The organism is Pseudomonas fluorescens group sp. PF-69, from assembly GCF_054481235.1.
In genome coordinates this window covers 4,528,559-4,756,571 of sequence record NZ_JBTMNC010000001.1, presented here as the reverse complement: position 1 = coordinate 4,756,571, position 228,013 = coordinate 4,528,559, and the positions used below count along the sequence as shown (strand labels likewise).

Genomic DNA, 228,013 nt, shown 5'->3' with positions numbered 1-228,013 from the left:
CTAACAACCAAATTACTGAGAGCGCTGATGGCGCCGCCCGCAGCCATCATCAGATAGCCCCAGCTGGCATCGTCGCCCCATTTCCACGCAAACCAGGCATCTGTCAGGCATATACCTGAAAAAATCAGGCCACTGGCCATTTGCGCAAGTAGGCGCCCGGTGAACTCCTTCGCTAGATGTTCTGCTAAATGGCCGAAAAATTTCTTAGCAGCCTCAACGGGCATATTGAATAGAACTATTCGCCCAGCCGCTAAAACAGACTGTGTACTGGCAAGTTTTACCGTCAACATCTCCAGCGCTAAAGCTAGATCAAGGCCAGCTCCGGCCGCTGAAAGAACTAGTCGAAACACCCCCTTTTCCCGCCTCACTTGCTCCGCCGCCTGCCACTCCACCCTCACATTCCAAACCTCCAACATCAAAACCCCCGCCGCAAACGGCAACGAGCCCAGCACGCGATGAACCCGGCTGTTAGCCGACGCGACATGCTCATCCACGCCCCGCTGCAACGGACTTTTCACGTACGCATCGCCCGTCGCCCGCGCTTCCACATCGGCTTTGTAAACCGCGTTGATCCGCTGATTCAGTACGCTGAGATTGTTCGCCGTCGGATGCTTCAGCGGGATCGCCAGCAGTGTGTGATGGGTTTCGCGAAGGGCGTACGGGGTGTCGAGTACGTCGTCGTGCGCCTTCAGCGGTCGGCCCTGGGCATCCAGATACTGACCCATCACCCGGTGTGGCCGCTGATCGCCGGACGGCACATCGGTCAGGCCAAAAACGTAGTAATGCTGCGGGTCGGCGTCACGCCGCTGGATGAAGTGCGCGTCACCAAAGGTCTTGGGCATCAGGCTGCGCAACAGCCCCACGCCGAGGCCGTGCAGATAGGTGCTGGCGGGCATGGCCTGGCCGGTGTGTAGCCCGGGCCGTTTGTTCACCGCGCTGCTGGCGGTTTCCAGAGCGCCCGCGAGGTTTTCGTAGATGCCGATCAGGCTGCCGGCGGCCGCTTTCGATTGGCCGGTGAGGGTGCTGTTCAGGCTGCCGCTGGCCAGCAGGTCTTTGAGCAAGTGGCCGTCGAGGTGGTCGACCTGCGGGTAATAGGGCCCCGGGTGGCTTTCGAATGTGGCGAGGTCATCGGCGCGTAAATGACCATCGCCCTCGTTGAGGGTTGTCTGGGTGGGTGGCACATAGGGCGCGGCCAGCGCCGCTTCATCGACGGCGGGCCAGAGCATCAGGTGCAGCGGGTGCGCCGGGTCGTGGGCGATGTCGTTGAGCAGGGTCTGGCCGATGCTGGCCCGTGGGCTGTAGAGGCTCACACCGGTCAGCGCGTTGGTGACGTCGCCGTTGCTGGCCAGGGGATCGAGTTGCGCGGGCACCGTGGCCAGGGCTGCGAACGTCTGGCTCACGGCAAACAGCGCGGCGAGGTAGTCAAAGCCGTCCTGGCTCAAATGATCGGCCAGGGTTTGCTGCGTGACCGGTTGCTGCAGGCACTCGGCCAGCAGCGCCTGCGCCATGTTCAGTTGTTGCCAGATCAAGGCGCGCTCGGCGCTGGCGGTGAAACGGTTGATGTCGCGGCGCCCGGCCTCCTTCACTTTGTCGAAACAGGCGTGCAGTGGGTTCTTCTGGCCGCCGAGGGTGGCCGGCACGATCAGTTGCTGGACCATCACCGCGCTGGCGTGATGGGGATAAAGGCTGGCGCGCTCGGCATACAGCGCCAGCAATTGCTGTTGCTGGCGGATCTGCGACAGCAGGTGCCGCAAACGGTAGCGCGGGTCCTCCAGCAGCACGCCGCACACGCGCCGTTGGCGGGCGGCCTCCAGCACATCGACGACGGTGGGCTGGGGTTGCCACAGATCCGCTTCATCGTCTGGCGGGGTCTTTCCTTGCAAGCGCTGCAACAGCGTGGAGAGGCAGTCGGCCCAGGCGCTGCTTTCGAAAGTGGCAGGCACATCAGGTGTGGCGCCCTGCTCCCACTGAGCCAGGCAGCGCCTGGCTTCGAATTTGCGTTGCGCGGCAAATTGCCCGGACAGGTCGCACAGGTAACGTCCCGGATGCTCCAGCCCATATTCGAACCCGCTCTGGCGTGCCCGTTGCGGGGCGATCAGGCTGAGCGGAAAGGCGCGTTCGGCCAGGTTGCGCCAGGTGACGCTGGCTTTCGTCGCACTGTCGGACGCCTGGGCATCCCACGCATTGAAGCGACCGAAAGCCTCGAGCATCGCCTGGCCATCGGGCTGCGGGTCGAAAAGCCGTTCGAACGTCTGACTGTCGCACGGCAACGCGGGGCTCTGGCAACGCCGGGCGCGTAACACCGGGTCCTCCTCCAGGCGCTTGACGCGGGCAGCACTGAGCTGGATCTCGCTGAAACACAGCTGCACCGCGTCGACCGGTTGCCGGTTCCAGGTGGCGGGCAGCCAGATGTCGCTGAGTGCGACACCCCTGGCCAGGCGGTAGTCGTCGCACAGATCCTGGCCTTCGCGAAACATCGGCACGTCAATGTCGTGGTAAGTCGTGCATTCGCCGTCCTGCCGCACTTCCAGTTCACGCCACAGGCGCCCGCGGTAAAACACATAGACAAAGCCGCTGCGGCACAGGACCGGCGTGCCGAGGTCGTGACGGCTGCGCGTACCGGGCAGCGCGACGAAAGGCACGACGGGGACGATCTGGTTCCACTGCGCGTCCAGTTGACGCGGGGTAATCCGTACGTCCTCCAGCAACGGCAGGCGAATGGGCGCCCCATGGGTCGTGGCAATTTCCAGCCACAACTGATGCTCGTACCGGGCGTACCAGTTCCACACGAACAGCTCGCAGTGGACGCTGAATAAACGCTCCGTTTCGCGATCCACCTCATCGGTCAGGGCCGGCAGCGGTTCAACGCCGGACCGGTCGAAGAGTACCAGGCGCTGGTCTTTGGAATGGCCGGTGCCGATCACCTGGACGATCAGCCTGTCGGGCTCGCAGCAAGGGCCGGCGGACAATCTTCCCAGGCGCTTCATGATTGGACCTGCGTGCAGTGGGTGCTCAGGTATTCGCTGATGGCGTTGCTGTCGTCGATGCCTTGGGCCAGCGCTTGCTCCATCAATTGATTGACCTGCACAAATGAATGCTGCGGGTGTCGCAGCCACCATTCATGGAGAAATTGCTCATTACCCAGGCGCGTCAGGGCCTCTTCATGGGCGGCACTCAGGGACATGACACGACGCGTGTTTTCAATGGTCCAGCGGGTCGCATGCGGGTTGTTCAGTTGCTGCCAGTCGGCTTCACCGGAAGCTTTGCTGGCCCATGTCCCACCGAACCAACGCAGGCGGCTGATCGGCCCCAGCCACCGGCCGAGGTCTTGCGCCGGGCAGGCCGCAAAGAAATAGCTGGCGACGGTGGGGTCGCTGTAGCGCAGGACGCCTTTACGTTGCTGGTCGAAGTTGACGATCAGAATCTGCCGCAGATGCGCGAGTATCGAGGGGGTGTCGAAGTTACTTTCGATCAGCAGACCGGGCCATTCAGCCGGGGATTGCTCGATCGCCTGATTGAAGGTCGGTTGGTTGCTCAGTCTGACGAGCATGGGACCTTGCTCGGCGAAACTGTTTAATGAGGTGCCGGCATACAGCATATGAGTGTCGGGGTGCGTCGCCAGGCGATACAGCGTTTTCAGTTGCGCCGTCGGGCGCTCCAGCAGAATCCAGGTATTCATGTCCGGTCTCCATAGCCCAGGGCTTTACGGCATTGGCAATCACTCAGCGGGCAGTCCATGGGCGTACCCCCCGCAGGCATCTGGCAGAGTTCAACCAGTGCTTCATCGCCGAGCAATCGTTTGAGTAATGCGGCTGAAACGGCTTCCGGCCGTGGTGGTTCGCTCGCATCGAGCATCACCGGGGTGGCCGCGATGATCGGCTTCGGCACGCCGCCCACCGCAACGGGCACGCTGCTGAAGATCCCGGCCGCATTGATCGTGATCCACACGCCGCCGGCCTGAATCGTGGTGCTGGCGCCACCATCGATGACGATGTTCTGGCAGGCACTGACGTTGACCTGATGCTGAGCGCTCAACCGATGGTTGGCGGCGCGAATGTGGCGGCTGCCCTGTACCGTCAGATGATCGTCCTGCCTGATTTCCGTGCGCCGCTCGCCGTGGGTGATGCGCCGCTCTTCGGCGTGCTGTTCATGACGGGCGTTACCCGCGACCACGACGCTGCGTAGGTTGTCGACTTGAAGCCGCTCGTCGTTCAGCACGTGTTGCCGGTAGTCGCGCTGGGCACGGATGGATATTTCCTCTGCGCCCTTGCGATCTTCTATGCGCAGTTCATTGAAGCCTCTGCCGCCGGGGCTGGTTTGAGTCTTGAAGGTGCTGCGGGTTTTCTGGGCCGGGAGGTCGAGCGCAGGACGATTGGCGCCATTGCTCAAGCAGGCGACGATTAGCGGTTTGTCCGGGTCGCCCTGATAGAAACCGACGACCACCTCCATGCCGACGCGGGGAATCAACACGCTGCCATACCGGTCGTGAGCCCAGTTGCTGGCGACTCTCACCCAGCAACTGGAATGATCGTTGTGGGCGCCGTCGCGGTCCCAGGGAAACTGGACACGAACACGGCCGTATTCGTCGCAATGGATTTCTTCGCCAGGCGGGCCACAGACGACGGCATGCTGATAACCGTTGATCGTGGCTTTAGGGTGGGCAAGCTGGGGTCTGAAAGGCGCGTCCCACGGTGTGGCGAGAAAGGTGTTGCGATAGCCTTGGGACAGTTCGTCGTTCGGCGCACTTATGATCGATGCTTCGAGCGATTGCGGTTGCTTGCCGGTGTGGATGACTTCGGTCAGTAACCACAGATCATTCCATTGCTGGCGAGGGTGGCCGGTCAGCGTCAGGAAATGACCAGTCAGCAGCATCGGCTGATCGCTGCGTCCTGTGGCTTGCCGATAATCGCTGCGGTGTCGTTCAAGTGCTCGTCGAGCGAGGTGGTTGCCGAGTTTGCGGTCGGTGAAACGGCCGGGGAAGCCGTAGTCTTCGAGTCGCAGCGGCGAAGGTTCCTTCGCGCCGCTTTCAAGTTGCAACAAAGGCTTTTCGAAGTCGTAGTCGCGTCGGGTCACGGCCGTGGGTCGGGCCTCCAATGCGAGGGTGAAGGCCTTGATCACCGGTTCATCGGCGACCATTGCGCTGTCTTGCAGGTATGCGGTGGGGCATTGGAGCCTGGGAAACACCGTCTGGTCATCCCCGAACACCACTACATGACCCTCGCGGCTGTGCTCGAAGTGGTAATGCAGGCCTTCTTCTTCGCAGAGGCGCTGCAGGAAATGCAGGCAGCTCTCGCCATATTGGACGCAGTAGTCCCGTGGCTGGTAATCCGTACCGAGGGCAAAGCGATAGGCAGTACTGAGGATGCCGTGGCTTTCCAGTACCTGGGCGATGATCTGCGGCACGCTCAGTTTCTGGAATATCTTCTGGTCGAAACGATGGCCCAGATAGGCAAGACTGGGCATCAGGCAGAGCTGGTACTGGGTCAGGCGCTTGCCTGCGTCGCCCTGGCCGACGCTGTAAACCTGACCATGAACACCGGCGCCCTGGCGGTCAAAGCCAAGGAACGCCATGCGATGCAGAAGGCTTTCCAGATCGAGGCTGGGACGTTCGCTGACCAGTTTCAGATCAAAGCGGAAGGGTTGGCTGATGGCTTCCTTGCCGGTGAACTCAAGGACTTGCAGATCGTGGTTGAGCCCCTCGATATCAAGGATAAAAGAGGCTTGGTCGGCAGGGCTGAACATCACACATCCCTTGTGCTGATTTTGAAGGGCGGGACTGTGAATGAGTGAACGCGGGATTGATGCAGGGCAACTCTGCTTCTGATGTGGGAAAGGTGTTTTTGTTATGTAGGATTTTTAGTTTCCGAAATGCTCAGCCGGCAAGCCAGCGCCTACAGCACCACCGTACCTGTAAACGCTGGCTTGTCAGAAAGGGCCCTCGGGCCCACCGCAACGTCAGCCGTCGACACGCGCCAGAAACACCCGCGTCACCCGCCGCTCTTCGACCTTGAGGACGGTCATGCGCCAGCCCTGCCACTCATGGCTGTCACCGATCATCGGCAGGCGATCCAACAAGCTCACCACCAACCCGGCCAGGGTTTGATAGTCGTCGGTCGGTTGCGCCGCAAATCCGGTGCGTTGCCGCACCCGCGCCAGGTTCAAGGCGCCACTGACCACAAACCCGCCGTTGTCCTCGATCACATCCGGACCTTCGATCTCACTCGCATCGGGCAACTCGCCGGCGATCGATTCCAGAATGTCGGTCATGGTCAGTACACCGACGAAACCCCCGAATTCATTGACCACAAAAGCGATGTGGGTCGATGCCTTGCGCATCTGTTCCAGGGCATTGAGGATCGAATAACTGTCGAGCAAATTGATGGTCTGGCGCGCCAGGTGCGCAAGATCAGGCTCGCTGCCGGCCAGGTATTCCTTCAGCAATTCCTTTTTGTGCACGAAGCCCAACGGCTCATCCACTGCACCGTCACGAATCAACGGCAGACGCGAGTAGGACGAGTGCATCAACTTCGTACGAATGGCCTCGGCATCATCGTCCAGGTCGATATGATCGACGTCGGCGCGCACGGTCATCAGGGTACGGATCGGCCGTTCAGCCAGTTGCAACACGCCGCTGATCATCACCCGCTCGCGACGGTCGAACAGTTCTTCAGTCGGTGCTTCGCCGTTGTCCAACAGGTCGGCAATGTCTTCGCCGACCTCCTCCACGGCCAGTTTGCGACCGCCCAGCAAACGCATCACCGCGTGAGCCGTGCGTTCACGCATCGGTCGCAGGCCCTGCATCGAACGCTTGCGGCGAGCCCGGGCAATCTGGTTGAACACCTCGATCAGGATCGAGAAACCGATGGCCGCGTACAGGTAGCCCTTGGGAATATGGAAGCCCAGCCCCTCGGCGGTCAGCGCAAAACCGATCATCATCAGGAAGCCCAGACACAGCATGATTACCGTCGGGTGCGCGTTGACGAAACGGGTCAGCGGCTTGCTCGCGACGATCATCAGGCCGATGGAAATGATCACCGCGATCATCATCACCGCCAGTTCATCGACCATGCCCACTGCGGTAATCACCGCGTCGAGGGAGAACACGGCATCGAGCACCACGATTTGCGCCACGATCGGCCAGAACAAGGCGTAGGCCGTGTTGGACGAGCGCTGGCCGACATGCCCTTCGAGGCGTTCATGCAGCTCCATGGTGGCCTTGAACAACAGGAACACACCGCCAAACAGCATGATCAGATCACGCCCGGAGAAGCTCTTGTCAAACACCTCGAACAGCGGTTGGGTGAGGGTCACCAGCCAGGAAATGCTGGCGAGCAGACCCAGACGCATCAACAACGCCAAGGACAGACCAATGATTCGCGCACGGTCGCGCTGCTCAGGCGGCAATTTGTCGGCGAGGATCGCGATAAACACCAGGTTGTCGATGCCCAGCACCAGCTCCAGCACAATCAGCGTCAACAAACCCAGCCATGCGGTGGGGTCAGCTATCCATTCCATATAAACGTCTCGATCTCGTCAGTGAATTCAGATTGCCGGGCACGGCAAGGCGCGGCGCAGAGGCCGTGAAACTGCAGGGACAAGGGCGTTTGGGTGCTGGAATAACGAGGGCTTGGCGTGCGTCAAGAACGCGCGTTGGCGCGAAGGGAAAGGGTAACCGGGGGGCTCCGTGAGGGTGTTCATGCAAGTCCTGAATGGAAAAAAGGACTTGGATCGTACAGTTGATCGGGATAATTCCTACAGCCGAAAATCATTTCAAAATCTGTAGAGGCTCTTTTGGAGCGACCCCGCTTTTCTTATCCAATCGATATACCGGAGAACCGCCGGTGATTTCTCAAACCGCCGATGGATCAACGCCAGCCACGACGATGCACTGCAATCCTTGATTGGCCGATACACCACGTTTGGCAGGCTGACATGACCGACCACCGACTCCGGAACCACCGCCACCCCCTGCCCCAGGGACACCAGCGCGATCACCGCCACCAGCCCACCCGGCTGCGCCCCCAGCTTCGGCACAAAATCGCCCTGAGCGGCCACCTGCAAGGTGCCAACGACTTGTTCGGGGAGGATAAAGTTTTCATTCTGCAAGTGCGTCGAATTGATGACCGTCAGGCGGTTGAGCCACGAGTCCGCCGGCAACGCCAGCACAAAACCTTCGTCGCTCAGGCGTACGCCTTCGATGCCATCGGGCAAGGACAGTGGACAGCGGATGTAGCCCAGGTCGAAGCGCCCCTCGAGAATCATGTTCGGCAAACTGGCCATGGGGCTTTCACGCACATTGAGGCTGACATCCGGGTATTGGCCGGCAAAACCCTGCACCTGCTTTTGCAGCAGCCCCGAATACACCGCCGAAGCAACATAACCGAGTTCGATGTGCCCGATGTCGCCACGGCCGGCACGCTGGGCATTGCGCTGGGCCGACTCAAATTGCCGCACCGTGGCTTCGGCCTCGATCACCAGCGCCGCGCCCGCTTCGGTCAGGCTGACGTCCCGTGCCTGGCGCAAAAACAGACGCGCCCCCAGTTCGGCTTCCATGTCCTGGATCTGCCGGGTCAAGGTCGGCGGCGCGATCCCCAATTGCTCGGCGGCACGGGTGAAGTTGCGGTGCCGGGCGACCGCGAGGAAATAGCGGAAATGACGAATGTCCATCGGTGCATTAGCTCAAAGGTAATGAAGTGACGAGGTACGACTAACAAAGGCAGCGTCTGCCAGCGATAAGCTGCACGCAACCTCACAGTAGAGAACCCATGCCATGTCCGTCAAACCCAGGGCGAGCAAGCAACTGACCTTACTTACCGCGTCGGCCGTGTGTTCGCTGATCGTGCTCGACACCAACATCGTCGCCGTTACCTTGCCCAGCATCGCCCGGGATCTGGGGGCCAATTTCGCAGACATCGAATGGGTGGTCAGCGCCTACATGCTGGCCTTTGCCGCCTTGCTGCTACCCGCTGGCAGCCTGGCCGACCGCTTTGGCCGGCAGAAAACCCTGATCTGGGGCCTGGGCATTTTCATTCTCGCGTCCGTCGGTTGCGGCGCGGCGCCAAACGCGTTGTTTCTCGACATCGCCCGGGCCATCAAAGGCGTCGGCGCCGCGTTGTTGCTGACCTCGGCACTCGCTTCGATCGGCCACACCTTCCACGATGAAGTGGAACGGGCCAAAGCCTGGGCGTTCTGGGGTGGCTGCATGGGCGTGGCCATGACTGCGGCGCCGACCCTGGGCGGGTTGATTACCGAATACGTTGGTTGGCGCTGGATTTTCTACCTCAACCTGCCCGTCGGCCTGTTCCTGATGTACATGGTCTGGCGTGCAGTGCCGGAATCCCGTGACGCTCAGGCTGCGCGCCTCGACCCATGGGGCAGCCTCGCCTTCAGCGCGAGCTTGCTGTGCCTGATCTGGGGCCTGATCGAAGCCAGCCGGATCGGCTGGAACAGCCCCCTCACCTACACCCGCCTGTTGGGCGGTGCGCTGTTAATGGGCTTGTTTGTGCTGATCGAGCGCCTGCAGCAGCGGCCGATGATCGACCTGCGACTGTTCAGGCATCCACGCTTCATCGGCGCCCTGCTCGGCATGTTCGCCTACGCCGCGTGCGCCCAAGTGATGATGACCCTGCTGCCGTTTTACCTGCAGAACGGCCTGGGTTTCAGCGCCATCTTCGCCGGGCTGGGCATGTTGCCGTTTGCCGTGACCATGTTGATCTTCCCGCGCCTCGGTGCGCGCCTGGCCGGACGTGTGACCCCGGCGAACATGATGGCCATCGGCCTGACGCTGGTGGGCAGCGGCAACCTGCTCAGCGCCTGGGCGGTCAACAGCGGCGGCTACCTGCCCTTCGCCCTGGCGATCGCCGTGACCGGTGCCGGCGCCGGATTGCTCAATGGCGATACGCAGAAAAACATCATGGCCTGCGTGCCGCGCGAGCGCACCGGCATGGCCTCGGGCATGAGCACCACCATGCGTTTCAGTGCGGTGATGCTGGCCATCGGCGTGTATGGTGCGCTGCTCGCCAGCCACGCCGAACAACAGCTGCACTCGGACCTGTCGACCCTGGGTCCGGCGCTGCTCGGCCAGGCCCAAGAGATCGCCTCGCGGGTGGTGGCCGGTGATATGAGTGCGGCACTGAGCCTGGTGCCTGAGTCGGCTCGCATGAGGGTCGAACCGCTGGCCCGCCAAGCGTTCGTGGCGGGGTTCAGCCTGCTGCTTTGGGTCGCGGGGCTGGCGGGATTATTGGGTGCGCTGGTGGTGGGCACGCTGATGCGCAATCCGATTCCAGCGCAGCGCTCGAACCTGGTGCTTGAATGACACCCCGCGTGCAGGCCTGTCAGGAAGGGTGAGCCGGCCGAATTCATCTTTGAATGGGCGGTCCGCCGATGAGGGAAGCCTGGGCACCGCACATCTCAGCGCGGAAGCAACCCGTCGATATGCCGGTACTCAGCCTGCAACTGCGCCGCCAGGACCCGGCTGCGCCCGAGGCGAATCGGCCCGCGTTCGATGTCGATCACCAGCCCCGGACAATCGAGCGTGGGCAACGTCGGCCAATCCTTCAAGCGGCCATCAGTCACCAGCAGCAACCGTTGCTGCTCCGCCGGGAAGCGCTTGCGCCGTACGCTCAGCCAGTGCCCCGCTTCACTCAACGCCGCCAGCAACGGCGTGCCACCGCCGGCCCCGAGTCCATCGAGCCAGGCGCGCAATCCGCTGGACGCCTTCAACCCCTGCACCTGCCACTTCGGCTGCGTTCCGCTGGCGGTCAGCAAGGCCAGGTGCGCGCGTTGGCGGTAAGCATCGTCGAACAGCTGTGCCAGCAAACCTTTGGCATCACTCAAGGCCTGGTGGCGACGCGTGGATGCCGATGCATCGACGATCACCAGCCATAGCTCATGGGCTGAACGGGTACGCAGGTGGAACAACAAGTCGTCACGCTGACGTGGCCGGCCGTTCAGCAACGTACCGGGCCAGTTGATCGAACCGTCGCGCGCAGCATGACGTTTGCCCTGCTTGCCGTGGTCGAGGCGTCCGGCGCGGGGTCTGGCATTCGCCCCCGCGTCAGAGCGAGGGCGAATGCCTAGGGCTTTTTTGGCCAGCTCGGCACTTCACGACGGGCCCCGACCGGCAGCGCCTGAGCAGGCATTTCGCCCCACTGCCCCTGGCCTTCGCCGGTGTTTGGCTGTTGACCGGCGTGGGACTGTTGCTGTGGGGGTGCCGGTGGCGTTTGCTCACGACGGCGATGGCGCAACGCAAATTCGGCGACCGCATCGATATCTTCGACGGTTATGGCACGCGCCTCGCGCCAGGCGGCATGGGCCCGCGCCGCCCGCAACCAGACCAGATCGGCGCGCAATCCGTCGACCCCGGCGGCAAAACAACGCTCGGTAATCTGCGCCAGGGCGTCATCGTCCAGGGCAATGCTGGCCAACGTGCTGCGTGCCTGCTGGCAACGCTCGCGCAACGCCTGCTGCCGGCGTTCCCACTCGGCGCAGAAGCCGTGCGGATCGGTGTCGAAGTCCAGGCGCCGCCGGATGATTTGCCCGCGCTCGGCCGGCGCGGTATGGCCGCCGAGGGCAACGTTCAAGCCAAATCGATCGAGCAGTTGCGGGCGCAGCTCACCCTCCTCCGGGTTCATGGTGCCGATCAGCACGAACTTCGCCGAATGCCGGTGGGAGATGCCGTCGCGCTCGACCAGGTTGGTGCCGCTGGCCGCCACGTCGAGCAGCAGATCGACGAGGTGATCGGGCAGCAGATTCACTTCATCGACGTAGAGCACGCCACCGTCGGCCTTGGCCAGCACGCCCGGGGAAAATTGCGCGCGACCTTCGCTCAATGCAGCGTCGAGATCGAGCGTGCCCACCAGGCGCTCTTCAGTAGCGCCCAAAGGCAAGGTGACGAATTGACCGCTGGCCAGCAGGTCCGCCAGGCCACGGGCCAGGGTCGACTTGGCCATGCCGCGCGGGCCTTCGATCAACACACCGCCGATCTTCGGGTCGATGGCGGTCAGGCACAGCGCGAGTTTCAAATCGTCGGCGCCGACCACGGCGGAGAGCGGGAAATGGGGGGTGTCGGTCATTGTTCAATCTCGGTCATGGTCGGTGATTTCACAAACACCTCGCTCCCACAGGGTCGGCGGTGTTTTAACTGTCTTCTTCTATGTCCAGCAACAGATTCTCCAGCGCCTCGCGATACGCGCCCGGTTCTTTCCACATGCCCCGCTGCTGTGCTTCGAGCATGCGTTCGGTCATGTCGCGCAAGGCATGGGAATTGTGCTCGCGGACGAAGTCACGGGTATTGGCGTCGAGCAAATAGGCATCCGCCAGCAGCGCGTATTGGTGATCGTCGATCAATCGGGTGGTGGCATCGAAGGCGAACAGGTTGTCGACAGTCGCGGCCATTTCGAACGCGCCTTTGTAGCCGTGACGTTTGACGCCTTCGATCCACTTCGGATTGGCCGCCCGGGAGCGGATAACCCGGCTCAGCTCTTCCTTGAGCGTGCGGATTCTGGGCAGGTCCGGCTGGCTATGGTCGCCGTGATAACTGGCCGCCGTTGCACCACTGAGGTTTTCCACGGCGGCGAGCATGCCACCCTGGAACTGGTAGTAGTCATTGGAGTCGAGCAGATCGTGCTCGCGGTTGTCCTGGTTTTGCAGCACCGCTTGCACCTGGCTCAGGCGCTGGGCGAACTGCTCGCGGGCGGCGGTGCCTTCGTCGGAGCCGCCGTAGGCGTAGCCGCCCCAGTTCAGATACACCTCGGCCAGATCCTCGCGGCTCTGCCACAGGCGACCGTCGATGGCGCCCTGCACGCCCGCGCCATACGCGCCGGGCTTGGCACCGAAGATGCGCCAACCGGCCTGACGTCTGGCCGCGTCTTCATCCAGTCCCGACTTCAACAACGCTTCACGTTCGGCGCGAACCTTGGCCGCCAGGGGGTTGAGGTCGTCCGGCTCGTCCAGTGCGGCGACCGCTTGCACGGCGGCGTCGAACAGGCGGATCAGATTGGCGAAGGCATCGCGGAAAAAGCCCGAGACGCGCAACGTCACGTCGACGCGGGGGCGGTCGAGCAAACTCAGCGGCAGGATTTCAAAATCGTCGACCCGCTGACTGCCGGTCGCCCACACCGGACGCACGCCCATCAGCGCCATGGCCTGGGCGATGTCGTCGCCGCCGGTGCGCATGGTCGCGGTGCCCCACACCGACAGACCGAGCTGACGCAAGTGATCGCCATGGTCTTGCAGGTGACGCTCAAGGATCAGGTTGGCGGACTGGAAACCGATGCGCCATGCCGTGGTGGTTGGCAGGTTGCGCACGTCCACTGAATAGAAGTTGCGCCCGGTCGGCAGCACATCCAGGCGCCCGCGACTCGGTGCGCCGCTGGGACCGGCCGGGACGAAGCGCCCGCTCAGGGCATCGAGCAGGCCGCGCATTTCGGCCGGGCCACAGGCGTCCAAGCGTGGCGCGACCACTTCGCGCAGGTTGTCGAGGATGGCTTGCACCTCAGTCCAGCCGGCCTCTTGTAGGAGCGAGCCTGCTCGCGATGGTGTGTCAGTTGGCGTCAATGTGGCTGATAAACCATCGCGAGCAGGCTCGCTCCCACAGGGGGCATCCAGCGCCTGCGAGATCAGTTGTGTGGCAAACAGTTCCAGGCGTTCGCGGGTGTCGCCGGTAATGCGCCAGGGTTCATCGCTGATCGACAACAACGCATGCGGACGCAGCCCGTTCCACGGCTCGGCCAGCACACAATCGAGCGGATCGAAGCCCAGCTCAAAGGCTTTCGCCAGCGCTCGCAACAAACTCGATTGCGCACCACGCCCATCGCCCCGTGGAATGCGCAGCAGCGCGAGCAAGGTGTCGATGCGCAGGCGCCCGGTCGGTGACTCGCCGAACACGTGCAGGCCATCGCGGATCTGCGACTCTTTCAAATCGCACAGGTAGGTGTCCAGACGCGGCAACCAGATCGCCGCGTCGGCATCGCTGTCGAGTGGCTCGTCCAGTTGCAGTTCGCGGTCGATGTGCGTGTCGCGCACCAGTTGCAGGATGTCGCGCTGCAACTCGCGGGCACGCCGTGGATCGAGCAGTTGCGCTTCGTAGTACTCATCCGCCAACAGTTCGAGATTGCGCAACGGGCCGTAGGTTTCGGCGCGGGTCAGCGGCGGCATCAAGTGATCGATGATCACCGCCTGGGTGCGTCGTTTGGCCTGGGCGCCCTCGCCCGGATCGTTGACGATGAACGGATAGATATTCGGCAACGGCCCGAGCAGCGCGTCCGGCCAGCAATGTTCAGAGAGCCCGACACCTTTGCCCGGCAGCCATTCGAGGTTGCCATGCTTGCCGACGTGGATCACGCCGTGGGCGCCGTAGGTGTTGCGCAGCCAGAAGTAAAACGCCAGATAGCCGTGGGGCGGCACCAGGTCCGGGTCGTGATACACCGCGCTCGGGTCCACCTGATAACCCCGCGCCGGTTGAATGCCGACGAAGGTCAGGCCGAAACGCAACCCGGCAATCATCATCCGTCCGGCGCGGCACATCGGATCGCTCTCGGGTGCACCCCAGCGTTGTAGCACTGCCCGGCGGTTGGCTTCGGGCAGCGCGTTGAACATCTGCAGGTAATCGTCCATTGCCAGGCTTTGCTGGCATGGGCGTTGGTCGAGGGTATCGAGATCGTTGCTGACGCCGCCGAGCAGTTGCTGGATCAACGCGGTGCCGCTGTCCGGCAACTGCGCCGGCAATGGAAAACCTTCGGCCTGCAGTGCACGGAGGATATTCAGTGCCGCCGCCGGCGTATCAAGGCCGACGCCATTGCCGATACGCCCATCGCGGGTCGGGTAATTGGCGAGGATCAGCGCGACGCGTTTTTCGGCATTCGGCAGCCGCGCCAGATCAATCCAGCGCCGCGCCAGTTCGGCGACAAAGTCCATGCGTTCCGGTTGCGCGCGGTAGCAGACCACGTCGGACTGACTGCGCTCACTGCGCCAGGCCAGATCCTTGAAGCTGATCGGCCGGCTGATGATCCGCCCGTCCAGTTCCGGCAGGGCGATATGCATCGCCAGATCACGCGGGCCGAGCCCTTGTTCGCTGGCGCGCCATCCCGGCTCGTTATCCTGGGCGCAAATTGCCTGAATCACCGGGATGTTGCGGCGAAACGGACGCAAATGTGGAGCTTCAGGGCTCGATTGGGCGAAACCGGTGGTGTTGAGAATCACCCCGGCCTCAACCTCATCCAGCCAGTCCTCGACCACCGACAGGCAGCCGGGCTCTTTCAAACTGGCCAGGGCGATGGGCAACGGATTCAACCCCGCAGCCTGCAAACGCTGACAGAAGACATCGATGAAAGCGGTGTTCGCCGCCTGCAAGTGCGAGCGGTAGAACAGCACCGCTGCCACGGGTTGACCGGCCCGCCATTCGGCTTGCCAATCACTCAGTTGCGCGGGGCTTTTGTGCGGGTGGTAGATCGCGGTGCGCGGCAAGACTTGCGGCTCGGACCAGGCGTAGTCACGACCCAGCCAGCGATTGGCCAGGCAGCGAAACAGGTCCAGCGCATTGCCCATGCCACCCTGGCGCAGGAAGTGCCAGAGCCGCTCGCGGTCCTGCGGGGCCACGGTGCTGAGGTCGCTGAGTTCCGGGTCAGGACGGTCGTCACCCGGCACCAGAATCAGCTGCACCCCACGTTGCGAAAGCTCCACCAGCCGCTCCACGCCATAACGCCAATAGGCGATGCCGCCGTGCAGCGAGATCAGAATGACCTTGGCGTGGCGCAGCACTTCGTCGACGTACAGATCAACCGAAGCGTGATTCTGTACCTGCATCGGGTTGGCCAGGCGCACGCTCGGGTAATCGTCGGGCAACTGCTGCGCCGCTTCGGCGAGCAGCGCCAGGCTGGAGTCGCCGCTGCACAGGATCACCAGCTCGGCGGGGGTTTGTCCAAGGTCGGCAATGTTGTCGTCCGACACGAAACCGCCGGGCTGGGTCCTGAGCAGGTGCATGGCTTATACGCTGAGCGCGGCGCGCAATTGGGTTTCGAGCAGCGCGGCGTCCAGCGCCTGGCCGATCAACACCAGACGCGTGGTGCGTTCTTCTTCGCCACCCCACTGGCGGTCGAAGTGCTTGTCGAAACGAGTGCCCACGCCCTGGATCAGCAGGCGCATCGGTTTGTTCGGAATCGCCGCAAAGCCCTTGACCCGCAGGATGCTGTGCTCCACTACCAGTTGCGTCAGCGCGTCCATCAGCAGGCTCTCGTCAGAGGCCGGCAGCTCGATGGAGATAGAGTCAAAAGCGTCGTGATCGTGGTCGTCATGATCGTCATCGTCGTGGTGATGATCGTGATGGCTGTGACGGCTGTCGATGTGTTCTTCGGAACCGGCACCCAGGCCGATCAGCACGTCCAGTGGCAGGCGACCGCTGCTGGCTTCGATGACTTTCACCGCAGGCGGCAGCTCTTCTGCGACTTCCAGGCGTACGCGGGCCAGGTCTTCCGGGCTGATCAGGTCAGCCTTGTTGAGGATCACCAGGTCGGCACTGGACAACTGATCGGCGAACAGCTCGTGCAGCGGCGATTCGTGGTCCAGGTTCGGATCGAGTTTGCGCTGGGCGTCCACCTGATCCGGGAACGCAGCGAAGGTGCCGGCGGCCACGGCCGGGCTATCGACCACGGTGATCACCGCGTCAACGGTGCAGGCACTGCGGATTTCCGGCCACTGGAACGCCTGGACCAGCGGCTTTGGCAGCGCCAGGCCCGAGGTCTCGATGAGGATGTGGTCGAGATCGCCGCGACGGGCGACCAGTTCGCGCATCACCGGGAAGAATTCTTCCTGAACGGTGCAGCACAGGCAGCCGTTGGCCAGTTCGTAGACGCGGCCATTGGCTTCTTCTTCGGTACAGCCGATGGAGCACTGCTTGAGGATTTCACCGTCGATGCCCAGTTCGCCGAACTCGTTGACGATCACCGCGATGCGACGCCCTTGGGCGTTGTCGAGCATGTGCCGCAGCAAGGTGGTTTTGCCCGAGCCGAGGAAGCCGGTAACGATGGTGACGGGGAGTTTGGCCAGTGTTTTCATCGGATGCCCTTTGGCAAGGTGGCGGGCATACGGGACGAGAACCGGCAACGCCTGTGCGCGCCGGAAGCGTTCGCCACCGGATCACCCCGCCCGGTTGTAGTGAGAATCTGTTCGAGGCAGGTCTCCTGGCTGACGGCGTGCCAGTCGCTTGACTGGCGTTGGCTGCGCCTTCCCGCGGGCTCAGGACCTGAGCATGCAGTGGCGTGGCAGCGAACATCACCGTTCACAGTTGCGGGGGCAGCCGCGGCATCGACCGCGTTCCCTTCTTAGCTTCGGCAAACGCCGAAGAACCTCGAAAGCGCAAGGCTACGCATCGTATTGGGGCGGGTCAATGTTCATGCTGAGTTCTACAGCGCCTGCAACGCCGTCATCGCGAGCAGGCTCGCTCCCACCGGGAGCGGGTTTTCCGAGAAAAATGCGGTCAAATGCGAGAGCGAGCCTGTTCGCGATTGAAGCAATGCGGTCCCGAGTTGAGAACACTTGCCAATTGACGCCCCACCTCTGCCCATGCTCTCCTACACGCCTTGTTACGGGTGCCCTTCACAGGGTGAAACGGGAAACCGGTGAATCATGTGCTTTACTCTAAAGCCATGTCAGTCCGGTGCTGCCCCCGCAACGGTAAGCGAGCGAAGCGTCAGATCCACTGTGCCAGTGCGGCATGGGAAGGTGATGCTTGCAGGTTCAGGCGATAGCCCGCACCCCTCGTGAGCCCGGAGACCGGCCCGCAACACAAAGTGAACCTAACTATCACTGAATGACAAACCCGCGGTGGGCGGGCGCTGTTCGAACCTCTGCGCGCTCGCTCGCGCAGGGATTTGCATGCGCTCCCATTCCCCGCTGACAGAACTGAGGGATGCGCCATGTCGATCATCAGCAGTACCGGCCACAGCACCACCACCAGCAGCACCACAACCCTGACTCAACGCCTGACCGCCGCCGTGTGTGCGTCGATCCTCGGCGCGTGCCTGGTGTATTTCGCCGGTTTCTCGCACATCGAAGCCGTTCACAACGCTGCTCACGATACCCGTCACAGCGCTGCCTTCCCGTGCCATTGAGACCTGTCGACATGATCAAGCGTATCGCGCAAACCGCGGGGTTCACGGGGCTGCTGGCCGCCCTGCTGCTGACCCTGCTGCAAAGCTTCTGGGTCGCTCCGCTGATTTTGCAGGCCGAAACCTACGAAAAATCCGAACCCGCTGCTGTTGAAGTCCACGAACACGCCCCTGGCGTCGCCGCCCACACCCACGATGCCGAAGCCTGGGAGCCGGAAAACGGCTGGCAGCGCGTGTTGTCGACCACCGGCGGCAATCTGGTGGTGGCTGTCGGTTTCGCCCTGATGCTCGCCGGCCTGTACACCTTGCGCGCGCCGACCAAAACTTCTCAGGGATTGCTCTGGGGCCTGGCCGGTTACGCGACCTTCGTGCTCGCGCCGACCCTTGGCCTGCCGCCGGAACTGCCAGGCACCGCCGCTGCCGACCTGGCGCAACGGCAGACCTGGTGGATTGGCACCGCCGCTTCAACCGCAGTCGGCATCGCGCTGATCGCGTTCAGCCGTCACTGGCTGATGAAAGTCCTCGGTGCAGCCATCATTGCCGTCCCTCATGTGATTGGCGCGCCGCAGCCGGACGTGCACTCGATGCTGGCACCGCAAGCACTGGAAACCCAATTCAAAATCGCTTCGCAGCTGACCAATGTCGCGTTCTGGCTGGCCCTGGGCCTGATCAGCGCCTGGCTGTTCCGCCGCAAACGCGATGGCCAATACCACGCATGACCGATACCGGCACAGCGCCGACCCTCGTGGTCGGCCTGGGCTGCCAACGGGGCTGCCCCGTCAGCACGTTACGGGCGTTGCTCGATCAGGCGTTGCAAGCGCACCAGATCGAACTGCATCAGATCAAGGCCCTGGCCAGTATCGATTTGAAGCGAGATGAACCGGCCCTTGTCGAACTGGCCGAGCAACTCGCGCTGCCACTGACGTACTTCAGCAGCGAACAGTTGGCCGGCTATGAGCCACAACTCAGCCATCATTCGCAGATCGCCTTCGAACGAACCGGCTGCTACGGCATAGCGGAAAGTGCCGCCCTGGCCCTGGCCGAACAGTTGACCCATTCGCCGGCCAAGCTGCTGATCAAGCGGCAAAAATATGCCCAGGCCACCTTCGCATTGGCCTGCTCGACGTAAAATCCTCGATAATCCGCGCTTTCGATCATGAGCAATCTTCATCTGGTGCCTTGCCCAGCCCTTTTTTCCCACAGGAATCGACGATGACCGTCTACTTCATAGGCGCAGGTCCTGGCGACCCCGAGCTGATCACCGTCAAAGGCCAGCGGCTGATTCGCAGCTGCCCGGTGATCATCTATGCCGGTTCGCTGGTGCCCGCCGCAGTACTGCAAGGGCATTGTGCCGAGCAGGTGGTCAACAGCGCCGAACTGCATCTGGAACAGATTATCGACCTGATCAAGATCGCCGACGCCAAGGGCCAGGACGTGGCTCGCGTGCATTCCGGCGACCCGAGCCTGTATGGCGCCATCGGCGAGCAGATTCGCTACCTGCGCGAACTCGGCATTGCCTTTGAAATCATTCCCGGGGTCACCGCTACGGCCGCCTGCGCAGCGCTTTTGGGTGCGGAACTGACCCTGCCCGATGTCTCACAGAGCGTGATCCTGACCCGATACGCCGACAAAACCGTGATGCCGGCCGGCGAGGAATTGGGCAGCCTGGCGCAGCATGGAGCGACCATGGCGATTCATCTGGGGGTCAATCATCTGGAAAAAATCCTGGCCGAATTGCTGCCGCATTACGGCGCGGATTGCCCGATCGCGGTGATTCACCGGGCGACCTGGCCGGATCAGGACTGGGTGGTGGGGACGCTGGAAGACATTGCCGGGAAGGTTCAGGCCAAGGGTTTTCGGCGCACGGCATTGATTCTGGTGGGACGGGTGCTGGGCAGTGACCATTTCAGCGAGTCGTCGCTGTATCGCGCAGGGCATGCGCATCTCTATCGACCTTGAACCCTGCTGAATCCTGTGCCGAGGGGGCTTGTCGGATCGCCACAGGTTATCGAACACCCATAAAAAACGGCGCTCACGGGCGCCGTTTTTTAATTTCGCAGCGAACGCCTTAGTAGTAGGCGTTTTCTTTCTGCGTGTGGTCAGTCACATCACGAACACCCTTGAGCTCGGGGATGCGCTCGAGCAAGGTGCGCTCGATGCCTTCCTTCAGGGTCACGTCTGCCTGGCCGCAGCCCTGGCAACCACCGCCGAACTGGAGAACGGCGATGCCGTCTTCAACCACGTCGATCAGGCTGACCTGACCACCATGGCTGGCGAGCCCAGGGTTGATTTCGGTTTGCAGGTAATAGTTGATGCGCTCGTTGATCGGGCTGTCGGCGTTGACCATCGGGACTTTGGCGTTTGGCGCCTTGATGGTCAGCTGGCCGCCCATGCGGTCGGTGGCGTAGTCGACAACCGCGTCGTCCAGGAAAGCTTCGCTGAACGAATCGATGTAAGCGGTGAAGCTTTTAAGCCCCAGCGCCGTGTCTTCGGGTTTTTCTTCGCCCGGCTTGCAGTAGGCAATGCAGGTTTCGGCGTACTGGGTGCCAGGCTGGGTGATAAAGACGCGGATGCCAATGCCCGGGGTGTTCTGCTTGGAGAGCAGATCAGCCAGATAGTCGTGGGCGGCGTCGGTGATGGTTATAGCGGTCATGGAAACTCCTCGCAGGCTTGGGCGCAGTTTACGCCAATCATCGCGCCGGACAAAGTCCCAGTATTTTTGTCAGGAAAGAACAGGAGCAGCCTTACCCGGCCATTCGCCGTCAATCCCGACTTTAAACCACCGATAGCTGCAATTGACCACCCAATCGCGGCTTTCCCACGATCCTGATCCGATGGTCGCTACGCAGACCGGGACATCAGGCACCTTGCAAAAATCGATCAAAGATTCTGGTAGCGATTCATGTCCAGTACGCCCTCTTCAACCGGATCGGTCTCATGGATGTAGCGACTCAAGTCATGGAAGTACTGCCAGAACTGCGGATGGCTGCGCCTTACCCCCCAGCGATCGACAATCCTCTCGAAGCTGCCGGCGTCCTTGGCGTTTTCCATGGCGTCGACAAAGGCCGGGACTTGTTCGGCGGGAATGTTGAACATGAAGTTCGGGTAGCTGCTCATGATCCCCGGATAAATGGTGAGCGTGTCGAGCCCTGGCTCATACCGCAGCGACTCGCCAAGCAGGAACGCCACGTTGCTGTGTGCGCGGTTGCGCAGCAGGCTGTAGATCACGCGCTGGCCGCTCGCGGTCTCGACGCGCAGCATGGTCACTTCAGGTAACTGGTCTATGACCTGGAGGCCGGCCGCCGGGCGCGACGTCAGGCGATTCAGGGCTTGTTCGGCACCCTGCAAGTCCAGATCGATGTTGGGTCGCGAGCAGTACGCTCCGTCGCAGCGATTGATCGGGTCCGGGTTGGCGTTGAGCTCGCCATAGCGCGCCAGCAACTGCTTGACGAAATCGCGTTTGGGGTCCTTCGGATCGAGTTTCAGCGCCGTCGGCGTGTCGTTGTCGATCGATTCATAGTCCATCCACATCTTGAATTTGCCACTGCTCTGGTACCAATCGTTCAGGTAACCGTCGCGGGAGTTGGCCGGCATCAGGCGCAGGAAGTTTTGCTCCGCGCCGTTGCGGATCAGGTCGAAATACAAGCGCGTCTGGGCCTGATGCGAGACGTTGCCGAACACGTCGAAGTTCACCGCCAACTGATAGTAAGTGCGCTCCAGCAACGGAAAGTCGAACAGCCAGATGGTTTGCGGTACCTCGCCGATCAGGCCCTTGGTCACCGAGGCGCTGTCGAAATGTCGAAAGATACTCAACAAGGCGTTGTCATTACCTGCCCACAGGCTCGACCAGCTCGGCGGCGGCAGGTCCGCATAGCTGTACCGGCGCAGGGTTTCATACGCGTTGCGCTTGTCGCGGTAGTCATGCCACAGGCTCAGGACACTGCCAACGTCGTCGTTCTGCCCGGGCATCGCCAACAATGGCGTCGCATGGCCGCGGTATATCGGGTCGGTGATGTAGAGGTCATGCTCCGGGGCCTGAAACAGCGCCCAGAAGTTATCGCGAATCACGTCCGTGGCAATCTGGCCCCGGCAGACCGGGCCGCGAATAAAGGTGCGCACGAAATATTCGGCGTTATCGAGCATGAACTGATAACGCGCCTGGGCCGGGATGGCTTCGAAGGTGGTAAACGGATTGGCCCGGCGTTCCGGCCCATAGCCCGGCAGCGCGTTGACCTGCCAGTTGCCGTTGTAGAACAGGGTTTTGATCCGCGCCATCTTCGCCGCGCTCAACGGATAGGTGATGTGGGTCTTGTGCACGATCACGCCCTGCACCGGCCACAGGCGGTAATAGATCTGAGTGCCGGGATCGTCATTGGGCCGGCGGGTGTTGATCAGATCGATCGGCTGGCCGCTCGGCGTGCGCGAACGCACCCACTGGAAGAAATGCCCGGGTTCGCCATCCTTGAAATAGATGTGCGCGAGAAACCAGTGCTCGAACAACCAGCGCCCCACCAGACTTTCTCGCGCACCCGGCGCATTCAGCAGGCTCTCCCACTGCTCCACCTCCAGGGCTTCCTTCTCGCTGGGCGCCAGGCCTTGCTGATCGATGGGCGCGCCGGAGGCCAGCCAGCGTTGCAAGGTCTGATATTGCTGATCGGTCAGACCCGTCACCGCCAACGGCATGCCCTCCTTCGGGTGGGAATCGGCATAGGCATCGAACTCCGCCGGCATGGCGCACGTGTTTTCCCGATTCAGACCCAGGACAATCTCTTCGGGCAGCTTGGCATTGGGCTGCATGGGCGCCTTATGGCCCAACTCGAGCATCCGCGCCATCAGCGCGGCCTGACTGCCCTGAGCGTCGAGCACTGAGTTGAAGCCTTTTTGCTGCCAGGCGCGCTTGCCGAAGGCGTCATAAAACAACCGGGTCGGCGCGGCGGCGTGAGTGCGATTACCGTCATAGACCAGGGATTTGTTCGCACCGCGAGCGGCGCCCTCGCCGCTGCCCAGATTGAGTTGGCAGGGGGAGTCGTAGCAGGCGTGGCAGGCCACACATTTTTCAGTGAAGATCGGCTGAATGTCGCGCGTATAAGAAATACCCGTGGCAACCGTGGGACTTTGCGCGACGGCGCCCCAGCTAAACAGCAACAACGCAATGCTGATGACGACGCGATATGACATGTCCCTGGTCCCGATCTTTAAAAAAACGCCGCGATTCTACCGGTCCGGCGATCACATCATCATGAGCGATATTCACGTTAAATCCGCGCATGCTCCAATAGCGCACAGGTTTGCTATCATCCCGGCCCTTCGTCATGGCCTTACCGAGTAGTCCAAATGTCCGATCGCAGCGTTCGCCTTCAAGCTCTCAAGCACGCCCTCAAAGAGCGCATTCTGATTCTCGATGGCGGTATGGGCACGATGATCCAGAGCTATAAGCTCGAGGAGCAGGATTACCGTGGCAAACGCTTCGCTGACTGGCCGAGCGATGTCAAAGGCAACAACGACCTTCTGGTGCTGACGCGCCCGGATGTGATTGGCGGTATCGAAAAAGCCTACCTGGATGCCGGCGCCGACATTCTCGAAACCAACACCTTCAACGCCACTCAGATTTCTCTGGCCGATTACGGCATGCAGGGCCTGGCGTACGAATTAAACGTAGAAGGTGCACGGTTGGCGCGCAAGGTCGCCGACGCCAAGACCCTGGAAACCCCTGACAAGCCGCGCTTCGTCGCCGGCGTGCTCGGCCCGACCAGCCGCACCTGCTCGCTGTCGCCAGACGTGAACAACCCCGGCTACCGCAACGTGACGTTCGATGAACTGGTGGAGAACTACACCGAGTCCACCAAAGGCCTGATCGAAGGCGGCGCCGACCTGATCCTGATCGAAACCATTTTCGACACCCTCAACGCCAAGGCTGCGATCTTTGCCGTGCAAGGCGTGTTCGAAGAACTGGGCATCGAATTGCCGATCATGATCTCCGGCACCATCACCGACGCCTCCGGTCGCACCCTGTCCGGCCAGACCACCGAGGCCTTCTGGAACTCCGTGGCCCACGCCAAGCCGATTTCCGTCGGTCTGAACTGCGCCCTCGGTGCCAGCGAGCTGCGCCCGTACCTGGAAGAGCTGTCAAACAAGGCCAGCACCCACGTCTCGGCGCACCCGAACGCCGGCCTGCCGAACGAATTCGGCGAGTACGACGAATTGCCGGCGCAAACCGCCAAGGTCATCGAAGAATTTGCCCAAAGCGGCTTCCTGAACATCGTCGGCGGCTGCTGCGGCACCACGCCGGGCCACATCGAAGCCATCGCCAAGGCCGTGGCCGGTTATGCGCCGCGCGAGATTCCGGAAATCCCCAAGGCTTGCCGCCTGTCGGGTCTGGAGCCGTTCACCATCGATCGCAACTCGCTGTTCGTCAACGTCGGCGAGCGCACCAACATCACGGGTTCGGCCAAATTCGCCCGCCTGATCCGCGAAGACAACTACACCGAAGCCCTGGAAGTCGCCCTGCAGCAGGTCGAGGCCGGCGCCCAGGTGATCGACATCAACATGGACGAAGGGATGCTCGATTCGAAGAAGGCCATGGTGACCTTCCTCAATCTGATTGCCGGTGAACCGGACATCTCCCGCGTACCGATCATGATCGACTCCTCCAAGTGGGAAGTGATCGAAGCCGGCCTCAAGTGCATCCAGGGCAAGGGCATCGTCAACTCCATCAGCATGAAGGAAGGTGTCGAGCAGTTCATTCATCACGCCAAACTGTGCAAGCGCTATGGCGCTGCGGTGGTCGTGATGGCCTTCGACGAAGCCGGCCAGGCCGACACCGAAGCGCGCAAGAAAGAAATCTGCAAACGCTCCTATGACATTCTGGTCAACGAAGTCGGCTTCCCGCCGGAAGACATCATCTTTGACCCGAACATCTTCGCCGTGGCCACCGGCATCGAAGAACACAACAACTACGCTGTGGACTTCATCAACGCCTGTGCCTACATCCGCGACGAGCTGCCGTATGCACTGACTTCGGGCGGCGTGTCCAACGTGTCGTTCTCGTTCCGTGGCAACAACCCGGTGCGCGAGGCGATTCACTCGGTGTTCCTGCTGTACGCGATCCGCGCCGGGCTGACCATGGGTATCGTCAACGCCGGCCAGCTGGAGATCTATGACCAGATCCCGGTGGAACTGCGCGACGCCGTGGAAGACGTGATCCTCAACCGCACCCCGGAAGGCACCGACGCCCTCCTCGCCATCGCCGACAAGTACAAGGGCGACGGCAGCGTCAAGGAAGCCGAGACCGAAGAGTGGCGCAACTGGGACGTCAACAAGCGCCTGGAGCATGCACTGGTCAAGGGCATCACCACCCACATCGTTGAAGACACCGAAGAGTCCCGTCAGTCCTTCGCCCGCCCGATCGAAGTGATCGAAGGTCCGCTGATGTCCGGCATGAACATCGTTGGCGACCTGTTCGGCGCCGGCAAAATGTTCCTGCCGCAAGTGGTGAAATCCGCCCGCGTGATGAAACAGGCGGTGGCCCACTTGATCCCGTTCATCGAGCTGGAAAAGGGCGACAAACCGGAAGCCAAGGGCAAGATCCTGATGGCCACGGTGAAAGGCGACGTGCACGACATCGGCAAGAACATCGTGGGTGTGGTGCTGGGTTGCAACGGCTACGACATCGTCGACCTCGGCGTGATGGTACCGGCGGAGAAAATCCTCCAGGTCGCCAAGGACGAAAAGTGCGACATCATCGGCCTGTCCGGCCTGATCACCCCGTCGCTGGATGAAATGGTCCACGTCGCTCGCGAGATGCAGCGCCAGGACTTCCATCTGCCATTGATGATCGGCGGCGCGACCACCTCCAAAGCGCACACGGCAGTGAAGATCGAGCCCAAATACAGCAACGACGCCGTGGTGTACGTCACCGACGCCTCCCGCGCCGTCGGCGTGGCCACGCAGTTGCTGTCCAAGGAACTGAAGGCCGGTTTCGTCGAGAAAACCCGCGAGGAATACATCGAAGTCCGCGAGCGCACCGCCAACCGCAGCGCCCGCACCGAACGCCTGAGCTACGCCGCGTCGATTGCGAAGAAACCGCAGTTCGACTGGAGCACCTACGAGCCGGTCAAGCCAACGTTCACCGGCACCAGGGTGCTGGATAACATCGACCTGAAAGTGCTGGCCGAGTACATCGACTGGACGCCGTTCTTCATCTCCTGGGACCTGGCCGGCAAGTTCCCGCGCATCCTCCAGGACGAAGTGGTCGGTGAAGCCGCCACCGCGCTGTACGCCGATGCCCAGGAAATGCTCGCCAAACTGATCGACGAGAAACTGATCAGCGCCCGTGCGGTGTTCGGTTTCTGGCCGGCCAATCAGGTGCGCGACGATGACATCGAAGTCTATGGCGATGACGGCAAGCCCCTGGCCAAGCTGCATCACCTGCGTCAGCAGATCATCAAGACCGACGGCAAGCCGAACTTCTCCCTGGCCGACTTCGTCGCACCGAAAGACAGCGAAATCACCGACTACGTGGGTGGTTTCATCACCACCGCCGGTATCGGTGCCGAAGAAGTGGCCAAGGCCTATCAGGACGCTGGCGACGACTACAACTCGATCATGGTCAAGGCCCTGGCCGACCGTTTGGCCGAGGCCTGTGCCGAGTGGCTGCACCAGCAGGTGCGAAAAGAACACTGGGGCTATGCCAAGGACGAAACCCTCGACAACGAGGCGTTGATCAAGGAGCAATACACCGGTATCCGCCCTGCCCCGGGCTACCCGGCCTGCCCGGATCACACCGAGAAAGCCACGCTGTTTGCCCTGCTCGACCCCGAGGCCCGCGAAATGCACGCCGGCCGCAGTGGTGTATTCCTCACCGAGCACTACGCGATGTTCCCGGCGGCGGCGGTCAGCGGCTGGTACTTTGCCCACCCGCAAGCGCAGTACTTTGCCGTGGGCAAGATCGACAAGGACCAGGTGCAAAGCTACACGTCGCGTAAAGGTCAGGAGCTGAGTGTGACTGAACGCTGGCTCGCACCGAACCTCGGCTACGACGACTGAAACGCCCATGAAAAAAGCCTCGCGCTGCCGGAAGAATCGGCACCGCGAGGCTTTATGGGCACTATCGTTTAACTGTTGGAAGGACCCGGTTTGGGCTCGGCGACCGACGAGCGCTCAATCGCTTCGACCTCTTTTCGAGACAGCTCGATCAGCTTGCCATTGCGGTTGGCGGCCAGATCAAACAGCTGGCTCATCAGTGCCGCATCGTCAACCGCCTGGCCCTCCTCTGGAGCCATGGCCGCCTCGTCGATTTTCCTCACCGCTTCAGGGTGCGTCTCGCGCAGATAACTCATCCAGTAGTCGCGCTGAATCAGGTCTTCGTAAAAGGCATCGGACCGCTCGGCATTCATGACCGCAGTACGAGCATCCGCCAATTGTTGAGGCGATACGCCCGAGGCGTAGGTCATGTGCTTCGGCTGCCCGGGCAAGTCCAGTCCGTCGCTCCACCCCCGTGTCAGTCCGATTCGATAACCCAGGCGTACCTCTGCCTGGTCCTGGCCGGCATGGATAGCGGCCTTGCTCGCCAGGTCATCGACCTTGTCCAGCCGGAACAGTTGCCTGGACAGGTTCAACAGCGCCCGACCTTTCGCCCCCGCACGCCCGACAGGAATGTCGAGCAAGGCATTGTGGGTGAACACTGTGCTTTCCAGTGCACTGAAGGTCAGGATTCGGCCGTCGACACAGGTGCCATGGGTAGTGGAACTGGCGAACAGCACTTCCCTGAGCTCGGCATTGCTCGCAGCGGCCTCAAGCACAGTCCACACCCGACGGGTCAAGTCCGCGTTCGCCACCTGGAACTCCCGCGTGTCCTGCAAGCGTGAAAGCAAATGAAAGAACGCCGCATTATCCGGCTCGGCCGCGAGCTGATTCCAGATCCGCGTTTTGCCGGGCAGTTCCTCGGGGGCCGCGCTGGACAGCCAGGGTTTGCTTTGCTCAGCGTCGGGCTGCTCATCCGGCAGTTCCTCATCCGACTCGACGCTTTCATCTAATGCCTGGCCTCGGTCAGCCGCGTCCTCGATCATTTCGTCCAGCTCCGAACGGGAAATCCCCAACACCGTGTCATGCACGCCTGCCTCACGGAAGCTCCTGAGTCGCTCGAGACTTTCCGGCAACAGGTTGTAGTTATCGCTCAGGTCGGTGCCGGCGATCAGCGTTTCATGGCTGCCATCCAGCGCTGGCTGAGGAATCGACGTGATGTCGTTGCCACTGAGGTTCAGGATCCCGAGGTGATCGGCGTCGAGCACGCCTTCGGGCCACTCGGTCAAGTTGTTGTTGCGCAGGTCAAGGGTCTCCAGCCACTGAAAATACGAGACATCAAAGGCCTCCAGTTCGTTGTAGCTCAGGTCCAACCGACGCAAGCGCTCCAGATGGCTCAATGACGAAAACAGCGACTCGGTGTCGCGCAACCGGTTGGCGGACACCGACAGGTGTTCAAGCGTGCTCATCGACTGGAGGGGCTCGGGCAACATTTCCAGATCATTACCGTTGAGTTCCAGGGTTTCCAGCTGGGTAAACGCCTTGAGGAAGCCGTTGGAACCCTGCGCGGTCATCCTTACCCCGGTCAGGTTCAGGCTGACCACATGGGGCAACTTCACCGGTAGCTCAGGCAGATCGCCCAATTGCAGGCCATTGAGACTCAGCACAGAGGTGGCACCGCCGTCACCGACCATCAGCCCTTCGCCCCAGCATTCGACAATGCGCAAGGCGGCCAGCCTGCGGCTGCGGGATGAAATCACCCAGCCCGGGCCACGGGATTCCCGGGTGTACAGCCAATCATTCAACTTTCGCCTCAACGCGGCGGATGTCTGCTCCCAACCGTCGATGCGCTGCAGAATCTGCACCTCGTTGGCACCGTTGGCGCGCATCCGCTCGATCATTTGCATGGCCTCATCCTTCGCGAGTGTCGGCCGCAGCCCTTGCAAACGCTGGACAGTATCGCCAACGCCTGCTGCCCCGGTTTTGGGCAATGGCAACAGCTCATCGACTATCGAGAAACCGCTCTCGGATGGCGGAAACGTCATGGGTATCGGCTCCCGGGCGAACCTTTCCAGCGCTCCGCTCGGCAGCCCTTTGGCAATTTCCATTCGCTCCCGGGCGACTTTGAGCGCGGCCTTCGCTTGCTGACTCAACGCTGCGCCTTCGAGGTTGACCGCCAGCAAGCTCTCGCTATGCAAAACCGCTTCCGGCAGCGCAGTGATCTTGCTGTCGCGTAAATCCAGCCACACCAGCTGCGGCAGACTTTGCGCACCGGCCGGCCACTCCTGCAGATCTGTCCCCCGCAAATTCAAGGCCTCGAGCTCCTCCATGGCGCTGACGTCCAGCGTATGCACCGGGTTATCACTCAAGTCCAGGGATCGCAGCGCGTGCAGTCCGTCGAACCCCTGTTGCACCGCAGGATTGACAATGATCCGGTTGCCGGAAAGATCCAGTCGGGTCAACTTCGCCAGATCGCCCGGCGCGACCGGCACGTCGGTCAAGCCACCGCTGCGCAGGTCGAGTCGTCGCAGCTCGCTGAACCCGCGCACGAAGCCACGCACTTGTTCGGCAGTGGCTTGCGCGCCGTTCAGGTACATCGTCTCGACCTGCGGGAATGCACCTTGCGGCAGTTCGGGAAACCCGCTGAGGTCCAGATTCGACAGATCCAGCACCGAAGCCTCGATTGCGGCGCCATAGCGATTGAATGCGCCGTTACGCCAGCAGGCTCTGATCGAAGCCGTTGCCATTGTCCGCTTGACCACCTCATGGACGTCCATACGCGCCTCCATCGACTGCACGATCCAGCTACTGAGTTGTTGATCCAGCAACTGGTATTGCCCACTCATGGCCTCGATCGCCTCGAACCTCGCCTGCGCGTGCGGCCACTGTTGGAGAAACTGGCTGAACAGATCCTCGGGCGACCTGCTGAGGCCTTCACCCAGGCGCCTCAATTCACTCCTGCAATAGCCCCGGACCATCTCGTCCAGGTCCATCAGGTGGTGTGGATGGTTCTTGACGTACTCATACGCGGGCTTGAAGTTTTCGCGAGGGAAATTCGACCAGTCCAGGGACAGCCCGGACCACAGCTTTTCATGCCCCTCTAAGATGCCGTCGGGCAGTGTCCGGATGCCGGTGCCTCGAAGGTTCAGACGTTCAAGATGAGGCAGTTCAAGCACACCGGCAGGCCACTGATCCATGGAAGGCGCCTGCACTTCCAGTATGCGCAGATTGCGGAGCCGAGTGACGTCCAACGCCATCGCAACGCCCCAGGTTGAATACACACTGAGTTCTTCAAGCCTGGTCAGGGTACTCAGTCTCGCCGGCATGTCTGCCGCGTAGGGAGTGGCCGAATACAGGCTCAGCCCCGTGAGTTCCTGTAGCGCGCCCAACGACTCGGGTACATTGCTGAAGCCGTTTCCTGTGGCATTGATCTTGAGGTTTTTCAGCCGGGGGAACCGCCCCGACAGCCCATCTAGAGCGGCATCCGTGACGCACCGCCCGCTTATCTGCAGATCGGTGACGTGTGAAAAATCCGCCGCCAAGGGCGGAAGCGGATCATCGCAAACCAGTTCAAGGGAGCTGAAACGGGGGTGTTGGGCGGCCAATGGTGCGTTGCGCCAGCATTGCTTGATGTTGCGTGCGACGGCGGCCTTGCCCCCCAGCATCGTATGCAGGACGGATTGCTCTGCGCCCCCTGCGACCCATTCATCAAGCGTGGATTGAAGTTGTTCCCACTCACGCGCCCGCGCCTGCAACAGGCTGTATATCTGCGCGTCGGTTTTCCCCGCCCGCAACTGCTCAAGGATGAAGCCATTGGCTTGCTGATCCGTCAGCGCCGGATAAACATCCTGCACCCGCGTCGCCAGTGAAGGATTGACGCCTTGCCCGCGACCGCTGGCGTAGTACCCCAACTGCCGTTCATTGATCCGCACCGGCGGTTTGAAGGCCCGGTTGTGACCGTTGCGCGTTTCCAGCAGACGGGCCAGTTCAGCCCGATTCCCCGTGGCGTAGCGGACGATGGCCGTGCGCAGTTCAGCGCCCTGCGCGACATGCGGCATGCCCAGCGCCTGGCGGGCTTCATCGGGCAAGGCATGCATGATGGAGGCATAAAAGTTGTCGCCCTGGCGGGGGACCCCGTTGAGCTCTTCGCCCCGCTCATCAAACGCCTGGTAGGCCGGCCCTTTCTTGACCAGATACTTGCGACTCACAGCCGTCTGGCTACCGATTCCATCGATGAGCGGCCCGTCAACATCACCGTCGCGGACTTCCAGGCGCACCCCATCGGACCAGCCCGGCAGTTTTTCCAGCGAGCGCAGCGCCAGCCATCGGGTGTCGGCCGATGCCATGTTCTCCAGGTGCAGACCGGAAAAGGCAACACTCACACGCCCCTGTTCCACGTACCAACGGGCTTGCTCCAACATGCTCAAGGGAACACGCCGCGTTGCTTGCCAGCGTGACAGTTCCTCGGCGCTGGCATCCATCAACACGCGTTTCGCAGCGGACTCTCCAAGTCCAGGGCATGCACGCTGCAACTGTGCCACCGGTTCCGCCACCGCATCAGGTGTTCCCGGATCGGCGACGAACAGTTCCAGCGCCTCCGTCCACTCAGGTGGCGGAGGCAAATGATCCAGGTGCATCTTGCGCAACGCATTGTCGTCGACACCGCTGGCGTCAGCGATCTTGAGCAACTGTTCGTCGGTCAGGTCCTGCGTGCTGTGCCCCATGCGCCGCAACAGGGTCAGGCGATCCCAATCGAGGGGACGCTCCAACGTGTGGCGCCAGGCGCCATGACCGTTATGCTCCAGCAGCGGCTGCCAGGCCTGTGCATCGGTTGGGTGCTTGATTCGCCACTGTTTCAGCGTCGTCTCAAAGGTTGTCTCGTAGGTTTTACCCGCCTGACGAATGAAGGTCCGGTCGTTCAGCCGATACAGTCCCTGGGCGTCCGGGCCGGCGTCATGATCCAGCGCGACGTCACATTCATAGGCCTTCAGGTCAGGTCTCCATAAGCGCGTCTTGCCGTCGGCGCGCCGGACTTGTTCCAGATGCTCGATCACAGGCTCCGGCTTCACCGCGGCCAACCGGCCAACGCCTTTGCCCATGCCCGCCATCAGGCCGATCAGCGCCAGGTTTTCCGCGACGTCAATCAGATGCGCCTTGGCCGCAACGCGATCGCCCTCGCTCCACTCGACCACGCCCTCGAACGACTCGTACAGCAGTTGCCCGGCCATCACCGTCAGCATGACCTCGCCCAGCACCGGCACGAACATCGACACCATGTTCAGGCCCAGCATGCCGAGCTGCAGCAGATGATTGAGCTTTTCCGCCCGCGCCTTCGCATCGACATCCGCCGTGGGGACCGCATGACTGCGCGCGTCGGCGATGACTTTGGCGCGGCTTTGTTCGTAGAGATAGGTCCACAGGTCGGTGTTGGCGGACCAGATGCCCGCTACCCCTTCCCGGGTAGTGCCGAAGGGATCGAGGTAAGGGTCTTCGACCGGCTCCCGTTCAAACGGTTGCTCGGGAGGCAACTCCTTGATGCCGACGAACGTTGAAAAGGGCGGAACCACCCGCGCGACTTTCACCCAGATGGAGTGCAACGGATCGGTCGCAGCCCCCGCTGCCTTGCGGGTGAACTGGTTGAAGTAGTACGGACGGTCAGCATAGGCCACGAACTGGCTGAAAAAGCGTTGGTAGGCCGTAGGCTCACTCGCCGGCCGCGTCGCATCCCGGGCCGTGAACTGCTGCTTGAATGCCTCGCGCAACTGCGCGGTACTGCAACGCCTGAGCGGTTGCACGGGGTCGTGGGGGATGTAGACGATGAACTCGCTGGTGTAGCGGTACTGTTCGCTGATACTGAACACGACGCAGCCGGTCATTCTGCGCTTCATCAATATCAGGTCGCGAAACCATACCTGTTTATGGCCCAGCCGAGGGTGGACCTCACCGTTGATGACCGAGAGGATCATTGTGTAGTCGTCGGGTTCGATGTCCTTTTTCAACAAGGCTTGTTCGGCGGCAGCCCTCAATGCCGCTTTCTGGCTGGTGATAAAGCTGCGACGCAGGGAATGTTCGGCTTGCACATCCGTCGGCTGGAAAAACGCTCGCACATGGGTTTGATACTGGGCGCCAATATCCAGGCTGCGGCATAACGACAGGAACTGCCTGACCGTCAGGTTAAGCGCGGCAGCCTGGAATGTGCCGGGGGTGGCTGTCTCGACGACAAACCCCGACTGCTCATGAAACGCGCCCGCTTCGCACTCGGACGCCTCGAAGTTATGCAGCGCCGCTTGCAACAACGATAGCTTCAACACCTCGAAGCTAGACAGTTCGATCTCCAGAACGCCGATGTCCAGAGGTCGCCTCAGACACAACAACGTATTGTGAACGTCAACCTCTACGCCGAGGAGATCCTTCAAAGCCTTGATCAGCAAGGGCTCGGCAAAGGTTTCGATGTCTTGCAGCGGCGACATCGTCTTGTCCAGCACGGTCTGCGCCGCAAAACTGCTTTTATAACTATCCGTCAGCGCCCGTTGTTGCTCGGGGGAGGCACGCAGATACCAGTCGGGTGGCTGTGTGCCGGCGACACTGATCGCGGTCCGTCTGGTCGGTACGGCATCGATCAGCCAGCCAGGCGTCATTTGTTTGAGTAACTCGCTGTGGATGCTGTGTTGCCCTGGCTGCAGCGGTTTAGACGGCGGCGAAGTAGAGGGTAAGGTGGACATGCTGTCGCTCCTGATAAGTGGATCATCAGGACACCATTTCCAACTGGCCCGTCTGCGTTAGATAAATATGGCTTCAACGGCAATATGTAACTGACAGCGTCAATCGCGCAACGGCACGAATCGGCGGATTGGCTATGCTTGGGGGACCTACTCTAAAGCGGGGGGATTTATGGACGATCCAGTCGACAACAAGCCACCGTCGTTCTGGCAGATGCTGCACAGCGTCGTGGCGGCTGCATTCGGGGTGCAAAGCGGAAAAAACCGGGCGCGTGATTTTACCCACGGCAAACCCAGCCATTTCGTAATCCTGGGGGTGCTGTTCACGGCCGTGTTCGCGCTGACGCTGTTCGGCATCGTGAAGCTGGTGCTGGTTCTGGCCGGGCTATGAACGGAATCAGTGCATCAGGGCTTGCAGGCTGAACGGATATCGATAAGACACCGGCTGCCCCTTGGCCGAGAATTTGTGAAAATCCACACCGAATTTTTTTCCGCTGCCCAGCGCCAGCAGTCGCTTGGCCTGTGCCCGATCAATCACCTGCAATAACGAAATCTGCCGGTCGCGACCGCCATAACGGCTGAAGTCGACGCCCTGGTTGTAGTCATGCAGCTGCACCAGGGCCCAACCGCCCAGAGTGAAATGACCGCCCAGCAACACGCTCAGCCGATTGTCCAGCAACGCGTGCAACGCAGCCGGTGAAGTGTTGATGGCGCTAAACAGCGCATCCTTGCCGGGCTTGCCGCCTGCTTCTTCGAAAGCCTGCATGGCGCCAAAACTCATTTCGTCGTTAGCCGACCAGACCAGGGATGTCTGTGGGTAGCGCTTGAACAGAAGCTTGGCCTGTTCATAGGCCCGCGCACGGGTCCAGCCCCCGTAAACCAATTGTCGCAAGCGCACTTCAGGGTGTTCGGCCAACGCCCGTCGCATGCCTTTCTCTCGCAACTGCGCGGACGGAGTGATTTTCAATCCCGAGAAGGCCAACAGGTCAATCGTCTGGCCGGGGGCGACCGGCGGATGCAGGCGAATCAACTCCTTGAGCATCAGGTAGCCGCCCTCCTCATCGTTGGGCACCAGGCTGCCCACCCAATCGGGATACTTGTCAGGGCGTGCGCCGAGCAGCCGCGTCTGGTCCGGGCTCAGGGCGCTATTGACCATGAACAGCTTTACACCGCTGCCCTTTGCCAGACGCAGGATTTCGGGCGCGACACTTTCTTCGTTGACGAAGACCAGATAATCCGGGCGATGGGGTCCAAGCAGGGCTTCGCGCGCTTGCGCGATGACGACTTCGGCGGTCCGGTTGGAATACAGGATGCGCAGGTCGATGTGCAGATCATCGGCCGCAGCCTGCATGAATTGCGAGTAGCTGGTCCAGAAAAGTTCCATGGGCGTCCCCGGATTCAGGAACAGCACAGACTCCGCCCGGGCAAAAGGCCCCACGACCATACCCAGCGCCAGTAATGCACCACATAGAAACTTCAACATTTATCGTCCGAGCCCCCGGAAATCCGCCGCGCATTATAGCCAGCGAACGCCCGCAAAACGGCGTTTATTCCGTTTTTTGTCCGACAATCGTCGGAAGTTGGCCCGGACGGGGTCGTTTATTGATGACTGACCCAATATACCGCTGTGCCGACGACCAGAATGATCAGGAACAGAATCGCCCAGGCATCGACCGTGCTATCACTTTTTGTCGCTTTGGTAGGGTTGCTCATTGCATCGCCTCTTGTCGGTTTTATCGGTGATTGCATAAAGACTCGATCACAGTAAAGACGACGTTTGCCCGCACCACAAACAGGGTCTTTGCTACAACGATCCTCATTAGGCGATTTGGTTCTTTACATATACTCAAACATCACTTTTGCGCATAACTGCAAACTGGTATCTTGCCCCGGCTCCGTACGGAGTGCGCGGCCGTGCGCGCAGAATTGCCGAGGTATCATCGGACTCCAGCAAGCAACAAACGCCGCTGTTTCCGACCGGCCCAAGCCTGAGAACAGGACTTATATGTACGTATACGACGAGTACGATCAGCGGATCATCGAGGACCGCGTCAAGCAGTTCCGTGATCAGACCCGACGCTATCTGGCAGGCGAGCTGAGCGAAGAAGAATTCCGCCCCCTGCGCCTGCAGAACGGGCTTTACATCCAGCGCTTCGCGCCGATGCTGCGTGTTGCGGTGCCTTACGGCCAACTGACTTCGCGCCAGGTGCGAATGATGGCCAGGATTGCCCGTGACTACGACAAGGGCTATGCCCACATCAGCACCCGGCAGAACGTGCAGTTCAACTGGCCGGCGGTGGAAGACATCCCGGACATCCTGGCTGAACTGGCCACCGTGCAGATGCACGCGATCCAGACCAGCGGCAACTGCCTGCGCAACGTCACTACCGACCAGTTTGCCGGCGTCGCTGCCGACGAATTGATCGACCCGCGCCCATGGTGCGAGATCGTCCGCCAGTGGACCACGTTCCACCCGGAATTCGCCTACCTGCCACGCAAATTCAAGATCGCCATCAACGGCTCGACGTCCGACCGTGCCGCCATCGAAGTCCACGACATCGGCCTGGAGCCGGTGCACAACGCCGCTGGCGAACTGGGCTTCCGTGTGCTGGTCGGCGGTGGCCTCGGCCGTACGCCGGTGGTGGGCGCGTTCATCAATGAGTTCCTGCCGTGGCAAGACCTGCTGAGCTACCTCGACGCCATCCTGCGGGTTTACAACCGCTACGGTCGTCGCGACAACAAGTACAAGGCGCGGATCAAGATTCTGGTCAAGGCGCTGACGCCTGAAGTCTTCGCCCAGAAAGTCGATGCGGAAATGGAGCACCTTCGCGGTGGCCAGACCACCTTGACCGAAGCCGAAGTGCATCGCGTTGCCAAACACTTCGTCGACCCGGACTACAGGGCCCTGGACAACCAGAATGCCCAACTGGCCGAGCTCGACCAGCAGCACCCGGGTTTCGCCCGCTGGCGCGCACGCAACACCCAGGCCCACAAGCAGCCGGGCTATGTCTGCGTGACCCTGTCCCTGAAGCCGACCGGCGTGGCACCGGGCGACATCACCGACAAGCAACTCGACGCCGTCGCCGATCTGGCCGAGCGCTACAGCTTCGGCCAACTGCGCACGTCCCACGAGCAGAACATCATTCTGGCCGACGTCGAGCAGGACAAGCTGTTCACCCTGTGGGGCGAATTGCGCGAGCAAGGCTTCGCCACGCCGAACATCGGTTTGCTGACCGACATCATCTGCTGCCCGGGCGGTGATTTCTGCTCCCTGGCCAATGCCAAGTCGATCCCGATCGCCGAATCGATCCAACGTCGTTTCGATGATCTGGACTACCTGTTCGACATCGGTGAGCTGGACCTGAACATCTCCGGTTGCATGAACGCCTGTGGTCATCACCACGTGGGTCACATCGGCATTCTCGGGGTGGACAAGAAAGGCGAAGAGTTCTACCAGGTGTCCCTCGGTGGCAGCGCCAGCCGCGACGCCAGCCTGGGCAAGATCCTCGGCCCGTCGTTCGCCCAGGACGACATGCCGGACGTGATCTCGAAGCTGATCGACGTGTACGTGGAACAGCGTACCGAAGACGAACGCTTCATCGACACCTATCAGCGTATTGGCATCGACCTCTTCAAGGAACGCGTCTATGCAGCGAATCATTAAGAACAACGAGGTCGTCGACGAAACCTGGCACCTGCTGCCCAAGGACTTCAGCATCGACGAGATCACCAACTGCGACGACTACATCGTCCCGTTGGCACTGTGGCGCGAACACAGCCGTATGCTCAAGGCCCGCGATGGCGGCCTGGGCGTATGGCTGGATGCTGATGAAGAAGCCGAAGAGATCGGTGACGACGTGGCGAACTTCAAGGTCATCGCCTTGAACTTCCCGGCCTTCACCGATGGCCGCAACTACTCCAACGCCCGTCTGCTGCGTGACCGTTATGGTTTCAAAGGCGAACTGCGGGCGATTGGCGATGTGTTGCGCGACCAGTTGTTCTATCTGCATCGTTGCGGTTTCGATGCCTTTGCATTGCGTGCCGACAAAGATCCGTATGAAGCGCTGGAAAGCCTCAAGGACTTCTCGGTGACCTATCAGGCCGCCACCGACGAACCGCTGCCGCTGTTCCGTCGCCGTTGATCGTCACGCCTTGAACCCTTTGCGGGGTTCAAGGCGTTTTACTTCCGATTAGCGATTCGGAAAGTTGGCCATTGGTATGGGCCGCCCCAAGGCAACCCAGTCCACATACAGCCGCACCCGGTCCTCCAGAACAGTGAACAGCCTGAACGGATTTTCCGCATCGGGCGTCCTTGCTTCCATGCACTGGCGCAGCCAGCCCCACAGCTCCTCTGAAGCCTCCGCGGCCTGCAGCAGTCGCCATACCCGCGCTTGCAGGATCAGGTAACCCACCTGGAAATCCGCCGTCAGGCTCAAGCCATCGATAACACGCAGAAACGCGTCGCCCACTGGTTTGGCGGCCAGCCGTTGCCAGATCTGCTGCCGCGCAGCCCGCAACACTTCATCACCCTCTTGTAGCCACGGCGTGGCACTGCCATACCCCTCACCCGGCTGGCTTAGCCATAGATTGATGCCGGTCCGCTCACGGTGATGGACCAGACGCAACAGGGAATCTTCATCCGTCAGCGGGTTGTCCCAGAGCCAGACCCGATCCCGGGAGACTGCCTGGTTCAATATCGCCTGGGGAACCCGGCTGATGCGGTTATGACGCAAGTCCAGCGAAGTCATGAATGGCTCATCGACGATGCCGATCGGGCAGTGACTGATGCCGGTATTGCTCAGTTTCAGCACGCGTAGCGCCTTCATCCCCAAAACGACAGGCGCAACGGCCAAAGGGTTATCGCTCAGGTCCAGGCTCTGCAAGCTGGTAAGGTCGCTCAATTGCGCAGCCGTGTGCTCCTTGAACTCCAGAAACGTCGACTTGAGGTTCAGCGAAGTGAGCCGCTTCATTTGCAGGATCGCGGGCGGCAAACGCCCTTCCAGCACGCCATTCGTGTTGGGCAGACGCAGGTCGAGTCGCTCCAGATTCAACGTGCGCAGGTTAGGGAAACTCTCCAGAAACCCGTTGAGACTCTCGCGTTCGACCAGGTGCAGCCCCTGCATCGACAGTTCGACGACTTCATCGAATCGAACGTTCATCACCGGCAAGCGATGGTAGTCCTCAAAGGCCAGATCGAGCCGGTAGCCGACCAATGCCCCGTCGGACATGACTCTACTGGCCTCGGGCGGGCACTTCTGCCAGATGAGCATCAATTCGTTGGCAAGCTCTATCCTGGTTTCACGCTCGTACTCGATCACGTGCTCCAGCATTTCAGCATTGTGCGCCGCCACCTGCTGAGGGGTCATGCCCACGGCACCTTCATCGCCAACGGCAAGAAAATCCAGATCCATGTCATCGAGGTCCGACACGGTCTGTTCGACCCAATGCACCAGATCGGTATGCAGTTGTCGCAATTGCAGGGTAAGGCGCTCCAGCAGCGCCTGAGCCCCGGCACCGGCGCCCGCCAACAGCTCGTCGACCTGGGCATCGGTGAAATCAGGGTAAATATCCCTGACCTGCAAGCGCACGACTTCACGGCTCAGGGACGCTCCCTGGGGCGTATCTGGAAAACCGCCGCCACGAAGTCCAGGGGATTCGAAAGGCAATTTCGAATCCATCCTGCCCAGGCCGAGCATCAATTCAGTACGGCTCAATGTTCGCTCACCCAGGCGCAGGCGCAACTCGCCTGTCGGGTCGGATGCACGCAATGACAGCGCGGTGCGCTCTTCGACGGACAACAGGTCGACCAGCGCAGTGAACAAGTCCGAGCCGTCACGGCCAGGTTTCAACGCCGCAGAAGGCCAATAGCGATCCGCGACCTTGATCAAGCGTCGGCAATCCGGCGCATCAAGCGGGCCGCAGCGATCCAGCAGCCGACCACCCTCAGCTCCTTCCAGCACCTCGATGCGCAAGGATGTCGGCCACCCAGGTAACCGCGCCAGAGAATGCAAGGCCAGGACATCGGATTCGGGGTGGACAATCGAGCGCAAGTACAGACCTTCATAGGCCCGGTTGAGCCTGACATGCTGCTGATACTCACGCGCTTTGTCGTCCAGCCGCCTGAGCACCCTCACCGCTTCGGCAGCATCGACCGGCCCTTCGATCTCCACGCCCGAACGGTCGAGGATTTGCTCCACAACCGCTTTCGGCAAACCGGGGTACTCGAGCTGGAACAAGCGGACCCATTCATGATCCGAGTGCTGGAGTGCCTGATAACGGGAGTTGAATAAACTGGCGCGAGTCGTCGGATCGGCTGTCGCCTCAAGCTCATGGTCAAGCTTGAAGCGGGCAATGGTATCGGCCAGCAGCGGAGTCGGCGGGCGCCCCGTCTGCATCAGACGCAACATGTCATCGTTAACCGTACTCACCCGGGCAATCTGGCCCAGGACCTCGTCGCTGAAAGACGCGAACGGTGCACACACGCCGCGCATGAGTTCCAGGCGAGTCGCAGGTGACGTCAGGGCTGGCGCGGAGACGGGTTGAAGCGTTGTATCGGTCAGTGGCTGGAGGCTCGATTCACTGCTCGGCTCAGATGCGTCGTGAAGAGTTTCGGCCACTCGGCCCTCGACCTTGAGTGCGGCAATCGATCTGGCCAGCGGAAGCGCATTGAGCAAGCCGAAAATCGTGCGTGACACACCTTCCGAACGCTTCTCCGGGGTTTCACCGTTGACGGCCTGGTTGATGCCATAACCGGCGTCGATGATCCCGGCCAGCACCAGTACGCCCTCGCCTCCAGGAATGAACAACGCCAAAGGGCCCAGGCGGTTGATCCACTGTACGAGCGGCTCCACCACCGCGCTCAAGTCGTCCCGATTGACCTGGGCATCATCACGGATGGTGTTGACGCTGGCCATGGCCGCCTGCTTCATGGTCAGCACCAATTCAGCGAACGGGTCAGTGGCCGCGGGTGAACGCTCAATGCCCACATAGTCCTGCGGGTCCCAGAACCCGTCATTGTTGAAAAACCCGGCGTTCTTTTTCAACCAGTGCTCCCCTGGGAACACCGCCATGCCCTCCAGCGCAGTCAACACGCCCGCATGGAAGGTGCCGTCTTGCCGATCATCTTCGGCAAAGTGCATGGCCAACGCCTGCCCTGTCTCGGCCACTTTTCCTTGGGCGACGATCCATTGGCGCAAGTGCTGGATGTCGACGAATTCATGCAGCGGCGAGGAGTTGCCCGGGATGTACAGCAAGACCCCGGAGCGGGTGCGCTGGCGAAAACACCAGAGATCGGTCGAGGTGTAACGGTAGATCGTCAGGCGACCGGCGACGACGGGCGAATGGGCGCGGGTGGCTGCATTCAATTGAGTGATGGTCAGTGCGTCCCAGGTCTGCCGGTCCGGCAAACCGCACGCCATCAGCGCCAGCCCTTGCTGGGTCAAACTGCCTTCCTGGTGTTGCAGGAACGCACTCATGACGAAGGCTGCCTTGGTCGAAGTCCTCAGGTCGCAAGGCGCCGCACCGGCGATCTGCTCATCCGAAGGCCAGGCGTTTTCAAGGTAGGCCTGATAGCGGGTTTTCAGATTCAGCTCCCACACCCACTGTTTGAAGTCCGATGGCCTGAGCGCGACTTGCGTGGTCGGCCCATAGACCTGCGGCACGGTTTGCCGATAGATGCCTTCGTAAGTGTGATGGTTGCCATTGCCGTGGTCAGCAAATTCATCGACGTTCTGGACAATGCGAATGGACGGGCCGACGTCGGGCGGTGTGTAAAGACCGAAAACGGTTTCGGCGAAACGGCCGTCACCGACGGTTTGATAATTGGACAGCAACGCCTGTACCAGCGTTTGAGAGCTCGCGACCTGACCTTGCTCGACCCCGCCCTGCGGCGGATGTCCCCTATAGTGGTAATCCAGTGTTACCAGCCGCGCCGTCTGCGGGTCGATGTTCTCGCCCCATTTTTTCCGGATCAGTTGCGTGCCGAATTGCTCGGGAGATTGCGGCAAGGCGCCGCTCACCAGTGAATTCAGTACTTCGTGCATCGGTCGATCAGTTGTGGCGAGCGCAATGTGAGGGTCACGCGGTTGGTCATTCATGTGCATTCCATGGCAAACATTGGGAACACCAACATAACCCTCCGCCACGCCCTCGAAAGCAGGACGGATCGACTCCTGACCTCGGAGAATTCGCCACGTTCTGGAGGACAACCCTGCTGATTGCCAGGCGAAAAAAAACCGGGGCAAATGCCCCGGTTCGATGCCTGTCGATGTGTTACCAGAAGCGCTGTTGGGTCAAGCGGCTCCACCAGCTCAGCAGAACGCGATCGACCGAACTGCTGGCCGCCATGCCGATACGCTCTTGCAGGCTCTTACGTTCGGCGTAGTGCAGGTGATAAAGCTCGGACTGCTTGGCGCGTTCGGCCAGATACTCGTCACTGGTCTTCAGTTCGTCCACCAGTTGCTTTTCCAATGCCGCGACACCCAGCCAGATTTCACCGGTGGCCACCTCGTCGATAGCCAGTTGCGGGCGGTAGCGCGAGACAAAATTCTTGAACAGTTGATGGGTGATATCCAGGTCTTCCTGGAATTTCTCCCGCCCCTTCTCGGTGTTTTCGCCAAACACGGTCAGGGTGCGTTTGTATTCACCGGCAGTGAGCACTTCGAAGTCGATGTCATGCTTTTTCAGCAGGCGATTGACGTTGGGCAACTGCGCCACCACGCCGATGGAGCCAAGAATCGCGAAGGGTGCGCTGATGATCTTCTGGCCGATGCACGCCATCATGTAGCCACCGCTGGCCGCAACCTTGTCGATGCAGACGGTCAACGGCACGCCCGCTTCACGGATACGCGCCAGTTGCGAGGAAGCCAGGCCATAGCTGTGGACCATGCCACCGCCGCTTTCCAGGCGCAGTACGACTTCATCCTTGGGTGTGGCGAGGGTCAGCAGTGCGGTAATTTCATGACGCAGGCTTTCAGTCGCCGACGCCTTGATGTCGCCATCGAAATCCAGCACGAATACCCGGGGTTTGGCCTCGGTTTTTTTCTTCTGCTTTTTCTCGGTCTTAGCCTGGGACTTGCGCAAGGCCTTGAGCTGGTCCTTGTCGAGCAAGGTCTGCTCCAGGCGCTCGCGCAGGCCTTTGTAGAAATCATTGAGCTTGCTGACTTGCAACTGCCCGGCAGCCTTGCGTCGACCTTTGCTGCGCAGTGCCGCAAAACTGGCCAGGACCACCAGAATGGCGATCACCAGGGTCACGGTCTTGGCCAGAAAACTGGCGTACTCGGTGAAAAACTCCACAGGGACTCCTCAAACGATGCGCGGCATGAACGCGCGCGGATAACTCCAGCATACCCATGCGCCGTCCTTGCGGCCAGCTGTGAAACCTCTGGCAACGGGCGTCTAACGAGCATTTCAAACAAGCGTATGTTTTTTCATTGACAGCTCACCGCCATCCTCATAACCTCGCCGAACCTTCAACGTACCGGGACGACGCGGACGTGGGCAGTATCTATTTGATTCGACATGGCCAGGCCTCCTTTGGTGCAGACGACTATGACGTCCTGTCGCCCACCGGTATTCGCCAGGCGGAAATCCTCGGTCAACACCTGGCAGAACTCGGCATCCGCTTCGATCGATGCCTGTCCGGCGACCTGCGCCGCCAGCAACACACGGCCAACAGTGCGCTGGAACAGTTTGCCGCCGCAGGCCTGCCGGTCCCGATCCTGGAAACCGATTCCGCCTTCAATGAGTTCGACGCCGACGCGGTGATCCGCGCCCTGCTCCCGGCCATGTTGCCGGACGAACCGGAAGCATTGGACATCCTGCGCAATGCCGCGCAAAACCGCGCGGAGTTCCAGCGTATATTCGCCCTGATCATCGAGCGCTGGCTCGCCGGCACTTTTGACACTCCGGGTCTGGAAAGCTGGTCAGGCTTTGTCGAGCGTGTGCAGGCCGGTCTGAACCGGATTCTCGAACAGGCCGACAATAACCAGAAAATCGCCGTGTTCACTTCCGGCGGCACCATCACTGCCCTGCTCCACCTCATCACGCACATGCCTGCAAAGCAGGCTTTTGAACTGAACTGGCAAATCGTCAACACCTCGCTCAACCACCTGAAGTTTCGTGGTCGCGAGGTGGCACTGGCTTCCTTCAACAGTCATGCACACCTGCAACTGCTGAAGGCCCCGGAACTCATCACGTTTCGTTGAGTCCGGACTATTGTGACCCTGGCTGTAATTACCCTGCTCCTATTACCCAAGAAAGGATCGAACCATGACCTCCGTAGCTGATGTCGTACAAGCAATGAAAGCCAAGTTCAACCCAGCCGCCGCTGCCGGTCTGGACCTGGTTTTCGGTTTCCGCATCGACGACACCAAGAACTTCTCGCTGGTTGTCAAAGACAGCACCTGCGAGCTCAAAGAAGGCGAGAACCCGGACGCCCAGGTCACCCTGGTGATGGACGGCGCAACCCTGGAAGGCATCGTCAGCGGCGAAACCGACGGCATGCAAGCGTTCATGGGCGGCAAACTGCGCGCTGAAGGCGACATGATGCTGGCAATGAAACTGTCCGAGCTGTTCCCGAGCTAAGCCTGTCGCTCCCACTCTTCGGGAGCACACCTGATTGCCAACGAATCCCGCCCCTAGTGGCGGGATTCGTCGTTTCCGGGGCAAAGAAACGTTCAGCCATGGAATTGCCGTCTATATTTCTTGTGGCCGCATGCGTCAGACACCGACCGATTGCCCCTCGATCCTTTTGCGCGGAGCACTGCCATGAGCCCACCTGACGACCACCACGGCGTCAATCGCCGAAGTGTACTGCAAGGCCTTTCGGCAGGTGCCATAGGCGCCTGGATCAGCCCGCTGCTTGCAGGGAGTAAAACCATGCCCGACACCCCCGCCGATCTCATTTTGTACAACGGACGCCTGCACACCGTTGACCGCAAGAAACCCCAGGCCAGTGCCGTGGCGATCAAGGACGGGCGCTTCGTGGTGGTCGGCAGCGATGCCCAGGCCATGGCCTTGCAGGGGCCGGCCACGCAAGTCGTCGACCTGCACGGTCGTACGGTCGTGCCCGGCCTCAACGACTCACACTTGCACCTGATCCGTGGCGGTCTCAACTACAACCTCGAACTGCGCTGGGAAGGCGTGCCGTCACTGGTCGATGCCCTGCGCATGCTCAAGGATCAAGCTGACCGCACGCCCACGCCGCAATGGGTACGGGTGGTGGGCGGCTGGAGCGAATTCCAGTTCGCCGAAAAACGCCTGCCGACCCTCGATGAACTGAACAAGGCCGCACCCGATACCCCGGTATTCGTCCTGCATCTGTACGACCGCGCATTGCTCAACCGGGCCGCGCTGAAAGTGGTCGGCTATACCCGCGACACGCCAAACCCTGCGGGCGGCGAAATCCAGCGGGACGCCAACGGCGACCCCACCGGCATGCTGATCGCCCGCCCCAACGCGATGATTCTGTATTCGACCCTGGCCAAGGGTCCGAAGCTGCCGCTGGAATATCAAGTGAACTCCACACGTCAGTTCATGCGCGAACTCAATCGTCTGGGCGTCACCAGTGCGATCGATGCCGGCGGCGGTTATCAGAATTACCCGGACGACTATCAAGTCATCCAGCAACTGGCCAAGGAGCAACAACTCACCGTACGCATCGCCTATAACCTGTTCACCCAAAAGCCCAAGGAAGAGCTGACCGACTTCAAGAACTGGACCAGTACCTCGCACTACGGTCAGGGCGACGATTTCCTGCGGCACAACGGTGCCGGGGAGATGCTGGCGTTCTCCGCCGCCGACTTCGAAGACTTCCTTGAACCTCGCCCCGACCTGCCATCCAGCATGGAACAGGATCTGGAACCCGTGGTTCGACACCTGGTTGAACAACGCTGGCCATTCCGCCTGCACGCCACTTACAACGAATCCATCAGCCGCATGCTCGATGTGTTCGAGAAGGTCAATCGCGACATTCCATTCGCCGGTTTGCCGTGGTTTTTCGACCACGCCGAAACCATCACACCGCGTAACATCGAGCGGGTCAAAGCCCTTGGCGGCGGCATCGCGATTCAGGATCGCATGGCGTTCCAGGGCGAATACTTCGTCGACCGCTATGGTGCCAAAGCGGCTGAACATACGCCGCCGATTGCCCGGATGTTGGCCGAAGGCGTGCCGGTGGGTGCTGGCACCGACGCCACACGGGTATCCAGTTACAACCCGTGGACTTCGCTCTATTGGCTGGTCAGCGGCCGGACTGTCGGTGGGCTGGCACTTCACCCCCAAGGCCTGAGCCGCGACACCGCGCTGGAGCTGTTCACCCATGGCAGCGCCTGGTTCTCGTCTGAACAGGGCAAGAAAGGCCAGATCAAGGTCGGGCAATTGGCGGACCTGATTGCGCTGTCGGCGGACTATTTCCACATCGAGGACGAAGGCATCAAAGGCATCGAAGCGGTGCTGACCATCGTCGACGGCAAGATCGTGTACGGCAGCGTCGAATTCGAGAAGCTCGGGCCGCCACCGATCCCCGTGGTGCCCGAATGGTCACCGCTGGCCAAGGTGCCTGGTCACTGGAAGCCGCTGGCGCCGCTGACGGCACAGGTCCATCAGTGTGTCGGCGCGTGCGCGGTACATGCGCACAGTCACGAACGTGCGCGCCTGTCGAATGCGCCGGTCAGTGACTTCCGTGGGTTCTGGGGAGCGTTTGGCTGTTCGTGTTTTGCGTTTTAAACGACGATCTCGCCAACACCACCAATCCAATTGGTGGGAGCGAGCCTGCTCGCGAAAGCAATGTGTCATTGAACATTGATGTCGGCTGACACGACGCCTTCGCGAGCAGGCTCGCTCCCACAAATTGCGCCTCTTATGGCAGGGATCAGTCCAGGGTATCGGCGGACCACCGAGACTCTTACAATGCGTGCACCTCTCGAACCGACCACACCATGGACATCGATCTCGCCCGCACCTTTCTGGAAATCGTCCGCCACGGCAGCCTTGCCGCAGCGGCCGAGAAGCTCCACGTCACCCAGACCGCGATCACCGCACGGGTACAAAAACTCGAAAGCCAGCTGGGCAGTATCCTGTTCGTGCGCAACCGCGCCGGTGCCCGCCTCACGCCAAACGGCGAAGCCTTCGTGGTGTATGCCAATCAACTGGTGGAAACCTGGGAGGCCGCACGGCGGGACTTGCCGTTGCCCGAGGGTTACCGCGATGTATTGCACATCGGCGGCGAGGTCAGTCTGTGCAACCCGTTGATGCTCAGCTGGGCCGGCGAGTTGCGCGAGAAAATCCCCAGCCACGCCCTGCGCATGGAAATCCGCGACGGCGAAAACCTGTTGCGCCAGTTGGAACTGGGGGTACTGGACGCGGCGCTGGTCTATCAGCCCGAGTACTGGCCGCGGCTTCAGGTCGAGCAGGTGCTGGAGGAAAAGCTCGTCCTTGTGCGCCTGCCCGGTCGTGCCGAACCTTACGTCTACATTGACTGGGGCCAGGACTTCCGGCGCCGGCACGATGCCGCGCTGCCGGAAAAAGCCAAAGCCGCCCTGAGTTTCAATCTCGGCCCGCTGGGCCTGCAATACATTCTGGAAAACGGCGGCAGCGGCTATTTCCGTACCCGTGTCGTGCGCAGTTACCTGGAAAGCGGTGTACTGGAACAAGTCCCGAAAGCACCGGAGTTCAGTTACCCGACCTATCTGGTTTACTCCCGCGACCGCGACTCGCCGACCTTGCAAAGGGCCTTCGACCTGCTGCGCGACGTCATCCAGTCCGATGAAGACTGGTCGCAACGCTGGAACCCGTTGACCTGAATACGCCTTGCACCGGATCGTGGCACTTGTGTCGTCGAGGTTCTCCAGCCAATACGCCGGGATCGTCTACGCTGCTGGAGATAACGATAACGACAGGTGATTGCAGTGAGGCAGACCACCGAAGCATTCCGCAGCCGCTACCGCGCCAACATCCATCCGCGCTACAACCCCTGGCTTCACGGCACCTTCGTGCTGCTGTTCGGCGTGTTCGCCATGGCCGTTTTCTGGAGCACTGTGCACCAGGTGCAACCGACAGAATGGCTGGCGGTGCCTCTGACCTTGTTGTTCTTCAACTTCGGCGTGTACTGCGTGCATCGGCACCTGGGCCATCAGAAAAAAAGTTACGCGCGATTGTTCTATGCCCGCCATAGCGGCGACCATCACAGTTTTTTCGCGCCGGGCCACATGACTTATGACAGCGCCCGTGACTGGCGGGTGATTCTGTTTCCGGCCTGGCTGATCGTGTTGCACACCCTGCTCATCACCCTGCCCCTCTGGTGGCTGCTCATGCAAGTGGACGTCAACGTTGCCGGGCTGGTCGGCGGTTTCCTGGTCCTCGGTTACCTGGCCTATGAAGTGTTCCATGCCTGCGAGCATCTACCGCCGCACAACCCGCTGACGCGCCTGCCTTGGGTCCGCCAGATGCGGCGCCTGCATGAGCTGCATCACCGCCGTGAGTTGATGCAGGAACGTAACTTCAATATCGTTTTTCCATTGATGGATTACCTGTTCGGCACCCTCTACTGGGAGCCGGAGCCGGCAATCCCACAGCCGACGAGCACGCCCATGACCCGCATGCAGCATCAGATCGAGATCGCCGGAACGCCCTTTGCCGTGCTGGCGTACGCCAGCAACGTGAGCCACTGGCCGCAGTGGCATCCATCGTCCCTCAGGATCAACGGACAAAAGGGCCCGCTGCACGCCGGCGCGCGGTTCGAGGAAGACATTCGCGCCGGTGGGCGCGACGGGCATTTGCGTTGGGTCGTCGATGAATACCTGCCTGGCTTGCGCTGGCGTGCCCAGGCGCTCGGCGACCATGGATTGTCGCTGGTACTGACTTACGAATGTGAAGCCGCAGGCGACGGCACGCGGTTTGTGCGCACGCTGGAGTATCAGTTCAGTGGCGTCGCAATGCGCCTTGCCAATCGGTTGTTGCTCAAGCGCCGCATCGATCATGAGTCGGCGGCCTCGATGCTGGCGCTGCGCGAGATGGCGGAAAAACACCTGGCCCTGTCGGAAGTCCGCGCGTGAGTCGCCCGGTCCGGTTTCGCCATGGCTTGCTGCTGGTGGTCATTGTCGTTGCTGGCTTCTTGCTGCTGATGCCAACCAGGGTTAAACCCGTGGCCTGGACGCCAGCTCCCGCGCCATCGCTCACCAGTGGCACCTATGCCGACAATCAGCGCCTCAAGGGCGTGGAGTCTGTTGGCGCCGCGGACATCGATGGCCCCGAAGCATTGCTGCTGGAAGGCGATACGCTGATCACCGGTTTGCAGGACGGCCGGGTGATCCGCACGAGCCTTGACGGCAAGGTCACCAAGGTCCTGGCCGATACCGGTGGCCGGCCCTTGGGCCTGGCGCGCCACCCCAACGGCTTGCTGGTGATCGCTGATGCGGTCAAGGGTTTGCTGTCGCTGGACGCCCAAGGTCGCCTGGTGGCCTTGGCGACAGAGGCCAACGGCCTACCCTTCGGTTTCACCGACGACGTCGCCATCGACAAGCCGGGGCACTATGCCTACTTCAGCGATGCCTCCAGCCGCTTCGGCTACGGCAAGGATGGTGAGGCGATCATCGAACACGGTGGCGATGGTCGCTTGTTGCGGTATGACTTCCAGACCGGCAAAACCTCGGTACTGCTGGACAAGCTGGAATTTGCCAACGGCGTGACGCTCGGACCGGACGATGCCTATGTGCTGGTCAATGAAACCGGTGCCTATCGCATCAGCCGCTACTGGTTGAGCGGCCCCAAAGCAGGCACCCACGATCTGTTCATCGATAACTTGCCAGGCCTGCCCGACAACCTGGCGTTCAATGGTCACGACCGTTTCTGGGTGGCGCTGTACGCACCGCGCAACGCCTTGCTCGACGCCACGGCGGCCCATCCGTTCATACGCAAGGTGATCGCCCGCGCCATGACCGTGCTGCCCAAACCGGTGGAGAAACGCGCCTTCGTCCTCGGGCTCGATGTCGAAGGCAGGGTCATTGCCAACCTGCAGGACAGCAGCAGCGGCAACTACTCACCGATCACGACCGCGCGCGAATATGGCGACTGGCTGTATTTCGGCTCGCTGAAGGCAAAACACATGGTGCGTTTGCCGCTGAGCGCGGCGCTGCAATAACAACGCAATCACATTGCAGCAGCGGGCACGCCCGCTCCCACAGGGATATGAGTCAATCGGAATCCAGGTCAATACCCTCGCGCCTTTTCGGCGGTTTGCCTGCCTCATCATCCGGCACTTCGTCGAGGCCGGGCTCTTCTTCAGGATCGACGGTATTGCGCCCCGGGCTCAAAGGCTCGGGATGGGTGGGGATGGGATCGAACCCACCCTGTTCTTCGCTGGGGAATTTTGGATGAGTCATGGGGGCACCTCGTCTGTCGCCGTAATGACGGTCTCTGATCATTCGAGGTGCCGGTCGTTAGCGCCGTTCCAATTGTTCAGCCACCGGTCGTCGGCGGCTCACGGGATCTTTCAGGACGGCGACTCGAGTTGTTTGACGATCTTGTCCTTGACCATCAGGCGCGTCTCCTTGAGCTTCTTCACTGCGTCATCACTGGACTTGGCCTGTTCTGCCTTGACCACTTCGGCATCGGCCTGCGAATACTTGTTAAGCAGCGAATCCAATAACGGATCCTTGGTGCGTTTGTGCTGGATTTCTTCCTTTGAGCGTTTCAGATCCTGATAAAGGTCGTGTGGCACCGGCATGGAACACCTCCGTTTGTTAATCGGCAGCAAACGCGACTGATTGCGCTCGCCAACTATCAGAATGGCCTTGGTTGACCGGTTCTGTCGACCACCTGTCAGACCGGCGGTGTCCGTTCGTCGTCCTTTGGCCAATGCAATAAAACCTTTTCCCGCCTGCCAGCCTCCACAGCTTAACGATCATCCCGATCACCCATGAAAATTGCGTGGAGATGCACCTATGGACGGATTCAACCTGCGCCACCTCACTCTGGCCGTCGCCTTGAGCACCGGCATGGGCACGGCCTTCGCCGCGACTTCCAACGACTTTGTCGATCACGCCGCCGCAGGTGGCATCGCAGAGATCGAAGCCAGCAAGCTGGCCCTGGAAAAAAGCAGCTCGGCCGACATCAAGGCCTTCGCCAACATGATGATCACCGATCATTCCAAGGCCAATGACGAACTGGCGGCCATTGCGAAAAAGAATGACATCAAGGTGCCGGACAGCACGACACTGACCAACCAGGCCAAGGAAAAAATCCTCGACATGCGCGATGAGTCCTTCGACGCGGCGTATGCCAACAACCAGGTCAAGGCCCACGAACAGACCATCGAGTTGTTCAAGAAAGAGGCCAACACGGTCACCGACGACAAGACCACAGGCGCGGTGGAACTCAAAGGTTTCGCGCAAAAAATGCTGCCGGGGCTGGAAAAACACCTGGATATGGCGAAAAAACTCCAGGCTGCGCCCCCAAGCAAATAGCCTGCTCACACAAAAGGCCGCAGTGAAATTGTAGGAGCGAGCTTGCTCGCGATGGACTTAAGGCCACCGCGTTTATCCAATAAACATGCGTTTTCTTTGACGACCATCGCGAGCAAGCTCGCTCCTACAGTGGTCCACGTTCTCTCGACTGAACAACCTACGCATCAAGCTCGCTCGCCACAGATGACTGATTGCTCGCTCTATCTCTTAAATGAACAGCATTACGCCAGGAGACCAAAAGAACACCGACCATTCACACCGCGCCAAGCACCCGGGCCAAAAACGGCGCAGTCCGGCTCTTCTTGCTCTTGGCGACTTTCTGCGGCGTCCCCGCCACGACCACCTTGCCGCCCTGATCCCCCGCCCCGGGGCCGATATCGATCACCCAGTCACTCTGCGCCACCACGCGCATTTCGTGCTCGACGACAATCACCGTGTGCCCCGCCGTCACCAGGTTGTTCAATTGCTCCAGCAAGCGATCGACGTCCCGTGGGTGCAGTCCGGTGGTGGGTTCGTCGAGCACATAGAGCGTGGCGCCGCGCTGGTTGCGTTGCAGTTCGGTGGCCAGCTTGATGCGCTGGGCTTCGCCGCCGGACAGCTCCGTCGCCGGTTGACCGAGGCGCAAATAGCCCAGGCCGATGTCGCGCAGCACCTCCAGCGAGCGGCGGATAGCCGCTTGCCCGGCGAACACGTCGACCGCCTCATCCACCGTCAATTGCAGGACCTGCGCAATGTTGCGGCCCTGCCAGGTGATCGCCAGCGTCTCAGGGTTGTAGCGGTCACCGTGGCAAGTCGGGCACGGTGCATAGACGCTGGGCATGAACAGCAACTCAACGCTGACAAAACCCTCGCCTTCACAGGTCGGGCAACGGCCCTTGGCAACGTTGAAGGAAAACTGCCCGGCGTCATAACCCGCCGCTTGCGCCTCGGGCGTGGCAGCGTAGAGTTTGCGCACGTTGTCGAACAGCCCGGTGTAGGTCGCCAGGTTGGAGCGCGGTGTGCGACCGATGGGCTTCTGATCGACTTGCACCAGACGCTTGATCGACGCCAGCCCCGCCGTGACCTGGCCACCGCTGACCTGCGGCGTGTCGTCCTCCAGATTCAACTCCTGGGGCTCGCTGTCGGTGGCCGGACGCCCGAGGTGCGCGCCGACCAGTTCCAGCAATGCCTGGCTGACCAGGCTCGACTTGCCCGAACCGGAAACGCCGGTCACCGCGGTGAAACATCCCAATGGAAACTCGACATCGAGGTTGTTCAGGTTGTTGCGGGTAATGCCTTCCAGGCGTAGCCAATCCCCGGCCTTGCGGCTGGTGCGGACCTGACTGGCCTGCTCGGCGAACAGGTAGGCGCGGGTTTGCGATTCGGCCACGTCAGCCAGTCCGGCCGGTGGACCGCTGTACAGCACCCGCCCGCCATGCTCCCCCGCCGCCGGGCCGACGTCGATCAACCAGTCGGCACGCTGCATGGTTTGCAGATCGTGCTCCACCACGAACAAGGTATTGCCGGCGGCCTTCAAGCGTTGCAAGGCGTCGAACAACGCCTCGCCATCCGCCGGATGCAGGCCCGCCGAGGGTTCATCCAGCACGTAGATCACGCCGAACAACTGCGAGCCCAACTGCGTCGCCAGGCGCAGACGCTGCAACTCACCCGAGGACAGCGTCGGCGTGCTGCGCTCCAGCGCCAGGTAACCGAGGCCAAGGTCGGTCAGGGTACTGACCCGTTCCAGCAAATCCTGGGCGATTCGTTGCGCGGCCAGGCGTTTCTCCACCGACAGGTTCGGCGTATGGCGTACATCGGGGGCATTCGCATGGCCGCTGGCGCCGTGGGCCACGCGCTGTTCACGGGCCTCGCGGGTCTGGCTGTGGCTCAGCACCTCGCCCGCTTCATCACCTTCCTCAAGGTAATGCCGGGCCGCCACCGGCTTCAGCACCTCAGCGACTTGCAACAACGGCATCTGTGACAGCGCGCCGATGTCGTAGCCGGCAAAGGTCACCGACAGCGCCTCGCGTTTGAGCCGCTTGCCCTCGCACAACGGGCACGGGCTGCCGAGCATGAACTGCGAGACACGCTTTTTCATCAGCGCACTCTGCGAGTGGGTGAAGGTGTGCAGGATGTAGCGACGCGCGCCGGTGAAGGTGCCCTGGTAACTCGGTTCCATCTTGCGCTTGAGGGCGACCCGGGTTTCTTCCGGAGTGAGGCCGGCATACACCGGCACCGTCGGGGTTTCCTCGGTGAACAGAATCCAGTCGCGTTGCTTTTTCGGCAGGTCACGCCAGGGAATATCGACGTCGTAGCCCATGGTCACCAGAATGTCGCGCAGGTTCTGGCCCTGCCAGGCCAGGGGCCACGAGGCGACGGCGCGCTGGCGGATGGTCAGGCTCGGGTCCGGGACCATCAGCGCCTCGGTGACTTCATACACCCGGCCCAGGCCGTGACATTCCGGGCAGGCACCCTGGGGCGTATTGGGCGAAAAATCTTCGGCGTACAGCATCGGCTGGCCCGGCGGGTAACTGCCGGCGCGGGAATAGAGCATGCGGATCAGGCTCGACAACGTCGTCACGCTGCCCACCGAAGAACGCGTGCTTGGCGTGCCCCGTTGCTGCTGCAGGGCCACGGCCGGCGGCAAGCCTTCGATGGAGTCCACATCCGGGACGCCGACCTGATCGATCAGGCGCCGCGCATAAGGGGCGACGGATTCGAAATAGCGCCGCTGCGCTTCAGCGTAGAGGGTCGAAAACGCCAGCGACGATTTTCCCGAACCGGACACCCCGGTGAACACCACCAGGGCATCGCGGGGAATATCGACATCGACGTTCTTGAGGTTGTGTTCCCGGGCACCGCGTACCTTGACCATGCCGGAGGTTGGAGTGGAGGTGCGGTTCGAGGTCATCAGGTCGCCTTGATTGGATATCTGAAAAATTCAAATTACTGTGAGCTGACTTGCAGTCAATAAAGAGGCGACTGACCTGACGCGATCGCTGCGATGCGGCGACCCGACAAGCCAGCGCCTACAGGTTTTTGGGTCAACGGTTGAGCACCGTACGAATCATGCGGGTCAGCGCGTCGGGGCCGTAGGGCTTGCCCAGCAAATGGGTATCCGGGCTGAGTTGGTGGTTGCGCGAGATAATGTCACGGGTATGCCCCGAGGTGAACAGCACCGTCACGGGCGGATTCTGCACCTTGGCCCACGCCGCGAGATCCGAGCTCTTGATCAGGCCCGGCATGACCACATCGGTGAAAATCAGGTCCACCGCGACGCCTTCCAGCAACATCTGCATGGCGATATCGGCATTGCCGGCCGTCAGCACCTGATAGCCCTCCTCGCGCAACAACTCCACCGTCGACATGCGCACCGCTTCATTGTCCTCGACCACCAGAATCCGCTCGTGCCCGCCCCGTTGCTGCACTTCAGGAGTGCTTGTTTCATTGCCCGCCGTGCGCAGGCTGCGCGGGAAGTACAGCTGCACCCGGGTACCTTCGCCGACGACACTGGACATCTCGATGTGCCCGCCGCTCTGTTTGACGAAACCGAACACCATGCTCAAGCCAAGCCCTGTCCCTTGGCCATCCGGTTTGGTGGTGAAGAACGGTTCGAACGCCTGGGCGAGCACCTGCGGTGGCATGCCCGCACCGGTGTCGGCCACCGATACCCGTACATAGTCGCCGGCGACAATACCCTTGCCTGTGCAAAAGGCGCGATCAAGGCGGATGTTTTCTGCGCTCAGGTCGATGGTCCCCTCACCTTTCATGGCATCACGGGCATTGATGGCCAGGTTGAGAATGGCATTTTCCAGTTGATTGCGATCGACGAACACCTGCCAAAGGTTGGCGGGCGCACGCATTTGCACCTGGAAGGTTTCACCCAACGCACGCTGCAACAGCTCACCTAGGCCATCGAAAATCTGCTCAGGCGTATAAATGGCCGGGGACAAGGGCTGGCGACGGGCAAACGCGAGCAATTGCGAAGACAGTTTTGCCCCGCGTTCGACGGCGGCAATCGACGCCGCCACCCGGCGCTGGACATTGGCGTTATTCGGCTCATGCCGGGCCAGCAAGTGCAGGTTGCCGGCGATCACCTGCAACAGATTGTTGAAGTCGTGGGCCACGCCGCCGGTCAGGCCGCCGATGGCTTCGAGCTTCTGTGATTGGCGCAATTGTTCTTCCGCCGCCAGTCGCGCCTCGACTTCATCGGCCACGCGTTGCTCCAGGTTGCGGGTGAACCTGAGCAAGGACTCTTCGGCGATCTTGCGTTCATGAATGTCGATCAACACCCCGGGGAAACGAAACGGCTCGCCCTGTTCATTGAACTCGCAACAGCCACTGGCGAGTACCCACAGATAGCTGCCATCAGGGCGGATGACCCGATATTCGGCATTGAAGGGTTCGCCCGTCGCCATCGATTGCCGGACCTGTTCCTGCAGCCAACCGAGGTCGTCACGGTGGATATGCGCTTCAGCGATGTCTTGTGGCAGGTTGTCCAGCGGCTGTTCGGCGGGATAGGAAAAGGTGCGGGCGAAACGCTCATCGCCGCTCAGCACATTGCTCTTCACGTCCCAGACAAACGAACCCAGCAAGGCGCCGGCATTCAACGCCAGGCGTACCCGTTCGTTGTCGGCGCGATAGGCATCTTCGGCGGTCTGGCGACGGCGTTCGGAAATCACCCGCTCGGTGGTCTCGACGACCATCGCCATGACCCCGGCGGGCTGGCCGTCATCATCGGCGACCGGGCTGTAATAGAGGTCCATCCACACGTCTTCCGGGATGCCGCTCCTGAGCAGTACCAATTCTTTATTGCGGTAGGACAAGGTACCGCCGGCCAGGCAGGTATCGACGACATGTCGATTGAATTCGGCGACTTCCGGCCAGCCCAGCTCGACCGGAGAACCCAACAGATAAGGATGACGCCCGCCGGCAAACTCCGAATAGGCATCGTTATAGATCATGTAGCCGGGCCGCCCCCAGAGCATCACCATCGGCAGTGGCGAGGCAAGCATCAGCTGCACCGAGCCGCTCAGGCTCTTGGGCCAGGTATCGATGTTGCCCAGCTCGGTCCGGCTCCAGTCGAACGCACGAATGCGCCCGGCCATTTCGCCGCTCCAGCCGGCACACCCGTGGCTATCCTCTAGAAACTGCATCGGTTGGCCTTATCCAGAAAATCACACCCGTTTGTTTCGAGCATCACGGATGCCATTGGTTTCATAGAGGTATAGCTAATTCTCGCGATCCATCTTGAACGACCAAAACCTGTGGCTGGCAAAAAATCCATGTGGGTGCATGAGCAGTTTCAGACCGGATGATTACACCTCGATCAGGTGTTTAAGCGGGTGATAACCGGTTTTCAACGTGGCGGCCACATCCAGTATCGCCTTCTCGATGCCGTTCAAATGCATGCAGGTCAGTTCGATCGCCGCGCTCTGGTTGCCGGCTTCGATGTACTCGATCAACCGCAGGTGTTCGTCATCGCGACAGGCTTCGTGGCTATCGTCATCCAGCGCGGCGGCGTACAGCGAGGCGCGGGAGATCAGTTTCTGGAACCAGTCCAGCAACACCGGGTTGTTCAGGCTGCGGGCCAGTTTGATGTGGAACTCGCCAAGCAAATGGATCAAGCGCTCGTGATCGCCACTTTGATGCGCCTCGTCCTCCAGCAGCAAGTGATCGCGCAAATCCTGGGTCACGGCGGTATCGCGGCGACGGCACAGTTCGCTGACGATGCCGATTTCGATCAGGCGCCGGGTCTCGAACAGCGAACGGATCTCTTCGTCGCTTGGTAACGATACCGACGCACCTTTATTGGGCTCTGTGGTGACCAGGCCATCGGCTTCCAGCTGCTTGAGCGCGGCACGAACCGACGTGCGGCTGACATTGAAAAGTTCGGCCAGCGAGGACTCGCCCAGCTTCATCCCGGGACGCAAGGTGCGCTTACTGATCGCCTCGTAAACCCCTTGGTAGACACGGTCGACCGTGGTTTCCAGTTTCTTTTCCGCCATTCGATCACTCCTTCAGCGCCATGCAATCAGCCCCAGGCGAATGAACAGCCTTTCAAAAGGGGGTTGCACGAGCAGGTTAATCCGGGTATTTCTAAATTGCATCCAGATTTTGCATACAATAATTAGAGGAATGCACCATTATGGGTCGTCCAGTTGCAATCGAAGTGCGTAACGTCTTTAAACGGTATTCCGACGATCCGGGGCTGGCTCCAGCCCTCGACAACGTTTCAGTCGACATTGCCGACAACGAATTCTTCACCCTGCTCGGCCCTTCCGGCTGTGGCAAAACCACCCTGCTGCGCACCATCGCCGGCTTCGAACACGTCAGCGACGGCGAAATTCGCCTCGCGGGCGAACCGGTCAATGACTTGCCGCCGTTCAAGCGCCGGGTCAACACGGTTTTCCAGAGCTACGCGCTGTTTCCGCACATGAGTGTTGCGCAGAATATCGCCTTCGGCCTTGAGATGCAGGGTCTTGATCACAAGCAGATCGCGCAGCGGGTCGACGAAATGCTCGCGCTGGTGCAAATGCAGCACCTGGCCAAGCGCAAACCGGCGGAATTGTCCGGTGGTCAACAGCAACGCGTGGCTCTGGCCCGGGCCCTGGCGCCGAAACCGAAAGTGCTGTTGCTCGACGAACCGCTGTCGGCCCTGGACCTCAAGCTGCGCAAGGAAATGCAGGTCGAACTCAAGCGCGTGCAGAAGGAAGCCGGGATCACCTTCATTTTCGTCACCCACGACCAGGAAGAAGCGCTGACCCTGTCCGATCGTATTGCGGTGATGTCCGCCGGCAAGATCCTGCAGATCGGCACGCCCAATGACATCTACGAACGGCCGCAACATCAGTTTGTCGCGCAGTTCATCGGCGACATCAACTTCCTGCCCGGCCACCTCAAGCGCGGCCAGCAGAACGAAAAACTCTTCGTGCCCAATGGCATGCCGGTGGAAATCCCCTGCCCGGCCCAGGGCTTCGATGGCTCCAGCGTGCAACTGGCGTTCCGTCCGGAGCGTTCGCAACTGGTCGATCCGACGCAACCGCATCACCTGCGCGGGGTGATCGAGGCGGTGTTGTATGTCGGCACCGCGACCCTCTATCAGTGCCGCTTGAACAACGACATCAAGGTCATGCTGCGCGAGAACAACGAAGGCCTGAATCGCGGGCGGGTGGTGGGCGATCGCGTCGCGGTCAACCTGCCGCCCCACGCCTGTTTGCTGATGGAGGCCTGAAATGAGCGTCAGCAGCACTTCTCCCGCCCTCAACCGCGCGCTGTTGCTCAGCCCGGTGGTTCTGACCCTGCTGGCCCTGATCGCCATCCCGCTGGGCATCATGGGCTACATCAGCCTGTTGCCGCGCAACGTGTATGGCGGCGTCGACTGGCAGGCCAACTGGCAACTGCAAAGCTACGTGCAGCTGTTTTTCCAGGAAGGTTTCGACGGCGAACTGGAGCTGAACTGGGTCTACGCCCAAGCGTTGTTGCGCTCGGTGTTCCAGGCCGGTGGCACGACCGTGTTGTGCTTCCTCTTTGGCTTTCCGGTGGCCTTGTGGATGTCGAGCCTGACACCGCGCCGGCGCAACCTGATGGTCTTGCTGATCACCATCCCGTTCTGGACCAACCTGCTGATCCGCAACTACGCCTGGCTGATCATCCTGCGCGAACAGGGCTGGGTCGCCCAAACCCTCAATGCGCTGTTCCCCCAGGCCGGCGGCATCACCCTGCTCTACAACGACTTCGCAGTCAGCGTCGGGCTGGTCTACAGCTTTCTGCCGTTCATGATCCTGCCGATCTACTCGACCCTGGAGAAACTCGACTGGCGCCTGGTGGAAGCCGCCTATGACCTGGGTGCCAATCGCTGGCACGCGCTGAAGCGGATTATTTTGCCGCTGTCGATGCCGGGGGTGATTGCCGGTTCCCTGCTGGTGTTCGTGCCGAGCCTCGGCGCATTCATTACCCCGGCGATTCTCGGCGGCGGCAAGACGCTGATGATCGGCAACCTGATCCAGCAACAGTTCGGCACCGCGCGCAATTGGCCGCTGGGCAGTTCGCTGTCGTTCCTGTTGCTGGGGATCATGATGCTGTCCCTGGTGCTGTACGCCCTCTATAGCCGCAATGCCACCAAGACCCTGCGTCGGGGAGCCCAAGCATGATCGCCCTGCACCTGAAAAAACTGCCCCTGACCCGTGAAGTCAGTCTGTTGATGCTGGCTTATCTGTACCTGCCGATCCTGGTGTTGATTGCCTACAGCTTCAACGCCAACCGCTCGGCGACGGTGTGGACCGAGTTCTCCTTCGCCTGGTATGGGCGGATTCTGGCCAACCCGTCGATCCAGACGGCGGCGCTGAACTCGATCATTGTCGCCAGCATCGCCACGGCCTGCGCCACGGCCATTGCCCTGCTCGCGGCGCTGGCCACCTACCGGCCGTTCTACGGACAGAAAATGGTCGAGGGCGGGATCAACCTGCCGCTGATCCTGCCGGAGATCGTCACGGCGGTCGCCACCTTGCTGCTGTTCATGGCACTGGGGATCAAGCTCGGTTTGCTGACAGTGATCATCGCGCACGTCGGCTTCTGCATTCCCTTCGCGTACCTGCCGATCCGCGCGCGGCTCAATGACCTGGACAAGAGCCTGCTGGAAGCGGCGAACGATCTGTACGCCAACCCGTGGCAGGTGTTTCGCCGGGTGACCTTGCCGCTGCTGTGGCCGGCGGTGTTGTCCGGTTCGGTGCTGGCGTTCGTGGTCAGCCTCGACGATTTCATCATGACCTTCTTCGTCGCCGGGCCGGGTTCGACCACCCTGCCGGTGTACATCTTCTCCGCGATCAAGGCCGGCGTGACGCCGGAGATCAACGCGATTTCGACCCTGATGCTGGTGATTTCCATCGTGCTGGTGGTGCTGGCCTTCTGGCTGGGACAGCGCGGTAAACAACAATGAGCCTGGAGCCTGTTTTTATGAACAAAAAAGTGAAAAGCATGCGTTTCGCCGTTGCCAGTCTGGCCTTGAGTTGCTTCACCGCTTTCAGTGCACACGCCGCCGAGCCCAAGGAACTGTTCTTCTATAACTGGACCGACTACTACCCGGTCGACCTGCTGGCCAAGTTCGAAAAGGAGACCGGGATCAAGGTCACCATGGACGGCTACGACAGCAACGAAACCCTGCTGGCCAAATTGCAGGCCGGGGGCGCGGCGTATGACGTGATCGTGCCGTCGCAGTCGATCATGCGCACCCTGATCAACCAGAACCTGCTGCTGGAAATCGACGCCTCGACCCTGCCCAATTTCCAATACGTGAAGCCGGCATTCCGCGACCCGAGTTTCGACCCCGGCCGCAAATTCTCGGCACCGTACCTGTGGGGCAGCACCGGGTTTTCCTATGACAGTGCGCGGGTGCCGGGCGGCAAACTCGACGACTCGTGGAAAGAGTTCTTCGAACCGCGCAAGGAACTGCAAGGCCAGCTCGCCGCACTCGACACCTCCAGCAGCGTGATCAATGCCGCCAGCCATTACCTGAACGTCGACGAATGCAGCGAAAACCCGCAGGACGCCAAGCGCATCCTCGAACTGCTGCAAAAACAGAAACCGTTCCTGAAGATGTACAGCTCGGACAACACCGTCGACCGCATGGCCTCCGGTGAAGTGATCATGATGCAGAACTGGAACGGCTCCACCGCCCGCGCCACGCTGCAGAAGAGCACCATCAAGTACGTCTACCCGCGCGAAGGCCTGGCGATGTTCCAGGACAACTTCGCCGTGCCGAAAAGCGCCCCGCACCCCGGCAACGCGAAGATCTTCATCGACTGGATGATGAAACCGGAAAACGCTGCCGCCGTGTCCAACGCCATCGCCTATGCCAACGGCATCCAGAGCGACACGTTGATCGACGCCAAATGGCGTGTGATGGACGCCATCAACATGCCCGACGAATTCGCCTCGCGCCTGCGCCCCGAGAAAGAGTGCAGCAACAAGGCGCGAGAACTGCAGGACCGCATCTGGGCGAAGCTCAAGGGCTGATTGCCTGACTTGAGACCGAGTCGCGGCCATCGCGAGCAGGCTCGCTCCCACTGGTGACGCATTCCACATGTGGGAGCGAGCCTGCTCGCGAATAGGCCGGCCCTGACAACATACAACTTGAGGTTTGCAATGAATCAACCCCGCTGGCTGCGCAATGTGCGCCCCTACGGCACCCCCGCCGAAGACCTGCTGATCGAAAACGGCCGGTTCACCCAACGTCGCCCGGCCTCGACCACTGAATTACTCGCCACCGACCTCGATGGCCAAAACCAACTGCTGACCCCGGCCCTGGTGGAAAGCCACGTCCACCTGGACAAAACCCTCTGGGGCCAGCCGTGGCGCCCCAACAGCGCCGGCCCGACCCTCAAGGACTACATCGCCAACGAACGGCGGATCCTGCGTGAAGTCCAAACCCCCATCGCGCAACGGGCCGGAGCCCTGCTGGAAAACTGCATCGCCCGTGGCTCGCTGACCATGCGCTGCCACGTCGACATCGACCCGGAGTTCGGCCTGCGCCACGTCGAAGCCATGCAGCAACTGCAGGAAAAGTACCGCGACCTGATCGACCTGCAACTGGTGGTGTTCCCGCAAACCGGCCTGATCAGCCGCCCCGGCACCGCCGAACTGATGCGCAAAGCCATGGCCCTGGGCGTGGAGAACGTCGGCGGCCTCGACCCCTGCGGCATCGACAACGACCCCATCGCCCAACTCGACTTCGTGTTCAAACTGGCCAGCGAGTTCGACCGTGGCGTGGACATTCACCTGCACGACAAGGGTGAACTGGGACTGTGGCAAATCGCGCTGATCGCCGATTACACCGAACACTTCGGGCGTCAGGGCCGGGTGATGATCAGTCATGCCTACTGCCTCGGCATGCTGCCGTGGAGCCAGGTCAAACCCGTGGCCGAACGCCTCGCGGCGCTGGGTATTTCGTTGATGAGCTCGGCACCGGCCGATTGCGCGGTGCCGCCATTCCTGGCCCTGCGCGAAACCGGGGTGAATGTCTGCCTGGGTTCCGACGGCATTCGCGACGCCTGGTCGCCCATGGGCAACGGCGACATGCTGGAGCGAGCAATGTTGCTGGCATTTCGTTTCGACCTGAACAAGGACGATGAACTGGCGGCGGCGTTCGAAGCGGCGACGGTGAATGGCGCTCGGGCACTGGGCGCTACGGACTATGGACTGGCGCTGGGCGGGCCGGCGGACTTTATATTGATGCCGGTGCAGACCCTGGGTGAAGCCGTGGTTTCGCGGCCGGTTCGCCAGGTTTATCGCGGCGGGCAGTTGATCGCTTCGGGCGGTCGCCTGCTGGACAGTCGTTTGTGAATCGCATCGGGCTTCGAGCCAGTTGCGTGGTCGGCTTCGACGGCACGCAACACGTGCTGTGGCGCGATGGCGAAGTGGTGTTCGAAGGCTCGCGCATTGTGTTTGTCGGGCGCGGTTATCCGGGGCCGGTGGGTCAATGGATCGACTACGGCAATGCGCTGATCGGCCCCGGTTTCATCGATCTGGATGCCTTGGGCGATCTCGACTCGACGGTCCTGACCCTGGACAACGGCGACGAGCGCGACATGGGCCGGATGTGGTCGGCGGACTATCTGGCGCGCGGACCACGGGAGAGCTACAGCCCTGAAGAAGAAGTCTTCAAGTATCGCTACGCCTTCACCCAACTGATCCGCAACGGCATCACCACCGCCATGCCGATCACCTCGATGTACTACCGCCAATGGGCGGAGACCTACGACGAGTTTGCGGCGGTGGCCGGTGTGGCAAGCGAATTGGGACTGCGCACGTATCTCGGCCCTTGCTACATGAGCGGCATGAGTTACTGGCAGGCCGACGGCACGTTGGCGCATCACTGGGATGAAGCCCGGGGCCTGGCCGGACTCGATGCGGCGGAACGGTTTTTCCGGGATTTCGACGGCGCGAACGACGGCCTGATTCGTGGTGCGCTGTTGCCGGACCGCATCCAGACCTGCACGCCGGCGCTGCTGCAACGCACCGCGGCGCTGAGCCGCGAGCTGAACGCACCGATGCGTTTGCATTGTTGCCAGGGGCTCGGCGAAGTGGCGATGGTCGAACAACTGCGAGGCGCGTCACCGCTGGGCTGGTTGCAGCAGCTTGGGCTTTTGAATCCGCGCAGCCTGCTGCCCCACGGCATCTACACCCAGGGCGATGACGACCTGCAGCGGCTGGTGGATGGCGGCGCGAGCCTGGTGCATTGCCCTGTGGTATTTGCCCGGGATGGCGAGGCGCTCAACGCCTTCGGCCGCTATCGGGCCAAGGGCATCAACTTCGCCCTGGGCAGCGACACCTGGCCAGCGGATTTGCTCGACAACATGCGCCAGGGCCTGAACATCGCTCGACTGATGGAGGGCGGCCATTCGCTGACTAGCACATTGGACCTGTACAACGCCGCCACCCTCGGCGGCGCGAAGGCACTGGGGCGTGACGATATCGGTCGCCTGGCGCCGGGGGCCAAGGCCGACATCACCGTGTTCAGCCTGCGCGGCCTGCACCTGGGGCCGCTGTTCGACCCGTTGAAAAACCTGGTGCTGGCCGGACGCGGCGACGACTGCATCGCCAGTTACATCGATGGCCGCTGCGTGATGCAGGACGGCCAGGTCCAGGGTGTCGACTACTCCATCCTGCAACGCCAGGCCCAACAGCAATTCGAAAAACTGATGCGCAGCCACAGCGAGCGGGCCTTTGGCCAACCGGACTGGAAGACCTTGTTCCAACCGGCCATCCCGTTCGCCGACGACTACAGCGCACAGGCGCCACTGAGCGCCATCGATCCACTTCTTTAGAGAATCCTGCCCATGCAAAGCTTCGACTTCAGCACGCTGAGTGCGCGAGACAAATACAAGATTCTGATCGGCAGCGTGGTGCCACGGCCGATTGCCCTGGTCACCACGGTCGACGGTGAAGGCCGGATCAACGCCGCCCCGTTCAGCTTTTTCAATGCACTCTCGGCCGATCCGCCGATCCTCGCCCTGGGCGTGGAAAACTACGGCGACCAGAGCCCCAAGGACACCACGCGCAACATCCAGCTCAACCAGGAATTCACCGTCAACATCGTCAGTGATGCGCTGGTGGAAGCCATGAACGTCTGCGCCGTGCCCTTCGCCCCCGGCTTCGACGAACTCACCGCCGCCGGCCTCACCGCCATTCCCGGCACCACGGTCAAATGCCCACGGATCGGCGAAGCGCCGGTGGCGCTGGAATGTCGCCGGATGATGGCGCTGTCCATCGGCCAGTCGCGGGAAATCATCTTCGGCGAAGTGCTGATGGCCCATGTCCGCGATGAACTGATCGACCCGAAAACCCTGTACATCGATCAACTGGGGCTCGACGCGATCGGGCGGATGGGCGGCCATGGTTATGCGCGCACGCGGGATTACTTCGATCTGCCGACACGCTCGTTGCAGACCTGGACGGAAGCGCCGGGGGGTGGGGAGCGGTTTTGGCCGGAGGCCAAGTAGTACGCTGCGCATATCCCCTGCAGGAGCGAGCTTGTTCGCGAAAAACGTCAACGATAATGCGGGGTGCCTGATGAACTGCGGTGTTCTTGCGCCCATCGCGAGCAAGCTCGCTCCTACAGGGGTGCGTCGTTAGCGGAAATCCCGGCTACGCACGCTGATGCCGTCCAACAGTGGGCTCAGGTCACTCAAGCGCCCGGCAATCAGGTGGCGCACTTCGCCCTCTTTTTCCCAGCGCCCATCGACCTTGAGCAATTGTGAGCCGACCAGCACCTGGCGTTGCCGCTCGGCCAGGTCGCGCCAGACCACCACGTTGACGTTGCCGAACTCGTCTTCCAGGGTGACGAAGGTCACGCCGCTGGCGGTGCCCGGTCGCTGCCGTCCCGTCACCAGGCCGGCGACGCTGACTGGCCGCCCGTGCTCGACCGCCAGCAATTCCTTGGAACTGCGGCAGCGCCGTGCCTTCAACTCACCGCGCAACAACGCCAGCGGATGCGGCCCCAAGGTGGTGCCCAGACTGTTGTAATCGGCCAGCAGGTCCTCGCCCACCGTGGGTTTGGGCAGCGACACAGCGCCCTCCTCCTGACTGGGCAGGCCGGCAAACAGGCCAAGCTGCTTTTGCACCCCCGCCACTTCCCAGCGCGCCCGATGCCGATCACCGGCCAACCCCCGCAGCGCACCGGCATCGGCCAGTAGCTCCTGGGCGCGGGCATCGAGTCGCGCCCGTTCGCCAAGGTCGGCGACGTCGGCAAACGCACCGTTCGAGCGCGCCGCCTCGATACGCCGGGCATCGTCCTCGCGAAAGCCCTTGATCATGCGCAACCCCAGGCGAATCGCCGGTTGCCCGCCGCTGAGCGGTTCCAGGCTGCAATCCCAGTCGCTGGCCCGCACGTCCACCGGGCGGATCTGCAGATGGTGGCGACGCGCGTCCTGCAGAATCTGGTCCGGGCTGTAGAAACCCATGGGCCAACTGTTGATCAGCGCACAGGCAAAGGCTGCCGGCTCGTGGCATTTCAACCAGCAACTGGCATAGGTCAGCAAGGCAAAACTGGCGGCGTGGGATTCGGGAAAACCGTAACTGCCAAAGCCCTTGATCTGCTCGAAAATCTGCGCGGCGAATTCAGCCGTGTAGCCTTTTTTCTTCATGCCGGCGGCCAGCCGATCCTTGTGCGGCTCCAGCCCGCCATGACGTTTCCAGGCCGCCATGGAGCGGCGTAGCTGGTCGGCCTCGCCGGGGCTGTAGTCGGCGGCAACAATGGCGATCTGCATCACCTGTTCCTGAAACAGTGGAACGCCCAGGGTGCGCTTCAACACCTCCCGCAACTCTTCCGAGGGATAGCTTTCGAGTTCTTCCTTGTTTCGCCGGCGCAGGTACGGATGCACCATGCCGCCCTGGATCGGTCCGGGGCGGACGATGGCCACCTCGATCACCAGGTCATAGAACTTGCGCGGCTTGAGCCTGGGCAGCATCGACATTTGTGCCCGGGATTCGATCTGGAACACGCCGATGGTGTCGGCGCGGCCGATCATGTCGTAGGTTGGCGCGTCTTCGGAGGGGATCGTCGCCAGGCTCAGGTCCAGGTTGCGATGACGGCGCAGCAAATCGAAACAGCGACGAATCGCGCTGAGCATGCCCAAGGCCAGGATATCCACCTTGAGCAACCCGACCGCATCGAGATCGTCCTTGTCCCACTGAATGATGGTGCGCTCGGCCATGGCGGCGTTCTCCACCGGCACGAGATGGTCCAGCGGCTGCTCGGAAATCACGAAGCCGCCGGGGTGCTGGGACAGGTGCCGGGGAAACCCGATCAGTTGCCGGGTCAGGCTGAGGACCCTGCGCAACACCGGGCTGTCAGGGTCGAACCCGCCTTCACGCAGGCGCTCCACGGGCGGAGCCTGATCGCTCCAGTGGCCACAGCAGTCGGCCAGGGCGTTGACCTGATCCGGCGGCAACCCCAGCGCCTTGGCCACGTCGCGCACCGCGCCGGCGCCGTGATAGCTGCTGACCACGGCGGTCAGCGCGGCACGCCCCCGGCCATAACGCTGGAACACATACTGCAAGACTTCTTCGCGGCGTTCGTGCTCGAAATCGACGTCGATGTCCGGCGGTTCGTTGCGTTCCTTGGAGAGAAAGCGCTCGAACAGCATGTTCATGCGATCAGGGTCGATCTCGGTGATGCCCAAGGCGAAACACACCGCCGAGTTGGCCGCCGAGCCCCGGCCCTGACACAGAATCTTCTCGCGCCGGGCGAAGGCAACGATGTCCTGCACGGTCAGGAAATAGCTTTCATAACCCAGCTCGGCGATCAGCCCCAGTTCCTTGTCGATCAGGCCGCGCACCTTCTCGCTCGCCCCGCCGGGCCAGCGCTCGCGAATGCCGCGCTCGGTCAACTCGCGCAGCCAGGACGCGGCGCTGTGCCCTTGCGGCACCAGCTCCCGTGGATACTGATAACGCAGCTGGCCGAGGTCGAACGTGCAGCGCCGGGCGATGGCCAGGGTTTCGTCGAGCAAGGCCGCTGGATAGAGATCGCGCAAGACGTCGAGGCTGCGCAGGTGGCGTTCGCCGTTGGGGTGCAGGCGCAACCCGGCATCGGCCACCGGCAGGTGATAGCGGATCGCGGTCATGGTGTCCTGCAAGGCGCGCCGCCCGCGAGCGTGCATGTGTACATCGCCGCTGGCCACCGCAGGAATCTGCAGCTCCCTGGCCAGCGTCAGCAGCGCATCGAGGCGCCGGGCATCGTCCTGACCACGGTGCAACTGCACCGCCAACCACAGCCGTTCAGCGAAAACCTGTTTCAGCCAGTCACCCTGTGCAAAATCATCGACCGTGTCCGGCACCCACAGCGCCAGCAGCCCCGGCAACGGTTCGCTGAAGTCCTCGCGCAACACTTGATACTGGCCTTTTTGCGTACGGCGGCGGGCTCGGGTAATCAGTCGGCATAACGCCTGGTAACCCTCGAGGTTCTCCACCAGCAGCACCAGTTTCGGGCCATTCTCGATGCGCACTTCGCTGCCGATGATCAGGGGCAGCTCCAGGGACTTCGCCGCTTGCCAGGCGCGGACGATGCCGGCCAGGGTGCATTCATCGGTGATCGCCAGGGCCTGATAGCCCTGTTTTTTTGCCCGCTGAAACAACTCAAGGGCACTGGAGGCACCGCGCTGGAAACTGAAGTTCGACAGGCAGTGCAGTTCGGCATACCCGGCGCTCATGCGAACCAGCCCTGCAGCCACAGCGGGCCATCCTCGCCGACCGCACGATAAGCCCAGCCCTGCTGGCCGCTACGGGTTTCGATCAGGTAGTAATCGCGGCGCACGTCGTCGCCGTCCCACCAGCCGGACTCGATGCGTTCCGGGCCCATGAGAATGCGCGTCGAGCCTTCGTGTACCGCCAGCGGTTCGGTCAGCAGCCAGCCTGGCCGTTGCACGCTTGGCAATCCGGCGCAGGGCTGGTGGTCGGCACTGGCTTGCCACGCACACTCCGGACGGTGATCGGCCTGAAAGCGCAAGCCGTGCACCGCGTCGTCCCCCAGCCGAGCGCGCAGGCGTTCGCGCAGTTGTTCCCAGGGCAAGGTTTGCTGTGGGCGATCGTCGAACAGCTCCTGAAACTGCGGAACGAAGCTCGGCAAGTCTTCGGCGCGCAGGCGAAAACCGCGCACCGGCGCCTCGACCTGCACTTGCTCCAGCCGCCCCCGCGCCAGTTCGAAGAGCATCGCCGGATCGCGCTCGGCGCTGAGCAGCCCCACCTTGATCAACGTGTCCGGCAAGCCAGCGTGTTCCAGGTGCAGGTCGAAACGTTGCACGCCGCTGTCGCGCCCGCAGAGAAACGCCGACAGATCGCCGGTCAATCGGCGCAACGGAAACAGCAAGGCCTGATGGGATTGCACATCGAAGTTGAGTTCGATACGCACATCGAAGCGGTCCGGCGGCAGATAAAACGCCAGCGCCAGGCGCCGCAAGCCAAGCAAGGTGTCCAGGTGCTTGAGCACCGGGGCCTCGAAGCGCCGCGCCAGGCTGTGCCGAGGCAACGCCTGCACCTGGCTCAAGGTGCGCAGGCCCATGCGCGACAACGCGGTGGCGACGTTGGCCTCCAGCCCGATGCGGTCGACGGGCAATTGCCCGAGGTGATACTGCAAGGCTTGATCGTCGGGCACCACCAGGCCGTCATGGACGTTGGCCAACATCCGCGCCGCTACCGGGTTGGGCGCGGCGACGATGCGGTGACGGAAACCCAACTCGCCAAGCTCGCTGCGCAAACGCGCCTCGAAGGGCGACCAGCCACCGAACAGTCCCAGGCTGGACTCGATTTCAAACACCAGCGCGCGCGGGTAATGCACGCTGACCTGGGAACTGAAGCGATACGCCCAGGCGGCCAGGAACTGCTGCCAGTGTTCGATTTCAGCCGTGTCGTATTCGGCCGTGGCAAAGCCCTTGCTCAAGGCCTGGGCGGCGCTCATGGACTGGCCGGGACGCAAGCCCAGCGCCCGCGCCGGGCCATTGACCGCCTGCAACACCCGGCGCTGGGCCGGGCCGGTCAGCAACGCCAGCGGCGCTTCGGGGTCGGCGCGCTGACGCAGTACCGCGTCCAGCGCCAATTGCGGGAAAAGAATACAGACCCAGCGCATGGCAACCTCAATGCCCTACGGCAAAGGCAATCGGCGCCGAACGGGCCAGGCCGCCCCGGCACTTGAGCACCCGCAGTTGCGCAGGCTTGGCATTGATGGGGGCATCGATGGCGATGCGCAGGGCCGCTGGCGACGGGTTGATCGCTTCACTGATCGAGCGATAGGCGAACGCCAGGGTCGAGCCGGTTTCCGCCGCCACCTGCAAGCGGCGCAGGGCGCGGTCATCGGCCTTGTGCGGCCAGCACAGCACCGCGCCGCAACTGCCCGAACGCAGGCATTGTTCCGCCGCCCACAGCGCATCGCGTTCGCTGGCCTGGATGATCGACAACTGGCGCAGATCGACACCGGCGCTCTGCCAGGCCTGGGGATACGGCACATGGGGCGGCGCCACCAGCACAATGCGCTCGCCCGCCGCCGACAGCCGCGCCAGTGCCGGCCACACCAGTTGCAACTCGCCCACGCCCTGCCCGGCCAGGAGGATTTCGGTCAGCGCCGCTTCCGGCCAGCCGCCCGTGGGCAACGCCGCATCCAGCGCCGCATGTCCGGTGGGTTGCGGGCTGACGGCGGGCGGCGCAGGCCGGCCCTTCCAGACCTCGCCGCCATTGAACAGCGTATCCAGCGCAACGACGGCACCCATCAGCCTTGCCTCACCAGACCGCAGAACACCCCCTCGATGGCCAGGTCCCGGTCGGCCTCGACGATGATCGGCTGGTAGGCCGGGTTGCGCGGCAACAGGCGAACCCGGTCGCCGACCCGCTCGAAACGCTTGATGGTGACCTCGCCGTCCAGGCGCGCCACGACGATCTGGCCGTTGAGCGCCTCGGGGTTGCGGTGCACGCCCACCAGATCGCCGTCGAGAATGCCGTCCTCGATCATCGAGTCACCGCGGACCCGCAGCATGTAGTCCGGCACCCGGGAGAAAATCGACGGGTCGAGCAGCAGGCGGCTATGGATTTCGGCATCGGCGCCAATGGGCGCACCGGCCGCCACCCGACCGAGCACCGGGATGTCCAGCAGTTCGGGACGCGGTGGCTGCCCGAGCAGGCGAATGCCCCGGGCCTGATGCGGATTGACCTCGATAAACCCGGCTTCGGTGAGCGCCAGCACATGCTTGCGCGCCACGCTGCGGGAGGCGAAACCGAACGCCTCGCTGATCTCGGCGAGGCTCGGGGACTGACCGTGTTCGGCGATGCGCTCGCGGATAAAGGTCAGGATGGCAGTACGGCGGGGAGTGAGAGTCGTCATGGAGTACATTTGTACTCTTTTCGATTTTTTCTTACAAGGACTTCTGTAGGAGCAGCCGACCGACTGCTCTTACAGACCACGTGAAGCCAGAAACCCTGCGATGTAATCGATAAACGCCAGCACTTTGGCCGTGGCCCGCCGATGGCTGGGGTACACCGCCAGAATGTGCGGGCCAAAGCTGTCCGGGTCGATGTCGTAGTCGGCCATCACCTGCACCAGTCGCCCGTCGGCGAGGTACGGCGCGGCGCTCCATAGCGGGGTGTGCAGCAGACCGCGCCCGGCCAGGGCATTGGCCAGCAACAGATCGTAATTGTCGCTGCGCAATCGTGGCGTCTGGGGCTGCGGCAGACTCAGGCGCTGGCCGTCGCGCTCGACCCACCAGAATTCGCGGCTGAGCAATGGGTGGCGATACAACAACCATTCGTGCTGATCAAGGGTTTGCGGGGTGACCGGCAGCCCCTTGCGCGCCAGATATTCCGGGCTGCCACACAACGCCAGGCGATTGCTGCCGACCACCCGGGCGATCAGCCCCGGCAAGTCGTCATGCCCTTCGCGCAACGCCAGGTCGTAGCCGCTTTCGAGCAAATTGACGAACGCATCGCACAGGTCCACTTGCAGGTCGATCTGCGGGTATTGCTCAAGAAAACCGCCCACGACCAGGTCAAGAAAAGCCTGTCCATAAGCCAGCGGTGCGGTGATTTTCAGACTGCCGCGCAAGCCGTGCTGCAACTGCTCGATCTCCTCGCCCGCCTCGTCCAGCCGCTGCAAGACCTGACGCGCGGTTTCCAGGTAAAGACGTCCGGATTCCGTGAGCGAAATCCGCCGGGTGCTGCGCTCGAACAAACGCGCGCCCAGCTCCGTCTCCAGATGGTTGACCGCTTTGGTCAGGGCCGATGGGGTCTTGCCCAGTTGCTCGGCGGCGCGACTGAAACTGCCCAGTTGCGCGGTGACCACGAACATTTTCAGTGCACCCAACTTGTCCATTCTTTTTCCATTCAGGCAAAAACGTTTTTCGTGAGTGAGGCGTTCTGCCGACGGCGGCAAGCCACTAATCTGGCCATCAGACGCAATAACAAGGAAACATTCAATGAAAAGATTCATCCCGAATCTACTGATGGTGGCAATGAGTTTTGCCTCGTTGGAAGCCATGGCGGCGACTGATCTGGTGTTGTTCAACGGCAAGATTTTCACCGCCGACCGCAACCAGCCCAAGGTTCAGGCCCTGGCGGTGCAGAACGGCAAAGTGCTGCAAGTGGGCAGCGATGCGCAGATCAAGGCCTTGATCGACTCAGGGACCCAAGTCATCGACCTGGGTGGCAAGACCCTGATGCCCGGCCTGATCGACAGTCATTCCCACGCGATTTTCGGCGGACTGGAAATGGTCGCGGCCAACATGGAAGACGAGGTGGTCGAGCTCGACGAACTGGAAAAACGCCTGCGTGCCTGGCGTGACGACGGCAAGGCCCGGCATGGCGATGTCCTGACCGTGGCTGGCATGAGCTCCGCTTACTGGGCGCAGTCCGAAGCCCTGGGCAAGACATTCAACAGCGGCGAATGGGCCGACGTGCCCGTGGTGTTTACCGGCAGCGATCACCACACGGCCTGGGCCAACAATGTGATGCTCAAGCGCGCCGGCATCGATGCGACGCTGCTGAAAAACCTGCCGGACGCCGAGAAAGGCACCATCGGCAAACTCGCCGATGGCAGCCCCAACGGATTTCTGGTGGACGCCGGTTGGGACAGGGTGTCCTCGAAAATGCCGTCGCCAAGTGCCGCCGACATGCTCAAGGCAGCGCAAACCGCCGTGAGCTACAACAACAGCCTCGGCATCACGGCGTGGATGGACCCTGCGGCCAACGCCGCGCCTGGCGAACCGCTGTTCGCCCTCAAGCCCACGGAGAAAACCGTGGGCGTGCTGCCGGTGTACAAAGCCCTGTCCGAAAGCGGCGGCATGACCGCCCACGTCGCCGCGTTGCTGGTGGCCAATCCGAAAAGCGTGCCGGCCGATCTCGACACCCTGGACAAGGTCCGCCAGCAGTTCCAGGGCATCCCCAACCTGACGCTGCCGGGCCTGAAGATCTTCGCCGACGGCGTGATCGAGTACCCGGCGCAGAGCGCAGCGATGATCGATCCCTACACCAACTCGCACAAACCGGGCGAACTGCTGATCGATCCCAAGCACTTCGGTGAGCTGGTCAGCGCCATCGATCAACGGGGCTGGCTGGTGCACATCCACGCCATCGGCGACCGCGCGGTACGCGAATCGCTCAATGGCATCGCCCAGGCGCGCAAGGACCGGCAGAGCGGCGTGACCCACTCGATCACGCACTTGCAGATCGTCAATCCGAAAGAGTTCGCCCGCTTCAAACCGCTCGATGTCATCGCTTCGATGCAACTGCTGTGGGCCAGTGCCGACGACTACACCACGGACATGATCAAGCCTTACGTCAGTGCCCTGGCGTTCCGTTACCAATACCCGGCGCACTCCTTGCTCAAGCAAGGCGCAACCATCGCCGGGGCCAGCGACTGGCCGGTGTCTTCGCCCAATCCGTGGAACGCCATGGCCCAGGCCATGACCCGGGTCGGTCCAATGGGCGTGCTCAACGCCGATGAACGCATCGACCGCGAAACCATGTTCTACGCCTATACCCTCAACGCCGCCCGCACCATTGGCCTGGACAAACAGATCGGTTCCTTGACCGCTGGCAAACAGGCCGACTTCATCGTGGTCGACCGCGATGTGTTCAGCGTCGACGAAAAAGCCCTGCACGACACCCAAGTGTTGCAAACCTGGTTCGCCGGTCGTCAGGTCTACGCACCAACCCTCTAAGAAAAACAGCAACCCCTCCGCTGCCCGACTCCGTGTTTCTCAACACGGGGCCAGGCGCAGCCATGCCCGACTTCTGCCTATAACAATCACAATAGCGGGACGTACCCCATGAAAGCTTTCACCCTGTTCGCCCTCGGCTCCTTGAGTCTGCTGCCTTTAAGCAGCCAGGCCGTGCCCTTGAATGATGATTTCTCGTTGCTGCTGGACGTCAACCTGGCCAGCGACTACCGCAGCCGTGGCATATCGCAAACCCAGAACGACCCGGCCCTGCAGGCCGGCGCAACCCTGACCCACAGCAGTGGCCTGTACCTGGGCGCATGGAGTTCCAACGTCGATTTTGGCGGCGGCCTGAAGACCCGACAAGAGATCGACTACTACGCCGGTTGGCTGTGGCAAGCCACCGATGCGGTCAATCTCGACCTTGGTTATCTCAAATACAGTTACCCGAAAGAGAGCCAGTTCAATCAGAGCGAGGTCTACGGCATTCTCAGCGTTTATGGGGTGAAGCTCGGCGCCTATTACTCCAACGATGCGCCGGGCATAGACAGCCAGCAGAACTCGCTCTACACCTACGTCGGTTATGAAACCGAGTTGCCCTATGGCACCGGCCTGAAACTGCGTTACGGCAACATGGACTTCAAGGACCCGACCCTGTATTCGAACTCGGGTGAAGCCGAGGATTCGTACCGCGAATGGGAAGTCCGACTGACCCACGAACTGGCCGGCGTAACGCTGGGCCTGAGCTACGTCGACACCAACCTGTCGAAGAGCCAGTGCGCCAGCAATTGGGGGTTCGATGATGTGTGCAGCGCGACGGTAGTGGCGAGCATCAGCAAGTCTTTCTGACCACCACGGATCCCTGTGTGGGAGCTTGCTCGCGATAAGCGCCGTCCAGTCAATATCAATGGCGACCGTCAGGCCGCCATCGCGAGCAGGCTCGCTCCCACCGTTAGATTCCGGTGGGTTCGGGGGCGAGTTGTGCCAGATAGGGCCAGGGATAGATGCCGCGATCGTGGCCATCGCTGAAGATCAGTTGCAATCCATACCCCTGCGAGTGCAAATCGATAACCCAAACCTGCGCATCAACCCGCGAAATCTTCCAGCGCCGTGACGGCATCAGCAGGCAAGTGCATCGCTGTAACTTCAACACCTGATCCAGCGGTTCGAAAACCGACTGCACCACATAGTGATAGTAAGACCCACCGGGCTTGCCACCGCCAAGGTCTCCGGCCGTCGCTGTCTCGCTAAGGGCCTGATCAATACCCTGAGCTCCTTGCTCTAACAAAACGGACGATAAAAAAAACAAGGCCTACCGTTCGTCGTATTTTTGAAAAAGTCAGCACTTTAAAAAAATAAACGTCATAAAAAAAAGCAAAAAAACGCACATTTAATCCTACGGAAATACCCTACTCGACATAGCAAGATCATTTCTACTTACCGAAAACTAAAACATGGTTTGAAAAAGAAATCTCACAATTCCACGACAGACACTATCCGCACTAAAACCATACCAAATCACTAAGGCTCCGAATCTCTTGCAGGACACTTCCTGAAAGCATGTAGGAATGCCCCTACAACACAAAAAAATCTCACTTGCACCCAACAGAAAAATCAACTAACTCTTGCAACACCACTTAATTTCAAGTGGCAAACACAACGAGCAAAAACAACCTCTACATAAAACAACTCAAATAAAAGGAACCAACTACACATTCTGCAAATTCACTTCACCTTCTATATTTATGCACATGAACAATTCAGCAGACATAAACATAATCAACGACTATTCAGACTCTTTTTGCCTCGAAATACATAACGAAAGAAAAGAAACAATGGTTCCATTCCCATAGAGAATTCAATCATGACTAAAAATATCTGGCCCAGAATTTTTTCCCTGACCTCCATATTCATTAAAGAACAATTAAAAGAACCCATCTCATTATTTTGGATCATGATATCACCTTGCGCGATGTTCTATTTTTTTGCAGCGACCAGGCAAGACGCCAACTATTTTTCCAGTAACTACATTACAGTCTCAGCATGGTTTTATGCCTACATTTCCTCGAGCGTTGCATTATTCGGATTCGCCTTTTACATAATCGGAAGAAGGGAAAGCGGATTCACCCGATCATTTATTTACTCCAAGGACTCAAAACTAATTTTCCTTTCATCACACTTCATTACCTACTCACTAATATCGACTTCCTATTGTGCGACCTTTTACCTAATGACGAAATTTCCATTTGGAAACTACAACCTCAATGAATTACTAAGTATCACACTACGCTTCTACGTCTGCTTCATCATGTTCTGCACTCTCGGCGCTGTATTTTCATGGCTACCGATCAACTTTCAGAACTCGAACACGTTGCTTTCCATCTTTTCGTTCTGCATGTTAATTCTCGGAGTAATGAGTACCGGCACAGCAAACCACATCACTGACACCTTGAATCTTGCAAACCCACTAACTCTTGCAAGCAAAATAATGGAACAAGGCCTTCAATCCAATAAGCCCACCACAATCGCAATAGTTCTTTTATTCACTTTTACACTGTTTAAGACATTCAAATATCTTAGAATAAATCCTGTATGGAGCCGGTACTGATGAAAAAGTTCAGGGTGCAAAACATTGATTTCTCCTATTCAACCACCCCCCTCTTAACCCAGGCGTCTCTTGAGGTTACTCAAGGCGATATTGTCGGAATTCTCGGGCCCAATGGCTCTGGAAAAACAACTTTTTTCGATATCATCTGTGACCTTAAAAAAGCAAAGTGCGGCTTCATAAAAAACGACTTTAGTCATTTCTTATACCTTTCTCAGATCATTACCACTTCTCCACCGTTGCGCATGCGTGACATTTTTAAAATGGTGACTGCGCTGTCATCAAGCGAGCCAATGACACAAGATAAAACCCTAAAAAAATTAAGTGCGTGGAGCCCTGCGATAGTTGACCGCTACCAAGATATCTGGAACAAAAAATCATCGCTATGCAGCTACGGAGAAACACGCTGGTTCTTTACTCTTTCTCTTCTTTCAATCTCTGCAGACTTCGTGATTCTCGACGAACCTACTGCTGGTGTAGATCCAGAATTTCGTCACTATATTTGGCAATGTCTTCACGGCGCTGCCAGAGAGGGCACCGCCATTCTTGTCTCCTCGCACAATGTTGATGAAGTCATTAACCATTGTGATTATTTTTACATGATTAGTCAGAAACGCTTCAATCGCTTTGCCAACGGTAGTGAGTTCATGCACAAGTATGGAGCAAAGACTGTGGACGATGCATTTATCCGAGCCATTACTGAACCTGCATTCGCGACATAAACAACTGGAACCGCACATAGGGGGGAAATGCTCCAGACTGAATATTCAGTCCCTAAGTCCAGCCAGATAAGCCCACGGATAAATCCCCCGCTCATGCCCATCACTGAACACCAACTGCAATCCATACCCCTGCGAATTCACTTCGACCACCTCAATGCGAGCATCAACCAGCGGCGCCATTCCCCGCATTCGAAACGCCCGGCATTGCGAACACGGGCATTGGCGACGCAACTCGACGTGGTCCAACCGCTGTTCGCGACCGTCCGGCCAGTTCAGGCGCAATTGTTGTTTGCTTCGGGAATTGCCGATGGCCAGCGGGTTCATTGCAGTTGACTCAAGGCGATGCGCACCGCCTTGCGCACTTCCGGGTCGCCGTCGTCCTGGGCGGCCAACAACGGCGCGATGGCACCCCGCTCGTTCAACTCGCCCAAGGCCAGCGCGGCTTCCTTGCGCAGATTGCTGATGCGGTGGCCGAGGGTTTCGATCAAGGCTTCCAGGGCCGGGGCATAACGTATACGCCCGAGGCTGCGGGTGGCGCGCAGGCGGACTTGCCAGTAATCGTCGCCCAAGGCGTCGACCAGCGCGGCACCGGCGTCGGCATGCCCGACCTTTCCCAGCGTGGTGGCGGCCTCTTCGCGCACTTGCCAGGCCTGGTCCTGCAGCGCCTGTCGCAGGGCCGGCAGCACCTGTGCGTCAGACGCCAGCCCCAACGCCCCGGTGGCCGCGCGACGGACGTCGGTGTCCGGGTCATCACTGGCCAGCCGCGCCAGGGCCGGCAAGGCATCGAGCTGCTTGAGCCAGCCCAGCACGCCGACCGCTTCACGGCGGACGTTGGCGTCGTGATCGTCCAGCGCCAGCAAGGCCGCCGGGGCGGCTTGGGGAAAGCGCAACTCGCGCAAGGCCCTGAATGCAGCGATGCGCACGCCGATGTCGGCATGTCCGGTCCACGGCAGAATCACCCTGCCTGCCGCTTCGCTCTTGAGCAGGCTGAGGCTTTGCGCGGCGGCGGCTTGAACCTGTGGCGCGGGATCGGTCAGGGCCTGGCACAGTGCCTCGACCACGGGCCCGTCCTCCCAGGCTTCGAGCAAGCGCGCGGCTTCGGCGCGAACCTCCTCGGCCGGGTCGTGCGCCAGGCGATCGACCAGCCACAGCAGACCATCGGGCTCTTCCAGGTCAGCCAGGTCGATCAGCGCGATGCGGCGCACGCCGGCATCCTCATCGGTCAGGCGTGGTTGCAGGGCAAGAATGTCGTCGTTATCGGTCACATCAAATAATGAGGTCATAGGGCAAATCGCGGCAGTTTGTTTTCAGGAGGAAGTCCGAGAGGGTTCAGGCGCGGTAGCTGCAGACCGTCTTCGTGACGCAGAAGCTCGAGGCAATGACGCTTCAAGCGCGAGAACTCGTGGCTCGTCACCAGCTCGGTGGTGCGTGGCCGCGGGAAGTCCAGGTGCAGGTCTTCGATGATCCGGCCGGGGCGCGAGCTCATCACCAGCAAGCGATCGGCAAGGAACAGCGCTTCGTCGATGTCGTGGGTCACGAACACCACGGTGGTGCGAATCCGTGTCCAGATGTCCAGCAGCAGTTCCTGCATGTTCAAGCGAGTCAGGGCGTCGAGGGCACCGAAGGGTTCGTCCATCAACAACAACCGTGGACGATTGACCAGCACCCGGGCGATTTCCACCCGCTGCTGCATGCCGCCGGACAGTTGATCCGGCCAGCGCTCGGCAAAGCCTTCAAGGCCCACCAGGGCGAGGATTTCATCGGCGGCCCGGTGCCGTTCGGCTTTGCCGATACCGCGCATTTTCAGGCCGAAGGCGACGTTGTCGCGCACCGTGCGCCAAGGGAACAGCGTGTGCTGCTGAAACACCATACCGCGCTGTGGCGACGGGCCAGACACCGGCGCGCCGTCGACATTGAGGACGCCGGTGCGCGGTTGCAGGTGACCGGCGAGCGCACCGAGCAAGGTGGATTTTCCGCAACCGGACGGCCCGAGGATGCACACGAACTGTCCCGGCTCGATCTGGCAATCGAGCCCCTGCACCGCTTCAAAAGCGTCGTTGCCCTCGCCCAGGCTGATCGACAGGGCGTGAATATCGATGCGCCCTTGCGGGTGTTGAAAGACGCTCATCAGACTTTTCCTCGTGGTCGATGCCAAGGCGTGAACAGACCGCCGAGGCGCTTGATCAACAGGCTGCTGCCCATCCCGAGCACCCCGATCAGCAACATGCCGACCACGATGTCGGCGTAGTTCTGGATGGTGTAGGACTCCCAGGTGTAATAGCCGATGCCGTATTGGCCGGAGATCATCTCGGCGGTCACCAGGCAAAACCACGAGGTGCCCATGCCGATGGCCAGGCCCGTGATGATGCTTGGCGCAGCCCCCGGCAGGATCACTTCCAGCAGAATCGCCCGCCGCCCTGCCCCGAGGCTTTTCGCCGAGGCGATCAGCCGTGGATCGACACCTTCGACGCCATGCACGGTGTTGAGCAGGATCGGAAACAACGCGCCGGTGAAGGTGATGAAGACCATCGACAGTTCTGACGAGGGGAACATCAGGATCGCCAGGGGAATCCAGGCCACGGCCGGTATCGGCCGCAGTACTTCCAGCGGCGGCAGCAACAGGTCTTCGGCCCATTTCGAACGGCCGATGGCCAGTCCCAGGGCAATGCCGATGACCAGTGCCGCGAGGTATCCGGCGAACACCCGGCCAAGGCTGCTGCTCAAATGCCGGGCCAATTTGCCGGAGTCACCGAGACCGAAAGCTGCCTGAATCACGGCCAGCGGTGTTGGCACATTGGCGAATGTCACCAGGCCAAGGTTCCAGTGATGGCTGGCGGCGAGCTGCCAGAACAGCAGGCAGAGCAGCAAGGATGCGGCTCGGGGTGGCCAGCGCTTAAAGGGTCCGTTCACAATTGTTCCTCTCAACCGATTCCCTGTAGGAGCGAGCCTGCTCGCGATGGTGTGTCAGTCGACATCTCTTTGGCTGACACTCCATCGCGAGCGAGGCTCGCTCCTACAGGGGGACTGCGGTGTTTTTGGATTAGCGCACGGCCACCGCCTGGGTGGTGGCATCGGTGAAGTCGAATACCTTGCCACCCTGGGCCGTGGCGAATTGTTGGGCCTGGCCCTTGAGCAGGAACGCGCTGAGGCGCCCTTTCGCATCACTGGCAAACCACGCCTGATCCGCCAGCAACTTGATGCCGCTGTCGCTGGCCTGGGCATACACCGCGCGGATGTTCTTGCCTTCCTGCTTGAGGCTGGCCAGCGCGGTGAATGCTGCCTCCGCCGACGCGTACTGACGCACTTTCGGTTCGCCACGCACCCAGATCTCGGCCACGTGGCTGAAATCGGTGATGGCTTTGCCAGTGGACGCATCGACCGCTTTGAGCGGGGTTTGCGCGTAGTTGGCCAGTTGCGCGGTGTAGTCCAGTTTCGAGGCCTTGAAGGCGGCGCGGATGTACTGGTCGTCGATGAAGGTATTCAGATCGAGCCCGCGATCAGCCTTTTTCAGCAGCTTGAGGGTGTCGATGGCGGTGCCGACGGCCTGGCGATACTCCGGCTTCCAGCTCAGGTCGCGGGTCTGGACACCCAACGGACCGTGGAACAGGTAATTAACCTCGGCATCGACCCCGGTGACCTTGGCGATCAGTTCGCTGTACTTCTCCGGTTCGGCGGCGAGCAACTGATTGGCCTCGATGCTGGCGCGCAGGTAGGCGACGACGATCTCCGGGTATTTTTTCGCGTAGCTCTGGTCAACCAGCGCACCGTGGAAGGTCGGCGCCCCAGCCTGGGAACCGTCATAGATCTTGCGTGCGAACCCGCGGCTCGGGAATAGCTCGGCGAACGGCACGAAGTCGGCATGGGCGTCGATCTTGCCGGCCTGCAAGGCGGAGCCGGCGACTTCCGGTGGCTGGGCAATGATGTTCACGTCCTTGAGCGGGTCCCAACCCTGGGCCGCCACGGCACGCAGCAACATGCCATGGGCGGTCGAGGCGAACGGCACGGAAATGGTCTTGCCCTTCAGCTCGGCCAGCGACTGCACGCCCGAGGCACTCGGCACCACGATGCCGTTGCCACTGCCCTTGATGCTGCCCGACAGCACGCTGATGAACAGGCTGTGTTTGCCCGCCGTTTCGAACGCCACACCGTTGAACGAACCGGGGAAATCGGCCATGGCGCCGAAATCGAGTTTGCCGGCAACCATCTCGTTGGTCAGGGGCGCGCCGCTGGTGAAGTTCTTCCACTCCACGTCGTACTTCACGTCCTTGTACTGCCCGTCGTGGGGCAGGTATTTGTCGAGCAGGCCCAGTTCGCGGATCAACAGACCGCCAGCGGCGCAGTTGATCGTGGTGTCCTGGGTGCCGATGGCAATGCGGATGGTTTCGGCCGAAGCCGACAAGGTGAATGAGGCCAGTACCAGACCGGCAAATGCTGCACGCAATAACATGGTGTTTCCCCTCGAATCATTTATAGGATGTTCGTCTCCGCCACGATCAGGGCGTGGTGGGAAACGAGGGGTGTTTGAAACAGGCGTCCGGTGGTTGCCGGATGGCTTTTGGGTTGTTTGTACCGGCCTCATCGCGAGCAAGCTCGCTCCCACAAGTTTCGTGGGTGCAGACAGAGACACTGTGTGCGAGCTTGCTCGCGATGGCGTCCTGTCATTCAGCGCAACAAATAAGGGATGTCCACTTTCACTGCCCCGGTCGGGCAGTCCTTCTCACAGGGCATGCAGTACCAGCACTCATCGAAGGCCATGTAGGCCTTTTGCGTGGCCGGGTTGATGGCCAGCAAGTCCATCGGGCAAACGTCGACGCACACGGTGCAGCCTTTGTGGGCGATGCACAGGTCCTCGTCGACGGTGACCGGCGCGTTGGAGCGGAAGAAGATTTCCTGGGGTTGATAGGCCATGTTCGGTCTCTCTTTTGTTGACGGCATCAAGCCGCGTCGGCACCGACCCGCAACCGGTCGTAGGCCTGCATTTCATCGGCGTCGAGCGGGATGATGTAGGGCTCGACGGCTTTCTTGAAACTGGTCATCAGGCCGTTTTCATCCTTCTTCAGGTGGCAATGGCAGAACCAGTCGTTGTCGTTGCGTTGCGGGTGGTCGACCCGATAGTGGTAAAGCCCCCAGCGACTTTCAGCGCGGAACAACGAGGCCCGGGCGGCCATCTCGGCGCAGTCGCGGATCATGCTGACTTCCATGGCTCGCATCAGTTCGTGGGCGTTGCGGGCCTTGATCTGATCGAGGTCGCGCTGGATATCGCTGAAGCGCTGCAGGCCGATTTGCATTTTCTTGGTCACTTTCGGCGGTTGCAGGTAGTCGTTGACGAAGCGCCGTAATTTGTACTCGACCTGGGCCGGTGGCAGGCCGTGTTCGCGGTCCAGTGGCGCGTAGACCCGTTGTTTCTCGGTTTCGATCTGCGCGGCATCGAGCGCCGAAAACTCACGCCCGGCGACGAAATCCGCCGCATTGGTCCCGGCAAACCAGCCGTAAGTGAACGCGCCGAGCATGTAGTTGTGCGGCACTGCTGCCATGTCCCCCGCCGAGTACAACCCCTTGACCGAGGTTTCGGCTCGTTCGTTGACCCAGACGCCCGACGCCGAATGCCCGCTGCAAAAACCGATCTCGGAAATGTGCATCTCGACCATCTGCGTGCGGTAGTCGGTGCCGCGATTGGCGTGGAACTGACCGCGACTCGGGCGCTCGTTGCTGTGCAGGATCTCTTCGATATTCTGGATGGTTTCCTCGGCCAGGTGATCGAGTTTGAGGAACACCGGGCCGTTGCCGCTTTCCAGTTCCTGGTGGAACTCCCACATCATCTGCCCGCTCCAGTAGTCGCACTCGATGAAGCGTTCGCCCTTGTTGTTGGCGGTGTAGCCACCCAGCGGACCGGTGACATAAGCGCAGGCCGGGCCGTTGTAGTCCTTGATCAGCGGATTGATCTGGAAGCATTCCAGGTTCGCCAGTTCGGCCCCGGCGTGATAGGCCATGGCGTAGCCGTCGCCGGCATTGGTCGGGTTTTCGTAAGTGCCCATCAGGTAGCCCGAAGACGGCAGGCCCAAACGCCCGGCGGCGCCGCACGCCAGGATCACCGCCTTGGCCTTGATCACATGGAAGTCGGCCGTGCGGCAATCGAAGCCCATCACACCGTTGACCGCGCCCTCTTCGTCCTTGAGCAAACGGGTACAGACCAGGCGATTGGTGATGCTCACCCGCGCCCGCTTCAGCTGGCGATACAGCACTTTCTTGATGTCATGCCCTTCAGGCATCGGCAGCACGTAGGCGCCCATGTGGTGGACCTTTTTCACCGCGTAGTCGCCGGTTTCGTCCTTTTCGAACTTCACGCCCCAGCGGTCCAGTTGCTCGATGGTTTCGAAGCTGTGGGTCGCATAGGCATAGACCGCCGCCTGGTTGACGATGCCGTCGTTGGCGATGGTGATTTCCTTGGTGTACTGCTCTGGCGTCGAGTGGCCGGGGATGATCGCGTTGTTCAGGCCGTCCATGCCCATGCTGATCGCGCCGCTGCGCTTGACGTTGGCCTTGTCGATCAACAGCACCCGCAGCTCACGGTTGCGTTCCTTGGCCTTGATCGCCGCCATGGGCCCGGCGGTGCCACCGCCGATCACCACGATGTCGTATTCCTGCTCCAACGTATTTCGGCTCATGCCTGCTCCCCTTTTTGCCGGTCGATCCGCAGGCGGTACTGGAACGCGTCGCCTCGGTAGTAAAGGTGTTCGAAGTCCAGGGGCCGGCCTTCAGCGTCGTGGGTCAGACGCTCGATGCGCATGATCGGCGAGCCGGGTTCGACGTTCAGCGCCTGGGTCAGATCGCTGTCGGCCAGCACCGCATCGATGGCCAGATCGGCGTGACCGAGGGCCAGGCCGCAGTCGTTTTCAAGGATCAGGAATATGTCGCGGGTGACCAGGTCTGCCTTCTCCAGGCGCTCGCCGATGGCTTTGGGCAGGTAGGTGATTTCCAGCGAAATCGGCTCGCGATTGATCAACCGCACCCGTTTGATCTGCGCCACGGTTTCACCCTCGGCGACCTGCAAACGCTCGGCCACCAGTTTGTCGGCGGCAATGAACTTGAAACTGCGTAGGCGGTTGATCACCTCGTAGCCGCGACCGGTCATGGACTCGGCCAGGCCTTGCAGGGTGCTGACGTTCTGGAAGGTCTTGGGTTTGGCGACGAAGGTGCCCTTGCCGTGGATCTTGAAAATCAGCCCTTCCTTTTGCAGGTCACCGAGGGCCTGGCGCACGGTGATGCGGCTGACCTTGAACAGCGCGCCGAGCTCGCTTTCCGAAGGCATCTGGCTGTCTTGCGGGTACTGGCCATCGAGGATGCGGGCGCGCAGCACATCCCGAAGTTGGGTGTGCAAGGGAACGCTACTGAGGGATAGAACGTTATCGGTCATGAAGATCACTTGTCATAACGAGTTATGACGTGATCTTAGGGTTCTAAAGAGAGGGCTGAGAAATACTGTTTGGGAATAAGGTTAGAGCGCACGATCAATCGTGCGCTGAAACACCTGTGGCGAGGGAGCAAGCTCCCTCGCTACAAAAGCCAGCTCGTGGTCTGTCAGTCGATACGCAGTGCACGCAGGTCCAGTCGACCGTCCTTGAGCGGCGGGCACCAGTAATAGCCGCCGGTAATCGGCCGACTGATGCGGTACAAACCGTCGGTGATGCCGTCTTCCAGGCCGCTCATGCGCCGCAGCTGGACTTCAAAGGCGTCCAGGGAAAAACCGAAGGCGAGAAACATCAGGCCAGCGCGGTCGCCTTCGATCCACGGCATCGAGCGACGCACGATAAACGCCTCGGGAGCGAAGCTTTCCTGGGCAGTGCGCTTGACGTGGGCGGAGATCGGCGCGTCATCGAGTTCTTCGTTGTCGCTCAGGCGTCGGCCCATGATGTGGTCGGTTTCGTGGGAAGGCAGCGCGTGGAAGCCCTTCAAATCGTGCTGCCATTGCTGGATCGCGGCAAAGCTGCCACCGACCGTGCCGTCAACGCCTTCAGCCACCAGCGCGGCAGCCGCAGCGGCCTCGTCCCGGGGGTTTTCGGTGCCGTCTTCGTAGCCGGTCAGGTCATGGCCGTCGCGATGGCGGAAGCCTTCGGTCATCTGCACCAGGCGCAAGGCCGGCGCCAAGGCCGCTTCAAGGGCGTTGCTGCGATTGAGCAGCTCACCACGGTCGACGCCATGCAACCAGCACCACAGCGCGTGTTGGGTCGACGGGTTGTCAACGCCTGCGCCCGTCAGCGCCGGGAACACCCGCAGCCCTTCAATGTTGCCGTTCAGGGCTTTGACCAGGGACTCACCGAAGCCGACCACGGCCGACTGGCCGTCCACCAGTTGCATCAAATTGTCGAGCGCCGCCGGCAGCGCAGCGGCGGATTCGAGGGCGAAGAACATATGACGAGCTTGAGGCGGAACAGGGGTGGCGAGAATGCCCGGCTGGTAATGACTCATATGAACTCCTTATGAAAGAGCGCGAAGTTTAACCGCAGCACCGGCCCTTGTGTGTGCTCAGGTCAATGTCCATGTACAAGAACTGCGCAAAGCGGTCTACGCTAGAGACACAATATCCAGACCCTCAACCCCTCTACTCTGCCTGTCGCCGCGCGATCGACTCAAAATCCGGGGCATTGAACGTTGAATGTAGGAGCGAGTTCGCTCGCGAAAAACCCAAAACCACCGCGGGGCGTCTGACTTTACGCGTTATCGTTCACGACCTTCGCGAGCGAGCCCGCGCCTACCGTGGCCGGGGCTCGCCAACATCTGATACGGGGTAGCGACATGACCACAGCGAACATCCTTGGCAATCTGTTTCCCGAGGCCGGCAGCATCCCGGAAAAATACCGCCTCGACAGCCCGACCGAACAACGTGAATACCTGGTCGACGGCGTATTGAAAACCTGGCCCGGCCCCCTCGCCCAGGTCCGCAGCCCGGTGTATTTCAGTGGCCCGAATGGCGATGAACAAGTCATCCTCGGCAGCACGCCATTGCTCGATGCCGAGACCGCCTTGACCGCCCTCGACGCCGCCGTCCGCGCTTATGACCGAGGCCAGGGCTTGTGGCCGACCCTGCGCGTGGCCGAGCGCATCCAGCACGTCGAATCCTTCCTCGGCCGCATGCGTGAACAGCGCGAGGCGGTGGTCAAGTTGCTGATGTGGGAAATCGGCAAAAACCTCAAGGACTCGGAGAAAGAGTTCGACCGCACCTGCGATTACATCGTTGACACCATCAATGCCCTCAAGGAGCTCGATCGTCGCTCCAGCCGCTTCGAACTGGAGCAGGACACCCTCGGCCAGATCCGCCGCGTTCCGATGGGCGTGGCCTTGTGCATGGGCCCTTACAACTACCCGCTGAACGAAACCTTCACCACGCTGATCCCGGCGCTGATCATGGGCAACACCGTGGTGTTCAAACCGGCCAAACTCGGTGTGCTGCTGATTCGCCCATTGCTGGAAGCCTTCCGCGACAGCTTTCCGGCCGGGGTGATCAACGTTATTTACGGCAGTGGTCGCGAGACCGTCAGCGCCCTGATGGCCAGTGGCAAGATCGATATCTTTGCGTTCATCGGCACCAATAAAGCCGCCAGCGACCTGAAAAAGCTCCATCCAAAACCCCACCGTTTGCGCGCGGCGCTGGGCCTGGATGCGAAGAATCCCGGCATCGTCCTGCCGGAAGTGGATCTGGACAATGCGGTCAATGAAGCGGTCACCGGGTCCCTGTCGTTCAATGGCCAGCGCTGCACGGCGCTGAAAATCCTCTTTGTCCACGAAGACGTCGTCGAACGCTTCATCGAGAAATTCAACGCCAGGCTCGCCACGCTTAAACCCGGCATGCCCTGGGAAAGCGGCGTGGCCCTGACGCCGTTGCCGGAGTCGGGCAAGGTCGCTTACCTGCATGCACTGGTGGCGGATGCGCTCGACAAGGGGGCGATGGTGGTCAACCCCCATGGTGCCCAGTCACGCGCGTCGTTCTTCTATCCCGCGCTGTTGTACCCGGTGACACCGCAAATGCGCGTCTATCAGGAGGAACAGTTCGGCCCGGTTGTACCTATCGTGCCGTACCGGCACCTGGATACGGTGATCGATTACGTCCTGGAGTCGGACTTCGGCCAGCAGTTGAGCATCTTCGGCACCAACCCGGTGGCGGTCGGGCGGCTGGTGGACACCTTTGCCAACCAGGTCGGACGCATCAACCTCAACGCCCAATGCCAGCGCGGCCCCGACACCTACCCTTTCAACGGCCGCAAGAACTCGGCCGAGGGCACTTTGTCGGTGCATGACGCCCTGCGGGTGTTTTCGATCCGGACACTGGTCGCGACCAAATTCCAGGAGAGCAACAAGGAACTGATCAGCGAGATCATCAGCGGCCGCAGTTCAAGCTTCCTGACCACCGATTACATTTTCTGAGGAGTGCCGACCTGAGCCAGTCCAGAACCCTTCAACTGCCACCACTGTTGCGCCGTTTACTGCGTCCGCTGCTGGACCCGTACCGGCGCTATCGTCATGCCAGGGTCATCCACGCCGTTCGGGTATCACTGGGGTTGCTGGCGTCGATCCTGCTGACCACCGGCATCCACCTGCCCCACGGCGAGTGGGCGTCGGTGACGATGCTGGTGGTGATCGGCGGCTTGCAACACCACGGCAACATCGGCAAAAAATCCGCCGAGCGGGCCATCGGCACCCTGGTCGGGGCGACGATCGGCCTGGCCTTGGTGGTGCAACAGGCGTGGCTTGGCATGCCGTGGCTGACCTATTTCGCCATGGCGGTGATTTGCGGTTTTTTCTCGTACCACGCCATCGGCAAGGGCGGTTACACGGCACTGCTGGCCGCGATTACCGTGTTCATCGTCGCCGGTCATGGTGACAATCCGGTTTCCGATGGGCTGTGGCGCGGGGTCGATATCCTCATCGGTATCGCCCTGGCCCTGGCGTTTTCCTTCGCCCTGCCGCTCTACGCGGTCTATTCCTGGCGCTACAACCTGGCCGATGCCTTGCGTGATTGCGCGACGATCTACGGACGCATCACCCACGGTGAACCCGTCACGGCGGACGAACATCTCAAGCTCATGGGGCGCCTGAACACGGTGATGGTGCAGTTGCGCTCACTGATGCCCTCGGTGTCCAAGGAAGTGAAGATTTCCATGACCGAACTCGATGCCATCCAGCGTCACTTGCGCATGTGCGTCAGCACACTGGAGATTCTTGGCAACATCCGGCCGGATGCCAGTGACCCGGACGCCATGGCCCATCTGCAATCGGCGCTGAAGGCGGAACATCGACTGATTCGCGTGCAATTGATCGGCATGGCCCGGGCACTGAAGTCCGGCGTGTCCCAGCGGCTCAACCGGCCTGTTGAGGGGCTGCCGGATTCAAGCCTGGACACACCGGTCTATAGCTCGCTGGACGGTTATCGTTTGCTGGTCCGGCAGTTGGCGGCCAACATCGGCGAGATGCGCCAGCGCCTGGCGAAGACTGCGCCGCGCTGGAACATCTGACGCCTGATCACTGTGCAACCGTGCGGCGCAACTTCAGGCCCCAGCCCTGTTGCATCCCCGCCGCCGCGAGCAGAATCGCGGCGACGCCGATCCATTGCAGGGGTTCCAGGCGATGACCGAAGGCAAACCAGTCGACAAAGATCGCCGCGATCGGATAGATGAACGACAGCGCGCCGGTCAGTGCGGTGGGCAGTTTCTGGATCGCGCCGTATAGCAGTACATACATCACGCCAGTGTGCACGATGCCCAGGGTGACCAGGCTGGCCCAGGCACTCGGTGCCTGCGGCAGCGCCGAAAAATGCGCGAACGGCGCCAGCAGGAGCACCCCGGTGCTGACTTGAATCAGTGCGATCAGATGCGGCGGCGTGCCGGTCAGGCGCTTGATGATCAACGCGGCAATCGCATAAAGAAATGCAGCACCCAGCGCCAGAACAATGCCGATCAGGTACTCGTTGCCGCTCTCGCCCTGCCCGCCATGGGCACTGACAATCGCCAGCATCCCGAGAAACGAAACGCCCAGCCAGCCCATCTTCTGCAGGGTGATCTTCTCGTTGAGGAACAGCGCGGCCAAGCCCACCAGCATGAACGGCTGCACGTTATAGACAGCGGTGCCAATGGCAATCGAAGCGCGGGAATAGGAGGCGAACAACAGCACCCAGTTGCCGACAATTGCCACGCCGCTGAGCACGGCCAGCAGGAAGGTGGTGCGGGTCAGGATACCGGGGCGCAGGAAACCGAATGCGGCGCAAATCAGCAACAAGGTGCCGGCCCCGAACAGGCAGCGCCAGAACACCACATCCAGTACCGGTTGCCCGGACACCAGCACAAACCAGCCGATGGTCCCGGAGATCAGCATGGCGGCGGTCATTTCGAACGAGCCGCGACGTATTGTTTTGTCCATCATCAGACTCCTGTGTTTGAGCCAAAATTATGCCCAGTCCACCGGGAGGTTCTCCAGCGCATAAATCAGGCTAAACTGGATTTCTTCCTTTTTTATAAAGGTGATTTTAAAGAGATGCCTAATCGAGGATTGCACCATGACCGATGACATCGACCAAGTGTTGATCACGGCGCTGATGGAAGATTCACGACGCTCGCTCAAGGCCCTGGCGCAGATCAGCGGCCTGTCATCGCCCAGCGTCGCCGAGCGCCTGCGTCGACTCGAAGAGCGTGGCGTGCTCAAGGGTTATACCGTCGAAATCGACCCGAAATGCTTTGGTTACCAGCTTCAGGCGATCGTGCGTATTCGCCCGCTGCCGGGCCAGTTGCAGGAAGTCGAACGGCAGATACAGGCCATCCCCGAATTCACCGAATGCGACAAGGTTACCGGCGACGACTGCTTCATCGCGCGCCTGCATGTACGTTCGATGGAACAGCTGGACACCCTGCTTGACCGGCTCAATACCCACGCCGAAACCAATACGGCAATCGTCAAGAAAACCCCGGTCAAACGCCGGTTGCCGCCGATGGCCTAACGGTTTTAGACAAATCACAGGCAAGAAAAAACCCGCCGAAGCGGGTTTTTTACTCAAGGCTGGCGATCAATCATCGCGACCCATGATGCCAAACAGCTGCAACAAGCTGATGAACAGGTTGTAGATCGATACATACAGGCTGATGGTCGCCATGATGTAGTTGCGCTCGCCGCCGTGAATGATGGCGCTGGTCTGGAACAGAATGCAGACCGAAGAGAACAGCACGAAACCGGCGCTGATCGCCAGTTGCAGACCGCTGATCTTGAAGAACATGCCCGCCAGCGTTGCACCCAGCAGCACAAAGAAGCCGGCAGTGATGAAACCGCCGAGGAAGCTCATGTCCTTGCGGGTAATCAACACGTAGGCCGACAGGCCACCAAACACCAGTGCGGTCATCGCGAAGGCCGAGCTGACCACTTCAGCGCCGCCCTGCATGCCCAGGTAACGGTTGAGGATCGGGCCGAGCAGGAAGCCCATGAAACCGGTCAGGGCAAATGCCGACACCAGGCCCCAGGCGGAATCGCGGAGTTTGTTGGTGAGGAAGAAAAGCCCGTAGAAGCCGATCAGCACCACGAAAATGTTTGGATAACCGACACGCATCTGCTGGGCAACGAAGGCCATCACACCGCTGAATGCGAGCGTGAGTGCAAGCAAGCCGTATGTGTTGCGCAGGACGCGGCTAACCTCTAGCTGCTCAGCCTGCAAGCTGTTATTAACTGCGTAATCCTGTTCGCGCATGGCGACACTCCTGTTGGTTTGAAACGTTCAGTCGCAAAGATCATAACAGACGCTCTGTAACAAGCTATGCAGAGAGTTTGACAGTGTGTTTCATTCAGGTATTATGGCGCCCGCAACACAAACGGAGGTGTGGCCGAGTGGTTTAAGGCAACGGTCTTGAAAACCGTCGACTGTAACAGGTCCATGAGTTCGAATCCCATCGCCTCCGCCATCTTTATACGACAAAGCCCTGATTTTTCAGGGCTTTGTCGTTTCTGGGGTTTGGTAAAAATACTGGGCACCGGAAATGTGTTCCATAACTTTTATGGGCGCGTTCCAGAACTAAGCCGCTCTATCACTTCCCCCGGCGTCCTGCCGACAGTGAAAAATCCTTCACGAAACGCGGTGCTACGCTGACCTCAAAACCGAGGATTTGCGATGCCCAACAATATCGTCCCAGTCCATCTCGGCGGCCTGTTGTTTCTCTAGTGCCATGCGCACCTGCGTAACTGCGCAGTAGCCGCGTTGCTGATGGCGGTCAGGTCGTTCTTGTTCCGGCAGCTGAACTGGTACGGCTCCCGGCATACGCCGACATACCCCTCCCCCCAGTACCTGACATTGCCGTCGTCCACGCGACTACGGATCGTCCAGGCGACGGCGATTTGACCGGCCAGGCTTTCGCCGCGAGCCTCCCTCCAAGGTGTGGGGGCAAGGATGTCGCGGTCTTTTTCAGTTGCGGTCATTACTTTTCTCCAGGCGAAAAGAAGCCCGCTCAAGGGGGCTGGATAGCGGAAATTTGTAGTCTATGGTCGTAGTGATTCATGGTCTGGACGCGGATATCATGCCGGCCAAGTCCTCCTAATCAACGCCCCGACAGGAGGAAATAGAAACCCCGAAGCCCGCGAAACTTCGGGGTTTTGCTTTTTGGATGCTCGCTGGTAGGATTCTTCGCAAGCGTGTACTCCCCCTTCGAGGAAGCTAGAAGCCCCGAAGGGCCAATCTCGGGGCTTTGCCTTTTCAATCTCCAGACGAAGAAAACCCCGAACCTGGCGCCGCGAATTCGCACGCCGGCCCGGAACAGTCAGGCTCGCCATCGCGCCACACCCTCCGCACGCCCCCCTGTACAGCACTGCGTCTGCCTCCTTGCGGGTGAGTCTCCGAAATTCAGCACGGGTCAGGTGTAGATCCGGCGCTCGCGCGCGGTACCCACCGCAAACGATCAGGGCAGATGAGACCTTCATAGGCGAACGTGATACTGGTGTGGAATGCTCATCTAGTCTGAGCTGACGCGACGAGAACTTGTAACCGATCTGGCTTAAGGATTGACCAGGATGGCGCACTCACTCCATTACCCAGCAAATGGATACTCAATGAAGAAGACGCAGACGGACAGCAAAGCAGCAGTGACTGCTTCAGACATTGAACGATCTATCCAAGCCCTGAACAAAATGGCGGAACGCCTGTGGGGGGATGGTCGGGAAGCTGAAGCGAAAGCCCTCCTCGATGCCCTGGACGCATTAAACCGGGCCCTCGATCGGATCAGGATTGGTGAAAGTCGCAAGACTCTCCATTGAGGTTGCAAATCAACTGGCAGCTGGCGGGTCATGCGGACGAAGTGAAATCAGGAAGGATTGTGCGAGGCGATGCGTGGCGTCACGTTGAAACCATCACGAACGGCCCACCGCCCTTCTCAAATCAACAAGCCGGTGTCTTCTCGCAGCTCTCGACGTGTTGCATCCAGATGACGTTCTTGCATCTCTCAGTCCAGCGGCAGTTGAAGCCGTGTCTGCCCGGGAACACCACCCTCGATGGCGACATACCCTTAACCTGCAAACCCTCAAAGCAAGCGTTAAATGGCAGAATCCCCTCAATTTGATCAATTCGGAGACAACAATGCTTCGCGTGTTTGAACGAAGACTCGACCCATTCCCCCCCGACGAAGCACCACCACCGCCTATCGGCCTGGTGCCGTTCCTGTGGGCCTGCACCCGAGGCGCCCGTGGCTATGTCCTTGCGCTTGCCTTTCTGAGTGCCAGTGTGTCGATCTACGAAGCCTGGTTGTTTTCCTTTCTTGGGCAGGTCGTGGATCTGCTCTCGACCTGGCAGGCCGGCGACGGTGCGAACGGACAAGAACGTCGAGTTCTGTGGGGTATCGCAATCGTATTGCTCATCAGCGTTGGGCTGGTGGCGCTTCGCACCATGGTGCAACACCAGATTTTGGCGATTAATCTGCCGCTGCGGCTGCGCTGGGACTTCCATCGGCTGATGTTGCGGCAAAGCCTTTCATTCTTTTCCGATGAGTTCTCCGGCCGGGTCACGACCAAGGTGATGCAGACTGCACTGGCCGTGCGCGAAGTCCTGTTCACCCTCATCGAAATCGCACCCGGCATCGGCGTTTACTTCATTGCGATCATCGCCCTGGCCGGTGGCTTCGCCCTGAAACTCATGCTGCCTTTCATTGCCTGGGTCGCGTTGTTCGGGCTGGCCATGCTGTACTTTGTGCCACGCCTGGGCCAAGTCGGGCAGGAACAGGCCGATGCGCGATCGTCGATGACGGGGCGTATTTCGGATGCCTACACCAACATCACCACCGTGAAACTGTTCTCGCACTCCAAACGTGAAGCGCACTTCGCGCGCGCGGCGATGGAGGATTTCAAACACACCGGTTTTCGCCAGATGCGCCTGGTCAGCCAGTTCGAGATCGTCAATCAGGCACTGGTGGTTGCGCTTATCCTCGGAGCAGGCGGCTATGCCCTGTGGCTGTGGCACCAGGGCGAAGTCGGCACGGGGGCTGTGGCGGCGATTACTGCCATGGCGTTGCGTATCAATGGCATGTCGCATTGGATCATGTGGCAAATGGCTTCGTTGTTCGAAAACATCGGTACCGTGCAGGATGGCATGGCCACCCTGACCCGCGGCCCCAAGGTGCAGGATGCGCCAAACGCCGGCGTGCTGGTGCCCTCTGGCGGCGCGGTGACCTTTGACAACGTGAGCTTCAACTACAACGGTGAACGCCAAGTGCTCGACGGATTGAGCCTGAACATCCGCCCGGGCGAAAAAATCGGCCTGGTGGGCCGTTCCGGTGCCGGCAAATCCACTCTGATCAATCTGCTGCTGCGATTCTATGACGTAGACAGCGGTGAGATTCGCATCGACGGTCAAAACATCGCTCAGGTGACCCAAGACAGTCTGCGCAGTGCTATCGGTATGGTCACTCAGGACACTTCCCTGTTGCACCGCTCCATTCACGACAACATCGCCTACGGCCGCCCGGACGCGACCGACGCGCAGGTCCGCAGCGCCGCAGCCAATGCCCAGGCCGACGGTTTCATCAGCCAACTGAGCGACCGGCAAGGCCGTACCGGCTATGACACCCTGGTGGGTGAGCGCGGCATCAAGCTTTCGGGCGGCCAGCGCCAACGCATTGCCATCGCCCGGGTGATGCTCAAGAACGCCCCGATCCTGTTACTTGACGAGGCCACCAGTGCCCTGGATTCCGAAGTCGAAGTCGCCATCCAGGAAAGCCTCGATGAAATGATGAAGGGCAAGACCGTCATCGCGATCGCCCATCGATTGTCGACGATCGCCGCCATGGATCGGCTCATTGTCATGGACGAGGGGCGCATCATCGAACAAGGCACCCACGCCGAACTGCTGGGAAGAAACGGCACCTATGCGCGACTGTGGCAGCATCAAAGCGGTGGGTTTCTGGGTGAGGATGAGGGGGTGGTTGAGACGATGGATCAGGTATGAGTGTGAACGGTCGAGAGCGGTGATCGGCGAACAGCTGCAGTCCAGTCCTGCGGAGATCCCCAGCGGCAACAAGGTCCATTGGCCCGGTCTCACGAGGTCATCGCAAATCCTGGCGACTGCCTGTCCAATTCTTTGGGGTTGGCTGCTTAAATCTTGAACGATTGAAGACCGTCCGATGTCACTCGTTAGCGGTGACTTTAATCAGCGGCCTGGCAGGTCGCGGAGGATCTCGAATGATCAGGTCAGAAGCTGTCGACGCCCCCTTGCAAACCCTGTTGCTCGAACGCAACGGTTGGGTTCCGAACAACCCTCGCCTGCGGGTGCTGATTTACATCAAGGCCATTGCCGCCAAAGGCAAAGATCCGGCGGCTTTGTTCGAACAAATCTTCAGCGCCCATGGCTGGCCGCCGCAATGGCGTGACGGGGTTTACGACTATCATCACTATCACACCCAGGGCCATGAAGTGCTGGGTATCGCCAGAGGTTACGCTCGCCTGATGCTTGGCGGCCCGGACGGGCGGGTGCTGGAAGTCAGCGACGGCGATGTGTTGCTGTTACCCGCCGGCACCGGCCACTGCAACATCGAATCGAGCGATGATTTTCTGGTGGTTGGAGCGTACCCACCGGGCCAGCACGCTGACATCTGTCGCGAAGCGCCGAATCCTGCGCAGTTGGCGAATATCGACAAGCTACCCTTTCCCGGCCAGGACCCTGTGCAAGGCCCCCATGGCGCGGTAAACCGCTACTGGTTGTGAACCGGATGCCAAAGGCCTCAATAGGTTGCTGGAAGGCAACAGATAAATAAGGAATGCCAACTGGCGAGCGCCCGAGCGTTGTTGCCCTCGTGCAGAGTGACACCTCCGAAAGCCGTGTGACGGTGAAAGTCAGAAACACGGTGAGCTTCATCAAAGCCGACGCCATCCCGACCACCCACATCGGACGACAAAATGCCCGCCCCGCAATCCACTCTCCTGCAAAGCTGGAACCACAACGCCCAGGCCTGGATCGAAGCGATCCGCACCGGCGCCATTGAAAGCCGCCTTGCCGTCACCGACCAGGCCATCCTGCTGGCGGTGCTGGGGCGCCAACCCGAACGCGTGCTCGACCTGGGCTGCGGCGAAGGCTGGTTGTTGCGTGAACTGGAAAAACGGGCGATCAACGCGGTCGGTGTGGATGGCGATGCGACGCTGGTCGAGGCAACGCGGGCGGCCGGCTCTTCGCCGGTACATCTGGCAACCTATGAAGAGTTGGCAGAGACGACGGTGAACATCGGCAGTGACTACGATCTGATCTGCGCCAACTTCGCCTTGCTCCATCAGGACATCATTCCTTTGCTCGCTGCAATGAATGCCCTGCTCGTCCCTGGCGGGGGGCTGGTGATCCAGACGCTGCATCCCTGGACGGCGGCGGCTGGCGACTATCAGGATGGTTGGCGCGAAGAGCGCTTCGCCGGGTTCAAGGGTGAGTGGCAACCCATGCCGTGGTACTTCCGGACCTTGAGCAGTTGGCTCAATGCGCTGGACATGGCCGGGTTTCAGCTGGTCAATCTGCAGGAGCCGCAACACCCGCAAAGCCCTGTACCGCAGTCGTTGCTCCTGGTGGCCGAACCACGGCGATGAGCCTCGACCCTTGCTTGGGTGCGCTGGTTGGTGAAAGCCTGATGCGATAGGCCCTGCGGCCAGCCCGTGATCGTTTTTCAATCGGTTACTTTCTTGTCATAAATTGTCTCAGTTAAGCCAAATGAAAGGATTGAAATAGTGGCTGCGTGCCGGTATTGATGACTTTTAAACAAATACAAGGACGTCACCATGTCAGGCGCAAAACGAAACGCCCTAACCGCTGACTCATCCCCGAACGCCCAGGCCGGCAGACGCTTTATCGCGGTATCCGCGGAAATAGAACTGATTGCGGCGAGAGGGCCGAGTCCGGCGGATTTGTATCTTGAAGAAGAATCCAACAACCTTGCGAAATACGCTGCACAGAACCGAGCGGCCGCACGCAGCAAATGAGCCATCAGCGCACCGGCCAGTCAAAGGGTTCGAACTGGCCTTTCGTTCATTTCCTCCATCATTCGTAATACGAAAAAAAGCCCTGATTATTCAGGGCTTTTGGTTTTCTACCCAGCGTTCAACGGACCGGCAGGCACCAGGGTGTCGATTCGACCGCTAACCGCGTCGCAAACCAGGCCGGACACGCTGAAACCATCCCTTCAGGACTGCATTTGCGCCGCCAGCCATTTCACCAATGCCGCCGCGGGCATTTCCCGGGCCAGCGGTGCGCCCTGCCCGGCCCATTGCACGGCGAAGTCCGTGTTACCCCTGGCGTTTGCCGCCGCATTGAGTGCCTTGTTGGCGTCGTAGGTCAGCGGATAGTCCGGCAGCGCCACGGCCCCCGTCGCCAGTGAGGTGAAGTTGCGATTGACCATGCCCCGTGCAGGACGGCCCGAAATGACGCTGGTGACTTGCGTCTGATGCGCTCGCGGACCTTTCAATGCCTCCCGATAGGCACCATTGGCGCAGGATTCAGGACAGAGAATAAATGCCGTTCCCAACTGTGCGGCGCTGGCCCCCAGCTGCATGACCGCGTTGATGCCTGCGCCGTCCATGATGCCGCCGGCAGCGATGATCGGCAGTCGGCAGACCGCACTCAGCACCCGCACCAGGGCCAAAGTGCCCATTTCACTGTCCTGCCGTGGGTCGAAAACACCGCGATGGCCACCCGCCTCGTATCCTTGCGCCACTAATGCATCTACCCCAGCCCCCTCCGCCATCCGCGCTTCGGCCAGACTGGTGACGGAACAAAACAGGACGATGCCGGCGCCCTTGAGCGCGTCGATGGCCGGTTGCGGCGGCAAGCCGAAATGGAAGCTGACCACCGCCGGTTTTTCTTCCAGCAGCATGTGCAGCATGTCCGGGTCGTCGACGAACGAGGTGTAGATCTCACGCAGCGCCGTCGGTGCGGGCGCATCGAATTCGCTAAAAAAAGGGGCAAGAACATCCAGCCACTGCGACTCCCGAACAGGGTCATGCACGGCAGGCCGATGGCAGAACAGATTCACATTGAAAGGTTTATCCGTCAGTGTGGCGGTTTCCCGCAACATGACGCGCGCCTGCTCGACGCTGCTCGCCCCGATACCAATCGAACCCAGCCCGCCCGCATTCGATACCGCTGCCGCGAGCCTGGGCGTGGAGACACCGACCATGGGCGACTGGACGATGGGCAGTTCGATGTTCAACAGGGACAACAGTGGATTGGACATAAAGCACACCTTGGAAAAAACCGGGAGCGAGGAGTTCGCCCCCCGGGACAACGGACGGCGTGCAAGCCCGCGCCTACACGCCCTCCAACCCAAAAAACTCAATATCTACTTGGAGGTCGGCATGGCGAACTCGGCGCCCTTGGCAATGCTGTTCGGCCAGCGCTGCATGATCGATTTCTGCTTGGTGTAGAAGCGCACCCCCTCTTCGCCATAGGCATGGGTGTCGCCGAACAGCGAGCGCTTCCAGCCGCCGAAACCGTGCCAGGCCATGGGCACGGGGATCGGCACATTGATGCCGACCATGCCGACTTGAATGCGGCTGGCGAATTCACGGGCGATGTGGCCGTCACGGGTGTAGCACGCGGTGCCGTTGCCGAATTCGTGGGCATTGACCAGATCGATCGCTTCGGCAAAGTCCTTGACGCGCATGCAGGCCAGCACCGGGCCGAAGATCTCCTCCTGGTAGATCTTCATGTCGGCGGTGACATGGTCGAACACCGTGCCGCCGAGCCAGAACCCTTCGGCGCAATTCGCACCGGCCCGGGCGCCGTCAAAGCCACGACCGTCGACCAGTAACTCGGCCCCTTCCTTGATACCCTGCTCGATGTATCCGGTAATGCGCTGGTGCGCCGCCTTCGAGACAATCGGGCCCATCTCGGCCGCGAGGTTCGTGCCCTCGAGGATTTTCAATGTGCGAGTTCGCTCCACCAGTTTCGGCATGACCTTGTCCGCAACGTCACCGACGAACACCGCCACCGAAATCGCCATGCAACGCTCGCCAGCGGAGCCGAAAGCCGCACCCATCAGTGCGTCGACCACCTGGTCGATATCGGCATCGGGCATCACCACCATGTGGTTCTTCGCCCCGCCCAGCGCCTGTACGCGCTTGCCGTGGCGGGCACCGGTCTCGTAGATGTGGTTGGCGATCGGCGTCGATCCGACAAAACTCACGGCCTTCACATCCGGGTGATCGAGCAGTGCATCGACCGCGTCTTTATCGCCCTGCACCACATTGAACACGCCATCGGGCAACCCGGCCTCCTTGAACAGCTCGGCGATCAGCAGCGAGGGCGAAGGGTCGATCGGACTCGGCTTGAGCACGAAGGTGTTGCCGCAGGCGATAGCCACCGGGAACATCCACATCGGCACCATCACCGGGAAGTTGAACGGGGTGATGCCGGCGACCACACCCAGCGCCTGGCGCATGGTCCAGTTGTCGATGTTGGTCGAGACCTGCTCGGTGTAGTCCCCCTTGAGCAACTGCGGGATGCCGCAGGCGAATTCGACCACTTCGATACCACGCGTCACTTCGCCCTGGGCGTCGGTGAAGACTTTGCCGTGCTCGCGGGTAATCATCCGCGCCAGGGTGTCGCGGTGCTCGTTGAGCAAGGCCAGGAACTTGAACAGGATGCGGGCGCGGCGCAGCGCAGGCGTTGCCGACCAGGCCGGGAATGCAGCCGCTGCCGACTGCACCGCCGCGTCGACTTCCGAGGCATTGGCCAAGGCCACCTTGCCGATGACCGAACCGGTGGCGGGGTTGGTGACGTTCTGGGTACGACCGGAATGACCTGGCGTCGTGCGGCCGTGAATGTAGTGGGCGGTCTCTGCTGGCTGGTTGCTCATGGCGGGTGTCCCCTGGTGATGGATAAGAGCCATCTCTTGTTGTTGTCGGGTGCCAGGCGGGTTGTCTGCGTGCCTGGCAGGGCCAAGGTAGGCCCGCCAAAGAATCATGTAAAATGATGATTAATGATCTTATGAATCACTAATTGTGAGAGCTTTTCCGCAGCCAGTTCGCCCGTTGGGTCAGGCGCCGCTGCCAGTCATCCGCCAGGCCAGGGGCTGCCGCCAATGCCAGCAGATCGTCGATCACCGGCCGATGCGACAGCTGCACGTGCCAGAACCGGTCGATGGAAAAGCGTTCGGTGTGCCTTTCCAGCAGTTCGAACCGGTCCCCCGCGTCAATGAAACCCGGCTGGAGAACCCGGTAATACCACCCGGTGATTCGCTCCCTGGCGACAAACATCGACAGGTGCTCGGCATCGAAGCGGTGATTGATCTTCCAGCACGGGCTGCGTGGCTGGGATACCTGCACCACGCTGCTGCCGATCTGAAATACGTCACCGATGTGCACGCTGCATTCGGATGGCCCCAGGGCCGAAATATTCTCGCCCAGGCTGCCCGCCACCAGTTGTCCGGCGCTGTGGGCGAAGGCTTGCGCCAGTCGCTCGTAATGCTGCGCCGCATAGTGATGCAACGCTTTTTCCGGGCCGCCGTGCACCCTCGTATCGCCGTGCTCATCGCCGACAATGCCGTGCAACTCCACGCGGGCCGGGCCGGAGATTCGGCGTTTGAACATACCTGTGCGCTGACCTTCGGGCTGCAACACCTCCAGCCCTCCGGCAAAGACATGGTCGATTTTCGAAGTCAGTGTCATCGTCGAACTACGCTCATCAGTCGGTTTCGGTCACTTTACTAACCGTCGTCAAAGGCCGTAAAGTGATCGATAAGCATGTCCGCAATCACTTTTTATGATGCCTGGAGACGTTCATGGAAATGCGCCAACTGAAGATTTTCTGCGCCGTGGCTGAGCTGGGCAGCTTCACTGCCGCTGCAGTACAGGTGAATACGGTGCAATCCAACGTCACCATGCGCGTGAAAGAGCTGGAGGCCGAACTGAACCGGGAACTGTTTATCCGCAAGAAGTCCGGGGTGGTGCTGACCTCGGCGGGTGAGACGTTTCTCGGCTATGCGCGGCGCATCCTGCAACTGACCGATGAAAGTCGCAGCGCGCTGATGGACACCGGCAGCCCGACCGGCCTGCTGCGTTTGGGCTCGATGGAAACCACTGCCGCCATCCGCTTGCCGCAGGTGCTGACCAAGTACCGCGAGCAATACCCCGACGTCCAGCTGTCGCTGCTGACTGGCACGACGGTGGAGCTGATCAAGGCGATTGAAGCCCATCGACTCGACGGCGCCTTCGTCGGTGGCTTCCACCAGAATTCGGCGCTGGCCCAGGAGGAAGTGTTTTCAGAAGAACTGGTGCTGGTCAGCAGCAACCACTTCGAAACGCTACCCGCGCTGATCGAGAAAATGCCCCAGCAAACGGTGCTGGTGTTCCGCACCGGCTGCTTCTATCGCTCGACCCTGGAAAACTGGTTCTATCAGGTCGGGCTGGTACCCAACCAGATCATGGAACTGGGCACCCTCGACGGGATCCTCTCCTGTGTTGCCGCAGGCATGGGCGTGACCCTGCTGCCCAAGGCCATCGCGGAAAGTTGCAGCGTGCGGCATGCGATTCGATGCCACACGCTGCCGCCAGAATTCGCCCATGTGTCCACCGTGTTCATCCGCCGCAACGACTCGATGATCACCTCGGCCATGAGCGCCTTCATCGGCCTGGCACAACAACAGATAGCCCGCCCGGCTGCGGTGTAAATGCCCCCCTGTATTGCACTGTGGGAGCGAGCCTGCTCGCGATGACGTCAGCTCTGCCAACATCAATGTTGGATGTACTGACGCCCTCGCCGGCAAGTTAGCTGTGTAACCGGAGTTCCGGTTCGACCAATGACCAGGGCTGCACTGGGTTTGTCGTCACCGGCAACCCGCGCACCAGCTCCGCCACGCGCTCGGCGGCCGGGACGACACCGTGGATCTTGCCCACGCCCTGCCCCGCGTACAGCGACAGCTTTTTCGCCATGCGCGGTTTGTCGATGGCGCGGGCCCCGCCGCCGATGAGCCGCAGCAGGTTCCATTTGTCCCGGTTGGGGATCACCCGGTGTGGTGTGCCCCAGGTCCAGCCGAACGAGTAGCCGGTGCGGTACTCGGTGTCATCGGTGGTCGCCTCGACGATTTTCTGCTTGTACAGCGGATGGGCGTTTGACTCATCGGTGGCGATAAACGCCGTGCCCACCAATACCCCCGCCGCGCCGAGCGACATCAGCGCGCGGACGTCTTCGCCATTGACGATACCGCCGGCGGCCAACACCGGCCGGCCCTGCGAGACCGCCAGGATCGACGTCAACAGCGGCATGATGCCAATCGTGCCGCGATTCAAGTGCCCGCCACTCTCACTGCCCTGGGCCGCGATAATGTCTGCGCCCTGGGCGATGGCAATGCGGGCCAGCTCCACCGACCCCGCTTGCACCATGACCACCAGTCCGGCGTCTTTCGCCCGGGCAATCATGTCGGCGGCATACTTTTCGGCGTAGAACAGCGACAGCAGTTTGGGCTTCTCCTTGAGGATCACCTGAAACTGCGCTTCGAACACGTCCGGCCCGCCGAACTGCGGAACCAGATTGACGCCAAAGGGCTGATCGGTGAGCGCGCGGGTTTCCTGAATCCAGCGGCGCAAGGCCAACGGCGGCAAGCGCAAGCCGCCAATCACACCCATGCCCCCGGCATTGGCCACCGCAGCGACCAGTGGCGGGCCGGAAATCGCGGCCATCCCACCGAGGAAAATCGGGTACTTCACGCCGCAGAGCCGGGTGATGGCGTTACCGGCAAAATCGAATCTGGCTTCGTTCATGACTCACAGCTCCACATGTTTTCCAAGCATCCGCTTGAGCGTGTCGTTCTTCAGGAGAAAGTGATTCTTCACCGCGCCGAACACATGCAAGGCAAGGCCGGCGAGGAAGGCCGAAGCACCGATGTTGAACAGCACGTCGACGACTTCCTTCAACACCGCGTTGACCGGCAGCACTGTCGGAATCGACCATCCGCCCGGCAGTTCCACCCCTTCGCCGGCAGCGGCCCGTGAAGCCCACACGGCCACCGGGAGCAGCACCATGGCCAGGGCGAGTGCCACCGCCACCGAGCGGCTGATGATCACTTCGATGGGATTGGGCGTGCCCACGGGCAGCGGATGGTAAGCGGTGATCCGGGCCCAGAAGCGGTAGATCGAGACGAGGAACAAGATCAGGCCCAACAGGTTTTGCACCCGGCCGAGCTCTGTCTGCAGTGCCTCGCCGGAGGCGTGACCGATGGCCAGCTGAAGGCCGAAAATCCCCAACAGCGCGAACGCGACGACCCAGTGCAGGGCGACGGTGACAGGGGAAAATCTCAGGCCATTGTCTTTGAGTTGCATGGCTGACTCCGTTTGCAAAATGCGCAAAACAGCAAAGGTAGGGGTTAGGCGAAAACGCGTCAGTGGCTGACCGCTTGCGCAGCACCGAGCCCGGTCCGGGCGCGGATCAACTGATCATCGAAACGCTCTCGCTCAAGCCCTGCGCCGTGACTGCGATCGGTCACCGAACCGAGCCAGGTGAAGAAGAACGCCACGTTCATCGAGATGATTGCCGGGTAGTCATACGGGAAAATCGCCTCGGGATTGCCCAGTGCCTTGACCCATACGGCGGGCGAGAGAATGACCAGGCCGACCGCGCTCAACAGCCCGGCGACACCGCCGATCAACGCGCCACGGGTGGTGAGCCCTTTCCAGTACATCGAGAGCACGAGGATCGGAAAGTTAACCGAAGCCGCCACGCCAAAGGTCAATGCCACCAGGAAGGCGATGTTCTGATCCTTGAACAGAATCCCCAGCACCACCGCGACAATGCCGATGCCCACCGAAGCGACGCGCGACACACGACGCTCGTCCCTGGCATCGGCTCGCCCCTTTTTGATGACCATCACATAGAGGTCATGGGAAATCGCCGAGGTGCCAGCCATGGTCAATCCGGACACCACCGCCAGAATCGTTGCGAAGGCGACGGCGGAGATGAAACCGAGCAGCAGATCCCCGCCCACGGCGTTGGCCAGGTGCATCACCGGCATGTTGCCGCCGCCGATCAGCTTGCCGCCGACAATCCCCGACTCGTAGAAGGCCGGGTCCTGGCCGACGATGACGATGGCGGCCAGGCCCAGCACGGCCACGATCAGGTAGAAGAAACCGATGAAGCCCGTGGCGACGAATACCGACTTGCGCGCCTGCCTGGCGTCCGGAACGGTGAAGAAGCGCATGAGGATGTGGGGCAGCCCCGCCGTGCCGAAGACCAGGCCCAAGGACAGTGAGATCATCGACAGCGGGTCGGCCACCAGTTTGCTCGGCAGCAGAATCCGCTCGCCGTCGTGGTGCGTGGCCACGGCTTTCTCGAACAACAGATCGAAGGAAAAGCCGAACTTGCTCAACGCCAGAAACGCCAGCAAGGTGCCGCCCAGCAACAGCAAGCCGGCCTTGATGATCTGCACCCAGGTGGTCGCGACCATGCCGCCAAAGGTCACATAGACCGCCATCAACAGCCCCACCGCGATGACCGCATAGTTGTAGGGCAAGCCGAACAACAGCTGGATCAACTGCCCTGCCCCGACCATCTGCACCACCAGGTAGAAGCACACCACCGTCAACGAACCAAAGGCTGTCATGGTGCGAACGCGGTTCTGATCGAGCCGGAACGAGGCGATGTCCGAGAGGGTGATGCGCCCCAGATTGCGAATGCGCTCGGCAAACAGAAACAACAGCAACGGCCAGGCCACAAAGAAGCTGATGGAGTACAGCACCCCATCGAAGCCGTTGAAGAAGATCATGCTGGTGACGCCCAGCAACGCCGCAGCCGACATGTAGTCACCCGCCAGCGCCAGGCCATTCTGGAACCCGGTGATGCCACCGCCGGCGTTGTAGAAATCATCCATCGATTTGGTCTTGGAAGCGGCCCAGTAGGTGATGCCCAGGGTCGTCACGACGAAGACCAGGAACAGGCTGATCGCGGTGATGTTGACCGGTTGCTTTTCGACGTTCTGCAAGACATCGGCGGCCATGGCGCGAGCCGCGAATGCGCCGAGCAGGACAGGCAGGATGAGGTTGCGCAGAAGGCGTTTCATACGATCACCCCCGCGCGGATTTCTGCGGTCAGTTCATCGAACTCACCATTGGCCCGAAGAATGTAGAGCCCGGTGAACAACCAGGCCCCGATGATGAACGCCAGGCCCAGGGGCCAACCGACGTTGATGATGCTGGTGGGGGAAAGTTTCGTCGCCAGAAGGCTGGGCGCAAAGGCCGCGACGAGGATGAACGTGAAGTACGGAACAAGGGTTGCGGCGGTCAGGCAAGCGACGAACCGTCGCTGCCTAGAGACCAAATCCTTGTACCGGGGGTGGTTGCGGATTCTGGCTGATTCAGATGCATGGTTCACGTTGACTCCGTGGAGCAGTGGTTGCGTTATTGTTGTTCCACAGCCTCAGATTCGAAGACTCGATCCGCCACCGGCTGCGGTGTATTTGCACCCTCAACCTATGCCCGGCATATGATCATGTAAAATGATCAATTATGAATCTGGTGATCGTTTTTAGTGAATTTCAGTGCCCCCGAATGAAAACGATTTTTCACCCAACCATTGATTCCGGCACAGAACACCAGCAGCGCGCCCGTCACCAGGAACACCGGGTGCAATCCAAAGTGCGCACCGACCTGGCCACCGATCAAAGGCCCGATCACCTGCCCCGAAAATTGCGCCGATTGCAGATAGCCCAGGACTTTGCCGGTGTTGTGCTCCTCCACTGAATGGCGGATCAGCTTGGCGATGGCCGGCAGCAGTCCGGCAATGGTCATGCCCATGAGCCCGCGCAGAATCGCCAGTTGCCACCATTGGGTGACAAACGCCTGGGGCACCATGACCGCGCCCGTCAACAGCAAACAGCCGATGATGACGTTCCAGCTGCCGACACGGTCCGCCAGCGCCCCCAGTCGTGCGGCGGTCAAGATGCTGCCCAGCGCGGAACAGGCCATGATCACGCCGGCGATGCGCGCCTGGTCATCCAGTGCGACACCCAGGTGGCCGATGTACACCGTGATGATCGGTTCGATCGACATGTTGGCCAGCAACACCATCATCGCGGTCGACAGTAACGCGGCGATGACCGGCCAACGCGAACTCCCGCGTTCAATCCGCGTGCCTCTGTCGCGGCGCGCCCCGTCCGACGCGCGATCGAAATCCTCACGAATGAGCAGGATTGTGGTGACGGCAGCCACCGCGATCATGGCGCCACCGACGAAGAACGTGCCACGGATACCGACGAACTCCGGCAAGAACCCTCCCACCAACGGCCCGATCAAATTGCCGGACAATGCTCCCGTCGACAGCACACCCAAAGCCCAGCCGGCCTTTTCCTTCGGCACCTGGGAACCGATCATCACGATGGAGGCCGAAGCGTAGCCACCGATCAGACCCGCGATCAGGCGCAGCACCACCAGATCGGTCACGTCCCGCGCCAGCCCGATCATCGACATCACGACAGCCATGCCGATGGCTGCTCGAACCAACATCGGCTTGCGCCCATAACGGTCGGCCAGACGCCCCCAGATCGGCGCTGTCAGCGCCGTGCCGAAAAACGTCGCCCCGAATGCCACGGCCGACCATTGCACCACCGCCGCCTGCGAAGTGACGCCCAACTGCTGCACGTAGAGCGGCAAAAACGGCAGCAACATGCTCAGGCTCACCAGCGTGGTGAAGGAACCGAACACGCAGACAGCCAGGTTGCGGCGCCAATATAAAAGATTGCGATCGACATAATTCATGGGGGCTCCGGTAGTGTGTTCGGCTTGAAGAACTGGATTCAGGCGGACACTACGCGGGACAACACATCTTAAAAAACGAATTAATTTGATCAGAGCAATCTGTATGAGTGATACCAAGAGCAGGCGTGGGCTCCAGCGCTCATTACATGGTGTATCAACTGTAATTCCCCATGACGCAGTTATCTTTCGTGATGACGCTTAATAGAGTGACAGACCCACTCCATCCTCTACCTCACGAGCACACCGGCATGCCCCATGACTTGAGTCACCTCGAAACCGCGCTCGCCGCCTACCCGCGGGCAACGCTGCTCGAAGGCCCGACACCGATTCAGAAACTGTCCCGATTGAGCCAGTTGCCCGAGATGAACGGCTGCAATCTCTACGTCAAACGGGATGACCTGACAGGTCTCGGTGGTGGCGGAAACAAGCTGCGTAAACTGGAGTTCTTACTCGGCGAAGCCTTGGCGCAAGGTGCCGACACACTCGTGACCTGGGGCGGCTTCCAATCCAATCACGCGCGGTTGACCGCTGCTGTCGCGGCTCGCCAGGGCCTGGCCTGCGAACTGATTCTGACCCCGTCCGCCGTGCGCGCCGACGATGACTTTCGTCACAACGGCAACGTTGTGCTGGACGCCCTTTTCGGCGCGAAGATCCATCGGCTTCCCCTTGGCGTCGTTCCTGATGGTTATGCCGCCGAGCGGGTCGAAAAACTCAGGCATGAAGGTCAAAAACCCTTCGTGATGCCGCTGGGCGGCTCCAGCCCCAGAGGCAGTCTGGGTTACGCCGCCTGCGCGGCCGAGATCCTGCGCCAGGCCGATGCGCTCGGTGTGCATTTCGACCGGATCATCGTTCCCAATGGCAGTGCCGGAACCCATTCAGGCCTGTTGGCCGGCATCACCCTCGCCCACTCATCAACGCAAATCGCCGGCTATACCGTACTCGCTACCGAAGACCAGGCGGCGACCACGACCCTGGAAAAAACCCGCCAGGTTCTGCAGCTACTTGCCCCCCGCGCCACGCTGGCCGAAAGCGCAGTCAGCGTCGACGGCAGCCAGCGCGGCGAAGCCTATGGCGCACCCACCGAGGCCATGCTCGAAGCGGTACGGCTGCTGGCATCCCACGAAGGCCTGCTTACGGATCCCGTCTACGGCGGCAAGGCCTTCGCCGGACTGCTGGCGGCGGTTCGTGCCGGCGACTATCCGGCAGGAAGCAACCTGCTATTTGTGATGACCGGCGGCCTGCCCGGCATTTTCGCTTACCGCAACGCCTTCGACTGACCGGACGCTCACGCGGGATTTGCCGTGCCCCGTATTTCCGGTTCGACCAATACCCTTTGTGGGAGCGAGCTTGCTCGCCATGGCGTCGGCACTGCCAGCATTGATGTTGCATGTGCTGACGCCTTCGCCGGCAAGTCAGCGCTTGCAAAAAGTCCCCTGCCTGAAAACCAGAAAACCTCCCTGGGTGCGACCCCGGGGAGGTTGGAACGGCGCGATGCCATCAGCCTTGGGCTTTGCTCATTTTGGTGAACAGTTCAGTCGGCACTTTCTTGCCGTTGGAGGTGTACTGGTTGGTGCGGTACTTGTAGACCTCGGCCTCGGAGAGGTAACCGTCATTGTTGGTGTCCATCGCCTTGAACTCTTCGCCCCCCTGGGGAGCAACAGCCAGCAGCTCCTTGAGCGACACGCGGCCATCGTGATCGCTGTCGGTACGGGCGAAGGATGCATCGCCGCACTTGCCTTCACCGCATTTTCCTTCACCGGTCTTGGTCGCCTTGGCGCCGGTTTCGCTGGCACCACACTTGCCTTCGCCACACTTGCCTTCACTGGTCTTTTCCGCCGACGCGAGTTGATAGCCTTGTAGCAATGCGTCTGCGGCAAAGGCGGACGAAGCGAGGTTCATGCTGCCGGCCAGTGCGACTGCAATCAGGCCAATGCGGGATTTGTTCGACATACGGGACATGGTGGTTCTCCGGGTACGGTGTGCGGCCAAGCCGCTAAGGTCATTGCCACGAAGGCGATAAGCCGTGGTGCGAGGGCGTTGTGCTTTCTCGCTAAGGCAGGGCTATTTGACTGCAACCGTGTATCCCGGATGTATCAGGATCGAGGGGCATTTGTAAGCCAGTCTGCGTACGCCGCGTTCGGATACACAGCGATACACGGGGCCCACATGCCGGGCGTCACATTTCGAGGACTTGGCCGGATTCATCCTGCCAGGGCACTTCGGGCGCCCTGGCTTTCAACGCTGCGAAATCGACCGTCAGTGCTTCGACTGGGCGATGCTTTGTGGATCGACGTCGGGAAGCAAGCACCCCTTGGCCATCCACGGGCAGTTTCTGGCCCAGCGATAGTCGGACTCCAGATCACCTCGATCGTTGTAATACGCCAGCCGTAACTGATCGGCGTTAAAGTCGAGTTTGGCAAAGCCGGCCCGTGATGCGGCGAACGTGCTTTGCTCCGGGGAGATACTCAAGTTGTCGAGCTTCTGGCCGCCCGCACCGGAGATGACCCACGCGGGTTCCCCGGCACGCAGCAGCTGCTGCTGATTGTGATTATGTCCGGACAGGAACAGATCAACCTTATTGCGTTGCAACGCCGGCAGGAGCCGGGCGATCAAGTCCGACTCTTCACCATGTTCGCCCTCATTGCGCACCGGGTGATGGGACGCTGCAATACGCCACACCGGAGCCGGGCCGGGTGCCTGGAACGCCTGATCGAGCAAGTCGATTTGCTGTTTCAGGCTTTCACGTGGCGCCGACGTATCGAGGAACACCATTCGCACCAACGGACGCCCATCGACGCTGCCGAAATCCTTGGTGTAAAAGTTCATCGGCATTTGCCAGCGGCCCGACCCCTTGTGTTGTTGGCCGTATTCGATTTCGACCTTCTGCGACACCGGGTAATCGTGGTTGCCCAGGACCGCGTAGAACGGCACGTGACTGAGCCAGTGCCCCCAATAGACCCGCTCGAATTTGATTTGCCAGCTCAGGTCATGGGTACTGGTCAATGCCTTGCCGTAGAAGTTGTCGCCCAGCAGCACCACCATGTCCAGGCGCCCTTCTCTGGCCGCAACCTGTTCCATGGCCTGCCCTACCCGCCACTGCTGCATGTTTGCGCTGCCTTGATCGCCCAACGCGATCATCGACACAGCGGAAGGCTCCAGACCTGACAACGGAACAAAGGGCGATGGCGGGGTGTACAGCCAATAACCGCCAGCGGCCAATATAAGAACGATGGCGAGGCCTGCGCAGCGCACAATCCTTCGGAGTACCAAGCGTTTTGCAGACAGCGATGGAGTCGTCGTGCGTTTCAATCAGGAACTCACTGGGCAGGGTCGATCAGGGGGGGGTTAATGAAGCTCGAACTACCTTTCCAATTAATCACAGCAATTGTTCACACTTTGTTAAAAAATGGTGACGCACACCTTTCCAATCGCTTTTCCCCTTTCGGTGGTTAAAAGCCAGGCCCGCCATCGAACGAAAGTGCCGGTCAACGGCGAACCCGGCCCTCGCACAGTGGTCACAACAAATGATGGCATCGCGACTGATCAAGGCCTCCGGCCTGCACAGCGACGCTTGCGATTCACACACTTTAGGGTGCGCCGGATACTTTCAGTGGGTTCCGTTCCTGTCTGAGGCAGGTGCTGACCGCCACTCTCGTCCCTTGCTCCCTTATCGGAGTACGCAAATGACTCAATCAATGCGCTTCTTCCTGTCGATGGTCCTCGCGACAGCAACATTGGCATCGACAAGCCTCCTGAACACTGCGGGGGCGGCCACCGCCGAAGACCTGAATACCGACTCTCGACAAGCGTTGCAGAGGCTCTACAAGAGCAATCCCTTATCCGAGACCCTCTCGCACAAAGCCAAAGCCGTGCTTGTCTTCCCGAAAATCATCAAGGCGGGCCTCGTATTCGGCGGCAGCTATGGTGAGGGTGTATTAATGAAGGGCACGAAAGTCGAGGATTACTACAACTCCGTCGGCGGTTCGTGGGGGCTGCAGGCGGGCGCCCAATCCTATGGCTATGTGGTTTTCCTGATGAACGACAAAGCCTTGAAATACGTCACTGAAACCAAGGGCTGGGAAATCGGCGTAGGGCCGACGGTTGTGGTGGTCGATGAAGGGGTTGCGAAGAACCTGTCCAGCTCGACGCTGAAGGACGACGCCTACGCGTTTATCTTCGACCAGCAAGGATTGATGGCCGGGATCAGTATCGAAGGGACGAAGATATCCCTGATCAAGCGCTAGACCCGGCCACGCGTGATGCCGGGCTATGTGCAGCACCCCTGGGTTGCGTGCAACCTTGGGGTGCCACTCATCAAGTCGACGCCATCAACTGCGCCCCACTGAACCCGTGACCGGCAGATTGCCCAGCAATTTGAGTCCGGTACTTTTCACGAAAGCGTCATAGTCCATCGGTCTCCCGATACGGGTTTGCGCGTTGGGGAGTACGTAAGCCCAGGCCCGCTTGGACGATGCGTCATACACCAGCTTGAACAAGCGCGTCGGCACCCAGACCTTGTTGTCGCCAATCGTCGCGTGGCCAGCGTCGAAAAGCGGTCCGGTGAAGACAAAGACATTGCCGTCGGCCCGCTTGGCAAACTTCCTGACGTCGGACTCGACCTTGCTCCAGATCTTGCGGTTATTGGTCGGGTCTTGCGGAACCATGTTCGACAGCGCGAAGGACTGGGCCATTGCATTGGGGCTCGGCGCATCGGCGGCCGGGGATTGATGACCGCGGTCCACGGCCGGATGCTGGCTGCGGTAATCGCTCAATTCTGCCCGCCCACCCTTGGGGATACGAGGGTCCGGGTAGAACTGGTTGGTGCGTTCCTCCCCTTTTGCATCCTGTAGCTGCGCGGCATTAAGACGCTCTACGACCACCAGCGGCGTCTTGCTGGTTTGCGAGTACAGCACCGCGAAATTGTCGGAACACAGGGCCAGGGGGTTCATGGTGGAAGGCACGGTGGCCAGGTTGATCGGTCTGGAGGCCGGGAACAGATCCGCGCAGCCATCGAACGACGGTTGCTTCTGTTTGTTTGAATAGAGGTCCAGTGCCGCGCTCTGGCTGATCGAACCGGAGCGGGACTGCTGTTCCTGATGCTGGGCAGGCGGCTTGATGAGGTCCAGCAGACTGCGGGCTTCTGCCCCGGTCGAGAGCAAAACAAGGGCTGACAGCCCAACTGCAATTTTGCGTAGGTGCATGCTTTAGATTCTTCGAATGGAATGGCGGGAAAGCGTGAGGCGAGTGCCGTATCACGAAACCGGGTGGAGAATGTTGCGGTTACATGGCGGCGAGCATGCTTTCACTGTCCTTGATCAAAATACCGATACGAACCCGATCGGCTACGAGCGGCATGACCACTGAAGGGTCGTGCGGGATTTATTGACCGTCACAACTCACATTAGTGCTGAACGGCGCTCGCATTCTACGCGCACGTCGAAGAAGCGATCGACAGAGAACGACCGTGGATTCATAAAAGACCGCAGCCTGCGGCCGTTCCTGCAGGCTGCGATAGTTGAAGGCGGCACCTGTTCACGCCGTTGGACATGCTCAGGCTGCGGCAAGCCCTCCATCGATCAGGTAGATCGCCGCAGAAAACGTCACGATCGACAGCACGGTACTGACCAGAATGGAGGTCGCGGCTTCACTCTGATAGGCGCCGGTCTGGTTCGCGAACATGGCCGGGATGGTCGCCGATGGAAGCGCGCACAGCAGGATCATCTGTTGTGCGTAAAGCCCGTGGGTGCCCAGTACGACAGTGGCGGCGAACATCAGTACCGGGTGGATGAACAGCTTGAGCCCGAGGTTGCCCCACACTTCACCGGACATTTTCAGTTTCTCCGACGACATGATCAAACCCAGGCACAGCAGCGATACGCCAGGCGTCGCCTTGCCCAGAAGCGTGAGGGACTCCGCCGCAATTGGCGGCATCTTGATCTGCAGCAGCGAGATCAGAATGCCCAGGGCCGGTGCCCACATCAGCGGACGGCGCACCGCCCCCGACAGGCTCGACACGAACGCCTGGGAACCACTGCCCTTTCCATCGGCAATGGTGAGCAGCATGGTCGTCAGCGGGATCATCACCAGGCTCGCGACCAGGTTCAGCACGAGCACCGAATAAATGCTGCCGGCGCCGTACATCGTCGCGAGGATGGGGATGCCCATGAAAGCTGCGTCCGGGTAACCGTTGACGAAGCCCTTGAGCGTTGCAACCTTGAGATTGCGAGTGGTGAACCAGCCGATCGCCAGCGCAATCGTGTACATGCCCATGATGCCGATGAACGTGGCCGCGACGAACTTGAAGTCGAGGAGCTGTTCGCGCGGCGTGCTCGCCATCCCGACAAAAAGCAGCGCCGGGAATATCCAGCCCAGTACCAGCCGGCTGATCAGCAAGCTGTCCGAATGGGTCAGTCGTCCGCGCTTGCCGGCGATATAGCCCAACGCGATCACAAAGGCGACGGGCAGAATGGGCCCTACGATCCTGTCTAACATGTCCGCAATCCTCGTATTTATTTTTATCAAGAATGTCGCCATCACCCGGTAATGACCGGGCGGCTTGGGTGGTCAGGGTTTGAAGCGGTAGTCGCGGATGACGTCCTGGTCCGGCTCGATGCCGAGCCCCGGCCCTTGCGGTACGTCGATGCGTCCGTTACGCGGAATGATGGCGTCGCCATAGAGCTGCGCTTCGAGATCGAAGTAACGCCATTCGACCAGGGATTTCGCACCACCCAGGGCCGCACTGCCATGCACGGCGGCCAGCAGTCCGGGGCCGTCATAAAAGGCGTGGACCATCACGGTGACGCCGTGGGCGTTAGCCAGTGCATAGACTTTTTGCAGTTCGGTGATGCCGCCCATTTTGGCCGGGCTGGGCTGAACGAAGTCGACCGCGCCGGCTTCAAGCAGGTGCTGGAAGTCCATCAGCGTCGATGCATTTTCGCCGGCTGCAACCGGGATGCCGCCTTGCTGGCGCACCGTTGCCAGCCCCGAATAGTTTTCCGGCGGCCACACCGGCTCTTCGATCCAGCGCAGATTCAACGGGCGAAGTTTCTCGGCCATGTCGAGCGCTTCGCGCACCGTCCAGGGGGCGTTGACGTCGAGGGTGATTTCCACCCCGGGGCCAGCGGCTTCGCACGCGGCGCGAATGACCTCGACATCCACCTCGTGCAACTTGAGGTGGCGGAAACCGCTGTTGACCGCGCGCTGTACGTTGATGCGGATGAGTTCGGGGTCGGCATAGCGGATCAGGCTTGCATAGGCCGCCAGCGAAGTGGCTTCACTGCCGCCAAGCAGTTGGTAGATCGGTCTGCCGGCCGCTTTGCCCGCGATATCCCACAGCGCGATGTCAATCGCCGAGAGCCCGTAGATGAAGGCACCGCTGCGACCGAAGACGTGAAATTTCTTCTGCAGATCGCCCTGCAACTTCTCCCGCCGAGTGGCATCACTGCCGATCAGTTCGGGCGCAAGGATAGTGTCGATCACGACTTTGACAGCGGGTATCGCGGTAAAACCGAAGGTTTCACCCCAGCCAACGATGCCGTCATCGGTGGTGATCTTGACCACGAGGGAATCGACCATCTGAAGGTCTTTCGGCCCCCAAACCCCGCCGGCCGACCGCCCTCCTGTAGTAAAGGGGATTCGCAGCGGAATGGTTTCAATACTGGCAATTTTCATAGACGGTGCCTCAAGCAGGTTGCAACGGTGGCGCGGTGTTTTTGGATTTCGCCCGTGCCAGGTTGAGGACAACGTACAAGACATCCTGTTGCCCTTCAACTGAACAACCGCTATCTGTTGATGACTCCAGATCAAATAAATATTTAAACTATTGTTTTTATTGATTTTTTAGACTTATGTCGATTATGAAATTCAGTTTCAACTGTCAGGAACAAGTCTTCTGATGTAGATTAAGTAGACAAGTGAGAGGAATGAATCCGCATGAGTGAAATGAATGTGCAACCCGTGGCGCGGCGCCCTCATCTGGCTGAGCACATCGCCCGCTCGTTGAGTGACGAGATTGCCTCCGGCCGACTGCGGCCAGGCGACCGCCTTCCGACCGAACAGTTTCTCTCGCAAAACTTCGGCGTCAGCAGGAATGTGGTGCGCGAAGGCATCGCCACGCTTCGAGCCCAGGGGCTGATCCAGTCGCGCCAGGGCGTGGGCGTATTCGTCTCGGCTGCCGCCCAGTCACCGGAGCCTTTGGCGCCGCGTGAAAGCACGCCGTTGCTGGACGGTGACAATACGATGCGCAACATGTTCGAAGTGCGGGCGGTACTGGAAAGCCAGGCCGCTGCACTGGCGGCATCGAACATGACGCCCCGCACGCTGAAAACGATTCAGGCGGCGGTGCTGCGAATGCAATACGAAGGGGAACCGACTCTGGACACGGTCAACGCTGACCTCGACTTCCATCGGGCGGTGGCTGCCGCGTCAGGCAACGACTACCTCGAGACAATGATCCGCACGGTGCTCGAACCGATGCGCGCGCTGATCTCCATGACCTTTGCACGGCGGGGTCCGGTGTTCAGCAATATTCCCCATGCAGCGCGCGGCGAGCATGAAGACCTCGTGCAGGCATTCGTCAACCGGGATGCGGAAGCGGCGCGTCGGATCATGGGCCAGCACATTGTCAGTGCCGCATCGCGATTCGGCTACGAGATCAAGTTCTTCTGAGGCCGCCAGTTGTCTCATTGTTCTACAACAAGCCAGGTGACTGTGACGCAGTCGCGCCGGGGGACAGGCACCAGGGATCTGTCCCCTGCCCCCATCAAGGCACCAGCAGTGCTTCATGGATCTCGATGGAAGGCACAGCACCGTCCACACGCCGGCTATCAAGCCAGCCCCTGGTTTTGCCGACATCAAAAATCTGGCCCTGCTCCATCAGCGTCAGGATGAGCTCATCGGACACGCGATAGCGGCCGCACTCCGGGCAATCTCTCTCTTCCCAGGGGCCGTGACACTGAATTCGCTGTGCGACGCCGGCACAAATAAGACAACTCATCACGATCACCTTTTTATAGTTGTGCCCGATCGGTCATGGCCCTCACGCTCGAGCGCGCTGATCTGGCAGGTGATGGGTCGACCGAAGAAAGGTGGGTAAAGTTCGTGGCCTTGTCGCTTACAGTGCGGACAGGTCGCATTCGTTGATCCGCTCAACGCCCGCGAACTTTTAAGGCAATACCCATGGCATCAATTCAGGTCCATCAGGCGCGCTCGCACGAGCGCGCAGATGTCATGGAAACGGAACGACCGGCGCGCTGCTTAAAGGCACTCCTGCGCGGCGCGTTCGAGTGGGGAAGGACCGAAAGTCGAAGCCAGCAGCGCACGCTCGTACAAAAACACCTTGCCGCCATTCGATGCCTTGTCCTTGTAGGCCTCAAGCACATCGTCCGCGGCGACTTTGCTGGACACGACGATCCGGTAGCTGCGCTGGGTCTCCGATACGGTGGCTTGCAGCGAGTCGTGCTGCAGTTTCGGTAATACGCAGTGTGCGTAATCCGCAGGAGCTTTCCTGGTCTGCAACGTCAGCGTCGGGGCGTTCGGAGCCGAGGCACAGCCCGACAACAGCAAGCATGCGACGAGCGCTTGCCGGGTCAACATATTCATCGCGCAAATTCCTGGGAAGCATTTGGATGTGCGCGATTTTCCTTGTTTTTGGCAAACAACAAAACTTGAGATCGGTGATGGTCACTATTACCTGAACGAATAGTCACCCGTAGTGGCCAGGCTCAGTCAGGCTTATCGACTTTCGTTGAGGGCTCCGCGGCACGACTGCCCTTGAACGCATCACGCCGCGCCTGTCGCTCCAGGGCATAAGCGGCACTCGGCTCACTGATCAATTCTTCACGGCGCAACAGCTGGCCACAATGTTCGCAAAGCGGCCCGAGCCCGGCGGGTTGCCCGCAGGTCTGGTGGGTGTATCGGACCGCCAGGCCCTCCTCTTGCGATTTGCACCAGGTTTCCCCCCAGGCACGCAAGGCAAGAATCACGGAGTAAAAGGCCTGCCCCTTTTCAGTGAGGTGGTACTCATGACGCAGCGGTCGTTCGCTGTAGGCCTGACGTTCGACCAGCCCGTCGGCTTCCAGGCTTTTCAGGCGTGCGGCGACCATCTGGGGAGTGCCGCCTGTCTGCGCCTGGATCTCATCGAAGCGATGACTGCGCATGAACAATTCCCTGAGCACCAGCACGGTCCAGCGATCTCCGACGACCGATTCGGCCCGGGAAATCGGGCACAGGGTTTCAGGACTACTCTTTTTTATCGCCATACGGTCTTGCCTCTTTCATACTTACTATGATTATCATATCTACAACATGCCGAGGCAAGCCCGTGGCACCGATCAACCCTTCCCTGGAGAATTTGTCATGTCGAACGTTGCCTACCCGCTTGGCCGGACCGCTTACCTGCTGGTCGACCCCTACAACGATTTTCTGTCCGAGGGCGGCAAAGTCTTCCCGTTGATCAAGCCGATCGCCGAGCAAGTCGGCCTGCTCGACAACCTGCGCGCCCTCGATCGTACCGTCCGTTCCCTCGACATTCCGGTGGTCATCGTACCGCACCGGCGCTGGGAAAAAGGCGACTACGAAAACTGGGATCACCCGAGCCCCTCCCAGTGCAAGATCCAGCACATGCACCACTTCGCACGCGGCGAATGGGGCGGTGAATGGCACCCGGATTTCGCGCCAAAGGACGGTGACATCGTTGTTTCCGAACACTGGGGATCGAGCGGTTTCGCCAACACCGACCTCGATTTCCGCTTGAAGCAAATGGGTGTCACCCACGTGATCATCGTCGGCCTGCTGGCCAATACCTGCATTGAGGCCACCGCCCGTTACGCTCAGGAACTCGGCTACCACGTCACCCTGGTGCGAGATGCCACTGCGGCATTCAAGCCGGAAATGATGCACGCCGCCCATGAACTCAACGGCCCGACGTTCGCCCACGCCATCGTGACGACGGGCGAACTCATCGCCACGCTGGCGCAGTAAGGTGCACAAGATGAAACTGACCGGAAACCTGCTGATCGGCGCCCATGAAATCCCTGCCACCGAAGGGACCATGAAGGCGCTGAACCCCGCGACCAACCAGCTCATCGAGCCGAATTTCGCCCTCGGCGGCGTCGAGCAGGTCGACAGGGCCGCAACCCTCGCCGACGAGGCGTTTGACGCCTACAGCCATACTTCGCTTGCCGAGCGTTCGGCCTTCCTCGAACGCATCGCCGACAATCTCGACGCGGCCAGCAAAGAGCTGGCGGCACGGGCAGCGCTGGAGACCGGTTTGCCCGAGGCGCAACTGCAGGGTGAAGTCGCAAGAGCCGCCACCCAGTTCCGCCAGTTCGCCGAAGTCGTGCGCAAAGGCCGCTTCCTGCAAGTGGCCATCGACCCGGCGCAACCTGATCGCCAACCCCGTCCGCGCATGGACCATCGGCTGCAGAAAATCGCCATCGGCCCGGTGGCGATTTTTGGCGCGAGCAACTTCCCCATCAGCTACTCGGTGGCCGGTGGCGACACCGCTTCGGCATTGGCCTCTGGCGCAACAGTCATCGTCAAGGCCCACAACGCCCACCCGGGCGCCTCGGAAATTCAGGCCAGGGCCATCCGCCAGGCGGTGCAGGACTGCGGACTGCCTGAGGGTGTGTTCTCCATGGTGCGCGGCAGTGGCAACGCGATTGGCGAAGCCCTGGTCGACCATCCGTTGATCAAGGCGGTGACCTTCACCGGCTCGGAACAAGGTGGCATGGCGCTGTACCGTCGTGCGCAACAGCGCCCGGAACCGATTCCGGTGTTTACCGAGATGACCAGCGTCAACCCCACATTCATACTGCCCCACGCGCTGGCCGGGCGTGGTTCGCAGATCGGAGATGGTTTCGCCGAACGCATGCTGGTCAATGTCGGTCAGGCCTGCCTCAAACCGGCGATCCTGATCGCCATCGAAGGCAGCGGATTTGACGCGTTGCGCGCCGCGATGGCCCAGCGCGTGGCCCAGGCAGCTGCGCGTCCGATGCTGACGCCGGGCATTCATGGGTCTTACATCCACGGCCTCGACGACCTGCAACGCGCCGGCGCCCGGCTGGTGGTCGAGGGGGCACCCGCCCATGGGGATCTGGATGGCCACTCTGCGTTGCTGGAAGTCGATGGCGCGCATTTTCTCAGCGAGACGGCGCTGGCGCACGAAGTGTTCGGGCCGGCGGCGTTGTTGGTGAAGGTCAGGGACGCGGCGCAAATGCTCGCCGTCGCCCGCTCGCTTCGCGGTCAGCTCAGCGCGGCCATGCACCTTGAGCAAACGGACATCGAACTGGCCCGGCGCTTGCTGCCGATACTGGAGCGTCGCACCGGTCGCATTGTCGTCAATGCGTTTGCCCACCCACAGGAGGTGTCCTTCGCCACCATCCACGGGGGGCCGTTTCCGGCATCGTCGGACAGCCGCTTCACCTCGGTGGGCATGACGTCGATTGAGCGGTTCCTGCGTCCGGTGTCGTATCAGGGCTTTCCCGATGCACTGCTACCGGAGGCACTGCGAGACATCAACGCCCATGCAGTGCCACGCAGCGTGGACGGTCAGTAGGCGTCAAAGAAGGCCCGGCATTCAGGCGGTTGCCGGGTCTTTTTCCATGGCATGCACCTGGTTCCGGCCATTGCGCTTGGCCTGGTACAACGCGTCATCAGCACGGGTCAGCAAGCTTTCCAGGTTGTCGCCGGGTTCAGTGAAGGCGACACCAAAGGACGCGGTGACCGTGTCCAGCACGGTGTCGGTACCCCGCGCCTTGATCCGCAGCGACTGGACTTTCAACCGAAGTTGTTCGGCGAAGGCGTTGGCCACGGCGAGATCGGCGCATTGTTCGAGCACCACACAAAATTCCTCGCCGCCGTAGCGCGCCGCGAAAGCGTTGGCTGGCAGTGCGTCGCGCAGTACCTGCCCCACATGCTGAAGCACCCGATCGCCCAGCGGATGACCGTACTGATCGTTGAACTGCTTGAAATGATCGATATCCAGCATGACCAGCGCCACGTTTTGCGACGCTTTGACCAGCGCCTGCTCCAGCTGGCGGGTGAACGCAGACCGATTGAGCAGCTCGGTCAGGCCATCCAGCGTGGCGGCCCGTTGCGCACGCTCGAGCTTGTCCCGCAGGGTTTTGATTTCGCTTTGCGCTGATTGCAACTGGGCAAGGAAGTGTTCCTGCTGGCTCTGCATCAGCCGGGTGCTCTGCTGCAGCTCGCTCAAGATGTCCGGCAGACGAGCGCTGACCGGCTCATCGAGCATCTCCATGCACTGGCCGAGACGGCTCTGAAAAGTCAGATTGCCCTTTACGCTGCGCGAGACATCCCGCTCCATGCCATCCACCAGACTGATGACCTGATGCTGGTCCGCGCGGACATCGTCCAGTTCGTCACGGATGATGTGCTCGCGAAACAGTTTGGTGGCGGATTCTGGCGGAAAGTAGTCGAAGTCTCTGAGCACCCGGTCCAGGTGACGATTGAGCTCCGGGTCCTGGCCCTTGCTGTAGGTGTACCAGAGCGCGTAATGCACAGGATTGGGCGCAATGTTGTGGCGGACCATCAGAGGCACGGCTCGCTTGAGCAAAGCCGCCGCCTCGCGGGTGTCCTCCGGATACAGCGCTAAAACATTCGCACGCGATTCTGATTGGCTCATGGCATCACTGTGGTTATTTGTCTTGGGCATTCGCAGCGTGCGGTGGAGCATACCGTTACGCCCGACAAACGGCTATCCATAACTAGCGGTTTTGCGGCCGTCGATAGGGTTCCATGAACCCGCAACCAAGGATTTCGTTCAGGCGCCGGGTATCGCTCATTCGGCGAAACAACCCGGGCGTCCGCCACGGCGCGTGACCGTCAATGTTCGGCGCGCCCAACCCGGCCAGCACGTCGTCGATCAGAACGGAGCGGGTTTCGAACGAAATACGCGTCAATCCGGTGCTGTTGCCGACGCCGGCATGGGCATGCGCCCCGGAAAAAGCAATCAGGCTCCCCGGGGCGATATCCACGGCCACCCCCTGCTGCGGGTCGATGGCTTCCAGCAGATGCGGGATGGCCTCGTCGGCATCCACCGCATTACGACCGTCGCGATGGGAGCGCTCAAGGATCGCGCGCATATCGAAATCCGCACTGCAATTGCGCAGCGCTTGCTGCCACAGGTGCGGATACAAGGCAAAGGTCCGCCCCGTCGTGATCGGATAGATCGGCGCCCACCAGTTGGTTTGCGCATAGAGATTCGAGCCCCAGGTATCGCGGTGGAAGGCGATGGTGGCGGTGGTGCGGGCGCGCGGCATCGATTGCCGGGGTTCTCGGTGAGGTTGAAAACGCAGGTGCAGGCGGTCACAGGCCAGGGCATCGGCGGCCAGGCCCAGGCTTTCCACCACGGCCCGCCAATGCTCGCGAACCTCTTTAGAGCGGGCAAAGGCGTTCTGGCATTGGGCAAAACGCAGCGTTTGTTCATCATGGCTCAGATAACGGTGAATCTCTGGCGGCGCCCAGGGATGCAGCGCGTCTTCCAGCCATTCACGGGTCAATGCCACCAGTGCCGTCATGGCGGGCAACTCGGCTATACGAATGATGTCGCCGGCATAGATCCGATCGTGAAACTGCCGAGCGCTGCCCGGTATTTGCAGTGAGCTGTACATGACCTGATCTCCCGTAACGTAGCGCTCTTGACTGTAGAGGCCAGCCGATTGCGCCGGGAAGCATCAGGCGTGGCGGAAAAAGGCGGATCAGCTCAAGGTCAACCGGCGCGCCAATGCCTGCCGGGCGAAACGAAAAAAGCCCTGCACGCGTGAACCTGCAGGGCTTTCTGGTCGGGCTGACCTTCTCATTCATCCGGCCTGACCGGCCGGTTATTCATTTGCTCAACAACACTTCGGTCCAGCCTTGCTGCCGTAACGGGCTTCCTGGCGTTCGCGGAAGAACGCCTCGTAGTCCATCACCGGTTGGTCCGGGTGCTTGCGTTGCATGTGCTCGACGTAGTTGTCGTAGTCGGGCATGCCGACCATCAGGCGCGCGGCCTGCCCGAGGTATTTACCGAGGCGACTCAGGTCATTGAACATGGTGCAATCCTCGCTTACGCCTCCGGCAGTGCCTGGAATGGCGCTTCTTTATCCGTACGCTCCTTGGTGCCCCAGGCCGCGACACCGACCTTGAGCGCAAAGAACAGGATGCTGAACACCACGAACAGGAACAGCGCGGTCAGTGTTGCGTTGGTGTAGGCGTTGAAGATCACGTGCTGCATCTGCGTGATGTCCTTGGCCGGAGCCAGCACCTGGCCGTTGGCCAGCGCATCGCTGTACTTCTTGGCCAGGGCCAGGAAGCCGATCGCCGGGTTGGCGTCGAACAGTTTGATGAAGCCGGCGGTGGTGGTGCAGATCAGCAACCACACGGCAGGCAACAAGGTCACCCAGACATAACGCTGGCGTTTCATCTTGATCAGCACGACGGTGCCGAGCATCAGCGCGATACCGGCCAGCATCTGGTTGGAGATGCCGAACAGCGGCCACAGGGTATTGATGCCACCCAGCGGATCGATCACGCCTTGATACAGCAGGTAACCCCACATCGCCACGCAACCGGCGGTCGCGATCAGGTTGGCAGTCCAGGATTCCGTGCGGCGCAGCGCCGGCACGAAGGAACCGAGCAAGTCCTGGAGCATGAAGCGACCGGCACGGGTACCGGCGTCGACCGCCGTCAGGATGAACAGCGCTTCGAACAGGATCGCGAAGTGGTACCAGAACGCCATGGTGTTTTCACCCGGCAGCACGTGGTGCAGGATCTGCGCGATACCGACCGCCAGGGTCGGCGCACCACCGGCACGGGCCAGGATCGTCGTTTCACCGATGTCCCTGGCGACCGCTTGCAGGGCGTCCGGTGTAATGGTGAAGCCCCAGCTGCTGACGGTTTGCGCGACGCTCACGGCATCGGCGCCCACCACGGCGGCCGGACTGTTCATGGCGAAATACACGCCCGGATCGATCACCGAAGCCGCGACCATGGCCATGATGGCGACGAAGGATTCCATCAACATGCCACCGTAACCGATGTAACGGGCATGGCCTTCGCTGGCGAGCAGTTTCGGTGTGGTGCCGGAAGCGATCAACGCGTGGAAACCGGACACCGCGCCACAGGCGATGGTGATGAACAGGAACGGGAACAGACCGCCCTTCCACACCGGGCCGGTGCCGTCGATGAATTGGGTCAGTGCCGGCATTTTCAGCTCGGGCATGGTCACCAGGATGCCGATGGCCAGGGCCACGATGGTGCCGATTTTCAGGAAGGTCGACAGGTAATCGCGCGGTGCCAGGATCAGCCACACCGGCAGCACCGCAGCGACGAAGCCGTAGCCGATCAGCATCCAGGTAATCTGGATGCCAGTGAAGGTAAAGGCTTTGGCCCACACCGGATCGGCGGCAATCTGCCCGCCCAGCCAGATCGAACCCAGCAACAGCACCACGCCGATCACCGAGATTTCACCGATGCGGCCCGGGCGGATGTAGCGCATGTAGATGCCCATGAACATCGCGATCGGGATGGTCGCCATCACCGTGAACATGCCCCACGGGCTGTCCGCCAGGGCCTTGACCACGATCAGCGCCAGCACCGCGAGGATGATGATCATGATCAGGAAGCAGCCAAACAGCGCGATGGTGCCGGGAATGCGGCCCATTTCTTCACGGACCATGTCGCCCAGGGAGCGGCCGTTGCGGCGGGTGGACATGAACAGGACCATGAAGTCCTGCACCGCACCGGCCAGTACCACACCGGCGATCAGCCACAGCGTGCCGGGCAGGTAGCCCATTTGCGCCGCCAGCACCGGACCGACCAGCGGACCCGCACCGGCGATGGCCGCGAAGTGGTGACCGAAGAGCACGTGCTTGTTGGTCGGTACGTAGTCCAGACCATCGTTGTTGAGCACAGCGGGAGTGGCTCGATTGGGGTCGAGCTGCATCACTTTATTGGCGATGAACAGGCTGTAATAGCGATAAGCAACCAGATAGATAGCGACTGCTGCAACCACGATCCACAGGGCGTTGATCGCTTCGCCGCGGCGCAAGGCCACGACACTCAGCGCAATCGCTCCCAGGACGGCCACGGCAAACCAGGCAAGGTGTTTAGCCAGACGGGGCATAGAAGGTCTCCTGCCGACAGCCAGTGGACTGCGGCGGTAATTTTTATAATTGTGTCCGCAATGCGGAGCTGGCCAAATATCCCCGTAAGTCGTCCACAAATAAATCCGCGTTACTACGTACGCGCCATCTACGTAGTTCTACGTAGATAGCCCCGATGAGCCCCGTGGGAGCGAGCCTGCTCGCGATTACGGTGTGTCAGCCGGCAAACGTCTTGACTGAGGCACCGCAATCGCGAGCAGGCTCGCTCCCACAGGATGTCGGTCACCCACAGGTTCTGCTTCCCGTCGGTCATTCCGTCCAGCCGCGCTACAGACCCACCCATTCTTTGACATATGATGCCCAGCCTCCGCCCTCCCCCGGCCTGGCCAGGAGTCAAGATGCAGCTCAAACACAAAATCGTCGCGCTCGGGATTCTGCCGCTGGTACTGGCCATCGCCGTCATCTGTGCGCTGGTGATTTCCCTCAATCGCCAATTGGGCGATCAACAGGCACAGCTGATCGAAGACAGCATTCTGGCGAGCAAGCGTGCCGAACTGAAAAACTACGTGGAAATGGCGCAGAGCCTGATCGCGCCGCTGTATGACGACGGCCACGGTGACGCGCGCGCCCAGCAACAAGTGCTCGAAGAACTGCGCAAGCTGAGCTTCGGCATCAACGGTTACTTCTTCGTTTATGACCACGAGGGCCGCAGCCTGATGCATGCGCGGCAATCGGACCTGGTGGGCCAATACCTGTGGGACATGAAAGACCCTCACGGTTTGCCGGTGATTCAGGCGCTGCTCAAAAGCGCGCAATCGGGCGAAGGCTTTCAACGCTACGCCTGGAACAAACCCTCCTCCGGCCAGGTGACCGACAAGCTCGCCTATGTAGTGATGCTCGACCGTTGGGGCTGGATGCTCGGCACCGGCATCTACCTTGAAGACGTGGAACGCGCTACCCAGCAGGCCCGTGCCGAAGTCGCCCAAGGCATTCGCAAGACGATGATGGCGATTGCCGTGGTCGCACTGGTGGCGGTGCTGTTCGTCTTCGCCACCGGCATGACCCTGAATGTCAGCGAGCATCGTCTGGCCGACAAAAAACTGCAGCGCCTGACCCAGCGCATTGTCAGCCTGCAGGAAGAAGAACGATCACGGGTTTCCCGCGAACTGCACGATGGCATCAGTCAGGTGCTGGTCTCGATCAAGTTTCAGTTCGAACTGGCCAGCCATGTTCTGGAGAACGGACAGGACAAAGGCCTGGGCATTCTAAGAGACGCCACCGAACGCCTGGGCCAAGCGATTGGCGAAGTGCGCAGCCTCTCCCACGACCTGCGCTCGTCCTTGCTCGACACCCTGGGCCTGCCGGCCGCCATCGGCCAACTGGCCGCCGAATTCGAGCAACGCAGCGGGCTGACGGTGACGTACAACGACAACGAGTTCGACTGCCAGTTGGTCGACGGCGCCGCCGTTTCGCTGTTTCGTATCGTCCAGGAAGGCCTGACCAACATCGAACGCCACGCTCAGGCCAAAAACGTCTCCATTACCTTGCACGGTTCGGAAGAAAACGTGCGCCTGACGGTGGTCGATGACGGTGTCGGTTTCAACGTCGCGCAGGTCGAGCGTCGTCACGCCGGCATTGGCTTGCGTAATATCCGCGAACGTGTCGAACATTTTGGCGGGCGTTTCGAGTTGATCTCGATGCCGGGAAGAAGCTCGCTGGATGTTCTGCTACCCATGAAACCCTCGGGCAGCCAACGCTGACCGCGCCCAAGAACACCAAGAGTGAATGCCTACGATGACCCTGCCCTCCCCGATCCGCGTCGCCCTGGTTGACGATCACTCCCTGGTCCGTGACGGGATCAAGGCACTGCTGGGCGTGATGGCTCCCCTGGAAGTGGTGGGTGAAGCCGAGACCGGCGCCGAGGCCATCGAGATGGTCGGGCGCTGTCAGCCGGACCTGTTGCTGGTCGATATCAGCCTGCGGGACATGAACGGCCTTGAACTGACCCGCGTCCTGCGCAGCCAGTACCCGGCGCTCAAGGTGCTGGTGCTGAGCATGTACGATAACTATGAGTACGTGAGTGAGTCGGTGCGTTCCGGTGCCAGCGGCTATGTGCTGAAAAACGCACCGTCACGGGAGATCATCGCCGCCATCGAGGCCATCACCAGCGGTGGCACCTTCTACAGCGCCGAAATCGCCCAGCGGCTCATCGCCGATAAAAACACTGACAATGAGCTGACCCCCCGTGAAAGCCAGGTGCTGTACAAAATGGCCCAGGGCCTGAACAACAAGGAAATGGCACGAGAGCTGGACATCAGCGTGCGCACGGTGGAAACCCATCGCCTGAGCATCCGCCGCAAGCTCAACATCGACAAACCCGCGGCACTGGTCAAATACGCGATCGATCACGGGATCATTTCGCGCTGAATTTCAGGCAAAAAAAATCCCAGGCAGCTGATGGACGCCTGGGATTTAAAAATGCATAAACCGTGGTGGTGAACGCGGCGCGGATATTACGGAATATTTCTCCGTGTAACAAGATATTTTACTTAACCATTCAGTTACTAAAATTTCTAAGCCATTAAATATCCTGATAATTTTTATGGATAAGGGAGAAACCACCTTAACTATTCAAAACCGCACTCATGCAATCGGGATCAGTGGATCTGCTGCCGCCCATGCACCGGCGCGATCAGCGGCGGGCGGATAGATCCACACCGTGTTGATCCGGGTTTTAAGCGATTCGCCTTCCTGCCTGACCAGTTTGACCTGACGATCCCAACCCTCTGTGTAAACCGCCCCCCAGGCGCCGAGGTCCAGGCAAGTCACGTATTTCGGCTGGCTGTACGGCGTCGGTTGCACACCGAGGATTCAGTGCATGGCGCAATGATGACGGCGCAAAAACGCATGGAAGACGCCCTCGCCCAGCAGACCATTCTGGACATCGCCCGAAAGGTCGGTCGCAAGGCTCCGGCTGAGTTCAACGCGCAGGTGGACACCTGGATGAATGATCGTCGGGAAAGGAAAGGCACCGCCAGTGCCCAGACAGGTGACGATCAGCTCATCCAGGTCACTGAACTGTCCGATTGAACCCTACAGACAGTCGCGCACGCCCTTGCGCAGCGCGCCTGATTTGGCCCAGGGTGGCCCCTGATAAAGCGATACGCGGCTGCCATCCTTGTACTTCACGATGTCCAGCACTTCATCGGCAGTGACGATACTCGGCGCGGTAATCCTGTAGCCGTTGGAAATCGAGATCTGAGTGGTGTGGGATACCTCCTTCTGCCACTCGGGCAACACGCACGCCGCCAGTTCTTTTGGTGTTTTTTCACTGTACTTGCTGACGTTCGGTTCACCTGGGACCAGGGACGTCGGCAATGAACACCCCGCCAATAACGCCAATCCAACTCCGCCCATCAACATCCGGCTCTGCATAAAGCGCCCTTAATTCCTGAAAACGTGAAATGTAGCGTGTCGTCGCCCTGACATCCATTTCTCACGACGGCATTGGTGAGTCCGGCCACTCAGTGGCCGACCGTATTATCGCCGGGGCCGGGGTAGGAGCGTGTGTTGAGATAAGACATCCACCGCTCATAGGCCTCGTGCTGCCATTGCGTCACCCGCTCCCATTCCGGCCCACTGAGCCGGTGCTCGGAAATGAGTTTCATCATTTCGCTGGTGGCCGCATCCAGCTCCACGATCAGCTCATGAGCATGCGCCCGGAAGTCATCGGTCGTTGTCATTTGCATTGCCCCCGCCCAGGAAATCGATACTCCAATACGACAGCGGATTTACGGGTTCGCGCAATCTTCCCGACCAAAGGAAGCCGCACGGGATCAGACGAACACAACGCCTGGTTGGGAAATGGGTCTAAAATTTCGTAGCGCAGACATTCAGGAGGTCATCATGTGGCTTAACGAGTCGGAACAAGAACTTCGCCGTGATTTGCAGAGTGTTGCGTCGGATTTGAGGTGGTCCGCCGTGGAACTGTTACGCATCGCCGAGCAGTTGCGCCAGGCCGGCAATGACGTAGACGCACAGGCCGCCCTGCGGCTGTGCGAAGTTTTTCAGAGCAATGAAGGACGATTGGCGGGTTACGCCGAAGAAGTCAAAGCCCGGGCCATCAGTCGAACCACCAAACCTAACTGAACGGAGCGCCGCCATGAACAGGCTTCTGTGCTCGCGGGTCATGGTGCTGACGGCATTGAGTGGCTGTAATACCGAGTCTGGGGCGTTCCGGGGGCAGCCGTTGGTGGCCAAGGTCGAAACCGGCATGAGCAAGGAGCAGGTCCAGCAGATCGGCGGCCCACCGCTATCGATAACGGACCGCACCGTCGAGCCCGGCACCTGCTTCGATTACACGTTGACCCAATCCGGCAAAAAACAGCCGTACAACGTCAGTTTCGACAGCCGGGGGAAGGTGGACCACACCAGTTTCATGACTTGCGCCGAATGGAGCCACGCACAACAAAAAGCCAGGGAGCCTTCGCACTCCGGTGGCGGAGGCTACTGACCACTGCGCCAACGTCAAAAAGCCCCGGCATGCCGGACGGCATGCCGGGGCTTTACATGCAATCAACGGGTTTACTGGCTGCGCGCCTGCTTGCTCGACCGTGCCTTGTAGCCAGGAAGCGACGCTGCGAACGCCAGTGCTTCTTCGCGGCTGCCAAATGAGGCAAGACGATCACCTTTGGTGCATACCCGCCACGGGCCGTTGTTCACGCTAATTACGTCATAGCCGTTCATATGCATCTTGTTCAACATCGAAAGACTCATAGTCACCTCCGTTTTGGCAGTGATGTCCACGTTGACGTGCCTACCTTACACCCACCCTTTGTCCGAATGCCGACCAGACGTCGTATCACCACGGCCGATTCGATGGCACTTTCAGGCATGACTCACATCGAACAACACAGCCACAGCCACAGGCAAAACGGCATGCGGCGTGAATATTGCATTTTTGTTACAGTTTCATGACAGCAGGCGATCAGGTCACACATGAAAGTACGCGCAACCGTCATTTGCGAGCAGGACCGGCACATTCTCCTCGTGCGTAAGCTGAGGTGTCGCTGGGCGCTGCCCGGTGGAAAAGTCGAGCCCGGCGAAACCAGGGCTGACGCCGCCATACGCGAACTGCAGGAAGAAACCGGCCTTTACGCCGACGAGATGCTGTACCTGATGGAATTGGAAACAGGCGACACCCGACACCACGTCTACGAAGCATCCGTGGTGAATCTGCATGAGGTCCGGGCGCAAAATGAAATTGTCGACTTCATCTGGTTCCCGCTGGATACCGTAAAAAACCTGAGCACCAGCGACGCCACGCTGCGCATCATCAAAGCGTTTCAGCGTCGCCTGTAACGGCCTGTGCGTCAGCCCTGATCGCCACCGCCCACGGGCATGACCATGCCGGTGATATAGGACGCTTCGTCGCTGGCCAGAAACAGAATCGCCCCGGCCTGCTCATCCAGCGTGCCATAGCGCTTCATCAAACTGCTGTCGAGGGTTTGATCGACGATCTGCTGGTACCAGATTTTCTCTTGTGCACTCTGCTCGGCACTGTTGCGCGGAATGACTCGTGGTGGCGCTTCGGTGCCGCCCGGCGCGGTGGCATTGACTCGCACGCCGCGCCCGGCGGTTTCGAACGCCAGGCACGCCGTCAGCGCATTCACCCCGCCTTTCGCCGCGCCATACGGCACGCGGTTGACGCTACGGGTGGCAATGGACGACACGTTGACGATCGCCCCGCTGCCCTGCTCCAGCATGAACGGCAACGCCGCATGGCAGCACCACAGTGTCGGAAACAGCGAGCGGCGGACTTCGGCCTCGATCTGCGCGGCCTCGTAGTGCTCGAACGGCTTGGCCCAGATCGTGCCGCCAACGTTGTTGATCAATACGTCGAGCCGACCAAAGCGCTCGACGGCGGTGTGCATCACCCGGTTGCATTCATCGTATTGCTCAAGGTCGGCCGTCAGGGCCAGGACCTGACAGGTCGGCGCCAACGCCTTCTGCACCTCGAACACCAGGTCGGAGCGATCGACCAGGATCAACTTGGCGCCTTCGGCGGCCATACGTTCGGCAACCCGGCGCCCGATGCCCTGGGCTGCGCCGGTGATCAGCGCGACTTTTTCGTGAAATCTGTTCATGTGTACCCCATGACTATGGATGCAGGTCAATGAAGAAGTACCGGACGAAACACAGACCTGTGGGAGCGAGCCTGCTCACGATAGCCGGCTCACAGGCGACATCGATGTCCAATGTTCTGCCGTCATCGCGAGCAGGCTCGCTCCCACATTGGTTCTGTGTCGTGCACGGGATTTGTGCGCAACTTACGCCGCGCTGGCGGCGAATTTTTCGTAGTAGAAGTTCGCCGGCTTGATGCCCTGCTCGCCGATGTACTTGCTGACCGCTTCCACCATCGGCGGCGGGCCGCACAGGTAGACATCGACGTCGCCATCGTTCAAATGCTTCGGCTCGATATGCTGGGTCACATAGCCCTTGAGCGGGTGCCGGCTGTCGGGGCTGGCCACGCAGGCGCTGTAGCTGAAGTTCGGGATGCGCGCGGCGAAGGCTTCCAGGCGATCGAGTTCCACCAGGTCGAAATCGTGGGTCACGCCGTAGATCAAGTGCAGCGGATACTCACTGCCCTGCTCGGCGATTTTCTCCAGCATTGCAGTGAACGGCGCCAACCCGGTGCCGCCGGCCAGTAACAACAACGGCCGACGGATGTCGCGCAGGTAAAAACTGCCCAGGGGACCGGCCAGGCTCATGCTGTCGCCGGCCTTGGCCATGCCGGTGAGGAAGCTGCTCATCAGGCCGCCAGGCACGTTGCGAATCAGGAAACTGACTTCGCCATCACGCTGCAACGAGCTGAATGAATAGGCGCGGGTCTGACCGCTGCCGGGAATGCCGAGGTTCACATATTGCCCCGGCAGGAACGCCAGTTTGTTCAACGCCTCGCCCTTGATCGACAGCGCGATGGTGCTGTCGGACAACTGGCGCACGGCGCTGATGGTGGCGTCGTAGCTGGCTTGCCGGGTGCGGCAGACGTCCGACGATACCGGCACCCGCACCACGCAATCGCTCTGGGCGCGCATCTGGCAGGTGAGGACAAAGCCCTGCTCGGCTTCATCGGCGCTGAGGGCGTCTTCGATGTACTCCTCGCCCAGGTCGTAGCGACCGGCCTCGGCAAAGCACTTGCAGGTACCGCAGGCACCGTCGCGGCAGTCCAGCGGAATGTTGATGCCCTGACGGTATGCGGCATCGGCCACGGTTTCGCCGGCATTGGCGTCGATGAACCGAGTGACGCCGTCTTCAAAGTTGAACGCAATGGAATGGGTCATGACGGCCGCCTCACAGGTGATAGACATCGATGACCTGACGAACGTAGTCGTTCTTCAGGATCACTTTCTTGGCCTTGATCAGCGGGTTTTCACCGCGCACATCAAGGGTGTAGAAACTGCTGCCGAAATAGCTGTCGACGGTCTTGTAGCGAAAGCTCAGGGTGTGCCAGTTGAAGCGCACCTTGCACAGTCCGTCGGCCTGTTCGAGCAACTCGATGTTGCTGATGTTGTGCGAGGTGCGGGTGTCCGGAATGCTCGCGCTGGAACGCTCGGTCTTGATGCGGAAGACGCGGTCTTCCAGGCCGGTGCGGTTGCCGTACCAGATCAGCGAGATTTCCCGCTGCGGGTCTTCGGTCAACTCGTCGTTGTCGTCCCACGACGGCATCCAGAATGTGGCGTCCGGCGCATACATCTCCAGCCACTCATCCCATTGCCGGTCGTCGAGGTAACGCGCTTCGCGGTAGAGAAAATCGCGCACGCTGTCATAGGTGATGGTCATTGCACGGTCTCCACGGCAATCAACTCGGACTGTTCGGCCGCCAGGGCCTTGAGCATGGTCTCCTGCCAATACTTGTGTTGCAGCACGAACAGGCCTTCGTCTTCGGTGCGCACACCGCTGAGCAGCGGATGCAGGTCGATTTCCCTGGCCGCCTCGTCGGCGCCCTCGATCCAGTGCTCGGCGCCGCGGGACATGTCGTTCCACGTCGTGACGCTGCCCTGATAGCTGGTCTGGCAGGAACGGAACTCCTCCAGGTCATCCGGTGTGGCCATGCCACTGACGTTGAAGAAATCCTCGTACTGACGAATCCGCTTCGAACGAGCGTCGTCGCTCTCACCTTTAGGGGCGATGCAGTAAATGGTGATCTCGGTGCGGTTGACCGAGATCGGCCGGGCAATACGGATCTGCGAACTGAACTGGTCCATCAGGTACACATTCGGGTACAGGCACAGGTTGCGCGAGTTCTCGATCATCCAGTCGGCGCGAGCCTTGCCGAAGTCTTGGGCGAGCTCGTCGCGACGCTCGTACAGCGGGCGGTCTTCGGGGTTGGCCCAGCGGGTCCAGAGCAGCATGTGACCCTTGTCGAAGGAATAGAAACCACCGCCCTGCTTGGCCCAGCTGCCGGCGCTCATGGTCGGGTTAGTGTCGCCCGCCTCGCGCTGCTTGCGCTGGTTCTGGGTGGCGGCGTAGTTCCAGTGCACGGAGCTGACGTGGTAACCGTCGGCACCGTTTTCGGCGGTGAGTTTCCAGTTGCCTTCATAGATGTAGCTGGAGGAACCGCGCAGCACTTCCAGGCCATCGGCGGACTGGTCGACGATCATGTCGATGATCTTCGCCGACTCGCCCAGGTGCTCCACCAACGGCACCACATCGGCCTTGAGGCTGCCGAACAGGAAACCGCGATAGGACTCGAAACGCGCGACTTTGGTCAGGTCGTGGGAGCCTTCGCAGTTGAAGCTCGCCGGGTAGCCGGCGTTGGCCGGGTCCTTGACCTTGAGCAGCTTGCCGGAGTTGTTGAACGTCCAGCCGTGGAACGGGCAGGTATAGGAGCTCTTGTTGCCGGACTTGTGCCGGCACAGGGTCGCGCCGCGATGACTGCAGGCGTTGATGAAGGCGTTGAGCACACCATCCTTGTTGCGCGCGATGAAGATCGACTGGCGCCCCATGGTGGTGGTGTAGAAATCGTTGATATTGGGAATCTGGCTTTCGTGGGCCAGGTACAGCCAGTTGCCTTCGAAGATGTGCTGCATCTCCAGATCGAACAGGCGCGGGTCGGTGAACATCTCGCGCTTGCAGCGATACAGGCCTTGGGCAGGGTCGTCTTCAAGCAGGGAGTGAATATATTCAGGTCGCAGGGTCATGGCCGCCGCCTCCGTTGTTATTGTTCAGGCAGGGTCATGCTAGGGCGGGGGGATATGACGGACTATCCGCGGGGTGCAGACCTGTATCCGTTTTGTGCAGGGGACTGGCGTTGTGTCGTGCGCCATCGATGGTGAATGTACGGGCCTCTTCGCGGGCAAGCCCGCTCCCACAGGTTTAGTGGCTGAACACAAGTTTTGCGTCCAACCGAAATCACTGTGGGAGCGAGCTTGCTCGCGATGGGGCCAGACCAGACAACATCAAGCCTGAAGGTTTCAGTGGCGGCGCTTGAGGGTGTCGGACGGCAACTCGCCGAACTGCTTGCGGTAGCTGTCGGAGAATCGCCCCAGGTGCAGGAAACCGTAATCCATCGCCACTTCGGTGACGTTGCGCACGTTGCAGGTCGGGTCACTCAGACAGGCATTGATGCGTTCCAGGCGTTTCTGGCGGATGTAGTTTTTCGGTGTGAGCCCGGCATTGCGTTCAAACAGGCCATACAACGAACGCAGGCTCATGCTGGCCTGCCGCGCCAGTTCTTCGCTGTCGATGTCCTGCTTGAGGTTGCGCGCGATGTAATCGGCGATCACTTCGAAGGTGGCCGTCGGCGAACCGAGGCACTCGCGACTGATATTGGTCTTCATCAGGCTGAGCATCTTGCTGACGATGATCTGTGCGTAGTGCTCCTGCACCCTGGGAATCTGCTCGGTGGCCTCGGCCTCCTGGCAAATCATCGCCAGCAAGCTGACGAAACCTTCCAGCTCATTGAGCTGGTAACGGCTCTCCAGAAACCGCACGCCCTGCCCCGGATAACGCCAGCGCTGCTCATCGCAGACCGACTCGAACAACCGGGTGGGGACTTTCAGAATGAATTTTTCGCAATCGGCCGAGTACGTCAGATCGACCGGATCGTCGGGGTTGATCAGCAGCAATTCGCCGGGGGCGAAGTAATGTTCCTGGCCGTGCCCGCGCCACAGGCAGTTGCCGCGGAGCAACACTTGCAGGTGGTAGATATCCTCCAGCGCACCCGAGGTCACCCGCACGCTGCCACCGTAGCTGATGCGACACAGATCGAGGCTGGCGAATTTGCGATGGTCGAGACTGGCCAGCGGCCGGCCTGTCCGGGGCATGAGAATACAATGGTTACCGACATGCTGATTGACATAGCCAGACACCGCATGGGGGTCGGCGTGGTCGAACACTCTGCTGCGCTGACTCAACAGTTGCGCTTGCATCATCGGGTCACTCTGATTGTTATTATGGGTTGCATCATTTCATTCTAGAACCGAAACACCTGTAGGAGCGAGCCCGCTCGCGATGGTCGTTAACGATAACGCGTGTTTACTGACTAAACGCGGTGTTCTCGAGTCCATCGCGAGCAGTCGAGCGTCGACCGGCTGCTCCTACAAGGGGTTTTGTGATCAGTCCTCCAGAGCGCGGACCCGCTCGTGGCGCTGCTGCTCTTCAGGCTGGGCCGACGATTGCAGCGTGAAGTCGAACTCGATTTCCGCAAACCGACCGCTGACACCGTGGGCCGCTGCACGCGCCTGATCATCACTGAAGGTGATTTTGGCGATCAACTCGTCGCGGGTGGCGTAGGCGAAATCGTCATGCAGGTATTGATCGCCATCGAGGTTGATTTGCGTGGTCAGGTGACGATGGTCCGGCGCGGAAATGAAGAAGTGGATGTGCGCCGGGCGCTGACCGTGACGGCCCAGTTGGTCGAGCAGTTGCTGGGTCGGACCGTCCGGTGGGCAGCCGTAGCCCGACGGCACGATGCTGCGGAAACGGTAGCGGCCTTCGGCATCAGTGACGATACGGCGACGCAGGTTGAATTCCGATTGCGTGGTATCGAAGTACGAGTAGGTGCCGCCGGTGTTGGCGTGCCACACGTCCACCACGGCGCCGGCCAGCGGTTCGCCATCGGTGTTGAACACGCGACCTTGCATGAACAGCGTCACACCGGGATCGACGCCATCATCGAGGCGCGCTTCGCCTTGCGACAGCGGTGCGCCAGCCACGTACAACGGGCCTTCGATGGTGCGCGGCGTGCCGCCGGATTTGCCGGCCTGTTCGTCTTCGGCATCCATCAGCAGGTCGAGGTAATGCTCCAGGCCAAGCCCGGCCACCACCAGCCCCGCCTCTTGGCGCGCGCCCAGTACGTTGAGGTAGTTGACGGCTTTCCAGAACTCTTCCGGGGTCACGGCCAAGTCTTCGATGATGTTCACCGAATCACGCAGGATGCGGTACATCAGGGCCTTGACGCGCGGGTTGCCAGCATCGTTGAACAGGCCGCTGGCCTCTTCGAGAAATTTCTGGACTTCGGCAGTATGGGAAATCTTGATGTTCATTTTGGTGGGTTCCTCATCTTGTAATTATTGGCGTTGCGAGCTGAACGGGCGAACTTCAGCGGTCATCGTCACGGATGGAAGAAGGATGGCGGCACATCGCATCGATCTCGATGGCCATGTACGGGAACAACGGCAATTGCATGAGCAGGTCGTGCAGTTCCTGAACGCTGTCGACATCGAACACGCTGTAGTTCGCGTAGTGCCCGGCGATTCGCCACAGGTGGCGCCACTTGCCTTGCTCTTGCAGGCGTTGGGCCAGGGCTTTCTCGTCAGCTTTCAGTCTGGCGGCTGCTTCCGGATTCATATCGACCGGCAGGTTCACGGTCATTTTTACGTGGAACAGCATAATGCTCTCCTCAGGCTTGATGAATGGCAGTGGATGTTTTGTCGCGGCGGAAAAACGCCAGGCGTTCTTCATCCAGGCTCAGGCCCAGCCCCGGGGTTTTCGGTACATGCAGCTCGAAATCGCGATAAACCAGCGGTTCGCTGAGGATGTCTTCGGTCAGCAGCAGCGGGCCGAACAGTTCGGTGTCCCACGCCAGTTTGTTCAAGGTAATAAAGGCATGGGCCGACGCCATCGTGCCGAGGCCACCTTCGAGCATGGTGCCACCGTACAGGCCAATACCCGCTGCTTCGGCGATGGAGGCGGTACGCAGCACCGCGCGCGGGCCACCGTTCTTGGCAATCTTCAGGGCGAACACCGAAGCCGCGCCTTCACGCGCCAGGTTGAACGCGTCTTCCACACACTCGATGGATTCGTCCGCCATGATCGGCGCCGGGCTCATGGCGTTCAGGCGTACCATCCCGGCGCGGTTGTTGCGCGAAATCGGCTGTTCGATCAGGTCAATGCCGTTGGTGCCGAGAATCCGGCAGGCACGCACCGCGACCGCTTCGTCCCAGGCCTGGTTGACATCGACCCGCACGCTGGCGCGGTCGCCCAAGGCTTTCTTGATCGCGATCACGTGAGCCAGGTCGCGGTTGACTTCACCGGCACCGATTTTCAGTTTGAAGATGCGATGGCGGCGCAGGTCGAGCATTTTTTCCGCTTCGGCGATGTCTTTCCCGGTGTCGCCACTGGCCAGGGTCCAGGCCACCGGCAGGGCGTCACGCACGCGACCGCCGAGCAGTTCGCTGACCGGCAGGCCGAGGCGCTTGCCCTGGACGTCGAGCAACGCGGTTTCGATCCCGGATTTGGCGAAGGTGTTGCCACGGATGCTGCGCTCCAGGCGCAACATCGCGGCATTGACGTTGCCGCTGTCCTGACCGATCAACAGTGGCGCGAAATGCGTGTCGATGTTGGTCTTGATGCTGTCCGGGCTTTCGTTGCCATAGGCCAGACCACCGATGGTGGTGGATTCGCCGATGCCTTCGATGCCATCGGCGCAACGTACCCGAATGATCACCAGGGTCTGGTTCTGCATCGTGTGCATCGCCAGCTTGTGCGGGCGGATGGTCGGCAAATCGACGATGATCGTCTCGATCGACTCAATGGCTGTTGCAAGCATTTCGATACCCGTCAGGTTCTTGAAGTTCTGGGATCGATTCTCGTACGGCTTTTTTCGTGAAGCCAATATAGAATTGGTCTGACTTGATACCTTAAAGGTATACAACCGATCGGCGACTGGAGGCTCCATGGAACTGCGTCACCTGCGTTACTTTCAGGTCTTGGCCCAAACCCTCAACTTCACCCGCGCCGCCGAATTGCTGCACATCGCCCAACCGCCCCTGAGCCGGCAGATCCAGCAGCTGGAAGACGAACTCGGCGTAATGCTGCTGGAACGCGGGCGACCGCTGAAGCTGACCGACGCCGGGCGGTTTTTCCAGGAGCACTCCACCGCGCTGCTGGAACAACTGAACAAGGTCTGCGACAACACCCGGCGGATCGGCCTGGGGGAAAAGACCTGGCTGGGCATCGGTTTTGCGCCGTCGACGCTCTATGGCGTGTTGCCGGAACTGATTCGCCGCTTGCGCAGCGGTGAACCCCTGGAGCTGGAGCTCGGGCTGTCCGAGATGACCACCCTGCAACAGGTGCAGGCACTGAAGGCCGGGCGTATCGACATCGGCTTCGGTCGAATACGCATCGACGATCCGGCGATCATCCAGACCGTCCTCACCGAAGATCGCCTGGTCGCCGCCCTGCCCGCCGGCCACCCTTTGCTCGCCGGTCCCATCAGCCTGCGCGACCTGGCAAAAGAACCCTTCGTGCTGTACCCCGGCAATCCACGGCCAAGCTACGCCGACCACGTGATTGCACTCTTCGAATCCTGTGGCGTGAGGATCCATGTGGCGCAATGGACCAACGAACTGCAAACGGCGATCGGACTGGTGGGGGCCGGAATCGGTGTCACGCTGGTGCCGGCTTCTGTGCAACTGGTGCACCGCGACGACATCGGTTTCACCCCGTTACTGGAAGACAACGCGACCTCGCCGATCATTCTCAGCCGACGGGTGGGCGATGTGTCGCCGGGGTTGAACCACTGTCTGCGAATGATTGATGAGCTGCTGCCGCAAGGCTCATGAGGACCTGCGGCCCTCGATCGGCGTTAACCGGCAAACGCCCGGCGCCCGGCCTTCATCTCGGTGCGCAACTCGCCAATGAAATCGGAAATGGCACGCACGCTGGTCAGGTGTTCGGTCGAGACACCGCTGATCAACAACTCCACTCGCCTGCTTGCGGGTTCGTAGATCTCGATACGCAGCAGGCCGCCGCTCTCTGTGCACTCGCAGGCCAACGGCACAAAACCGGACTCGACAATGTTGCAAAGGACTGAAATGGGAACCATGGCCGCTGCCTCGTACGGCGATTGATCGGATTGGATCCCACTCAGGATAGATGCACTTTGCCAATCCTGCGCCAGCAAAAAATGTTAGCTGCCTCTCAATTTCGAGCACTTCTTCAATGGGCGTTCGCGCCCCAGATCCAGTTCCAGAAACCGGGCAACTCAACCGGCTGCGAACTGTCGCGCACGGTACGCGCCATCGCCGCCCGCTGCAGTGCGGCGGTGTCGTCGTAGAACGGCTGTTCTGCGGTGCTCACCCCCGTTGCCTGGGCGCTGTCGAGCAGGATTTGCAGGTACTCGCGGGTGTGCCGCGCGGTGTAGCGATTGAGATCGTGAAACGTCACCACCACCGGAATCACCCCGTCCACCACCGGCAACTCGCCACGGGCGATGCGCTCGCGTACTTCGGACATCGAGCGCAGGAAGTGGGCGCGCCGGCGGGGGCTGGCGTTAAAGCCCCAGATCTTGCCGTCATTGGCACTCAAATCGGTGAGCAACACATGCATGCCGTGCTGCTGATAAGCGGCGAAGGTGCGTTTGTCGTAGTTCCAGAATGGCGGACGCACCAGCGTCGGGGGGGCGCCGGTGATCGCGGCGATGTCGGCGCTGCCATCGGTCAGCGCCTGTTCCAGCGTTTGCGGGTCGAGGGAACGATGGTTGGTGTGCGAAGGCGTGGCGGTGTGAAAGCCCAGAATGTGCCCGGCATCGCGCTCGAGGTGCATGACCGCGCGCCCGATGTCACTGCCGCCAGCCCGTGAAGCGCGGGTCTGCACAAAGAACACGGCCTTGATGTCCGGTTGCAACGGATTGCGCGCCAGGCTATCGAGCACGGTTTCCGTCGGGTTCCAGAAACTCGAGGCGCTGGGACCGTCATCGAAGGTCAGCAGAAAGCGGATGGGCGGTTGGGTGCGCAGACGTTGTTCCGTCTGTGGCGTCATTTCGATAGGGGCGGCGATGCAACCCAGCAGACTGGCTGCCATGGCGATCGCCGATAAAACCTTGACCAACTGTTTCATGTTTTGCCTTGGGCCAGACCGTTTCGGTCACCACGTCAACCGGCAAAGTCCTTCGCCCGTTCATCCTTCGCCGGCCCGCAGGTCGCTGCGGGCCGAGGTTGGATCAGGGTACACAGCGTTTGGTTCCGCCGCTGCCGGAAACAGCGGTTAGTGGCTAAAAGACTGCTGGAACGAGTCGTCGATGATCGGTGCGGTGGCCAACTCGTTCGGCAGCGCCTTGACCTTGAACAGGAAGTCCGCGGTGCTCTGCAAGTCCTTGGCGGCCTGGGCGTCCACCGGGCCGACGGACATGTGCGCCTGGCGCAACCAATGCCGGGAAACGTCCTGATCGAGGTTGGCTTTCTTCGCCCAGAGGTCAGCGTATTCGTCGGTGTGGTTGTCGACCCAGGCTCGGGCCTTCTTCAGGCGCCCCAGAAAGTCAGCGATGGCTTCACGCTTGCTGTCGATCGAAGGCGTCGACGCGGCGATGGCGCTCAGGCCCGGCATCAGGTTCTTGGCCGTGAGGATCGGCCGGGCACCGGAGAACAGGATTTGCTGGGAAATGTAGGGTTCCCAGACCGGGAAGGCATCGATGCTGCCCTGGGGCAATGCGGCGGCGGCATCGATCGGCATCAGTTTGATGAAGTCGACATAGTCTTGCGGCAAGTTGGCTGTTTCCAGGGCACGCAAGGTCAATTGCTGGCTCCAGGCACCGGGCCAGTAAGCGACTTTCTTGCCCTTGAGATCAGCGATGGTTTTCACCGGCGAATCCTTGGGCACCAGCACGGCGATGGTGTCCGGGTTCTGCCGCGAGACACCGATCAGCTTGACCGGCGCCTGCTTGGCGGCGAGGAACAGGAACCCCGAATCACCGAGAAAACCCAGGTCCAGCGCGCCGGTGCTCAACGCTTCCGCCAGCGGCGCGGCGGCCTGGAAGTGCTTCCAGTCAACGGTATACGGCGCGCCTTCCAGTACACCCGAGGCTTCCACCGAGGCGCGCACGTTGTAGTAGTTCTGATCGCCGACGTGCAGGACGACCGGCTCGGCGGCGTAGGCCAGTGGTGCGGCAAACAACGCGCTGGTCAACAGACCGCGCACGAATCGGGAGAGGTTCATCGGGGGCTCCTTGAAAGTGATTTCGCTAGACCATAACGCTCTTACAAGAAGCGTTTAAATTCTATTTATGCATAAGCTAATGACCCGCATTGCGCGGTGTTGGCTCAGCAACAGCGACTCAACAGAGTGCTCTCTGCCGTACACCCCGACGCCCCCACCTCAATGGCAAAGCCCTGATAAAGCGCGACTTCGAGAACATGGCACAGAGCCTGCAATATTCCTTTTATGCAGGAAGCACTCGAATAAATTATTTTTTTGGATATAAGAATCTCGCCAGGAGCCGCTACATGAAATCGATCGCCCGTTTTCCCGCCATCCGGTATCTGCTCAGCGCCTGCGCCCTGGCCCTGAGCCTGCAACCCACGGCCCAGGCAGCTGAAGCACCGCCGGCCGAAGTGCACCTGGACTACGCCTATTACTCACCGGTCAGCCTGGCGCTCAAGCATTTCGGTTTTCTGGAGAAAGCCCTGCCGCAGACCAAGATCAGCTGGGTGCTTAGCCAGGGCAGTAACCGCTCGCTGGAATACCTCAACAGCGGCGGCGTCGACTTCGCCTCCTCTGCCAGCCTCGCCGCCGTGCTCAGTCGCGCCAATGGCAGTCCGATCAAATCGGTTTACGTCTACAGCCGCGCCGAGTGGACTGCGCTCGTGGTGCGCAAGGATTCACCGTACACAACCGTGGCCGACCTCAAAGGCAAGAAAATCGCCGCCACCAAAGGCACCGACCCTTACCTCTTCACCCTGCGCAGCCTGCAACAGGCCGGCCTGAACAAAGACGATGTGGAACTGGTGCACTTGCAGCACCCGGACGGTCGCGCCGCACTGGAAAAAGGTGATGTCGATGCCTGGGCCGGGCTCGATCCGCACATGGCCGCCAGCCAGGTCCAGGCCGGCTCGCGCCTGCTGTACCGCAATACCGACTTCAACAGCTATGGCGTGGTCAGCGTCACTGACCGCTATGCCAAGGAGCATCCACACACCATCGACACCGTGCTCAAGGCGTACGAACAGGCGCGGGAATGGGCGGTAAAAAATCCTGAAGAGCTGGCGAAACTGCTCGCCACCGAATCCGGGCTGCCGCTGGAAGTGGCCAGGCTGCAACTGTCGCGCACCGACCTGAGCAACCCGCAACTGACCGCCAGGGACGTGCTCGCCTCCAAGGCAGCGGCGCCGATTCTGGTTTCCGAAGAGCTTGTGCGGCGCGGGGTGAATGTCGATCAAGTCATCGACCAACTGATCGACACCGGTTTCAAAGAAACCGTCGCTCGCCAGTAAATACCTGCCAACGGTCAAGACTGAATCCGCGCCCGCCGCGGATTCGTCATCACCGGAGAATCCCATGTCCAGCAAAACCAAAAACCTGCCAGCCCACCTGGCATTGCCTGCCCCGCGTCGGCTGAACAACGCCTGGCGCCTGCGCCTGAAGGCGCTGGCGCTGCCGGCGCTGATCATCCTCGTGCTGGAAATCGTCGTACGTGTCGGTTGGTTGCCGTCCTACCAGATGCCGGCGCCGAGCGACATTGCCCTGACCTTGAGGGATCTGGCCGAGGGCGCCTTGTGGAAACACATCAGCGCCAGCCTGCTGCGCGTCTTGCTCGGTTTCGCCATCGGCGCCAGCCTGGCCCTGGTATTCGCTGCCTGGGTCGGGCTGAGCCGGGAAGCCGAAGCCTGGCTGGAACCGACATTCGCCGGCCTGCGTGCGATTCCCAGCCTGGCCTGGGTACCGTTGTTGTTGCTGTGGCTGGGGATCGACGAGACTTCGAAAATTGTCCTGATTGCCATCGGCGCGTTCTTTCCGGTGTACCTCAATGGCGTCGCGGCAATCCGCAACATCGACCGCAAACTGGTGGAGGTCGGGCAGATGTACGGTTTCAGCCACGGCCGACTGGTGCAGCGGATTCTGCTGCCCGCCGCCCTGCCCGGCCTGTTCACCGGGCTGCGCAGCGGCCTGAGTCTGGCGTGGATGTTTCTGGTGGCCGCCGAGTTGATCGCGGCAACCAAAGGCCTGGGTTATTTGCTCAGTGACGGTCGCGAGACTTCCCGTCCGGACATCGTCCTGGCGGCAATCATTGTGCTGGCGCTGCTGGGCAAACTCAGCGACGGCCTGCTGGCCAGCCTGGAGAAACGTTTCCTGGCCTGGCGCGACACATTCAACGGCCACAGCACAGAGGATTGAGCCATGACCGAACACTTGCTGGATATTCGCGTCGAGCGCAAAACCTTCGCCGCCACCACCGTGCTCAACAACATCCACTTGCAGTTGCTGCCTCGGGAAACCGTCAGCCTGCTCGGCCCCAGCGGTTGCGGCAAAAGCACCTTGTTGCGGATCGTCGCCGGACTGGAGAAGGACTTCCAGGGCGAACTGCGCAGCCGCGCCGGTGAAGTAGCGTTCGTATTCCAGGAACCACGCCTGATGCCCTGGCTGACGGTCGAACAGAACATCGGTTTCAGCGCCGACAACCATTACGACAAGGCCTGGGTCGCGCAGTTGATCGAGGAAGTCGGCCTCGGTGGTTTTGCCCAGGCCCTGCCCAAGGCCCTTTCCGGCGGCATGGCGCAACGGGTGGCCATCGCCCGTGGCCTTTATTCGCGGCCGCAAGTGTTGCTGCTCGACGAACCCTTCAGCGCGGTAGACGCCTTTACCCGCATGAAACTGCAGGACTTGCTGCTACAACTGGCCGAGCGCCACGCCATCGCCTTGCTGTTGGTGACCCATGATGTCGATGAAGCGCTGTACCTCAGTGATCGCGTGTTGGTCATGGACAATCGCCCCAGCAGCATTCGCCAGGAGCTGGCGGTAGAACTGGCGCATCCCCGTGACCGCCGGGACCCGCTGCTGGCGCAACTCAAAGCGTTGTCGTTGACCGAGTTGCAGCGGGCGCATGTGATCTGAACCTGCATGCCAAATCCTGAAGGCGCCTGGCGCCTGCAGGAAGCAACTATGCTGAACACTCCAATCCGGAGGGTTCGGTCGATGTGCGGAAGGCTGTCGCAGTATCGAGGCATCCACGATTTCGTCGCAGCGCTGAGCATTCCCGACGCGATGATCAATCACGTTGGCGATGAACCCTTGGCGCGCTACAACGCTGCGCCCACCACGCAACTTGCATTGCTGCATCTGGAGAACGACGGCTTGCATGCTGACCCACAGCGCTGGGGCTGGCGCCCGCACTGGGCGAAGGATCGCGCGCCACCGATCAACGCGCGGGTCGAGAAAGTCGCCCATGGCCCGTTTTTCCGGGCAATCTGGCCGCACCGGGCAATCTGCCCGATCGACAACTGGTTCGAATGGGTGGACGCCGGCGACGGCACCCGGCAACCCTGGCTGATCCGACGACGCGACCGGGGACCGATCTACTGCGCGGCAATCGGACAATTCCCCGTTGGCGGCGCCGCGCCTCGGGACGATGACGGTTTTGTCATCATCACCGCCGACAGCGCCGGCGGCTTGCTGGACATTCACGATCGCCGCCCCGTCGTGCTGTCGGCCGAGCTGGCGCGGGAATGGCTGGACCCGGCCACCCCAAAGGAGCGCGCCGAGCAGTTGGTACTTTTGCAGGGTGAAGGCAGCGATGCATTTCAATGGCACAGGGTGAGCAAAGCGGTTGGCAACGTCAGAAACCAGGCAGCCACCTTGATTGATGAAATAACTTGAACATGTCATTCATGTCAGTCTGATGGGGATGCAGGGCTCTCCGAATCCTCTTCTCGACTATCGCGTCCAGGCCACCGTTGGCTTCGGAGGAATCCATGAGCGAGCTCATCCCTTATGCCGTGCATTACCTGCTCGACGGTGTGCGACAGCACTTCTTCAAGCTGGCGGTAAAATTCTCGGAGGTCGACGCCATTCATTCGGCCTACGCCCACGCGTTCCCGCAGCACGAGTTTCAACTGACTGCACATTCTTCCCTCGAAACGGCGCGCGTCGAGGCACGGCAACTGGGAATCACCCAGATTCGCTGGAATGAGGCGGTCTGACAGAATTGAAAAGCCCCGTTCGATGACGGGGCTGATTTGTACGCGGCCCGGTCAGGGCTTCAAAGGTATCTCTATGTCGCGCTCCGACAGCTCGCGGCTGTCGTCATGTTTCCATGTCTGCTGCGAGTGCTTCTGCTCCTCGAGCTCTTCTTCGGTCGGTTCATCCGTGTCGTCGTCAAGGTCCGGACGCTTTGGGTCAGTTGCCATGTTCACCTCTCTTCCTGAAGGGATCGGTCATCAACTTTAAGCGTAGAACAATTTCCCGAACCCGGCTCACAGCCACCCTCGCAGCAAAAAGAAGAAGCCCATGCTCAACAGCATGCTGAGCAAGGTGTTGCGGGTGTACAGCACCAGGCCCACGGCCACCAGCGAGCTGATCAGGTACGGGTTGTCCCAATGCAGATTCAGCTGCTTCTCCGGCATGAACACAATCGGCCCGCAGATCGCGGTCAACATCCCCGGTACGGCAAAGCCCAGGAACTGTCGGGCATTGCTGCTCAAGCGCACCGGCAGGCGCGGTTCCAGAAACACATAGCGGTTGAGGAACACCAACGCGCCCATCCCGAAAATCACTGCCCAGACCATCATGTGCGTCCACCGTAGAATTTATTGCAGATAAAACCGGCGCTCATGCCCGCCAACCCCGACAACACCAGCGCCGAGCCCCATTGCCAGTAGCTGAACAGCACCGAACAGAACAGCGACACCGCAACACACACCACCGTCGGCACATTGCGCACCACCGGGGTGATCAGGGCGATGAAGGTGGCGGCGATGGAGAAGTCCAGCCCCAGGTGCTCAAGGCCTGGAATGCTGCTGCCGAGCACGATGCCGGCCAGGGTAAAGAGGTTCCAGGCGACGTAGAACGTCAAGCCGACCCCGAGGGCGTACCAGCGGTTGAACTGTTGCTTGTCATGCTGACTGGTCAGGGCGAACAACTCATCGGTGAGCAGAAAGCCCAATCCTGCCCGCCAGCGACCCGGCAGCGGCGAAATCACCGAACGCAGGCTCATTCCATAAAGCAGGTGTTGGGAGGTCAGCAAAAGTGTGGTCAGCAGGATCGAAAAAATCCCGGCGCCGCCCTTGAGCATGCCGATGGCCACCAATTGCGCGGCGCCGGCAAACACGATGCTCGACAAACCCTGGCCTTGCAGGGGGGTGAGGTTGGCTTCGATGGCCATGGAGCCGGCCAGCAGCCCCCAGGGTGCGGTGGCCAGGGACAGCGGCATGATCGCTGCGGCGCCGCGAAGGAACGCACTGCGCGGCATGAGTGAGTTGGACATAACGCTCTACAACCAGTGAAGGACGGCAAACTGTGCCAGCACTGGCCGCCGTTGGCTTGAACTATCTTGCGCATATTGCCATTCATCGGCTGCCCGCTTGCGCCGGCTCAATAGTAGCAACATGATGGCGCTGCATTTTTCCCCTCAAGGTGCGGCCGTTCATGCATTCAGTCGAAACCGACAGCGACGTCTACAAAACCCTGCTTGAGTCGACCAAGGCGATCCCCTGGCGAATCGACTGGAAGACCATGACCTTCAGCTACATCGGGCCGCAGATCGAGAGCCTGCTGGGCTGGGCGCAGGACAGCTGGGTCGGGGTCAATGACTGGGTCGAACGCATGCACCCGGACGATCGCGCCTATGTGGTGGAGTTCTGCGTCTCGCAATCCCGTGCCGGCGTCGATCACGAGGCGGATTACCGGGCACTGACCCGCAGCGGCGAATACGTGTGGATTCGCGATGTGGTGCACGTGGTGCGCAAGGACGGCGAGGTCGAGGCGCTGGTCGGGTTCATGTTCGACATCAGTGAACGCAAGAAAACCGAAGAGCACCTGCTACGCCTGCAAAAACAGCTCGAAGAGTATTCCTTCCAGGATGGCCTGACGGGCATCGCCAACCGGCGCATGTTCGACACCGTGCTGGAACGGGAATGGAGCAGTGCCCAGCGCAGCGGCGCGCCGCTGTCGGTGATCGTGCTGGATATCGATTATTTCAAGCAGTACAACGACCATTACGGCCACATCAAGGGTGACGAATGCCTGCGCCGCGTGGCGCGCACGTTGTCGCTGGCGGCGAATCGACCACGGGATTTCATCGCCCGCATCGGCGGTGAAGAGTTCGTCTGGCTGCTGCCGGAAACCGATGCCGAATCCGCCCGTTTGGTGGCCAACAAGTGCCTGCACCTGATTCGCCAGCAGCAGATTCCCCACGAATTTTCCGCGGTATCGCCGCTGCTCAGCCTGAGCCTTGGGGTCGGTACTACCCACGCAACGCAGCACACCACGGCACTGGCGTTCGTCGAACAGGTCGACAAATTGCTGTACCAGGCCAAGCGCAACGGACGCATGCGCGCAGCGTTTGCAGATTTTCGTGATTGACAAACCCGGCGCCGCCTTTTAAAACTGAGCGCCTCAATCAGGGTGTAAGCAAACATGTCCGCAACCTTCAACCTCAACATTGACGTCATTGGCTTGAATGCCAAGGCGCAAGGTTGCGTTGCGCACGCCCTCAAATCGAAGAAACAGTCGCTCATGTGACCGGGGCGCGCTGTCCCGTCAGATGAGCTGACAGGACATTGAGCGCGACGGACCACCCTCCCCTTGCTTGCTTCCTACTACGCTTCTGACGGTGACGAAATCGGTCAAACCTTCAGGAGTCATCGCATGTCATCGTTTCAAGGTATCTGGGTTCCACTCGTCACGCCGTTCCACAACGGTGCCATCGATTTCGTCGCTTTGCGCCGACTGGTCGGCCACCTGCTGGAAAAAGGCGTCGATGGCCTGATTGTCTGTGGCACCACCGGCGAACCGGCGGCCATGAGCAAACAGGAGCAACTGGCGGTGCTCGATGCCGTGCTCGAGCAAGTACCGGCCAATCGCGTGGTCATGGGCCTGGCCGGCAACAACCTGAGCGAATTGCTGCAGTTCCAGCGCGAGATCCTGAAGCGCCCGGTGGCCGGTTTGCTGGTGCCGCCGCCGTACTACATCCGCCCGTCCCAGGCGGGGCTCGAAGCGTTTTTCCAGACCGTCGCGGATGCTTCCAGCGTGCCGCTGATTCTCTACGACATCCCTTACCGCACCGGCGTGACTTTCGAACAGGCGACCCTGCTCAACATCGTCGCCCACGAGCGCATCGTCGCGATCAAGGACTGCGGCGGCAACCTGACCAGTACCCTCGCGCTGCTGTCCAGTGGCCTGGTTGATGTGCTGTGCGGTGAAGACAACCAGATTTTCAGCGCCCTTTGCCTGGGTGCCAAAGGGGCCATCGCGGCGTCGGCGCACGTTCATCCGGAACTGTTCGTCCAGCTGTATCGACAGATCCGCGACAACCAACTGGCCGCCGGGCGTGTGACCTTCTTCCGGTTGCTGCCACTGATCCAGAGCCTGTTCATCGAACCCAATCCCGCCCCGGTGAAAACCGCCCTGGCCCTCGAAGGCTTGATCGAGGATGAACTGCGCGCGCCGATGCAACGCAGCAGCGAGGCCATGGTGACGCGATTGAAGGAGGTGCTCGGCGCGCTGGCGCACGACAATCGATAGAGCACCCGCTACCCGCCCGAGTACCATGGAACGATTCGCCTGATGCGTCCGGGAGTCGACATGCTCTACCGAATCGCCGCCGACGGGCTGGTACTGTTTCATCTGTCGTTCATTCTGTTCGTCGTGTTTGGCGGGCTGCTGGTGCTCAAATGGCGCTGCCTGGCCTGGTGGCACCTGCCCGCCGCGCTGTGGGGTATGGCGGTGGAATTCTTCCACCTGCCTTGCCCGCTCACCGACTGGGAAAACCGGCTGCGCCATGCCGCCGGGCAAAGCGGCTATGGCGCTGGTTTCATCGAACATTACGTCTGGCCGGTCATTTATCCGGACGGGCTGACACCGGGCATACAACTGGGTTTGGGCAGCGTAGTGCTGCTGATCAACGGGCTGGTCTATCTTCGATTGTTCCGCCAGTGGCAATTACGCCGTACGCCCTGAGACACCGGGTGTGAACTGCCGAGGGTGGCTCCCGCAATAGTGGCGTGCTCGATTGAGGATTGAAAAACATGCTGTCGATTGAAGACATGGCCTTGCTGGAGGCCATCCGCGAAACCGGCAGCCTGTCACGGGCCGCCGCCCACCTCGGCAAAGCGCCGTCCACGGTGTCCTATGCCGCCCGGCAACTGGAAGAGCGTTTCGATGCGCTGCTCTTCGATCGCCGTCGCTATCGCCTGCAACTCACCCCCGCCGGCGAGTTGCTGGTGAACGAAGCGGCGCGGCTGATGCAGGATGTGTCGCGCCTGACGCAACGGGTGCAGCAAGTGGCCAACGGCTGGGAGAGTCGATTGTGGATCGTCACTGACGAACTGCTGGAATTCGAGACATTGATGCCGGTGATTCATGAGTTCGACGCGCTGGGTTCCGGTGTCCCGCTGCGCATCACCCAGGAAGTACTGCGAGGGGTCTGGGAAGCCCTGCGTGAAGGGCGCGCGGACCTGATCATCGGCGCCACCAACGAACCACCGGCGATCCCGTCCTTGCGCTGGATGCAGTTGGGTGAAATGGAGTGGGTGTTCGCGGTGTCGCCGAAGCATCCGCTGGCCAAGGCCAGGGAACCGGTTTCTCGTGCCGAGGTAGCCCGACACCGGGCGATTGTCGTGGCCGATTCATCCAGGTCTACCGAGGGCAGTACCTACGGCGTGTCCGGCGGACAACCCATGCTGGCGGTGCCGACCATGCGCGCGAAAATCCTCGCGCAGTGCGACGGATTGGGTGTGGGTTGGCTGCCGAGGCACCGGGTCGGCTCGTTGCTCAAGAGTGGTGCGCTGATTGAAAAGCAGATGGCCGACCCTCGCGAGCCCAACGTGCTGTACGCCGGCTGGCGCGGTGATCATGACGGTCGCGCTCTGGACTGGTGGCTGGAAAAGCTCAAGCAGTCGTACCTGGCCACCAAACTGGTTCAGGGCAGTGATCGCTTTGTCTGAGTGTCAGTTGGCAATCACACTCATGTTGCGGCCGCTGGTCTTGGCCACGTAGAGCGCCTTGTCGGCGGCACCGATCAAGTCCTCGGTCTGCTCTTGTGAGGCCGGATTGTAGCCACACACGCCGACGCTTACGGTCACCCTGCCATCGGGGCTTTCACTGTGCTCGAGGTCGGCCGCTTCCACCGCGCGACGGATGTTTTCCGCCACCAGAAACGCCCCCACGTAATCGGTGCCAGGCAGCACCACCGCAAACTCCTCGCCACCGAACCGGGCCGCCAGGTCCCCCGGGCGCTTGATATTGTCGATGATGATTGCACTGATACTGCGCAAGCACTCATCTCCGGCCAGATGGCCGTACTGATCGTTGAATGCCTTGAAATAATCGACATCGATCATCAGCAGCGCCAGGCCCGTCACGTTGCGCCGCGCGCGCCCCATTTCCGAGTGGATGAACAAATCGAACTGGCGGCGGTTGGCCAGCCCTGTCAATGCGTCCTCCAGCGCCAGCAACTCAAGGTTGCGGTTGAGCTCAAGGAGCTTGTCCTGGGTGCCGAGCAGCTCGACCCGCGCACGATCCTGCTGTTTCATCAACTTGATCAGGCGATAACCGAGTACGCCGGAAAACCCCAACAACAGCAAGACGACCCCCGCGCTGAGCAAGGACTGCCTGCGCCAGCCCGCCAGAACTTCTGCTTTGTCCAGCGCGGCGAAAACGATCAAGGGATAACCCTCGACCCGCCGATACCCGATGACTCGCTCGACATCGTCAATGATGGAACTGGTCGATGCCGTCCCCGATCCGGCGGTAGGCAACAACCGGGTGAACAGTGTGCTTTTGGCCAGGCTGGTGCCGATATCCGCTTCATTGAAGGGACGCCGCACGATAATGCTGGCATCGTCCGCGATCAGGTTGATGACACCGTTATCGCCCATGTCGATGCTGTCATAGAGCTGCAGGAAGTGGTTGAGATAGATCGTCGCCAGCGCCACGCCGGCAAAACGGCCATCCGGATGATTGACCCGGCGCGAGACCGTCATGATCCATTCGCCAGTGGAACGGCTCTTTATCGACGGTCCAATGTGCGGCCCACGGTCGGGATGGTCACGGTGGTAGATGAAATATTCACGGTCCGAGTTGTTGGCGCCCCCCACTTCGGCGCCGTTCGAATTGACGATCCAGCGCCCGTTTTCGTCATATACGAACAGGCCGTGGATCTGGCTCAGCTCACTGCGCTCGGCGCTGAGCAAGCGTTGCAGGCGATCCAGTTGCCCCGGCCCAATGCCCTCGTTTTCCAGGCGATCGACTAACGCAAACAGCAGCGTATCGGCCTGCTTGATCGACGACTGCGCTTGCGAGGCCAGGGTCTGCGCAAGGTTGGACATGGCCACTTCCTTGTCATGCAGATGGTACTGGCGCGAACTCCAGGCTTCCCAGATCACGATCACCGTCATCGACAGGCACACGGCAACCATCAGCGTTACGGCCGAGCGAATCTTGCGCCTCGCGACCCCGGAGCGGTTTTTTTCAATGTGCTCGTAAATGGAGGGATGCCCCATGCCTCGCTCCTTCAATGCGTGTGAAGACGCCGGCGTCTAACGCGATGCCTGCTTCACGGTCTCTATCCAGGCCGGATCCAGCCGCGTCTGTTCGGTATCGATTCCCAACGCGTCCATCCGCGCCTTGTGCTGCTCCATTTCCCGGCTCAATTGCCCATGATCGCTGGAGTTGCCATCCAGTTGATGCATCTGGCTCAACCCCAGATGATAGAAGCGCAACAGCTTCATCGCCGTCGGATCGCCCGCCGCCACCGCCGTGGTGACATGGTGCATGACGTTAGTGATGCTCATCAGGCTGCGCTTGAGTTGCCAGCTGTAGACCGCTGGCGCCATCCATTGCCGGGTCCAGAACACCTGGCGCATCAGCGCCGCCATCACCAGCACTGCGGCAAACACGCCGCCAATGTTGAATCGAAGATTGTCCCCGCCAGGTTCACCAAACACCGCCACCGCCAACGTCGACAGCGCCATGGCCAGCGCCAGGAAAATCAAGGCGATCATCACCGTACTGCGCCGCGTTTGTTGACGATAGGCTTCGGCGTTCATCGGCTGGATTTCGAACATTGCGTCGGGTTTCCTTCAGTCGCAGGGAAAAAGATAGCGGGCATTATCGCCTCTGCGCGGGATTTAGCTATGCTGGGGCTCCTTTTCATCTTTTTATCGTCAAAAGGGGACGTGGCGAGACCGTGCAATCAGTGCCATCTTCTTTCCTGGATACACACTATTCGGATGTCATTCATTGTTTCTGTGGGAATGACATCGTTTTAAGGATCATTGAATGTCCCAACGACAAGTAATCAACGCCTCGGTCAGCCCTAAAGGCAGCCTGGAAACCCTCTCCCAACGGGAAGTCCAACAACTGAGCGAAGCCGGATCCGGCAGCACCTATGACATCTTCCGCCAATGCGCCCTGGCCATCCTCAACACCGGCGCCCACGTCGATAACGCCAAGACCATTCTCGAAGCCTACAAGGACTTCGAAATCCGCATTCACCAACAGGACCGCGGTGTACGCCTGGAATTGCTGAACGCCCCGGCCGACGCCTTCGTCGATGGCGAAATGATCGCCAGCACCCGGGAAATGCTGTTCAGCGCCCTGCGCGACATCGTCTACACCGAAAACGAACTCGACAGCCAACGCATCGACCTGAGCACCTCCCAGGGCATCAGCGACTACGTCTTCCACCTGCTGCGTAATGCCCGCACCCTGCGCCCTGGCGTCGAGCCGAAGATCGTGGTGTGCTGGGGCGGCCACTCGATCAACACCGAAGAATACAAATACACCAAGAAAGTCGGTCACGAACTGGGCCTTCGCAGCCTCGATATCTGCACCGGTTGCGGCCCCGGCGTGATGAAGGGGCCGATGAAAGGCGCCACCATCGCCCACGCCAAGCAACGCATCCATGGCGGTCGTTACCTGGGCTTGACCGAGCCGGGCATCATTGCCGCCGAGGCGCCGAACCCGATCGTCAACGAACTGGTGATCCTGCCGGACATCGAAAAGCGCCTGGAAGCCTTCGTCCGCGTCGGCCACGGCATCATCATCTTCCCGGGCGGCGCCGGCACCGCCGAAGAGTTCCTGTACCTGCTCGGCATCCTGATGCACCCGGACAACAAGGGCCTGCCCTTCCCGGTCATCCTCACCGGCCCGAAACACGCCGCGCCGTACCTGGAGCAACTGGACGCCTTCGTCGGTGCCACCCTGGGCGAGACCGCCAAACAACACTACGAAATCATCATCGACGACCCCGCCGAAGTCGCACGGCAGATGACCCAGGGCCTCAAAGCGGTCAAGCAGTTCCGCCGCGAGCGCAATGACGCGTTCCACTTCAACTGGCTGCTGAAAATCGACGAAGGCTTCCAGCGCCCGTTCGACCCGACCCACGAAAACATGGCCAACCTGAAACTGAGCCGCGACCTGCCACCCCACGAACTGGCCGCCAACCTGCGCCGCGCGTTCTCCGGCATCGTTGCCGGCAACGTCAAGGACAAGGGCATCCGCCTGATCGAAGAAAACGGGCCTTACCAGATCCGGGGCGATGCGGCGGTCATGCAGCCATTGGATCTGTTGCTCAAGGCCTTCGTTGCCCAGCACCGGATGAAACTGCCCGGCGGCGCGGCGTATGTGCCGTGTTATCGAGTGGTTGCATAAGCCAGCCAATCCAGACTGTTGGGACGCGAGCCGAAGCCATTGCTTCGGCTCGTTGCTTCCAGGCACAGATGAATCGGGCGCCACCGGATAAGGCCGAGAGATCGAGACAGCTCGCGATCGCGGTTTGACGGGGGCTTTGGATTGAATGTGGGGAATCGGCAAAGAACGGCCAAAATCGGTAATGTGCAAACGCTACCAAACCGCGTGCGGCTCATCCCGACTTGAAACATCAAATCTACCCAAACCCAATAAGTTTGAGTACGTGAAATATTAGCATTTACAACTTTGCACTCCACGACCCCGTCATATTTCCTGCACGTCGCTTATTAATGCTGCGTATATTCTTGCGCCAGGATTCTTACAAGCATTATGCTTTTGGGCTATTCAAATAGCGCCCCCTGCTGCTCGTGTAACACAACGAGTATCAATCTCAACTAAAGGCATAAGTAATGATTCATGAAGAGTTCTCCAGCGATTCCGAGGACGAGGGCTACAATCAACTCGCGCGTGCAGCGGCAGCCTCCCGATGCACATGGGTAAGTGTCATCGTTAATATCGCACTTTCGCTTACCCAGATTGCCGTTGGATTGTTATCGAAGTCCCAGGGACTTGCCGCGGATGGTATTCATTCCTTATCCGACCTGATCGCTGACTTTGTCGTGTTGTTTGCCAGCCATAAAAGCAAGCAGGATGCCGACGAAGGTCATCCCTATGGGCATCTGCGTTTTGAGACCGCGGCGTCCATGGTATTGGGACTGCTGTTGTTGATCGTGGGTGTCGGCATGATTGGCTCTGCGGTACTAAAGCTTGAAACTCCCGAATCAATTCCGACGGTGCATGCGACTGCATTGTGGGTTGCCTTGGCAGCGTTGGTGGCCAAGGAGTTGTTGTTTCGCTTTATGCTGAGCGTCGCCAAAAAAGTTAAATCCAGCTTGTTGGTTGCCAATGCCTGGCACGCGCGCTCCGACGCCGCTTCCTCTTTGGTGGTTGGGATAGGCATTGCCGGTAACCTCGCGGGCTACCCGATTCTTGACCCCATTGCTGCGCTGGTTGTCGGTGGCATGATTGCCAAAATGGGCTGGACCTTCACCTGGGACTCATTGCACGACCTGATGGACCGTGCCGCAGATGAGCAAGAGATCGCAGCTATCCGCGATACGCTCCAACAAACATCAGGTATCAAAGGGGTACATGATCTACGTACTCGAAAAATGGGCGACATGATCATTGTGGACGCTCACATAGAAGTCGATGCCTCGATTACCGTTGAGCACGGTCATGCCATCGCCGTTGCAGCCCGGGAGAATGTCATGCGAAGGCACCGCGTTTTGAACCTGATGACGCACGTTGATCCCTGGCAGCGCCCGGACCTCGATCATTGATCACTGACAGCGCATCTTTGGATAGTGACGGCCTGGCGAGCACTCAACTGTTTGTATTAAAACCGTTACAACAAATCCCCCATTATTCACAGAGGCATCACATTTTTTTCACACCTTACAACTTTCTAAAGTACACAGGCCAACTAATGACTGGGAACCGATCTCACTTATTTTTAATTGAGTGGGTCTCGTGCCAAATACCCTGAATATTTAAAACAAGATGCCGAGAGTACCCACTCAAACTACTGCTCCTGAAGGGGATTAACATGACATCGGCAATAAGTTCTTCGAACCATATCACCCTGCCACAAACTCCAGCCATCAAACACCAAAAGCCCCCGACGGTACAAATCGATAGCGACGGCGATCATGACGGGAGCAAACCGGGCGAAGTCGAGCAGACCAAAGCGACCTCAGGTTCGATCGGCACACGTATAAATACCACGGCGTAACAACCGCAGGCGCAGGCCCCAAGGGATGGGGCTTGCGCCTCTTCCAGACCAGACCCCGCTTCGTGGCCCTGCGCTCCTTCTTCCCCTCTTCACTCGCCGTACCCCAGGCCCTTCGAGCTCATCCCGCTTAGCCCATTTCCGGAACAACGTTTCCCTGACCGCCTGTTTTTATCCCGGGTCAAAAGCCGACATGGCGGGGTTTCTTCGTTTAGGGTGTGGCCAGTCGTGCGGCCAGGGCTTTGGCCTGACTGGCGACGTCCGTCACGGCGGTGCTTTCCCACCACATCCCGCGCAATGGGGGGCCCATGGCGAACAGTCGGCTGGCAGGCCGGCCGTCGGTATCCAGCACCGCGCCATCGGCCAGCGCGGCGATTCCCAGCGCCAGAGGCCCCGGCCGGATCAATCCCCGCGCCAGCAATTGCTGTGGCAACGGCCGAGCCACCCGTCGCCAGTCATACTCGATGCCGCTGGAGTTGATCAGCGCAGCGCCGCTGACGACCGTAGTGCCAGCCTCGCCCCGGCGACGAATGCGGATGCTCACCTCACCGCCCCGGGAAGGCGCAAGCCCTTTGAACGAAGCCGCCTGGATGCGCAACCGCCCTTCCCCGTGCAGGCGCGCCACCAGTTCGGCGCTCAAGGGTGGCGAGCGATGGTGATGGCTTTCCCACCAGGGGCGCACGTGCCGCACGAATTGCCGGCGCTGTGCATCGGTGGCCTGACTCCACAAGCGGCCGATATGCGCCCGCACCGTGTCCAGTGGTGCTTGCCAATCGATGCCCTGGGCGATCGCATCGCGGCAATGCCTGCGCAGTTCGCGCACCAACTGGCGTGGCGTGCGAATGCTGTGGTCCTCGGCCAGAAAATCGACCCAGGCCGGTGGCTGGCGTCGCACATGGGGCAGCAGGCCGTGCCGGGAAAACACCTCGATCGGCCCGCGATGCCCCGCCTGTTCCAACGACACCACGGCATCGACCATGGTCAGGCCCGAGCCGATGATCAGGACCGTCGAATACGGATCGAGTTGTCCCATGGCCGCCACATCCCAAGGATCGAGCGCCGCCGCATTCAAGCCGCTGGATTCGGTCTGCGGCGTGCGCGCAGCCGGGAACATTCCGGTGGCCAGCACCGCGAAAGCGCCCTGCAAGCGCTGGCCATCGCTCAAGGTCAACCGCACCGAATCCGCATCGGTTTGCAGATCCACCACCTCGGCCCGCACATGTTCCACCGTTGAACCGTTCAACGCGCCCACCGCTTGTGCTTCGGCCAGGCGTTGTTGCACGTACAGACCGAACAGGCCCCGAGGCGGGAACAATTCGCTGATCGGCACATGTTGCTCGTCCGATTCCGGCCAGCCACCGACGGCGATGTAGTCGGTCAGCCATTGGGTCAGGTCGTCGGCATTATCCGGGTCGACACTCATGCGTGCCGCGTTGCCGTTGAGGGTATGGCCCAGCTCCACGGCGCTGTAGGCCTCGCCGCGACCGAGCTCGGCGCGGGGTTCGATCACCAGCACCCGGCGCTTGCCCGGCAGGCGCAACAGTTGCGCCGCCAGCATCGCGCCGCTGAGGCCGCCGCCGATGATCAGGATGTCTGCGTGGCGGATGGCGTCGGTCGCCTGCCCGCTTGGGGTTTCGCTCATGGCGTTCTCGCTGATCAATGTTTGCCTAGATAGAAGTCGTGCAGATCGTCCCGCGTACGCAGGGTTTCGGCGCTGCCGGACAACACCACCCGGCCGGTGTCGAGAACACAGGCCTGTGAGGCGTACTTGAGCGCAACGTTAATATTTTGCTCGGCAATCAGGAAACTCACCTGCGCCTCGCGATTGAGCTGGGCGACGATCTCGAAAATCTCCTGGACGATAATAGGCGCCAAACCCATGGACGGTTCATCGAGCAGTACCAAAGTAGGACGCGTCATCAAGGCCCGGCCGATGGCGACCATCTGCTGCTCGCCGCCGGACGTCAGCCCGGCCTGGGTCTTGCGCTTGGTTTTCAGGCGGGGAAACCAGCTGTAGATGCGCTCCAGATCCCGAGCCATGTCCTGGCGGCTGAGACCACGGACAAAGCCGCCGCTGCGCAGATTGTCCTCGACCGTCAACTGCGCGAACACGTGGCGGCCCTCCAGCACATGCACCATGCCTTGGCGTACCCAAAGGCTCGGGTCGACGCCTGCGGTATCGTGCCCCAGAAACTCGATGCTGCCGCGGCTGACCTGCGCCCGCTCCGCGCGCACCAACCCGGAAATCGCCTTGAGCGTGGTGCTTTTGCCCGCGCCGTTGGCCCCGAGCAAGGCGACGATGCCACCCTTGGGCACGGTCAGCGATACCCCGGCGACGGCCAGGATCGCGCCGTCGTAGATCACTTCGATGTCGTTGACCCGCAACAGGTCAGGGACGGCAATGTCGCTGGCGGCCTGGTTCATGGCTTATTCATCTCCGGTGCAGGTGCGTGGCGTCAGGCCTTTTTCCTTGGCGAACGCGGCGGACTTTTCGTCGATCAACGGCCGCAGCAGCGCGCGGTCGGCGGCGATCCAGTCGCTGATCAGCGTCCAGTTGGCGCCGTCCCACTGCTGGACCCGCGCCGAACCACCGCCCTCGTGATCCTTGCAGGACAGTTTGAGGTTCTGCATCAGGCCGAAGTAGCCCATGTCCTTGAGCCGCGCATCATCGATGTTCAAGTGTTCCAGGCCCCAGCGCCCTTCTTCGCCGTTGAGCGGGCGCTTGCCGAATTTGCCCTGGGCGGTGCGAATCGCCTCCACCGCCACCGCCGCGTTCACCAGCCCGGAGTTGTAGTAGACGCTGCCGAAATTCTTCAGGTCCTTGAGGTCGCTCTTGCCCTTGTCGAGGATGTATTGCTTGAGGCGTTTATGAATCTCGAAATCCGTGCCGGCCGGGTATGGCGTCAGCGCCAGATAACCCTTGGCGGCAGCGCCGGCGGGCAGCACGTCTTCGCTGGAACTGGCCCAGATGTCGCCGACGATGTGGTCCACCGGGAAGCCGAAACGCGCGGCGGTCTTGACCGCGACGGGCGTCGACACCCCCCAGGTGCGCAGGAACACCCAGTCCGGGTTGAGTTGACGGATCTGCCGCCATTGCGCCGATTGCTCGTTGCCCGGATCGGCCACCGGAATCTGGATGTTTTCGAAGCCGTACTTCTCGGCCAGCAACTTCAACGGGCCAAGGGTTTCGCGACCGTAGGCCGAGTCGTGGTAGACCGTGGCGATCTTCTTGCCCTTGAGCTTGTCGAACCCGCCTTCACGCTGGGCGATGTAATTGATCAGGCTCGACGCCTCGCTGTAGAAGGTCAGCATCACAGGGAAGTTATAGGGGAACACCGTGCCGTCGGTGGCTTCGGTGCGGCCGTAGCCCAGGGTGATCAACGGGATTTTGTCGACTTCCGCCCGCTCGCTCAGGGCGTAGGCCGCCGGGGCGCCGTTTGGCTGATAGACCGCCACGGGCGCGCCATCCAGGCCTTTCTTGAAGCGCTCGTAGCACTCGATGCCCTTCTCTGCCGTCCACTCGGTTTCGCATTCCTGCCAGACCAGTTTGACCCCGTTGATGCCGCCTTCCACCTCGTTGATGTAGTTCAGGTAATCAATCATCCCGGCCCACACCTGCACGCCGCTGGAGGCGTAGGCGCCGACCCGGTAAGTGGCCAACGGGAAGAACTGCTGGTCCGGCGAGGCCATGGCCGCCGGTACTGCACTGCCGAAAACCGCCAGCGTCAGCGCGGCGCCGATCAGGGAACGTTTCAAGGATGCACGCATGTTGTCTCTCTAATTAAGGGGTGGGATTCAGAAGCGCAGCGGCCAATGGCTCAGCCGTTCACGAAGGTTGCTTAGCAGGCGGATCAGGCCTTCCGGTTCCTTGATCAGAAACAGGATGATCAACACGCCGAAGATGATTTTTTGCAGGTTCTGCAGTTGCCCGGCGTCCACCGCGCCCCCGAGCAAGGCTTGCCCGGCGTGGCTGAGCAGGATCGGCAACAGGCTGATGAACGCCGCGCCGACGAAGTTGCCGGCAATGCTGCCCATGCCACCGATAATGATGATGAACAGGATCTGGAACGACCGATTGATATCGAAGCTGCTGGCACTGGCCGTGCCCAGGTAGGCGAAGGCCCACAACGCGCCGGCAATGCCGAGGTAGAACGAGCTGACGGCGAACGCCAGGTGTTTGTAGCGCGCCACGGGAATGCCGATCACGGCAGCGGCGGTGTCCATGTCACGGATGGCCATCCAGTTGCGGCCGATCTGGCTTTTCACCAGGTTCAGCGCGACCCAGGTCAACAGCAGCACGGTGCTCAGGGTCAACAGGTAGCGCCCCAGCGGTGTGTTCAGGTCATGGCCGAACAGCGCCAGTCTCGGCGCGGTGATCGTTCCCGAGGAGCCGTAGTTGTAGAACCAGGGGAATTTGACGAACAGCCACTCCAGGAAAAACTGCGCCGCCAGCGTGCAGACCATCAGGTAGAAACCCTTGATGCGCGAACTTGGCAGGCCGAAGACGAAGCCCACCAAGGCACTGATCAAACCGCCACCGAGTAAGGCCACGGGCAGACCCGCCTCAGGCAAACGCAGGAGAAACCCGTAAGTGGCAAAGGCACCGACCGCCATGAACCCGGCCGCGCCCACGGAAGTCTGCCCGGTGTAGCCGGTGAGCAGGTTCAAGCCGAGCCCGGCCAGGGACAGCACCAGAAACGGAATCAAAATGGCGTTCAGCCAATAGTCGTTGCCGGTCAGCGGCACGACGACAAACGCGATCAACAGCAGGCCTATCAGACCCAATGGCAGGCGTCGCTGGACCAGTACCGCCGGTGCGGTTTCGCGGGTAAGGGAAATCGACATGGGGTCAGACTCGCTCGATGGCGCGCTCGCCGAACAGGCCGGCGGGACGCAGGTAGAGGAAGGCCAGGGCCAGGAAGTAAGCGAACCACGGGGTGATGCCGCCGCCGATCAGCGGGCCGATGTAGACCTCGGCGAGGTTTTCCGCCGCACCGACAATCAGCCCGCCGACAATCGCCCCGCCAATCGAGGTGAAGCCGCCGATGATCAACACCGGCAAGGCCTTGAGCACCACCAGCGACAGGGAAAACTGCACCCCTTGTCGCGCGCCCCAGAGCAACCCGGCCACCAGCCCGACGACCCCGGCCACCGCCCAGACGATCTGCCAGATGCGGTTGAGGTTGATGCCGATCGACAGCGCGGCGGTGGTGTCATCCGCCACCGCACGCAGCGAGATGCCGATGCGGGTCTTGTTGAACAACAGCGCCAGCACCGTCACCAGCACAATGGCGGCAGCGGCGGCGATCAGGTCGAACTGGCTGACCATCATCGCGCCGATAAACAGCGGCACATCATCGATGCCCAGATCCAGCGCCCGCACCTGCGAGCCCATCAGGCCCTGGGCCAGGCCTTCGATGATGAACGACAGTCCGAGCGTGGCCATGAACAGGGTGATCTGCGAGCGATTGACCAGCGGCCGCAGCACCAGCCGTTCGATCAACAGCGCGCCGATGATCATCACCACCACCGTCAACGCCAGCGCCAGGGCGAACGGCACACCTTGATCGTGCAGGCTGACGAAGGTCAGCGCGGCGAACAGCAGCATGGCGCCCTGGGCGAAATTGAACACACCGCTGGCCTTGTAGATCAGCACGAAGCCGATGGCGACCAGCGAATACAGGGTCCCGGCGAGCAAGCCGCCGAGCAGGGTTTCGAAGAAAAACGTCATCAGTGCACCACTCCCAGATACGCCGCGATCACCTCGGGGTTGGCCTGCACTTCGGCGGGCGTGCCATCGCCGACCTTGCGCCCGTAATCGAGCACCACCACATGGTCGGACAGGCCCATCACTACGCTCATGTCGTGCTCGATCAACACCACGGTGGTGCCAAGCTCACGGTTGATATCGGCGATGAACCGGGCCATTTCCTGTTTTTCCTCGGCGTTCATCCCGGCCAGCGGTTCGTCGAGCAGCAACAGGCTTGGGCCGGCAATCAAGGCACGGCCCAGCTCCACGCGTTTTTGCAGGCCGTAGGACAGATTGCCCACCGGCACATCGCGCTGGGCCTGCAGTTCGAGGAACTCGAGAACGCCCTGTGCCTGCTGGCGGAACTGTTGCGCTTCACGGCGGGCTCGCGGCAGGCCCAACGCCTGCTCGATGAAGCTGCTGCGCAGATGCCGCGACAGGCCGGTGAGCAGGTTGTCGATCACGCTCATTTTCTTGAACAGCGCGTTGTTCTGAAACGTGCGGCCAATGCCCCGGCGGGCGGCGCTCAAAGGGTCGATACGTTTGAACGGTTGCTGTTCAAACACGATCGAACCGGCATCGAAGCGATAGACGCCGTTCAGCACATTGAGCAATGAACTCTTGCCCGCGCCGTTAGGGCCGATCAAGGCGCAGATCTCGCCACGGCGAACGTCGAACGAGAGCTCGTTGATCGCCTTGACGCCTTTGAAGGACAGGGAAATGCCGCTGACTTGCAGAATGGAATCGGTCGAGCTCATGCGATGTCCCGTTTGAATTCAGCGAGCCAGGTCGGCTCGGTTGGAGACCCGGCGCTGCGCGTGGCTTGCCAGATGAAGTGCAGGTTGTGAAAGCCCAGCAGACGGCGAACGCGGTGCTTGATCAGGCGTTGCGGACCTTTTTCCGGATGGGCAATGGCCCAGTCGCACAGACGTCGGCGCCAGGTGCCCGGCGGGGCGAGACGGCTGTCGATCTCAGCGGCCAGCACGTGCAAACGCCCGGCGGACAGCAGCAAGCCCGACGGTGCCACTTCGCGACGGTCGCGGCTGGCACTGCCGGGGCTTTCCGGGAAGGCCAGGGTGTGGCCACGGGTCAACCATTGCTCGAACAACACCGTCAGGCCGGCCTGCCACTCGGTGCCCTCTTCGCTCCACCATTGCGCGCCGAATACCCCCAGGCGCAGGCGTTGCGGGGTTTCCACCGGGCCAAGCAACCGGTCGAAGTCGAGGAGTGACTGGCCCTGCTTGAGCCAGAGTTGCTGCGTCTGCCGGCCCGACACAAAGGCGTGAGTGGGAAGCGCGCGCCACAGAACGTTATGCAGCGCCTGCGCATCGAGGTTGTCCGCAACGGCCAGCACCTCACCGCCCACCTGTCGGGTGGCCAGGGCCAGCAGTAACAGGTTCGGTTCGAAGGCCCCGCTGACGGCCAGCCGCGAGTCCTCATCGATTCCTTGCCGACGCAGGCCATCGGCCAGACGTTCGACATCCCGCAAGACGTCGATCCAGCGCCAGATGAACCACTGTCCGTGCCGTTTGTGCCGCAAGGCCGGCTGCAAGGGGTTGACCTGCGCCCAGTGACGCAAATGCTCCAGGGCCTGGGGCGCATTGACCCGCCACTCCGTGGTGTCCGCAATCGGCGGACGTTTGAGTTCGTGCACGCTCATGGGTTGACCTCTCTGTCATGGGCAAAAGCGTGCGGTGGTCCGCTGGGCTGAAGAATTAACGCAATCTCTAAAACAACACTGTCCTTGTGGGAGCCGGCTTGCCGGCGATGACGTCCTGCCAAGTGGCATCGATGTTGGCTGTGCCGGCCTCATCGCGAGCAGGCTCGCTCCCACAGGTTCCTCGGTGACCACAACCTCTGTACACGACGCAGCAACTTGTGGGCGCTGGCTTGCCGGCGATGGCGTCCTTCCGGGTGACATCGGTGTTGGCTGTGCCGGCCTCATCGCGAGCAGGCTCGCTCCCCCAGGTTCCTCGGTGACCACAACCTCTGTACACGACGCAGCAACTTGTGGGCGCTGGCCTGCCAGCGATGGCGTCCTGCCAAGTGACATCGGTGTTGGCTGTGCCGGCCTCATCGCGAGCAGGCTCGCTCCCACAGGGGATAGGTGGCGTGCTCGGGCGCTAGGCAGACACGACTTTTTTCTCCTGCTGACGCAACGCCGCCAGATCGCGATAGCCACTGCCTGGATGGATCTCGGACAATCGCGGCCCTTCACCAAACAGCTTCTCGCGCAAGGTGCCGGGTGCGTATTCGGTCTTGTAGACCCCGCGTTTCTGCAACTCGGGCACCAGCAATTCCACGGCATCGATGAAGGTTTCGTGGGTCAGCGCGTACGCCAGGTTGAACCCGTCGACGTCTGTCTCCTCGACCCACTCCTGCAACAGGTCGGCCACGGTTTCCGGGCTGCCGACGAACAACGGTCCAAAGCCGCCGATGCCGACCCAGTCGGCCAGTTCGTTGGGGGTCCAGACTTTGTTCGGGTCGGCACTGGAGAACGCCTCCACCGCAGATTGAATGGCGTTGGTGTGCACATGCTTGAGCGGTTCATCGGGTTTGAACTGGCTGAAATCGATGCCGGTCCAGCCGGAAATCAAGGCCATGGCGCCTTCGTAACTGACCCAGGTCTTGTACTCTTCGAATTTGGCCTTGGCCTTGGCGTCGGTCTCGCCGAGGATCACCGTCTGCAGGTTGAAAATCAGGATCTTCTTCGGATCGCGCCCAGCCTCTGCCGCACGCCGGCGGATATCGGCAACGGTTTTCTTCAGCAGCACTTTCGACGGTGCGGCGACGAACACGCACTCGGCATGTTCAGCGGCGAATTGTTTGCCACGGCTCGAGGCGCCGGCCTGATACAGCACCGGGGTCCTTTGCGGCGAGGGTTCGCAGAGATGAATACCCGGCACCTGGAAGTGTTTGCCGACGTGCCGGATTTCATGGATCTTGCTCGGATCGCTGAACACCCGGCGCGCACGATCGCGCAGGATGGCGCCCTCTTCCCAGCTGCCTTCCCACAGTTTGTAGCAAACCTCCAGGTATTCCTCGGCGTAGTCGTAACGGGCGTCGTGTTCGGTCTGGGATTTCTGCCCGAGGTTCTTCGCGCCGCTCTCCAGGTACGACGTGACGATGTTCCAGCCCGCGCGCCCCTTGGTCAGGTGATCGAGGGTCGACAGGCGGCGGGCAAACGGATACGGATGCTCGAATGACAGCGACGCGGTCAGGCCAAAGCCCAGATGCTCGGTCACCAGCGCCATCGGCGGGATCAGTTGCAGCGGATCGTTGACCGGCACTTGGGCGGCCTGGCGAATCGCCGCGTCGCCATTGCCGTTGTACACGTCATAAATGCCCAGCACGTCGGCGATGAACAAACCGTCGAACTTGCCGCGCTCGAGGATTTTCGCCAGGTCGGTCCAGTACTCCAGGTCCTTGTACTGCCATGAGCGGTCCCGTGGGTGCGCCCACAATCCCGGCGACTGGTGGCCGACACAGTTCATGTCAAAGGCGTTGAGACGAATTTCACGGGCCATCAAACGGCTCCCTTTGCGGAGATTGGAGAACTTGGGGGATGAATGCCATTGAGGCGGAAGTTGCCGATGACCTGGAGCTTCCAGCGCAACGGGTCGTGCAGCGAACCGGGCAGCGCGGTGCGTTGACCGGTGAATTCGAATTCAGCATTGCTCGCGGTGCTCAGGGCTTCGGCGCTGGCCAAGTGCGCTTCGGCAATGGCGATGCTTGTTTCGGTGGCGTCTTCATGGCTGTTCACAAAGTCTTCGGCGCGTTCGAGCAGTGCGGCAGCGACTTCGATGCGGATCTGCACGTCGCCGAAACGACTGATCACGTAAGGATCTTCGCTGGCGTTGGCCAAGCCGCTGCCGGCCCAGGGTTGGGCCTGCGTGCGGACGAAACGCAGGGTGGCCTCGAGCAGGCTGCGGGCGTTGTGCAGGTCGTGCTGACTGTTGGACAAGGGTTGTTCGGTAGCAATCGGTTGGGTCAAGGCGTTCATGCTGAGCTCCTCAGTTCCAGGCGTGACGCGCAGGTTTCACGCCGTTGAGCAGGTAGTTGCCGATCAGGTGGTATTTCCAGCGCGCCGGATCGTGCAGGGTGTGGGTCCGGGCGTTGCGCCAGTGGCGATCGAGGTTGTATTTGCCGAGCACCGAACGGGTTCCCGCCAACTCGAACAGCTTGCTGCTGGCGAGCAAGGCGATCTCGGCGGACAACACTTTGGCCTGGGCCACCACCACCGATGCGTGGGCCACGGTGTCTTCATTGGCGTCGAGCAGCGCGGCATCGATGGCCTGGCCGGCTTTTTTCAGGATCGCTTCCGTGCCATGCACGCGCCATTCGAGGTCGCCGATGGCGGCGATGCTGAACGGGTCCTGCCAGCCGTGATCCTGGCCGCTGTCGATCCAGGGTCGCGCCTCACGGGCGTAGCGTTTGGTTTCTTCCAGGGCGCCGACGGCGATGCCGGTGTCTACGGCCGCCTGGATGATTTGCGAGATCGGGCCGTCGGCGGTGGGTTCGTCGAAGGCTTTATGGGCCGGGATCACTGCGCTGAGCGGAACCTTCACCGCGTTCAGGGTCACACCGCCGCTGGCGGTGGTGCGCTGGCCAAAACCGTCCCAGCTGTCGATCACGCTCAAGCCGGGGTTATCACGCTCGATGAAGGCGATGAACGCCTGATTCTGCTCGTTGACCGCCACTGCCGGCACGATGTGCGCGAACAGCGCGCCGGTGCAGTAGAACTTCTCGCCATCGATTTGCGCACTGTCATCGTTGAAACGAATCCGGGTTTCGAAGGCGCCGGCGTTTTTGCTTTTGGATTCGGAGAAGGCATTGCCGAAACGGTAGCCCTTCAGCACTTTGTCGAAGTAGTAGCGCTTCTGCTCTTCGCTGGCGGTTTGCAGCAGGATGTCGAGCACGCCGAGGTGGTTTTGCGGGATCTGGCCGAGGGACGAATCGGCGGCAGAAATGATCTTGATCACTTCGGCCACGGTCACATAGGAGACGCCGGCACCACCGTAGGCTTTTGGCACGGTGATGCCCCAGAGGCCGCTGGCGGAGAACTCGTCGAGTTCGGCGACGGGCAGGCGTCGCTCGCGATCCCGTACGCTGGCCTCGACGGCGAAACGCGCGGCGAGCTTGTGTGCGACGGCAATCGCCTCGGCGTCCGAGCGGATCACATGGGCGGTATGAGTGGGTTGGGCTGAGGCTGTCATGGGCCGACTCCAGGTTCTGGGTGAGTGCACCAGAGCTTTTGCAGGAGTCGTGCCGAAAATTTAATTACTTATTTTTCAATCAGTTAAACGAATAACCGAGAAAACCTCACAACTTGAGAACAGCAAAATGTTTATCCAGTGTTGATGGGCAAACAGTTCAGATCACCACGTTGCGCACAAAACGCACCGCCACCGGCCCCTCGTTGCGATAGGAATGCGGCTGGTTGCTGGCGAACATGAAGAACTCGCCGGCGCCGATACGATGCGGCACATCACCGACCATCAGGGTCAGGCAGCCTTCGAAGACGTAGAACTGTTCGCTCCAGCCATCGGCATCCGGTTCCGACGGATAATGCTCGCCCGGTTCGAGGCGCCATTCCCAGAGTTCGACTTCGCGGGTGGCGTTGGCCTTGGCCAGCAATACCGCCTTGCTACCGGGGATCGTCCCTGCCCAGGCCAGTTCATTGATGCGGCTGTGATCGCGGGCGTCGGGGGCCTGGATCAGGTCGCTGAACGCCACGTCCAGTGCTTCGGCCACGCGATCGAGGGTGGTCAGGCTGACGTTCTTTTCGCCGGCTTCGATGGCCACCAGCATGCGGCGGCTGACACCGGACTTTTCCGCCAGGGCGGTCTGGCTCATGTCGGCGGCATGGCGCAGGCGTCGGATATTCTGGCTGACGTGCTGCAGGACCGAAGCCCGGGGCGTGGAATCTTTGTGCACTATATTGCTCACTTGGTGGTGTTGCGCAGTATACTGCCCAACTTCGGGCGCATTGTGCGTCCCCCTCAGGTAGTGCGCAAGATCATGACGTCGCCGAACGCTCCTCAAGCTCCCTCCCGTTTCCTGCGGCTCAGCAAGGCCGAGTGCGTGCTGGTGCTGATCACCATGGTCTGGGGCGGGACCTTTTTGCTGGTTCAGCATGCGATGACCGTCAGCGGGCCGATGTTTTTCGTCGGCCTGCGCTTTGCCGCCGCCGCAAGCATCGTGGCCCTCTTCTCCTGGCGCACCCTGCGCGACCTGACGTTTTTCGAATTCAAGGCCGGCGCCTTCATCGGCGTGGCGATCATGCTCGGTTACGGCCTGCAGACGGTCGGGTTGCAAAGCATTCCCAGCAGCCAGTCGGCGTTCATCACCGCGCTTTACGTGCCCTTCGTGCCCTTGCTGCAATGGCTGGTATTGGGGCGTCGTCCAGGGCTGATGCCGAGCATCGGCATCATGCTGGCCTTCACTGGCCTGATGCTGCTGTCGGGCCCGGCCGGGGCTTCGTTCCACTTCAGCCCCGGTGAAATCGCGACCTTGATCAGCGCCATTGCCATTGCGGCGGAAATCATTCTGATCAGCACCTATGCCGGCCAGGTCGATGTGAAGCGGGTGACCGTGGTGCAACTGGCCGTCACATCCCTGCTGTCGTTCCTGATGGTGGTCCCGACCCAGGAACGGATTCCGGACTTCTCCTGGCTGCTGCTGTGCAGTGCCCTGGGCCTGGGCATGGCCAGTGCCGCGATTCAGGTGGCGATGAACTGGGCACAGAAGAGTGTTTCGCCCACCCGCGCCACGCTGATTTATGCCGGCGAGCCGGTGTGGGCCGGGATTGTCGGGCGGATTGCCGGGGAACGCTTGCCCGCGATTGCGCTACTGGGGGCGGGGTTGATCGTCGCGGCGGTGATTGTCAGCGAGCTGAAGACCAAGGGTAAGGTCGCTACGCCTGAAGAAGCCCTGGAGCGCGAGACTCAAGGTTAAACGCTGAAATCTGTGGCGTTTGATAAATCGCCTTCGCGAGCAGGCTCGCGAAGGCGTCAGACTGGTCAAACACCTTTCTCTGAAACAATGAAAAACGGGCTTTTTCCGTCTACCTTGTAGGATTCTGCGACAGCTTGGCGTTTGGTGATCCGGGAGCTGGCACGTATGATGCTTCACAAACTTCCGCAGATTAGAAGCCTATGTCCCTGATAGTTCTACTGCTTCTGCCTTTCATAGGCAGCTGTCTGGCAGCCGTGCTGCCACACAACGCGCGTAATACCGAATCCCTCCTGGCTGGCCTGGTGGCCTTGATCGGCACCCTTCAGGTCGCGTTCCTGTACCCGCAAATCGCCCATGGCGGCGTGATCCGTGAAGAGTTCTTCTGGCTGCCCAGCCTGGGCCTGAACTTCGTCCTGCGCATGGACGGTTTCGCCTGGCTGTTCTCGATGCTGGTACTGGGCATCGGCACGCTGGTGTCCCTGTACGCCCGTTACTACATGTCGCCGGACGATCCGGTGCCGCGCTTCTTTGCGTTTTTCCTGGCGTTCATGGGCGCCATGCTCGGACTGGTGATCTCCGGCAACCTGATCCAGATCGTGTTTTTCTGGGAGCTGACCAGCCTCTTTTCGTTCCTGCTGATCGGCTACTGGCATCACCGGGCCGATGCCCGGCGCGGAGCCTATATGGCGCTGATGGTCACCGGCGCTGGCGGTCTGTGCCTGCTGGCGGGGGTCATGCTGCTTGGCCATGTGGTCGGCAGCTATGACCTGGACAAGGTCCTGGCCGCCGGCGATCTGATACGCGCACATGCCCTCTACCCCATCCTGCTCCCCCTGATCCTGATCGGCGCGCTGAGCAAAAGCGCGCAATTCCCCTTCCACTTCTGGCTGCCCCACGCCATGGCGGCGCCGACACCGGTGTCGGCCTATCTGCACTCGGCGACCATGGTCAAGGCCGGGGTGTTTCTGCTGGCACGGCTGTGGCCGTCGCTGTCCGGCAGCGAAGAATGGTTCTACATCGTCAGCGGGGCCGGGGCCTGCACCCTGTTGCTCGGTGCCTATTGCGCGATGTTCCAGAACGACCTCAAGGGTCTGCTGGCCTACTCGACCATCAGCCACCTGGGCCTGATCACCCTGCTGCTGGGCCTGAACAGTCCACTGGCGGCCGTGGCAGCGGTGTTTCACATCCTCAACCATGCCACCTTCAAGGCCTCGCTGTTCATGGCCGCCGGGATCATCGACCACGAAAGCGGCACCCGCGACATTCGCCGGCTCAACGGCCTGTTCAAGCTGATTCCGTTCACCGCGACCCTGGCCATGGTCGCCAGTGCCTCCATGGCCGGCGTGCCATTGCTCAACGGCTTCCTCTCCAAAGAGATGTTCTTCGCCGAAACCGTGTTCATCAACGCCACAGCCTGGGTCGAGATGACCCTGCCGATCGTCGCGACCATCGCCGGGACCTTCAGCGTCGCCTACTCCCTGCGGTTCACCGTGGACGTGTTCTTCGGCCCGACCGCCACCGACCTGCCCCACACCCCGCACGAACCGCCACGCTGGATGCGCGCGCCAGTCGAGCTGCTGGTGTTCACCTGCCTGGTGGTGGGCATTTTCCCGGCCCAGGTGGTGGGCCCGCTGCTCGCCGCTGCCGCGCTGCCGGTGGTGGGCGGCACCTTGCCGGAGTACAGCCTGGCAATCTGGCACGGCTGGAATGCACCGATGATCATGAGCCTGATCGCCATGTCCGGCGGCATCGTGGTGTATCTGCTGCTGCGTAATCAGCTCAAGCGCGGACGCTTCCGCTACCCGCCGCTGATTGGCCGGTTCAACGGCAAGCGCCTGTTCGAGCGCATCCTGGTGATCAAAATGCGCCTGGCCCGGCGCCTGGAACGACGGATCAGTACCAAACGCCTGCAGGCCCAGTTGTTCCTGATGGTGCTCGCCGCGGTGCTGGCCGGCTTGATCCCGATGCTGCACAGCAGCCTGCACTGGGGCGACCGGCCGAAGATTCCCGGCTCGATCGTGTTCGTCATCCTCTGGCTGCTGGCCATTGCCTGCGCCCTGGGTGCCGCCTGGCAGGCCAAGTACCACCGTCTCGCCGCCCTGACCATGGTCAGCGTCTGCGGCCTGATGACCTGCGTGACCTTTGTCTGGTTCTCGGCGCCGGACCTAGCCCTGACGCAACTGGTGGTCGAAGTGGTGACCACGGTGCTGATCCTGCTGGGCCTGCGCTGGCTGCCTCGACGGATCGAAGAAGTCGCGCCCTTGCCGAGCAGCCTGCGCAAGGCGCGCATCCGCCGTATCCGTGACTTGCTGCTGTCGACCGTGGTCGGCGGCGGCATGGCGTTGCTGGCCTATGCGATGCTGACCCGGCAGACACCCAACGACATTTCCTCGTTCTACCTCAGTCGTGCCCTGCCCGAAGGCGGCGGCAGCAATGTGGTCAACGTGATGCTGGTGGACTTCCGCGGCTTCGACACCCTGGGCGAAATCACCGTGCTGGTGGCCGTGGCCCTGACCGTGTTCGCCTTGCTGCGGCGTTTCCGCCCACCGAAAGAAAGCCTGCAACTGCCGGCGCAACAACGCCTGCTGGCGCCCGACGTGGTTACTGACCTGGTCAACCCGCGCCACGCCAGCGACACCGCCCTGGGTTTCATGATGGTGCCGGCGGTGCTGGTGCGCCTGCTGCTGCCGATTGCCGTGGTGGTGTCCTTTTACCTGTTCATGCGCGGGCACAACCAGCCGGGTGGCGGTTTCGTCGCGGGCCTGGTGATGTCGGTGGCGTTCATCCTGCAATACATGGTCGCCGGCACCCAGTGGGTCGAGGCACAAATGAGCCTGCGACCGCTGCGCTGGATGAGCACCGGCCTGCTATTCGCCACCGTCACCGGCCTGGGCGCCATGGCGGTCGGGTATCCATTCCTCACCACTCACACCTGGCATCTGGACCTGCCCGTGCTGGGCGACATTCATGTGGCCAGCGCGCTGTTCTTTGACATCGGCGTGTACGCCGTGGTGGTGGGCTCGACGCTGCTGATCCTCACCGCCCTCGCCCACCAATCGGTGCGGGGTCACAAAACGGCTGCGCAGCCAAAACCCGTCGCCATGAAGGAGACCGTCTGATGGAAGAAGTCATTGCCATCGCCATCGGCGTACTGGCCGCGTCCGGCGTCTGGCTGATCCTGCGGCCACGGACGTTCCAGGTGGTCATGGGCCTGTGCCTGCTGTCCTATGGCGTCAACCTGTTCATCTTCAGCATGGGCAGCCTGTTCATCGGCAAGGAGCCGATCATCAAGGACGGCGTGCCGCAGGACCTGCTGCATTACACCGACCCGCTGCCGCAGGCGCTGGTCCTTACGGCGATCGTGATCAGCTTTGCCATGACCGCGCTGTTTCTGGTGGTTTTGCTGGCCTCTCGGGGCCTGACCGGCACCGACCATGTGGATGGCCGGGAGCCTAAAGAATGAATGCAATGACGCACCTGATCGTGGCCCCGATTCTGCTGCCGCTGCTGACCGCCGCCATCATGCTGATGCTTGGCGAGAAACATCGCCCGCTCAAAGCGAAGATAAACCTGTTCTCCAGCCTGCTGGGCCTGGGCATTTCCGTCCTGCTGCTGCAATGGACGCAAACCACGGGCGTGCCCGGCTCCATCGGCGTCTACCTGCCGGGCAACTGGCAGTCGCCGTTCGGCCTGGTGCTGGTGGTCGATCGCCTGTCGGCGCTGATGCTGGTGCTGACCGGGATCATCGGCGTCAGCGCGTTGCTGTTCGCCATGGCGCGCTGGGACAGTGCCGGCTCGAGCTTCCATGCGCTGTTCCAGATTCAGTTGATGGGCCTGTATGGCGCCTTCCTGACGGCGGACCTGTTCAACCTGTTCGTGTTCTTTGAAGTGCTGCTGGCCGCCTCCTATGGCCTGATGCTGCACGGTTCGGGTCGCGCGCGGGTGTCGGCGGGGCTGCACTACATCTCGATCAACCTGCTGGCCTCGACCCTGTTCCTGATTGGCGCGGCGCTGATCTACGGCGTTACCGGCACCCTGAACATGGCCGACCTGGCCTTGAAAATCCCGCTGGTGTCGCAGGCCGATCGCGGCCTGCTGCATGCCGGCGCAGGCATTCTCGCAGTGGCGTTCCTGGCCAAGGCCGGGATGTGGCCGCTGAACTTCTGGCTGGTGCCGGCCTATTCCTCGGCGAGCGCGCCGGTGGCGGCGATGTTCGCGATCATGACCAAGGTCGGCGTCTACACCCTGCTGCGCCTGTGGACCCTGCTGTTCTCCGGCCAGGCCGGGGCGTCGGCGTACTTCGGCGGCGACTGGCTGATCTACGGCGGCATGGCGACCATCGTCTGCGCGGCCATCGCGATCCTCGCCGCGCAACGGCTGGAGCGCATGGCCAGCCTGAGCATTCTGGTGTCGGCGGGCATCCTGCTGTCGGCCATCGGTTTCGCCCAACCCAACCTGATCGGCGCGGCGCTGTTCTATCTGGTCAGTTCGACCCTGGCACTGAGCGCGCTGTTCCTGCTGGCCGAATTGATCGAACGTTCGCGCTCGGCCGTCGAGATCCCGCTGGAAGATGAAAACGAGATGCTGCCGCGACCGCTGCAAGCTTCGGCACCGGTCAAGGGCATCAACCTCGACGACGATCTCAAAGCCGTGGTCGGCCAGGTGATTCCCTGGACCATGGCCTTCCTCGGCTTGAGCTTCATTGCCTGCGCCCTGTTGATCATCGGCATGCCGCCACTCTCCGGCTTCATCGGCAAGCTCAGCCTGCTCAGCGCCCTGCTCAACCCGCTGGGCCTGGGCAATGCCGGTGACGAGCCGGTGTCGAACGCGGCGTGGGGGCTGCTGGCGTTGCTGATTCTCTCCGGGCTGGCCTCGCTGGTGGCCTTTTCGCGCCTGGGCATCCAGCGTTTCTGGACGCCGCAAGAGCGACCGTCGCCGGTCCTGCGGCGGCTGGAGTGTGTGCCGATTTTCGCGCTCTTGGGCTTGAGCATTGTGTTGACCTTCAAGGCCGAACCGCTGCTGCGCTACACCCAGGCGGCCGCCGACACCTTGAACAACCCGCAGCAGTATGTGATGGCCGTGCTAGGTACCCGGGCAGTGCCCAGCCCGGAAGCCAGGGCCGCGATGCTGGAGGTGCAACCATGAAGCGCCTGTTTCCTGCACCGTGGTTGTCGCTGGCGCTGTGGCTGTTATGGCTGGTGCTGAACCTGTCGATGAGTCCCGGCAACTTGTTGCTGGGTGCAATGCTGGGGTTCTGCGCACCGTTGATGATGCGCAAGTTGCGCCCGCTGCCGATCCGCATCCGCCGGCCGGGGGTGATCCTGCGCCTGTTCCTGATGGTCGGACGCGATGTGGTGGCGTCCAACCTCGCCGTGGCCTGGAGCGTGCTCAACGCCGGGCGCCGGCCACCGCGCTCGCGGTTCATCAAGGTGCCGCTGGACCTGCGCGACGCCAACGGCCTGGCGACGCTGTCGATGATCTGCACCGTGGTGCCCGGCACGGTCTGGTCTGAACTGGCGCTGGACCGCAGCATTTTGCTGTTGCATGTCTTCGATCTGGAAGACGAAGCACTGTTCATTGAGCACTTCAAGGCGACCTACGAGCGCCCGTTGATGGAGATATTCGAATGAGCGCCCTGCTATCGAATGCAATTATGCTGAGCCTGTTGCTCTTTTCCGTGGCGATGATCCTGACCCTCATCCGCCTGTTCAAGGGACCATCGGCCCAGGACCGGGTACTGGCACTGGACTACCTGTACATCATCGCGATGCTGATGATGCTCGCACTGGGCATTCGCTATGCCAGTGACACTTACTTCGAGGCAGCGCTGCTGATTGCGCTGTTCGGCTTCGTCGGCTCGTTTGCCCTGGCGAAATTCCTGCTGCGTGGCGAGGTGATCGAATGAGCGCGCCACTGTCTGTGTGGGTGGAAATCCTGGTGGCGATCCTGCTGGTGCTCAGCAGTCTGTTTGCGCTGATCGGCGCCATCGGCCTGGTGCGAATGAAGGATTACTTCCAGCGCATGCACCCGCCGGCGCTGGCCTCGACCCTGGGCGCGTGGTGCGTGGCACTGGCCTCGATCATCTACTTTTCGGCACTCAAGTCCGCGCCGGTGCTGCACGCCTGGCTGATTCCGATTTTGCTGGCGATTACCGTGCCGGTGACTACCTTGCTGTTGGCCAGGGCGGCGCTGTTTCGCAAGCGCATGGCGGGGGATGATGTGCCGGCGGAGGTCTCCAGCCGCCGCAGCGAAAGCGGTCGCTAGTTCAGAGTTTGTATTGGCTGGGCTGACGCTATCGCGAGCAGGCTCGCTCCCACAGAATTTGTGTCCCGCCTGATGTGGTGTGTGCAGCGATTGAATGTGGGAGCGAGCCTGCTCGCGATGGATTCAGCCCCAGGCAACGGCCAGCAACCCCGCCCCCAGCACCACGCACAATGGCGAGTAGACCCAGGTATCCAGCCGGGCAAACTTCGAGCCCTTGACCTCTTTGAAAAAGCCCACCAGGTCCGAATCCCCAATGGCCCGGGCGAACATCATGATCGCGATGGCACTGATCAGCCATTGCAGCGACCAATGGGACACCGCCGGCACCCACCACCCCACGCGCAAGCACACCAGCAATGAAATCAGCAACAACGCACCAGCCACCAACAGCGTCATCCAGCCCCGCGGTCTGAAGGCGGGTCGCAACTTCAGCCCGCCTTCCACCGGCACTTGCGGCACCGCCGCCACGGCGGCCCACTCACCACCCAATGCCCAGTAAACATGCATCAGGCTGATCGCGGCGAAGATCGTCACCAGCCATTGAGCCAACACCAGAGTCATGGTCAGAAATCCTTGAAAGGGATTTGAACAAAATCATCCTAGTTGGCATTTCCTGAACTGCACGGACTTGTCGTCTCGACCCGACCAACGCCACCGCCAGCGATCGCCGAGGCGGCTCAGAGCCCGGCGGAAACCTTGTCCGCCACCTCCTTGGGCAGCCAGGCTTTCCACACATCCGGGTGCGCCTTCATGAACGCTTCGGCGGCCTGGCGCGGCGCGGTGTGTTTCTCGCTCATCTCGGCCAGGGCCTTGTTCAGAGGGTCGATGGGCAGATCGACCTTGGTGAAGAACTCGGCAATCTGCGGGTACTGCTTCTGGAACGGCGTGGACACGCCAATGGACAGTTTCGAGGCCAACGAACGGGTGGGTTGCGGGTTGGGGTTGTCAGCGTCGGTCAGGGTTTTCCAGGCTTCGGCGTCGAATGGCGGCTCTTGCAGTTGAATCAACTTGAAACGGCCCAGCAGTGGCGTAGGTGACCAGTAATAGAAGAGCACCGGTTTGCCGCGACGGATCGAGGAACTGATCTCCGCGTCCAGCGCCGCGCCGGAACCACTGCGGAAGTTCACGTAGCTGTCTTCCAGCCCATACGCCTTGAGCTTCTGTTTGTTGACCACTTCCGAAGTCCAGCCGATGGGGCTGTTGAGGAACCGTCCCTTGGTCGGGGCTTCCGGGTCCTTGAACACCTCTTTGTAGCGCGGCAGGTCGGTGACACTGCGCAGATCCGGCGCCAGCGGCTTGATGCCCCTGGCCGGGTCACCCTTGATCACATACTCCGGCACCCACCAGCCTTCGGTGGCGCCCTTGACCGTATCCCCCAGACTCGCCACCTTGCCTTCGGCCTCCGCCTTGACCCAGACCGGACTGCGCCCGGCCCATTCCTCGCCAATGACCTGAATGTCATTGTTGGCCAGGGCGGTTTCCAGGGTGATGGTGGTGCCCGGCAAGGTGTCGGTCGGCAGCCCATAGCCCTTCTCGACAATGATGCGCAGGATATCGGTGATCAGGCTGCCACTCTCCCAATTCAGGTCGGCGAAGTGGATCGGCGCCTGGGCAGCCGATACGGGCACCGATGACGCCAACAACCCGAAAGCGGCCAGGGCAGCGGCCAGCAACCGTCGAAAACCTTTCATGCTTTTACACCTCGTGCTGTTCACAGCAATCGCAGGATGGCCTGGCAGAAGACCGCGAAGCCTCTGAATAGTCAGTCAACTGACTGTAGTAGAGGTTCCCGCTTTCGAGGGGGCATGCCCTGGTTTTAGGAAGTTTCCTGCAAGCGCGCCAATTCTCTTCTGACCATGCTGGCATACGCTGCCGGGCGCAACGCGTAGATCTGCGAGGCCACCCAATTCAGCCAGGCTCCCTGCAGCACAGTCTTCTGCCCGAATAGCCGTTGGGCCTCGGCTTGAGCGTTGGCGAGGTTCTGCTCATGGAAGTCGGCGCGGGTCAGGCTCATTACTCACTGGCCTTGAACGTCACCAGTTCACCCTTGCGCCACTTGGCGGCCTTGGCGGTCACGGCCTTGAGGGTTTTGGTCAGGCCTTCCTGCAACTGCTCGTGGGCGGCGAACACCGTCACCACGTTGTGACCCTCCTTGAACACGATGGCATGACCGTCAGCGGTGGTGACAAAGGCATAATCGCCCAGGCCGTAGACCGTCAGTTTGATATCGCGGAATTTGATTTCCAGTTTGCCGCCTTCGCGACTGGGCAATACCGAGGCACTGAAATGATCGCCAACCTTGAGTTTGAGCCCGGGTTTATCGTCCACCACCAGCGCTGACTCGGTGTCGATTTCGGCAACGTAAATGCCTTCAGCGTTCTGTTCGGTGATGTAAACGAAACGTGACTGAAACTGTTTAACAAGCTTCGCGCGCAAATCACCCAGCACGAACAAAGCATGCATATCGAGATTACTTACTGCCAAGGAAACATCCCCACATCTGAAAATGACGCTGCACGCGAAAACAGCGCACAGCCAAAAAAAGCGGCAATGCCGAAGGTGAAGCCAGATAACCCGAATTGAAATCCCGAGATGAGCAGAGGGCTCATCCATCACGAGGTTGGAGCAGACTACTGGATGTCGCTCACATCGTCTTGCCTGACGTTCGTCAAAGGTTGAAGGAAAACGCCCTTCGTACGGCCAGAGAAGTACGGACTATCAACTTCGAGGAAAATTCTCTCAAAAAAAAGCACTTTTCTGACATATCGCCAGAAAGAAATTGCTTTAGATAAACATCGATCACCCACCAGTGGGGGTGATTCTAGAGCAGCGACGCTCATCGAGACTACCCATACCGTCGTACATACGTCGGTAAAACAATGAAAAGGACTTCATATGTGCACACTGACACACTTCGCTCATCCCCAGACGCCGCATCCGGCGGTGTTACAGCACCCTGAACGGGTCACCCACATCCCCGGCCCACCGAGGTTCCAGGTGATATTGGCCGGCAATGCCTTCTTCCATATCAAAGAAATTTCCACAGGACATGTAAGAGGTTTCCGCGGTGATCACAACGAAGCCTGCGCGCTCGCCCGGTCACTTGAATCACGTATCTGAAAGGATCGCTCCTTGCCTTTGGATAGACGTTTCGTCATGCCGGCGACTTAACTCAGCCGCCGGCCTGCAACAACTGCCATACTGGCCGACCAACGACACTCACCCCTCTCTGGGTGGGCGGCGTTAAACAAAACAGTTATTTCCAAGGGAAGGCAGCTACGTGACGGAATTTGATATCGGCGAATTTTTTGTTTGGGGCGAAGCCAGAGAGGTCGACGGCGAATTCCAGGCTGTCATTGTCATGCGCGCCAAGCCGCCGCTGAATACCGTGAGCTACCATCAGGTCGAAAAAGATCGCTGGTTCAAAACCTCGGACGTCGCCGCCACCGCGGCCCAGGAATCGGCCAGGGAGTTGAAGGCGGCCGTCGATGCAGGTGCATTGAAAGCCTGATGTTCGAGTTTGCGGTCTATGCTCACTGCTGCATTTGAACATCGCTTTCGAACGCCTGACGCGCGGCCCCCTCAGATGCAATGTAGCCGCGCCTCAAATCTCGTACTCGACGTGACCGACCGCTGCAAGGAGATGAAGATGGAATCACCGACACACGACTTGAAAGGTTTGTTCGACCAGCTCGGCCTGGACTCCACCCAGAAAGCTATCGACGATTTCATTGCCAGCCATTCACCGTTGCCCGACGACAAGAAACTCATCGACGCCGAGTTCTGGACACCGCAACAGGCAGGCTTCCTGAAAGAACAATTGCGTGAAGATGCCGACTGGGCGCGGGTGGTCGACGACTTGAACCTGCGCATGCATCAGATTCATTAGCCCCGGGCGTAACGCAGGCTGCCAGGTGTTGCGGTATTCAATTGCGCCAACCAGGCAGCCTTGCACTCCTCCGCTTCATCGCGACTGGAAAACGTCGTCCCCCAGCGTTCACCGTTGAGCAGCACCACCCAGCAGACACTCTGCCCCAATGCCCGCAAACTGGCGGGTACACCGCTGCCAATCATCACCGCAACATCAACCTTACCGCGCATGCTGACCTCTCGAGCTCAGTTAGCAACCTAACTATGCCGGCATGTTAATCAGCGGATTCGAGCGGAAAAAGCAGCGGCCCCGCACATCAGCGTTGCCAAAACCGTAACAATAAAGCCCCCCATCCCACCTGCTGGAACCGGCGAAAGACGCCATTCAGGACGACCACAGATACAGTGGTCGCCCTTATCTGAACAGCATTAAGCCGCTAGCGAGGATTTTCCGGCTTGTAACCCAGGCGCAAACCGCCCCAATGACGCCCCTTGAGCAGGATCGGCACCGACAGGTCGTGCATGAGCTCTCCAGTATCGCGGGTGTAGGTTTGCAGCAGTACCGCCTGCTGGTGGCTGCCGCAACGGATGCCGGTGCGGTCGGCGAATTTGCGTTTGGTGCGGTTTTGCAAGGTATCGACCTGCACATCGCCGGTCAGGGGCTGGCTGAAGACTTTGTTGTGGGTCGGTACGTAGCCTTGTGGGGTGCAGGCAATGGCGAACACCAGGCCTTCATGGCGCGGCAACAGCGGCTCCTGAATCGCCGGCAAGACCTGATCGGTGTAGCGGTCGAAGCGCGTCTGGTACTTGGGCGGACGGGTGTCGGGGATTGCCTGGTAGTTTCGGTCGAAGAGGTCATCGAGACTGATACGTCCGGCATCGATGTCCGCTTCGAATCGCGCGGTAATCTGGCTCGCCCCTTCACGGGCCAGGTCGTAGATTCGCTGGTGATAGTCATCCAGCCCGACTGCCGCCAGGCGCTCACTGATGGTTTCGGCCTGACCTTCCATCTGCACGGCGGCCTGGGCCAGACGCTGAGTCTGCTGGTCGCTGATGGCCAGGTCGCTGCGCATCTGTTCGATGGCATGAAACAGGCTGTCGAGCTGTTCGCGATTGGTCTCTGCACCTCGGGCAATTTCCCCGACCTGCTGTTCGACACTGGCCGCCAGCCGCGCGATGTTATCCAGGTGCTGCCCTGTGTGCTCGACCTGCTGGACGCCGGTGTCGAGGTCGCTGGACAGTTGACGGATCTGCTCCACCACTTGCGCGGTGCGTTGCTGGATATCGGCCACCATGTCCCCGACTTCACCGGTTGCCGTGGCGGTGCGCGCGGCGAGGCCACGAACCTCGTCGGCCACCACCGCAAAACCACGCCCGTGCTCCCCGGCGCGCGCCGCTTCGATAGCGGCGTTCAACGCCAGCAAGTTGGTCTGGCTGGCGATGGACTGAATCACCAAAGTGACCCGCTGAATGTCATCGCTGCGCAGGCTCAGGGCTTCGATCAGCTCGCGGCTGTTACTGGCGCGCTGACTGAGCTGATGCATGCGCGCAATCGACTCGATCAGCTCGGTTCGACCGGCCACGCCACTCTGATGCGCCTCGCTGGCAGCGCTCAGGGCTTCGCGACTGAGGGTGGAGGTGGCTTGCTCGGTGGCAATCATCACTTCGGCGTTGCTGACGATCTGCGCCGCCGCACCGAGTTGCGATTGCAGCTTGTCCGCCAGTTGCTTGACCGAAAAGGCCACGCCGGCGGCCGACAGGGCGTTATGACTGGTGGTGTAGGAAAGATCGCGGGTTAACGCGGAGATGGCGCTGGTCGTATCCGCTGGAACCGCTTCAGGCGTCGCACGCGAACGCAGGCGAGGCAGCCAGATAATGAGCACCGCCAACGGCAGGCTCAGGTAAAGCGACCAGCTCCCCAGCGTCATGCCACACAGCAACAGCATCAGGGCGATGCTCTGCAGCGACGGCGTCAGCCAGCGGTTTTTTGGCAAAAGCACTGGTGCAGGCACTGCCGCAACCAGAGATCCGTCTCTCGTCATCGTTATCACCCCGCCATCTTCTAATTGTTGTCATCGCATTAAACGCCAGCAGAAAGCCATTATCCATGGGCCTTTAGTCGGGGTCGTTGCAGCAGATCAATAGAAGTGCGGGGCTTTGTGCAGGCGTCGAAAAGCAAAGATCGCAGCCTTCGTCAGCGCCGACCGGACGGGAGGCAGGCGCTGACCAAGGCTGCGATCTTTTCACAGGCTACCCGGGTTAAACGGGCGGCCTTGCAGAATCACGCCTGACGCTGGTGCTTGTCGATCTGCTCGTGACGCTCTTGAGCTTCGATGCAGTACTTCGTCGTCGGGCTGATCAGCAGGCGTTTCAGGCCGATGGGCTCGCCGCTGTCATCGCACCAGCCGAAGCTGTCTTCCTTGATGCGTTCCAGGGCTTGTTCCAACTGAGGCAGCATGCGCTGATCGCGATCGATCGCGTTCACCAGCCAGGTGCGCTCTTCTTCGACGGAAGCCGCGTCAGCCGGGTCGGCCGGGGTGTCCAGGCTCTCGATGGCAATGCGATTCTGTTCGATGCGCTCATGGGTTTCGACTTTCATGTTCTGCAACAGCTCGGCGAAAAAAGCATGTTGCTCGGCATTCATGTAGTCATCCGCCGGCATGGCCAGCAACTTGTCCTTTGTCATTGATATCTCTATAAAAAAACGTGCATTAAGGCGAATAAGGGAGCTTTCCGGCGGACCTGGGCAGGCCATCGGAAAGGCGCCGTTTGTTCCAAGCGCCACCCGGCACTCAATTTACGAGGGGCGGCAGTCTAAGGCCGACTTGAGGCCTCAGCAACTGAAAAGACAGCGAATTTTCCCGGCAAAGCCTCAAAAATGATCTAAGGCGGGCATCGGAGTGCGTTTATAGCAAGAAATTCAATCCAGCGGAGGTATATAGAAGACAAATGGCCACCGGCACGCCCCCCATTTTCACGCCAGGCAACCTCAGCTAAGGTTGTCCGCCCCGAAGTGGCTATATCAAGGAGCGGTTAAATGAAGCTGATCGGCATGCTGGATTCGCCTTACGTACGACGCGTCGCCATTTCTGCCAAACGCCTGGGCATTGCGCTGGAGCATGAATCGGTTTCGGTGTTCAGGCACTTCGAGCAGTTCCAGCAGATCAACCCGGTGGTCAAGGCCCCCACGCTGGTGCTGGATGATGGCGAAGTCCTGATGGATTCGACCCTGATCATCGAGTACCTGGAGGCACTGGCCGAACCTGGCCGCAGCCTGATGCCCAAGGGTATCGAGCAACGCGTGCGCTCGTTGCGCCTGATCGGGCTGGCGTTGGCAACCTGCGAAAAATCGGTGCAACTCTATTACGAGCGCAACCTGCGGCCGGCGGAGATTCAATACGAGCCGTGGGTTGAGCGGGTCGAAGGACAACTGGCGGCGGCTTATTCAGCCCTGGAGCGGGAACTGGAAAAACACCCGCTGAAAACCGACGGGTCGATTGATCAGGATGGACTCACCCTCGCCGTGGCCTGGAGCTTTACCAACCTGGTGGTGCCGGATCAGGTCGCCGGGGCGCAATTTCCGCGTATCGCTGCATTCACCGAGTATGCCGAAGGGCTTGAGGCGTTTGTCAGTACGCCGATGGACTGACAGACAGGCTGCGCCTGATCTGGCCTCCAGCAAAAATGCCGCTTCTGCCAAAGGCAGAAGCGGCAGAGGCACAAGCCCCGGAAGATCAGTGCATGAACAGCGCGATCAGAATGATGATCGGGATCGGTACACCAAGAAAGAACAACAGTAATGAGCGCATGGTGTTTCTCCTGAGTTAGCGAATGGCTGTGGTGGTGACGTAGGTGTCGGATTCCAGATACACCACGGCATCCCGGCGACGACCGCCGAAAGTCGCGGCAAGGCTGGCGAAAAACGCACCGGCCAACAGTGCAACGAACATCCACAACGTGGTCCAGGCAGCGACTTTGGCGGCCGTGTCTGCCGCTTGTTGTGCCTTCAGCCTGGCGTCGGCCACGGCTTGTTGGGTGCGGGCATAGACTTCATCGACACGACGTTCAGCGTCCGCCTGGGTAAGGTTGGTCCGCTGCGCCACCAACTGCGCGAGATAAGTGCGATCTTCGGCAGCCAGTTGCCCGTTGTTACTCAAGGAGCGGACGAAGATGCGGGTCACGGTGCCCCGGGCGGCGTCATCGCTGACGGCGGCCGGACGATCATCGCGAAACAGGCTGTCGACGAAGTAACCGTATTGATCGCCGTCCGAATTGGCGGCAGCCGTACCGGCCACTTGCGTCATGGCACTGGCCGCGCCACCGACGACATTCGCCCCCGCCTGCACCCCGCCGCTGACCAGGCTGCTGACCGAACCGGCCACCAGCGTCGCCGTCACGAGTGTCGCCACGCACCAGGCCAGGAAGCCATGGGCGGTATCGCGGAAGTAGACTTCATCGCCGTGCATATACGCCCACTTCACCCGCAGCCGGCCGGCGATGTAGCCACCGGCCCCGGAGGCGATGATCTGGGTGGCGGCCAGCCAGACGATTGTCGAAATACCCAGGCCTTTGGCGCTCACGCCCTCATTGGCCCAGGGCGAAACCGCCGAAAATCCAAGGCCGAAACCCAGCAGCACCAGGATCAGCGATAACGCCGCCGCAGCCGCGGCCCCGGCGAAAATCGCCCCCCAGGACACGCCCGAGAGCGTGCTCGACTCATCCGCGGCGGGATAGAAACCATCAGAGGATCTATTCATCGTTGTATCGCTCCAGGCAGAAAGATGGTGTTACAACTCTTCGAATGAACAATTGCAGTGACCATGCCAGTCGCGAATTCCAGATAAATCCTTTAACTTCAGATGGTTACAAAGATGGAACTTCCGAGGGTCATGCAAGATGCAATAAAGAGCCAGTCCGGGCGGGTTTTCTGCATTACGAAAACTACTTGCGCCTATAGCTTTTATTGCCTGCCGGCGTCAGGCAGTAAACGCCGCCTCTGGGCCCTGTGCAGAACGAACCGGTTCCGCAAGCACAGCCCTCGGCGTCCTGCACACGTACTTGTGGCCGGGCCTGGTTTTTGCTGCCATACAGAGATGAACAACTTTTTTTCGAAGCACTGATAGAGCCGTCGTTACACAGGAACAGATCACCGTCACAACGGGCGACACCGCCCTTCTTTCCCGAACAGGGTGTATTGGCGGCCCATGTCGATGAGCAGACAACACTCAGCAACAGCAGGCACATCGGCATCCAGCCAGGCTTTAGAGTACGCAAGGTGCAGCTTCCCGTTGTAATTATGGCCCAATGATATCAACGTTCCTTAAATGCACCGTGATCACATGAAAGTTAATTTATTAAGTCACTGGCAATTCTTGGCAAAATGCTTCGAACTCAGACTTGAACCGATTTATCAGGCCAGCCTATGACCCGAATCTTGACCATCGAAGACGACGCCGTAACCGCCCGGGAAATTGTCGCCGAACTGAGCAGCCACGGCCTCGAAGTCGACTGGGTCGACAACGGCCGCGAAGGGCTGGAGCGCGCAGTCAGCGGCCACTATGACCTGATCACCCTCGACCGCATGCTGCCCGAGCTGGATGGCCTGGCCATCGTCACCACGCTGCGGACCATGGGCGTGGCGACCCCCATCCTGATGATCAGCGCCCTCTCCGACGTCGACGAACGCGTGCGAGGCCTGCGGGCCGGCGGCGACGATTACCTGACCAAACCCTTCGCCACCGATGAAATGGCCGCCCGCGTCGAAGTCCTGTTGCGCCGCCAGAACACCGTGACCGCCCACGTCACCACGTTGCGGGTGGCGGATCTGGAACTGAACCTGATCAGCCACGAAGCCAGTCGCAATGGTGAGTTGCTGACGCTGCTGCCCACCGAATACAAGCTGCTGGAATTCCTGATGCGCAACACCGGGCAAATCCTGTCGCGGATGATGATTTTCGAAGAAGTCTGGGGCTATCACTTCGATCCGGGCACCAACCTGATCGACGTGCACATTGGCCGCCTGCGCAAAAAAATCGACCCACCGGGCAATGTTCCACTGATTCGAACCGTGCGAGGCTCGGGTTATGTCATTGCCGAACCCGTCTAAAGGCTGGCGTTCTTCCAGCAGTCGTCTGCTGGCGCTCTACAGTGCGCTGTTCGTGACCTGGAGCGGGATTCTCATGGGGGTCATGTACTACGAGGTGTCCGCTTACCTGGACAATCTGGCCAAACATTCGCTGATGCAACGTCAGCACCTGTTTTCGCGCTTTCAGGGCGAACAACTGGTGGACGCTCTCGCGGTCAGCATGACCTTCGACATTCGCGGCATCGACGCCTATGGCCTGTTCGATGATCAGCACCGTCACCTCAGCGGCGCCCTGCGCCGTATCCCGCTCGACTTGCCGCTGGACGGCGAGATCCACATGCTCAGCGACTGCGCCGACTCCGACGACCCGACCTTGCCCGCCGACAGCTGCGACGCGGTGGCGACCCCAACCGAGGATGGTCGCTGGCTGGTTCTGGTGCGGGACAACGGCTCGTTGTTTGCCGTCACCCGCATCATCCTCCATGCATTGTTCTGGGGTGTGACCCTGACCATTCTGCCGGGCATCGTCGGCTGGCATTTGCTGCGCCGCCGTCCACTGCGGCGAATTCGCGCGATTCAGGCCAGTGCCGAGGCCATCGTTGCCGGTGACCTGACCAAGCGCCTGCCGCTGTCCAATCGCCGCGATGAACTGGACATGCTCGCCGCCATCGTCAACGCCATGCTCGAACGCATCGAGCGCTTGATGAACGAGGTCAAGGGCGTGTGCGACAACATCGCCCACGACCTGCGCACGCCGTTGACCCGCTTGCGCGCACAGCTCTATCGCATGCAACAACAGGCCGGTGAAGGCTCTGCCGAAGCGGCGCAACTCGATTCGGTACTGAGCGAGGCCGACACCCTGATGGCGCGTTTTCGGGGCTTGCTGCGGATTTCCGAACTGGAAGACCGCCAGCGCCGTTCCGGTTTCGTGCAACTCGACCCGGTGCCGTTACTGCAGGAACTGCATGATTTTTATCTGCCACTGGCCGAAGACGATGGCCTGGTTTTTCAATTGCACGTGCCTGGGTCATTGCCGCCCCTGAAGGGCGACCGGGCGTTGCTGTTCGAGGCGATCGCGAACCTGTTGAGCAACTCGATCAAGTTCACCCCGCCCGGCGGCGCGGTGATTCTGCGAGGGATCAATCAGGGGGGGCATACCCGCATCGAAGTGCTCGATTCCGGACCCGGAATCCCGGAGGCCGAACGCGAGGCGGTGTTCCAGCGCTTCTATCGCGCCGAGGCGGGCAATCAGAAAAGCGGTTTCGGCCTGGGCCTGTCGATCGTCGCGGCGATTATCAGCCTGCACGGCTTTACGCTCGAGGTGGGACGCAGTGAGCTGGGGGGCGCGCGGCTGGTGATCGATTGCCGCCAGAGCTTGATTGCCCCTACCTGAGGATAAACACAAAACCTGCGGGAGCTGGCTTGCCAGCGAAAGCGGCCGTGGCAGCGCTGCAAGGCCGGAAGGACCCTTCGCCGACAAGCCGGCTCCCACAGATCCAGGCTAGGCCGGGTAATTGGCCCGCAGTGCCTGCAGTCCGCCCTGATAGATCCCGGCGAACAACGCCACCACTTCCTCGTCACTCACCCCCACTGGTTCAAACCGGCCGGACCAGGTCACCCGCGCGCCCTCGCCCTGGCTTTCGACCTTGATCGTCGCCAGATACTCAGTGGCCGGAAACGGCGCCTGCACAATCGAGTAGCTGTAGGTCTTGCCCGCATTATCGAACCCTTGCAGGCGCTCGATAACAACCGCGCCGTCCACCGTTTGCAGGCTGCGTACCCGCCCGCCTTCGCTGAGTTCACTCTTGGGAATCAGCGGCAGCCAGTCCGGCAGCGAGTTGAATCCCCCAATCAATTGCCAGACCTGATCGGCCGGGGCCGGGATGTCGATGAAGGCTGATGCAGATGCCATGTCATGTTCTCTCTTGATCAGTAAGGTTCAGATGGCCAGGCTGTCGACGACACCGCCGTCGACCCGCAGGGCGGCGCCCGTGGTGGCCGAGGATAACGGTGAAGCGATGTAGGCCACCAGATTGGCGACCTCCTCGACATGGGCCACGCGCTGGATGATCGAGGTGGGACGGGCCTTGCGCACGAAGTCGTCGGCTTCCTCCTGCAGGCTGCGACCGGATTGCGCAATCGCCTCCTTGAGCATCTTCTCCACGCCATCGGTCAAGGTCGGGCCGGGCAGGATCGCATTGACCGTCACCCCGGTGCCCGCCAGCCGCTTGGCCAGTCCATGGGACACCGCCAGGTTGGCGCTTTTGGTCACGCCATAGTTGAGCATGTCGGCCGGAATCGCGATCCCGGATTCCGAAGACAGGAAAATCACCCGCCCCCAGCCCTGCTTGACCATGTCCGGTACGTAATGCCGGGACAGGCGCACACCGGAAATCACGTTGACTTCATAGAAGCGCGTCCACTCGCTGTCGGGGGTATCAAAGAAATCCACCGCTTCGTAGATCCCCAGGTTGTTCACCAGGATGTCGGCCCGTGGTTCGGCGGCGAACAGTATTTCCGCACCTTCGGCGGTCCCGAGATCGGCAGCCAGCCCGCGCAGTTGAGCGCCCGGCACCTGCTGGCGGATGCTCGCCAAGGCCTGTTCCACCTTGGCCGTATCGCGACCGATCACCACCACCGTGGCGCCGGACTCGGCCAACGCCTTGCTGATGCCCAGGCCGATGCCGGCCGTGCTGCCGCTGACAATCGCCAGTTTTCCACTCAGATCGATTTTCATGCTCAAGCTCCAGTGATCGGCAACGGTGCGCGCTCGGATAACAGTTTTGCCTCACGCAGCGCCTGCCAGAAGGTTGCGGGAATCACGCGGTCAAGGACGGAAAGAGTGTAGCGACCCGTCAGAAAATTACCCTCTGGTTGGGCATCGCCCGGATAAAGGGTCAATTGGCCTGGTCCGACTATGTACACAGGCGCCAGCCCCTGATTTCGCCTGCTTCGCGCAAGCGGGTCAGCAGCGTAAATGAGAGAGCGCTGGCTCGCGAAAGCGTCAGCCGCTGGCAATTGTTGAATGGCTGTCAGCGTTACTTCGTGAAAGCTACAGCGCCTTGCGTCGTTGCCTACGGGTACGCCAGAATCCGCCGGCTTGTGCGCCTTGGGGTCGGGTTTTATCGTTTGTCGGTCGCTGAAAAGAACAGTGATCGGGTTTGGTAGCCCGCCCCTACACAAGGCGCATAGCGTCACCTCTTGCAGGTTTTTTCACACCTGCATTAATGGTGGCCATGCGCAGGGCACCTACGGGTGCGCCGGTTTTTCCTTGTGTGCCGGTCTACCAACCTCCGTATGGCCACCACCCTTCGTTTGGTAGCGAGGGTGATGGTTCCTTCAGATTCACAAGGAGCTGCATCCATGTTGAAAACTACACCTAACCCGCCAGACACCGACCCAGCCTTACATTCCAGAACCCCCGATCCAGAAAACCACCACGAACCCACCGGCCGCATCCCCTCCGCCGCCGACATCCGCGCCACCCCGCGCAAACCCTGCAGCATGTTCATTGTCGACACCGAGCTCGATACCGAATCCCTGCTGGCCCACGCCTGCGAATCCCTGGCCTCGGCCAGCGTCATGACCCTGGACCTCGCGGACCGTACGCAAGGCACCAGTCGCAACACCCTGCTGGGCATCGCACAAGTGATCATGCTCGGCGAACTGGCCGTGAACCGCGCACTCGACCGCCTCGACCCACCCGAATAAACACAAAACCCTGTGGCGAGGGAGCTCGCTCCCGCCGGGTCGCGCAGCGGCCCCAAACCCTCCGACCGAAGTCTTCAGACAGACCGCACATTCAGGACTGGCGTCGACTGCACAGCCCAGCGCAACGATGCAGCGTTCCGACAAGCCCTTCTCCACAGATGATCATTCACCTTCGGCCCTGAACCAGACCAACGCTCAGCAAACCTAACCGTTCTGATAGTTCCCGCCCGTTCCGAAACCCCCAATACTGCTCACCACCACGCCAGCCTTTCGGGAGCGCCCACCATGCCAGCAATGCGCGCAACACTGCTCTGCCACTATCGCTACGACGCCCTCGACCGCTTGATCGACCAGGGGCTGTCTGACGCGCCACCCCTTCAGCGCTTCTACTGCAAAAGCCGCCTGGCCACGGAGATTCAGGGGGCGTTGCGCCAAACCATCTTCCAGCACGGTGATTGGTTGCTGGCGCAACAACAGCAACAGGGTTCCGAACACGACACCGCGCTGCTGGCGACGGATCTGCAACGCTCGGTGTTGAACACACTCAAAACCAATCAGGCACAACCCATCGCCTATGCGCCCTATGGTCACCGCAGAGTTATAGGTGGGTGGCTGAGTTTGATGGGGTTCAATGGCGAACGCCCCGACCCACTGACCGGGCACTATCTGTTGGGCAATGGCTATCGGGCGTTTAATCCGACACTGATGCGGTTTAATAGTCCGGACAATTTGAGTCCCTTTGACGAGGGAGGATTGAATTCATATGTGTATTGCTTAGGTGACCCGATTAATAATCAAGACCCCGAAGGACATAGCTCATGGCTGTTCGGATTGAATCAGGGTCTGGATATGATCAAACGAGGAATTACTCGCTCTCTCAAGCCATATTCCATCCCCAAAAAAATCACAACCCATACAACTAAAGCGCGATATTCCGCCAGAAATGTAAAACCGAAACTTCATGGCTTTTCAACACTCGACAATAACGACGCTGCGTTCTTAACGAACGAAACAAAAAAATACGACAACTTACAAAAAGTCCAAAAATACGACCTCATTAAACCCATTTCAAACGAAGCAGATCTACGCGCACTAAACAACGACACATCATACAAGTTTATTTTTACAGCGAATGAAGAGCTTTGGACTGGCGCCGCCGCAAAAACCAAAATATATGGAACCAACCAAAAAATTCACACGCACATTAGCCATGCAGTCATTGCCAATACACCAGCTCCAAAAAATGTGATCAGCGCCGGATACTTAACCATGGGACACTTTCCCGAGATGACAATAAATAATCACTCTGGACATTATCGCCCCCCATTCAAAACACTAAAGCCCGTTAGCAACTTTTTAAAAAATCTGGGCGCCGACGTCACTAAAGTTCGCCATACATAATTCGACTGCATCACATCCAAATTATTCGGCCGGTTAGCAAGCGAGCGGAACGGTGCGGCGTTCCGACAAGCCCTTCTCCACAGATGATCATTCACCCTCGGCCCTGAACCAGACCAACGCTCAGCAAACCTAACCGTTCTGATAGTTCCCGCCCGCACCCGAACCGCCAATACTGCTCACCACCACGCCAGCCTTTCGGGAGCGCCCACCATGCCAGCAATGCGCGCAACACTGCTCTGCCACTATCGCTACGACGCCCTCGACCGCTTGATCGACCAGGGGCTGTCTGACGCGCCACCCCTTCAGCGCTTCTACTGCAAAAGCCGCCTGGCCACGGAGATTCAGGGGGCGTTGCGCCAAACCATCTTCCAGCACGGTGATTGGTTGCTGGCGCAACAACAGCAACAGGGTTCCGAACACGACACCGCGCTGCTGGCGACGGATCTGCAACGCTCGGTGCTGAACACACTCAAAACCAATCAGGCACAACCCATCGCCTATGCGCCCTATGGTCACCGCCGAGTTATAGGTGGATGGCTGAGTTTGATGGGGTTCAATGGCGAACGACCGGATCCGCTGACCGGGCATTATCTGTTGGGCAATGGTTATAGGGCGTTTAATCCGGTGCTGATGCGGTTTAACAGTCCGGACAGTTTGAGTCCGTTTGGGAAGGGAGGATTGAATTCGTATGCTTATTGCGCAGGGGACCCAGTAAATTTTAGCGACCCCACCGGTCACTTCAACCCTGTAAAAATACTGGCGACAACTGCAACAAGCATAACCACTCAGATTGCCGACTTCGATCCACTTGTACATTACATCAGGCCAGGAATTTCGACCGAGCGAGCGATCAACGCCATTAAACAAATCGACGAATTGAGTATCGCCGCATCTGATATACCCTTCCAGTATGCCGCCTACACAAATGAGCTAAAAATCGCAAGAAACAACAGCTTAAACTTACAAAAAATAGCCATCAAAAACCTTCAAGAACACGCATATCCAATTACTGAATTACCATTGCCGCCAAGATTAAAAGCTGCAGCCAGTAATATCGACGCCTTAGCTGACCGGCATACCCTGCTTGAGTACATAGATATAACCAAATATGGCGCGACTGCCGATGAGCCCGGCCCCTTTGCCATGCGGAAACTGACTTTAGCAAAAAATGGTAAGTTCGATTCAACAACCCCAATCTCCAAACGACCAAAACCTGCCGTAGCCGACGATTACTGGCATGAAATACACAAAGTAAGACATCCAAACCACGACGCGTTAGCGGAACAAATAAGAGCAATCAGAAGTACCCATTTTTATTAAACAAAAACCGATAGCTACCCAATTAATAACATGGCATCGCACTATTGGGAAAAACTGAAAACTTACCGATAGACACCACCTCGGCATCGACATGTCTGCCCCGTGTCGCTGTCATTCAGTGCTTTACTGAGAGGATTCTCACTCCCAGCGAGTACTCAGGATGAACCGCAACGACCTGCGCCGCGTGGACATGAACCTGTTGGTGATTTTCGAAACCCTGATGTTCGAAAAGAACCTGACCCGCGCCGCAGAGAAACTGTTTCTCGGGCAGCCTGCGGTCAGTGCGGCGCTGGCGCGGTTGCGGGATTTGTTCGACGATCCGCTGTTAGTGCGCAACGGCCGCAGCCTGGAGCCGACGCCGCGCGCCCTGGTGATTCTCAAGGAATTGCAGCCGGCGATGGACACCATTTCCGGTGCGGTTAGCCGGGCCAAGGATTTCGACCCGTCCACCAGCCGTGACGTGTTTCGCATCGGCCTGTCCGACGACGCCGAATTCGGTCTGTTTCCGCCGTTGCTCAAGCAGATACGCGAAGAGGCGCAGAACGTGGTGGTCGTCGTGCGGCGGGTGAATTTCCTGCTGATGTCGTCGATGCTCGCCACCGGCGAGATTACCGTCGGGATCAGCTACACCACGGAATTGCCGGCCAATGCCAAGCGCAAGAAACTGCGGGACTTGAGCGTCAAGATCCTGCGCGGCGACAACCGGCCCGGGCCCCTGACCCTGGATGAATTCTGCGAACGTCCCCATGCGCTGGTGTCGTTTTCCGGGGACTTGACCGGGGCGATCGATACCGACCTCGCCCGTATCGGCCGCTCGCGCCGGGTGGTCCTGGCGGTGCCGCAGTTTGCCGGGCTGCGCGCCTTGCTGGCGGGCACCGACATGCTGGCAACGGTGCCGGATTACGCGGCGAGCGCGCTGATCGAGGGCAGCAGCCAGCTGCGTGCCGATGACGCGCCGTTCGACATCAAGCTGTCCGAACTGTCCATGGTCTGGAACGGCGTCAACGATAACGATCCGGCAGAACGTTGGTTGCGCTCGAAAATTGTGGAGCACATGTCGGCTCCACCATCGGGACATTGAGCGAATTGAACTGCGGATCGGTCTCGCGCAAGTAGATCGGCAAGTCCGTCATGGGTGGCATGGCCGGAATATCGAAATACATCTGGATCACCCAGCCACGGTGATAACTGGCGTGGTTGACCACATGCATCAACATCGCGCCGGCGCTCATGGTGCCGCTTTCACCGGAGAGAAAGGTGAACCGGACGGGCTTGTCCAGTGAGGCATCGGTCTGCCGGGCGGCCCACTCGCAATACCAGTGATCAACGATCTGTTGCGCCTGGCGCAGTGCCGACAGTTCAGGGTGGACCATGTCGTGGGAGGTTTTGAAGCCGTGTCCCCGGCCTTCGAGGTGGGCTTGCCAGAGGCAATCCACCACATAGATGTGGTTCAGCGTGCCCATCATGTTCTTGAAAATGCCGGCGCGCTGTTTGTAGACCTCGGTCGGGGGCAGTTGCGCCAGGTTATCGAAGAGGCGCTGGTTGGCCCATTGTTTGTAATCGGTAAGCAGGCGGGCAGTGCGTACGTTGATCATCAGACTTCTCCGATGGCGATGAGCGCATCTCTCAAGGATAGCGCTATCCCCACGCCGCAGCGCGGCGGCTGATCATCGGTACGGCGGTTACTGCGCGAGCGTATCCAGTACCCGATCGGCCAGCGCCAGGCTACTGGTCAGGCCTGGGGATTCGATGCCGAACAGGTTCACCAATCCCGCTACGCCATGCTGAGTCGGGCCGCTGATGAGAAAGTCGGCGGCCGCTTCGTGCGGTCCGCTGATTTTCGGGCGAATACCGCTGTAGGCCGGTTGCAGACTGCCATCGGGCAACCCCGGCCAGTAACGCCGGATCGCCTGATAAAAGCCGTCGCCCCGCGATGGATTGACGCGGTAGTCGATGTGATCGACCCATTCCACATCAGGCCCGAATCGCGCCTGGCCGCCCAGGTCGAGGGTCATGTGCACACCCAGCCCGGCACTTTCCGGCGCCGGATACACCAGATGGCGAAACGGCGCCCGGCCACTGAAACTGAAATAGCTGCCCTTGCACAACCGCGCCTCCGGGATGTATTGCGCAGGCAGGCCGGCGATGCGGCTTGCCACCTCGGGCGCAGACAACCCTGCACAGTTGATCAGCTCGCGACAGCTCAAGGTCATCGGTTCGGCACCGCCCATGTGCAACTCGAAACCCTGTTCGATGCAACGCGCCGACAACAGCGGCGTATGAAACGCCAGTGACGCGCCCCCGGCTTCGGCATCGGCCTGCAACGCCAGCATCAAGCCATGGGAGTCGACGATGCCGGTGGACGGCGACCACAGCGCGGCGACGCAGGACAACGCCGGTTCGAGTTCCCGCGCCTCACTCGCCTCCAGCCATTGCAGGTCATCGACACCGTTGCGCCGGCCCTGCTCCAGCAAACCCTGCAACGCCGTGCGCTGGGCATCATCGGTGGCCACGATCAGCTTGCCCAGGCGCTGATGGCTGACGCCGCGCTCGTCGCAGAAGGCGTAGAGGCGTTGCTTGCCCTCCACGCACAACTGCGCCTTGAGGCTGCCGCCGGGGTAATAGATGCCGGCGTGGATCACTTCGGAATTGCGCGAACTGATGCCCACGCCTATGCCTTCGCCGGCCTCGACCAGAATCACTTCGCGCCCGCTCATGGCCAGCGCCCTGGCCACCGCCAGCCCGACCACACCGGCCCCAACCACCACGCTGTCGATATCGACGCTCACCCGCCCTGCCCTCATGTCAAACCAGCTCCCGCTCACGGTAATCGATCAGGCAGGAGAATATCGCCAACCGCATGGCCATGACCACGCTCGTCCATTCAGAACGTACCGGGATAGCTGCCGCCGTCCAGCAGCAGGTTCTGCCCGGTGAGGAACCCGGACCGGGCGCTGCAAATGAACGCGCAATACGCACCGAACTCATCCGGCTGGCCGAAGCGCTGGGCCGGGACGTTTTTGCGTCGCTGCTCGGCGACGCTTTCGACACTGGAGCCATTGGCCTTGGCGGCCGCGCTCAAGGTCTTGTGCAATCGCTCGGTGTCGAACGGCCCCGGTAGCAAATTGTTCACGGTGACGTTGTTCCCGGCCAGTCTTGCCTGACGCGCCAGCCCGGCGATGAAGCCGGTCAGGCCACTGCGGGCGCCATTGGACAGTCCCAGCACATCGATCGGCGCCTTCACCGCGCCGGAAGTGATGTTGACGATGCGCCCGAACCCGCGTTCAGCCATGCCGTCGACACAGGCCTTGATCAGCTCGATGGGCGTGAGCATGTTGGCATCCAGCGCCTTCAGCCAGTCGTCGCGTTGCCAGTCGCGGAAATCACCCGGCGGCGGACCGCCGGCGTTGTTGACCAGAATATCCACCTGCGGACACGCCGCCAGCACCTGCGCGCGCACGCTCGCTTCGCTGATGTCCCCGGCCACGGTGCGCACTTCGATGGTCGGTGCCAGTTGGCGCAACGCCAACGCGGCAGCCTGCAATGTCTCGTCGCCGCGGGCGTTGATCACCAGGTTGACGCCCTCCTTCGCCAACGCCTGTGCACAGGCCAGGCCCAAGCCCTTGCTGGCGGCGCAGACGATTGCCCAACGCCCCGAAATACCCAAATCCATGACGATGCTCCTGACGGTTCAAAGCGCTCACGTTACCACCCCTCAGCCGTCACCCGGAGGATGACAAAGACTGGGCGCGGGATCAGGCCTTCTCATCATCGGCAGACCGCCCCCGGGCGTGAGGGAGCGCGCCGGCACGTTCCTGAAAAACACCCTTGCGCTTCGGTGAGCGACGCCAGGGTTGAACTCTCACGAGCCAAATGCCATAAAACCCTGAAATCCAGACAGCCGATGAGAGGCGATAACGCTTATATCGTTTGCGAATTATCATTATTCCCACTCGCCAAATCAGAAGCTCATGAACGAAGTCCCGAACACTCATCCCGACCTTGCCCGCGAACAAGCGCGCCTCATTGTTTTCCTTGCCTATCCGCAAATGGGCCTGTTGGATTTGACCGGGGCACAAACGGTGTTCTGGGCCGCATCGCGGTACATGGAGAATCGCGGCCTGCCCGGTTACACCCTGCACACCGCGAGCCTGGCCGGCGGCTTGATACAGACAGCGGAAGGGCTGGTCGTCGACACCCTGCCATTGCGTGATTTCGCCGATCACCCGATCGACACCCTGATCGCCCCCGGCGCCCCGGATATTCTGCTGGCAATGAGCAAATCCCTGGACCTGGTCGCCTGGCTGAAGGAGGCATCGCCCGACGCCAAACGCACGGCTTCGGTGTGCAGCGGAACGTTCCTGCTGGCAGAGGCCGGATTGCTGGAAAGCCGACGCGCCGCCACCCACTGGAAGATGTGCGACGTGCTCAAGGAGCGCTACCCGTCAATCGAAGTCGACAGCGATGCGATCTTCGTCAAACACGGCTCGGTCTGGACATCCGCCGGCGTCAGCGCCGGGATCGACCTGGCACTGGCCCTCGTGGAAGAGGATTGCGGACGCGACGTGGCATTGCTGGTCGCGCGGGAAATGGTGGTGTTTCTCAAGCGTCCCGGTGGCCAGGCCCAATACAGCCAATTACTGCAATCGCAAACCCTCGAAGGCGCCGCTTTCGACGACCTGCACCTGTGGATCACGCAGAATCTCGCGGGCGAAAACCTCACGGTCGAGACACTCGCGCAACGGGTGCAAATGAGCCCGCGCAATTTCGCCCGGGTCTACAAGCTCAAAACCGGCCGTACCCCGGCCAAGGCCGTGGAAGTGCTGCGAGTGGAAGCCGCACGGCGCTTGCTGGAAGAGTCCGAGCGCAACATCGATCAAATTTCCCGGTTGTGCGGCTTTGGCGATGAAGAGCGCATGCGTCTCACTTTCCAGCGCAACCTGGGGGTGTCGCCGCGGGAATATCGCAGCCGGTTTTCGCGGTAAGCCCGCGTTCGCCCGGCAAGCCAAACGTTCAAGGCTCGGGATTGATGGCGTATCGACAGGGAACTCCTGACGGCTGTGGTGCATCCTAAATGATGAGGTACTTCCTTTTTGCTTCACGCTTTCAGAGGACACCGTCATGCGCCGTCTGATTATCGTTTCTTCTCTGTTGCTGTGTTTACCCTTCGGCTCTGCAATGGCCAAGGTGGACGCAGGCGATGTCGCCACCTCAGCCGGGGTTTCCGCATCGCTGTACTCGACATTCAAGGACCACAAACTCATGATTCCCGCCCGTGATGACGCCTCCAGCTTCGTGGCCAGTGGCGGTACGATTCGCGGCGCTTACCTGGAATCGGTTCTCAAACAGCTCCGGCAGGAGCACCCCGACCTCAACAACGCAAGCGACGAAAACCTGGCTCGCGCCATTCTCGTCCAGGAAGGCGTTCCAGCCGGTCAATAACGACGGCCAACCTCAGCGGTGGGGCTTGTGAAACCTGGACAGCGTTTCCAGCCCTGCCTTGCTTCACAGGCTTTGCTTCAAGCATGCCGCGCCCACCCGGCCACCAGGGCCGGGGTGATGCTGACACCGCCACAGACCACAATCACCCCGTCATGGGCCTGGGCAATCGCCGGATGATCCAGGTACACAAGCAAACCACCGCCGCCCACCGACGTGACCAATGCATCGACTTGCGGGCCGTCTTCGAGGATTTCATCGACCATCGCGCTGTGCCCTTGCCCCAGCACCGGGTGATCGAAAGCCGGGACATATTCGGTGTCCGCACCCTGCGCCAGCTCAATGGCCCGTTGGTTGGCTTCGTCCCAGACCTTGCCGTGGACAATCACCTCGGCGCCGGTTTCGCCAAGGGTGTGCCCACTGATGGAGGCATCATGAAAATTTCCGTAAAACTGGCTGTTGTCGCCTTCGTGTCCACCCTCGCCTACCTCTGGCTGGCGATTTGGGGGCTGGGCGGATTCGCCGCCTTTTTCTCCCATGGCGCGCTGGTCGTGGTGGCGCTTGCCACCCTGGCGATGGTCGTCGCTTCGCTGTTCACCGAGGTCAACCTCAGTTCCGGCGAACGTGAAGACCGGGCCAATCGCTGGGTGCTGCCGGCCTTTGGCATCATTGGGTTACTGAGCGGATTTCTACCGGCCTACACCGACCGGGTCGACTTCTGGACGTTCGGCGGCGAGGGTGTGCGTTGGCTCGGGGCAGTGCTGTACATCCTGGGCGGCGCCCTGCGAATCTGGCCAGTGTTCGTGCTGGGCAAGCGCTTCAGCGGGCTGGTGGCGATTCAACCGGGGCACAGCCTGGTCACCGACGGAATTTATCGCCGCCTGCGTAACCCCAGTTATCTGGGGATGCTGATCATCGCCACAGGCTGGGCGCTGGCGTTCCGCTCGGCAGTCGGCCTGTTGCTGGCCGCGCTGACGGTGATCCCGCTGATTGCGCGGATTCATTCCGAGGAGGCGCTGTTGCGGGCGCAGTTTGGCGCTGACTACGAGGCTTATTGCGCCCGGAGCTGGCGGTTGATTCCGACAATCTACTGAAACCAACCGCAGCCGGTGTCGGCGCCAATCACTTCTGCTACCAAAGCTGTAGCACTCGGTAACACCCGGCCCCGTTGCAGTGCATCTTTTTCAAGCATTTCGATCACACCGCCCTGCCCCGCACGGCCAAGGCAGGCATGGCGTACTTTGTGCATCTGATGGCGATCCTCCCTTGCTTGAAGTCACCATGCGCCCCAAGGAACTGAAACTCTGGACCACCGGTGTCGCCCACCTGCTCGACCTGCCCGCCGGGCATGCACGGCTGTCGGGCCTTAGCCACTGGTTGCGGCAAGTATGCCCGGTCGATCATTTCGTCCTGTTCGTCTACGAAGGCAATCACCGCCCCCTGGCGTTGTTCGACACCTTCTCGGCGGACAAGCGCGCGGTGTATGTCGATGACTATCAATGCGGACCGTATTTGCTCGATCCGTTCTACCTGGCCTGTACGCGCGGGCAGGCGCCCGGATTGTGGCGATTGCGCCAGTTTGCGCCGGACCACTTCTACCTCGGTGAGTACTACCTGACGTATTACCAGCAAACCGGTCTGGCAGAAGAAGTGGCGTTTTTCGTCGACCTCGGCACCGGTGCCACGGCCGTGCTGTCGCTGATGCGTTCCTCGGCCAGTTGCGCGTTCAGCCGTGACGAAATGCAGTTGATCGAGTGCGCGCAAGCGGTGGTCGAGCAGGTCATCAATGAAGCCTGGCGCTTGCGTCAGGCCCAGCAACCGCGCCCCGCGCAGGATCTGGACTTCAAGATCCGCGAAGCCTTCGATCAGTTCGGCGCGCACATTCTCACCGGGCGCGAGCAGGAGATTGTGCAGCTGCTGTTGCGCGGTCACTCCAGCGCCTCGGCCGCCGAACAACTGAACATCAGTCCGGGCACGGTGAAAATCCACCGCAAGAACCTCTACGCCAAGCTCGGCATCGGCAGCCAGTCGGAATTGCTCGGACTATTTATCCGCGACCTCACTGAAAATCAGCTGCAAGCTTCAGGCGACAGGCTGCAAGGGGATCGAGGTCGCGCCGTGGGTTGTTAGCTTGCGCAGTGCTTGTCAGCAGCACGTATCCGTTCATTCAATCGCTGGATGGGTACTTGAGGGGATGATGCGCTTCAGGCTTGAGGCTTGTTAAGCCGGCCATCCAGACCAAAAGGCTCTTGCAGCACCTGCTCGTACAAACCAATGGCCATTTGCGGGTTCATCAGCAAATTCCAGCTATGCGGCGACACGCTCGATGGCACCAAAACAAACGGATGCTGGCGCAGCAGATCGGCACCGAACTGTTGCTGGCTGCGGCTTGGGGTGCCAGGGACCAACCAATTGGGGTTCGCGATGGTTTCGGGCCGTACCACGTGAATCCTGGACGGGTCCAGCACACGGGCCTGCGTCAGGCGATGAGGTTTGCAATCCAACGCGTCGAAATCCTTGTGCACCGCCACCTCGAGAATGGCCGTAGAGGCATCCAGGCTGGCATAAACCGTGGCCATGCCTTTAGGGTTCCAGCGTCCACCCACCTTTTCTGCCCCCACGCCCAAATGCCATGTGGGGGCATACTCGGCAGGGTCGAGGCGCCAGAAGTGAATCTCACTGCTAAAGGGATCTTTAGCCATCAATAGACCCCATATTCGATGCGCGTCAGAAAATCAGTCACCAACTCATAGCCCACCGAGTTGGAAATCAAATCGATGGGTATTTCACCGTCCAGGCCACGGGCAGGTTTGACCATCCATTGCTCGGCCAGCTCGCGCGAGCCCAGCACCTCCGTGGCTTTTTCCAAGACTTCGGCATAGTTGAGCGCGCGCGTGCTTTGCTCCGAGGTCAAGATTTCATTGGGCGTTTTCAGCCGCCGCGCCAGCGTGCGATCAGAAGCGCCAACGATTTTCGACAGCACGCCGCGTTGCTTATACACCTCGCTGTTTTCGATCATGTTGAGCACTGACTGCAAGGGAAAACCGTTTCTTACGGCTCGGTAAATCTCCATACGATCATCCCCCACATTCCCGGAGAGCAAGATCGCGACCATGCGTGGCGGGTGATCTGTCGCAGCAGTGGTCACCGCAGGTTTCTTTCGACCCGTGATTTTTGCGGCCGCTTCAAGCTGGCCCGGTTGAACACTCGTGAAGCCGCCGGCATCTTTGACCACCTCATTGGCTGCATCATCTTTTTTCTTGGCGCTCATGGCAGCCTCCGTCACTCTGACATCTGGCATAAACTATAGTGCCAAATGGCAATACTATCCAATCCAATAACGTTCACCTGCAACACGCCCTACAGAAGCAGCGCCAGGCCTGATGCCGTGCTACCGGATTGAGCAAGCACCCTCTCATCTCTCAACAGACACAGCCGGATTGCTCCGCGAACCCCAGTCCTTTTTTTGGTTCTTCACAGCATCCCGGGATACAACGCCAATGCAATACCTGTAGGAGCGAGCCTGCTCGCGATGGACCCAAGGGCACCGCGCTTAGCCTGCAAGCACGCGCCATCGTTCACGACCATCGCGAGCAGGCTCGCTCCTACATGCCCTTTTATAGCCTCGCCCAGGCTCCGCATACCCTCTCCTACCCCCCAAGGGATATATACGCCGCAAAACCCTCATTGTTAGTTTGGCCCCCGACGCACTGATTCATCACTGCAAGGGAGCCCGCCTCGTGAACGACAACCCGCCAAGCGATATCGAATTCTGCAACGTGGTCAAACGCTATGGCCAGGTGCAGGCCGTCAATGGTTTGAATTTCGCCGTGCGGCGCGGTTCGTTCCATTCTTTCCTCGGCGGCTCGGGCTGTGGCAAAACCACCACCCTGCGCATGATCGCCGGGTTCGAACAGCCCACCAGCGGTGAAGTGCGCCTGGCAGGCAGGAACGTTGCCGGCGTTCCGGCTTTCGAGCGGCCGGTGAACATGGTGTTCCAGCATTACGCGCTGTTCCCGCACCTGACCGTGGCACAGAACATCGCCTATGGCCTGCGCTATCGCACCCCGCGCCCAGACAAAAAACAACAGCTGCGCATGGCCGATGAAGCCCTGGAAATGGTGCGCCTCAGCGGCTTCGGCCAGCGCAAACCGAGTGAGCTTTCCGGCGGCCAACAACAGCGCGTGGCCCTGGCCCGGGCACTGGTCAACAAGCCCACCGTGCTGCTGCTCGATGAACCGCTGGCGGCACTGGACCGCAAGTTGCGCAAGGAGATGCAGTCGGAATTGCTGCGCTTGCAACGTGAGGTCGGCATCACCTTCGTGCTGGTCACTCACGACCAGGAAGAAGCGCTGTCCATGAGCGACAGCATCAGCGTGATGCACAACGGCTCGATCATCCAGACCGCCACCCCGGAACAACTGTACGAAGCTCCGGCCAGCCGCTACGTGGCCGACTTTATCGGTGAGTCCAACCTGTTCAACGGCACCGTCCGCCATCTGAATGGCAGCTCGGTGGTCCTGCGCACCGAGCAGGGACTGGAACTGACCAGCCCGCTGACGCCCACCGGCAAGGCCCTGAGCGCGAACGCCGACGGCTGCATCGCCGTGCGCCCTGAACTGATCAGCATTGCCGGTGCCAGCGCCGACATGGCGCGGGAGGTGACCCTGCAAGGCTGCGTCGAGGACCGCATTTACCTGGGCAACACCACCGAATACCGCGTGCGCACCCAGGCCTTCGGCGTGGTCTGCGTGCGCGTGCCGCGCCAGCAGGACCACGGCGCCAATGCATTCGAACACGGCGCGGCTGTACGCGTCGGCTGGGATCACGCCAATGGCCTGGCCATGGCGTTGTAAGTCGTCGATTCGTTTCATCAACCGGATGGGGAGCGTGCTATGGACCAGAAAACCTTTATCAAAACCCTGCGCAGCTGGCAGAACGGCTCGATCAGTCGCCGCGACTTTCTTGGCCGCACCGGCCTCGGAATCGCCGCGGCGGTGGTCGCCACCCATATGCCCGGCCTGCTGACCTCAACGGCCGAGGCCGCCGAGCAGGGCAAACTGGGGGATCGCCTGTCGCTGGCGACCTGGCCGAACTACCACAGTCAGGAAAACCTCGACGCGTTCGCCAAGACCACAGGTGCGCGGGTATCGATGAGCGTGTTCGGCTCCAACGAAGAAATGCTCGCCAAGTTGCAGGCCGGCGGCAGTGGCTGGGACGTGCTGGTGCCGACCAACTACACCATCAGCACCTACGTCGGCCTGGGCTTGATCGAGCCCCTGGACCTGTCGCGCATTCCCAATTTCGATGCCTCGGCGTTCCAGCAGAAGTTCATGGCCCAGGGCACGGTCGACGGCAAGGTCTACGCGGTGCCGAAGAACTGGGGCACCACCGGCATGCTCTACGACACCGGCAAGCTGAAGAACGGCCCGACCAGCTGGAAAGAATTCTGGGCCGCCGCCCAGGGGCCTGCCAGTGGCCGCACCATGGTCCACGACTATCAACTCACCGCCATCGGCAACGCCCTGAAAAGCTTCGGCTACAGCTTCAACTCCCTGGACCCGAAAGAACTGGCCGATGCCGAAAAACTGCTGATCGAAGTCAAGCCACACCTGTTCGCCATCAACTCCGACATCCAGCCGTCGATGCGCAGTGGCGACGCCTGGCTGGCCATGTCGTGGACCGGTGACGCCTCGCAGCTGCATCGCGACAACGCGCAGATGCAGTTCGAGCTGGGCAAGGAAGGCGGCGAGCTGTGGAGCGACTTCTTCGCCATTCCGAAAAACTCGGAGCACAAGGACGCCGCCTACGCCTTCATCAACTACCTGCTCGACCCGCAGCACAACAAGCTCGAAGTGCTGAGCCACGGCTACCCGAGCGGTGACAAGCGGGTCGATGCCCTGCTGCCGACGGCCATGCTCAGTGATCCGATCATGTACCCGGCCGCCGAAGCCCTCAGCCCACTGGAGTTCGGTGCGGCAGCGACGCTCACCAGCCCGGCCCGCGCCGAACTGATGGCCCGTTTCAAATCCGCCTGATCACTTGCCATGGCCAACGAGGAGTCGCCCATGAATGCCGCCGCCCACCCGCAAACGGTGCAGCCGGGCAGTGCCCTGTCAGTCGAGGTGCGCCCACGGCGCAGTCTCGGCCGGCGGATCACCCTGCTGATGCTCTTGCCTTCGACCCTGTGGTTCCTGCTGCTGTTACTGATGCCGCTGGTGATCATCCTGGTCTTCAGTTTCGGCGAGCGCAGCGCCGTGGGCGGGTATGCCGGGGGCTTCACGCTGGCCAACTACCTGAACCTCGGTTCGCGGGCGGCGGCGTTCGGCAACACGCTGGTGTTGGCGCCACTGGGCACCCTGGTGTGCCTGGTGGCGGCCTACCCGCTGGCGTACTTCCTCGCCGTCAAGGTCAGCAAAAACCGCTCGCTGTTGCTGACGCTGGTGATCGTGCCGTTCTGGACCAGTTTCCTGATCCGCACCTACGCGTGGATTTTCATCCTCAGCGGCAAGGGCATTCCGGCGCTGCTGGCCAGCCTTGGCCTGGAAGATGTGCGGCTGATCAACACGCCCTGGGCCGTGCTGATCGGCATCGTCTATGGCTACCTGCCGCTGATGGTGTTCCCGATCTACGTCAGCCTGGAAAAACTCGACAAGCGCCTGCTCGAAGCCTCGGCGGACCTGGGTGCCAGTGCCTTCGAAAGCTTTCGCAGGATCACCCTGCCCCTCTCGGCACCGGGGATCATCACCGGGGTGATGCTGGTGTTTATCCTGTTGATGGGCGAGTTCCTGATCCCGGCCATTCTCGGTGGCGGCAAGGTGTTCTTTGTCGGCAACGCGCTGGTCGACCTGTTCCTGCAATCGCGCAACTGGCCCTTCGGCAGTGCGCTGGCGATGACCCTGGTGGCGATGATGTTGCTGATCATCGGCCTGTATTTGAAGCTCGTGGCGCGCTACGGCGGCCGCCCTGCCGACGGAGGCCTGTGACATGTGGCTGCGCAGCTATTCGACTTCGCTGTACCTGTTTCTCTACGCGCCGATCGCCCTGATCATCCTGTTCAGCTTCAACGCCGGGCGTAGTGGCCTGGCCTTCGAGTGCTGCTCGGTGCAATGGTTTGGCCGTGCCTTCGACAACCCGTTCATCATGGAAGCCCTCGGTCACAGCGCCTTCATTGCCTTCTGTTCGGCGGTGCTGGCGACGCTGTTCGGCACCCTCGCGGTGTTCGGTCTGCAGCGCGCCGGACGCAAGGTTCGCCTGCTGTTCGATGCCCTGACCTATTGCGCGATCATTGTCCCGGGCATCGTCATCGGCATCTCGACCCTGATTGCCTTCATCAGCCTGTTCGACCTGATCAACCCGCTGCTGGCGAGCTGGATGCCCAGCGTGCCACGGTTGAACATGGGGTTCTTCACCGTGATCGCCGCGCACTCGCTGTTCACCATGGCGCTGGTCATGGTGATCGTTCGCAGCCGTGTCGACTCGCTGGACAAGGCGCTGCTGGAAGCCTCCGCCGACCTGTACGCCCCGCCCATGCAAACCTTCTGGCGGGTGACCCTGCCGCAGATCAGCCCTGCGATCATGGCCGGGTTCCTGCTGGCGTTCACCTTCAGCTTCGACGACTTCATCATCGCCTTCTTCGTCGCCGGTTCCGAGACGACGTTGCCGATCTACATTTTCTCTTCCATCCGCCGCGGCGTGACGCCAGAGATCAACGCGATCTCGACGGTAATCATCTGCGTGTCGCTGGCACTGTTATTCACTTCCCGCTCTCTGCAAAACCGCCAGACTGGCGTTCAGGAGTCGCACCATGCGTGATCAGCTATACATCAACGGCGAGTGGGTCAGCCCGGACCTGGGCGGCTACCTGGAGGTCGTCGACCCGGCCACCGAACACGTATTCCACCGGGTGGCGGCCGGCACCGAAGAGGACGTCGACCACGCCGTGCGCGCGGCCAGACGCGCCTTCGACAATGGCTGGAGCCAAACCAGCGGTGCCGAGCGCGCGCAGTGGCTGGAGGCCCTGGCCGATGAACTGGAAAACGGCCAGTCCGCGTTGGCGGAACTGGAGGTGCGCGACAACGGCAAACCGTTGCCCGAAGCGCAGTGGGACATCGGCGATGCGATTGGCTGTTTTCGCTATTACGCCGGCCTGGCCCGTGAACTCGACGAACAGCAGGACCAGCCACTGGCCCTGCCGGACGCCCGTTTCCGCTGCCGTATCCGCCACGAACCGATTGGCGTGGCCGGGCAGATCATCCCGTGGAACTACCCGCTGCTGATGGCCGCCTGGAAAGTCGCTCCGGCCCTGGCGGCGGGCGCCACGGTGGTGTTGAAGCCGTCCGAGCTGACGCCATTGACGGCGCTGGAGCTGGCCGCCGCCGCTGACCGCATCGGCCTGCCGGCGGGTGTGCTCAACGTGGTCACCGGGCTCGGCGCCGAGGCTGGCAGTCCGCTGACCGAGCACCCTGGCGTGGACAAACTGGCCTTCACCGGCAGCGTGCCCACCGGCGCGAAAATCATGTCGGCGGCGGCCCGTGACATCAAGAACATCAGCCTCGAGCTGGGCGGCAAGTCGGCGTTCATCGTGTTCGACGACGCGGATGTCGAAGCCGCCGTGGAGTGGATTCTGTTCGGGATCTTCTGGAACCAGGGCCAGGTGTGCAGCGCCACCTCGCGCCTGCTGGTGCAGGACGGTATCGCCCCGCGTTTGATTGAACGACTGGTGGAAGAAACCCGCAAGATCACCATCGGCCCGGGCCTGGAGCCCGGCGTGCTGCTGGGGCCACTGGTCAGCCAGGGCCAGTACGACAAGGTGCTCGGTTTTATCGATCAGGGCCTGGCCAGCGGTGCGCGCCTGCTCACCGGAGGCCGGCGGCCGGCGCATTTGCCAGAGGGTTACTTCATCGAGCCGGCGATCTTCGACGAACCGGGACACAGCAGTATTCTCTGGCGCGAAGAAGTCTTCGGCCCGGTGCTGTGCATCAAGCGCTTCAACACCGAAGAGCAAGCCGTGCAAATGGCCAACGCCAGCCGCTTCGGCCTCGCCGCCGCGGTGATGAGCGCCGACCTGCAACGCAGCGCACGGGTCGCCAACCAGTTGCGCGCCGGGATTGTCTGGGTCAACTGCTCGCAACCGACCTTCGTCGAAGCGCCGTGGGGCGGCATGAAACACAGCGGGATCGGCCGTGAGCTGGGGGAATGGGGCCTGCACAATTATCTGGAGGTCAAGCAGGTCACCGAGTACGTCAGCGAGCAACCCTGGGGTTGGTATTTGAAGTAAACAGACCACCGCTTCGCGAGCAGGCTTGCTTCCACAATGTGAGCTTCAGCGACCTCAAAAACCGAGGTCGCTCACGGTCCCTGTGGGCGCTGGCTTGCCCGCGATGACGTCGGCACCACCCACAAAGCTGTCGGCCGCCAAGGCGCCATCGCGAACAGTCTCGCTCCCACATTCGTGGTGAAGGGCTAAGATGAGCTGTCCTTCAATACACGACGGAGTTGATCAATGCGCATTGCTTTGCTGTCCGATGTCCACTTGTCCGTCAACGCGATCCCTTTTCCCGTCGTGGATGCCGATATTGTCGTGCTCGCCGGAGACATCGCCCGGCCGGCCGCCGCCATCGAGTGGGCCAAAGCCTGTCCTGCTCCGATCGTGTACGTAGCCGGCAATCATGAGTTTTATGGCAGCGACCTGACCTCCACCTGCGAGCAGTTGAAACGGTTGTCCCAAGGCACAGCGATTCACGTATTGGAGCGCTCGGAGTATGTCCACGACGGCGTACGGTTTTTGGGCTGCACCTTGTGGTCTGACTATCGTTTGTTCGATGACGCACAGGACCGGGCCCAGGGCGTAGACCTGGCGACGGCGCTCATCCGCGACTTCAGCCACATCAAGATCTCCCCCGATTTCCCCGACCTGTTCACACCGGCCATCTCGCAGCTGATGTTCCTGCAGACCGTCGCCTGGCTGGATGAATGCTTCAGCCGCGACAGCGCCCTTCCCACGGTGGTGGTTTCCCATTTCGCGCCGACACGCTCGAGCATCAGCCCGGCCTTCGCGAATTCACCGATCAATTCGAGTTTTGTTTCAGACCTCGAACAGCGGATCAAGGACTGGCAGCCGGCGCTTTGGTTGCATGGCCACACCCACGGGAGCTTTGATTATCGGGTAGGCAACACCCGCGTCATTTGCAATGCCCGGGGCTACGCAAAAAATGGCATCAATGAAAACCCGGATTTTGATGATGCCTGTGTGATTGAGCTGGATGCCTGACGCGTCAATCAAGCCTCCCCCAGTGTGTCTGATCAAGACAATCATGCGCGCTGAGGGTCGTCCCTATTCGACATTCAGCTGCTTTTCCGCCATGGCCGCCGCACGCGCGTGGTACAACAGCCGTGTCTATCAGGACGCGCGCAGTATCGGCTTGACCGCCCCACCCGGGTGGTATTGAGTCCACGAACCACGTGATCACAGCACACACTATGGGGGTCCATCTCGTGAGCAATAAGCCCTACGTCCCACCCAAGGTCTGGAAAAACGACGCCCCGTCCGGCGGCCAGTTCGCCAGCATCAACCGCCCGATCGCGGGCCCGACCCATGACAAGGCGTTGCCGATCGGCAAGCATCCCCTGCAGCTTTATTCACTGGCCACGCCCAATGGCGTGAAGGTGACCATCCTGCTTGAGGAACTGCTGGCGCTGGGCAAAACCGGCGCCGAGTACGACGCCTGGCTGATCCGCATCGGCGAGGGAGATCAGTTCTCCAGCGGCTTCGTCGAGATCAATCCGAACTCGAAGATCCCGGCGCTGCTGGACCGCAGCGTCGAGCCGCCGATCCGTGTCTTCGAGTCCGGTTCGATCCTGCTTTACCTGGCGGAAAAATTCGGCGCCTTCCTGCCCACCGATCCCGCCGGGCGCACCGAAACCCTGAACTGGCTGTTCTGGCAGATGGGTGCGGCACCCTACCTGGGCGGCGGGTTCGGGCACTTTTACGCCTATGCGCCGGAGAAGTTCGAGTACCCGATCAACCGTTTCGCCATGGAAGCCAAGCGTCAGCTGGACGTCCTCGACCGCCGTCTCGCCCAAAGCCCGTACCTGGCCGGTGACCGCTATACCATCGCCGATATCGCGGTCTGGCCCTGGTACGGCCAGTTGGTGCGGGACAAGGTGTACTCGGCTGCCGAGTTTTTGTCTGCGCATGAGTACACCCATGTGCAACGCTGGGCCGAGGAGATTGCCAACCGGCCGGCGGTCATCCGGGGTCAGCGTGTCAACCGGACGTGGGGGGACGAGGCGAGCCAGGTGCCTGAACGGCATCAGGCCGAAGATCTGAATTAACGGCGCCCGCCAGCCACCGCCTCAACCAGCAGCGTCCCAGTCGGCGGCAAGGTCGACTGGGACGCTTGCCAACGACATGACCATTACGCCACGAAAGCTGCGGCCGTGCAGGAACCAGGGCCAGCGTCCCGATCAATCCGCCTGCACGGTGACCTGGTGCTGCTCACCCAGGCCGGTAATTCCCAGGCGAATGGTCTGGCCGGGGCGCAGGAAAACAGGGGCAGGCTTGATCCCCAGGCCCACGCCAGGCGGCGTGCCGGTGGAAATCACATCGCCGGGTTGCAGGCTCATGCAACGACTGAGGTAGGCGATCAGCTGTGGCACAGTGAAGATCAATGTCCGCGTATTGCCTTGCTGGTAGCGGTGGCCGTCGACCTCCAGCCACAGGTCCAGCACATGGGGATCGGCGACTTCATCGCGGGTCACCAGCCACGGGCCGAGCGGGCCGAAGGTGTCGAAGCCTTTGCCCTTGTCCCAGGTGCCGCCGCGCTCCAGTTGCCACTCTCGTTCCGACACGTCGTTGATGACGCAATAACCGGCGACGTGCTCCATGGCGTTCGCCTCGTCGATGTAGCGCCCGCCTTTGCCGATGACCACCCCGAGTTCGACTTCCCAATCGGTCTTGAGCGAGCCGCGCGGGATCTCGATGTTGTCATTGGGGCCGCCGATGGCACTGGTCCATTTGCTGAAGATGATCGGCTCTTTCGGCACTTCCATGTTCGACTCGGCCGCATGGTCGGCGTAGTTCAAACCGATGCAGATAAATTTACCGACCTGCCCGACACAGGCACCGATCCGTGGCTGCCCTTCAACGAGGGGCAAGCTCAGCGGGTCGATGGCCGCAAGCGCCGCCAGGCTGTCCGGGTACAGGACCTGTCCGGCGATATCCGGCACATGACCCGAGAGATCGCGGAGCCGATTGTCGGCATCCAGCAGGCCGGGTTTCTCCGAACCTTTTTCGCCATAACGCAACAGTTTCATGGGGTTCTCCTGCTTGATCGAAAAATACAGACCGGTTTCAGATGCTCATGCCGCCATCGATGACATGCACACCGCCGGTGGTGTAGCTGGACGCGTCGCTGCCCAGGTACAAGGCCAATCGGGCAATTTCCTCGGGGCTACCGATACGCCCCATCGGCTGGCGGTCGAGGAATTGCTGGTAGACCCGGGTTTCGTCGACGCCCTGTTGTGCCGCCTGGGCCGAGATACGCTGGCGCAACGACGGAGACTCCACGGTGCCGGGGCAGATCGCGTTGCAGCGAATGCCCTGGCCGATGAAGTCCGCCGCGACGGCCTTGGTCAGCCCCACCACCGCCGCCTTGCTGGCAGCATAGGCGAACCGGTTGGGTACGCCCTTGATGCTGGACACCACCGACGACATGTTGATGATCGAGCCGCCGCCACGCGCCAGCATGCCCGGCAGAAACGCGCGGATCATCCGGTACATGGCGGTGACATTGATGTCCATCGAACGCGCCCAGGCCGCTTCGTCGCACTCTAGGATGTTGCCGCTGTGCACGTAGCCAGCGCAGTTGAACAGCACATCCAGGCCACCGATACGTTCACAGGCCTGGCTGATGGCGCTCGCCGACGTCACGTCCAGCGTGAGGGCGGTGATGCCTTCGACACCTTCCAGCGCGCGGATATCGATATCACTGGCAAACACCTCGGCACCGGCCCGGGCAAAGGCGATGGCGCTGGCCATGCCGATGCCCTGCCCGGCCGCCGTGACCAGCACCCGCTTGTGTTGCATGTTCATGCTGTTTCCAGTTTGGCAGTTGCGATGGCGACTTTCGGGGACCGGCCGAGCATCGAGGCGGGAATGGCCAGGATCAGCCCACCGCTGACGAACAGGCACAGCGCCAATACGTAAGTGCCATTGTTGATATTACCGGTGAGGTTTTCCGCCACGGCGGTGATCATCGAACCGGTGAAGCCGGACAGGTTGCCGAAGGCGTTGATCATGCCGATACCGGCCGCTGCGGCGACGCCGGACAAGACTGTTCCTGGCAGGGTCCAGTAAATCGGCATCAGGCTGAGAATCCCCGAGGCGGATACGCTAAGAAACAGCACGGACAGCACCAGGTTGTCGGCGAAATAGGCGCTGAGCATCAGCCCCAGGCCACCGATGAACGCCGGAATCGCCGCATGCATGCGTCGCTCTCCGGTACGGTTGGAGTGCCGCGCATTGAGCAGCATCGCGACCACGGCCACCGCGTAAGGAATGGCGGTCAGCAAACCGATGTGCAGGCTGTTGGTGATACCGGTGCTCTTGATGATCGAAGGCATCCAGAACGCCAGGCCGTAAAAGCCGGTGTTGAAGGTCAGCAGGATCAGGACCAGCAACCACACCCGCGGATTGAAGAACACTTCGCTCAGGCGTGAAGCCTTGCCCTGGTTATCGGTTTGCAGGTTGGCCTTGAGCAAGGCCTTTTCCGCTGCGGACAGCCATTTGGCGGAGTCGATATTGTTCGCCAGGCAGACGATCACGACGAACGCCATGATGATCGAAGGAATGCCCTCGATGATCAGCATCCACTGCCAGCCGGACATGCCGTGCACGCCTTGCATGCTGTTCATCAACCAACCGGACAGTATTCCGCCCAGGGTCAGGCTGATCGGCATGGCCATCAGGAACCCGGACATCACGCGGCTCTGGCGGTGAGTCGGAAACCAGTAGTTGAGGTACAGAATCACCCCTGGGAAGAAGCCCGCTTCACAAATGCCCAACAGGAAGCGCAGCACGTAGAACATCGTGCTCGATTCGATGTGGAACACGCCCGCCAGCGGCACGGTGAATGCCACGGCCATGGAGATCACGGCCCAGGTCAACATGATCCGGGCGATCCAGAAGCGTGCGCCGAAGCGATGCAGCAACAGGTTGCTCGGTACTTCAAACAGGAAATAGCCCCAGAAGAACATACTGGCGCCCAAGGCGTAGACGGTGTTGCTGAATTGCAGCTCGTTGAGCATGTCGAGCTTGGCGAAGCCGATGTTGACCCGGTCCAGATACGCGGCCATGTAGCACAGGAGCAGGACGGGAAGGATGCGCCAGATGACTTTGCGGTAGGTCCGGTCTTCAAAGTCTTGTTCGCTGGCTTGCGCCTGCGCGGGCAAATGCTCGGATATGGTTTGCATGGAGGTAACCCCTGGGCATGTGGACATGCCTGATTGTTTTTATCGAATGGGTTACGCCGAGTGAGCGGTTCACTCGGCGGTGATGCCGGCTACAGCGCCTGGGTGGTTTTCTCCCCGTTGACCAGGCGCGTCAGCCCCAGTGGATTGCGGTTTTTGAGCGCCTCGGGGAGCAAGGCGTCGGGGAAGTTCTGGTAGCACACCGGGCGCAGGAAGCGGTCGATGGCCAGGGTGCCCACCGAGGTGCCACGGGCATCGGAAGTCGCCGGCCAGGGGCCGCCGTGAACCATGGCATCGCAGACTTCCACGCCGGTGGGATACCCGTTGACCAGCACGCGACCGACCTTCTGTTCGAGTAGGGCCACCAGGTCGGCAGATTGCTCCAGCTCCGCCGGTTCACCGATCAGGGTGGCGGTCAGTTGCCCGCGCAACCCTTGCAGGGCCGCCATTAACTCAGTCCGGTCAGCCACCTCGACCACCACGGTGGCCGGGCCGAAGATTTCTTCCTGGAGCAATTCGTTGCCCGTCAGCAACAGGTTGACGTCCGCCTGGAACAATTGCGCCCGGGCTTGATTGCCTGCCTGCGCCTGCCCGGCCAGATGGGTGATCTGCGGATGTGCGAGCAAGGTTTCGCAACCGTGCACATAACTGCGCAGGCCGCCGGCGTTGAGCATGGTTTGCGCCGGCTGATCGGCCATCAGGGCACTGAGTGTCTGTACGAAGCGGGTGAATGCCGCAGAGCGTATGCCGATGACCAGGCCGGGATTGGTACAGAACTGCCCGGCGCCCATCACCACCGACGCGGCCAGCTCGCTGGCGATACGCTCGCCACGTACTTGCAGGGCCTCGGGCAGGACCAGCACCGGGTTGATGCTGCTCATCTCGGCGAACACCGGGATCGGTTGCGCACGTGCAGCCGCCATGTCACACAGCGCCCGGCCGCCCTTGAGCGAGCCGGTGAAGCCGACCGCCTGAATCTGTGGATGCTTGACCAGCGCTTCACCGACGCCAGCACCGAAAATCATGTTGAACACACCCGCCGGCATCCCGGTTTTCTCGGCGGCACGAATGATCGCTTCGGCGACCCGTTGCGCCGTCGCCATATGCCCGCTGTGGGCCTTGAACACGACCGGGCAGCCGGCAGCCAGCGCGGCGGCGGTGTCACCACCGGCGGTGGAGAAGGCCAAGGGAAAATTACTGGCGCCGAACACCGCCACCGGGCCGATGCCCAGGCGGCATTGACGCAGATCGACTCGCGGCAAGGGTTGGCGTGCCGGAAGCGGCAGATCGATGCGGGCGCCGTAGAAGTCACCGCGCCGCAACGCCTGGGCAAACAGACGCATCTGACCGCTGGTACGGGCTCGTTCGCCCTGGATACGGGCGGCTGGCAACGCGGTTTCCTGGCTGACCAGGGCGACGAAATCATCGCCCAGCGCATCCAGTTCAGCGGCGATCGCTTCGAGGAATTGCGCCCGGCGCTCGGCGGACAGATTGCGGTAAATCGGGCTGGCCTGGGCAGCAGCCGAGGCAGCGGCGTCCACTTCCTCGACCGTAGCCTGAATGAAAGCCGTGGGCAGTGGTTGCCCGGTGGTCGCATCAATGCTGTGCAGCACCACCGACCCGGCGGCGCTACGGCCACCGGCGATGAAATTGTGTCCGGACAGTTCGGGCATGACAGTCTCCTGACCCTGATTGGAAGCTGGTCGATACTCTACTGTCGCGAACCGATTCTTTCCCAATGGCATTTTTGGATTAACCGATAACGAAACGTTATCGAAAATCGCGTTTTTTTGGCAACGGCAATCCCCGTGGGAGCCCGCCCGTTTCAATGGGCCGTATCGCTGGCCAGACGGGCGTTTTCCTTGAGGATCTCGGCGAACTCCAGGGCCGCACCGAGCAGATGCTCGCCCTTGCGCGTGAGGATGCCGTAGTCCTGTGGCACCAGGTGCAACGGCGTATCCAGGGTTTTCAACTGTCCGCTGTCGAGCAGCGGATTGACCATGGCGTTGGGCAGCATCCCGATCATCGCCCCGCGTTGCAGGACCTGGAGAAAGGTCTGCATGGAAATGGTATCGACGGTGTTTTTCGGCATCCCTACCCCGGCTTCGGCGAAGGCCAGCTCCATGCGTGCGCGAATCGGCGTGCCGACCGGGTAGAGAATCCAGGGCAAATCCACCAATTGCTGCAACGAGGTCGGGCCAGCGTCGGCCAATGGATGGCGGCTGTTGACCACGATGCAGAACGGCTCGGGTGCCAGCGGCTGGAAATCATAGCGCTGCTGCTGGCTTTGATCGGTGAAGCGGGCAACCGCCAGATCGAGCTTTTTCTCTTCGAGCATTTCCATCAGGTGATTACTGGTTTGCTCCACCACTTCAATCGACAGCAAGGGCCAGCGTTGCTTGATCTGCAGGATCGCCTCCGGCAGCGCCACCGCCGTGGCGGCAAAAATCCCGCCGACCTTGAGGTGACCATGACCGCCCTCGCGCAGACTGCCGATCTGCTCGACGAACGAGCGGGCATCGTTCAGTGCGATCTGCGCGTAACGCAGCACATGCTCGCCCAGCGCCGTGGGCGGCATGCTCCGGGGCTGGCGTTCGAACAGGGCAAAGCCGAGCAGGCTTTCGATTTCCTTGAGCATCTTGCTGATGGCCGGCTGGCTGAGGTTCATCTGCTGCGCCGCCAGGTGCATGTTGCGCGTGCGCCCCAGCGTGTCGATCAGCAACAGATGGCGGAATTTGAGCCAGCCGCAGACGCTGGAGAAGGACAGTTCTGACATGGGCATTCCCCGAAGAAGCAATAACCGGAAGTTATCGAATACTGAATATATCTCATTGGAGTTTATCGACTGGCCGCCCTAGCGTGAAGGCTTTACGAACCAGGAAGATTCCTCATGTCGCTACTGCTTACGCCTGAAAACACCCTGCCGGTCGACGGTGTGGCCGGTACTCTGATCGGCCGCGCCTGGGTTCCCGGCCAGATCGCCGGGCCATCGCCGATTGTCCTGCGCGCGGACGGTGTGTTCGATCTGTCGGACCGTTTCGCGACCTTGAGTGACTTGCTGGAATCGGACTCGCCGCTGTCGGCCGTACGCCAGACACCCGGCACCTTCATCGCCAGTGTCGAGGCCCTGCTGGCCAACACGGGCCCCGATGCTGATCCGACCAGGCCTTACCTGCTGCCGCCCCTGGATTTACAGGTGATCAAGGCGGCCGGTGTCACCTTCGCCGCCAGCATGATCGAGCGGGTGATCGAGGAGCAGGCCGGCGGTGACGCCGCAAAGGCCGAAGCCGTTCGCGCCACCGTGCATGGGGTCATCGGTGACAACCTGCGTTCGATCGTGCCCGGCTCCGAGCAGGCCATGCGTTTGAAAGCCTTGCTGATCGAACAGGGCATGTGGTCGCAATACCTTGAAGTCGGTATCGGTCCGGACGCGGAGATTTTCACCAAGGCACCGGTACTCGCCGCCGTCGGCAGCGGCAGCCGCATCGGCATTCACCCCGGTTCGCAGTGGAACAACCCGGAACCGGAAGTGGTGCTGGCGGTGAACAGCCGTGGCCAGATCCATGGCGCAACCCTGGGCAACGATGTGAACCTGCGGGATTTCGAAGGCCGTAGCGCCCTGTTGCTGAGCAAGGCCAAGGACAACAACGCTTCCTGCTCCATCGGGCCGTTGATTCGCCTGTTCGATGAACACTTCAGCCTCGACGACGTGCGTGCCTGCGTGGTCGACCTCCAGGTACAGGGCGAGGACGGTTACCGGATGCAGGGCTCGAGCTCCATGAATCAGATCAGCCGCGACCCGCAGGACCTGGCCAGCCAGACCCTCAACGCCAATCACCAATACCCTGACGGCTTCCTGCTGTTTCTCGGTACTCTGTTCGCCCCGACCGAGGATCGCGATCATGCCGGAAGCGGCTTCACCCACAAACTCGGCGACCGGGTCAGCATCAGCAGCCCGTTGCTCGGCAGTCTGCACAACCGCGTCACCCACAGCTGTGACGCCGAGCCCTGGACCTTTGGTGTGAGCGCCCTGCTGCGTAACCTGGCTGCCCGAGGACTGCTCGCTCGCTGAAGCGACCACAGATTGTCGATTCATCCAATGACAAGAGAGACCCGATCATGAGTGACATTCCAAAACGCCGCCTGCGCAGCGAGCAATGGTTCAACGACCCTGCCCACGCGGACATGACTGCCCTGTACGTCGAACGCTACATGAACTACGGCATGACCCGTGAAGAGTTGCAGTCGGGCCGCCCGATCATCGGTATCGCCCAGACCGGCAGCGACCTGACGCCGTGCAACCGCCATCACCTGGAACTGGCCCAGCGGGTCAAGGCCGGCATTCGTGACGCCGGGGGCATTCCCATGGAGTTTCCGGTGCACCCGATCGCCGAGCAATCCCGTCGACCGACCGCCGCGCTGGACCGTAACCTGGCCTATCTGGGGCTGGTGGAAATCCTCCACGGCTACCCGCTGGACGGCGTGGTGCTCACCACCGGTTGCGACAAAACCACCCCCGCCTGCCTGATGGCCGCCGCGACCACCGACCTGCCCTCCATCGTCCTGTCCGGCGGGCCGATGCTCGACGGTCACCACAAGGGTGAACTGATCGGCTCCGGCACCGTGCTCTGGCACGCACGCAATCTGATGGCGGCCGGGGAAATCGATTACGAAGGCTTCATGGAAATGACCACCGCAGCATCGCCTTCGGTGGGCCACTGCAACACCATGGGCACCGCCCTGTCGATGAATGCACTGGCCGAAGCCCTGGGCATGTCGCTGCCCGGCTGCGCAAGCATTCCGGCGCCCTATCGGGAACGCGGACAAATGGCCTATGCCACCGGCAAGCGCATCTGCGAACTGGTGATGCAGGACGTCCGCCCGTCACAGATCATGACCCGCGAGGCCTTCGAGAACGCCATTGCCGTGGCCTCGGCACTGGGTGCCTCAAGCAACTGCCCTCCGCACCTGATCGCCATCGCCCGGCACATGGGCGTCGAATTGAGCCTGGATGACTGGCAGCGCATTGGCGAAGACGTGCCGCTGCTGGTCAACTGCATGCCGGCCGGCAAGTACCTGGGCGAAGGTTTCCACCGCGCGGGCGGTGTGCCGGCGGTCATGCATGAACTGCAAAAAGCCGGGCGACTGCACGAAGACTGCGCCACGGTCAGCGGCAAGACCATCGGCGAAATCGTCAGCGGCACTCTGACCAGCAACGCCGACGTGATCTATCCCTTCGAGACCCCGCTCAAGCACCGCGCCGGTTTCATCGTGCTCAGCGGCAACTTCTTCGACAGCGCGATCATGAAGATGTCGGTGGTCGGCGAGGCGTTCCGCAAGACCTACCTGTCCGAACCCGGCGCGGAAAACAGCTTCGAAGCGCGGGCCATCGTGTTCGAAGGGCCGGAGGACTATCACGCGCGGATCGACGACCCGTCGCTGGATATCGACGAACGCTGCATCCTGGTGATTCGTGGCGCTGGCACCGTGGGCTATCCCGGCAGTGCCGAAGTGGTGAACATGGCCCCGCCGGCGGCACTGATCAAGCAAGGCATCGACTCCCTGCCCTGCCTGGGCGACGGTCGCCAGAGCGGCACTTCCGCCAGCCCGTCGATCCTCAACATGTCGCCGGAAGCGGCGGTCGGTGGCGGCCTGGCGTTGCTGAAAACCAACGACCGCCTGCGCGTCGACCTCAACGCCAGATCGGTCAACCTGCTGGTCGATGAAGCCGAAATGGCCCGGCGCCGCGCCGAGTGGACGCCGAACATCCCCGCCTCGCAAACCCCCTGGCAGGAGCTTTACCGCCAACTGGTCGGGCAACTGTCCACCGGCGGCTGCCTGGAACCGGCGACCCTGCACCTGCGAGTCATTGCCCGCAGTGGCGGCGAGCCTCGGCATTCGCACTGACGGGTCGCTGCACGGCTCTGCTGTCCCGGCCCCTGCCGGGTTGGCAGGCCGTAGTGACCGTCCATGCGCTTCACTCCACGACAAAAGACAGGGCCGCCAATAGCAATCATTTGGCGCCAAAGGCCTCTTACCATCCTGGTTCTTCATCCAAAAACAAGAGAAGAACCATGGCCGCCATCCTTCAGAAACAGGGCGACAGCACCGATTTTTCGGTCGCCGCCGTCGCCGACACACACCGCATGAGTAAACCCTCGCTGACGATGGCCTGGTGGGGCATTTGCAGCGCGATGTTCTGGCTTGTCGTTTCCGCCACCCTGGCGATGACCTTCGGCACTCAAAACGCGATCATCGGCCTGCTGTTGTCGGTCGTGACCTACGCCGCCATCAATGGCGTGATTGCGCGCTATGCGATCAAGACCGGACTGTCGGTCGCGCTGTTTTCGCGGGTGCTGTTCGGGCGCAAGGGCGCGGTCCTCGCGACCTTGATCTTCTTCGCCACCGCGACCTATTACAGCGTGTTCGAAGGCTCGGTGATTGCCATTGCAATTCAACAGTACGTGCCGTCCTTGTCGATCAATCAGGCCTACCTGTTGGTGGTGCTGTACAGCGTGCCGTTGATTTTCGGCAGCGTGCAAAACTGGATGGACAAGCTCAACGGCGTGTTGCTGCCCTTCTACCTGATCGGTCTGGTCGCGCTGGTCGCGGTGACCATCGAACAATACGACTACAGCGCGGCCTGGCTGCAGATGGGACCGGCGAGCGGCCCGGTGGCGAATGGCTGGTGGGATTGTTTCAGCTACTTCATGGGCGTGTGGATCCTGATGATGTACACCTGGGACTACGCTCGTTTCGGCCGCAAGGAAGACGCCACCTACCACGCCCGCTTCAACTTCGGCCTGCCCTTCTACACCTTCACCTTTTTGATCAATGGCCTGGTCGGGATTTTCCTGGCCGGGACCATTCCTACCCCCGGCGGCCTGAGCGAGGTGTCGGTGGTGATGGCGATCGTCGAGCTGATGGGGATCTGGGGCCTGATCTTCGTCTGGATCAGCCAGACGCGCATCAACTCGGCGAACTTCTACCTGGCGGCCACCAACATGCAGGCCTTTTTCGGCGGCATCGGACTGGCGAAAGTGCCTTACATCGCCTGGGCCATCGCCGTCGGCGTGCTGGTTTACACCCTGATGCGCCTGAACGTTTTCGCTTACATCCTGCAGGCGCTGTCGTACCAGAGCATCTTCGTGGTGGCCTGGGTGGCGATTGCCCTGGCGCACATTTTCTCGCCGCGCTACCCCCAACTGTTCCAGGACCGGATCGAATACCAGGTGGACAGGGTCAGCGCCTTCAACCCCTGTGGCCTGGGGGCGTGGTTCCTTGCCGCCGCCCTGGGCATTGCGCTGCTCAACTGTGGCCATGCGGCCCTGGCCACCTGGTCCGCACCCGTGACCTTCCTCAGTGCCTTCAGCGCCTATTGGCTGCTGCTGAACAACGCCAGGCGCAGCTGGTTCGTGCGCGCCAGTTGCAGCTGAAACCCGGCCACCGCATCGCAACCCTCAGTGCACGGGCAATCAACTTCCAGTGCGCTTTGCGCCAAGCCAGCCAAGGGTTCGAGCAGGTAGTTTGGTGTCGTGGGTTAGACGTTCGTCCTGACCTTCACCTGGATAACAACAAGATTTCTGGTGACCCATGAGTACAGTAGATCCGATCACCCTGGCCGTCGTGCGAGGCGCGCTGGAAACCGCGCAACGTGAAATGACCATCACCCTTGAGAAAACCGGTCGTTCGAGCGTTTTCAACCTGGCTCACGACTATTCGAATGCACTGTTTGACCACCTTCCGGAAATGATCCTGCAAGGCCAGGACATCCCGATTCACCTCGGCTCGCTGATTCCGGCGATGAAATGCGTCGCCGGCTTCTTCGGTGATGACGTCGAAGAAGGCGATGTGATTTATCACAACGATCCGGCCTACATGGGCAGCCACATCCTCGACTGCTGCATGTACAAACCGGTGTTCTACCAGGGCGAGCTGGTGTTCTGGGCCGTTTGCAAAGGCCACCTGACCGACATCGGCGGCCCGGTGCCCGCCGGCTATAACCCCGATGCCAAGGAAATCTACGCCGAAGGTTTGCGCATCCCGCCGGTGAAACTGTGGTCGCAGGGCAAGCGCCGCGAGGACGTGATCAACCTGCTGCTGACCAACATGCGTGCCCGTGCCTATCAGGAAGGCGATCTCAACGCTCAATACGGCGCCTGCAACGTTGGCGAACGGCATTTGCTCGAATTGCTCGATCGCTATGGCGTGGAACAGGTGCGCGCGTGCATCGCCGAGTTGAAGGACATGGCGGACCGCCACATGCGTGCCCTGCTGCGTGAGGTGCCGGACGGCTTTTACACCGGCACCGCGGTGCTGGAAGACTCGGGCCATGGGCTGGGCGAACTGTCGATCACCGCGCAGGTGGAGATTCGGGGTGATGAAGCGCACATCCTCATCGAAAGCCCGCCCCAGGTGCCCTATTTCATCAACTCGTACGCCGGCAACTCGGTGTCCGGGGTTTACCTGGGGCTGATGATGTTCGCCCAGGTGCCGCCACCGTATAACGAAGGGCTGTACCGCTGCGTGTCTGTCGATCTGGGCCCACCGGGCACCCTGTGCAACGCCCAGGAACCGGCGCCCCACGTCAACAGCACCACCACGCCGATGGAAACCCTGGCCGATGCGGTGCGCCAAGCCCTGGAACAAGCCGCTCCCGACCGTGTGACCGCCTCCTGGGGCCACGCCAGCGGGATCAACATTGCCGGCCACGACCCGCGCAATGGCAACGACGAGTACGTGACCATGGTGCTTGCGTCGATCATCTCCGGTGCCGGTGCGAACAAGGCCATGGACGGTTGGCCGGCGTGCGGTCCGCTGTGCTGTTTCGGCGCGCTGATGTCCGGTGACATCGAGTTGCTGGAGTACTCCTACCCGATCCTCATCCATCGCTACAGCCTGATGACCGACAGCGGTGGTGCCGGCGAATTTCGCGGTGGCTCGGGTACGCGCATCGAAATCGAACCGCTGAACCACGCCATGACGGTGGTGGGTTTTGGCGAGGGTCGGCAACTGCCGACATCGGGTGCCGCGGGCGCGAACAACGTCTTGCTCGAACCGAAACTGGGGCGGCTGATCCATCGCAAGGCCGATGGTGAGGAACAGTCCTTCATCTACAACGCGCAACTTACCGCGCAACCGGGCGAACGGGTGATCAACGTCAACCCTGGCGGCGGTGGCTACGGCAATCCGTTGCGTCGCCCGGTGGCCAGCGTTGTCAACGATGTGCGCAACGGCCTTGTATCCCGCGAAGGCGCGCGCCTGGAGTACGGCGTGGTGATCGATGGCAATGGCCAGGTCGATGACGCCGCGACCCGCGCCTGCCGTGCGGCGAACTAATCGAGCCCGGCCCCTTTGAGCAATCTGGAATCCCTCATCATGAACAAGCAACAATATCGTCTGGGCATCGACGCCGGCGGCACCTTCACCGATTTCATCCTCGCCGACCGCAGCGGCAACGTTCAGCTGTTCAAGGCACCCTCGACACCCCAGGACGGCACGATCGCGATCCGCAACGGGCTGGCGCAAATTGCCGATGCCATTGGCCGCACGCCGGCCGAGATCATTGGCGACTGTGACCTGTGCATCAACGGCACCACCGTGGCCCTCAACGCCCTGATCGAAAAGACCGGGGTCAAGGTTGGCCTGCTGTGCACCGACGGCCATGAGGACAGCCTGGAAATCCGCCTGGGCCACAAGGAAGACGGGCATCGCTATGACGCCAGCTACCCGCCGGCCTACATGCTGGTACCCCGCCACCTGCGCCGGCCCATCGGTGGCCGAATGCTCAGTGACGGCAGCGAATACGCCGCGCTCGACGAAGACGCGATTCGCCAGGCCATCGAGTATTTCCGCGAGCAGGACGTCAAGGCCGTGGCCATTTCCTTCGTCTGGTCGGTGCGCAACCCGGACCATGAATTGCGCGCCGCCGCAATGGTACGCGCGGCATTGCCGGGGGTGTTCGTCTGCACCGGCAGCGAAGTGTTCCCGCAGATCCGCGAATACACCCGCACCTCGACCGCCGTGGTCAACGCGTACCTGAGCCCGGTCATGGGCCGCTACATCGAACGGATCGACGCGCTGTTCGAGGAGCTTGGCGCGCAGCAACCGACGCGCTACTTCCAGTCCAACGGCGGCCTGGCGCCGGGCGTGGTGATGCGCGAGCGGGCGGTGAATGCCATCAACTCCGGCCCGGCCTCCGCGCCGCAAGCCGGGTTGTGCGTCGCGCAGCCGTTCGGCATCGATAACGTGATCACCGTGGACATGGGTGGCACCTCGTTCGACATCACCCTGAGCAAATCCGGGCGCACCAACTTCAGCAAGGACACCGATTTCCTGCGCTATCGCATCGGCGTGCCGATGATCCAGGTGGAAACCCTCGGGGCCGGTGGCGGCTCGATTGCCTACCTTGATGACTTCGGCATGCTCCAGGTCGGTCCGCGCAGCGCGGGTGCCAACCCCGGACCGGTGTGCTATGGCAAGGGCGGCACCGAGCCCACCGTGACCGACGCCAACCTGGCCCTGGGCTACCTGGCCGACGGCGCGCTGCTGGGCGGCAGCATTCGCCTCAATCGCAAAGCGGCCATCGACGCGATCCGCAGGAAAATCGCCGAGCCATTGGGCATCAGCGTCGAACGTGCGGCCATCGGCATCATCACCCTGGTCAACCTGAACATGGTCAGCGGCATTCGCCGGGTCTCGGTAGAGCGCGGTTATGACCCGCGGGACTTCGCCCTGATCGGTGCGGGCGGTGCGGCGGGCATGCACGTCATGCGTCTGGCCGAGGAAATCGGCAGCCAGGTGGTACTGATTCCGAAAGTGGCTTCCGGGCTGTGCGCCTACGGGCAGATTCTCTCGGACATCCGATACGACCAGTTGACCACCCTGCCCATGCGCCTGGACGACGATCTGGTCAACCTGCCCCTGCTCAATCAGACCCTGCGCGACTTGCGCGAGCGCGGCATGAACAACCTGCGCGACGATGGCTTCGGTGCCGACAACAACGTGGAGTGCCTGTACAACCTGGAAATCCGCTACCTCGGCCAGATTCACGAATGCAGCGTCGAGCTGACCTGTGATCAACTGGATCAGTCGAGTCTGGTGGCCTTGCGTGAGGCGTTCCACACGCGGCACAAGGCACTGTTTTCCTACAGCGAGCCTGAAAGTCCCGCCGAGCTGGTCAACCTTGAGTGTTCGGTGATTGCCCGTCTGCAACGCCCACCGATGCCGGAACTGCCGGCGCCCGACGAAGACGCCGCACCCCAGGCGAGCAGCTACCGCTCGATGCTGTTCAGCGCTCAGTCGTCCTGGCAGGAAACCCCGGTGTACAACGGTGACCGGCTGCAATCCGGACAAAGGGTGCGAGGCCCTTGTGTGATCGAGGAGTCGACCACCAACATCGTCGTTCCTCCGGGCTGGCAGGCGACGCTGGCGCCCTCGGCCACCTACCGGCTGACGCCTGATGATTGACCGCCCGTAAGCATTGGCAAATGATGGCAAACCAGCGGTGCCGAGGGTTCTCTACCTCGGCACCGTCCTCATAATAAAAAGATACGAGGGCCGCCATGGCGTACAAACTTTCCACCCGCTCCTGGCCCGACAGTCAACGCCAGCCGCTCTGGGCCCAGGCCATCGGCAGCGCCTATTTCCCTTTGTCCCTGGAGTTCGCCCCCAGCAGCACCTTCAGCGGCAGCCTGCAGATCTGGGAAACCGGCAGCACCCCGCTGACCCTGTCACGCTTGCGCTCCAGTCAGCTGGGCTATTCGCGCAGCAAGGCCCAGGTCAGTGAAGATCATGAAGCCTGCTACCTGGTCACCGTGCCGCGTCGCAGCGAAGTGCATTTCGAGCAGGACGGCCGCGCCCTGCATTGCCAGCCCGGCGGATTCATCTTCGAACGGGGCGATGCCCCCTACCGCTTTCACTATGCCAGCGACAACGACCTCTGGGTGTTCAAGCTCCCCGAACGCGCGTTGCATGGCCAATTGCGCGGGGCCGAACGCTACACCCGCTTCTGCTTCGACGCCAAACGCGCACTCGGGCGGATTTTCGTCGATCAACTGGCGATGTGTGCCGCCCGCTTCGACGAATGTGACGAACCCGCCCGCCACATGCTGTTGGAGCAGGCACTTTCAACCTTGTTAATGGCCTTGCGCGACGATGAGCGAGTGCTCAGCAGTGAAAGTTCGAACCTGGCAGCCATGCATTTGCAACGCATCGAACATTACGTCGACAAACAACTGGGCAACCCGGACCTGGCGCCCCAAGTGATCGCACAGGCGTGCGGCGTGTCCGTGCGCTATCTGCACAAACTCTTCAGCAGCACACCTTACAGCCTCGGGGAATGGATTCGTCTGCGCCGCCTCGAAGCGGTCCACCGAGGCCTGCACGACCCCAATTGCCACCTGTCGATCGGCGAACTGGCCATGCGTTGGGGGTTCAGTGACCAGGCGCAATTCACCCGAAGCTTTCGCCAGCATTTCGGCTGCACCGCCAGGGAAGTGCGCAGCGGTGCCGCGCGGACACCGGGTGTATCGAAGCCGTGTGTCTGAGCCGGGATTCAGATCCCGACCCTTGACCATCAAGGATCGACCTGCCCCATCAGTTCGGCCACCGACTCCTGGCGATTGGCGTAGCGCTGCGCCAGGACCGCACAGACCATCAGTTGAATCTGATGGAACAACATCAGCGGCAGGATCAACACGCCGATGGTGCTGCCGGCGAACAGCACCTGCGCCATCGGCACGCCGGTGGCCAGGCTTTTCTTCGAGCCGCAGAAAAGAATGGTGATGCGGTCTTCCTGATTGAAGCCAAAGGCCTTGCCCAGCACGGTCGACGCCGCCAGCACCAGCCCCAGTACCACGCAGCAGGCGACCACCAGCCCCGCCAGGTCCCGCAACGGAATCTGGTGCCAGATGCCTTCGTTCACCGCTTCACTGAACGCCCCGTAGACCACCAGCAGAATCGAGCCCTGATCGACGAACTTCAGCCAGCCCTTGTTGCGTCCGACCCAGGCGCCGATCCAGCGTCGTGCGATCTGCCCGGCAACGAACGGCAGCAACAGTTGCACGCTGATTTTCACAATCGCATCAACGGTCGAGCCGCCGTCGCCGTGCACGTTCAACAGCAGCGTCACCAGCAATGGCGTCAGGAAAATCCCGAACAGGCTGGACGCCGCCGCGCTGCAAATCGCCGCCGGAACGTTGCCGCGTGCCAGGGAAGTGAAGGCAATCGCCGACTGCACCGTAGCCGGCAGCGCGCAGAGGTAGAGCATGCCCATGTACAGGTCATCACCGATCAACGGCGACAGCACAGGCTTGAGCGCCAGGCCAAGCAGCGGAAACAGCACGAAGGTCAGGCTGAACACCAGCAGATGCAAGCGCCAGTGACCGGCGCCGGCGATGATCGATTCGCGGGACAATTTGGCGCCATGCAGAAAAAACAGCAGGGCAATGGCAATGTTGGTCAACCAGCCGAAGCCTACCGCCACCTGGCCACTGGCAGGCAACAAGCTGGCGAGTAGAACCACGCCGACCAGGGTCAGGGTGAAGTTGTCGGGTAAAAAGCGCGGGCGCGTCATCGGGATCATCCGGTTTTGCCAGGAAGGTATCGGCGACTCTAACCCGCTGACGGATTACCGACTAACGCTAACAAGCCAGCAGATGTCGTCTAAAGGACATGCCGGCCATGTCAGTTGAAGCTCATGCCACACCGGCGCCTGACCTCTGAGGAATCATTTCGCCACTATTCAACTGACAACCTCTTCATTTTTCTATAGATTCCTGTCGCATTGCACCTGCGAGGCAGGGACCGCACATGAGGACCGGCATTGGCTACAGCACGGGCAACGACCCATCGGGCGCTGTTTTTCCAAGTACTGGCCACTGCGCAGATCGCTACGCTTTTCCCGCCTATTTTCAGGTTCGAACCTGCCTCCCCTACTTCTGAATGACTAAGGAACGTCATGATCGACTCAGTAGTTTCAATATCCGAACAAGCGTTTTTCAGTATCGTCACGTCCGCGCTGGAAGCCTACAAACTGGAACATGTCTTGACCAACGGCGACTCGGCGGCGGAGGTAGAAACGTTCGGGCATTTGTGGGGGTACTGTCAGCGAACCATCGGCACCCAGACGATGTATCGAGTGGTACTGGCCGACACTTCCACCGCCGTTGAAAGAGATCAGAACTCCGTCATTTATACCGATGAAGCTCAGGACCTGAAACAAGGCTTCATTGATACGTTTTTCCCGGAAGTTTGCTATCTGGGGGACTATCACAGTCATCCGTACAGTCACGAGAATGACGAGATCAAAACCGAACTCGAACTTGAACGAGGTCACTACTACCGATTCTCCGACGCGGATTTCCGGTCCGTCAAAGCCTTGCAGGACGATGCACTGGACTATCGGGTCGGCCTGGTTGCCACCGTGTTCGAGCGTGAGCGGAAGGTCAAGCGAACGCTGAAAAAACTGGATGGTGAAAGCTGCATCCGGTTTCAATACCTGAACATGACGATCTGGTTGAAGGCTTACGTCTGGACCTCGGACGACAACATGAACTATCGACGCAAGGCGGACAAGATGGTGCGCCTGGTCTGTCCGAGTTTGAATTTATTGGCCGAATGATCAAGGTCTGCTCAGGGCTGCCGACACAGACACTGGCGGTCCACGACCCGCTCTAAAGCGCAGCGGGTCAAGCGACGCTTGATTGTTTATGGATGTTTATCATTTCAAGGCCGAATACCATGTCATCGAAAGATTCACTTCTGAGTCGCCTTCGGCCTCAGTTCACTGAAGGCCTGGATATGCCGGGCAACGCTGTAAAACCGACCCCGCCACCGTCTGCGGACTTCAGATGTACCCCGCCACGCTATACGCTCAATGAAGACGTCGTTCTATCAGAATCGGTACGCGCTCAACTCGACGAAGCGCTATTGAAAATCGAGCACTATCAGAAAATTTACGTTGAATGGGGTTTCGGCGCGGTGGATCCGGCAGGGAAAAGCCTGATCCTGAACTTCTATGGACCTCCCGGCACAGGCAAGACACTCACCGCAGAAGCCTTCGCCGGGAGTCTTGGCAAAAAAATCATGCTGGTGAGCATTGCCGATCTTGAAAGCAAGTTCATGGGCGATACCTCGAAAAACATTGTCCAGGTCTTCGAAGCGGCAAAAGCCGAAGACGCTGTGTTGTTTTTCGACGAGGCCGATACGCTGCTCGGCAAGCGACTGTCTTCTGTTACCCAGGGAATCGACAACGAAGTCAACGCGATGCGCTCGACGTTATTGATCGAACTGGAGCGCCATGAAGGCATCGTGATTTTCGCGACAAACTTTGCCAGGAATTACGATTCAGCCTTCGTCAGCCGCATTTCCCAACACATCATGTTTGAACTTCCGGGTCATGATGAACGGCGCAACATCTGGTCGAAAATGCTGGTGCCAGGCATACCGCTTGCTGATGACCGCGACATGATCCTCGACAGTGCCGCTCAATTATCCGAATCACTTTCAGGTCGAGAAATTCGCACCTGCATGCGCTTGGCTTTGCCCAAGGCGCTGGTTCAATCCACCACTCCCCGCCTGTCGGCAAGCCATATCCAGGCAGCCATCGATCAAGTTCGGACAGCGGTTGCAGAGTTGGGCTCAACCGCGACCCATCACGCCTCGAATTCAAAATTGGACGTTGCCAGAAAACTGCTGGGCGTCAGCTAAAGGAGTAGGACATGGGATTTTTCAGTAGTTTGGGCAGCGCGATTTCCGGCTTCGTCTCTGATGTGGTCGATACCGTGGCCAGTGTGGTTCCGGCGGTCATCAACAAGGTCAAGGAAGTAGCGGTCAAGACCATCAGTTGGCTGGCGGATGAAGCCGAAACGTTTGTCGGCGACGTACAGAAAATATGGCAGGCGGTAAAGCCTCACATCAGCAAGGCACGCGTCGCCTTGACCACGCTGGCGAACCTTGCGCCATGGCCGGTGGTGAAATTGATGGCCCAAGGCCTGGAACGTGCACTGGCGTTTCTCGAAAACATTGAAAGCCACCCGCTGATGGGCCAACTGAAAAAGGCCATCGACTGGGTTATCAAGCATGCCAAGGACATCAAGGAAAAAGTCCTCAACGACATCGAAATCAAAGAAGCCGAAGCACGAGCAGAAGCCTTTCAGGCAGCCATGCAAGAAGTGCCTGCCGCTGAACAACCCGCCGTACGCGTGGCTGCTCTGATCAACAGTTACATGCTGGTGCGCGCAAAAATCCTCAAAGCCGTGAACGCCGGTGAAGTTGAAGACTTCAACCATTACCTGCGGGTCAGAGCTGCACAAAAATTGCTGGCGTTCTACGAAAAAAGCATGACGTCGATCGAAACGCTGGCGGACGTCAATAACGACATGATCGCCTTGATGGACATTTCAGCCTGCCTGATCTCCAGCGCACCAAGCTTGACGATTGAGCAAGCCAGAACGCTGGATCAACTGACCACCCAACACTTCGGTAAATCAGTCATTCCGTTCGTCTTCGAAGAAATGATCCTGGCCTGGAACGTAGACCTTGAGAAGCTCGAGGCAAACTGGAAAGAGCTGAACCAGACTCTGGCCCGCGACAAAATCCTGGCTAAACGACTGACCCTGGCCAAACGTCTGGAAACCCTTACTCCGGAAGAACAGGTCGTGCTCAATGACCTGCTGAAATCGGTCGACACCGACGCCGTCAAGTTGCAAACGCTGGAAAATTCCGTTCGTGAGAAGTGCAATTACGTATATGCATCCGAAGGCTTTCTGCAACTGCTCGAGAAAGGAGAAGAGGGTCTCACGGCAGAGGGCAAGGGCTATATGATCGAGCGTAGCAACGAGGTGGGCAAACTCATCATCGATTGCGCGCAAAATCAAAAGAAATGGGATGAGCTCACGCAAGACCAGCAAGCGCTGATCGTCGACTTTGCGAACATATTCGAAGAAGACTGCCGCGCACGAACCGAGGCCTTTACCCTGGTCGAGGTCGCGGCATGATTGTCGATGTCCTCAACTTTCTGACACCGAGCAACGAACCCATCCAGATTGCGTTTTCCTCGATCATTGTCGTGGGCGTACTCAGCACTATTGTGTGGGTAAAGATCAAGGCCCGGGAGAAATCCTGGGAGATGAAATGGCAGGGTAAAAAAGACCAACAGCAGGATACGACGCTCGAGGTCGAACACGGCTCGATTCATGAACTCAGCCAGGCCGTAGCAACCACCGCAGAGAAAATGGCCAACATCATGCCCGGCATGCTGCTGATACTGGGCCTTCTCGGGACCTTTTTGGGATTGGGTCTGGCGCTGGACAAGGCCTCGACGATTCTGCAGAACAGTGGTGGCGCATCCGTCGGCGCGATGGGCGGTGCCATGCAGGACCTGACCTCGATGATGCAAGGTCTGGGCACCAAATTCAAAACCTCTACCTGGGGGATTATCGCGTTTATCCTGCTCAAGGTCTGGGAGTCGATCAATGGCTTCGAAGACCGCCGGCTGATCTGGTGCATCGGCAAGATGAAACGCGAGTTGGACAACACGCGCCAGCAACAGGAAAAAGCCAAGGCCGGACAAGCCGAATTCCTTCAAGCTTCGATGATGGGATCAGCCAGGGTTATCGTCTCGGCGCTGGCCGTCCAGACCGAATCCATGAAAGCCGAATGGCGGCGCATGGCCGAGCAGCGCCTGCAAGCGGACCAAGTGCAAAACACTCGCTGGCAGGCCCATTTCGAACAGTTGAACGACGGTATCGTCAACCTGGCAAGGGTGGCCACGGCCACGCTCAATCGCAGCAATGAGCACCACACAACCGCTGAGAAAAGCCTCGTTCACCTGGCAGGCATTGCCCAATCGTCGGATCAAACCGTGTCGGCCCTCAGTGCCCAGACAGCGTCGCTGATAGATCAATCGCAGCGGATCAACGAACAGCGCCTGCAGGCGGATGAGACGCAAAATGCTCGTTGGCAGCACAATTTCGAGCAGGTCAGTCAAGGCGTCGTCGATCTGGGCACCGGGGTTGCAGCAGTCCTCCAGCGCGGTGAAGAACACCACGCAACCGCTCGGGAAAGTCTCACTCACCTCACTGAAATTGCGCGCTCGTCGGATCAATCCCAGGCAGCACTGCGTCAATTCACGCAGAGCAGCCAGGACAACCTCGCCGCCCTGCAGCAAGCAGGCGCCAACATGGGCGATGCCGCGCTGAAGGTCGGCGCATCGGCAAGCGATCTGCAAGTCGTGGTCAATGACTTGAGCAATCAGATGACCGTGGTTCTGAACGGTGTCAAAGACGGCCTCAACGACACGCTGAAAACGATGAACGATGACTTCAGCGTAAACCTGCAGAAAATGGGTTCGGATCTTGAAGGCGCGACAGCTGGATTGTCGGTGGTCATGAATGAGGTCAGCGTAAGTCTGGACTCGACCATCCGGAGCATGAGCAATGACCTCAAGGTCAACCTGTCGAACATGTCGACTAACCTCGACAAGGCAACCGACAACATCTCCACGTCCATCGTTGACATGTCCGGCTCCGTTAACGCGGCCATGAATGAAGTGGCGAAAAACATGAAATCCACCGCCAACATTCAGATCGAGAGCAGCGAAGAGTTCAAGGAAATCAGCGGCAGCCTCAACGCCAGCGTCATCACCATGACCTCGATGGTCGAGAAGGTGACAAAGGACATCAAGTTGAGTCTGACGGC

General features: G+C 60.8%; 206 protein-coding genes, 1 tRNA gene, 4 pseudogenes and 2 riboswitches (2 of these 213 cut by a window edge). Of the genes and pseudogenes, 97 read left to right on the top strand and 114 right to left on the bottom strand.

The window, feature by feature from the left end; translation table 11 throughout:
* From ACX3YF_RS22415 to ACX3YF_RS22395, 5 genes are all read right to left on the bottom strand, one after another.
* Positions 1-2,987 carry the 5' portion of a hypothetical protein gene (locus ACX3YF_RS22415; RefSeq protein WP_458974276.1) on the bottom strand. Its footprint begins 748 nt before the window's first position, so the window shows 2,987 of its 3,735 coding nt (coding positions 1-2,987); it begins with the start codon at positions 2,985-2,987; its stop codon lies off the left edge, out of view.
* Positions 2,984-3,679: a DUF4123 domain-containing protein gene (locus ACX3YF_RS22410; protein ID WP_458974275.1), complete on the bottom strand. Its 696-nt coding sequence runs from the start codon at positions 3,677-3,679 to the stop codon at positions 2,984-2,986. Before ACX3YF_RS22410 ends, ACX3YF_RS22415 begins: the two co-directional genes overlap by 4 nt.
* Positions 3,676-5,742, bottom strand: a complete 2,067-nt coding sequence (locus tag ACX3YF_RS22405) for a type VI secretion system Vgr family protein (RefSeq protein WP_458974274.1) — start codon at positions 5,740-5,742, stop codon at positions 3,676-3,678. Before ACX3YF_RS22405 ends, ACX3YF_RS22410 begins: the two co-directional genes overlap by 4 nt.
* A 213-nt stretch (positions 5,743-5,955) precedes the next feature.
* Positions 5,956-7,515, bottom strand: coding sequence for a TerC family protein (locus ACX3YF_RS22400; RefSeq protein WP_458974273.1), 1,560 nt, complete (start codon positions 7,513-7,515; stop codon positions 5,956-5,958).
* Between the two features lie 255 nt (positions 7,516-7,770).
* The gene (locus ACX3YF_RS22395; RefSeq protein WP_458974272.1) at positions 7,771-8,667 is read right to left on the bottom strand and encodes a LysR family transcriptional regulator; all 897 of its coding nucleotides are present in this window, start codon (positions 8,665-8,667) and stop codon (positions 7,771-7,773) included.
* Between the two features lie 103 nt (positions 8,668-8,770).
* Between ACX3YF_RS22395 and ACX3YF_RS22390 the strand changes: the two genes are divergently transcribed.
* A complete protein-coding gene (locus ACX3YF_RS22390; RefSeq protein WP_458974271.1) occupies positions 8,771-10,315 on the top strand; it encodes an MFS transporter in 1,545 nt (514 codons plus the stop codon).
* A 95-nt stretch (positions 10,316-10,410) separates the two neighbouring features.
* Here ACX3YF_RS22390 and ACX3YF_RS22385 read toward each other — a convergent pair whose 3' ends face one another.
* From ACX3YF_RS22385 to cobW, 4 genes are all read right to left on the bottom strand, one after another.
* A complete protein-coding gene (locus ACX3YF_RS22385) occupies positions 10,411-11,073 on the bottom strand; it encodes a vWA domain-containing protein (RefSeq protein ID WP_449106640.1) in 663 nt (220 codons plus the stop codon).
* A 2-nt stretch (positions 11,074-11,075) separates the two neighbouring features.
* Positions 11,076-12,074, bottom strand: a complete 999-nt coding sequence (locus ACX3YF_RS22380; protein WP_448646708.1) for an ATP-binding protein — start codon at positions 12,072-12,074, stop codon at positions 11,076-11,078.
* A gap of 64 nt (positions 12,075-12,138) precedes the next feature.
* Complete coding sequence (gene cobN, locus ACX3YF_RS22375; RefSeq protein WP_458974270.1) at positions 12,139-15,981, bottom strand: cobaltochelatase subunit CobN; 3,843 nt, start codon at positions 15,979-15,981, stop codon at positions 12,139-12,141.
* A gap of 3 nt (positions 15,982-15,984) precedes the next feature.
* Positions 15,985-17,052, bottom strand: coding sequence for a cobalamin biosynthesis protein CobW (gene cobW, locus ACX3YF_RS22370; RefSeq protein WP_196586166.1), 1,068 nt, complete (start codon positions 17,050-17,052; stop codon positions 15,985-15,987).
* 98 nt (positions 17,053-17,150) lie between these two features.
* A riboswitch (cobalamin riboswitch) is annotated at positions 17,151-17,362 on the bottom strand.
* A 204-nt stretch (positions 17,363-17,566) separates the two neighbouring features.
* A riboswitch (cobalamin riboswitch) is annotated at positions 17,567-17,792 on the top strand.
* Between the two features lie 120 nt (positions 17,793-17,912).
* Here cobW and ACX3YF_RS22365 point away from each other — a divergent pair.
* The 4 genes from ACX3YF_RS22365 to cobM all read left to right on the top strand — a co-directional run bounded on the left by ACX3YF_RS22365 (position 17,913) and on the right by cobM (position 20,063).
* Positions 17,913-18,107, top strand: coding sequence for a CbtB domain-containing protein (locus ACX3YF_RS22365; protein ID WP_047529763.1), 195 nt, complete (start codon positions 17,913-17,915; stop codon positions 18,105-18,107).
* 11 nt (positions 18,108-18,118) lie between these two features.
* Entirely contained in the window at positions 18,119-18,823 is a 705-nt protein-coding gene (locus tag ACX3YF_RS22360) for a CbtA family protein (RefSeq protein WP_130204062.1), read from the top strand.
* On the top strand, positions 18,820-19,233 hold the full coding sequence (locus ACX3YF_RS22355; RefSeq protein ID WP_288101331.1) for a cobalamin biosynthesis protein: 414 nt from the start codon (positions 18,820-18,822) through the stop codon (positions 19,231-19,233). The genes ACX3YF_RS22360 and ACX3YF_RS22355 overlap by 4 nt, the downstream gene beginning before the upstream one ends.
* An 83-nt stretch (positions 19,234-19,316) precedes the next feature.
* Positions 19,317-20,063, top strand: a complete 747-nt coding sequence (cobM, locus tag ACX3YF_RS22350; RefSeq protein ID WP_448646711.1) for a precorrin-4 C(11)-methyltransferase — start codon at positions 19,317-19,319, stop codon at positions 20,061-20,063.
* Positions 20,064-20,172: 109 nt separating this feature from the next.
* Here the strand turns inward: cobM and nfuA are convergent, their stop codons facing one another.
* Positions 20,173-20,757, bottom strand: coding sequence for a Fe-S biogenesis protein NfuA (gene nfuA, locus ACX3YF_RS22345; RefSeq protein WP_007959519.1), 585 nt, complete (start codon positions 20,755-20,757; stop codon positions 20,173-20,175).
* Between the two features lie 227 nt (positions 20,758-20,984).
* Complete coding sequence (locus tag ACX3YF_RS22340; RefSeq protein ID WP_458974269.1) at positions 20,985-23,282, bottom strand: fatty acid cis/trans isomerase; 2,298 nt, start codon at positions 23,280-23,282, stop codon at positions 20,985-20,987.
* Between the two features lie 156 nt (positions 23,283-23,438).
* Here ACX3YF_RS22340 and metH point away from each other — a divergent pair, with 156 nt between their 5' ends.
* Positions 23,439-27,149: a methionine synthase gene (gene metH / locus ACX3YF_RS22335; RefSeq protein WP_130204066.1), complete on the top strand. Its 3,711-nt coding sequence runs from the start codon at positions 23,439-23,441 to the stop codon at positions 27,147-27,149.
* A 68-nt stretch (positions 27,150-27,217) separates the two neighbouring features.
* Here metH and ACX3YF_RS22330 read toward each other — a convergent pair whose 3' ends face one another.
* Positions 27,218-33,847: an NEL-type E3 ubiquitin ligase domain-containing protein gene (locus ACX3YF_RS22330; RefSeq protein WP_458974268.1), complete on the bottom strand. Its 6,630-nt coding sequence runs from the start codon at positions 33,845-33,847 to the stop codon at positions 27,218-27,220.
* Between the two features lie 169 nt (positions 33,848-34,016).
* Here ACX3YF_RS22330 and ACX3YF_RS22325 point away from each other — a divergent pair, with 169 nt between their 5' ends.
* Positions 34,017-34,235, top strand: a complete 219-nt coding sequence (locus tag ACX3YF_RS22325) for a DUF2970 domain-containing protein (RefSeq protein WP_103405769.1) — start codon at positions 34,017-34,019, stop codon at positions 34,233-34,235.
* Positions 34,236-34,241: 6 nt separating this feature from the next.
* Here the strand turns inward: ACX3YF_RS22325 and ACX3YF_RS22320 are convergent, their stop codons facing one another.
* The gene (locus tag ACX3YF_RS22320; protein ID WP_458974267.1) at positions 34,242-35,327 is read right to left on the bottom strand and encodes an ABC transporter substrate-binding protein; all 1,086 of its coding nucleotides are present in this window, start codon (positions 35,325-35,327) and stop codon (positions 34,242-34,244) included.
* A 522-nt stretch (positions 35,328-35,849) separates the two neighbouring features.
* Here ACX3YF_RS22320 and ACX3YF_RS22315 point away from each other — a divergent pair.
* Both ACX3YF_RS22315 and ACX3YF_RS22310 read left to right on the top strand, forming a co-directional pair.
* Complete coding sequence (locus tag ACX3YF_RS22315; protein WP_288101340.1) at positions 35,850-37,508, top strand: nitrite/sulfite reductase; 1,659 nt, start codon at positions 35,850-35,852, stop codon at positions 37,506-37,508.
* Positions 37,492-37,986, top strand: coding sequence for a DUF934 domain-containing protein (locus tag ACX3YF_RS22310; protein ID WP_047529786.1), 495 nt, complete (start codon positions 37,492-37,494; stop codon positions 37,984-37,986). Before ACX3YF_RS22315 ends, ACX3YF_RS22310 begins: the two co-directional genes overlap by 17 nt.
* A 48-nt stretch (positions 37,987-38,034) precedes the next feature.
* On the opposite strand, the gene ACX3YF_RS22305 is transcribed toward ACX3YF_RS22310, so the two are convergent.
* Both ACX3YF_RS22305 and sohB read right to left on the bottom strand, forming a co-directional pair.
* A complete protein-coding gene (locus ACX3YF_RS22305; protein ID WP_458974266.1) occupies positions 38,035-41,940 on the bottom strand; it encodes a dermonecrotic toxin domain-containing protein in 3,906 nt (1,301 codons plus the stop codon).
* 175 nt (positions 41,941-42,115) lie between these two features.
* Positions 42,116-43,138: a protease SohB gene (gene sohB, locus ACX3YF_RS22300; RefSeq protein WP_130204071.1), complete on the bottom strand. Its 1,023-nt coding sequence runs from the start codon at positions 43,136-43,138 to the stop codon at positions 42,116-42,118.
* A 200-nt stretch (positions 43,139-43,338) separates the two neighbouring features.
* Here sohB and ACX3YF_RS22295 point away from each other — a divergent pair, with 200 nt between their 5' ends.
* From ACX3YF_RS22295 to ACX3YF_RS22270, 6 genes are all read left to right on the top strand, one after another.
* Positions 43,339-44,049, top strand: coding sequence for a histidine phosphatase family protein (locus ACX3YF_RS22295; protein ID WP_130204072.1), 711 nt, complete (start codon positions 43,339-43,341; stop codon positions 44,047-44,049).
* Between the two features lie 64 nt (positions 44,050-44,113).
* Positions 44,114-44,428, top strand: coding sequence for an SCP2 sterol-binding domain-containing protein (locus tag ACX3YF_RS22290; RefSeq protein WP_130204073.1), 315 nt, complete (start codon positions 44,114-44,116; stop codon positions 44,426-44,428).
* A gap of 294 nt (positions 44,429-44,722) precedes the next feature.
* Complete coding sequence (locus ACX3YF_RS22285; RefSeq protein WP_458974265.1) at positions 44,723-46,570, top strand: amidohydrolase; 1,848 nt, start codon at positions 44,723-44,725, stop codon at positions 46,568-46,570.
* Between the two features lie 212 nt (positions 46,571-46,782).
* On the top strand, positions 46,783-47,646 hold the full coding sequence (locus tag ACX3YF_RS22280) for a LysR family transcriptional regulator (protein WP_130204075.1): 864 nt from the start codon (positions 46,783-46,785) through the stop codon (positions 47,644-47,646).
* Between the two features lie 105 nt (positions 47,647-47,751).
* Positions 47,752-48,897, top strand: coding sequence for a sterol desaturase/SRPBCC family protein (locus ACX3YF_RS22275; RefSeq protein ID WP_288101348.1), 1,146 nt, complete (start codon positions 47,752-47,754; stop codon positions 48,895-48,897).
* On the top strand, positions 48,894-49,982 hold the full coding sequence (locus tag ACX3YF_RS22270) for an SMP-30/gluconolactonase/LRE family protein (RefSeq protein WP_458974264.1): 1,089 nt from the start codon (positions 48,894-48,896) through the stop codon (positions 49,980-49,982). The genes ACX3YF_RS22275 and ACX3YF_RS22270 overlap by 4 nt, the downstream gene beginning before the upstream one ends.
* Before the next feature lie 52 nt (positions 49,983-50,034).
* Here ACX3YF_RS22270 and ACX3YF_RS22265 read toward each other — a convergent pair whose 3' ends face one another.
* Positions 50,035-50,223 carry a hypothetical protein gene (locus ACX3YF_RS22265; RefSeq protein ID WP_130204078.1) on the bottom strand — a complete coding sequence of 63 codons (189 nt, stop codon included), beginning with the start codon at positions 50,221-50,223 and terminating at the stop codon, positions 50,035-50,037.
* Positions 50,224-50,333: 110 nt separating this feature from the next.
* Entirely contained in the window at positions 50,334-50,567 is a 234-nt protein-coding gene (locus tag ACX3YF_RS22260; RefSeq protein ID WP_130204079.1) for a DUF465 domain-containing protein, read from the bottom strand.
* A gap of 217 nt (positions 50,568-50,784) precedes the next feature.
* Between ACX3YF_RS22260 and ACX3YF_RS22255 the strand changes: the two genes are divergently transcribed.
* Entirely contained in the window at positions 50,785-51,306 is a 522-nt protein-coding gene (locus ACX3YF_RS22255) for a DUF4142 domain-containing protein (RefSeq protein WP_458974263.1), read from the top strand.
* Between the two features lie 253 nt (positions 51,307-51,559).
* Here ACX3YF_RS22255 and ACX3YF_RS22250 read toward each other — a convergent pair whose 3' ends face one another.
* The 3 genes from ACX3YF_RS22250 to ACX3YF_RS22240 all read right to left on the bottom strand — a co-directional run bounded on the left by ACX3YF_RS22250 (position 51,560) and on the right by ACX3YF_RS22240 (position 57,293).
* Positions 51,560-54,196: an excinuclease ABC subunit UvrA gene (locus ACX3YF_RS22250; protein WP_458974262.1), complete on the bottom strand. Its 2,637-nt coding sequence runs from the start codon at positions 54,194-54,196 to the stop codon at positions 51,560-51,562.
* A gap of 133 nt (positions 54,197-54,329) precedes the next feature.
* Entirely contained in the window at positions 54,330-56,441 is a 2,112-nt protein-coding gene (locus tag ACX3YF_RS22245; RefSeq protein ID WP_458974261.1) for a hybrid sensor histidine kinase/response regulator, read from the bottom strand.
* Between the two features lie 162 nt (positions 56,442-56,603).
* Positions 56,604-57,293, bottom strand: coding sequence for a GntR family transcriptional regulator (locus ACX3YF_RS22240; RefSeq protein WP_047529816.1), 690 nt, complete (start codon positions 57,291-57,293; stop codon positions 56,604-56,606).
* Between the two features lie 140 nt (positions 57,294-57,433).
* On the opposite strand from ACX3YF_RS22240, the gene ACX3YF_RS22235 reads away from it, so the two are divergent.
* The 7 genes from ACX3YF_RS22235 to ACX3YF_RS22205 all read left to right on the top strand — a co-directional run bounded on the left by ACX3YF_RS22235 (position 57,434) and on the right by ACX3YF_RS22205 (position 64,784).
* Positions 57,434-58,519 (top strand): ABC transporter ATP-binding protein, encoded by a 1,086-nt coding sequence (locus ACX3YF_RS22235; protein WP_130204084.1) that lies wholly within the window; start codon positions 57,434-57,436, stop codon positions 58,517-58,519.
* A gap of 1 nt (position 58,520) precedes the next feature.
* Positions 58,521-59,438 carry an ABC transporter permease gene (locus ACX3YF_RS22230; RefSeq protein WP_458945007.1) on the top strand — a complete coding sequence of 306 codons (918 nt, stop codon included), beginning with the start codon at positions 58,521-58,523 and terminating at the stop codon, positions 59,436-59,438.
* Entirely contained in the window at positions 59,435-60,223 is a 789-nt protein-coding gene (locus tag ACX3YF_RS22225) for an ABC transporter permease (RefSeq protein ID WP_458945006.1), read from the top strand. The genes ACX3YF_RS22230 and ACX3YF_RS22225 overlap by 4 nt, the downstream gene beginning before the upstream one ends.
* A gap of 17 nt (positions 60,224-60,240) precedes the next feature.
* Entirely contained in the window at positions 60,241-61,299 is a 1,059-nt protein-coding gene (locus ACX3YF_RS22220) for an extracellular solute-binding protein (RefSeq protein ID WP_448646730.1), read from the top strand.
* A gap of 129 nt (positions 61,300-61,428) precedes the next feature.
* Positions 61,429-62,625 (top strand): amidohydrolase family protein, encoded by a 1,197-nt coding sequence (locus ACX3YF_RS22215; protein ID WP_458974260.1) that lies wholly within the window; start codon positions 61,429-61,431, stop codon positions 62,623-62,625.
* On the top strand, positions 62,622-64,109 hold the full coding sequence (locus tag ACX3YF_RS22210; RefSeq protein ID WP_130204089.1) for an amidohydrolase family protein: 1,488 nt from the start codon (positions 62,622-62,624) through the stop codon (positions 64,107-64,109). Before ACX3YF_RS22215 ends, ACX3YF_RS22210 begins: the two co-directional genes overlap by 4 nt.
* 12 nt (positions 64,110-64,121) lie before the next feature.
* Entirely contained in the window at positions 64,122-64,784 is a 663-nt protein-coding gene (locus ACX3YF_RS22205; RefSeq protein WP_458974259.1) for a flavin reductase family protein, read from the top strand.
* A gap of 129 nt (positions 64,785-64,913) precedes the next feature.
* Here ACX3YF_RS22205 and ACX3YF_RS22200 read toward each other — a convergent pair whose 3' ends face one another.
* From ACX3YF_RS22200 to ACX3YF_RS22180, 5 genes are read right to left on the bottom strand one after another with little or no spacing between them, the layout of a single operon-like run.
* Positions 64,914-68,012, bottom strand: coding sequence for an error-prone DNA polymerase (locus ACX3YF_RS22200; protein WP_458974258.1), 3,099 nt, complete (start codon positions 68,010-68,012; stop codon positions 64,914-64,916).
* Positions 67,988-69,403, bottom strand: coding sequence for a Y-family DNA polymerase (locus ACX3YF_RS22195; protein ID WP_130204091.1), 1,416 nt, complete (start codon positions 69,401-69,403; stop codon positions 67,988-67,990). The genes ACX3YF_RS22200 and ACX3YF_RS22195 overlap by 25 nt, the downstream gene beginning before the upstream one ends.
* A 7-nt stretch (positions 69,404-69,410) precedes the next feature.
* Positions 69,411-70,040: a translesion DNA synthesis-associated protein ImuA gene (imuA, locus tag ACX3YF_RS22190; protein WP_458974257.1), complete on the bottom strand. Its 630-nt coding sequence runs from the start codon at positions 70,038-70,040 to the stop codon at positions 69,411-69,413.
* Entirely contained in the window at positions 70,040-70,657 is a 618-nt protein-coding gene (gene lexA / locus ACX3YF_RS22185; RefSeq protein WP_090322797.1) for a transcriptional repressor LexA, read from the bottom strand. The genes imuA and lexA overlap by 1 nt, the downstream gene beginning before the upstream one ends.
* Positions 70,658-70,717: 60 nt before the next feature.
* Complete coding sequence (locus ACX3YF_RS22180) at positions 70,718-71,632, bottom strand: LysR family transcriptional regulator (RefSeq protein WP_458974256.1); 915 nt, start codon at positions 71,630-71,632, stop codon at positions 70,718-70,720.
* 103 nt (positions 71,633-71,735) lie between these two features.
* On the opposite strand from ACX3YF_RS22180, the gene ACX3YF_RS22175 reads away from it, so the two are divergent.
* Both ACX3YF_RS22175 and ACX3YF_RS22170 read left to right on the top strand, forming a co-directional pair.
* Complete coding sequence (locus tag ACX3YF_RS22175) at positions 71,736-73,478, top strand: amidohydrolase (RefSeq protein WP_196586809.1); 1,743 nt, start codon at positions 71,736-71,738, stop codon at positions 73,476-73,478.
* A gap of 108 nt (positions 73,479-73,586) precedes the next feature.
* Positions 73,587-74,324 carry a TorF family putative porin gene (locus tag ACX3YF_RS22170; protein WP_458974255.1) on the top strand — a complete coding sequence of 246 codons (738 nt, stop codon included), beginning with the start codon at positions 73,587-73,589 and terminating at the stop codon, positions 74,322-74,324.
* A 103-nt stretch (positions 74,325-74,427) separates the two neighbouring features.
* Here the strand turns inward: ACX3YF_RS22170 and ACX3YF_RS22165 are convergent, their stop codons facing one another.
* The gene (locus ACX3YF_RS22165) at positions 74,428-74,784 is read right to left on the bottom strand and encodes a gamma-butyrobetaine hydroxylase-like domain-containing protein (protein ID WP_288101361.1); all 357 of its coding nucleotides are present in this window, start codon (positions 74,782-74,784) and stop codon (positions 74,428-74,430) included.
* A 1,298-nt stretch (positions 74,785-76,082) separates the two neighbouring features.
* Between ACX3YF_RS22165 and ACX3YF_RS22160 the strand changes: the two genes are divergently transcribed.
* Positions 76,083-76,802 (top strand): ATP-binding cassette domain-containing protein, encoded by a 720-nt coding sequence (locus ACX3YF_RS22160; RefSeq protein ID WP_458974254.1) that lies wholly within the window; start codon positions 76,083-76,085, stop codon positions 76,800-76,802.
* Between the two features lie 45 nt (positions 76,803-76,847).
* Here ACX3YF_RS22160 and ACX3YF_RS22155 read toward each other — a convergent pair whose 3' ends face one another.
* From ACX3YF_RS22155 to ACX3YF_RS22115, 9 genes are all read right to left on the bottom strand, one after another.
* Positions 76,848-77,126, bottom strand: coding sequence for a DUF971 domain-containing protein (locus tag ACX3YF_RS22155; RefSeq protein WP_458974253.1), 279 nt, complete (start codon positions 77,124-77,126; stop codon positions 76,848-76,850).
* Positions 77,123-78,085 carry a HEAT repeat domain-containing protein gene (locus ACX3YF_RS22150; RefSeq protein ID WP_458944995.1) on the bottom strand — a complete coding sequence of 321 codons (963 nt, stop codon included), beginning with the start codon at positions 78,083-78,085 and terminating at the stop codon, positions 77,123-77,125. The genes ACX3YF_RS22155 and ACX3YF_RS22150 overlap by 4 nt, the downstream gene beginning before the upstream one ends.
* Positions 78,082-78,930: an ABC transporter ATP-binding protein gene (locus ACX3YF_RS22145; RefSeq protein ID WP_448646739.1), complete on the bottom strand. Its 849-nt coding sequence runs from the start codon at positions 78,928-78,930 to the stop codon at positions 78,082-78,084. The genes ACX3YF_RS22150 and ACX3YF_RS22145 overlap by 4 nt, the downstream gene beginning before the upstream one ends.
* Positions 78,930-79,712, bottom strand: coding sequence for an ABC transporter permease subunit (locus ACX3YF_RS22140; protein ID WP_196585182.1), 783 nt, complete (start codon positions 79,710-79,712; stop codon positions 78,930-78,932). The genes ACX3YF_RS22145 and ACX3YF_RS22140 overlap by 1 nt, the downstream gene beginning before the upstream one ends.
* Before the next feature lie 130 nt (positions 79,713-79,842).
* On the bottom strand, positions 79,843-81,249 hold the full coding sequence (locus ACX3YF_RS22135; RefSeq protein ID WP_448646740.1) for an ABC transporter substrate-binding protein: 1,407 nt from the start codon (positions 81,247-81,249) through the stop codon (positions 79,843-79,845).
* A 215-nt stretch (positions 81,250-81,464) separates the two neighbouring features.
* The gene (locus ACX3YF_RS22130; RefSeq protein ID WP_008060065.1) at positions 81,465-81,710 is read right to left on the bottom strand and encodes a 4Fe-4S dicluster domain-containing protein; all 246 of its coding nucleotides are present in this window, start codon (positions 81,708-81,710) and stop codon (positions 81,465-81,467) included.
* A 26-nt stretch (positions 81,711-81,736) separates the two neighbouring features.
* The gene (locus ACX3YF_RS22125; protein WP_458944993.1) at positions 81,737-83,467 is read right to left on the bottom strand and encodes a fumarate reductase/succinate dehydrogenase flavoprotein subunit; all 1,731 of its coding nucleotides are present in this window, start codon (positions 83,465-83,467) and stop codon (positions 81,737-81,739) included.
* A complete protein-coding gene (locus tag ACX3YF_RS22120) occupies positions 83,464-84,216 on the bottom strand; it encodes a GntR family transcriptional regulator (RefSeq protein ID WP_458974252.1) in 753 nt (250 codons plus the stop codon). Before ACX3YF_RS22120 ends, ACX3YF_RS22125 begins: the two co-directional genes overlap by 4 nt.
* A 164-nt stretch (positions 84,217-84,380) precedes the next feature.
* Positions 84,381-85,268: a Dyp-type peroxidase gene (locus ACX3YF_RS22115; protein ID WP_458974251.1), complete on the bottom strand. Its 888-nt coding sequence runs from the start codon at positions 85,266-85,268 to the stop codon at positions 84,381-84,383.
* A gap of 327 nt (positions 85,269-85,595) precedes the next feature.
* On the opposite strand from ACX3YF_RS22115, the gene ACX3YF_RS22110 reads away from it, so the two are divergent.
* Complete coding sequence (locus tag ACX3YF_RS22110; protein WP_458952503.1) at positions 85,596-87,221, top strand: NADP-dependent glyceraldehyde-3-phosphate dehydrogenase; 1,626 nt, start codon at positions 85,596-85,598, stop codon at positions 87,219-87,221.
* 44 nt (positions 87,222-87,265) lie between these two features.
* Positions 87,266-88,309 carry an FUSC family protein gene (locus ACX3YF_RS22105; RefSeq protein WP_458974859.1) on the top strand — a complete coding sequence of 348 codons (1,044 nt, stop codon included), beginning with the start codon at positions 87,266-87,268 and terminating at the stop codon, positions 88,307-88,309.
* A 7-nt stretch (positions 88,310-88,316) separates the two neighbouring features.
* On the opposite strand, the gene ACX3YF_RS22100 is transcribed toward ACX3YF_RS22105, so the two are convergent.
* Positions 88,317-89,210, bottom strand: a complete 894-nt coding sequence (locus ACX3YF_RS22100; RefSeq protein WP_458944991.1) for a DMT family transporter — start codon at positions 89,208-89,210, stop codon at positions 88,317-88,319.
* 136 nt (positions 89,211-89,346) lie between these two features.
* Here ACX3YF_RS22100 and ACX3YF_RS22095 point away from each other — a divergent pair, with 136 nt between their 5' ends.
* Positions 89,347-89,784 (top strand): Lrp/AsnC family transcriptional regulator, encoded by a 438-nt coding sequence (locus tag ACX3YF_RS22095; protein ID WP_008155029.1) that lies wholly within the window; start codon positions 89,347-89,349, stop codon positions 89,782-89,784.
* 66 nt (positions 89,785-89,850) lie between these two features.
* Here the strand turns inward: ACX3YF_RS22095 and ACX3YF_RS22090 are convergent, their stop codons facing one another.
* Positions 89,851-90,522, bottom strand: a complete 672-nt coding sequence (locus tag ACX3YF_RS22090) for a Bax inhibitor-1/YccA family protein (RefSeq protein WP_130204109.1) — start codon at positions 90,520-90,522, stop codon at positions 89,851-89,853.
* A 123-nt stretch (positions 90,523-90,645) separates the two neighbouring features.
* On the opposite strand from ACX3YF_RS22090, the gene ACX3YF_RS22085 reads away from it, so the two are divergent.
* Positions 90,646-90,733: transfer RNA gene (locus ACX3YF_RS22085), tRNA-Ser, on the top strand.
* A 310-nt stretch (positions 90,734-91,043) separates the two neighbouring features.
* Here ACX3YF_RS22085 and ACX3YF_RS22080 read toward each other — a convergent pair.
* A pseudogene (locus ACX3YF_RS22080) lies at positions 91,044-91,244 on the bottom strand (cell wall hydrolase); the annotation flags it as partial.
* 627 nt (positions 91,245-91,871) lie between these two features.
* On the opposite strand from ACX3YF_RS22080, the gene ACX3YF_RS22075 reads away from it, so the two are divergent.
* The 4 genes from ACX3YF_RS22075 to ACX3YF_RS22060 all read left to right on the top strand — a co-directional run bounded on the left by ACX3YF_RS22075 (position 91,872) and on the right by ACX3YF_RS22060 (position 95,873).
* Positions 91,872-92,075, top strand: a complete 204-nt coding sequence (locus ACX3YF_RS22075) for a hypothetical protein (RefSeq protein WP_047538758.1) — start codon at positions 91,872-91,874, stop codon at positions 92,073-92,075.
* A 319-nt stretch (positions 92,076-92,394) separates the two neighbouring features.
* Complete coding sequence (locus ACX3YF_RS22070; RefSeq protein ID WP_458974250.1) at positions 92,395-94,254, top strand: ABC transporter ATP-binding protein; 1,860 nt, start codon at positions 92,395-92,397, stop codon at positions 94,252-94,254.
* A gap of 233 nt (positions 94,255-94,487) precedes the next feature.
* Entirely contained in the window at positions 94,488-95,009 is a 522-nt protein-coding gene (locus ACX3YF_RS22065) for a cupin (RefSeq protein WP_047529870.1), read from the top strand.
* A gap of 192 nt (positions 95,010-95,201) precedes the next feature.
* Positions 95,202-95,873: a class I SAM-dependent methyltransferase gene (locus tag ACX3YF_RS22060; protein ID WP_196585191.1), complete on the top strand. Its 672-nt coding sequence runs from the start codon at positions 95,202-95,204 to the stop codon at positions 95,871-95,873.
* 77 nt (positions 95,874-95,950) lie between these two features.
* On the opposite strand, the gene ACX3YF_RS22055 is transcribed toward ACX3YF_RS22060, so the two are convergent.
* From ACX3YF_RS22055 to ACX3YF_RS22040, 4 genes are all read right to left on the bottom strand, one after another.
* Positions 95,951-96,268, bottom strand: coding sequence for a hypothetical protein (locus tag ACX3YF_RS22055; protein ID WP_130205268.1), 318 nt, complete (start codon positions 96,266-96,268; stop codon positions 95,951-95,953).
* Between the two features lie 195 nt (positions 96,269-96,463).
* Complete coding sequence (locus ACX3YF_RS22050) at positions 96,464-97,513, bottom strand: NAD(P)H-dependent flavin oxidoreductase (RefSeq protein WP_458974249.1); 1,050 nt, start codon at positions 97,511-97,513, stop codon at positions 96,464-96,466.
* A 105-nt stretch (positions 97,514-97,618) separates the two neighbouring features.
* Positions 97,619-99,136, bottom strand: a complete 1,518-nt coding sequence (locus ACX3YF_RS22045) for a CoA-acylating methylmalonate-semialdehyde dehydrogenase (RefSeq protein ID WP_458974248.1) — start codon at positions 99,134-99,136, stop codon at positions 97,619-97,621.
* Positions 99,137-99,275: 139 nt separating this feature from the next.
* Complete coding sequence (locus ACX3YF_RS22040; RefSeq protein WP_458974247.1) at positions 99,276-99,947, bottom strand: MOSC domain-containing protein; 672 nt, start codon at positions 99,945-99,947, stop codon at positions 99,276-99,278.
* A gap of 113 nt (positions 99,948-100,060) precedes the next feature.
* Between ACX3YF_RS22040 and ACX3YF_RS22035 the strand changes: the two genes are divergently transcribed.
* Positions 100,061-100,948 carry a LysR family transcriptional regulator gene (locus ACX3YF_RS22035; protein WP_196585194.1) on the top strand — a complete coding sequence of 296 codons (888 nt, stop codon included), beginning with the start codon at positions 100,061-100,063 and terminating at the stop codon, positions 100,946-100,948.
* Positions 100,949-101,045: 97 nt separating this feature from the next.
* Here the strand turns inward: ACX3YF_RS22035 and ACX3YF_RS22030 are convergent, their stop codons facing one another.
* The 5 genes from ACX3YF_RS22030 to ACX3YF_RS22010 form a co-directional block, all read right to left on the bottom strand.
* Positions 101,046-102,038, bottom strand: a complete 993-nt coding sequence (locus ACX3YF_RS22030; RefSeq protein WP_130205278.1) for an NAD(P)H-dependent flavin oxidoreductase — start codon at positions 102,036-102,038, stop codon at positions 101,046-101,048.
* A gap of 3 nt (positions 102,039-102,041) precedes the next feature.
* Positions 102,042-102,596: a cytochrome b gene (locus ACX3YF_RS22025; protein WP_130205280.1), complete on the bottom strand. Its 555-nt coding sequence runs from the start codon at positions 102,594-102,596 to the stop codon at positions 102,042-102,044.
* Between the two features lie 59 nt (positions 102,597-102,655).
* Positions 102,656-104,329: a cation acetate symporter gene (locus ACX3YF_RS22020; RefSeq protein WP_458974246.1), complete on the bottom strand. Its 1,674-nt coding sequence runs from the start codon at positions 104,327-104,329 to the stop codon at positions 102,656-102,658.
* Positions 104,326-104,640 carry a DUF485 domain-containing protein gene (locus ACX3YF_RS22015; RefSeq protein WP_458974245.1) on the bottom strand — a complete coding sequence of 105 codons (315 nt, stop codon included), beginning with the start codon at positions 104,638-104,640 and terminating at the stop codon, positions 104,326-104,328. The genes ACX3YF_RS22020 and ACX3YF_RS22015 overlap by 4 nt, the downstream gene beginning before the upstream one ends.
* Positions 104,641-104,768: 128 nt before the next feature.
* The gene (locus tag ACX3YF_RS22010) at positions 104,769-106,022 is read right to left on the bottom strand and encodes an MFS transporter (RefSeq protein WP_458974244.1); all 1,254 of its coding nucleotides are present in this window, start codon (positions 106,020-106,022) and stop codon (positions 104,769-104,771) included.
* A gap of 248 nt (positions 106,023-106,270) precedes the next feature.
* Between ACX3YF_RS22010 and ACX3YF_RS22005 the strand changes: the two genes are divergently transcribed.
* Positions 106,271-107,299 (top strand): D-cysteine desulfhydrase family protein, encoded by a 1,029-nt coding sequence (locus tag ACX3YF_RS22005; RefSeq protein ID WP_458974243.1) that lies wholly within the window; start codon positions 106,271-106,273, stop codon positions 107,297-107,299.
* A gap of 220 nt (positions 107,300-107,519) precedes the next feature.
* Here ACX3YF_RS22005 and ACX3YF_RS22000 read toward each other — a convergent pair whose 3' ends face one another.
* Both ACX3YF_RS22000 and ACX3YF_RS21995 read right to left on the bottom strand, forming a co-directional pair.
* Positions 107,520-107,981, bottom strand: coding sequence for an HvfA family oxazolone/thioamide-modified RiPP metallophore (locus tag ACX3YF_RS22000; RefSeq protein ID WP_458974242.1), 462 nt, complete (start codon positions 107,979-107,981; stop codon positions 107,520-107,522).
* Between the two features lie 297 nt (positions 107,982-108,278).
* Positions 108,279-109,160 carry a metallophosphoesterase gene (locus tag ACX3YF_RS21995; protein WP_458974858.1) on the bottom strand — a complete coding sequence of 294 codons (882 nt, stop codon included), beginning with the start codon at positions 109,158-109,160 and terminating at the stop codon, positions 108,279-108,281.
* Between the two features lie 545 nt (positions 109,161-109,705).
* Between ACX3YF_RS21995 and ACX3YF_RS21990 the strand changes: the two genes are divergently transcribed.
* A complete protein-coding gene (locus ACX3YF_RS21990) occupies positions 109,706-110,266 on the top strand; it encodes a lipid-binding SYLF domain-containing protein (protein ID WP_130205292.1) in 561 nt (186 codons plus the stop codon).
* 84 nt (positions 110,267-110,350) lie between these two features.
* Here ACX3YF_RS21990 and ACX3YF_RS21985 read toward each other — a convergent pair whose 3' ends face one another.
* The 3 genes from ACX3YF_RS21985 to ACX3YF_RS21975 all read right to left on the bottom strand — a co-directional run bounded on the left by ACX3YF_RS21985 (position 110,351) and on the right by ACX3YF_RS21975 (position 113,597).
* On the bottom strand, positions 110,351-111,223 hold the full coding sequence (locus ACX3YF_RS21985; RefSeq protein WP_458974241.1) for a DNA/RNA non-specific endonuclease: 873 nt from the start codon (positions 111,221-111,223) through the stop codon (positions 110,351-110,353).
* A 349-nt stretch (positions 111,224-111,572) separates the two neighbouring features.
* On the bottom strand, positions 111,573-112,514 hold the full coding sequence (locus ACX3YF_RS21980) for an AEC family transporter (RefSeq protein ID WP_130205296.1): 942 nt from the start codon (positions 112,512-112,514) through the stop codon (positions 111,573-111,575).
* 72 nt (positions 112,515-112,586) lie between these two features.
* On the bottom strand, positions 112,587-113,597 hold the full coding sequence (locus ACX3YF_RS21975) for a mandelate racemase/muconate lactonizing enzyme family protein (RefSeq protein ID WP_448646756.1): 1,011 nt from the start codon (positions 113,595-113,597) through the stop codon (positions 112,587-112,589).
* 357 nt (positions 113,598-113,954) lie between these two features.
* Between ACX3YF_RS21975 and ACX3YF_RS21970 the strand changes: the two genes are divergently transcribed.
* Positions 113,955-114,689, top strand: a complete 735-nt coding sequence (locus ACX3YF_RS21970) for a FadR/GntR family transcriptional regulator (RefSeq protein ID WP_130205300.1) — start codon at positions 113,955-113,957, stop codon at positions 114,687-114,689.
* Positions 114,690-114,783: 94 nt separating this feature from the next.
* Here the strand turns inward: ACX3YF_RS21970 and ACX3YF_RS21965 are convergent, their stop codons facing one another.
* The 3 genes from ACX3YF_RS21965 to ACX3YF_RS21955 form a co-directional block, all read right to left on the bottom strand.
* Positions 114,784-115,017 carry a hypothetical protein gene (locus ACX3YF_RS21965; RefSeq protein ID WP_103404779.1) on the bottom strand — a complete coding sequence of 78 codons (234 nt, stop codon included), beginning with the start codon at positions 115,015-115,017 and terminating at the stop codon, positions 114,784-114,786.
* A gap of 260 nt (positions 115,018-115,277) precedes the next feature.
* A complete protein-coding gene (locus tag ACX3YF_RS21960) occupies positions 115,278-115,622 on the bottom strand; it encodes a hypothetical protein (RefSeq protein WP_103404778.1) in 345 nt (114 codons plus the stop codon).
* A gap of 122 nt (positions 115,623-115,744) precedes the next feature.
* A complete protein-coding gene (locus ACX3YF_RS21955) occupies positions 115,745-116,281 on the bottom strand; it encodes a winged helix-turn-helix transcriptional regulator (RefSeq protein ID WP_288101404.1) in 537 nt (178 codons plus the stop codon).
* Positions 116,282-116,378: 97 nt separating this feature from the next.
* On the opposite strand from ACX3YF_RS21955, the gene ACX3YF_RS21950 reads away from it, so the two are divergent.
* Together ACX3YF_RS21950 and ACX3YF_RS21945 are read left to right on the top strand one after the other, a co-directional pair.
* Complete coding sequence (locus ACX3YF_RS21950; protein ID WP_458974240.1) at positions 116,379-117,002, top strand: cysteine hydrolase family protein; 624 nt, start codon at positions 116,379-116,381, stop codon at positions 117,000-117,002.
* Between the two features lie 10 nt (positions 117,003-117,012).
* Complete coding sequence (locus ACX3YF_RS21945) at positions 117,013-118,578, top strand: aldehyde dehydrogenase (NADP(+)) (RefSeq protein ID WP_458974239.1); 1,566 nt, start codon at positions 117,013-117,015, stop codon at positions 118,576-118,578.
* Positions 118,579-118,599: 21 nt separating this feature from the next.
* On the opposite strand, the gene ACX3YF_RS21940 is transcribed toward ACX3YF_RS21945, so the two are convergent.
* The 4 genes from ACX3YF_RS21940 to ACX3YF_RS21925 all read right to left on the bottom strand — a co-directional run bounded on the left by ACX3YF_RS21940 (position 118,600) and on the right by ACX3YF_RS21925 (position 123,144).
* Positions 118,600-119,664 (bottom strand): GGDEF domain-containing protein, encoded by a 1,065-nt coding sequence (locus ACX3YF_RS21940; RefSeq protein WP_204149438.1) that lies wholly within the window; start codon positions 119,662-119,664, stop codon positions 118,600-118,602.
* Positions 119,665-119,746: 82 nt separating this feature from the next.
* Positions 119,747-120,652 (bottom strand): hypothetical protein, encoded by a 906-nt coding sequence (locus ACX3YF_RS21935; protein ID WP_458974238.1) that lies wholly within the window; start codon positions 120,650-120,652, stop codon positions 119,747-119,749.
* A 222-nt stretch (positions 120,653-120,874) separates the two neighbouring features.
* On the bottom strand, positions 120,875-121,072 hold the full coding sequence (locus tag ACX3YF_RS21930; protein ID WP_103404773.1) for a YbdD/YjiX family protein: 198 nt from the start codon (positions 121,070-121,072) through the stop codon (positions 120,875-120,877).
* A 14-nt stretch (positions 121,073-121,086) separates the two neighbouring features.
* Complete coding sequence (locus ACX3YF_RS21925; protein WP_130205316.1) at positions 121,087-123,144, bottom strand: carbon starvation CstA family protein; 2,058 nt, start codon at positions 123,142-123,144, stop codon at positions 121,087-121,089.
* 378 nt (positions 123,145-123,522) lie between these two features.
* On the opposite strand from ACX3YF_RS21925, the gene ACX3YF_RS21920 reads away from it, so the two are divergent.
* Both ACX3YF_RS21920 and ACX3YF_RS21915 read left to right on the top strand, forming a co-directional pair.
* On the top strand, positions 123,523-124,884 hold the full coding sequence (locus ACX3YF_RS21920) for a cache domain-containing protein (RefSeq protein WP_130205318.1): 1,362 nt from the start codon (positions 123,523-123,525) through the stop codon (positions 124,882-124,884).
* Between the two features lie 34 nt (positions 124,885-124,918).
* Positions 124,919-125,551: a response regulator gene (locus ACX3YF_RS21915; RefSeq protein ID WP_130205320.1), complete on the top strand. Its 633-nt coding sequence runs from the start codon at positions 124,919-124,921 to the stop codon at positions 125,549-125,551.
* 216 nt (positions 125,552-125,767) lie between these two features.
* On the opposite strand, the pseudogene ACX3YF_RS21910 reads toward ACX3YF_RS21915, so the two are convergent.
* Positions 125,768-125,995, bottom strand: a pseudogene (locus ACX3YF_RS21910) (NAD(P)/FAD-dependent oxidoreductase); the annotation flags it as partial.
* Between ACX3YF_RS21910 and ACX3YF_RS21905 the strand changes: the two are divergent.
* Positions 125,996-126,214: pseudogene (locus tag ACX3YF_RS21905) on the top strand (RrF2 family transcriptional regulator); the annotation flags it as partial. It abuts the pseudogene before it with no gap.
* A gap of 3 nt (positions 126,215-126,217) precedes the next feature.
* On the opposite strand, the gene ACX3YF_RS21900 reads toward ACX3YF_RS21905, so the two are convergent.
* Both ACX3YF_RS21900 and ACX3YF_RS21895 read right to left on the bottom strand, forming a co-directional pair.
* Entirely contained in the window at positions 126,218-126,559 is a 342-nt protein-coding gene (locus ACX3YF_RS21900) for a hypothetical protein (protein ID WP_130205322.1), read from the bottom strand.
* An 89-nt stretch (positions 126,560-126,648) separates the two neighbouring features.
* Positions 126,649-126,867, bottom strand: coding sequence for a hypothetical protein (locus tag ACX3YF_RS21895; RefSeq protein ID WP_288101412.1), 219 nt, complete (start codon positions 126,865-126,867; stop codon positions 126,649-126,651).
* Between the two features lie 163 nt (positions 126,868-127,030).
* On the opposite strand from ACX3YF_RS21895, the gene ACX3YF_RS21890 reads away from it, so the two are divergent.
* Positions 127,031-127,273 carry a hypothetical protein gene (locus tag ACX3YF_RS21890; protein WP_448646805.1) on the top strand — a complete coding sequence of 81 codons (243 nt, stop codon included), beginning with the start codon at positions 127,031-127,033 and terminating at the stop codon, positions 127,271-127,273.
* A 13-nt stretch (positions 127,274-127,286) separates the two neighbouring features.
* On the top strand, positions 127,287-127,637 hold the full coding sequence (gene osmE, locus ACX3YF_RS21885) for an osmotically-inducible lipoprotein OsmE (protein WP_458974237.1): 351 nt from the start codon (positions 127,287-127,289) through the stop codon (positions 127,635-127,637).
* Between the two features lie 71 nt (positions 127,638-127,708).
* Here the strand turns inward: osmE and ACX3YF_RS21880 are convergent, their stop codons facing one another.
* Positions 127,709-127,900 carry a DUF2188 domain-containing protein gene (locus ACX3YF_RS21880; RefSeq protein ID WP_130205330.1) on the bottom strand — a complete coding sequence of 64 codons (192 nt, stop codon included), beginning with the start codon at positions 127,898-127,900 and terminating at the stop codon, positions 127,709-127,711.
* Positions 127,901-128,122: 222 nt separating this feature from the next.
* Here ACX3YF_RS21880 and ACX3YF_RS21875 point away from each other — a divergent pair, with 222 nt between their 5' ends.
* Positions 128,123-128,485 (top strand): NUDIX hydrolase, encoded by a 363-nt coding sequence (locus tag ACX3YF_RS21875; protein ID WP_130205332.1) that lies wholly within the window; start codon positions 128,123-128,125, stop codon positions 128,483-128,485.
* Between the two features lie 11 nt (positions 128,486-128,496).
* Here the strand turns inward: ACX3YF_RS21875 and ACX3YF_RS21870 are convergent, their stop codons facing one another.
* From ACX3YF_RS21870 to ACX3YF_RS21835, 8 genes are all read right to left on the bottom strand, one after another.
* A complete protein-coding gene (locus ACX3YF_RS21870) occupies positions 128,497-129,270 on the bottom strand; it encodes a 1,6-dihydroxycyclohexa-2,4-diene-1-carboxylate dehydrogenase (protein ID WP_130205334.1) in 774 nt (257 codons plus the stop codon).
* Positions 129,271-129,453: 183 nt separating this feature from the next.
* Positions 129,454-130,467 (bottom strand): benzoate 1,2-dioxygenase electron transfer component BenC, encoded by a 1,014-nt coding sequence (gene benC / locus ACX3YF_RS21865; protein ID WP_196585857.1) that lies wholly within the window; start codon positions 130,465-130,467, stop codon positions 129,454-129,456.
* 10 nt (positions 130,468-130,477) lie between these two features.
* Positions 130,478-130,966, bottom strand: coding sequence for a benzoate 1,2-dioxygenase small subunit (gene benB, locus ACX3YF_RS21860; RefSeq protein WP_047529940.1), 489 nt, complete (start codon positions 130,964-130,966; stop codon positions 130,478-130,480).
* The gene (benA, locus tag ACX3YF_RS21855) at positions 130,963-132,327 is read right to left on the bottom strand and encodes a benzoate 1,2-dioxygenase large subunit (protein ID WP_458974236.1); all 1,365 of its coding nucleotides are present in this window, start codon (positions 132,325-132,327) and stop codon (positions 130,963-130,965) included. Before benA ends, benB begins: the two co-directional genes overlap by 4 nt.
* Before the next feature lie 273 nt (positions 132,328-132,600).
* Positions 132,601-133,560: an AraC family transcriptional regulator gene (locus ACX3YF_RS21850; protein WP_277933872.1), complete on the bottom strand. Its 960-nt coding sequence runs from the start codon at positions 133,558-133,560 to the stop codon at positions 132,601-132,603.
* A gap of 183 nt (positions 133,561-133,743) precedes the next feature.
* Complete coding sequence (gene catA, locus ACX3YF_RS21845; protein WP_130205344.1) at positions 133,744-134,673, bottom strand: catechol 1,2-dioxygenase; 930 nt, start codon at positions 134,671-134,673, stop codon at positions 133,744-133,746.
* Between the two features lie 55 nt (positions 134,674-134,728).
* Positions 134,729-135,019: a muconolactone Delta-isomerase gene (gene catC / locus ACX3YF_RS21840; RefSeq protein WP_007978984.1), complete on the bottom strand. Its 291-nt coding sequence runs from the start codon at positions 135,017-135,019 to the stop codon at positions 134,729-134,731.
* Positions 135,020-135,029: 10 nt separating this feature from the next.
* The gene (locus ACX3YF_RS21835) at positions 135,030-136,178 is read right to left on the bottom strand and encodes a muconate cycloisomerase family protein (RefSeq protein ID WP_189340315.1); all 1,149 of its coding nucleotides are present in this window, start codon (positions 136,176-136,178) and stop codon (positions 135,030-135,032) included.
* Positions 136,179-136,305: 127 nt separating this feature from the next.
* Here ACX3YF_RS21835 and ACX3YF_RS21830 point away from each other — a divergent pair, with 127 nt between their 5' ends.
* A complete protein-coding gene (locus ACX3YF_RS21830; protein WP_130205346.1) occupies positions 136,306-137,193 on the top strand; it encodes a LysR family transcriptional regulator in 888 nt (295 codons plus the stop codon).
* Positions 137,194-137,216: 23 nt separating this feature from the next.
* Here ACX3YF_RS21830 and ACX3YF_RS21825 read toward each other — a convergent pair whose 3' ends face one another.
* The 3 genes from ACX3YF_RS21825 to ACX3YF_RS21815 form a co-directional block, all read right to left on the bottom strand.
* Positions 137,217-137,456 (bottom strand): DUF1652 domain-containing protein, encoded by a 240-nt coding sequence (locus ACX3YF_RS21825; RefSeq protein ID WP_130205348.1) that lies wholly within the window; start codon positions 137,454-137,456, stop codon positions 137,217-137,219.
* Between the two features lie 113 nt (positions 137,457-137,569).
* Positions 137,570-138,469: a polysaccharide deacetylase family protein gene (locus ACX3YF_RS21820; RefSeq protein ID WP_458974235.1), complete on the bottom strand. Its 900-nt coding sequence runs from the start codon at positions 138,467-138,469 to the stop codon at positions 137,570-137,572.
* 147 nt (positions 138,470-138,616) lie between these two features.
* The gene (locus ACX3YF_RS21815; RefSeq protein ID WP_458974234.1) at positions 138,617-139,564 is read right to left on the bottom strand and encodes an ABC transporter substrate-binding protein; all 948 of its coding nucleotides are present in this window, start codon (positions 139,562-139,564) and stop codon (positions 138,617-138,619) included.
* Positions 139,565-139,851: 287 nt separating this feature from the next.
* Between ACX3YF_RS21815 and ACX3YF_RS21810 the strand changes: the two genes are divergently transcribed.
* The 5 genes from ACX3YF_RS21810 (at position 139,852) to ACX3YF_RS21790 (ending at position 143,541) form a co-directional block, all read left to right on the top strand.
* Complete coding sequence (locus tag ACX3YF_RS21810) at positions 139,852-140,838, top strand: aliphatic sulfonate ABC transporter substrate-binding protein (protein ID WP_130205354.1); 987 nt, start codon at positions 139,852-139,854, stop codon at positions 140,836-140,838.
* Positions 140,839-140,902: 64 nt separating this feature from the next.
* Positions 140,903-141,739: an ABC transporter permease gene (locus ACX3YF_RS21805; protein WP_458974233.1), complete on the top strand. Its 837-nt coding sequence runs from the start codon at positions 140,903-140,905 to the stop codon at positions 141,737-141,739.
* A gap of 3 nt (positions 141,740-141,742) precedes the next feature.
* Positions 141,743-142,456 carry an ABC transporter ATP-binding protein gene (locus tag ACX3YF_RS21800; protein WP_130205358.1) on the top strand — a complete coding sequence of 238 codons (714 nt, stop codon included), beginning with the start codon at positions 141,743-141,745 and terminating at the stop codon, positions 142,454-142,456.
* 81 nt (positions 142,457-142,537) lie between these two features.
* Positions 142,538-143,218 (top strand): SOS response-associated peptidase family protein, encoded by a 681-nt coding sequence (locus tag ACX3YF_RS21795; RefSeq protein WP_130205459.1) that lies wholly within the window; start codon positions 142,538-142,540, stop codon positions 143,216-143,218.
* A 95-nt stretch (positions 143,219-143,313) separates the two neighbouring features.
* A complete protein-coding gene (locus ACX3YF_RS21790) occupies positions 143,314-143,541 on the top strand; it encodes a hypothetical protein (RefSeq protein ID WP_130205360.1) in 228 nt (75 codons plus the stop codon).
* Positions 143,542-143,592: 51 nt separating this feature from the next.
* Here ACX3YF_RS21790 and ACX3YF_RS21785 read toward each other — a convergent pair whose 3' ends face one another.
* The 3 genes from ACX3YF_RS21785 to ACX3YF_RS21775 all read right to left on the bottom strand — a co-directional run bounded on the left by ACX3YF_RS21785 (position 143,593) and on the right by ACX3YF_RS21775 (position 144,824).
* Positions 143,593-143,748: a hypothetical protein gene (locus ACX3YF_RS21785; protein ID WP_189340318.1), complete on the bottom strand. Its 156-nt coding sequence runs from the start codon at positions 143,746-143,748 to the stop codon at positions 143,593-143,595.
* A 66-nt stretch (positions 143,749-143,814) separates the two neighbouring features.
* Entirely contained in the window at positions 143,815-144,126 is a 312-nt protein-coding gene (locus tag ACX3YF_RS21780; RefSeq protein ID WP_189340332.1) for an AzlD domain-containing protein, read from the bottom strand.
* The gene (locus ACX3YF_RS21775; protein ID WP_103404754.1) at positions 144,126-144,824 is read right to left on the bottom strand and encodes an AzlC family ABC transporter permease; all 699 of its coding nucleotides are present in this window, start codon (positions 144,822-144,824) and stop codon (positions 144,126-144,128) included. The genes ACX3YF_RS21780 and ACX3YF_RS21775 overlap by 1 nt, the downstream gene beginning before the upstream one ends.
* Before the next feature lie 161 nt (positions 144,825-144,985).
* On the opposite strand from ACX3YF_RS21775, the gene ACX3YF_RS21770 reads away from it, so the two are divergent.
* From ACX3YF_RS21770 to ACX3YF_RS21755, 4 genes are all read left to right on the top strand, one after another.
* Positions 144,986-145,921, top strand: coding sequence for a GGDEF domain-containing protein (locus tag ACX3YF_RS21770; protein WP_288100244.1), 936 nt, complete (start codon positions 144,986-144,988; stop codon positions 145,919-145,921).
* A gap of 285 nt (positions 145,922-146,206) precedes the next feature.
* On the top strand, positions 146,207-147,082 hold the full coding sequence (dapA, locus tag ACX3YF_RS21765) for a 4-hydroxy-tetrahydrodipicolinate synthase (protein WP_130205366.1): 876 nt from the start codon (positions 146,207-146,209) through the stop codon (positions 147,080-147,082).
* A 60-nt stretch (positions 147,083-147,142) separates the two neighbouring features.
* Positions 147,143-147,517, top strand: a complete 375-nt coding sequence (locus tag ACX3YF_RS21760; protein ID WP_448646814.1) for a DUF2784 domain-containing protein — start codon at positions 147,143-147,145, stop codon at positions 147,515-147,517.
* A 68-nt stretch (positions 147,518-147,585) separates the two neighbouring features.
* Complete coding sequence (locus tag ACX3YF_RS21755; protein ID WP_448646815.1) at positions 147,586-148,503, top strand: LysR family transcriptional regulator; 918 nt, start codon at positions 147,586-147,588, stop codon at positions 148,501-148,503.
* 3 nt (positions 148,504-148,506) lie between these two features.
* Here the strand turns inward: ACX3YF_RS21755 and ACX3YF_RS21750 are convergent, their stop codons facing one another.
* Positions 148,507-150,060, bottom strand: coding sequence for a sensor domain-containing diguanylate cyclase (locus ACX3YF_RS21750; RefSeq protein ID WP_130205370.1), 1,554 nt, complete (start codon positions 150,058-150,060; stop codon positions 148,507-148,509).
* Positions 150,061-150,096: 36 nt separating this feature from the next.
* Entirely contained in the window at positions 150,097-150,624 is a 528-nt protein-coding gene (locus ACX3YF_RS21745) for a DUF3087 domain-containing protein (protein WP_448646817.1), read from the bottom strand.
* A 214-nt stretch (positions 150,625-150,838) separates the two neighbouring features.
* Between ACX3YF_RS21745 and ppnN the strand changes: the two genes are divergently transcribed.
* Both ppnN and ACX3YF_RS21735 read left to right on the top strand, forming a co-directional pair.
* The gene (gene ppnN / locus ACX3YF_RS21740; RefSeq protein WP_130205374.1) at positions 150,839-152,212 is read left to right on the top strand and encodes a nucleotide 5'-monophosphate nucleosidase PpnN; all 1,374 of its coding nucleotides are present in this window, start codon (positions 150,839-150,841) and stop codon (positions 152,210-152,212) included.
* Positions 152,213-152,661: 449 nt separating this feature from the next.
* Entirely contained in the window at positions 152,662-153,594 is a 933-nt protein-coding gene (locus tag ACX3YF_RS21735) for a cation diffusion facilitator family transporter (RefSeq protein ID WP_458974232.1), read from the top strand.
* Positions 153,595-154,254: 660 nt separating this feature from the next.
* Here the strand turns inward: ACX3YF_RS21735 and ACX3YF_RS21730 are convergent.
* The 11 genes from ACX3YF_RS21730 to ACX3YF_RS21680 all read right to left on the bottom strand — a co-directional run bounded on the left by ACX3YF_RS21730 (position 154,255) and on the right by ACX3YF_RS21680 (position 165,729).
* Positions 154,255-155,685 (bottom strand): FAD/NAD(P)-binding protein, encoded by a 1,431-nt coding sequence (locus ACX3YF_RS21730; protein ID WP_458974231.1) that lies wholly within the window; start codon positions 155,683-155,685, stop codon positions 154,255-154,257.
* A 14-nt stretch (positions 155,686-155,699) separates the two neighbouring features.
* Complete coding sequence (locus ACX3YF_RS21725; protein WP_458974230.1) at positions 155,700-156,467, bottom strand: ABC transporter ATP-binding protein; 768 nt, start codon at positions 156,465-156,467, stop codon at positions 155,700-155,702.
* Between the two features lie 3 nt (positions 156,468-156,470).
* The gene (locus ACX3YF_RS21720) at positions 156,471-157,811 is read right to left on the bottom strand and encodes an ABC transporter substrate-binding protein (protein WP_130205382.1); all 1,341 of its coding nucleotides are present in this window, start codon (positions 157,809-157,811) and stop codon (positions 156,471-156,473) included.
* A gap of 27 nt (positions 157,812-157,838) precedes the next feature.
* Positions 157,839-158,888: a branched-chain amino acid ABC transporter permease gene (locus ACX3YF_RS21715; RefSeq protein ID WP_458944965.1), complete on the bottom strand. Its 1,050-nt coding sequence runs from the start codon at positions 158,886-158,888 to the stop codon at positions 157,839-157,841.
* 4 nt (positions 158,889-158,892) lie between these two features.
* Complete coding sequence (locus ACX3YF_RS21710; RefSeq protein WP_458944964.1) at positions 158,893-159,774, bottom strand: branched-chain amino acid ABC transporter permease; 882 nt, start codon at positions 159,772-159,774, stop codon at positions 158,893-158,895.
* A complete protein-coding gene (locus ACX3YF_RS21705) occupies positions 159,774-160,550 on the bottom strand; it encodes an ABC transporter ATP-binding protein (RefSeq protein WP_047529991.1) in 777 nt (258 codons plus the stop codon). Before ACX3YF_RS21705 ends, ACX3YF_RS21710 begins: the two co-directional genes overlap by 1 nt.
* Entirely contained in the window at positions 160,547-161,452 is a 906-nt protein-coding gene (locus tag ACX3YF_RS21700; RefSeq protein ID WP_458944963.1) for an AMP-binding protein, read from the bottom strand. Before ACX3YF_RS21700 ends, ACX3YF_RS21705 begins: the two co-directional genes overlap by 4 nt.
* Positions 161,453-161,915: 463 nt before the next feature.
* Positions 161,916-163,319 carry an LLM class flavin-dependent oxidoreductase gene (locus tag ACX3YF_RS21695; protein ID WP_130205390.1) on the bottom strand — a complete coding sequence of 468 codons (1,404 nt, stop codon included), beginning with the start codon at positions 163,317-163,319 and terminating at the stop codon, positions 161,916-161,918.
* Entirely contained in the window at positions 163,319-163,795 is a 477-nt protein-coding gene (locus ACX3YF_RS21690; protein WP_458944962.1) for an acyl-CoA dehydrogenase, read from the bottom strand. The genes ACX3YF_RS21695 and ACX3YF_RS21690 overlap by 1 nt, the downstream gene beginning before the upstream one ends.
* A 10-nt stretch (positions 163,796-163,805) precedes the next feature.
* On the bottom strand, positions 163,806-165,008 hold the full coding sequence (locus ACX3YF_RS21685) for an SfnB family sulfur acquisition oxidoreductase (protein ID WP_448646824.1): 1,203 nt from the start codon (positions 165,006-165,008) through the stop codon (positions 163,806-163,808).
* 157 nt (positions 165,009-165,165) lie between these two features.
* Positions 165,166-165,729 carry a helix-turn-helix domain-containing protein gene (locus ACX3YF_RS21680; RefSeq protein WP_130205396.1) on the bottom strand — a complete coding sequence of 188 codons (564 nt, stop codon included), beginning with the start codon at positions 165,727-165,729 and terminating at the stop codon, positions 165,166-165,168.
* Between ACX3YF_RS21680 and ACX3YF_RS21675 the strand changes: the two genes are divergently transcribed.
* The 7 genes from ACX3YF_RS21675 (at position 165,724) to ACX3YF_RS21645 (ending at position 173,013) form a co-directional block, all read left to right on the top strand.
* Positions 165,724-166,749: a DMT family transporter gene (locus ACX3YF_RS21675; protein WP_448646825.1), complete on the top strand. Its 1,026-nt coding sequence runs from the start codon at positions 165,724-165,726 to the stop codon at positions 166,747-166,749. The two genes, ACX3YF_RS21680 and ACX3YF_RS21675, sit on opposite strands and share 6 nt — an antisense overlap.
* 200 nt (positions 166,750-166,949) lie before the next feature.
* Positions 166,950-169,868: a monovalent cation/H+ antiporter subunit A gene (locus ACX3YF_RS21670; protein ID WP_130205400.1), complete on the top strand. Its 2,919-nt coding sequence runs from the start codon at positions 166,950-166,952 to the stop codon at positions 169,866-169,868.
* Positions 169,868-170,212: a Na+/H+ antiporter subunit C gene (locus ACX3YF_RS21665; protein WP_007986256.1), complete on the top strand. Its 345-nt coding sequence runs from the start codon at positions 169,868-169,870 to the stop codon at positions 170,210-170,212. The genes ACX3YF_RS21670 and ACX3YF_RS21665 overlap by 1 nt, the downstream gene beginning before the upstream one ends.
* Positions 170,209-171,894, top strand: coding sequence for a monovalent cation/H+ antiporter subunit D (locus ACX3YF_RS21660; protein ID WP_458974229.1), 1,686 nt, complete (start codon positions 170,209-170,211; stop codon positions 171,892-171,894). Before ACX3YF_RS21665 ends, ACX3YF_RS21660 begins: the two co-directional genes overlap by 4 nt.
* Positions 171,891-172,379 carry a Na+/H+ antiporter subunit E gene (locus ACX3YF_RS21655; RefSeq protein ID WP_130205403.1) on the top strand — a complete coding sequence of 163 codons (489 nt, stop codon included), beginning with the start codon at positions 171,891-171,893 and terminating at the stop codon, positions 172,377-172,379. The genes ACX3YF_RS21660 and ACX3YF_RS21655 overlap by 4 nt, the downstream gene beginning before the upstream one ends.
* Positions 172,376-172,654: a K+/H+ antiporter subunit F gene (locus tag ACX3YF_RS21650; RefSeq protein ID WP_047530017.1), complete on the top strand. Its 279-nt coding sequence runs from the start codon at positions 172,376-172,378 to the stop codon at positions 172,652-172,654. The genes ACX3YF_RS21655 and ACX3YF_RS21650 overlap by 4 nt, the downstream gene beginning before the upstream one ends.
* Complete coding sequence (locus ACX3YF_RS21645; protein ID WP_130205405.1) at positions 172,651-173,013, top strand: Na+/H+ antiporter subunit G; 363 nt, start codon at positions 172,651-172,653, stop codon at positions 173,011-173,013. Before ACX3YF_RS21650 ends, ACX3YF_RS21645 begins: the two co-directional genes overlap by 4 nt.
* Positions 173,014-173,136: 123 nt before the next feature.
* On the opposite strand, the gene ACX3YF_RS21640 is transcribed toward ACX3YF_RS21645, so the two are convergent.
* The 4 genes from ACX3YF_RS21640 to ACX3YF_RS21625 all read right to left on the bottom strand — a co-directional run bounded on the left by ACX3YF_RS21640 (position 173,137) and on the right by ACX3YF_RS21625 (position 175,497).
* Positions 173,137-173,574: a DUF3995 domain-containing protein gene (locus tag ACX3YF_RS21640; protein WP_458974228.1), complete on the bottom strand. Its 438-nt coding sequence runs from the start codon at positions 173,572-173,574 to the stop codon at positions 173,137-173,139.
* A 116-nt stretch (positions 173,575-173,690) separates the two neighbouring features.
* A complete protein-coding gene (locus tag ACX3YF_RS21635) occupies positions 173,691-174,704 on the bottom strand; it encodes an ABC transporter substrate-binding protein (protein WP_448646827.1) in 1,014 nt (337 codons plus the stop codon).
* A 125-nt stretch (positions 174,705-174,829) separates the two neighbouring features.
* Positions 174,830-175,027: a hypothetical protein gene (locus ACX3YF_RS21630; protein ID WP_458974227.1), complete on the bottom strand. Its 198-nt coding sequence runs from the start codon at positions 175,025-175,027 to the stop codon at positions 174,830-174,832.
* Complete coding sequence (locus ACX3YF_RS21625) at positions 175,027-175,497, bottom strand: hypothetical protein (protein WP_047530027.1); 471 nt, start codon at positions 175,495-175,497, stop codon at positions 175,027-175,029. The genes ACX3YF_RS21630 and ACX3YF_RS21625 overlap by 1 nt, the downstream gene beginning before the upstream one ends.
* On the opposite strand from ACX3YF_RS21625, the gene ACX3YF_RS21620 reads away from it, so the two are divergent.
* The 4 genes from ACX3YF_RS21620 to ACX3YF_RS21605 all read left to right on the top strand — a co-directional run bounded on the left by ACX3YF_RS21620 (position 175,471) and on the right by ACX3YF_RS21605 (position 176,902).
* Entirely contained in the window at positions 175,471-175,596 is a 126-nt protein-coding gene (locus tag ACX3YF_RS21620; protein WP_256590283.1) for a hypothetical protein, read from the top strand. The genes ACX3YF_RS21625 and ACX3YF_RS21620 overlap by 27 nt on opposite strands.
* 312 nt (positions 175,597-175,908) lie before the next feature.
* The gene (locus tag ACX3YF_RS21615) at positions 175,909-176,133 is read left to right on the top strand and encodes a hypothetical protein (RefSeq protein WP_103404730.1); all 225 of its coding nucleotides are present in this window, start codon (positions 175,909-175,911) and stop codon (positions 176,131-176,133) included.
* A gap of 160 nt (positions 176,134-176,293) precedes the next feature.
* Positions 176,294-176,524, top strand: a complete 231-nt coding sequence (locus tag ACX3YF_RS21610) for a hypothetical protein (protein WP_130205411.1) — start codon at positions 176,294-176,296, stop codon at positions 176,522-176,524.
* 138 nt (positions 176,525-176,662) lie between these two features.
* Positions 176,663-176,902, top strand: coding sequence for a DUF2789 domain-containing protein (locus tag ACX3YF_RS21605; protein WP_047530030.1), 240 nt, complete (start codon positions 176,663-176,665; stop codon positions 176,900-176,902).
* Here ACX3YF_RS21605 and ACX3YF_RS21600 read toward each other — a convergent pair.
* The 3 genes from ACX3YF_RS21600 to ACX3YF_RS21590 all read right to left on the bottom strand — a co-directional run bounded on the left by ACX3YF_RS21600 (position 176,899) and on the right by ACX3YF_RS21590 (position 179,569).
* On the bottom strand, positions 176,899-177,114 hold the full coding sequence (locus ACX3YF_RS21600; RefSeq protein ID WP_130205413.1) for a hypothetical protein: 216 nt from the start codon (positions 177,112-177,114) through the stop codon (positions 176,899-176,901). The two genes, ACX3YF_RS21605 and ACX3YF_RS21600, sit on opposite strands and share 4 nt — an antisense overlap.
* Positions 177,115-177,320: 206 nt before the next feature.
* Positions 177,321-178,544, bottom strand: coding sequence for a methyl-accepting chemotaxis protein (locus ACX3YF_RS21595; RefSeq protein ID WP_458974857.1), 1,224 nt, complete (start codon positions 178,542-178,544; stop codon positions 177,321-177,323).
* A gap of 620 nt (positions 178,545-179,164) precedes the next feature.
* Positions 179,165-179,569, bottom strand: coding sequence for a TraR/DksA family transcriptional regulator (locus ACX3YF_RS21590; RefSeq protein WP_047530036.1), 405 nt, complete (start codon positions 179,567-179,569; stop codon positions 179,165-179,167).
* A 351-nt stretch (positions 179,570-179,920) separates the two neighbouring features.
* On the opposite strand from ACX3YF_RS21590, the gene ACX3YF_RS21585 reads away from it, so the two are divergent.
* A complete protein-coding gene (locus tag ACX3YF_RS21585; RefSeq protein ID WP_458974226.1) occupies positions 179,921-180,532 on the top strand; it encodes a glutathione S-transferase in 612 nt (203 codons plus the stop codon).
* A 175-nt stretch (positions 180,533-180,707) separates the two neighbouring features.
* Here ACX3YF_RS21585 and ACX3YF_RS21580 read toward each other — a convergent pair whose 3' ends face one another.
* Positions 180,708-181,640: a hypothetical protein gene (locus ACX3YF_RS21580; RefSeq protein ID WP_458944958.1), complete on the bottom strand. Its 933-nt coding sequence runs from the start codon at positions 181,638-181,640 to the stop codon at positions 180,708-180,710.
* Between the two features lie 184 nt (positions 181,641-181,824).
* Positions 181,825-182,127, bottom strand: a complete 303-nt coding sequence (locus ACX3YF_RS21575; RefSeq protein WP_130205461.1) for a YdcA family protein — start codon at positions 182,125-182,127, stop codon at positions 181,825-181,827.
* Positions 182,128-182,305: 178 nt separating this feature from the next.
* On the opposite strand from ACX3YF_RS21575, the gene ACX3YF_RS21570 reads away from it, so the two are divergent.
* Both ACX3YF_RS21570 and ACX3YF_RS21565 read left to right on the top strand, forming a co-directional pair.
* Entirely contained in the window at positions 182,306-182,989 is a 684-nt protein-coding gene (locus tag ACX3YF_RS21570; RefSeq protein WP_047530042.1) for a response regulator transcription factor, read from the top strand.
* The gene (locus ACX3YF_RS21565) at positions 182,967-184,361 is read left to right on the top strand and encodes a sensor histidine kinase (protein ID WP_288100315.1); all 1,395 of its coding nucleotides are present in this window, start codon (positions 182,967-182,969) and stop codon (positions 184,359-184,361) included. The genes ACX3YF_RS21570 and ACX3YF_RS21565 overlap by 23 nt, the downstream gene beginning before the upstream one ends.
* 108 nt (positions 184,362-184,469) lie before the next feature.
* Here ACX3YF_RS21565 and ACX3YF_RS21560 read toward each other — a convergent pair whose 3' ends face one another.
* Positions 184,470-184,880, bottom strand: coding sequence for an SRPBCC family protein (locus ACX3YF_RS21560; protein WP_448646830.1), 411 nt, complete (start codon positions 184,878-184,880; stop codon positions 184,470-184,472).
* A 27-nt stretch (positions 184,881-184,907) separates the two neighbouring features.
* Entirely contained in the window at positions 184,908-185,705 is a 798-nt protein-coding gene (locus tag ACX3YF_RS21555) for an SDR family NAD(P)-dependent oxidoreductase (protein WP_130205425.1), read from the bottom strand.
* Positions 185,706-186,331: 626 nt separating this feature from the next.
* Here ACX3YF_RS21555 and ACX3YF_RS21550 point away from each other — a divergent pair.
* The 4 genes from ACX3YF_RS21550 (at position 186,332) to ACX3YF_RS21535 (ending at position 190,481) form a co-directional block, all read left to right on the top strand.
* A complete protein-coding gene (locus ACX3YF_RS21550; RefSeq protein WP_458974225.1) occupies positions 186,332-186,679 on the top strand; it encodes a DUF6124 family protein in 348 nt (115 codons plus the stop codon).
* A gap of 285 nt (positions 186,680-186,964) precedes the next feature.
* Complete coding sequence (locus tag ACX3YF_RS21545) at positions 186,965-188,080, top strand: RHS repeat-associated core domain-containing protein (RefSeq protein WP_458944955.1); 1,116 nt, start codon at positions 186,965-186,967, stop codon at positions 188,078-188,080.
* Between the two features lie 210 nt (positions 188,081-188,290).
* Positions 188,291-189,400 (top strand): RHS repeat-associated core domain-containing protein, encoded by a 1,110-nt coding sequence (locus ACX3YF_RS21540; RefSeq protein WP_458944954.1) that lies wholly within the window; start codon positions 188,291-188,293, stop codon positions 189,398-189,400.
* A 160-nt stretch (positions 189,401-189,560) separates the two neighbouring features.
* A complete protein-coding gene (locus ACX3YF_RS21535) occupies positions 189,561-190,481 on the top strand; it encodes a LysR substrate-binding domain-containing protein (protein ID WP_448646833.1) in 921 nt (306 codons plus the stop codon).
* On the opposite strand, the gene ACX3YF_RS21530 is transcribed toward ACX3YF_RS21535, so the two are convergent.
* The 3 genes from ACX3YF_RS21530 to ACX3YF_RS21520 all read right to left on the bottom strand — a co-directional run bounded on the left by ACX3YF_RS21530 (position 190,402) and on the right by ACX3YF_RS21520 (position 193,073).
* The gene (locus ACX3YF_RS21530) at positions 190,402-190,995 is read right to left on the bottom strand and encodes a DinB family protein (protein ID WP_448646834.1); all 594 of its coding nucleotides are present in this window, start codon (positions 190,993-190,995) and stop codon (positions 190,402-190,404) included. The genes ACX3YF_RS21535 and ACX3YF_RS21530 overlap by 80 nt on opposite strands.
* Positions 190,996-191,082: 87 nt before the next feature.
* Positions 191,083-192,189 (bottom strand): NAD(P)/FAD-dependent oxidoreductase, encoded by a 1,107-nt coding sequence (locus ACX3YF_RS21525; RefSeq protein ID WP_130205435.1) that lies wholly within the window; start codon positions 192,187-192,189, stop codon positions 191,083-191,085.
* A 95-nt stretch (positions 192,190-192,284) separates the two neighbouring features.
* On the bottom strand, positions 192,285-193,073 hold the full coding sequence (locus ACX3YF_RS21520; RefSeq protein ID WP_288097876.1) for an SDR family oxidoreductase: 789 nt from the start codon (positions 193,071-193,073) through the stop codon (positions 192,285-192,287).
* Between the two features lie 298 nt (positions 193,074-193,371).
* Here ACX3YF_RS21520 and ACX3YF_RS21515 point away from each other — a divergent pair, with 298 nt between their 5' ends.
* Positions 193,372-194,385, top strand: coding sequence for a GlxA family transcriptional regulator (locus ACX3YF_RS21515; RefSeq protein ID WP_130205439.1), 1,014 nt, complete (start codon positions 193,372-193,374; stop codon positions 194,383-194,385).
* Between the two features lie 136 nt (positions 194,386-194,521).
* Positions 194,522-194,842, top strand: coding sequence for a DUF2388 domain-containing protein (locus ACX3YF_RS21510; RefSeq protein WP_458974224.1), 321 nt, complete (start codon positions 194,522-194,524; stop codon positions 194,840-194,842).
* Positions 194,843-194,919: 77 nt separating this feature from the next.
* Here the strand turns inward: ACX3YF_RS21510 and ACX3YF_RS21505 are convergent.
* Positions 194,920-195,243: pseudogene (locus ACX3YF_RS21505) on the bottom strand (pyridoxal-phosphate dependent enzyme); the annotation flags it as partial.
* Between the two features lie 30 nt (positions 195,244-195,273).
* On the opposite strand from ACX3YF_RS21505, the gene ACX3YF_RS21500 reads away from it, so the two are divergent.
* A complete protein-coding gene (locus ACX3YF_RS21500; protein ID WP_198132295.1) occupies positions 195,274-195,933 on the top strand; it encodes a methyltransferase family protein in 660 nt (219 codons plus the stop codon).
* Here ACX3YF_RS21500 and ACX3YF_RS21495 read toward each other — a convergent pair.
* Positions 195,927-196,088, bottom strand: coding sequence for a hypothetical protein (locus tag ACX3YF_RS21495; RefSeq protein WP_189340321.1), 162 nt, complete (start codon positions 196,086-196,088; stop codon positions 195,927-195,929). The genes ACX3YF_RS21500 and ACX3YF_RS21495 overlap by 7 nt on opposite strands.
* A gap of 32 nt (positions 196,089-196,120) precedes the next feature.
* On the opposite strand from ACX3YF_RS21495, the gene ACX3YF_RS21490 reads away from it, so the two are divergent.
* Positions 196,121-196,969: a response regulator transcription factor gene (locus ACX3YF_RS21490; RefSeq protein WP_448647716.1), complete on the top strand. Its 849-nt coding sequence runs from the start codon at positions 196,121-196,123 to the stop codon at positions 196,967-196,969.
* Between the two features lie 74 nt (positions 196,970-197,043).
* On the opposite strand, the gene ACX3YF_RS21485 is transcribed toward ACX3YF_RS21490, so the two are convergent.
* Together ACX3YF_RS21485 and parS are read right to left on the bottom strand one after the other, a co-directional pair.
* Positions 197,044-197,541 (bottom strand): RES family NAD+ phosphorylase, encoded by a 498-nt coding sequence (locus ACX3YF_RS21485; protein ID WP_103404423.1) that lies wholly within the window; start codon positions 197,539-197,541, stop codon positions 197,044-197,046.
* Entirely contained in the window at positions 197,541-198,110 is a 570-nt protein-coding gene (gene parS / locus ACX3YF_RS21480) for a type II RES/Xre toxin-antitoxin system antitoxin (protein ID WP_458974223.1), read from the bottom strand. Before parS ends, ACX3YF_RS21485 begins: the two co-directional genes overlap by 1 nt.
* 469 nt (positions 198,111-198,579) lie before the next feature.
* Here parS and ACX3YF_RS21475 point away from each other — a divergent pair, with 469 nt between their 5' ends.
* From ACX3YF_RS21475 to yghU, 7 genes are all read left to right on the top strand, one after another.
* Positions 198,580-199,695 (top strand): ABC transporter ATP-binding protein, encoded by a 1,116-nt coding sequence (locus tag ACX3YF_RS21475; protein ID WP_458974222.1) that lies wholly within the window; start codon positions 198,580-198,582, stop codon positions 199,693-199,695.
* Between the two features lie 39 nt (positions 199,696-199,734).
* Complete coding sequence (locus tag ACX3YF_RS21470; RefSeq protein ID WP_047530069.1) at positions 199,735-200,877, top strand: ABC transporter substrate-binding protein; 1,143 nt, start codon at positions 199,735-199,737, stop codon at positions 200,875-200,877.
* 30 nt (positions 200,878-200,907) lie between these two features.
* On the top strand, positions 200,908-201,825 hold the full coding sequence (locus ACX3YF_RS21465; RefSeq protein WP_090462509.1) for an ABC transporter permease: 918 nt from the start codon (positions 200,908-200,910) through the stop codon (positions 201,823-201,825).
* A gap of 1 nt (position 201,826) precedes the next feature.
* Entirely contained in the window at positions 201,827-202,654 is an 828-nt protein-coding gene (locus tag ACX3YF_RS21460; RefSeq protein WP_130207255.1) for an ABC transporter permease, read from the top strand.
* Entirely contained in the window at positions 202,647-204,119 is a 1,473-nt protein-coding gene (locus tag ACX3YF_RS21455) for an aldehyde dehydrogenase family protein (RefSeq protein ID WP_458974221.1), read from the top strand. Before ACX3YF_RS21460 ends, ACX3YF_RS21455 begins: the two co-directional genes overlap by 8 nt.
* 225 nt (positions 204,120-204,344) lie before the next feature.
* Positions 204,345-205,112 carry a metallophosphoesterase gene (locus ACX3YF_RS21450; protein ID WP_198132301.1) on the top strand — a complete coding sequence of 256 codons (768 nt, stop codon included), beginning with the start codon at positions 204,345-204,347 and terminating at the stop codon, positions 205,110-205,112.
* A gap of 224 nt (positions 205,113-205,336) precedes the next feature.
* Positions 205,337-206,176 (top strand): glutathione-dependent disulfide-bond oxidoreductase, encoded by an 840-nt coding sequence (yghU, locus tag ACX3YF_RS21445; RefSeq protein ID WP_198132302.1) that lies wholly within the window; start codon positions 205,337-205,339, stop codon positions 206,174-206,176.
* 132 nt (positions 206,177-206,308) lie between these two features.
* On the opposite strand, the gene ACX3YF_RS21440 is transcribed toward yghU, so the two are convergent.
* The 5 genes from ACX3YF_RS21440 to ACX3YF_RS21420 form a co-directional block, all read right to left on the bottom strand.
* Positions 206,309-207,157 carry an ureidoglycolate lyase gene (locus ACX3YF_RS21440; RefSeq protein ID WP_090462517.1) on the bottom strand — a complete coding sequence of 283 codons (849 nt, stop codon included), beginning with the start codon at positions 207,155-207,157 and terminating at the stop codon, positions 206,309-206,311.
* A 37-nt stretch (positions 207,158-207,194) separates the two neighbouring features.
* Positions 207,195-207,935 carry an SDR family oxidoreductase gene (locus tag ACX3YF_RS21435; RefSeq protein ID WP_130207245.1) on the bottom strand — a complete coding sequence of 247 codons (741 nt, stop codon included), beginning with the start codon at positions 207,933-207,935 and terminating at the stop codon, positions 207,195-207,197.
* Entirely contained in the window at positions 207,932-209,314 is a 1,383-nt protein-coding gene (locus tag ACX3YF_RS21430; protein WP_198132304.1) for an MFS transporter, read from the bottom strand. The genes ACX3YF_RS21435 and ACX3YF_RS21430 overlap by 4 nt, the downstream gene beginning before the upstream one ends.
* An 89-nt stretch (positions 209,315-209,403) precedes the next feature.
* Positions 209,404-210,984, bottom strand: coding sequence for an aldehyde dehydrogenase (NADP(+)) (locus ACX3YF_RS21425; protein ID WP_458974220.1), 1,581 nt, complete (start codon positions 210,982-210,984; stop codon positions 209,404-209,406).
* Positions 210,985-211,136: 152 nt separating this feature from the next.
* A complete protein-coding gene (locus ACX3YF_RS21420) occupies positions 211,137-212,087 on the bottom strand; it encodes a LysR family transcriptional regulator (protein ID WP_458974219.1) in 951 nt (316 codons plus the stop codon).
* Positions 212,088-212,201: 114 nt separating this feature from the next.
* Between ACX3YF_RS21420 and ACX3YF_RS21415 the strand changes: the two genes are divergently transcribed.
* The 6 genes from ACX3YF_RS21415 to ACX3YF_RS21390 all read left to right on the top strand — a co-directional run bounded on the left by ACX3YF_RS21415 (position 212,202) and on the right by ACX3YF_RS21390 (position 221,859).
* The gene (locus ACX3YF_RS21415; RefSeq protein WP_198132306.1) at positions 212,202-213,383 is read left to right on the top strand and encodes a fumarylacetoacetate hydrolase family protein; all 1,182 of its coding nucleotides are present in this window, start codon (positions 212,202-212,204) and stop codon (positions 213,381-213,383) included.
* A gap of 47 nt (positions 213,384-213,430) precedes the next feature.
* Positions 213,431-215,218, top strand: coding sequence for an IlvD/Edd family dehydratase (locus tag ACX3YF_RS21410; protein ID WP_047530089.1), 1,788 nt, complete (start codon positions 213,431-213,433; stop codon positions 215,216-215,218).
* A 167-nt stretch (positions 215,219-215,385) separates the two neighbouring features.
* A complete protein-coding gene (locus ACX3YF_RS21405; protein ID WP_458974218.1) occupies positions 215,386-216,747 on the top strand; it encodes a purine-cytosine permease family protein in 1,362 nt (453 codons plus the stop codon).
* Between the two features lie 157 nt (positions 216,748-216,904).
* Positions 216,905-218,650, top strand: coding sequence for a caprolactamase subunit beta (gene capB, locus ACX3YF_RS21400; protein WP_130207233.1), 1,746 nt, complete (start codon positions 216,905-216,907; stop codon positions 218,648-218,650).
* Positions 218,651-218,689: 39 nt separating this feature from the next.
* Positions 218,690-220,780 carry a caprolactamase subunit alpha gene (gene capA, locus ACX3YF_RS21395; RefSeq protein ID WP_458944940.1) on the top strand — a complete coding sequence of 697 codons (2,091 nt, stop codon included), beginning with the start codon at positions 218,690-218,692 and terminating at the stop codon, positions 220,778-220,780.
* 95 nt (positions 220,781-220,875) lie between these two features.
* Positions 220,876-221,859, top strand: a complete 984-nt coding sequence (locus ACX3YF_RS21390) for an AraC-like ligand-binding domain-containing protein (protein WP_448646850.1) — start codon at positions 220,876-220,878, stop codon at positions 221,857-221,859.
* A 29-nt stretch (positions 221,860-221,888) separates the two neighbouring features.
* On the opposite strand, the gene ACX3YF_RS21385 is transcribed toward ACX3YF_RS21390, so the two are convergent.
* Positions 221,889-222,887, bottom strand: a complete 999-nt coding sequence (locus ACX3YF_RS21385) for a bile acid:sodium symporter family protein (protein WP_198132312.1) — start codon at positions 222,885-222,887, stop codon at positions 221,889-221,891.
* Positions 222,888-223,271: 384 nt separating this feature from the next.
* On the opposite strand from ACX3YF_RS21385, the gene ACX3YF_RS21380 reads away from it, so the two are divergent.
* From ACX3YF_RS21380 to ACX3YF_RS21365, 4 genes are all read left to right on the top strand, one after another.
* Positions 223,272-223,934 (top strand): hypothetical protein, encoded by a 663-nt coding sequence (locus tag ACX3YF_RS21380; RefSeq protein WP_130207226.1) that lies wholly within the window; start codon positions 223,272-223,274, stop codon positions 223,932-223,934.
* 119 nt (positions 223,935-224,053) lie between these two features.
* Positions 224,054-225,022, top strand: coding sequence for an ATP-binding protein (locus tag ACX3YF_RS21375; RefSeq protein WP_198132313.1), 969 nt, complete (start codon positions 224,054-224,056; stop codon positions 225,020-225,022).
* Positions 225,023-225,033: 11 nt separating this feature from the next.
* Entirely contained in the window at positions 225,034-226,311 is a 1,278-nt protein-coding gene (locus ACX3YF_RS21370; protein ID WP_130207222.1) for a hypothetical protein, read from the top strand.
* Positions 226,308-228,013 carry the 5' portion of a hypothetical protein gene (locus ACX3YF_RS21365; protein WP_458974217.1) on the top strand. The gene runs 232 nt beyond the window's last position, so only the first 1,706 of its 1,938 coding nucleotides appear in the window; its start codon is at positions 226,308-226,310; its stop codon lies beyond the right edge, outside the window. Before ACX3YF_RS21370 ends, ACX3YF_RS21365 begins: the two co-directional genes overlap by 4 nt.

Bases quoted from the DNA above. Each gene is read 5' to 3' on its own strand.
- imuA (WP_458974257.1), bottom strand. From the start codon at position 70,040: ATGGGTGCCGTCGTTGCGCTGGATACGCTGTTCAATGGCGGCGAGGTC.
- ACX3YF_RS22250 (WP_458974262.1), bottom strand. From the start codon at position 54,196: ATGACCTCGAACCGCACCTCCACTCCAACCTCCGGCATGGTCAAGGTA.
- ACX3YF_RS21730 (WP_458974231.1), bottom strand. From the start codon at position 155,685: ATGAGCGAAACCCCAAGCGGGCAGGCGACCGACGCCATCCGCCACGCA.
- ACX3YF_RS22050 (WP_458974249.1), bottom strand. From the start codon at position 97,513: ATGTCCAATCCACTGTTGTCCCTGTTGAACATCGAACTGCCCATCGTC.
- catC (WP_007978984.1), bottom strand. From the start codon at position 135,019: ATGCTGTTCCACGTAAAAATGACCGTGAACCTGCCGGTCGATATGAAT.
- ACX3YF_RS22005 (WP_458974243.1), top strand. From the start codon at position 106,271: ATGCCCCATGACTTGAGTCACCTCGAAACCGCGCTCGCCGCCTACCCG.
- ACX3YF_RS22000 (WP_458974242.1), bottom strand. From the start codon at position 107,981: ATGTCCCGTATGTCGAACAAATCCCGCATTGGCCTGATTGCAGTCGCA.
- ACX3YF_RS21685 (WP_448646824.1), bottom strand. From the start codon at position 165,008: ATGACAGCCTCAGCCCAACCCACTCATACCGCCCATGTGATCCGCTCG.
- ACX3YF_RS21650 (WP_047530017.1), top strand. From the start codon at position 172,376: ATGAGCGCCCTGCTATCGAATGCAATTATGCTGAGCCTGTTGCTCTTT.
- ACX3YF_RS22395 (WP_458974272.1), bottom strand. From the start codon at position 8,667: ATGGACATTCGTCATTTCCGCTATTTCCTCGCGGTCGCCCGGCACCGC.
- ACX3YF_RS22340 (WP_458974269.1), bottom strand. From the start codon at position 23,282: ATGTCATATCGCGTCGTCATCAGCATTGCGTTGTTGCTGTTTAGCTGG.
- ACX3YF_RS22065 (WP_047529870.1), top strand. From the start codon at position 94,488: ATGATCAGGTCAGAAGCTGTCGACGCCCCCTTGCAAACCCTGTTGCTC.
- ACX3YF_RS21755 (WP_448646815.1), top strand. From the start codon at position 147,586: ATGCTGTCGATTGAAGACATGGCCTTGCTGGAGGCCATCCGCGAAACC.
- ACX3YF_RS21830 (WP_130205346.1), top strand. From the start codon at position 136,306: ATGGAACTGCGTCACCTGCGTTACTTTCAGGTCTTGGCCCAAACCCTC.
- ACX3YF_RS21900 (WP_130205322.1), bottom strand. From the start codon at position 126,559: ATGCAGAGCCGGATGTTGATGGGCGGAGTTGGATTGGCGTTATTGGCG.
- ACX3YF_RS22260 (WP_130204079.1), bottom strand. From the start codon at position 50,567: ATGCCGGTGCCACACGACCTTTATCAGGATCTGAAACGCTCAAAGGAA.
- ACX3YF_RS21920 (WP_130205318.1), top strand. From the start codon at position 123,523: ATGCAGCTCAAACACAAAATCGTCGCGCTCGGGATTCTGCCGCTGGTA.
- ACX3YF_RS21825 (WP_130205348.1), bottom strand. From the start codon at position 137,456: ATGGTTCCCATTTCAGTCCTTTGCAACATTGTCGAGTCCGGTTTTGTG.
- ACX3YF_RS22160 (WP_458974254.1), top strand. From the start codon at position 76,083: ATGAAAAAGTTCAGGGTGCAAAACATTGATTTCTCCTATTCAACCACC.
- ACX3YF_RS21385 (WP_198132312.1), bottom strand. From the start codon at position 222,887: ATGACGCGCCCGCGCTTTTTACCCGACAACTTCACCCTGACCCTGGTC.
- ACX3YF_RS21490 (WP_448647716.1), top strand. From the start codon at position 196,121: ATGCGCCCCAAGGAACTGAAACTCTGGACCACCGGTGTCGCCCACCTG.
- ACX3YF_RS22325 (WP_103405769.1), top strand. From the start codon at position 34,017: ATGGACGATCCAGTCGACAACAAGCCACCGTCGTTCTGGCAGATGCTG.
- ACX3YF_RS21405 (WP_458974218.1), top strand. From the start codon at position 215,386: ATGGCCGCCATCCTTCAGAAACAGGGCGACAGCACCGATTTTTCGGTC.
- ACX3YF_RS22025 (WP_130205280.1), bottom strand. From the start codon at position 102,596: ATGCAACTCAAAGACAATGGCCTGAGATTTTCCCCTGTCACCGTCGCC.
- ACX3YF_RS21720 (WP_130205382.1), bottom strand. From the start codon at position 157,811: ATGCGTGCATCCTTGAAACGTTCCCTGATCGGCGCCGCGCTGACGCTG.
- ACX3YF_RS21370 (WP_130207222.1), top strand. From the start codon at position 225,034: ATGGGATTTTTCAGTAGTTTGGGCAGCGCGATTTCCGGCTTCGTCTCT.
- ACX3YF_RS22315 (WP_288101340.1), top strand. From the start codon at position 35,850: ATGTACGTATACGACGAGTACGATCAGCGGATCATCGAGGACCGCGTC.
- catA (WP_130205344.1), bottom strand. From the start codon at position 134,673: ATGAACATCAAGATTTCCCATACTGCCGAAGTCCAGAAATTTCTCGAA.
- ACX3YF_RS22405 (WP_458974274.1), bottom strand. From the start codon at position 5,742: ATGTTCAGCCCTGCCGACCAAGCCTCTTTTATCCTTGATATCGAGGGG.
- ACX3YF_RS21645 (WP_130205405.1), top strand. From the start codon at position 172,651: ATGAGCGCGCCACTGTCTGTGTGGGTGGAAATCCTGGTGGCGATCCTG.
- ACX3YF_RS21640 (WP_458974228.1), bottom strand. From the start codon at position 173,574: ATGACTCTGGTGTTGGCTCAATGGCTGGTGACGATCTTCGCCGCGATC.
- cobN (WP_458974270.1), bottom strand. From the start codon at position 15,981: ATGCACCTGCTCAGGACCCAGCCCGGCGGTTTCGTGTCGGACGACAAC.
- ACX3YF_RS22010 (WP_458974244.1), bottom strand. From the start codon at position 106,022: ATGAATTATGTCGATCGCAATCTTTTATATTGGCGCCGCAACCTGGCT.
- ACX3YF_RS21535 (WP_448646833.1), top strand. From the start codon at position 189,561: ATGAACCGCAACGACCTGCGCCGCGTGGACATGAACCTGTTGGTGATT.
- ACX3YF_RS21425 (WP_458974220.1), bottom strand. From the start codon at position 210,984: ATGCCCGAACTGTCCGGACACAATTTCATCGCCGGTGGCCGTAGCGCC.
- ACX3YF_RS21500 (WP_198132295.1), top strand. From the start codon at position 195,274: ATGAAAATTTCCGTAAAACTGGCTGTTGTCGCCTTCGTGTCCACCCTC.
- ACX3YF_RS21760 (WP_448646814.1), top strand. From the start codon at position 147,143: ATGCTCTACCGAATCGCCGCCGACGGGCTGGTACTGTTTCATCTGTCG.
- benA (WP_458974236.1), bottom strand. From the start codon at position 132,327: ATGACCCTGCGACCTGAATATATTCACTCCCTGCTTGAAGACGACCCT.
- ACX3YF_RS21895 (WP_288101412.1), bottom strand. From the start codon at position 126,867: ATGACAACGACCGATGACTTCCGGGCGCATGCTCATGAGCTGATCGTG.
- ACX3YF_RS22125 (WP_458944993.1), bottom strand. From the start codon at position 83,467: ATGAGCCGAAATACGTTGGAGCAGGAATACGACATCGTGGTGATCGGC.
- ACX3YF_RS22290 (WP_130204073.1), top strand. From the start codon at position 44,114: ATGACCTCCGTAGCTGATGTCGTACAAGCAATGAAAGCCAAGTTCAAC.
- ACX3YF_RS22280 (WP_130204075.1), top strand. From the start codon at position 46,783: ATGGACATCGATCTCGCCCGCACCTTTCTGGAAATCGTCCGCCACGGC.
- ACX3YF_RS21980 (WP_130205296.1), bottom strand. From the start codon at position 112,514: ATGTTAGACAGGATCGTAGGGCCCATTCTGCCCGTCGCCTTTGTGATC.
- ACX3YF_RS21850 (WP_277933872.1), bottom strand. From the start codon at position 133,560: ATGATGCAAGCGCAACTGTTGAGTCAGCGCAGCAGAGTGTTCGACCAC.
- ACX3YF_RS21390 (WP_448646850.1), top strand. From the start codon at position 220,876: ATGGCGTACAAACTTTCCACCCGCTCCTGGCCCGACAGTCAACGCCAG.
- ACX3YF_RS21605 (WP_047530030.1), top strand. From the start codon at position 176,663: ATGGAATCACCGACACACGACTTGAAAGGTTTGTTCGACCAGCTCGGC.
- ACX3YF_RS22220 (WP_448646730.1), top strand. From the start codon at position 60,241: ATGAACAAAAAAGTGAAAAGCATGCGTTTCGCCGTTGCCAGTCTGGCC.
- ACX3YF_RS22390 (WP_458974271.1), top strand. From the start codon at position 8,771: ATGTCCGTCAAACCCAGGGCGAGCAAGCAACTGACCTTACTTACCGCG.
- ACX3YF_RS21935 (WP_458974238.1), bottom strand. From the start codon at position 120,652: ATGTACAGCTCACTGCAAATACCGGGCAGCGCTCGGCAGTTTCACGAT.
- ACX3YF_RS22030 (WP_130205278.1), bottom strand. From the start codon at position 102,038: ATGAACGAAGCCAGATTCGATTTTGCCGGTAACGCCATCACCCGGCTC.
- ACX3YF_RS21380 (WP_130207226.1), top strand. From the start codon at position 223,272: ATGATCGACTCAGTAGTTTCAATATCCGAACAAGCGTTTTTCAGTATC.
- parS (WP_458974223.1), bottom strand. From the start codon at position 198,110: ATGAGCGCCAAGAAAAAAGATGATGCAGCCAATGAGGTGGTCAAAGAT.
- ACX3YF_RS22285 (WP_458974265.1), top strand. From the start codon at position 44,723: ATGCCCGACACCCCCGCCGATCTCATTTTGTACAACGGACGCCTGCAC.
- ACX3YF_RS21690 (WP_458944962.1), bottom strand. From the start codon at position 163,795: ATGAACGCCTTGACCCAACCGATTGCTACCGAACAACCCTTGTCCAAC.
- ACX3YF_RS21600 (WP_130205413.1), bottom strand. From the start codon at position 177,114: ATGCGCGGTAAGGTTGATGTTGCGGTGATGATTGGCAGCGGTGTACCC.
- ACX3YF_RS22360 (WP_130204062.1), top strand. From the start codon at position 18,119: ATGATCAAGCGTATCGCGCAAACCGCGGGGTTCACGGGGCTGCTGGCC.
- ACX3YF_RS22075 (WP_047538758.1), top strand. From the start codon at position 91,872: ATGAAGAAGACGCAGACGGACAGCAAAGCAGCAGTGACTGCTTCAGAC.
- ACX3YF_RS21555 (WP_130205425.1), bottom strand. From the start codon at position 185,705: ATGAAAATCGATCTGAGTGGAAAACTGGCGATTGTCAGCGGCAGCACG.
- ACX3YF_RS22320 (WP_458974267.1), bottom strand. From the start codon at position 35,327: ATGTTGAAGTTTCTATGTGGTGCATTACTGGCGCTGGGTATGGTCGTG.
- ACX3YF_RS21870 (WP_130205334.1), bottom strand. From the start codon at position 129,270: ATGAACAGATTTCACGAAAAAGTCGCGCTGATCACCGGCGCAGCCCAG.
- ACX3YF_RS21995 (WP_458974858.1), bottom strand. From the start codon at position 109,160: ATGATCGCGTTGGGCGATCAAGGCAGCGCAAACATGCAGCAGTGGCGG.
- ACX3YF_RS21660 (WP_458974229.1), top strand. From the start codon at position 170,209: ATGAATGCAATGACGCACCTGATCGTGGCCCCGATTCTGCTGCCGCTG.
- benC (WP_196585857.1), bottom strand. From the start codon at position 130,467: ATGACCCATTCCATTGCGTTCAACTTTGAAGACGGCGTCACTCGGTTC.
- ACX3YF_RS21415 (WP_198132306.1), top strand. From the start codon at position 212,202: ATGTCGCTACTGCTTACGCCTGAAAACACCCTGCCGGTCGACGGTGTG.
- ACX3YF_RS22145 (WP_448646739.1), bottom strand. From the start codon at position 78,930: ATGAGCGTCTTTCAACACCCGCAAGGGCGCATCGATATTCACGCCCTG.
- ACX3YF_RS21455 (WP_458974221.1), top strand. From the start codon at position 202,647: ATGCGTGATCAGCTATACATCAACGGCGAGTGGGTCAGCCCGGACCTG.
- benB (WP_047529940.1), bottom strand. From the start codon at position 130,966: ATGACCATCACCTATGACAGCGTGCGCGATTTTCTCTACCGCGAAGCG.
- ACX3YF_RS22265 (WP_130204078.1), bottom strand. From the start codon at position 50,223: ATGACTCATCCAAAATTCCCCAGCGAAGAACAGGGTGGGTTCGATCCC.
- ACX3YF_RS22245 (WP_458974261.1), bottom strand. From the start codon at position 56,441: ATGCAGTTTCTAGAGGATAGCCACGGGTGTGCCGGCTGGAGCGGCGAA.
- ACX3YF_RS21595 (WP_458974857.1), bottom strand. From the start codon at position 178,544: ATGATTGCCACCGAGCAAGCCACCTCCACCCTCAGTCGCGAAGCCCTG.
- ACX3YF_RS21880 (WP_130205330.1), bottom strand. From the start codon at position 127,900: ATGAGTCTTTCGATGTTGAACAAGATGCATATGAACGGCTATGACGTA.
- ACX3YF_RS21985 (WP_458974241.1), bottom strand. From the start codon at position 111,223: ATGCACCTACGCAAAATTGCAGTTGGGCTGTCAGCCCTTGTTTTGCTC.
- ACX3YF_RS22400 (WP_458974273.1), bottom strand. From the start codon at position 7,515: ATGGAATGGATAGCTGACCCCACCGCATGGCTGGGTTTGTTGACGCTG.
- ACX3YF_RS21955 (WP_288101404.1), bottom strand. From the start codon at position 116,281: ATGGCGATAAAAAAGAGTAGTCCTGAAACCCTGTGCCCGATTTCCCGG.
- ACX3YF_RS21925 (WP_130205316.1), bottom strand. From the start codon at position 123,144: ATGCCCCGTCTGGCTAAACACCTTGCCTGGTTTGCCGTGGCCGTCCTG.
- dapA (WP_130205366.1), top strand. From the start codon at position 146,207: ATGTCATCGTTTCAAGGTATCTGGGTTCCACTCGTCACGCCGTTCCAC.
- ACX3YF_RS21655 (WP_130205403.1), top strand. From the start codon at position 171,891: ATGAAGCGCCTGTTTCCTGCACCGTGGTTGTCGCTGGCGCTGTGGCTG.
- ACX3YF_RS22150 (WP_458944995.1), bottom strand. From the start codon at position 78,085: ATGACCTCATTATTTGATGTGACCGATAACGACGACATTCTTGCCCTG.
- ACX3YF_RS21745 (WP_448646817.1), bottom strand. From the start codon at position 150,624: ATGTTCGAAATCCAGCCGATGAACGCCGAAGCCTATCGTCAACAAACG.
- capA (WP_458944940.1), top strand. From the start codon at position 218,690: ATGAACAAGCAACAATATCGTCTGGGCATCGACGCCGGCGGCACCTTC.
- ACX3YF_RS22115 (WP_458974251.1), bottom strand. From the start codon at position 85,268: ATGAGTCATTACCAGCCGGGCATTCTCGCCACCCCTGTTCCGCCTCAA.
- ACX3YF_RS22120 (WP_458974252.1), bottom strand. From the start codon at position 84,216: ATGACCGATAACGTTCTATCCCTCAGTAGCGTTCCCTTGCACACCCAA.
- ACX3YF_RS22155 (WP_458974253.1), bottom strand. From the start codon at position 77,126: ATGAACCCGCTGGCCATCGGCAATTCCCGAAGCAAACAACAATTGCGC.
- ACX3YF_RS22110 (WP_458952503.1), top strand. From the start codon at position 85,596: ATGACCACAGCGAACATCCTTGGCAATCTGTTTCCCGAGGCCGGCAGC.
- ACX3YF_RS21785 (WP_189340318.1), bottom strand. From the start codon at position 143,748: ATGGCAACTGACCCAAAGCGTCCGGACCTTGACGACGACACGGATGAA.
- ACX3YF_RS21800 (WP_130205358.1), top strand. From the start codon at position 141,743: ATGACCGAACACTTGCTGGATATTCGCGTCGAGCGCAAAACCTTCGCC.
- capB (WP_130207233.1), top strand. From the start codon at position 216,905: ATGAGTACAGTAGATCCGATCACCCTGGCCGTCGTGCGAGGCGCGCTG.
- ACX3YF_RS21670 (WP_130205400.1), top strand. From the start codon at position 166,950: ATGTCCCTGATAGTTCTACTGCTTCTGCCTTTCATAGGCAGCTGTCTG.
- ACX3YF_RS22380 (WP_448646708.1), bottom strand. From the start codon at position 12,074: ATGACCGACACCCCCCATTTCCCGCTCTCCGCCGTGGTCGGCGCCGAC.
- ACX3YF_RS21420 (WP_458974219.1), bottom strand. From the start codon at position 212,087: ATGTCAGAACTGTCCTTCTCCAGCGTCTGCGGCTGGCTCAAATTCCGC.
- ACX3YF_RS22170 (WP_458974255.1), top strand. From the start codon at position 73,587: ATGAAAGCTTTCACCCTGTTCGCCCTCGGCTCCTTGAGTCTGCTGCCT.
- ACX3YF_RS21540 (WP_458944954.1), top strand. From the start codon at position 188,291: ATGCCAGCAATGCGCGCAACACTGCTCTGCCACTATCGCTACGACGCC.
- ACX3YF_RS22255 (WP_458974263.1), top strand. From the start codon at position 50,785: ATGGACGGATTCAACCTGCGCCACCTCACTCTGGCCGTCGCCTTGAGC.
- ACX3YF_RS21485 (WP_103404423.1), bottom strand. From the start codon at position 197,541: ATGGCTAAAGATCCCTTTAGCAGTGAGATTCACTTCTGGCGCCTCGAC.
- ACX3YF_RS21965 (WP_103404779.1), bottom strand. From the start codon at position 115,017: ATGAGTTGTCTTATTTGTGCCGGCGTCGCACAGCGAATTCAGTGTCAC.
- ACX3YF_RS21575 (WP_130205461.1), bottom strand. From the start codon at position 182,127: ATGTGCCTGCTGTTGCTGAGTGTTGTCTGCTCATCGACATGGGCCGCC.
- ACX3YF_RS21470 (WP_047530069.1), top strand. From the start codon at position 199,735: ATGGACCAGAAAACCTTTATCAAAACCCTGCGCAGCTGGCAGAACGGC.
- ACX3YF_RS21725 (WP_458974230.1), bottom strand. From the start codon at position 156,467: ATGAACCAGGCCGCCAGCGACATTGCCGTCCCTGACCTGTTGCGGGTC.
- ACX3YF_RS22310 (WP_047529786.1), top strand. From the start codon at position 37,492: ATGCAGCGAATCATTAAGAACAACGAGGTCGTCGACGAAACCTGGCAC.
- ACX3YF_RS21735 (WP_458974232.1), top strand. From the start codon at position 152,662: ATGATTCATGAAGAGTTCTCCAGCGATTCCGAGGACGAGGGCTACAAT.
- nfuA (WP_007959519.1), bottom strand. From the start codon at position 20,757: ATGACCGCTATAACCATCACCGACGCCGCCCACGACTATCTGGCTGAT.
- ACX3YF_RS22040 (WP_458974247.1), bottom strand. From the start codon at position 99,947: ATGACACTGACTTCGAAAATCGACCATGTCTTTGCCGGAGGGCTGGAG.
- ACX3YF_RS21585 (WP_458974226.1), top strand. From the start codon at position 179,921: ATGAAGCTGATCGGCATGCTGGATTCGCCTTACGTACGACGCGTCGCC.
- ACX3YF_RS21495 (WP_189340321.1), bottom strand. From the start codon at position 196,088: ATGCACAAAGTACGCCATGCCTGCCTTGGCCGTGCGGGGCAGGGCGGT.
- ACX3YF_RS22330 (WP_458974268.1), bottom strand. From the start codon at position 33,847: ATGTCCACCTTACCCTCTACTTCGCCGCCGTCTAAACCGCTGCAGCCA.
- ACX3YF_RS22175 (WP_196586809.1), top strand. From the start codon at position 71,736: ATGAAAAGATTCATCCCGAATCTACTGATGGTGGCAATGAGTTTTGCC.
- cobW (WP_196586166.1), bottom strand. From the start codon at position 17,052: ATGAAAACACTGGCCAAACTCCCCGTCACCATCGTTACCGGCTTCCTC.
- ACX3YF_RS21460 (WP_130207255.1), top strand. From the start codon at position 201,827: ATGTGGCTGCGCAGCTATTCGACTTCGCTGTACCTGTTTCTCTACGCG.
- ACX3YF_RS21565 (WP_288100315.1), top strand. From the start codon at position 182,967: ATGTCATTGCCGAACCCGTCTAAAGGCTGGCGTTCTTCCAGCAGTCGT.
- ACX3YF_RS21510 (WP_458974224.1), top strand. From the start codon at position 194,522: ATGCGCCGTCTGATTATCGTTTCTTCTCTGTTGCTGTGTTTACCCTTC.
- ACX3YF_RS22055 (WP_130205268.1), bottom strand. From the start codon at position 96,268: ATGGCTCATTTGCTGCGTGCGGCCGCTCGGTTCTGTGCAGCGTATTTC.
- ACX3YF_RS21710 (WP_458944964.1), bottom strand. From the start codon at position 159,774: ATGACGTTTTTCTTCGAAACCCTGCTCGGCGGCTTGCTCGCCGGGACC.
- ppnN (WP_130205374.1), top strand. From the start codon at position 150,839: ATGTCCCAACGACAAGTAATCAACGCCTCGGTCAGCCCTAAAGGCAGC.
- ACX3YF_RS21835 (WP_189340315.1), bottom strand. From the start codon at position 136,178: ATGCTTGCAACAGCCATTGAGTCGATCGAGACGATCATCGTCGATTTG.
- ACX3YF_RS22035 (WP_196585194.1), top strand. From the start codon at position 100,061: ATGGAAATGCGCCAACTGAAGATTTTCTGCGCCGTGGCTGAGCTGGGC.
- ACX3YF_RS21810 (WP_130205354.1), top strand. From the start codon at position 139,852: ATGAAATCGATCGCCCGTTTTCCCGCCATCCGGTATCTGCTCAGCGCC.
- ACX3YF_RS22195 (WP_130204091.1), bottom strand. From the start codon at position 69,403: ATGCGCTGGGTCTGTATTCTTTTCCCGCAATTGGCGCTGGACGCGGTA.
- ACX3YF_RS21970 (WP_130205300.1), top strand. From the start codon at position 113,955: ATGAGTGAAATGAATGTGCAACCCGTGGCGCGGCGCCCTCATCTGGCT.
- ACX3YF_RS21545 (WP_458944955.1), top strand. From the start codon at position 186,965: ATGCCAGCAATGCGCGCAACACTGCTCTGCCACTATCGCTACGACGCC.
- ACX3YF_RS21915 (WP_130205320.1), top strand. From the start codon at position 124,919: ATGACCCTGCCCTCCCCGATCCGCGTCGCCCTGGTTGACGATCACTCC.
- ACX3YF_RS21805 (WP_458974233.1), top strand. From the start codon at position 140,903: ATGTCCAGCAAAACCAAAAACCTGCCAGCCCACCTGGCATTGCCTGCC.
- ACX3YF_RS21515 (WP_130205439.1), top strand. From the start codon at position 193,372: ATGAACGAAGTCCCGAACACTCATCCCGACCTTGCCCGCGAACAAGCG.
- ACX3YF_RS21590 (WP_047530036.1), bottom strand. From the start codon at position 179,569: ATGACAAAGGACAAGTTGCTGGCCATGCCGGCGGATGACTACATGAAT.
- lexA (WP_090322797.1), bottom strand. From the start codon at position 70,657: ATGTACTCCATGACGACTCTCACTCCCCGCCGTACTGCCATCCTGACC.
- osmE (WP_458974237.1), top strand. From the start codon at position 127,287: ATGAACAGGCTTCTGTGCTCGCGGGTCATGGTGCTGACGGCATTGAGT.
- ACX3YF_RS22235 (WP_130204084.1), top strand. From the start codon at position 57,434: ATGGGTCGTCCAGTTGCAATCGAAGTGCGTAACGTCTTTAAACGGTAT.
- ACX3YF_RS21790 (WP_130205360.1), top strand. From the start codon at position 143,314: ATGAGCGAGCTCATCCCTTATGCCGTGCATTACCTGCTCGACGGTGTG.
- ACX3YF_RS22240 (WP_047529816.1), bottom strand. From the start codon at position 57,293: ATGGCGGAAAAGAAACTGGAAACCACGGTCGACCGTGTCTACCAAGGG.
- ACX3YF_RS21570 (WP_047530042.1), top strand. From the start codon at position 182,306: ATGACCCGAATCTTGACCATCGAAGACGACGCCGTAACCGCCCGGGAA.
- ACX3YF_RS22205 (WP_458974259.1), top strand. From the start codon at position 64,122: ATGCAAAGCTTCGACTTCAGCACGCTGAGTGCGCGAGACAAATACAAG.
- cobM (WP_448646711.1), top strand. From the start codon at position 19,317: ATGACCGTCTACTTCATAGGCGCAGGTCCTGGCGACCCCGAGCTGATC.
- ACX3YF_RS21665 (WP_007986256.1), top strand. From the start codon at position 169,868: ATGGAAGAAGTCATTGCCATCGCCATCGGCGTACTGGCCGCGTCCGGC.
- ACX3YF_RS21635 (WP_448646827.1), bottom strand. From the start codon at position 174,704: ATGAAAGGTTTTCGACGGTTGCTGGCCGCTGCCCTGGCCGCTTTCGGG.
- ACX3YF_RS21550 (WP_458974225.1), top strand. From the start codon at position 186,332: ATGTTGAAAACTACACCTAACCCGCCAGACACCGACCCAGCCTTACAT.
- metH (WP_130204066.1), top strand. From the start codon at position 23,439: ATGTCCGATCGCAGCGTTCGCCTTCAAGCTCTCAAGCACGCCCTCAAA.
- ACX3YF_RS21945 (WP_458974239.1), top strand. From the start codon at position 117,013: ATGAAACTGACCGGAAACCTGCTGATCGGCGCCCATGAAATCCCTGCC.
- ACX3YF_RS21960 (WP_103404778.1), bottom strand. From the start codon at position 115,622: ATGAATATGTTGACCCGGCAAGCGCTCGTCGCATGCTTGCTGTTGTCG.
- ACX3YF_RS22225 (WP_458945006.1), top strand. From the start codon at position 59,435: ATGATCGCCCTGCACCTGAAAAAACTGCCCCTGACCCGTGAAGTCAGT.
- ACX3YF_RS21465 (WP_090462509.1), top strand. From the start codon at position 200,908: ATGAATGCCGCCGCCCACCCGCAAACGGTGCAGCCGGGCAGTGCCCTG.
- ACX3YF_RS21440 (WP_090462517.1), bottom strand. From the start codon at position 207,157: ATGAAACTGTTGCGTTATGGCGAAAAAGGTTCGGAGAAACCCGGCCTG.
- ACX3YF_RS21705 (WP_047529991.1), bottom strand. From the start codon at position 160,550: ATGAGCTCGACCGATTCCATTCTGCAAGTCAGCGGCATTTCCCTGTCC.
- ACX3YF_RS22305 (WP_458974266.1), bottom strand. From the start codon at position 41,940: ATGAATGACCAACCGCGTGACCCTCACATTGCGCTCGCCACAACTGAT.
- ACX3YF_RS21780 (WP_189340332.1), bottom strand. From the start codon at position 144,126: ATGGTCTGGGCAGTGATTTTCGGGATGGGCGCGTTGGTGTTCCTCAAC.
- ACX3YF_RS21815 (WP_458974234.1), bottom strand. From the start codon at position 139,564: ATGAACCTCTCCCGATTCGTGCGCGGTCTGTTGACCAGCGCGTTGTTT.
- ACX3YF_RS22355 (WP_288101331.1), top strand. From the start codon at position 18,820: ATGACCGATACCGGCACAGCGCCGACCCTCGTGGTCGGCCTGGGCTGC.
- ACX3YF_RS22060 (WP_196585191.1), top strand. From the start codon at position 95,202: ATGCCCGCCCCGCAATCCACTCTCCTGCAAAGCTGGAACCACAACGCC.
- ACX3YF_RS22180 (WP_458974256.1), bottom strand. From the start codon at position 71,632: ATGGACAAGTTGGGTGCACTGAAAATGTTCGTGGTCACCGCGCAACTG.
- ACX3YF_RS21520 (WP_288097876.1), bottom strand. From the start codon at position 193,073: ATGGATTTGGGTATTTCGGGGCGTTGGGCAATCGTCTGCGCCGCCAGC.
- ACX3YF_RS22090 (WP_130204109.1), bottom strand. From the start codon at position 90,522: ATGCGCGAACAGGATTACGCAGTTAATAACAGCTTGCAGGCTGAGCAG.
- ACX3YF_RS21435 (WP_130207245.1), bottom strand. From the start codon at position 207,935: ATGAACATGCAACACAAGCGGGTGCTGGTCACGGCGGCCGGGCAGGGC.
- ACX3YF_RS21695 (WP_130205390.1), bottom strand. From the start codon at position 163,319: ATGGCCCGTGAAATTCGTCTCAACGCCTTTGACATGAACTGTGTCGGC.
- ACX3YF_RS22020 (WP_458974246.1), bottom strand. From the start codon at position 104,329: ATGAAACGCCTTCTGCGCAACCTCATCCTGCCTGTCCTGCTCGGCGCA.
- ACX3YF_RS21410 (WP_047530089.1), top strand. From the start codon at position 213,431: ATGAGTGACATTCCAAAACGCCGCCTGCGCAGCGAGCAATGGTTCAAC.
- ACX3YF_RS21530 (WP_448646834.1), bottom strand. From the start codon at position 190,995: ATGATCAACGTACGCACTGCCCGCCTGCTTACCGATTACAAACAATGG.
- ACX3YF_RS21630 (WP_458974227.1), bottom strand. From the start codon at position 175,027: ATGAGCCTGACCCGCGCCGACTTCCATGAGCAGAACCTCGCCAACGCT.
- ACX3YF_RS21950 (WP_458974240.1), top strand. From the start codon at position 116,379: ATGTCGAACGTTGCCTACCCGCTTGGCCGGACCGCTTACCTGCTGGTC.
- ACX3YF_RS22365 (WP_047529763.1), top strand. From the start codon at position 17,913: ATGTCGATCATCAGCAGTACCGGCCACAGCACCACCACCAGCAGCACC.
- ACX3YF_RS21990 (WP_130205292.1), top strand. From the start codon at position 109,706: ATGACTCAATCAATGCGCTTCTTCCTGTCGATGGTCCTCGCGACAGCA.
- ACX3YF_RS22230 (WP_458945007.1), top strand. From the start codon at position 58,521: ATGAGCGTCAGCAGCACTTCTCCCGCCCTCAACCGCGCGCTGTTGCTC.
- ACX3YF_RS21450 (WP_198132301.1), top strand. From the start codon at position 204,345: ATGCGCATTGCTTTGCTGTCCGATGTCCACTTGTCCGTCAACGCGATC.
- ACX3YF_RS21875 (WP_130205332.1), top strand. From the start codon at position 128,123: ATGAAAGTACGCGCAACCGTCATTTGCGAGCAGGACCGGCACATTCTC.
- ACX3YF_RS21775 (WP_103404754.1), bottom strand. From the start codon at position 144,824: ATGTCCAACTCACTCATGCCGCGCAGTGCGTTCCTTCGCGGCGCCGCA.
- ACX3YF_RS21430 (WP_198132304.1), bottom strand. From the start codon at position 209,314: ATGCAAACCATATCCGAGCATTTGCCCGCGCAGGCGCAAGCCAGCGAA.
- ACX3YF_RS21615 (WP_103404730.1), top strand. From the start codon at position 175,909: ATGTGCACACTGACACACTTCGCTCATCCCCAGACGCCGCATCCGGCG.
- ACX3YF_RS22215 (WP_458974260.1), top strand. From the start codon at position 61,429: ATGAATCAACCCCGCTGGCTGCGCAATGTGCGCCCCTACGGCACCCCC.
- ACX3YF_RS21715 (WP_458944965.1), bottom strand. From the start codon at position 158,888: ATGTCGATTTCCCTTACCCGCGAAACCGCACCGGCGGTACTGGTCCAG.
- ACX3YF_RS21890 (WP_448646805.1), top strand. From the start codon at position 127,031: ATGTGGCTTAACGAGTCGGAACAAGAACTTCGCCGTGATTTGCAGAGT.
- ACX3YF_RS22070 (WP_458974250.1), top strand. From the start codon at position 92,395: ATGCTTCGCGTGTTTGAACGAAGACTCGACCCATTCCCCCCCGACGAA.
- ACX3YF_RS22045 (WP_458974248.1), bottom strand. From the start codon at position 99,136: ATGAGCAACCAGCCAGCAGAGACCGCCCACTACATTCACGGCCGCACG.
- ACX3YF_RS21770 (WP_288100244.1), top strand. From the start codon at position 144,986: ATGCATTCAGTCGAAACCGACAGCGACGTCTACAAAACCCTGCTTGAG.
- ACX3YF_RS22410 (WP_458974275.1), bottom strand. From the start codon at position 3,679: ATGAATACCTGGATTCTGCTGGAGCGCCCGACGGCGCAACTGAAAACG.
- ACX3YF_RS22130 (WP_008060065.1), bottom strand. From the start codon at position 81,710: ATGGCCTATCAACCCCAGGAAATCTTCTTCCGCTCCAACGCGCCGGTC.
- ACX3YF_RS21975 (WP_448646756.1), bottom strand. From the start codon at position 113,597: ATGGTCGATTCCCTCGTGGTCAAGATCACCACCGATGACGGCATCGTT.
- ACX3YF_RS22095 (WP_008155029.1), top strand. From the start codon at position 89,347: ATGACCGATGACATCGACCAAGTGTTGATCACGGCGCTGATGGAAGAT.
- ACX3YF_RS21620 (WP_256590283.1), top strand. From the start codon at position 175,471: ATGCATATCGAGATTACTTACTGCCAAGGAAACATCCCCACATCTGAA.
- ACX3YF_RS21930 (WP_103404773.1), bottom strand. From the start codon at position 121,072: ATGTTCAATGACCTGAGTCGCCTCGGTAAATACCTCGGGCAGGCCGCG.
- ACX3YF_RS21375 (WP_198132313.1), top strand. From the start codon at position 224,054: ATGTCATCGAAAGATTCACTTCTGAGTCGCCTTCGGCCTCAGTTCACT.
- ACX3YF_RS21820 (WP_458974235.1), bottom strand. From the start codon at position 138,469: ATGAAACAGTTGGTCAAGGTTTTATCGGCGATCGCCATGGCAGCCAGT.
- ACX3YF_RS21795 (WP_130205459.1), top strand. From the start codon at position 142,538: ATGTGCGGAAGGCTGTCGCAGTATCGAGGCATCCACGATTTCGTCGCA.
- ACX3YF_RS21580 (WP_458944958.1), bottom strand. From the start codon at position 181,640: ATGAATAGATCCTCTGATGGTTTCTATCCCGCCGCGGATGAGTCGAGC.
- ACX3YF_RS22100 (WP_458944991.1), bottom strand. From the start codon at position 89,210: ATGGACAAAACAATACGTCGCGGCTCGTTCGAAATGACCGCCGCCATG.
- ACX3YF_RS21750 (WP_130205370.1), bottom strand. From the start codon at position 150,060: ATGGGGCATCCCTCCATTTACGAGCACATTGAAAAAAACCGCTCCGGG.
- ACX3YF_RS21560 (WP_448646830.1), bottom strand. From the start codon at position 184,880: ATGGCATCTGCATCAGCCTTCATCGACATCCCGGCCCCGGCCGATCAG.
- ACX3YF_RS21700 (WP_458944963.1), bottom strand. From the start codon at position 161,452: ATGAGCGTGCACGAACTCAAACGTCCGCCGATTGCGGACACCACGGAG.
- ACX3YF_RS21940 (WP_204149438.1), bottom strand. From the start codon at position 119,664: ATGAGCCAATCAGAATCGCGTGCGAATGTTTTAGCGCTGTATCCGGAG.
- ACX3YF_RS22135 (WP_448646740.1), bottom strand. From the start codon at position 81,249: ATGTTATTGCGTGCAGCATTTGCCGGTCTGGTACTGGCCTCATTCACC.